This window comes from Curtobacterium sp. PhB170, assembly GCF_003752345.1.
Classification (GTDB): Bacteria; Actinomycetota; Actinomycetes; order Actinomycetales; family Microbacteriaceae; genus Curtobacterium.
Genome location: NZ_RJUM01000011.1, coordinates 1 through 230,686, shown reverse-complemented (window position 1 = coordinate 230,686; position 230,686 = coordinate 1). Strand labels below are relative to the sequence as shown.

The window sequence follows — 230,686 nt, the reverse complement described above, 5'->3', positions numbered from 1 at the left end:
TGCGATCGAACCGACCCGAGCGGTACGTCCGTTCGAGGTCATCAGCGAGTACACGCCGAGTGGCGACCAGCCAGCGGCCATCGCCGAGCTCGCTGGGCGCATCAACGCCGGTGAGACCGACGTCGTGCTGCTCGGTGCGACCGGTACGGGCAAGTCGGCGACGACCGCGTGGCTCATCGAGCAGGTGCAGCGGCCGACGCTCGTGCTCGCGCACAACAAGACCCTCGCCGCGCAGTTGGCGAACGAGTTCCGCAGTCTGATGCCGAACAACGCGGTCGAGTACTTCGTGTCCTACTACGACTACTACCAGCCCGAGGCGTACGTCCCGCAGACGGACACCTTCATCGAGAAGGACTCCTCGGTCAACGCCGAGGTCGAGCGGCTCCGGCACTCGACGACCAACTCGCTGCTCAGTCGGCGCGACGTCGTCGTGGTGTCGACGGTGTCCTGCATCTACGGCCTCGGGACACCCGAGCAGTACATGAACGCCTCGGTGGCACTGCACGTCGGGCAGACGATCTCGCGCGACCAGCTCGTGCGCAAGTTCGTCTCGATGCAGTACCAGCGCAACGACGTCGACTTCGCCCGCGGTACCTTCCGCGTGCGCGGCGACACCATCGAGATCATCCCGATGTACGAAGAGCACGCCATCCGGATCGAGATGTTCGGCGACGAGGTCGAAGCGCTCTCGTCTCTGCACCCGCTGACGGGCAACGTGATCGACGACCTGCCCGCCGTGTCGATCTTCCCGGCGTCGCACTACGTCGCCGACACCGACGTCATGCACCGCGCCATCGTCGACATCAAGGCGGAGCTCGCCGAGCGCCTGGCCGAGCTCGAGGGGCAGGGCAAGCTGCTCGAGGCCCAGCGGCTCCGCATGCGCACCACGTTCGACATCGAGATGATGGAGCAGATCGGCTTCTGCTCGGGCATCGAGAACTACTCGCGGCACATGGACGGCCGCGTCGCGGGCGAGGCACCGCACTGCCTCATCGACTACTTCCCCGACGACTTCCTCATCGTCATCGACGAGTCGCACGTCACGGTGCCGCAGATCGGCGCGATGTACGAGGGCGACGCCTCGCGCAAGCGCACCCTGGTCGACCACGGGTTCCGGCTGCCGAGCGCCCTCGACAACCGTCCGCTGCGGTTCGAGGAGTTCCTCGACCGCGTCGGGCAGAAGGTCTTCCTGTCGGCGACGCCCGGTCGGTACGAGCTCGGCATCACGGACAGCGTCGTCGAGCAGATCATCCGCCCGACCGGCCTGGTCGACCCCGAGATCGTGGTGAAGCCGAGCGACGGCCAGATCGACGACCTGCTCGAGGAGATCAAGCAGCGCGTCGACAAGGACGAGCGCGTGCTCGTCACGACGCTGACGAAGCGCATGGCGGAAGAGTTGACCGACTTCCTCGGCAACGCCGGTGTGCGGGTGCGGTACCTGCATTCCGACGTCGACACGCTCAAGCGCGTCGAGCTCCTGACCGAACTGCGACAGGGCGTCTACGACGTGCTCGTCGGCATCAACCTGCTGCGAGAAGGCCTCGACCTGCCCGAGGTGTCCCTGGTGGCCATCCTCGACGCCGACAAGGAAGGCTTCCTGCGGTCGTCCACGTCGCTCATCCAGACGATCGGTCGAGCAGCCCGCAACGTGTCGGGCCAGGTGCTCATGTACGCCGACAAGATGACCGACTCGATGAAGACCGCGATCGAGGAGACCGATCGTCGTCGCGAGAAGCAGGTCGCGTACAACCTGGAGCGCGGCATCGACCCACAGCCGCTCCGCAAGAAGATCGCCGACATCACCGAGGTGCTGCAGCGCGAGAACGACGACACCAAGGCGCTGTTGCAGGGCCGTCCCGGCGTCGATGGCCGCCGCTCGCCCACGCCGAACCTGAAGCGGGGCGGCATCGCGGGCGAGGGCGCGACCCAGCTCGAGGCGACGATCGGCGACCTGAACGACCAGATGCTGCAGGCCGCGGCCGAGCTGAAGTTCGAGCTCGCCGCGCGACTCCGTGACGAGGTGCAGGACCTGAAGAAGGCGCTGCGGCAGATGGAGTCGGCCGGGCATGTCAGCTGACGGTCGCCGCACGGTCGTCGTCACCGGGGCGAGCGCGGGCCTCGGGTACCACGCGGCCGAGCAGCTCGCCGCGTCGGGGCACCGGGTCGTGCTCGCGACTCGCGACCGCGGTCGGGCCGCAGCGGCGGAACGGAGCATTCGCCGGCACGTGAACGGAGCCTCGTTGGCGCACGTGCACCTCGACCTCGCCGACCTCGACTCCGTCCGTGCCGCCGCCGACGAGCTCGCGGCCCTCGAACCGGACGGCGTCGACGCGATCGTGAACAACGCCGGTGTCGTCGGGGCCTCGACCCCGAGCACCACTGCACAGGGCACCGAGCTGCAGATCGGCACGAACCACCTGGGACACTTCGCCTGGACGGCGCTGACGATGCCGCTGCTCGAACAGCGTGGCGGTCGCGTCGTGCACCTCGGGTCGATCGCACACCGGTGGGCCAGGCTCGACACGGGTGACCCGTTCCGCGTCGGCCACTACTCCAGCTACCGGCAGTACGGCCGCAGCAAGCTCGCAGTGATGCTGTTCGGCTTCGAACTCGCCCAGCGGTTGGCGGATGCGGGCTCGTCCGTCGCCAGCGTGGTCGCGCACCCCGGGCTGTCGCTCGACGCGCTCTCGCCGGAGCGCCCGGACGTCGCGCCGTCCCGCCCGGAACCCGCGTGGACCCGTCCGGCGCAGCGGCTGTACGCCCAGGGCAAGGACGCCGGTGCCGAGCCCCTCGTGCACGCTGCGGTCGCCGCGGACGTGCGCTCGGGGGAGTACTGGGGCCCGGCCGGGTGGATGCAGCTGCGCGGACCCGCAGCCGTGGTCCGTGCCGAGCCGCGCGCCCACGACCGGACCGCCGCCGCTCGGCTCTGGACGGCCAGCGAGCGTCGTTCCGGGGTCGCGTTCGCTCTCGACGCACTCGTCTGACCACCGACTCGCGGGCGGATGTCGGACCCCTTTCGTAGAATCGACGGCGATGACAATCACCTCTGACCGCGGCACCGCGACCTCGGGCCGGAACGCCTTCGGCGAGCCGACCGACCCCCACCTCCCCGGCGTGACCGTCCCGACCGGCTCCTCGACGCTCAGCGTCCGCGGGGCCCGGGTGCACAACCTCCGGAACGTCGACCTCGAGATCCCCCGTGACTCCCTCGTGGTGTTCACCGGCCTGTCCGGATCCGGCAAGTCGTCGCTGGCCTTCGACACGATCTTCGCCGAGGGGCAACGACGCTACGTCGAGTCCCTGTCCGCCTACGCGCGGCAGTTCCTCGGCCAGGTCGACCGGCCCGACGTCGACTTCATCGAAGGGCTGTCGCCCGCGGTGTCGATCGACCAGAAGTCGACGAACCGCAACCCGCGGTCGACGGTGGGCACGATCACCGAGGTCTACGACTACATGCGTCTGCTCTGGGCGCGCATCGGGGTGCCGCACTGCCCGACGTGCGGCGAGGTCATCAGCAAGCAGACCGTGCAGCAGATCGCCGACCAGCTCATGGAGTTCGAGTCCGGTACGCGCTTCCAGGTGCTCGCGCCGGTGATCTCCAAGAAGAAGGGCGAGTTCGTCGACCTCTTCCAGGAACTCGCGGCGTCCGGCTACGCCCGCGCGATCGTCGACGGTGAGCGCATCCAGCTCAGCGACCCGCCGAAGCTCAAGAAGCAGGTCAAGCACGACATCTCGGTGATCGTCGACCGTCTGGTGTCGAACGAGGACATCCTCGGTCGGCTCACCGACTCGCTCGAGACGGCACTGCGCCTGACCGGTGGCACCGTCGGCATCGACCTGGTCGACCACGACGGTCCCGGTGCGGTGCGCACCTACTCTGAGAACCTGTCGTGCCCGAACAACCACCCGCTCGCGCTGACCGAGATCGAGCCCCGCACGTTCTCGTTCAACGCGCCGTTCGGTGCCTGCCCGGAGTGCTCCGGGCTCGGCACGCGCATGTCGGTGGACCCGGACCTGGTGCTCGGCGACCCCGATGCCTCGCTGCGCGACGGCGTCCTGCTGCCCTGGACCGGCGCGAGCGGGCTGTACTCGTACTTCGAGAAGCTCCTCGCCGGCCTCGGCAAGGACCTCGGGTTCACGCTCGACACCCCGTGGAGCCAGCTCGACGCCTCGGTGCAGGCCGCGATCCTGACGGGCAAGGACTTCCAGGTGTCGGTGTCCTGGCGCAACCGGTTCGGCCGCGAGATGCGCTACACCAGCGGGTTCGAGGGCGTCATGCCCTACATCGAGCGGAAGTTCGCCGAGGCCGAGTCGGACTCGCAGCGCCAGCGCTTCCAGGGCTACCTGCGCGAGGTCCCGTGCCCGGTGTGCGAGGGAACACGCCTCAAGCCCGAGGTCCTGGCGGTCACGGTCGACGGCCGCAGCATCGCCGACGTGACCGACATGTCCCTCGACAACGCGTACGCGTTCATGGACACCCTGACGCTCACCGACCGCGAAGCGCACATCGCCGCGGCGGTCCTGCGCGAGATCCGGGCGCGCCTCGAGTTCCTGCTCGAGGTCGGCCTGAACTACCTGACCCTGGCGCGCGGCGCCGGCGGGCTCTCCGGTGGCGAAGCACAGCGCATCCGTCTCGCGACGCAGATCGGCTCCGGCCTGACCGGGGTGCTGTACGTGCTCGACGAGCCGAGCATCGGGCTGCACCAGCGCGACAACCGCCGCCTCATCGACACCCTGGTCAAGCTCAAGGACCTCGGCAACACGCTGATCGTCGTCGAGCACGACGAGGACACCATCCGCACGGCCGACTGGGTCGTCGACATCGGCCCCGGGGCCGGCGTCAACGGCGGCAACGTCGTGCACTCGGGCTCGTACGAGGGCATCATCGCGAACCGCGAGTCGGTGACGGGCGACTACCTCGCCGGTCGTCGTGCGATCGAGGTCCCCGCCGAGCGTCGCAAGGTCAACCTGAAGCGCACCATCAGCGTGCAGGGCGCACGGGCGAACAACCTCAAGACGATCGACGCCGACTTCCCGCTCGGGGTGTTCACCGCCGTCACCGGCGTGAGCGGGTCGGGCAAGTCCACCCTGGTCAACGACATCCTGTACAAGGTGCTCGCGAACCAGCTCAACGGTGCGCGGCACATCGCCGGCAAGCACACCCGCGTCAAGGGCCTCGACCAGCTCGACAAGGTCGTGCACGTCGACCAGGCACCGATCGGCCGCACGCCGCGGTCGAACCCGGCGACCTACACGGGCGTGTTCGATCGGATCCGTCAGCTGTTCGCCGAGACACCCGAGGCGAAGACCCGCGGCTACCAGCCCGGTCGGTTCAGTTTCAACGTCAAGGGCGGCCGGTGCGAGAACTGCTCCGGCGACGGCACGATCAAGATCGAGATGAACTTCCTGCCCGACGTCTACGTCGCGTGCGAGGTCTGCGGCGGTGCGCGCTACAACCGCGAGACGCTCCAGGTCCACTACAAGGGCAAGAGCATCTCCGAGGTCCTGGACATGCCGATCAGCGAGGCGGCCGAGTTCTTCGAGCCGATCTCCGCGATCCACCGGTACATGGCGACGCTCGTCGACGTGGGCCTCGGGTACGTCCGTCTCGGCCAGAGCGCGACCACGCTCTCCGGCGGCGAGGCGCAGCGCGTGAAGCTCGCCACCGAGCTGCAGCGCCGTTCGAACGGCCGGACCGTCTACGTGCTCGACGAGCCGACGACGGGTCTGCACTTCGAGGATGTCCGCAAGCTGCTCCTGGTGCTGCAGAGCCTGGTCGACAAGGGCAACACCGTCATCACGATCGAGCACAACCTCGACGTGATCAAGTCGGCCGACTGGGTCATCGACATGGGCCCGGAGGGTGGCGCCGGCGGCGGTACGGTGCTCGCCACCGGCACCCCGGAGCACGTGGCCGACGTGCCAGAGAGCTTCACGGGCGTCTTCCTGCGCGAGATCTTCGACGCACAGGACGCCCGGGTCGGCAAGCAGCAGGCGGTGGAGGCCCGCACGGCGAGCCGACCGGGCAAGTCGACCAAGCAGAAGGCGGGTGCACGGTAGGTGGCGGACACCGTTCCGTGGCGTCCGAAGGCGGGGGAGATCCCGACCGACCCGGGCGTCTACCGCTGGCGTGACGAGGCCGGCCGGGTGCTCTACGTCGGCAAGGCGAAGAACCTCCGCGCCCGGCTGAGCAACTACTTCGCACCGCTGCCGACGCTGCACGAACGCACCCGGCGCATGGTGCTGACGGCCCGCAGCGTCGAGTGGACGACGGTCGGCTCCGAGATCGAGGCACTGCAGCTCGAGTACACCTGGATCAAGGAGTTCGACCCGCCGTTCAACGTCAAGTTCCGTGACGACAAGTCGTACCCGTACATGGCGATCACCATGGCGGACGAAGCCCCACGGGTGATGGTCACGCGGAACCGGAAGATCAAGGGTGCGAAGTACTTCGGGCCGTACCCGAAGATCTGGGCGGTGCACGACACCATCGACCTGATGATCAAGGTGTTCCCGATCCGCACCTGCTCGGACTCGTCGTACAAGCGCGCGATGCAGACGGGCAAGCCCTGCTTCCCCGGGCAGATCGGCAAGTGCGGCGGTCCCTGCTCGCAGCGCGTCACCATCGAGGAGCACCGTGCGCTCGTCGAGGAGTTCGTGCGGTTCATGAACAGCTACGACCGCCGGGTGATCACCGAGCTGCGCCAGCGCATGGGCGCCTCGGCCGACGCCATGCAGTACGAACAGGCGGCGAAGTTCCGCGACCAGGTCGAGGCGCTCGAGGCCGTGCTCGAGAAGTCCGCCGTGGTGCTCCGCGACTCGGTGGACCTCGACCTGTTCGGCATCGCCGAGGACGAACTCGCCGCCGCCGTCCAGCTGTTCTCGGTCCGTGGCGGGCGCATCCGCGGTGTCCGCGGGTGGGTCGTCGACAAGGAGCTCGACATCTCGACCGGTGACCTGGTCGAGCAGATCGTGCAGGGCGTCTACGCCGACAACGAGCTCACGCCGGCCGCCGTCGCCGAGGAACCCCCGCGCGAGGTCGTGGTGCCGACCCTGCCCGAGGACGCCGACGCGTTGCAGCAATGGCTCAGCGAACGACGGGGCGGCCGCGGCACGAAGCTCAGCACGGCGCAACGCGGTGACCGGGCAGGCCTGGCCCGCACGGCCGCGCAGAACGCCGCCCAGGCGCTGATGCTCTACAAGACGAAGCGGTCCGCCGACTACACGACGCGCTCCGCGGCCCTCGCCGACATCCAGGACGCCCTCGGCATGACCGAGGCCCCGCTCCGCATGGAGTGCTACGACATCTCGCACCTGCAGGGCACGAACGTCGTGGCGTCGATGGTGGTGTTCGAGGACGGCCTGCCCCGCAAGGACCAGTACCGCCGCTACACGATCGCCGAGACCACCGACGACACCGACAGCATGTACCAGGTGCTCAGCCGGCGCCTGGCGCGCCTCGACGAGGACGCCGACCTGCCGGACGTCCCCGACGTGACGAGCGCCGAGGTGGTCGAGGGCTCCAAGCCCTCGAAGCGGTTCGCCTACCGCCCGCAACTGCTCATCGTCGACGGCGGACAACCCCAGGTGCAGGCCGCCAAGCGTGCGCTGGACGAAGCCGGGGTGCACGACATCGCGCTGGTCGGCATCGCGAAGCGTCTCGAGGAGCTCTGGCTGCCCGACGACGACTTCCCGGTGATCATGCCGCGCAACTCCGAGGCGCTCTTCCTCATCCAGCGCATCCGCGACGAGGCGCACCGGTTCGCGATCACGCACCAGCGCACCCGCCGCAAGCGCGACGTGCGGTCCCGGCTGTCGGAGATCCCCGGGCTCGGGCCGTCGCGGGTGAACGCGCTGCTCAAGCACTTCGGGTCCGTGGCACGGCTGCGCGAGGCCACGGCCGACGAGATCAGCGAGGTGAACGGCGTCGGTCCGGCGACGGCCGCTGCGGTCGTCACGAAGCTGCAGCAGACCCCGACGAGCGCGCCGGCCACCAGTGCGGCGAGCCCGACGAGCGCGCCGGACGACGGGACGGACCCGACGGACGCCGCGGACCCCGCGGGCCCTGCGGACACTGCGCCGCTCCCAGGAGGCCCGGTGCGGGTCCCCGACGTGACCCACGACGGTCCGCAGCTGCCCACGTGACGCATCCAGTGCCTCCCGACACCTGTCGGGCGATACCCTGGTCCCGCAGCCGAGACCTCCCCGGGCGACGCGCCCGGGCCGCCACGACGGAGCCCACTCCCAGATGACCGACAGCGCCACAGCGACCGCGCACGCGTCGCAGCACGACATCCTCATCGTCACCGGCATGTCCGGGGCCGGGCGTTCGACGGTCGGCAAGGCCCTCGAAGACCTCGGCTGGTACGTCGTCGACAACCTGCCGACGCAGATGCTGGCACCGCTCACCGAACTGGCCGACCGCGCCGGCGAGAAGATCCCGAAGATCGCCACGGTCGTCGACGTCCGCGGCGGACGGTTCTTCACGGACCCGGAGCACGCGGTCGAACAGGTGCGGTCGACCACGTCCGCACGGGTCCGGGTGCTGTTCCTCGAAGCCACCGACGCCGTCCTGGTGCGACGCTTCGAGCAGGTCCGACGACCCCACCCGCTCCAGGGCGAGGACACCCTGCTCGACGGCATCGCGCGCGAGCGGACCCGGTTGGCCGGGCTGCGCGAGGCATCCGACATGGTGATCGACACCTCGGACCTCAACATCCACCAGCTCGCGAACACCGTCACCGAGCAGTTCGCCGACGATCACTTCGTGGGTGTTCAGGTGACGCTCATGAGCTTCGGGTTCAAGTACGGACTGCCCGCCGACGCCGACATGGTGGCCGACGTCCGGTTCCTGCCGAACCCCTACTGGGTCCCGGAACTCCGGGCCCACACGGGCCTCGACCAGCCCGTCTCGGACTACGTCCTGGCCCAGGCCGGAGCCCGTCCGTTCGTCGATCGGTACGTCTCCGTGCTCGAGCCGGTGCTCGAGGGGTACCAGCGCGAGAACAAAAGACACGCTACGATCGCCATCGGCTGTACCGGCGGGAAGCACCGCTCGGTCGCCATCGTCGCCGAGTTGGCGAACCTCCTCCGCGGGATGCCTGGCGTCGCCGTGCGTGTGAAGAACCGAGATCTCGGCCGGGAGTGACCGTCCCTCCGGCCGCTCCCCACGTACGTGCCGCCGGAATCGCGGGACCACCAGATGAACGTTAGGAATGATGCTGTGCCGTTGACTGCCGAGGTCAAGGACGAACTGGCCAGGGTCGCCGTGAACCGCAACACGGTCCGCGCCGCCGAACTCGCCACGATCCTCCGGTTCGCGGGTGGCCTGCACGTCATCTCGGGCCGCATCGCGGTCGAGGTGGAGCTCGACACCCGGATCATCGTGCACCGGGTCCGCAAGGACCTCGCCGAGCTGTACGGCGTCCGCAGCGAGGCATCGGTGGGCTCGTCCGCGTCGTCCCGTCGTGGCACCCGCTACCTGGTCCGCGTGCTCGAGGCGGGGGAGACCCTCGCACGCCAGACCGGTCTGATGGACGCCCGGCGCCGTCCCGTCCGCGGGCTGCCGAACCGGCTCACCACGGGCAACCGCGAGGACCTCGCCGCGATCTGGCGCGGTGCGTTCCTCGCCTCCGGCACCCTGACCGACCCGGGCCGGGCTGCAGCGCTCGAGGTCACGTGCCCCGGCAACGAGGCCGCCATGGCGCTCGTCGGTGCCGCGTCGCGTCTCGGCGTCGCCGCGAAGGGCCGCGAGGTCCGTGGCGTCCACCGCGTCGTCATCCGCGACGGCGAGGCCATCGGTCAGATGCTCACGGTGATGGGCGCCGCCCGCACCACCGCCGACTGGGAGGAGATGCGGCAGCGCCGCGAGGTCCGTGCGACCGCGAACCGCCTCGTCAACTTCGACGACGCCAACCTCCGCCGCTCGGCGCAGGCCGCCGTCGCCGCCTGCGCCCGCGTCGAGCGCGCGCTCGAGATCCTCGGCGACGAGGTCCCCGACCACCTGCAGTACGCCGGCGCGCTGCGCCTGCAGCACCGCGACGCGTCGCTCGACGAGCTCGGCCAGCACGCCGACCCGCCCATGACGAAGGACGCCATCGCGGGTCGCATCCGCCGACTCCTCGCCATGGCCGACAAGCGCGCGTCCGACCTCGGCATCCCCGGGACGGAAGCGAGCGTCCCCGAGGAGCTCGAGGGGGTCTGAGACGGGTCGTCCGACCTGCATGACGGGAGGCGCGGTGCCAGCTGGCACCGCGCCTCCCGTCCGTTCTGTGGTCGACTTCGCGGGCCGCACCGACGCCCGTCAGGACACCGTGCGAGACCGTCCGGACGGACCGTCATCCGGCACGGTCTGGCAGGGTCCGACTGCTAGGGTCGTTACGGCGACGTTACGGGGCGTATCGTCCACCACACGCGGGCCCGACAGGGCCAGCGCCCTCCGAAAGCAGCGCCCCTCGGGCGCTCCACACCCACCAGGAGATCCATTGACCGTCAAGATCGGTATCAACGGCTTCGGCCGTATCGGCCGCAACTTCTTCCGGGCCGCCCTCGCGAAGGGCTCCGACCTCGAGATCGTGGCGGTGAACGACCTCACCGACAACGCCGCGCTGGCGAACCTGCTGAAGTTCGACTCCATCACGGGTCGTCTCGGCGTCTCCGTCGAGCTCGACGGCGACAACATCGTCGTCGACGGCAAGGCCATCAAGGTCCTCGCGGAGCGCGACCCCGCCAACCTCCCCTGGGGCGAGCTGGGCGTCGACATCGTCATCGAGTCGACCGGCTTCTTCACCAAGGCCGCCGATGCGCAGAAGCACATCGACGCGGGTGCCAAGAAGGTCATCATCTCCGCCCCGGCCACCGGTGACGACGTCACCATCGTCCTCGGCGTGAACGAGGACCAGTACGACCCGGCGAACCACAACATCATCTCGAACGCGTCCTGCACCACGAACAGCCTCGCGCCGCTGGCCAAGGTGTTCAACGACAAGTTCGGCATCGAGCGTGGCCTCATGACCACGATCCACGCCTACACCGCCGACCAGAACCTGCAGGACGGGCCGCACAAGGACCCCCGTCGTGCCCGTGCGGCCGCGCTGAACATCGTCCCGACCTCGACCGGTGCCGCCAAGGCCATCGGCCAGGTCATGCCGGAGCTCGCCGGCAAGCTCGACGGCTTCGCGCTCCGCGTCCCGGTCCCGACCGGCTCGATCACGGACCTCACCCTCGAGACAAAGTCCGAGGTCACCGTCGACGAGATCAACGCCGCGTACAAGGAAGCTGCAGAGGGCCCGCTCAAGGGCATCCTGCTCTACAGCGAGGACCCGCTGGTGTCGACCGACATCACGACGGACCCGCACTCCTCGATCTACGACTCCGGCCTGACCAAGGTCATCGGCGGTCTCGTGAAGATCACCTCGTGGTACGACAACGAGTGGGGCTACTCGAACCGTCTCGTCGACCTGACCGAGTACGTCGGCGAGCGTCTGTAACACATGGCCCTCCGCACCCTCGAGGACCTCGGCGACCTCGCCGGCAAGCGCGTCGTCGTCCGTTGTGACCTGAACGTCCCGCTCAAGGACGGCACGATCACGGACGACGGCCGCGTGCGGGCGTCCCTGACGACCCTCAACACCCTCATCACCGCCGGCGCGCGAGTCATCGTGATCTCCCACCTGGGCCGACCCGACGGGGAACCCAAGCCGGAGTTCTCGCTCGCGCCGGTCGGCCAGCGGCTCTCCGAGCTGCTCGGCAAAGAGGTCACGTTCGTCGGCGAGACCGTCGGCGACGAGGCGACCGCGGCCGCCGAGGCCCTCGAGGACGGTGACGTCCTGCTGCTCGAGAACCTCCGGTTCAACCCGGAGGAGACCTCGAAGGACGCTGCCGCGCGCTCCGCGTTCGCGGGCCGCATCGCGGCACTCGGTGACGCCTTCGTCTCCGACGGCTTCGGTGTCGTGCACCGCAAGCAGGCCTCGGTCTACGAACTCGCGTCCGCGCTGCCCAGCGCAGCCGGTTCGCTCATCGAGACCGAACTGCGGGTGCTCGAGCGCCTGACCGCCTCGCCGGAACGACCGTACACGGTCGTGCTCGGTGGCTCGAAGGTCAGCGACAAGCTCGGCGTCATCGACCACATCCTGCCCAAGGTCGACACGCTGTGCATCGGCGGCGGCATGCTCTTCACCTTCCTCGCGGCCCAGGGCCACGGGGTGGCGAAGTCGCTGCTCGAAGCCGACCAGCTCGACGTCGTCCGCGAGTACCTCTCGCGGGCGGAGGAGCTCGGCGTGACGATCGACCTGCCGACCGACGTCGTGGTGGCCTCCGGGTTCTCCGCCGACGCGGCACACGAGACGGTGGCGGCCGACGCGATCGAGTCGTCGTCGTTCGGCACCGACGGCATCGGCCTCGACATCGGCCCGGAGACGGCGGCACGGTTCGCGTCGGCGGTGTCCGGCTCGAAGACGGTGTTCTGGAACGGTCCGATGGGCGTGTTCGAGTTCCCGGCCTTCGCCGCTGGCACGAAGACCGTCGCCAAGGCCCTGACCGAGGTCGACGGCCTCGGTGTGGTCGGCGGTGGCGACTCCGCCGCTGCGGTCCGCTCGCTCGGCTTCTCGGACGACCAGTTCGGGCACATCTCGACCGGTGGCGGTGCGAGCCTCGAGTTCCTCGAGGGCAAGTCGCTTCCCGGTCTCGAAGCACTGGGGTGGTCCGCATGACCCGCACGCCGCTGATCGCCGGCAACTGGAAGATGAATCTCGATCATCTCCAGGCCATCGCCACGGTCCAGAAGCTCGCGTGGACGCTGAAGGACGCCCGCCACGACTTCGACGACGTCGAGGTTGCGGTGTTCCCGCCCTTCACCGACCTGCGGAGCGTGCAGACGCTCATCTCGGCCGACAAGCTGCCGATCCACTTCGGTGCGCAGGACCTGTCGCAGTACGACTCCGGTGCCTACACCGGCGACGTCTCCGGCGCGTTCCTGTCGGCGCTCGACGCGCAGTACGTCATCGTCGGACACTCCGAGCGGCGCACGCTGCACGGTGAGACCGACGAGGTCGTCGCGGCCAAGACCGCCGCGGCCGTCAAGCACGGCCTGGTGCCGGTCGTCTGCGTCGGCGAGACCGGTGAGCAGCGCGAACAGCGCGGCGCCGGCGTCGTGCCGGTCGAGCAGCTCCGTGTCGTGCTCGACGCCGTGCAGCCGTCCGACATCGTCGTCGCCTACGAGCCCGTCTGGGCGATCGGTTCCGGCCAGGCAGCCACGGCCGAGCAGGCGCAGGACGAGTGCGCCGCGATCCGTCGCGGCATCGCTGCTGCCTGGGGCGACCAGGCCGCTGCCGACACGCGCGTCCTGTACGGCGGTTCGGTCAAGTCCGGCAACATCGCCGGGTTCCTCCGCGAGCCCGACATCGACGGCGCCCTCGTCGGCGGCGCATCCCTCGACGTGCAGGAGTTCGCGGCGATCGCCCGGTTCCGCCAGCACGTCGGGCTGTAGCCACACCTGCTGGCGTCGGGCTGTAGTCCGCACCACTCCCGTCCATGTACCGGCCGTGCCTCGCGCGGCCGGTACACTGGTACGGCTGACTGACACGAAAGGTACGTCGTGGCGATACTCTCCGTCGTGCTGCAGGTCCTGCTCGCAATCACGAGCCTCCTGCTCACGCTCCTCATCCTCCTGCACAAGGGCCGCGGTGGCGGCCTCTCCGACATGTTCGGTGGCGGCGTGACGAGCAACCTCGGGGCGTCCGGCGTCGCCGAGCGCAACCTCAACCGCATCACGGTGATCCTCGGTCTGGTCTGGATCGTCTCCATCATCGTGCTCGGTCTCATCAACAAGTTCACGGCGGGGGTCTGATCCATGGCTAGCGGAGGCAGTGCAATCCGAGGGTCCCGCGTCGGCGCCGGACCGATGGGCGAACAGGACCGTGGGGTCCAGGCCGAGCGTGTGGCGATCTCGTACTGGGACGCCCTCGGCAACGAGGTCGTGCGGTACTTCGCCGCGAACCTCCCGGACGAAGAGATCCCCGAGACGGTCGATTCGCCGTCGAGCGGGCTCCCCGCCGGGCGCGACAAGGAGAACCCTCCCGTGGTCTCCAAGACGGAGCCCTACAAGACGCACCTCGCGTACGTGAAGGAGCGTCGCACCGAGGAAGAGGCAGCGCAGCTCCTCGAGGACGCGCTCCAGCAGCTCCGCGAGCGTCGCGGGACCGCGGCCAAGAAGGCGTAGCGCCCACACACATTGACGAAGGCCCCCGCACCGCGATGGTGTGGGGGCCTTCGTGCGTCGCGGGGGTTCTTGGGCTCCACAGGGCGCGTGCGTCCCGCCGAGGTTCCACGACATGCCGCGTGCGTCCCGCCGAGGTTCCACGGCCAGTCGGTGTGAGCGCCGAGGTTCCGAAATCTCGGAACCTGCGGGAGTCGGCGGTGAGGGCGGCCACCGCGGCACGACAGCTCGACGGGCCGGCGGTGCAGCAGCGTGTGGGCGTCGCCGAGGTTCCACGACATGCCGCGTGCGTCCCGCCGAGGTTCCACGGCCGGCCGGTGCGAGCGCCGAGATGCCGAGATTTCGGAACCTCGGGGGCAGGGGAGCGACGGCACGACGGACGGGAGGCCCGGTGCCAACTGGCACCGGGCCTCCCGTCAGGCAGGACGCGCGTCTAGTACGTCGACGCGATGAGGTTCTCGGGGACGTCGCGCGCGGCGTCCTGGTCCACGAAGAAGACGGTGCGCTTGCGCCCCTGGACGCCGCCCACGGGGACGTCCTCGACGGAGGCGCCCGCCAGGGCGAGCCCGAGGACCGATGCCTTCTCGGCACCGGACAGGATGACCCACACGCGCTGCGAAGCGTTGATCACCGGGTAGGTGACCGTCAGACGCTGCGGCGGCGGCTTGGGGGAGTCGTCGACCGACACGACGGTGCGGTCGGTGACCGTGAGCTGCGGGAACTCGGGGAAGAGCGACGCGGTGTGCCCGTCGGGGCCGACACCGAGCAGCGTGATGTCGAAGCGCGGAGCGACGGCACCCTCGTACGCGGCGTCCTGCAGCTCGCGCTCGTACTGCAGCGCGGCCGCTTCGATGTCGATGCCGGCGTCGGACGCGGGCATCGGGTGGATGTTCGACTCCGGGATGTCCACGTGGTCGAAGAAGTCGGTCTGCGTCCCCGTGGTGTTGCGGTCGGCGTCACCCGCCGGCACCCAGCGCTCGTCGACCCACCAGACGTGGACCTTCGACCAGTCGACGCTCTCGCGCGCCGGCGACTGGCCGATCGCGGCGAGGACGAGGGACGACACCGAGCCACCGCTGATCGCGATGTCGGCACGCTCCTGCTCGTCGAGCACGTCGATGATCTTGGTGATGAAGCGTGCGGCGACCGAAGCGCCGAGGGCCTGCTTGTCCGGGTGCACGAGCACCCGCCGTTCGTTGGTCACGTGACTCCCGTGTTCGTGGCGGCCGACCGGTCGTACGACCGCCTTCGGTCCGGTCGGGCCGCCTGCACCAGACAGGCGGCCCGACCGTTGTGGGGTGCTCAGCGGGCGATGGTCTCGCGCAGCTGGGGAACCCCGTGCTTGACGACGTCTCCGAAGAGGACGTCCGGGTCGAGTCTACGGAGTTCCTCGGCCAGGCAGTCACGCAGGTTGCGGCGTGGCAGCGACAGGTCGTGCGTGGGCTGACCGGGCATCGAGAGCGTCGCGACGTCCACCAGGGAACGCTCGAGGTCGATGGTGCCCGACTCGCGCACGAGCTTGACGCCGTGGATGCCGCTCGAGCCGGTCGCGCGCGGCGACGTGGTGACCGTCACCGGCACCTCGAGCTGGAGCTGCAGCCACGCGGCGAGCAGGATCGTCGACGGGCTGTCCGACGCGCCCGTCACCTCGACGCCGGTGATCGGCTCGTACGGCGGCTGGTCGAGCGCCGCGGCGAGCTGGTTCCGCCACAGGGTCAGTCGGGTCCACGCGAAGTCGGTGTCGCCCGGCACGTACGAGGCACCGAGCGCCTCGATCGCGCCGTTCGGGTCCTTCTGCGCGGCGGCGTCGGTGATCCGGCGCTGGGCGATGCGGCCCAGTGCCGAGGCCGACGGCTGCGACGGCGCGGTCTGCGGCCACCAGGCCACGACCGGGGCGTCCGGCAGGAGCAGGCCCGTGACCAGGCTCTCCTCGTCGGTCGCGGTCTCACCGTAGGCGCGGAGGACGATGACCTCGCTGGCGCCCGCGTCGCTGCCCACGCGGATCTGCGCGTCGAGACGGCCGGGCGACTTCGTGTCGCCGTCGTTCTTCGACACGATGATCACGCGCATCGGGTGCTCGCGGGACGCCTCGTTCGCGGCCTCGATCGCTTCTTCCTCGTGGCCGAGGGCCGTCGAGATGATGAGCGTCAGGACACGACCGAGGGCGACGGCGCCGCCCTCTTCGCGGATGTGGACGAGCTTCTTCTGGATCTTCGAGACCGTGGTGTTCGGCAGGTCGATCTTCATGGACGCCTCCAGGTCCGGCCGTCGCGGGCGAGCAGGGCATCGGCGGACGCCGGACCCCACGTGCCGGGACGGTACTGCTCGGGCTGGCCCTGCGTGGCCCAGAACTCCTCGATCGGGTCGAGGATCTTCCAGGACAGTTCCACCTCTTGGTGCCGCGGGAACAGCGGCGGGTCGCCGAGGAGCACGTCGAGGATGAGTCGCTCGTACGCCTCGGGAGACGCCTCGGTGAAGGCGTGGCCGTAGCCGAAGTCCATCGTCACGTCGCGCACCTGGGTGCCGACGCCGGGAACCTTCGAGCCGAACCGGAGCGTGACGCCCTCGTCCGGCTGGACGCGGATCACGAGCGCGTTCTGACCGAGGGGGGACTGCGAGTTGCCGTAGACGTCCTCGGGGACACGCTTGAAGACGATCGCGATCTCGGTCACACGGCGCCCGAGGCGCTTGCCGGCGCGCAGGTAGAACGGGACGCCCTGCCAGCGACGGGTCGCGATGTCGAGCTTGATCGCCGCGTACGTCTCGGTGCCGGACTCGGGGTTCATCCCGGCCTCGTCGAGGAACCCGAGCACCTTCTCGCCGCCCTGCCAGCCGCCGGCGTACTGTCCACGCGCCGTGGCGGTCGACAGGTCCTCGGGCAGCCGCACGGCGGACAGCACCTTCTCCTTCTCGGCGCGCAGGTCGGCGGCCTTGAACGAGACGGGCTCCTCCATCGCGGTGAGCGCGAGGAGCTGCAGCAGGTGGTTCTGGATGACGTCGCGCGCCGCGCCGATGCCGTCGTAGTACGCGGCACGTCCGGCGACGCCGATGTCCTCGGCCATCGTGATCTGGACGTGGTCGACGTAGTTCGAGTTCCAGATGGGTTCGTACATCTGGTTCGCGAACCGGAGCGTCAGCAGGTTCTGGACGGTCTCCTTGCCGAGGTAGTGGTCGATGCGGAACACGTCGTCGGGCGCGAAGACGCTCTCGACGATCGCGTTGAGCTCGCGCGCGGTGCGGAGGTCGGAGCCGAACGGCTTCTCGACGACCACGCGGCTCCACGAGCCCTCGCGCTTCGCGGTGAGGCCGGACAGCTTCAGCTGCTCGGTCACCACCGGGAACATCTTCGGCGGGATGGACAGGTAGAACGCGTGGTTGCCCAGCGTCCCGCGCTCGGCGTCCAGGTCGTCGACGGTCTGCTTGAGCTGCAGGAACGCCTCGGGGTCGTCGAACGAGCCCTGGACGAAGCGGATGCCCTGTTCGAGCTGACGCCAGACGTCCTCGTCGAACGGGGTGCGGGAGTGTTCCTTGACGGCGTCGTGCACGAGCTGGGAGAAGTCTTGGTCCTCCCAGTCGCGACGAGCGAACCCGACGAGCGCGAACCCCGGGGGCAGGAGCCCCCGGTTGGCCAGGTCGTAGACCGCGGGCATCAGCTTCTTGCGTGACAGGTCGCCCGTCACGCCGAAGATGATGAGCGTGCTCGGTCCCGCGATCCGGTTCAGTCGACGATCCGTCGGCAGCCGGAGCGGGTTGTGCTCCGGGGTGATTGCCACCGGTGACATGAGTCGGTGAACTCCTTACGAGTCAGTGGGAGACGGCGGACGCGATCGCCGCGGTGGCGGCGTGGACGTCCGACGTGGTGAGGGTGAGGACCGGCCGGCCGTGCTCGGCGAGGACACTCGCGTCGCCGGCTGCCTGGGCCCGGAGGAGCTGCCCGAACGTGAACGGCCGACCCGGGATCGCCAGGTCGTCTGTTTCGTCGGCCACGATCTGCAGGAACACTCCCGTGGCGGGGCCGCCCTTGTGGTACTGGCCGGTCGAGTGCAGGAACCGCGGACCGTACCCGAAGGTCACGGGTCGCTCCGTGCGCGCCGCGATCGCGTCACGCAGCGACTCGAGGTCGCTGTTCGTGGTGCGGTCGACGTACGCCTGCACCGACACGTAGCCGGTCGGGTCGAGTGCGGACAGGAGGCCCGACACGGCTTCCGAGAGCGTCGCACCGACCGCGAGTCCGGGCGTCGCGCGGACGGCGATGCCGTCCTCGGAGAACGCCGGCTCGGCCGGAGCGGGGCGGTCGTCGAGCAGCGCGCGGGTCGCGACCTTGGCGGCCTCGACGTCGGGCTGGTCGAACGGGTTGATGCCGAGCAGGCGACCGGCGACCGCGACGGCGTACTCCCAGACGAGGATCTGGCCACCGAGCGTGCCGGTGATCTCGACCTCGCCGTCGGCCACGTGACGCTCGTCCTCGCGCGAACCGACCAAGCGGATGACCTGGACGTCGGGCAGGCCGGCGGTGACCTCGGGGGAGTCAGTGTGCAGCACGACGGGCAGCAGGCCACGGCCGTCCTTGCCGGTCGACTCCGCGATCAGCTGTTCGACCCAGTCGCCGAAACCGACGATGTGCGTGCCGTCGGGCACGATGGCGATCTTGTCGCGCAGCGGCTCGGTGCCGGCGAGGACCGCACCGAGCACGAGCCCGGGGTTCTCGTTCAGGTCGACCGAGAGCAGCGCGGAGATCGCGTCGGCCTCGTCGAGGAGCTCGGCGATGTCCGCTCCCGCGAGCCCGGACGGCACGAGGCCGAAGGCGGTGAGCGCGGAGTAGCGTCCGCCGACCGTGGGGTCGGCGGTGAAGACGCGGTACCCGGCGTCGATCGCAGCGGCCTCGAGCGCGGAGCCCGGGTCGGTCACGACGACGATGCGGCGGGCGGGGTCGATGCCGGCGTCGCGGAAGGCCTGCTCGTACACACGACGCTGCGAATCGGTCTCGAGGGTCGAGCCGGACTTCGACGAGACGACGAGCACCGTGCGCTCGAGGTCGGTCGTCACGGCCGCGCGGACCTGTGCGGGGTCGGTCGAGTCGAGGACCGTGAGGGGCACGCCGGCGGTGCGCGTGATGACCTCGGGTGCGAGGGACGAGCCGCCCATGCCGGCGAGGACGACGTGGTCGACCCCTTCGGCACGGAGCGACTCGCGCAGCGCGGTCACCTCGGCGACGAGCGGGCGGGAGACCGAGACGGCCTCCACCCAGCCGAGGCGCTTCGACGCCTCGGCCTCGGCGGCGGTTCCCCACAGATCGGCGTCCTGGGCGGTGATGCCCGAGGCCACCAGGTCAGCGACGAGCCGCGGGACCACCTGTTCGATGGCCCGCGCGGCGTCGCCGCTGGCTGCGATGGAAACCGTCACTACTTGGCGCCCTCGAGCGCTGCCTTGACGGTGTCGACGAGCTCGCCCCAGGAGACGATGAACTTGTCCACGCCCTCCTTCTCGAGCAGTGCGACGACCTCGTCGTAGTCGACGCCCTGTGCGGCGAGCTGGTCGAGGACCTGCTGCGCCTGGTCGAACGTGCCGGCGATGGCGTCGCCGTGGATCTCACCGTGGTCGAACGTGGCGTCGAGCGTCTTGCCCGGCATCGTGTTGACGGTGTTCGGGGCGGCGAGCTCGGTCACGTAGAGCGTGTCGGGGAGCGACGGGTCCTTGACACCGGTCGAGGCCCAGAGCGGACGCTGCGTGTTGGCACCGGACTCGAGCAGGCCGAGGGCACGCTCGGAGGCGAACGCCTCGGTCCAGACCTGGTACGCGAGCTGCGCGTTGGCGATGCCGGCCTTCGACTTGAGGGCCTTGGCCTCGTCGGTGCCGACGGCGTCCAGGCGCTTGTCGATCTCGGAGTCGACGCGCGACACGAAGAAGGACGCGACCGAGTGGATCTTGGAGAGGTCGTGGCCGGCGGCCTTGGCCTTCTCGAGCCCACCGAGGTAGGCGTCGATGACGGCGCGGTAGCGCTCGAGCGAGAAGATCAGGGTGACGTTGACGGAGATGCCGGCGCCGATGACCTCGGTGATCGCCTCGAGACCCTCGAGCGTCGCCGGGATCTTGATGAGGACGTTCTCCTTGCCGACCTTCTCGAACAGGAACTTGGCCTGCTCGATGGTCTTGGCGGTGTCGTGCGCGAGGCCCGGCTCGACCTCGATCGAGACGCGGCCGTCGAAGCCCTTGGTCTCGTCGTAGATCGGCTTGAAGACGTCGGAGGCGTTCGCGACGTCCTGCGTGGTGATCTCGAAGATCGCGTCGGTGACGTCGGTGCCCGCAGCGGCGAGCTCCTTGACCTGCGAGTCGTAGCGCTCACCCTTGGCGAGGGCCGACGCGAAGATCGTCGGGTTGGTCGTCACACCGACGACGTTCTTCTGCTCGATGAGCTCGGTGAGCTTGCCGGTCTCGAGGAGCTCGCGGGAGAGGTCGTCGAGCCAGATGCTCACGCCGACCGCGGAGAGGGCGGCGGTGGGGGTGTTCTCAGCCATGTGTTTCTCTTCTTCTTTCATCGACGGGTCCGTGAGGACCGTGAGTCGGGGTTTCGGGGACGGGAGGCCCGTGGCGGAACCGAGCCGGGCCTCCCGGAAGAAGGGCCGGATCCGGAAACCGGACCCGGCCCTTGCAGGTCAGGAAGCTGCGATCGATTCCTTCGCGGCGGCCACGACGTGCTCCGTCGTGAAGCCGAACTCCTTGAAGAGCGTCTGGTAGTCGGCCGAGGCACCGAAGTGCTCGATCGAGACGCTGCGGCCCTTGTCGCCGACGATGTCGCGCCAGCTCATGGCGATGCCGGCCTCGACCGACACGCGAGCGGTGACGTCCTTCGGGAGCACCTGGTCCTGGTAGTTCTCGGACTGGGCGCGGAACCACTCGATCGACGGGGCGCTCACGACGCGGGCGTTGATGCCCTCGGCCTTGAGCTGCTCGCGTGCCTCGACCGCGATCTGGACCTCGGAACCGGTCGCGATGAGGATGACGTCCGGGGTGCCGTTGGGCGCCTCGGCCAGGATGTACGCACCCTTGGCGACGTTCTTCGCCGAGGCGAAGACCTCACCGGAGGCGTCACCCTCGCCACGCTCGAACACGGGGAGGTTCTGACGGCTCAGCGCGATGCCGGCCGGGCGGTCGGTGTGCTTGAGCATCTCGAGCCACGCGTACGCGACCTCGTTGGCGTCGGCCGGGCGGACGACGTCGAGACCGGGGATCGCACGGAGCGAGGAGACCTGCTCGATCGGCTGGTGCGTCGGGCCGTCCTCGCCGAGGGCGATGGAGTCGTGGGTCCAGACGTAGATCGCCGGCGCCTGCATGAGCGCGGCGAGACGGACCGCCGGACGCATGTAGTCGCTGAAGATGAGGAACGTGCCACCGAAGGGGCGGGTGTTCCCGTGCAGGACGATGCCGTTGAGGATCGAGCCCATGGCGTGCTCGCGGATGCCGAAGTGCAGCACGCGGCCGTACGGGTCGGTGCTCCACGTCGACGTCGAGGCCTCGGCCGGACCGAAGGACTTGGCGCCCTCGATCGTGGTGAGGTTCGACTCGGCGAGGTCGGCGGAACCGCCCCAGAACTCGGGCATCAGTGGCGCGATGGCGTTGATGACCTTGCCGGAGGCGGCACGGGTCGAGACGGCCTTGTCGGTCGGGAAGACCGGCAGTGCTGCCTCGAGGTCCGCGGGGAGCTCCTTGGCGTTGACGCGGTCGAACAGCGCCTTCTTGTCGGCGTTGGCAGCAGCCCACGCGTCGAAGGTCTTCTGCCACTCGGCGTGCTGCGCCTGGCCCTTGGCGACGGCGCCGCGGGTGTACTCGAGGACCTCGGGGGCGACCTCGAAGGTCTTCGACGTGTCGAAGCCGAGGACCTCCTTGAGGCCCTTGATCTCGTCGGCGCCGAGCGCCGAACCGTGGATCTTGCCGGAGTTCTGCTTGGTCGGCGACGGCCAGCCGATGATCGTCTTGAGGACGATGAGCGACGGCTTGTCGGTGACCTGCTGGGCGGCCTCGATCGCGGCGTGGAGCTCCACGGCGTCCTCGGAGTACTCGCCGGTCTTCTTCCAGTCGACGATCTGGACGTGCCAACCGAGCGCCTCGTAGCGCTCGGGGACGCTCTCCGAGAACGCGATGTCGGTGTTGTCCTCGATCGAGATCTGGTTCGAGTCGTAGAACGCGATCAGGTTGCCGAGCTGCTGACGGCCGGCGAGCGAGCCCGCCTCGTTCGTCACGCCCTCCTGCATGTCACCGTCACCGGCGATCACGTAGGTGAAGTGGTCGAACGGCGACTGGCCGGCCGGGGTCTCCGGGTCGAACAGGCCGCGCTCGAAGCGCTGGGCGTAGGCGAAGCCGACCGAGGACGCGAGGCCCTGGCCGAGCGGGCCGGTGGTGATCTCGACACCGTCGGTGTGGCCGTACTCCGGGTGACCCGGGGTCTTCGAGCCCCACTTGCGCAGGTGCTGCAGGTCGTCGAGCTCGAGGCCGTAGCCGTGCAGGTAGAACTGCACGTACTGCAGGATCGAGGCGTGACCGGCGGAGAGGATGAAGCGGTCGCGGCCGATCCAGGTGGAGTCGCTCGGGTCGCGACGCATCACCTTCTGGAAGAGCAGGTGTGCGAGCGGCGCGAGGCTCATCGCGGTGCCGGGGTGACCGTTGCCGGCGGCCTCGACCGAGTCGGCGGCGAGAACGCGGGCCGTGTCGACGGCCTTCCGGTCGATGGCGTCCCAGGTGAATTCAGCCACTTGGATGTTGACCCTTCTTGATGCGACATGTGCGAGGGCTCGTGCCATCGCACGGACATGTGGCCATCCCGGGGCCGAGTCGTGTCGCCGTCTAGCGGCGGCCGACCGGCTCATCGCGGCCGACGTCATCGGGGCGCGCACTGCGGGAGGGCAGGTCCAGCATAGTGACCAGCCACTCAGAAGGGGTTCAGGTGACGCCCGATGTTCACGAGTCGGGTCACCCGGGCCCCCGTCCGCCGGGCGTGTCGTGCTCCGCGGCTCGTCGTTCTGCACGGGATGTCTGCACGGGATGGGGGAGCGGGGCATCATCGCGGCGCTTCCATCACGTAAACTGTCGACGACCCGTGGACATTCCGGGTCAGCGCATGCCCGGACGCCGCCGCAGTCGTCCACCGAGTGTGCGAGCTGATGCGAACAGACTGAGGTTCCCTTGCCGACTGCCACCGTGACCAGGCCCGACACCGATCGACCCCGATCGACGCTGTCCCGCAAGGTCCGTGCGTACGTCTCGTTGACCAAGCCGCGGGTCATGGAGCTGCTGCTCGTGACCACCGCGCCGACCATGTTCCTGGCCGAGCGTGGCGTGCCGGACCTCTGGCTCGTGTTCTGGACGATGCTCGGCGGGGCGATGTCCGCCGGCTCGGCGTCGGCCTTCAACTGCTACATCGACCGTGACATCGACCGCCTGATGAAGCGGACGAGCACCCGCCCGCTGGTGACCGGTGAGCTCTCGGACCGCGAAGCCCTCGTGTTCTCGTGGATCCTCGGCGTCCTGTCCACCGCGGTGCTCGGGTTCCTGGTGAACTGGCTCGCCGCGGCCCTGAGCGTCATCGCGATCCTCATCTACGTGTTCGTCTACACGCTGTGGCTCAAGCGCCGCACCCCGCAGAACATCGTGTGGGGCGGCTCGGCCGGCTGCATGCCCGTGCTCATCGGCTGGGCGGGCGTCACCGGCTCCCTCACCTGGGCCCCGGTCATCCTCTTCATGGTCATCTTCCTCTGGACGCCGCCGCACTACTGGCCGCTGTCGATGAAGTACCGCGACGACTACGACGCCGCCGACGTCCCGATGCTCGCCGTGGTCCGCGGTCGCACCGTCGTCGGCCTGCAGGTCGTGCTGTACGCCTGGGCGACGCTCGTCTGCTCGCTCCTGCTCATCCCCGTTGCGCACATGGGGCCGCTGTACACCGTGGTCGCACTGGCCGGTGGCATCTGGTTCGTCGTCGAGTCGCACCGGCTGTACTCGCGGGCGATCCAGCACGTCGAGCACGTGCAGCCGATGCGCGTGTTCCACAGCTCGATCACGTACCTGACGCTGCTCTTCATCGCCGTGGGCATCGACCCGCTGCTGCCGCAGGTCTTCACCTTCTAGGCGCTGTGCGCCGCCACTGGGCGACGTCGTACGACGATCTCGATGTCGTACGACGTCGCCTTCGTCGTCGGTGCGCGTGCGCAACGGTTGCGGGCGCGGGGTTGCGACGTCCTCGACGTCGTACGACGTCGAGGACGTCGTTGCGGGTCAGTGCGGGACCTTGCGCGGCCGTGGACGTGGGCGCGGGGCGGACGGGAGGCGCGTGGCGGCGCCGCCACGGGCCTCCCGGCCGACGGGTGCCTGCTCGGGCGCGGGGCGCACGCGTCCAGCGACGATCCACCGGTCGATCGTCGCGTGGACTGTCGGGCCGTGCGTACGCACCCGATGCGTGTGCAACGAACGACACCCCACGAGTCGATCGACTCGTGGGGTGTCGCAGAACGGGTGTCGGAGACGGGCGCAGCGGGCGCGACGCGCCCGGGCGTCAGGCGGCGTCGAGTGGTTCGCGCACGGCCTCGCGGCCGGCGCTGGCGCGCGTGGCGAGCACGACCGCCGTGGTGGCCCCGACGAGCAGCCCGGCGAGCACCATGTGCGTGCCCACCAGCCCGACGGGCAGGCCGGTGCGGGCCTGGGTCAGGCCGACGGCGATCTGCAGGAACTCGACGACGAGCAGCAACAGCGCCCACTTGCTCGAGATCCGGAGCCGGACGGCGCCGACGACGAGCACGAGGGTCAGCGCGAACAGGGCGTACGCGGGCCAGGCGTGCACGTGCTCCATGACCGCGGGATCGAAGCCCGTGCGGTGCAGCATCCCGCCGTCGACGGCCTCGTCGGCACCGGCGTGCGGGCCGCTGCCGGTCGTCAGGATGCCGACGAGCACGGTGACCACGACGGCGGCGACGGTGCCGCGGACGACGCCGGTGTACCAGCCGGGCACGAGGCGGTGGCTGGTGCGGGGGCCGTGCATCGTCCGGTAGACCAGGGCCGCGGTGACCGAGGTCAGGGCGGCGGACACGACGAAGTGCAGCCCGACGACGAACGGGTTGAGGTTCGTGAGCACGCTGAGCCCACCGATGACGGCCTGGACCGGGATCGCGACGCCCTGAGCGAACGCGAGCCAGAACAGTTCGGGGCGCGTGCGGAGCATCCGGACGACGGCCAGGAACATCGCGATCGCCACGATGACGAGCACGAAGGTGAGCAGTCGGTTGCCGAACTCGATGATCCCGTGGATGCCCATCTCGGGCGTGGAGACGAGCGAATCGGCCGTGCACTTGGGCCAGGTGGGGCATCCGAGGCCCGACGCCGTCAGGCGGACGAGGCCGCCGGTGCCGATCAACACGACCTCGACCACGAACGAGGCCCACGCCAGCGCGATGACCCGGCGGTCGACGACCCGGGGGAGTGACCACCACCGTGCGGTCCGGAGATCCTGGTCGACGGGGGGTCCGACGCGAGTCACGAGGGTGGTGCCTTCCTGTTGTTCCGTGCAGTGAACCTGTAGGATTCGAGGGTTCAGCAGCAGTCAAGTCTAGGCAGGCGCCGGCTCCGAATGGGCCGAGATCGCCGATCGATCCAGGGACTGCGTGGAACCATTGTCGTTGCGAGGGAGCAGCACCGTGTCCGCCTGTCGGCGGTCTGCGGTGGAATGGCGTCCAGACGCCACGGGTTGACACCTGAAGACGCTGCCCCGCGAGAAGGAAACGAGGAGACCATGTCCGACGTGCTCATCGACCGTCCCGAGCTCGAAGGGCTCGGGCAATACGAGTTCGGCTGGTCCGACTCCGACTCGGCCGGGGCCTCGGCCCGCCGTGGGGTCTCGGACGAGGTCGTCACCGACATCTCGAACCTCAAGCACGAGCCCGAGTGGATGCTCAAGAACCGGCTCAAGGGCCTGCAGCTCTTCGGCCGCAAGCCGATGCCGACGTGGGGTGCCGACCTGACGGGCATCGACTTCGACAACATCAAGTACTTCGTGCGCTCGACCGAGAAGCAGGCGCAGTCGTGGGAGGACCTCCCCGAGGACATCCGCGCGACGTACGAGAAGCTCGGCATCCCCGAGGCCGAGCGCCAGCGCCTCGTCGCCGGTGTCGCCGCGCAGTACGAGTCCGAGGTCGTGTACCACCAGATCCGCGAGGACCTGGAGCAGCAGGGTGTCATCTTCATGGACACCGACACCGCGCTCCGCGAGCACCCCGAGCTCTTCCAGGAGTACTTCGGCACCGTGATCCCGGCCGGCGACAACAAGTTCGCCGCGCTGAACACGGCCGTGTGGTCGGGCGGCTCGTTCGTCTACGTCCCCAAGGGCGTCCACGTCGAGATCCCGCTCCAGGCCTACTTCCGGATCAACACCGAGAACATGGGCCAGTTCGAGCGGACGCTGATCATCGCGGACGAGGACTCCTACGTCCACTACATCGAGGGCTGCACCGCCCCGATCTACAAGTCGGACTCGCTGCACTCGGCCGTCGTCGAGATCATCGTGAAGAAGAACGCCCGCGTTCGCTACACGACGATCCAGAACTGGTCGAACAACGTCTACAACCTCGTGACCAAGCGTGCGATCGCGCACGAGGGCGCCACGATGGAGTGGATCGACGGCAACATCGGCTCCAAGGTGACGATGAAGTACCCGTCGATCTACCTCGCCGGTGAGCACGCCAAGGGCGAGACCCTGTCCGTCGCGTTCGCCGGCCCCGGCCAGCACCAGGACGCCGGCGCGAAGATGATCCACATGGCGCCGTACACGACGTCGTCGATCGTCTCGAAGTCGATCGCCCGTGGGGGTGGTCGTGCCGGCTACCGCGGCGAGGTCCGGGTGGACCCGTCGGCCCACCACGCGGCGAACACCGTGCGGTGTGACGCGCTGCTCGTCGACACGATCAGCCGGAGCGACACGTACCCGGCGATCGACATCCGCGTCGACGACGTCCAGCTCGGGCACGAGGCCACGGTCTCGCGCGTGAGCGAGGAGCAGCTCTTCTACCTGATGTCCCGCGGCATGGCCGAGGACGAAGCGATGGCGATGATCGTCCGTGGCTTCATCGAGCCGATCGCCCGCGAGCTCCCGATGGAGTACGCGCTCGAACTCAACAAGCTCATCGAGATGAGCATGGAAGGATCCGTCGGCTAGATGTCCAGCACCACCCCTCCCCACATCGACCAGCCGATCGAGCCCGCGGCACCCGCCCAGGGTGCCGAACAGCACGGCGCCGGAGCCCACTCCGACGGCGGCTGGGACGCCCCGGACAAGAAGATCCCGGTCCAGACCCGCTCCGAGCGGTTCCAGTCCGGCGACCTCGAGGCGTTCCCGACCGTCACCGGCCGCGAGGTGAACTGGAAGTTCGCGCCTCTGGCGAAGCTCCAGCCGCTCCTCGACGGTGGTCTCGACGGATCCGCCTACCGGTTCCTCGCCCGCCAGTCCGACGGTGCCGACGTCGAGTGGGGTCGCAGCGACGACCCCCGCGTCGGGACCGCCGGTCTGCCCGAGGACCGTGCAGCGGCCGCTGCGTGGACGGCGCGCGACGCCGTCCTCGCCGTCACCATCACGGCGACCGAGGCGCACGAGTTCATCACCATCACGCGTTCCGACTTCGGCACGCAGCCCCGCGCCGCGCACACGGTCATCACGGCCGAGCCGCACGCCCAGGGCATCGTCGTGCTCGACAACCGCGGCAGCGCACTGCTCAGCGAGAACATCGAGATCGTCGTGCAGGACGGCGCACGCCTGACCGTCGTCAGCCTCCAGGACTGGGACGACGACGCGGTGCACGTCTCGACGCACTTCGCCGAGGTCGGCCGCGACGCCTTCCTGAAGCACGTCGTGGTCTCGCTCGGCGGCGACGTCATCCGGGTCAACCCCTCGACGCACCTCGGTGCGCAGGGCGCCGACACCGAGATGTACGGCGTGTACTTCGCCGACGCCGGTCAGTACATCGAGCAGCAGGTCTACGTGAACCACGACGCGCCGAACACGCGCGGTCGGGTCAACTACAAGGGCGCGCTGCAGGGCAAGGGCGCGCACACCGTGTGGATCGGTGACGTGCTCATCGGTCGCGCCGGTGACGGCACCGACTCGTACGAGCAGAACCGCAACCTCGTGCTGACCGACGGCACCCGTGCCGACAGCATCCCGAACCTCGAGATCGAGACGGGCAACATCGAGGGCGCCGGCCACGCGAGTGCGACCGGTCGCTTCGACGACGAGCAGCTGTTCTACCTGCAGGCCCGCGGCATCCCCGAGGAAGAAGCGCGTCGTCTCGTCGTGCTCGGCTTCCTGGTCGAGGTCATCCAGAAGATCGGTGCGCCCGAGCTCGAGGAACGACTCATCGCCGCGGTCGAGCAGGAGCTCGCCGAGGGCCGCTCGGTGATCGTCGCGCCGGCGGAGGCCGACGCCTGATGCCCACGAAGGTCTGCGCGGAGTCCGAGATCGCGGTGGACAGCCCCATGCGCGCCGTCGTCGACGGCACCGCGGTGGCCATCGTGAAGGACTCCTCCGGCACCGTGCACGCCATCGGTGACACCTGCACCCACGGGGACATCTCGCTGGCCGAGGGGTTCATCGAGGGCGACACGCTCGAGTGCTGGGCCCACGGCTCCCGCTTCTCGCTCGCCACGGGGAAGCCGCAGAACTTCCCGGCGTACGAGCCCGTCCCGGTGTTCCGGGTCGAGGTGCGCGAGGGCGACGTCTACGTCGACGTGCACGATCCCGTCCCCGTCGACTGACTCCGCCTCCCGGCCCCCACACTTTCCGCGGCCCGTCCGCGACACGACAGAAAACCGAAGGAACCCACGCAATGTCCACTCTGGAAATCCGCGACCTCCAGGTCTCGATCGACACCGATCAGGGCACCAAGGAGATCCTCAAGGGTGTCGACCTCACGATCAACGAGGGCGAGATCCACGCGATCATGGGGCCGAACGGCTCCGGCAAGTCCACGCTGGCGTACACGATCGCCGGGCACCCCCGGTACAACGTCGTCGGTGGCTCGATCACCCTCGATGGCGAGGACGTCCTCGCGATGAGCGTCGACGAGCGCGCCCGTGCCGGCATGTTCCTGGCGATGCAGTACCCGGTCGAGATCCCCGGCGTGACGGTGTCGAACTTCCTCCGCACCGCCAAGACGGCGATCGACGGCGAAGCCCCCGCCCTGCGCGGCTGGATCAAGGAGCTCCGCCAGTCGATGGCGGACCTCAAGATGGACTCGTCGTTCGCCGAGCGCAACGTCAACGAGGGCTTCTCCGGTGGCGAGAAGAAGCGCCACGAGATCATGCAGCTCGAGCTCCTCAAGCCCCGCTTCGCCGTGCTCGACGAGACCGACTCCGGCCTCGACGTCGACGCGCTGAAGATCGTGTCCGAGGGCGTGAACCGCGCCAAGGCCGCGACCGGCCTGGGCGTGCTGCTCATCACGCACTACACGCGCATCCTGCGCTACATCAAGCCGGACTTCGTGCACGTGTTCGTCGCGGGCAAGGTCGCCGAGCAGGGTGGCCCGGAGCTCGCCGACCGCCTCGAGAACGAGGGCTACGACCGCTACGTGCAGGCCGCGGCGGCGTCCGCCGCAGAGGCGCAGGCCTGATGATCGCGGCACTCGCACCGGAGAAGTTCGACGAGGTCGTCGAGGGCCTGAAGGAGGTCCAGGACCCGGAGCTCGGCGTCAACATCGTCGACCTCGGCCTGATCTACGACCTGGCCTGGGACGACGAGGCCTCGGCGCTCGTGATCAGCATGACGCTGACGAGTGCCGGCTGCCCGCTGACCGACGTCATCGAGGGTGACACCGCGAACGCCCTCGACGGCATCGTGGACGCCTTCCGCATCAACTGGGTCTGGATGCCGCCGTGGGGTCCGGAACGGATCACCGACGACGGGCGCGAGATGATGCGCGCGCTCGGGTTCGCGATCTAGTCGCGACCACATCGCTGACGGGAGGCCCGGTGCCAGCTGGCACCGGGCCTCCCGTCTGTCCGTGGTCGCGCCGCGCGCGGTGCGCGACACGCCACTCACGTTCGCCGAGGTTCCACGGACGGACGCACAAGCGGCCGGGGTTCCGAGATATCGGAACCCCGGCCGCCGGAGCCGGGCGTGTCGACCGTGTCGACGACGAGCGCGCCGCGCGTCAGCGGCGGCCGAGCGCCTTCCACGCGAGCGGCACGATGCCCGCGGCGATGAGCGCCTTCGCGATCCCACCGACGATGAACGGGTACAGGCCAGCAGCGAGCACCGACTGCAGGTCGTTGGGTGCACCGAGCTGCCCGAGCACGACCGCCAGGTACGGCAGGCCGGTCACGAACGGGATGGCACTGGCGAGCAGCATCGCGACGGCTGCGCGCCCGAAGTGCCGGTCCCAGTTGCGGCGGGCCAGCCAACCGACGACGCCCGCGGCGGGGATGAACCCGATGACGTAGCCGAAGCTCGGCACGGCCAAGGCCTGCAGGCCGCCGGTCATGTCGGCGAAGAACGGTGCGCCCGCCAGGCCGGCGACGGCGTAGACGAGCAGCGAGAGCATGCCGCGGCGGGCACCCAGGGTCGCACCGACGAGCACGACGGCGAGCGTCTGCCCGGTGATCGGGACCGGCCACATCGGGACCTCGAGCTGTGCCATCGCAGCGGTGAACAGGGCTCCGCCGGCGACGAGGGCGGCGTTCGTGGCCAGCCCGTGCGTCCGCAGACGGTCGGCGAGGACTGCGCGGGGAGCGAACCCGGTGGCGTTCGTCATGGATTCTCCTAGAATGGACTGCTGGTCCCGTTCGGAACCATCGGTCCCGTCAGCGTAGCGGTGCACCTCACGCACACGTCGTTGTGCAAACCCACCAACTGATTGGACGTCCACTGTGCTTGCCGTGCACGAACTCGAGATCCGCGTCGGAGCTCGTCTCCTCATGGAAGACGTGTCCTTCCGTGTCGAGAAGGGCGAGAAGATCGGACTCGTCGGCCGCAACGGCGCGGGGAAGACGACGATGACCAAGGCCCTCGCGGGCGAGACGCAGCCAAATGGCGGCACGATCGACCGCGGTGGTGAGATCGGCTACCTGCCGCAGGACCCCCGTTCCGGTGACCCGGAGGAGACCGCGCGGAAGCGCATCCTCGATGCCCGCGGGCTCGGTGAGCTCGTGGAGGGCATCCGCCTCGCCACGCTCGACATGGCGAGCGAGGACACCGCCGTCGCCGAGAAGGCGATGCGCCGGTACAGCCGACTCGACGACCAGTTCAACGCGCTCGGCGGCTACGCGGCCGAGGCCGAGGCGGCGTCGATCGCGTCGAACCTCAAGCTGCCGGACCGTATCCTCGACCAGCAGCTCAAGACCCTGTCCGGTGGTCAGCGTCGTCGCATCGAGCTCGCGCGGATCCTGTTCTCGGACGCCGAGACGATGATCCTCGACGAGCCGACGAACCACCTCGACGCCGACTCGGTCGTGTGGCTGCGCGAGCACCTGAAGACCTACCCCGGCGGCGTCATCATCATCTCCCACGACGTCGAGCTCGTGGAAGAGGTCGTCAACCGCGTGTTCTACCTCGACGCCAACCGCCAGACCATCGACATCTACAACATGGGCTGGAAGCTCTACCAGCGCCAGCGCGTCGCCGACGAGGAGCGTCGCCGCAAGGAGCGCGCCGGCGCCGAGAAGAAGGCCGCGACGTTGAAGGACCAGGCCGCTCGGTTCGGTGCGAAGGCCTCGAAGGCCGCCGCGGCGCACCAGATGGTCGCGCGTGCCGACAAGCTGCTCGCGGGCCTCGAGGACGAGCGCGTCGCCGACCGGGTCGCCAAGATCCGCTTCCCCACGCCGGCTCCGTGCGGCCGCACCCCGCTGATGGCCGAGGGGCTGTCGAAGTCCTACGGGTCGCTCGAGATCTTCGCGGGCGTCGACCTGGCGATCGACCGCGGTTCGCGCGTCGTCATCCTCGGGTTCAACGGTGCCGGCAAGACGACGCTGCTCCGGATCCTCGCGGGTGCCGACTTGCCCGACACCGGTGAGATCCAACCCGGCCACGGTCTGCGCATCGGGTACTACGCGCAGGAGCACGAGAACATCGACATCAACCGCACCGTGATCGAGAACATGGTGTCGGCGTCGACCGACCTCAACGAGACCGAGGCCCGTCGCGTGCTCGGTTCGTTCCTGTTCACCGGGGACGACGGCTACAAGAAGGCCGGGGTCCTGTCGGGTGGCGAGAAGACCCGACTGTCGCTCGCGATGATCGTGGTCTCGGGCGCGAACGTGCTGCTGCTCGACGAGCCGACGAACAACCTGGATCCGGCGTCGCGCGAGGAGATCCTCAATGCCCTCGCCGGGTTCGAGGGCGCGGTCGTCCTGGTGTCGCACGACGCCGGTGCCGTCGAGGCGCTCAACCCCGAGCGCGTGCTGCTGCTGCCGGACGGCACCGAGGACCACTGGAACAAGGACTACGCGGAGCTCATCGAGCTCGCCTGACGCCGGTCGGTCGGCAGGGCAGCCGGGCGGCCAGGCGGAGCCTGTCCGCACGGTGCCGGGTTCGCCGTTCGGTGCGGCGTTGCGCGCTGGGTGCGCGCTTGCAGTGGGGCACGGTGCGCGGAAGCGCGCACGGGGTTGCGAGGTGCGCACGGTGCGGCCTGGAGGCGCGGTGCCGGTCGTGCGCCGTGCCTCCCGTCCGCACGGTGCCGGGTTCGCCGTCCGGTGCGGCGTTGCGCGCTTGCAGCGGAGCACGGTGCGCGGAAGCGCGCACGGGGTTGCGAGGTGCGCACGGTGCGGCCTGGAGGCGCGGTGCCGGTCGTGCGCCGTGCCTCCCGTTCGCACGGTGCCGGGTTCGCCGTCCGGTGCGGCGTTGCGCGCTGGGTGCGCGCTTGCAGCGGAGCACGGTGCGCGGAAGCGCGCACGGGGCTGCGAGGTGCGCACGGTGCGCTGACGCGCGCACACAAGCGCGCGCGTCAGCGGCGGGACGCGATCAGGTCGTCCTCGATCTCGGCGTCGGTCTTCGGCTTGGCGTCCTTGCGGCGCTGCCGCTCCTGGGCGCGCTCGCGTTCCTCCGGGTCGTCCTGGTTGAGGTTCCGGTACTCCTGCACCATCACGTACGCCAGGAACCCGAAGCCGCCGGCCGCGAACAGGAACCACTGGATGAAGTAGCTCAGGTGCAGGCCGGTGTCGGCGGTGGGACGCTCCCAACCGAGCGGGCGCGCCTCGGTCGGGGCGGGGGACTCAGAGGCGAGCTCGCCGTACGCACCGGTCCAGATGGGGGTGTCGACCTTCTTCGCGACGTCCGCCAGTGTCACCGACTGCACCTGGTCGGTGTGCGCGGGGTCGGTGCGGCCGGGGATCCGGGGTTCGCTCTGCTGCAGCCGGACGATCGCCGTGACCTCGCCCGACGGGGGAGCGGGCACGTGGTCGGGGGCGTCCTGCGCGTTGCCGGTGGGGACCCAGCCGCGGTCGACGATGAACGCGCGGCCGTCGTCGGCGACCAGGGGGGTGAGGACTTCGAAGCCGGGCTGGCCGTTGTGCACGCGGTTGCGGACGAGCAGCTGCGCGTCGATGTCGTAGCGCCCCGTGACGGAGACGCGGAGCCACTCCTGCTCGTCCTGCCAGCTCGACGCCGTCGGCAGCGCCTGGTCGAGGGGAACCGGGGTGTGGTCGTAGTTCTGGGCGACCTGCTCGTTCTGGCGCACCGCTTCGTTGCGGCGGTCCCACTGCCACATGCCGAACAGGGCGCAGACGATCGCGAAGGCCACGGCGATCGCGAAGTACCCCAGCCAGCGGCGACTCCGGACGAAGTGCCAGCCGACGAAGGGCTCGTCCGGATCCTGGGTGCGGCGTTCATCGTCCGGCACGGAGCGACGGGCGTGGTCGGCGGCGCGCTGCAGCTTGGCTGCGTGCTTCCGGCCGTACCGGGAGTGCGGGTCGAAGTCGTCGGTCATCGACCGGTGCCGGCGGAGCGCACCCCGACGTCGTTCTTCGGCGACGCGGCTGGGTCGCGTTCGTCGTCGAGCCGGTCGACGTCCTCGTGCATGCCGGTGACGCGCACCGGGAAGGTGCGGGACCGCAGGTAGTCGGCGAGGAAGTCGCGGTGCTCCTCGCACGCGGCCCAGATCTTCACGCGGTCGGCGGAGTGGATCCGGGGGTTGCGCCAGTTCACCCGCCACGCTGCCGTGTTGGAGCAGCCGGCCCGGGAGCAGACGGGGGTCGAGCCCGGTTCGGTGTGCAGGTCGAAGGTCGCGCCCATCAGCGGGGTCCCCACATCTTCGAGCGGTCGCCGTTGCGCTGCCACTCGTCCTGTGCGTGCTGGGCCTGCTGCCGGAGGCGGTCCTGCTCGTCGCGGTAGGCCTGGGCCCGGTCCTCTTCCTGCTGCTCGCGGAGGCCCGGGTCGACTGCGTCGTAGAGCTGCATCGCACCGGCGGGCGAGATCATGTCGCTCTCGGTCCGGCTGCCGGCGTTCGCGACGATGACGGCGACCCAGGGGATCACGGCGGCGAGGACGATCGGCACGACGGCGATCCAGGAGTGCCAGATGGAGTAGACGAGCACGGCCACAACGAAGAGGACGACGCGGATGGCCATCTGCCACACGTAGCGGGACAGGCGGTGCGCCCGGTCCAGCTCCGGCGAATCCGGGAGCGTGGTGATGCTGGTGTGCGTGCTCTTCATACAGATGGTCTCCGTCTACCCGTGGTCCAGCCTAAGCCTCCGGGGCCGATCGTGGGTGCGCCGCGCGCGAACGGGCTGCGGTGCTGGCTCCGCTACGCTCGTCCGGGCGTGTCCGCCGACCCGTCGGCACGACACGACCGCACACCACCACCGAACGGAGCGACCATGAGCACCCCCCGTACCGTCCTGATCACCGGCGGCAACCGCGGCATCGGCCACGCCCTCGCCGAGCGTTTCGTCGCCGCCGGGCACCGCGTCGCGGTCACGTCGCGCAGCGGACAGGGCGGACCCGAAGGGGCCCTCACCGTGCAGGCCGACATCACCGACACGGCCTCGGTGGACGCCGCCTTCACGCAGGTCGAAGCCGAGCTCGGACCGATCGAAGTGCTCGTGGCCAACGCCGGCATCACGAACGACCAGCTGCTGCTCCGTATGTCCGAGGACGACTTCACGAGCGTCGTCGACACCAACCTGACCGGCACGTTCCGGGTCGTGAAGCGCGCCACCAAGGGCATGATGAAGGCCAAGTTCGGGCGCATCGTGCTCATGTCGAGCGTCGTCGGCGCCTACGGCCAGATCGGCCAGGTCAACTACGCGTCGTCGAAGGCCGCCCTCGTCGGCATGGCCCGGTCGATCACCCGAGAGCTCGGCTCGCGCGGCATCACCGCCAACGTCGTCGCGCCTGGGTTCATCCAGACCGACATGACGGCCGCGCTGTCCGATGAGCTGCAGGCCGAGTTCAAGAAGGCGATCCCGGCGGCCCGGTACGGCACGGTCGACGACGTCGCCGATGCCACGCTGTTCCTGGCGAGCGACGGGGCCGGCTACGTCTCCGGCGCGATCATCCCGGTCGACGGCGGCCTCGGCATGGGCCACTAGCCAGCCAGCCCGGCGGGCCCGCTCGGCCTGAGCGACACTGCTCGGGCCGCGCGGGCCGAGCAGTGTCGCCCTGCGCGAGACTCGGCTGCGAGGATCGGCGGAGCGTCAGCCGCGCAGGCCGAGCGTCGCGAGCACGGCGGACAGGTCGCGGTCCACCACGGCGACGTCCGCCTGCTCCCGCACGCGCGGCTTCGCGTCGAACGCCACCGACAGGGCGGCGACGCGCATCATCTCGAGGTCGTTCGCCCCGTCGCCGATCGCGACGGTGCGGACCGCGTCCACGCCGTCGGCCTCGGCCCAGTCGCGCAGGGCGACGGCCTTCGCGTGCGCGTCCACGACGTCGCCGAGCACACGGCCGGTCAAGACGCCGTCGGACACCTCGAGTCGGTTCGCCCGGCAGTGGTCGAGACCGAGCTGCTCGGCGAACGGGTCGAGGACCTCGTGGAACCCGCCGGACACGACACCGACGGTCCCACCGGCGGCGTGCACGCCGCGGACGAGTTGGTCGGCACCCCGCGTCACGCGGACCGCCTGCTGTGCGCGTCGGAAGACGTCGACCGGGAGGCCCGCAAGGGTCGCGACCCGCTCCCGGAGGCTCTCGGCGAAGTCGATCTCCCCGCGCATGGCGCGCTCCGTGATCGCCGCGACCTGTGGCCGGGTCCCGGCGGTGTCGGCGAGGAGTTCGATCACCTCGTCCTCGAGGAGGGTGGAATCGGCATCGAGGACGACGAGGAAGCGGGGCACGGACCAACGGTACCGACAGACGGAGGCACGGCCCGCGTCCGTGACGCGAGCCGTGCCTCCTGTCCGTCCGTTCGTCGGTGTCGACGTGACCGGCCGACGCTACGCGTCGACGCGGACGCCCTTGCCGACCACGGTGATGCCGGACTCGGTCACGGTGAAGCCGCGGGCCTCGTCGGCCTCACGGTCGATGCCGACCTGCGCACCCGGCGCGATGACGACGTCCTTGTCCAGGATCGCCCGGTTCACGACCGAACCGGCGCCGATCGTCGCCCGCTCGAAGACGATGGAGTCGAGGACCTTCGCGCCGGAGTCGATCCCGCACCACGGGCCGATCATGCTGCGTTCGACCTGCGCGCCCGACACCAGGCAGCCGAGCGACACGAGCGAGTCGACCGTCGAGCCGGTGTTGCCGTTGGCGTCCCGCACGAACTTCGCCGGCGGCAGGTTCGTCTGCTGGTTGAAGATCGGCCAGTCCTGGTTGTACAGGTTGAACACCGGCACCGGGGCGATGAGGTCCATGTGCGCGTCGAAGAACGAGTCGATCGTCCCCACGTCGCGCCAGTAGTACTTGTCGCGGTCGGTGGACCCGGGGACCTCGTTGCGCTGCAGGTCGTAGACACCGGCGTCGCCGCGGTCCACGAAGTCGGGGACGATGTCGCCGCCCATGTCGTGCGCGGACGACTCGACCTGGCCGTCGCGGAGCACCGCGTCGACGAGGGCGTCCGCGTTGAACACGTAGTTGCCCATCGAGGCCAGGACCTCGCCGGGGGAGTCGGCGAGCCCGACCGGGTTCTTCGGCTTCTCGAGGAAGGCATCGATCTTCGTCGGGTCGTCGGCGTCCACCTGGATGACGCCGAACTGGTCGGCGAGCTCGATGGGCTGACGGATCGCCGCGACGGTGGCGCTGCGACCCGAGGCGATGTGCGCCTCGACCATCTGGTGGAAGTCCATCCGGTACACGTGGTCGGCGCCGACCACGACGACGATGTCGGGACGCTCGTCGCGGAGCAGGTTGAGCGACTGCAGGATCGCGTCGGCCGAACCGGCGAACCAGCGCTTGCCGAGTCGCTGCTGCGCGGGGACCGACGCCACGTAGGACCCGAGCAGGCCCTCCATGCGCCAGGTCTCGGCGACGTGCCGGTCGAGACTGTGCGACTTGTACTGGGTGAGGACGACGATCTTCTGCAGACCGGAGTTCACCAGGTTCGACAGCGCGAAGTCGATGAGACGGAAGTTCCCGCCGAACGGGACTGCGGGCTTCGCCCGGTCGGCCGTGAGCGGCATGAGCCGTTTCCCCTCGCCGCCAGCGAGCACGATGCCGAAGACCTTCTTTGGTGCCATGCCGCTCACAGTAGGCGTCAGCACTGGGAACCGGTTACCTTGAACCCGTGCGAGTCGATCTACTGACCAGGGAGTATCCGCCGGAGGTCTACGGCGGAGCGGGTGTCCACGTGTCCGAACTCACCGCTGCGTTGCGGTCGGGGACCGACACCGACGTCCGTGTCCGGGCGTTCGGGGCGTTCCGCGACGAAGCCGACGTCTGGGGGTACCGCACCCCGGCCGGCCTCGAGCAGGCGAACGGCGCGCTGCAGGCGCTCGGTACCGACGTGGCCATCGCCGCCGACGTCGAGGGCGCCGACCTCGTGCACTCGCACACCTGGTACGCGAACTCGGCGGGCCGGATCGCGCAGTTGACCTACGGGATCCCCCACGTCGTCACGGCGCACAGCCTCGAGCCGCTCCGCCCGTGGAAGGCCGAGCAGCTCGGCGGCGGCTACCGCCTGTCGAGCTGGATGGAGCGCGAGGCGTTCGAGAACGCCGACGGCGTCATCGCGGTGTCGAAGGCCATGCGCGCCGACATCCTGCGCTCGTACCCGTCGATCGACCCGGCGAAGGTGCACGTCGTCTACAACGGCATCGACATCGACGCCTGGAAGCCGCAGGTCGACGAGGACGCCGTCCGCGCCCTCGGCATCGACCCATCGCGCCCCAGCGTCGTCTTCGTCGGTCGCATCACCCGGCAGAAGGGCCTGCCCTACCTGCTCCGTGCCGTGGCGTCGCTCCCCGAGGACGTCCAGATCGTGCTGTGCGCCGGTGCCCCGGACACCCCGGAGATCCTCGCCGAGGTCACCGGGCTGGTCGAGGGCCTGCGCGAGCAGCGCGAGGGCGTCGTCTGGATCGACCGGATGCTCGCGCACGAGGAGATCGTGAACGTGCTGTCCTCGGGCACCGTGTTCGTGTGCCCGTCGATCTACGAACCGCTCGGCATCGTGAACCTCGAGGCCATGGCGTGCGGCATCCCCGTCGTCGGCACCGGCACCGGGGGCATCCCCGAGGTCGTCGCGGACGGCTTCACCGGTCGCATCGTGCCGATCGACCAGGCGCAGGACGGCACGGGCACCCCGACCGACCCCGACAAGTACGTGGCGGACCTGGCCGCGACCCTCAACGAGGTACTCGCCGACGAGGGGCTCGCGAAGCTCATGGGCCGCGCCGGACGCCTGCGCGTCGAGTCCGAGTTCACCTGGGACGCGATCGCCACGAGGACACGGCAGGTCTACGACGAGGTGCTCGGCCGGAACCCGTAGGCTGGTCGCATGCCCTCGGTCGTGCGCTTGTCAGACGTCTCCGTGGTCCGCAACGGGGCCACCATCCTCGACTCGATCTCGTGGGGGGTGCAGGACGACGAACGCTGGGTCGTGCTCGGCGCGAACGGCGCCGGCAAGACCACGCTGCTGCAGGTCGCCGGTGCCCAGACGTTCCCGACCTCGGGTGACGTCGAGGTGCTCGGCACCGAGCTGGGCGGCGCCGACCTGTTCGAGCTCCGCCCGCGCATCGGCTTCGCGTCGACCGCCCTGGCCCGTCGCATCCCGGTGACCGAGAAGGTCATCGACGTCGTGCTGACGGCCGCGTACTCGGTCACGGGTCGCTGGAACGAGGAGTACGAGGAGCTCGACGTCCGCCGTGCCCAGCGCGTGCTCGAGGAGTGGGGCCTGGGGTCGTTCACCGACCGCACCTTCGGCGAGCTGAGCGACGGCGAGCAGAAGCGCGTCCAGATCGCCCGTGCCGTCATGACCGACCCGGAGATCCTGTTCCTGGACGAACCGGCCGCCTCGCTCGACCTCGGTGCCCGTGAGAGCCTCGTCCGCACCCTCGGCGGCTACGCCCAGAGCGCCGACTCGCCGGCCATCGTGATCGTCACCCACCACGTCGAGGAGATCCCCGCCGGGTTCACCCACGCGCTGGTGCTCGCCGACGGCCACGTGCAGGCCGCCGGGCCCATCGACGAGGTCCTGACCGACCAGACCCTGACCGAGGCGTTCGGCATCGCGCTGTCCGTCACGAAGGACGCCGGTCGGTACACGGCGCGCGCGTCCTAGCGCTGCGATCGTGCCGTCCGTCTGGTAACGTTGACGGCTGGCGCAAGCCGATGACTTCCCGCGCATCTCGCGCAATCCCACCACCGCTACCGCTATCGAGGAAACTCCATGAAGACCGACACCCACCCCGAGTACCGCGCCATCGTCTTCCGTGACCTGGCCTCCGGTGAGACCTTCCTGACGCGTTCGACCGCGAACAGCGACAAGACGATCGAGCTCGACGGTGCCACCTACCCGGTGATCGACGTCGAGATCTCGTCCGCTTCGCACCCGTTCTACACGGGCAAGCAGCGCATCCTCGACTCGGCCGGTCGCGTCGAGAAGTTCAACCAGCGCTTCAAGGGCTTCTCCAAGTAAGCAGCCTCACAGCACGTCGGAACGGGCGGTCCTCCTTCGGGAGGACCGCCCGTTCTGCGTTGTACGGCCGGTGCGCGGGTCAGGCGCCGTTGCGGTGCGGCCAGCGACCGTCGGCGGTGAAGGACGGGTCGCGCTTCTTGCGCATGTACTCCTGGAACGAGGTCGCCTGCTCGGCGCACCACCCGACCTGCTTGCGGTGGAGCTCTTCTGCCGAGATGCCGAGCTCGTCCTGGTACTTGCCGGCGATGGCCTGGGCGACCCGACCGGCCGCGATGGCGTCGGCGCCGGCGTCGTGTGCGTCGTCGAGGGTGACGCCGTACAGCTCGGACGCTGCCTCGAGCGTGCGCTTGCCCTTGCGGAAGGTGTCGAGGGCCTTGTCGATCACGAGCGGGTCGACGACGTTGCCGATGACGGGGGAGGCGAACCCGTGCCGCTTCGCCTCGCGGTCGAGGACCGTCAGGTCGTACGGGGCGTTGTAGATCACCAGCGGGATGCCGCGGGCGAACACCGCCTCGATCGCGGCGATGATCTCGGCGACGACCTCGGCCGCGGGACGCCCCTCGGCCTGGGCGCGCTCGGTGGTGTAGCCGTGCACGGCCGCGGCGCCCTCGGGGATCGCGATGCCCGGGTCGGCGATCCACGCACCCTCTGCGATGGATGCACCCGTCATGTCGATGAGGCCGACGTGCGCCGTGACGATCCGCGCCGTCTCGACGTCGACACCGGTGGTCTCGAGGTCGAAGACGCCGAGGGCGTGCCACCAGGGGCGTCCGGAGAGGTCCTGCGCCGGGGCGGGCGTGTCGAGCTGTGCTGTCGGATCCAGCTGTGCTGTGGGGAACGTCACGCGGTCAGGCTAACGGGACGCACCGACACGATCGGTGCTACCCGACCGGCGCGCCGACGTGCAGCCAGTAGAACGACTGCGTCCCGAGGGTCAACGTCACGGTCCCGTCCTCGTCGAACGCGGGGAACGAACCGCCGCCGAACAGGTCGTAGAGCGGCCGACCGGCGAACTCGGGAGCCGACACCGTGACCGACGTCGGGTTCGTGGCGAACGAGAACACGCACAGGACGTCCTCCGCCGACGGCCCGAACTGCTGGCCGGAGCCCTCCCACGAGCGCACGAACGCCAGCACCGACTCGTTCGAGGTCTCCTGCACGTGCAGGGTCCCGAGCCCGAACACCGGGTGGGCCTTCCGCACGTGGATGACGTTGCGCACCCAGTGCAGCAGTGAGCGGGACTGGGCGAGCTGCGCCTCGACGTTGACCTGCGCGTAGTTGTACACGAGCGACTGCACCACGGGCAGGTAGAGCTTGCCCGGGTCTGCCGTGGAGAACCCGGCGTTGCGGTCGGGGGTCCACTGCATCGGCGTACGGGACGAGTCGCGGTCGGGCAGCCAGATGTTGTCGCCCATCCCGATCTCGTCGCCGTAGTACAGGAACGGCGAGCCCGGCAGCGAGAACAGCAGCGCGTGGATGAGTTCGAGTTCGGCACGCGAGTTGTCGAGCAGGGGAGCGAGCCGGCGCCGGATGCCGATGTTCGAGCGCATCCGGGGGTCGTAGCCGTACCAGCCGTACATGGCCTGCCGGTACTCCTCGCTCACCATCTCGAGCGTGAGCTCGTCGTGGTTGCGGAGGAACACGCCCCAGGCTGCCGCGGACGGCACGTCGAGCGTCTCCGACAGGATCGCCGACAGCTCCTTGGCGTGCTGGGCACGGAGCGAGTAGAAGATGCGGGGCATCACCGGGAAGTCGAACGCCATGTGGCACTCGGGCTCCTCGTCGGTGCCGAAGAAGGCGGCGGTCTCGCGCGGCCACTGGTTCGCCTCGGCGAGCAGGACACGGCCGGGGTACTCGTCGTCCACCATCGCGCGCATCTTCTTGATGAACTCGTGGGTCTCCGGTTCGCCCTCGCCGTTGCCTTCTTCGGACTCGAACAGGTACGGGATCGCGTCGAGCCGCAGACCGTCGACACCGAGGTCGAGCCAGTGCCGCACGACGTCGTACACGGCCTCGACCACCGCGGGGTTCTCGAAGTTCAGGTCGGGCTGGTGCGAGAAGAACCGGTGGAAGAAGAACTGCCGGCGGACCGGGTCGAACGTCCAGTTCGACTCCTCGGTGTCGACGAAGATGACCCGGATGTTCGGGTACTCCTCGTCGGTGTCCCGCCAGACGTAGAAGTCGCCGAAGGGGCCGTCGGGGTCCTCGCGGGACTGCTGGAACCACTCGTGCTGGTCGCTGGTGTGGTTGATCACCATGTCGATGACGATGCGCATGTTGCGCTCGTGCGACTTCGTGACGAGCTCGCGGAAGTCGTCGAGCGTGCCGAACTCCGGCAGGATCGCCTTGTAGTCGGCGATGTCGTACCCGCCGTCGCGCATCGGCGACTGGAAGAACGGCGGCAACCACAGGGCGTCGACGCCGAGCCACTGCAGGTAGTCGAGCTTGCCGATCACGCCCTGCAGGTCGCCGATCCCGTCGCCGTTCGAATCGACGAACGAGCGGATCATGCACTCGTAGAAGACCGAGCGCTTGTACCACTGCGGGTCGAGCGTCAGGCCGGGCAGCTGGATCGGGGCTGTGAAGGTCACCGTGCTCCTCGTCGTCATCGACGGGCCGGTCGACGGCCCGCCCCGGACACGATAGGCGCGCGATGCTGCGGGTGTCCGGGGTTTCGTGCGGTTGTCTTCGTAGACTGGCGCCGATGCAACCGCCCGTGCTCTCCCCGTACCAGTCACTCATGGCCGCCACACCGGTGGTCCACCGGTCCGTGCAGGTCGACGGCCGCACCACGCACTACTGGGAGTACGGGCCGTCCGACGCGACGCAGACCGTCCTCGCGGTGCACGGGTTCCGCGGCGACCACCACGGCCTCGAGACGATCGCCGCGCACTTGCAGGACGTCCGCGTGATCGTGCCCGACCTGCCCGGCTTCGGCGTGTCCGACCCGTTGCCGGTGTCGGACATCGAGTCGTACGTCGGCTGGCTGCGCGCGTTCCACGAGGCGCTCGGGCTCGGCCGCGACGCCGTCGTCCTCGGCCACTCGTTCGGGTCGATCGTGGTGTCCGCCACCGTCGCCGCCGGGCTCGACACCCGGCTGCTCGTCCTCGTGAACCCGATCGCCGCCCCGGCGCTGCAGGGGCCCCGCGCGGTGGGCACCGGGATCGCGATCGGCTACTACAAGGCCGGCGCGGTGCTGCCGAAGCCGATCGGGCTCGGGATCCTGCGGAACGCCGCCATCGTGCGGGTGATGAGCATCGCGATGCTCAAGTCGCACGACCGCGGGATGCGCCGCTGGGTGCACGACCAGCACGACCGGTACTTCTCGGCCTTCGCGAACCGCACGAGCGTGCTCGAGGCGTTCCGGACCTCGGTCACCCACGACGTGTCCGAGTACGCGGACCGCATCGACGTGCCGGTGCTGATGATCGCCGCGGAGCACGACGACATCACGGCCGTCCCCGAGCAGCGCGCCCTGGCCGCCCGCCTGCGCGATGCCGAACTCGTGGTCATCCCCGGGGTCGGGCACCTGGTGCACTACGAGACACCGGCACCGGCCGCTGCGGCGGTGCTGCGCCGGATGGCGGACACGGCCGCGCGCCCTGGACGGGGCCGCGGCACCAAGGCAGGCCGACCGTCGGGGGCGGGACGGGCCTCCCGGTCGACCGCGACGACGACGACCGCGACGAAGACGTCGGCGACGAAGGCGAGCGCGCCGAATTCGGACGACTCGACGGTGAGTGACGCGAAGGAGACCGACGCGTGACGCGCCTGCGGATCGGCATCGACTGCAGGTACGTGCGGATCGGTCGGCACGACGGCATCAGCCGCTTCACCGCCGGAGTGGCCTGGAACCTGCCCGACCGGCACGACGTCGTGCTGCTCGTCCACGACGAGCGCCAGCTCGAGTCCCTGCCGCGCGACCTGCCGTGGGAGCTGCTGCCGGCGCCCACCGACGCGGGGGAGCCGCTCGTCGCACGACGGGTGAACCGGCTCGGCCTCGACGCGGTGTTCTCGCCGATGCAGACGATGGGCTCACGGGGGCGCGACTACGCGCTCGTGCTCACCCTGCACGACCTGATCTACTACCGGAACCGGACGCCTCCGCGCGAGTTCTCGTGGCCGCTCCGGCTCGGGTGGCGCGCGTTCCACCTGTCGTGGGTGCCGCAGCGCGTCCTGCTGAACGGTGCCGACGGGGTGGTCACGGTGTCCGAGACCACCGCGGGGCTCATCGCCGAGCACCGGCTGACGAAGCGTCCGGTGACGGTGGCGTACAACGCTGCCGATCCGGCGACCCCGCGTGCGGCGGGTGCGCCGCGCGAGCGCTCGCTCGTCTACATGGGCTCGTTCATGCCGTACAAGAACGTCGAGACGCTGGCGGCCGCGTTGCCGCTGCTCGGAGCGGACTGGACCCTGCACTGCATGTCGCGGGTGTCCGACGCCGACCGCGCACGGATCGAGGGGCTCGCGCCGGCCGGCTCGATCGTGTTCCACGACGGTGCGACCGACGAGGAGTACCTGTCGGTGCTCCGATCCGCCACGGCCCTGGCGACGGCGTCGTACGACGAGGGCTTCGGCATCCCGCTGGTCGAGGCGATGGGCGTCGGGACCCCGGTCGTCGTGAGCGACATCCCGATCTTCCGCGAGATCGGGGGCGATGCGGCCGAGTACTTCGACCCGGCGTCGCCGTCGGCGGTGGCGGCTGCGGTGCGGCGGGTCGAGGAGCGGTGGGACGAGGCCTCGGCGCAGTCGGTCGAGCGAGCCGCGCGGTTCCGGTGGCAGGACTCGGCGGAGCAGGTCGTGCGGGCGGTCGAGCGGGCCGTGGCCGACCGGCGCGGGCGGTAGCGGGGCGCAGGTGGGCGGGGGCGGGGCGCGTCGGTCGATGCGATGCGATGCGACATCGTCGACGTCGTACGACATCAGATTCGTCGTTCTGCGTCGGACACGCGACCGGCCCACCGCTACTTCGCGGCGATCACCTCGACGCTCGCCCCGGGGAACACCTTGTGCGTCTCCTCCGTCACCCGCGCCACGATCGGCGGGACGGCGGCCCCACGCCCCGGGGTACGGACGACGATGGCCTGGTCGGCGGCGAGGTCCGACGGGATGCCACCGCGTACCCACGAGCAGCGGACGGCCGTGACCCCACCGATGTGGTCGAGCGTGTCCGCCAGCACCAGGCGCTTCGCGGTCACCGTCCGCGAGTCGGAGACGCCCACCTCGAGGGTGCCGAGGTCGGCGATCGCGGCGACCCGGACACCGTTGCCGCCAGCGGAGTCGGTCGCGCGGCTCAGGGTCTCGACGAGGTCGGTGCGCTCAGCCGCATCGAGCGACGGGTCGGCGGTGATCGTCGCGGTGGCGTCGTAGCTCGCGAAGCCGGTCTTCTCGGGCTCGTGGTGGCGGACCTCGGTGACGCCGGGCACGTCGGCGAGCCGGTCGTCGAGGCGGTCGAGTGCCAGGTCCGGCCGGGGGAACGCACCGCCGATGCCGGTCTGCACGCTGCCGATGATGGTGCCGAGCACGAGGGCGATCACGCCCGCGACGACGACGGTACCGCCGCCGATGACGAGCCAGGTGCGGGCCCGCTGTCCCATCGTGCGGGTCTGCACGCTGGCGGTCTCGGGGCCGAAGGCACGGTCGAGGTCGTCCTCCTGCCGGTCGGCGGCGTGCGAGCCACCCGGGTCGGTTCCGTCGGTCACCATGTCGCCCCCCTGGTTCGGGTGCGTCGGAGCCTAGTCGCAGGACCGCCGCCCCGTCCGCGGCCGGCGCGCGTCAGCCCCGGCGTTCCAGCGGGTTCTGGTAGTCGAACGCGTACCGCCCGGGCCCGTCCGAGACGTCGTCGATCGGGTCGTCGAACCGGACGAGCTCCGCGTGGAAGCGTTCGGGGTCCCAGCGGAACGAGTGGATCGAGCCGTTGCGGATCGGGGTGGCGTGCCGGTCGGCGGTGCCGGGCGCCGCCTCGTTGACCACACTCCGGATCACCGCGCCGTGGGTGGCGACGACCACGACCCCGCCGTCGAAGCGCACCGCGATCTCACCGAGCGTCTCAGTGATGCGGGCGAGCAGCGCGGACCGGGACTCGCGGCCCGGGATGTCGTCGTGCGGGTACTTCGCCGTGACCTCGGTGTCGGTGAGCCCCTCGGCTTCGCCGTAGGAGCGTTCGGCCAGCCCGGCGTACGTGACGGGCGCCGCGAGCCCGAGCCGGTCGGCGATGATCGCCCCGGTCTCGGCGGCGCGGGACAGCGGCGAGGCGACGACGGCGTCGAACTGCCGGCGGGCGAGGAGTTCGGCGGCCTCGGCGGCCTGTCGCCGTCCGGTGTCGTTGAGCGGGATGTCGGTGGAACCCTGGATGCGGCGCTGCGCGTTCCAGTCGGTCTCACCGTGCCGGACCAGGTACAGGAGCGTCGTCACCCGTCGATCATCCCAGACGCCGCGGGACCAGACGCCGCGGGACCAGAGGCCTCGGGACCGGCCGCCTCGGGACCGGCCGCCGCGGGACCGGCCGCCGCGGGACCGGACCCCAGCCGCTCGGCCAGGTGCACCAGCGTCTCGGTCGTCCCGCCGTCGAGCTTCACGGCGGCACGGCGGTCGCTGCGGGTTGCACCGCGGTTCACGATGACCACCGGGTTCTTGCGGCGGGCAGCGTGGTCGACGAGCCGCACGCCGGAGTTCACCGTCAGGGACGACCCCACCACGAGCAGCGCCTCGGCGTCGGCGACGATCGACACCGCCTCGTGGAACTTCTCGGTGGGCACGAACTCGCCGAAGAAGACGACGTCGGGCTTGAGCATGCCGCCGCACACCGAGCAGTCCGGCACCACGAAGCGCTCGACGTCGGTGATCTCGACGTCGCCGTCGGGCTGCAGCTGCACCGAACCGGGCTCGTCGATCCACGGGTTGGCGCGGTCGATGGTCGTGGCGAGGTCGGCGCGGGAGAACACCTGCCCGCACGTCAGGCACAGGGCGCGGTCCATCGACCCGTGGATCTCGACCACGCGGCGGGACCCGGCGCGCAGGTGCAGGCCGTCGACGTTCTGCGTGATGACGCCCGTGACGACACCGGCGTCCTCGAGGGCGGCGAGCGCCCGGTGCCCCTCGTTCGGTCGGGCGGCCGCGAAGCTCCGCCAGCCGAGGTGCGAGCCGGCCCAGTACCGCTGCCGTTTGGCGGCGTCGGCGCGGAACTCCTGGAAGGTCATCGGCTTGCGCACGACCCGTCCGGCGCCGCGGTAGTCGGGGATGCCGGAGTCGGTGCTCAGGCCGGCGCCGGAGAGCACGGCGACGCGCTTGCCGGCGAGCACCTCGAGCACGCGGTCGAGATCCGCGGCAGTCGGCAGACCGGTCGGCTGACCGGCCGTCGCCCCGGTGGGCGGTCCGGTCGTCGACCCAGCATCATCCAGCACCCTGTTCACGGTACCCTCAACAGCCGACCGTCCCGGTCGCTTCCCAGCCGGTGGGCCAGCCGCGACACCGGCCGGCACGCCAGCCGCGACACCGGCCGGCACGCCAGCCGCGACACCGGCCGGCACGCCAGCCGCGACACCGGCCGGCACGCAAGCCACGACACCGACCGGCGCCCACCTGCACCACACCGAAACGAGCCCCGTGCACCCCGTCCGCATCGACTCCCTCGACGACCCCCGCCTCGACGACTTCGCCCGTCTGACCGACGTGGCGCTCCGCCGGGTGAGCGAACCAGAGGGTGGCCTGTACATCGCCGAGTCGAACACGGTCATCGAACGCGCGGTCCGTGCCGGGCACACCCCGCGGAGCATCCTGGTGCAGGAGAAGTGGCTCGACAGCGTGCTGCCCCTGGTCGCGGACCACGACGGACCGGTGTTCGTCGGCCCGGACGCCCTGCTCGAGGAGCTCACCGGCTTCCGCATGCACCGTGGCGCGATCGCCGCGGTGCAGCGCCCCGAGCTGCCGACCGTCGCCGACGTGGTGCGGGACGCGAAGCTCGTCGTCGTGCTCGAGGACATCGTCGACCACACGAACGTCGGTGCCGTCTTCCGCAGCGTCGCCGGCCTGGGCGCGGACGCGGTCCTCGTCAGCCCGCGCTGCGCCGACCCGCTGTACCGCCGGAGCGTCCGGGTGAGCATGGGCACGGTCCTGCAGATCCCGTGGACCCGCATCGGCGAGTGGCCGGCTGCGGGCGAGGAACTGCGCGCGCAGGGTTTCCACCTCGCCGCGATGGCGCTCACCGACGAGTCGGTCGACCTCGCCGAGTTCGCCCGGGACGTGCCCGGCAAGGTCGCGCTCGTCATGGGCACCGAGGGGCAGGGGCTGACGCCCGCCGCGATCGCGTCTGCCGACACCACGGTGCGGATCCCGATGGCGCACGGTGTCGACTCGCTCAACATCGCCGCGGCGAGCGCCGTCGGACTGTGGGCGGTCACCCAGGCCCAGCGGCTCACCTCCTAGCCACGCCACGGGCGGACCGGGAGGCCCGGCTCGCCTCAGCCCTGCAGCATCCGTCCGGCGCGGATCACCAGGGCACGGTCGGTGCCCGGTTCGCCGACCAGGCACACGCCGACGGGGGCTCCGTCCACGGTGAGCGCCGGGGCGCTGACCGCCGGGACGCCGCCGACGCTCGCGAGGCTCGTCATCGCCGTCGTCGCGGTCCGGGTGCGTTCGAGTGCCGCGCCGTCGGCGGCGATGAGCGGTGCCGGTCCGGGGACCGTCGGGAACAGCAGGGTCCGGCCGGCGAGTGCCGTGCGGATCGTCGCGCGGACGTGGTCGAGTCGTGCGACGGCGTCGGCGGTGGCTGCGGGGTCGTTCGCCCGGGCGGCGGCGAACCGGTCGCCGACGACGGTGCTCAGGGCGCCGTGGTGGGCGTCGATCCAGGCACCGTGGGCGGCGACGGCCTCGGCGGCCTGCACGAGGCGCAGCAGTTCGCGCAGGTCGTCGAGGGGCGGGATCCCGAGGTCGGCGAGCCGCACGGTGCCGATCGGGTGGCCCTGTCCGGCGACGAACGCGGTGAAGGCCCGGGCGACGGCCGGCTCGACGAGGTCCAGGAGCTCGGCGGGCACGAGGAGCTCCGGCTCCGCAGGAGCGTCCGGATCCGACGGCACCGTGGCGTCGAGCGCCGCGAGCAGGACGTCGGCGCTCCGGGTGAGCCACCCCACCGTGTCGAACGACGGCGCGAGGGGGAGCAGCCCGTCGCGGGAGACCGCGCCGTGGGTCGTCCGGAGGCCCCAGAGTCCCTGGTACGAGGCGGGGACCCGCACCGATCCCGCGGTGTCCGTGCCGATCCCGATCTCGGCCGTGCCGAGACTGACGGCCGATGCGGATCCGCTGGACGAGCCTCCTGGCAGTCGGGTCGGAACCGCCCCGTTCGGTGGGGTGCCGTGGTGTTCGTTGCGTCCCGTCAGGTTGTAGGCGAACTCGTCGGTGCGCGCGATGCCGCGGATCGCGGCGCCGGCGTCGAGGAGCGCCGCGACGGCCGCTGCCGGCGTCGTCTGGACGGGGGACTCACGGAGGTAGGTCGGGTTGCCGGCGCCGACGGGCTGCCCGGGGACGGCGTAGAGGTCCTTCACCGCGACGGTCAGCCCGTCGAGCGGTCCGGACGCGGTGGGGGCGACGAGCGGGTCGCCGACGGCGCGCCAGACGGTGGTGTCGAAGGCCTTCGGGCGGCCGGTGACGTGGGCTGCCTCGATGCGCCAGCGCGGCGCGGTGGTGCCGTCGTGGTCACTGTCGTGGTCGCTGTCGCTGTCGCTGTCGCTGTCGCTGTCGCTGTCGCGTCGCCACAGCTGCGTCTGGAGGCCCTGCCCGCCCGCCGCGAACTCGGACAGCGACACGACGAGGGCGAGGCCCTCGGCCAGGGGGCGGACCTCGACGCGCGTCAGCGACCGGGCCTGGACCCCACCCCGTGCGCCGCGGAACGCGCTGATCGCGTCGTGCCCGACGAGCAGGCCGCGGTCGTCACCGCGCATCGTGCCGGGGGCGTCGACGAACGCGGCGTCGAGCGCGTCGAGGTCGTTCGCGGCGAGGGCGGCCTCGTACGCGTCGAGCGCGTCGAGCAAGCCCTCCGGTGCTGCAGTGCTCGTCTCGTGCGTGCTCATCGTGCGGGCTCCTCGAAGTCGGCCTTGCGGATGCGCGCGTGCGCGCCGGTGACCAGGTCGACCACCTGCGAGATGTTGAAGTCCGTCGCCGCCGACAGGTAGGCGTACGCCAGGTGCGGATCCATGCCCCAGCGGGCGCCGAGGATCGCGACGGCGTGCCGGACGCAGGCGCGGACGGCCTCGTCGAGGTCCGGGTCCATGCCCGTCGGCACGAGGAACTCGTGGGTCTCGACGAGCGGCCAGACCAGGTCGCCGAACTGCTGCGCGGCCTCGGCGGCGGGTGTCACGTCGAACCGGACGGTCGCGCGGAGCGACGCCTCCATCGCGGTGAGCGCGACCTCGCCGTCCCCCTGCGCAAAGTGCGGGTCACCGACGTACGCGAGCGCGCCGGGGACCAGGACCGGCAGGTGCAGCTGCGCGCCGACCTGCAGCAGGTTGACGTCGACGTTGCCGCCGTGGCGGCCCGGCGGCACCGAGTGCAACCGTTCGCCGGGGGTGGCGACGCCCATGATCCCGAGGAAGGGGGCGAGCGGGAAGTGCGCGAAGCGGTCGCGGGCGCCGGTCAGGGGGATGCGGCCCCGCTGCCCCGCGGCCGTCTCGACCACGTCGGCGAAGACGCTGACCGTCGTGCCGTCGACCGGGTACTCACCGTGCAGGGCACCGCGGCCGTGCCGGTTCGACACGACGCCGTAGTGCACCCGCGGCAGCGTCTCGAGCACCGTCATGGTCAGGACGTCGCCCGGCTCGGCGCCCGCGATCGCGATCGGGCCGGAGACAACGTGCGGGCCGTCGGTGGCAGGGTCCCGGTGGCCGCTCCTGGCGATCGCGACGGCGTCGTCCAGCACGTGCTCCGCGGCCACGCCGTGCGACGCGAAGTACGCGCGGGGGTCGCTGCCCTGGTCGGGCAGGATCCCCTCGTGGCTGACGGTGTCGATCGTGACGTCCTCGCCGGACGCGATCGTGATGACCGGGCGGTCGTGGGCGTTCGGCAGCCGACCCCACAGGACCGTGTCCGGGTCGACGGGGAGGTAGTGGCCGGACCGGATCGGGCCGGCGCCGGGCTGCAGGGTCGGGATCGCGGGGGTGCTCACGGAGCCACTTTTGCACACGCGACACCGCGGCCCGCTCGCAGCCACGCGGGACTCGTCACCGGTACGCTCGGTTCCCGTGTCACGAGTCGTCCGTCGCCCCCGCTCCGCCGTCCGGAGGCCCGTGACGATCTCCGTCGTCGCGGTCCTCGTGCTCGTCGCCGGGTACCTCGTGGCCGCGGCCGTCGTGCCGTTCGGTCCGGCGAGCGCCTCGACCACCACGTACTCGGCCCCGACGTCGAGCGTGCCGGCGCTGAGCTTCCCGGGCTACGGCGCCACCGCGGTCGAGGCCACCGAATTCCCGGAGAGCCTGCGCACGAGCGGTGACACGAAGCCGCGGTCGATCGCGAGCATCACCAAGATCGTGACAGCCCTGGTGGTGCTCGACCACAAGCCGCTGCGCGTCGGGGAGTCCGGACCGTCGGTCGCGTTCAACGCCGAGATGCAGGGGCTGTACGCGAAGTACCTCGCGGTGAACGGCGAGGTCGCGCCGATGCCGTCCGGCCTGAAGCTCTCCGAGTACCAGACCATGCAGGTCATGCTGATGAAGTCGGCGAACAACTACGCCGGCTCGTTGGCGCTGTGGGCCTTCGGGTCGATGGATGCCTACCAGAAGGCTGCCGCGATCTGGCTCGACGAGCACCACCTCGACGACACGACCATCCACGAGCCGACGGGACTCGACTCCCGCAACCGGTCGACGGCGACGGACCTCGTCGACCTCGGGCAGCTGGCCCTGGCGAACCCCGTCGTCAAGGAGATCGTCGGCACCGAGCACGTCACGGTGCCGGGAGCGGGCGAGATCACGAACTCGAACAAGCTGCTCGGCATGGACGGCATCGAGGGCATCAAGACCGGCACCCTCGACGAGGCCGGCGCCTGCCTGCTGTTCGCGGCGACCTACGAGCGCGGCGGCCGCGACGTCACCGTCATCGGCGTGATGCTCGGCGGCGTCGACCACGACTCGCTCGACGTCGACGTCCAGCGATTGCTGCGCTCGGTGGCCGACAACTTCCAGGTCGTCACCCTGACCCACGCCGGCCAGACCTTCGGCACGTTCTCCACCCCCTGGCAGGACGAGGCCGACGCCGTCACCGCGAAGGCGGCCGAGGTCCTGGTCTGGGGCAAGACGAAGGTCCGGGCGAAGGCGCACCTCGACGAGGTCACCCTCGGGACGAAGGGCGAGCGGGTCGGGAAGGTCCGCTTCACGGTGACGGACCACGACCCGGTGACGGTGCCGCTCGTGCTGGAGCGGACGATCGACGACCCCGGCGTCTGGTGGCGCTGGACGAACCCGTTCCAGGGCTGACGGTGCGGGAGCACTGACGCGCACCACGCGGAGTCCGTACTGTCGGACGGGTGACGACGACGAAGACGTTCCCCCGGACCACCCCCTCCGCCCTCGACATCGACGCCCGCGGTGTGCTCGCGTTCGTCGACGCCCTCGAGTCGACCCCCGGCGTCGAGCCGCACAGCCTGATGCTGCTCCGCCACGGCCAAGTCGCCGCCGAGGGGTGGTGGCAGCCGTACGCGGCCGACCGGGTGCACCTGCTCTACTCGCTCAGCAAGAGCTTCACCGCAGCGGCCGTCGGCATCGCCGTGCGCGAGGGCCTGATCGACCTCGACGCGACCGCGCTGTCGTACTTCCCCGAACTCGACGACGAGATCACGGACGAACGCAGCCGCCGCATCCGGGTCCGGCACCTGCTCGCGATGGCGAGCGGGCACCGCGAGGACGCCATCGACCGGGCCCGTGAGCTCGACCGCATGGACGTCGTGCGCGGCTTCCTGCTGCTGCCGCCCGACGAGGAGCCCGGCTCGCTCTTCACCTACAACCAGCCGTGCACGTACACGCTCGCCGCGATCGTGCGGCGGGTCAGCGGCGGTTCGCTGGTCGACTACCTGCGTCCCCGGCTGCTCGACCCGCTCGGCATCGACGACCTGGCGTGGCGCCGCGACGAGTCCGGCGGCGAGCTCGGCTTCAGCGGCTGCTACACCACGACGTCGGCGGTGGCCGCGCTCGGGCAGCTGTACCTGCAGCGCGGCGTCTGGGAGGGCGAGCGGATCCTCGACGAGGACTGGGTCGCGGCCGCCACGCGCAAGCAGATCGACAACCTCGACGAGGAGAACCCGGACTGGTCGCAGGGCTACGGCTTCCAGTTCTGGATGGCCCGTCACGGCTTCCGCGGCGACGGCGCCTACGGTCAGTTCTGCGTCGTCCTGCCGGAGCAGGACGTCGTCCTCGCGATCACCGGACAGAGCCTCGACATGCAGGCGGTCCTCGACGCTGCCTGGCAGCACCTGCTGCCCGCCGTCGACCGTCCCGCCGACACGGGTGCGGACACCGCTCTGGAGGCACGGCTCGCCTCCCTGGGGCTGCCTCCGGTGAGCGGCGGCCCGCTCCCCGAGCACGTGGCCGGTCGTGCACTCCGGGTGCTGCCCGGTGCGGCGCTCGACGCCGTGGGCTTCGACCGCGGGGCCCACGGAATCCGGCTGTCCGTGTCGGCCGACGGAGCGTCGGCGTCGGTGCCGGTCGGCGAGGGGGAGTGGGCCGTCGAGGGCGCCCTCGCAGCGAGCGCCGCGACCCAGTCGGACGGCACCGTGCTCGTCGCGCTCCGTTTCGTGGAGACACCGCACCTGCTGCACCTGCGCGTCGACCTCGACGCGGGCACGGTCGGGACGAAGTGGGAGACCGAGCCGCTGCACGACGGCCCACTGACGTTGCACCGGCCCGCCGACTGACCTGTGCCGACATAGGGTGCGTACGTCGCGGTTCGCGCCCCCGTGCGGTCATCGCGCCCTGGGGAGTCGGGGCGCGATGACCGCGGTGGGGCGCGGCCGGGGAGGCGTGCGGACTCGGTTCGGCGTCGACCGGCTACGGGGTGTCGGACTTGTGCTCGACGACGTCCTGCAGCTCGGGGCGCTTGGCGGAGACACCGTCGCCCGACGAGGTGTGCTTGATGCGCCGGACGACCCACGGCACCAGGTGCTCCTTCGCCCAGCCGAGGTCCTCGGCGCGGGCTTCACGCCACGGCCGCGCCTCGAGCGGTTCGGGGTTGAACGGCTCGAGGCCGTGCGGCACGCCGAGGGCGTCGAGCACCGCGGCGGCGATCGTGGCGTGCCCCGTGGGCGAGTGGTGCAGTCGGTCCGGTGCCCACATGCGCGGGTCGCGGAGCACTCGGAGCGCCCACATGTCCGCTACCAGCGCGCCGTGCTTCAGGGCGATGGCGTGCAGGTTCTCGTTGTAGATCGCCGTCTTGCCGCGCACCATGCCGAGCACCGGCGTCATGCCGACGTCGGGCCCGGTGAACAGCACCACGGTGGCGCCGTCGCTCCGCAGGCGCGACACCATGGCGTCCACCCGCTCGGCGAGTTCGTCCGGATCGGAGCCCGGCCGGATGATGTCGTTGCCCCCGGCGGACACCGTGACCAGGTCCGGACGGAGCGCGAGCGCCGGTTCCACCTGCTCGTCGATGATCTGCTGCAGCAGTCGCCCGCGGATCGCCAGGTTGGCGTACGCGAAGTCGTCGGACCCGTGGGCGAGCACCTCGGCCACTCGGTCCGCCCAGCCCCGGTTTCCCCCGGGCACGGTGGGGTCGGGGTCGCCGATCCCCTCGGTGAACGAGTCACCGATCGCGACGTACCTGGACCACGGATGACGATCTGACACGCTCCGGACCATAGTCTCGTGCCATGACGAAGGCCAACACGGGCGCAGCCGCCGGCGCGGACGCCGGCACGGACTCAGCCGCCTGGACCGTGCCGGACGACCTGCTCGCTCGCATCGCCGAACGCGCCCCCGGGTACGACACCGCGAACGCGTTCTGCGCCGAGGACCTCGAGGAACTCCGCGCTGCGGGCTACCTGCGCATCGGGGTGCCGGTGGAGCGGGGTGGCTCCGGTCTCGGACTCCGCGCCACGGCCACCGTGCAGCGGACCCTCGCCCAGGCCGCACCGGCGACGGCACTCGGCCTCGGGATGCACCAGGTGTGGGTGCAGGCGGCGCGCGCCGTGACTGCGCGGGGTGAGTCGTTCCTCCAGGCCGTCACCGACCACGCGTCGGACGACCACCTGCTGGCCTTCGGGGTGAGCGAACCCGGCAACGACGCCGTCCTGTTCGACTCGTCGACGACGGCGGAGCCGGACGGCGACGGCGGGTACCGCTTCACCGGTACCAAGGTCTCCACCTCGCTCGCACCGGCGTGGGACGTCCTGAGCGTGTTCGGCAAGGACGAGTCGGGTCCGGAACCGCGGCTGGTGCACGGCTTCGTGCTCCGGTCCGACGGCGACGTCGAGCACCTGGACGACTGGGACACCCTCGGCATGCGGGCCACGCAGAGCCGCACGACGAAGCTGCACGGAGTGCACGTCCCCGCCGACCGCATCGTGCGGTCGCTGCCGGTCGGGCCGAACCAGGACCCGCTCGTGTTCGGGGTCTTCGCGGCCTTCGAGCTGCTCATCGCCTCGGTGTACGTCGGGATCGCCGAACGCGCGATCACGCTGGCGGTGTCTGCTGTCGGACGTCGCGTCGCGGCCGACGGCTCGCTCCGGTCGCAGGACCCGGACGTCCGGCGTGCGATCGCGGAGCTGCGCGGCGCAGTCGACGCGATCACCCTGCAGGTCGACGCGCTCGCCCGCTCGGTGGACGAACAGGACGACCTCGGCACCCGCTGGTTCCCGCTGCTCGTCGGCACGAAGGCGCGGGCGGTGGACACCGCGCAGCACGTGGTGGACGAGGCCATGCGGGTGGTCGGGGGCTCGGCGTTCCGGTCCTCGAGCGAAATCGCCCGCCTGGCGCGCGACGTCCGGGCCGGCCAGTACCACCCGTCGTCGCGGGACTCGGCGGCGCGCACGCTCGCGGCGTCGGTGCTCGGCCCGCCCGCCTGACGCGGTCGCGCGCGGCCTGGAGCGGTCGCGCGCCCGGCCCGGTGCGGTGCGACGGTCGCACGGTGCGGTGCGACGGTCGCACGGTGCAGAGCGCGTGAGTCCGTGCGAGGTTGCCCGCCTCGTGCAGCCCTGTAGTGCCGCACGGAGCGATCAACCCGGCACGGATCGGCGACGGTGGCACGGTGCTCCGGGGCCAGGGCGACGGTCGCACGGTGCGGGACTTGTGAGCCCGTGCGAGGTTGCTCGCCTCGTGCGGCCCTGTAGCGCCGCACCGAGCGATCAACCTCGCACCGAGCGCCGAAGGCCGCACCGTGCGGCCGCCGCCCGCACGACCGGATAGTTAGCATCCGGTACGATTGGCCTCCCGAGCGCAGAGGAGGCGGCCGACTCGTGCCGAGGACCGACACCACGAACCGGACCGCTCCCCGTCGACGGACCCGCTCCCGGCGACTGGCCGACGCGGTCCTCGCGCTCGACCCCGGGCTCGTGAAGACCGACGGCGCCCTCCGCAACCTGGTCGCGGTGCCCGCCGGCATGGCCGTGGGGTACGCCGTCGCGACCGCGTTCGGCCTGCCCGCGATCCTGGGCGTGATGATCGGCGCGATGCCCGCGTTCATCACCTGCCTCGTCATCGTCGATCCGAGCACCGGCCGGACGGCTGCCCGCACCGGAGCCGTCCTCGTGCCGTTCGTCGTCGCCCTGGCCGGCAGCATCGCCCTGCAGCCGTTCCGGCTCCTCGAGCTCGTGCTCATCGTCGTGCTGCTGTTCCTGCAGTTCGCCGCAGCCGCGTGGGGCGCGTGGGCCGCCGACGCCGCGATCGTCGGGTTCGCCGGGTACCTGTGCGGGCTGCTCCTCCCGCTGCCCGAGACGAGCGTCGTGCCGCTCGGCCTCGTCGTGGCCGCCTCGCTCGCCGCGACGATCCTGGTCCGCCTGGTGCTCCGACCGGACGCGCACCGTGCCCTGTTGCGCACCCGCCGTGGCTTCGTCGCCCGTGGCTCGGCCGTGCTCGAGGCCGCTGCCGCCGTCCTCGCCGCGGCGGACGACCCGGCCGCACGACGCCGCACGCTGCGCCGCCTCCGCCGCAGCCGCGACCGGTACCACGAGATCGCGTTGACGGTCGACGGGATGCTCGCCGCGAGCGGGGTGGACGCCGACACCACGGCGGAGGAACTCCACCGGCTCGTGTTCGACACGCACTTCGCGGTCGACGAGCTCGGGCGCGGTGCCGGTGCCCTCGTCGAGCACGGCGCGCCGTCGGACGTCCGGCACGCCGCGCTCCGTGCTGTCACGATCGTCCTGCGCCACGGCGGCGGGCACGGCGAGGACGCGGCACGGACGTTGCTCGCCCGGTACGGCATCACGGCGTCCGCCGGCGACCCCGGCTCGCGCACGACGGCCGTCGTCCGTCGGATGGCCGCCGAGTTCACCGACCTGCAGGACGCCGGGCTGCGGTGGCGCGAGCTCCGCGACGAACTGCCGCGCCGCGGCGACGGCGTCGCGTTGGCGGCACCCTTCGTCACGCCCGTCGTCCTGGCCGGCGGGCGTCCTGCCGGAGCGGTGCCGGTGCTGGCCGACACCGTCGCCGACGGCCCCTGGCGCCGCTGGCGACTCTCCGTCTCACTGCGCACCGCGGTGCACGCAGCGATCGCCGTCGCGATCGTCGAGCCTCTCGCGCTCCTGCTCGACGGCCCCCGGTTCTACTGGGGCGTGATCGGCGTGATGATCGTCCTCGCCGGCACCAACACCACGCACGAGCGGGTCCGCAAGGGCCTGCACCGCGCCGTCGGCACGGTCGTCGGCGGCGCCGTCGGCATCGTCCTCGTGCACGTCGTCGGCACGGCGCACCCCTGGTTCACGCTCGTGCTCGTCTGCGTCCTGCTCGCGGTCGGCACGTACGGCTTCGGCGGCGTCTACTCGGTCTGGGTCGCGTGCCTGGTCGTCGTCCTCTGCCAGGTGTACGCGTTCTCCGGCAGCTTCACGGATTCGCTCATCCCGATCCGACTCGCCGAGAACCTGCTCGGCGCCGCGGTCGCCGTGCTCGTGAGCGCCGTCGTCTTCCCGATCGCCACCCGGGCCGTCATCCGACGGGCCGTGCGCCGGCAGCTGACCGCGGTCCGGGCGTTCGTGCTCGCGCTGGTCGGGGTCGATGCGGACGCCGAGGCGGACGCGACCGACGGTGCGGGCGGGAACCGGGCCTCCCGGTCCGCCGACACGGCCACCGACGCCGCCGCACCCGACCTGCGCGCACGATCGCGCGCCGTCGACGCGGCCACCTACCAGCTGGACGCCGTCCTGCGCCCGATGGTGCGGTTCCCGACGGGCGGACCCGCCCGCGCGGATGCCAGGACCCGGACGTCCCTGCAGGCGGCGGCGACGTTCGCGCGCGAGGCGGCCGGGAGGCTCGGCTCGCCCCCGCAGGACCCGCCCGCCGCCCTGGTCGGTGCCGCCCACCGCCTCGCCGCGTCGATCGCGGACCTGGCCGACGGCATCGTGGCCGGGCCCCGGTCCGCCGCGCCGGCGCCGGTCTGGGCGCGGGTCGGCGACCAGCTCGACACGGCGGTGGCCGCGGCGGCGGGTCGTCCGGACCAGCAGACCGTCGAGGTCGCGGCGCACGCGCTGGGCCGCATCGACGAGGCGCTCGCGCTGCTGGCCGACCGGCACCGGGCGACCGTGCTCGGCGAGACCGCCACGCGTTCGGCGGCCACCGGCGCACGCTGAGCCCGGCGATGTCGGTGGTCCCTGGCATCATCTCGGTGTGAGCAAGCAGGACGGAAGCAACCGGCTCGTCTCCGACGCACCGGTGGACGACGTCTCGGCGACCGTGCTGCACGTCGACATGGACGCCTTCTTCGCCTCCGTCGAACTGCTCGACCGACCCGACCTGGTGGGTCTGCCGGTCATCGTCGGCCACGACTCCGACCGCTCCGTGGTCACCGCTGCCACCTACGAAGCCCGTCGGTACGGCGTGAACTCCGCCATGCCGATGGCCATCGCGAAGCGCCGCTGCCCGAACGCGATCATCGTCGAGCCGCACTTCGAGAAGTACCGCGACCAGTCCGCCGCGGTGATGGCGATCTTCGACCGGTTCACGCCGCGGGTCGAACGGCTCGGCATCGACGAAGCGTTCCTCGACGTCGCCGGCGCGCTCCGGCTCTACGGCACGCCGTGGGAGATCGGCCGGGCCATCCGGCGCGCGGTCCACGCCGAGACGGGCCTGCACTGCTCGGTCGGCGCCGCGTCGACCAAGTTCGTGGCGAAGCTCGCGTCGAGCCGGTCCAAGCCGGACGGGCTGCTCGTCGTGCCCGCGGCCGACACCATCGCGTTCCTGCACCCGCAGCCGGTCTCGGCGCTGTGGGGTGTGGGCGGCAAGACGCAGGAGACCCTCGAGCGCCGCGGCATCCGCACCGTCGGCGACCTGGCGAACACGCCGCTCGGGTCGCTCGTGTCCGCGCTCGGGCCGGCCGGTGGCCAGCGCCTGCACGACCTGTCCTGGGGGCGCGACCCACGCGTGGTCGACACCGGCGTGGGCGAGAAGTCCATCGGGCACGAGGTCACGTTCGGCCACGACCTGACCGAGCGGGACGACGTCGCGCGCGAGCTCCTGCGCCTCGCCGACAAGGTCGCCGTCCGCCTGCGCCACGCCGACGTGCAGGCCCGCACCGTGGCGCTCAAGGTCCGCTACACCGACTTCACCACGTTGACCCGGTCGCGCACCCTCGCCGAGCCCACGGACGTCGCCAAGCGGCTGCACCGCGAAGCCGTCGAGCTGTACGACGTGCTGCACCGACCGGGCAACCGGATCCGGCTCATCGGGGTCCGGGGCGAGAACCTCGTGCCGGCCGCCGCGAGCAACGCGCTGTGGGACGACGACGCGCCGTGGCGCGAGACCGAGACCACGGTCGACGCGGTCGCCGCGCGCTTCGGCGCAGGCGTGCTGCGACCGGCATCCCTGGTCCGCCGGACTCCCGACGGCCACGTCCCGCACGCCAGGCAGGACTGACGGTGGCGGTAGAATCAGGTCCAGTGAGCGCAGCGGAGTACGAACAGCAGCAGCCCGCCACGCTGTGGGCCGAGTCAGGGGACGACCACACGTCGTCGACGTCTTCGTCGTCGATGTCCGCGCAGTCATCGGCGGACGCCGACGCCGTGGCACGGGACGAAGCCGACGCGGCCGCCCTGGCCGAAGCAGCCGGCAACTCGGCCGTCCAGCACCTGTCGCCCGCGTTCCCGGACCGAGCCGCGTGGGGCACCGCCTCCAAGCTCCGCGCCTGGCAGGTCGAAGCCCTCACGAAGTACTTCGAGTCCGAGCCGCGTGACTTCCTCACGGCCGCCACGCCCGGCGCCGGCAAGACGACGTTCGCGCTCCGCCTGGCCACCGAGCTGCTGGCGCGCGGCACCGTCGACCGCATCGTGGTCGTCGCCCCCACCGAGCACCTGAAGCGGCAGTGGGCGGACTCCGCCGACCGCGTGGGCATCCGCATCGACCCGATGTTCAAGAACGGCGACGGCATGTTCGGCCGGCACTACCAAGGCGTCGCGATCACGTACGCCCAGGTCGGCATGAACCCCGAGGTGCACAAGAAGATCACCGAGGGCGGGCGCACCCTCGTCGTCCTCGACGAGGTCCACCACGGCGGCGACGCGCTCACCTGGGGCGACGGCATCCGGGAAGCCTTCTCCGGTGCCACCCGACGGCTCTCGCTGTCCGGCACGCCGTTCCGGTCCGACACCGCGCCGATCCCGTTCGTCCAGTACGCCCCCGACGAGCAGGGCATCCGCACCTCGATCTCCGACTACAACTACGGCTACGGCCGCGCGCTCAAGGACGGCGTCGTCCGACCGGTGCTGTTCATGGCCTACGCCGGCCAGATGCGCTGGAAGACGCGGATGGGCGACGAGATGTCGGCCTCCCTCGGCGAACAGGTCACGAAGGACATCACCGCACAGGCCTGGCGCACGGCGCTGTCGCCCGAGGGTGAGTGGATGCCGGCCGTGCTGTCCGCCGCCGACAAGCGCCTGACCGAGGTGCGCCGTGGCGTGCCCGACGCCGGCGGTCTGGTCATCGCGACGGACACCACCACGGCCCGCGCCTACGCCCGGATCCTGCAGCAGATCACCGGGGAACGGCCGACGGTCGTCCTGTCCGACGAAGCCGCCGGGTCCAGCCGGATCAGCGCGTTCGCCGACGACACCTCGCGGTGGATGGTCGCCGTGCGCATGGTGTCCGAAGGCGTCGACGTCCCGCGGCTCTGCGTCGGCGTGTACGCCACGAGCGCGAGCACCCCGCTGTTCTTCGCCCAGGTGATCGGCCGCTTCGTGCGTGCTCGGCGTCGTGGCGAGACCGCCTCGGTGTTCCTGCCGAGCGTGCCCGGACTGATGGCACTCGCGGCGACGCTCGAGCTCGAACGCGACCACGCCCTCGACCGTCCGAAGGGCGCCGACGACGGCATGTACAACCCCGAAGACGCGATGGTGGCCGAGGCCAACAAGGAAGACCGCGCGTCCGAGAGCCTGCTCGAGGTCCAGCCGTTCGAGGCGCTCGACTCGCAGGCGTCGTTCGACCGCGTCCTCTACGACGGCGGTGAGTTCGGCACCGGCGGCGAGGTCGGGTCGCTCGAGGAACTCGACTTCATCGGCATCCCGGGACTCCTCGAACCCGACCAGGTGCGCGACCTGCTCCGGGCGCGCCAGGCGACCCAGGCGAAGCGCTCCAAGGGCCGGGCGGTCAAGGACGGCCAACCGAAGGCCGCCGAGCCCGAGAACCGCCCGATGTACATGACCATCAAGGAGCAGCGGACCGAGCTCGCGCGCCTCGTGTCGATCTGGTCCCGGCACTCCAACGAGCCGCACGGCTCCATCCACGCCGAACTCCGGCGCATCAGCGGTGGGCCGGCCGTGGCACAGGCGAGCATCGAGCAGATCCAGAAGCGCATCGACGTCCTGCGCTCCCGCATCGGCGGGCGCCGGTGACGGGTCCGGTCCGGGCGGTCCGCCCGTGATCGAGTCCGTCGACGACCGCACCTGGTACGTCAAGCGCGACGCGGAGTCCTCCCCAGAGGCGATCATCGACCGGTTCGGTGGTGGCTACCGCTTGCGACGGTTCTCGTTGACCGAGTCCCGGCGCACCCCGCACGGGGTCTACATGGGCCTCGACCTCGCCGAGACGGCCTGGTGGCGACTCCGAGAGCGCTGATTCGCTCAGGAAGTGCGGCGTTCATGACGTTGACGGCCCGTATCCGGTAGACCGGAGGAATGGCAGACTCGATCCCTCACGTCCTCGTCCTCGGCGGCGGCTCCGCTGGCTACAGCACCGTCAAGCAGCTGCAGAAGCACGCCGCGACCGTGCCCATGCGCATCACGCTCGTGGACCAGAACACCTACTACACGTACCTGCCGTTCCTGCCCGAGGTCGCCGGCGGCCACATCGCCCCGAAGGACGTGACCGTCGAGCTGCGCCGTGCGCTCCGCAAGACCCGCGTCATCCAGGGCAAGGTCACCGGCATCTCGTCGAAGGACAAGACCGTCTCGATCGCGACCGCCGGTGGCGACGACCGCACGCTCGGCTACGACCAGCTCGTCGTCGCGCTCGGCTCGGTCACCCGCACCTTCCCGACCCCCGGGCTCGAGGAGTACGGCGTCGGCTTCAAGAGCGTCGAAGAGGCCGCCTACGTGCGCGCCAAGCTCCTCGACAACATCGCCAAGGCCGCTGCCACCCGTGACGAGGACGAGCGTCGTCGTCTGCTGACCAGCGTCTTCGTCGGCGGTGGCTACACCGGCGTCGAGGCGATCGGCGAACTGTTCGACGTTTCGCAGGCCGCCATCAAGACCTACCCGTCGCTCGCGGGGGAGCAGCCCCGCTGGATCCTCATCGACGCGCTCGACCGTGTCGCGCCCGAGGTCGGCCCGGAGCTGTCCAAGTGGACGCTCGAGTCGCTCCGCGCCCGCGGCATCGACGTGCGCCTGAAGACCACCATGCCGAGCGCCGAGGGCGGCATCGTCAAGCTCTCCGACGGCGACGAGATCCCCACGGGGCTGCTCGTCTGGACCGCCGGCGTGAAGCCGAACCCGCTGCTCGACGCCTCCGACCTGCCCCGCGGACCGAAGGGGCACCTCGCCGCCAACGCGAAGCTCCAGGTCGAGGCCGAGGACACGCACGAGGTCGTCCCCGGTGTCTGGGGTCTCGGTGACGTCGCACAGGTGCCCGACCTGACCGCCGACAAGCAGCCGGCGTTCTACCCGCCGAACGCGCAGAACGCGGTCCGCCAGGCCGTCGTCGCGGCGGACAACGTGGTCGCGACGATCACCGGCAAGCCCCTCGAGGAGTACCGCCACCCCTCGATCGGCACGGTCGCCTCGTACGGCGTCGCCAAGGGTGCCGCGAACATCAAGGGCATCAAGATGACGAACCTGCTGGCCTGGCTCGCCCACCGCGCCTACCACGTGTACGCGATGCCGACGCTGAACCGCAAGGCGCGCATCGTCATCGGCTGGGTCACCGGTGCCGTCTCGGGCCGCGACGCGACCTCGCTCATCAAGGAGACGGACCCGCGCCGCAACTTCGTCGAGGCGTCGAAGAGCTAGACGCAACCACCTGACGGACGGGAGGCGCGGTGCCAGCTGGCACCGCGCCTCCCGTCCGTCTGTGCGTGCGCCGCAACCCACGCCCCGACCCGGCCCGACCCGACCCGCAACGACGCCATCGATGTCGTACGACGTCGATGATGTCGTCGGCACGCGCCGGCAACCGTTGCGCCGGCGCCGTTGCGACACCATCGATGTCGTACGACGTCGATCTTGTCGCCCGGCCGAGACCGCAGCGAGCTGGCGGTGGCCGTGAGCGCAGCGAGCTGTCCGCGCCCCCACCCCTGGCCGTGAGCGCAGCGAACTGGCCGAGGCGGTGACGCCCTGAGCGCAGCGATGGCGGCACTCGCCGGGAGATGCAACAGAAAATGCCCCCGGACCGAAAGGTCAGGGGGCACTGCATGTTTCTGTGTCCGAAGGGGGACTTGAACCCCCACGCCCTAATACGGGCACTAGCACCTCAAGCTAGCGCGTCTACCAATTCCGCCATCCGGACTGGATGTGTGGCGATTTCCCCGGGTTTCCCCGGCGTCCCTGCCGAGAGAAAACACTAGCACGGGTCTGAACGCCCGATGAACACGGCCGCGCATCCCGGGCGCGTCCAGCCGGCGGCGTCGCGAGGCGTCCCGCGGCGTCACCGGGCCGGGGCGCGTCGGTGCGGACCGATACCGTGGTGGCATGACGAACCCGGAGCCGACCGCGACCGAGCTCGAGGCCACCGCGGCGATCGCGCGCGACCTCATCCGCATCGACACCACGAACTGGGGCGAGGGGAAGTCGCGCGGCGAGACCGAGGCGGCGCACTACGTCGAGGACAAGTTGCGCGGGCTGGGCCTCGAGCCGCAGTTGTTCGAGTCCGAGCCGGATCGCGTCAGTGTCGTCGCGCGGGTGCCCGGCCGCGATCGTGACAAGCCGGCCCTCGTGGTGCACGGGCACCTCGACGTCGTGCCGGCCGATCCGGCGAACTGGTCGGTCGACCCCTTCGGCGGTGTCGTCAAGGACGGCTCGCTGTGGGGGCGGGGCGCCGTCGACATGAAGAACATGGACGCGATGATGCTCACGTCGCTGTCGGACGTCATCGCGGCGCAGGGGGCTCCCGAGCGGGATCTCGTGATCGCGTACTTCGCCGACGAGGAAGCCGGGGGAGTGCTCGGCTCGCACCACGTCGTCGAGCACCACCCCGAGGTCTTCGCCGGGGCCAGCGCCGCCATCAGCGAGGTGGGCGGGTACTCGATCACCCTCGGCGACCGTCGCGCCTACCTGCTGCAGACGGGCGAGAAGGCGCTGATGTGGATCAAGCTCATCGCCCGCGGCACTGCTGCGCACGGTTCGCACGTCATCCGCGACAACGCCGTGACGAAGCTCGCCGCGGCGGTCGCCCGGATCGGCAGCGAGGAGTGGCCGGTGCGTCTGTCGGCCACGACGGACGCGATGGTCGCCGAGGTCGCTCGGTTCCTGGGCGTCGACCCGACCGTGACGGGCCCGGACGAGGTCGCGCTCGCGACCGGGTCGGCCTCGCGGTTCATCCACGCCGCACTGCACACCACGACGAACCCGACGGTCCTGACCGCGGGCTACAAGCACAACGTGATCCCGGACACGGCCGAGGCGCTCGTCGACATCCGCTGCCTGCCCGGTCACGAAGAGTCGGTGCTGGCGCGTGTGCGGGAGCTCGCCGGTGACGAGGTCGAGGTCGTGATGTCCTTCCGCGACATCGGTCTCGAGCAGGACTTCGGCGGACCGCTCGTCGACGCCGTCCGCGACGTCCTCGGCCGCCACGACCCGGGCGCCCCGGTGCTGCCGTACCTGCTGTCCGGCGGCACGGACAACAAGGCGCTGTCGACGCTCGGGATCGCCGGGTACGGCTTCGTGCCGCTGCAGCTGCCCGCCGGCGTGGACTTCCCGGCGATGTTCCACGGTGTCGACGAGCGGGTGCCGCTCGACTCACTGGCCTTCGGTCGGCGTGTTCTCGGGGACCTCCTGGCCACGTACTGATATTGTTCATGGTCGCCTGCGTGGCGGTGTCCTGACCGACCTCCCCCGAAAGGCCCGTGCGTGCACATCCTCGAGGCGATCTTCCTCGGCTTCGTCCAGGGGCTCACCGAGTTCCTGCCGGTGTCCTCCAGCGCGCACCTGCGCATCGTCGGGCTGTTCCTGCCCGACGCGAAGGACCCGGGCGCTGCCTTCACCGCGGTGACGCAGCTCGGCACCGAGACCGCGGTGCTCATCTACTTCTGGAAGGACATCACCCGGATCATCGGGCGGTGGTTCCGTTCCGTGTTCCGGCGCGACGTCCCGAAGGGCGACCCCGACGTGCGTCTCGGGTGGCTCGTGATCCTCGGCACCATCCCGATCGGCATCGCCGGGCTCCTGCTGAAGGACTCCATCGAGACCACGTTCCGCTCGCTCTGGATCGTCGCGATCGTGCTCATCGTCTTCGGCATCGTGCTCGGTGTGCTCGATGTCGTCGGCCGCAAGGAGCGTCGGATCGAGCACATGACCTTCGGTGGCGGCATCCTGATCGGGCTCGCGCAGGTGCTCGCACTCGTCCCCGGGGTCTCCCGCTCGGGCGCGACCGTGTCGATGGGGCTCGCGCTCGGGTACACACGACCGGCCGCGGCACGGTTCGCGTTCCTGCTGGCCGTCCCCGCGGTGTTCCTGTCCGGTCTGTACGAGGCCGCGACGAGCCTGGGTGACCACGGAGCGCCGTTCGGACTCGCCGACACGCTCATCGCGACGGTGGTGGCCTTCGTCGTCGGGTTCGTGGTGATCGCGGCGTTCATGAACTACATCAGCAAGCGCAGCTTCATGCCGTTCGTCGTGTACCGCATCGCACTCGGTATCGTTCTCATCGTGTTGTTGTCGCTCGGAGTGATCCAGCCGTGAGGGCCTGGCAGGCCCCATCCGTCCCCGACGTCCCCGGCGCAGCGCCGCGGCCCGTCGTGCACGACACCGCCACCGGGAAGCCGGTCGACCCGACGCAGGGCGACGAGCGCGCTGCCCTGTACGTCTGCGGGATCACCCCGTACGACGCCACCCACCTCGGGCACGCGGCGACCTACCTGGCGTTCGACACGCTCGGCCGCGCGTGGCGCGACGCCGGCCTCGACGTCGAGTACGCGCAGAACGTCACCGACGTCGACGACCCGCTGCTCGAGCGCGCCACCCGCGACGGCATCGACTGGCGCGAGCTCGCCGCGTCGCAGATCGACCTGTTCCGTCGCGACATGGAGTCGCTCCGGATCCTGCCGCCCGACGACTTCGTGGCCGTCACCGACGAGGTCGACCGCGTCGCCGAGGCCGTCGCGTTCCTGCAGGAGACCGGCTCCGCCTACGAGGTCCCCACCCCGGACGCCGAGGGCGACGACCTGTACTTCGACGTGAACCACCCCACCGACGCGTGGTCGCTCGGCGACGAGAGCGGCCTGGACCGCGAGACCATGCTCACGCTCGCTGCCGAGCGCGGCGGCGACCCGGAGCGCCCCGGCAAGCGCGACCCGCTCGACCCGCTGCTCTGGCGTGCGGCCCGTGACGGTGAGCCGAGCTGGGACTCCGAGATCGGCCCCGGCCGGCCCGGCTGGCACATCGAGTGCAGCGTCATCGCCGGCGACCGTCTCGGCCTGCCGATCAGCGTGCAGGGCGGCGGCAGCGACCTCGTCTTCCCGCACCACGAGATGAGCGCGGGACACGCAGCGGCCCTGGCGCACCAGCCCCTGGCGCACGCGTTCGTGCACACCGGGATGATCGCCTACCAGGGCACGAAGATCTCGAAGTCGCTCGGCAACCTCGTCACGGTGCGCGGGCTGCTCGACGACGGCGCGGACCCCCGCGCGATCCGGCTCGCGCTGCTGTCGCACAAGTACTCCGACGACTGGGAGTGGTTCGACGCCGAGCTCACGAGTGCCACGACGCGCCTCGCGACCTGGGACGCCTGGGCTTCAGGTGCGACTGCGGGGCACGCCGACGACGCGGCCGACGTGGCGTCCCGGATCCGAGCGCGGGTCTCCGACGACCTCGACACGCCGGGCGCGGTCGCCGCGGTCGACACTGCGATCGCCGGGGGCACGGCGTGCACGCCGGAGCTCGCCGACCTGATCGACGCACTGCTCGGCATCAGTCTGGCCTGAGCTCGGGCCGGCCGGCTGGGATTGCCGGGGCTCGGGCTGGGGTCTGGCGCTGGGGCTGGCGCTGACACGCCCGGCCGGGTTCGCCGAGGTTCCACAACACGCCGCGTGCGCGCTGCCGAGGTTCCACAGGCGGCACCTTGCGGCCCCGAGGTTCCGAGATCTCGGAACCTCGGTGGGACCGGCCGGGCGCGCTGGGCGTGTTGGGGGCGCTGGGCGCGACCCGGCGACGGACGGGAGGCCCGTGGCGGGCTGGCACCGTGCCTCCCGTCCGGCGACCGGTCGCGAATACACCGCATGACCGGCCGTGAGCAGACAACGGCGACACGCCGCGCGCGTACCGTGGAGGTTCCACGGATCGCTGGGAGAGGGCGCGAGATGCCGAGATTTCGGAACCTCGGCGAACAGGACCGCGCGCGCCGAAGCGCGCGCCGAAGCCCGCGCCACGCCCGCGCTACTGCTGGGGCGGCTGCGGGGGCCGCCAGGGCCCCTCGCCACCAGCGGTGCCGCCGTCCTTGCCGTCCTTGTGCTCGCGGCGCCGCAGGTACTGCTCGAACTCCTGCGCGATCGCGTCGCCCGAGGCCTCGGGGGAGTCGACGGTGTCGCGAGCCTGCTCGAGCTGCCCGATGTACGACGCCATGTCCTCGTCGTCGGCAGCGAGGGCGTCGATGCCGTCCTCCCACTCGGTGGCGTCGTCGAGCAGGGTGCCACGGGGCACGGTGACGTCGGTGAGCTCCTCGATCTTGTCGAGCAGCGAGAGCGTGGCCTTGGGCGACGGCGAGTTGTGCACGTAGTGCGGGACCGAAGCCCAGAGCGACAGCGTGGTCAGCCCGGCCTTGTCCATCGCGTCGGCCAGGACGCCGAGGATGCCCGTCGGACCCTCGTACGAGGACTTGTCGACGTCGAACGCGGTGCGGACGCCGGCGTTCTCGCTCGACACGAAGACCGAGATCGGGCGGGTGTGCGGCACGTCGGCCAGCATCGCGCCCACGAAGACGACGGCGTCGATCGAGTACACGTCGGCGAGGTCGATGATCTCGGCGCAGAAGCCGCGCCAGGTGCGCGAGGGCTCCGGACCGACCAGGACGAACACGTCGCGGTCGGTCGGGGAGCCGGTGGCGCCGATGACCGGACGGCCCTCGGTCCCGGGCCCGTGCAGCACGATGCGGGGCCACTGCACCCCGCGGGCGCCGGTCTCGTCGGACCCCATGGTCGGACGGTTGAACTGGTAGTCGACGTACCGCTCCCCGTCGAGCTCGCGAAGCTCGTCGAGCCCGAGGGACTCGACGATGCGGCGGGCGAGTCCGCTCGCGGCTTCGCCGGCGTCGTTCCAGCCCTCGAAGGCGACGACGAGCAACCGGCCGTCGCTGAAGGGGGAGTGCTGTGGCACGGAGCGGACCTCCTGGTGGTGGAGCGGAGCGGGGCGGGCGCGACGAGGCACCCGGCCGGACACGATGCAGGCATCCACTGTAGGCCCCGGCGACGCCCGCGGGCATGCCCGTCCGCGCCCAGCGGAACGGCAAGGCGGCCGCGCCGACGGTGGCGGGCGGCCCGCGCCCGCCGTGTGCACGGCCCGCGCCCGCCGTGTGCACGGCCCGCGCCCGCCGCGCCGCACGGCCCCGGTAGACTCGTCGCCCGTGACCGCGCATCCTCCTGCCCTCGTCCCGCCCGCAGCCGTGCTGTGGGACATGGACGGCACGATCATCGACACCGAGCCGATCTGGCAGCGCTCCCAGGTCGACCTGACGGACCGCTACGGCGCCGAGTGGACCCACGAGGACGGCCTGTCCCTGGTCGGCTCCGGCCTCGAGCGCTCCGGCGAGCTCCTGCGCGCCAAGGGCGTCGACATGGAGGTCGAGGAGATCATCCAGTGGATGACCGACTACGTGATGGAGCACCTGCGCGCGGGTGAGCTGCCGTGGCGCCCGGGTGCCCGCGAGCTCGTCGAGGAGCTCCACGCCCGCGGCATCCCCACCGCGCTGGTGACGATGTCCCGCCGCAAGATGGCACTCGTCGCCGCCGAGGCACTGGGCGAGCGCGGGTTCCGCGTCGTCGTGGCCGGTGACGACGTCGACCGTCCGAAGCCGTACCCGGACGCCTACCTCTCCGCCGCCGCCCAGCTCGGTGTCGAGCCGACCGCGTGCGTCGCGATCGAGGACTCCGCCACCGGCGTCGCCTCGGCCGTCGCCTCCGGCGCCGTCACGGTCGCCGTGGAGCACATCGTCCCGCTGTCCGAGATCGCCGGCGGTGACGTGCACCTGACCACCCTGTCGGGTGTCGACGTCGACCGCCTGGTCGAGTTGACGGGGCCGGCGCTGGCCGCGCGCGCTGCCGTGACGGGAGGCCCGGCTCCTGACCCGGCGCACGCTGCGGACACCGAGGGAGTCACCCGATGAGCCACACCGACGACCCGACAGCGGCCCTGCCGCACACCGCCGGTGGCGCACCCCACACGCCGCCGCGTGGCCCGTTCCGGGCCGGCGACCGCGTGCAGCTCACCGGCCCGAAGGGCAAGCTCACGACGCTGTCCCTCGAGACCGCCGGCGAGTACCACACGCACCGCGGGGTCCTCCGGCACGACGACGTCATCGGCCAGCCCGACGGCTCGGTGATCCGGGCCAGCACGGGCGACGAGTACCTGGCGCTGCGTCCGCTGCTCAACGACTACGTGATGTCGATGCCGCGTGGTGCCGCCATCGTCTACCCGAAGGACGCCGCCCAGATCGTGGCGTTCGCGGACGTCTTCCCGGGCGCCCGGGTGGTCGAGGCCGGCGTCGGCTCCGGTGCCCTCTCCCTGTTCCTGCTGCGGGCGATCGGTCCGACGGGGCAGCTGCAGTCGTTCGAGCGTCGCGAGGAGTTCGCCGCGATCGCACAGGGCAACGTCGGGACGTTCCTCGGCGCCGTCCCGGACAACTGGTCGGTGACCGTCGGCGACCTGGTCGAGGAGCTGCCCGGCGCCGTCGACGAGCAGAGTGTCGACCGCGTGGTCCTCGACATGCTCGCGCCGTGGGAGTGCGTCGACGCCGCAGCCGACGCCCTCGTGCCCGGCGGACTCATCGTCTGCTACGTCGCGACCGTCACCCAGCTGTCCCGCACGGCCGAGGCCCTGCGCGACACCGGCCGCTTCACCGACCCGATGCCGAGCGAGACCCTGGTGCGCACCTGGCACGTCGAGGGGCTCGCCGTCCGACCGGACCACCGCATGGTCGGGCACACCGGGTTCCTCATCACGGCCCGTCGTCTCGCCGACGGCACCGTCCTGCCGAACCTGAAGCGCCGCGCGGGCAAGGTCGAGTTCTCCGACGAGGACATCGAGGCGTGGACCCCCGGCGCCGTGGGCGAGCGCGCGACGAGCGACAAGAAGCTCCGCAAGGTCGCACGGCAGTCGGCGGCGCAGGCCCGCAAGGTCGCCGCTGCCGAGGCCGGGTCAGCAGCCGCCGCCGCCGAGGGGTCCCAACCCGTCAGCGCGTCCGAGCCGACCGACGGCGAACGGTAGGCTGACGGTCGTGCCCGTCCTGCATCGAACGGAAAGAGGGTCCGTGCGCACCATCCCCGCACTCCTGGTCACCATCGGTCTCGTGGCGTCGCTCACGGCGTGCGCCTCGAACGGCGCCGGCACCACCCCCTCGAGCTGCGCCGCACCCGGTGCGGCGTCCGAAGCGGTGACCGCCACCGGCGCGTTCGGCAAGGAGCCGAAGGTGTCGATCCCGAGCGGACTCACCACGAAGGGCACGCAGGTCTCCGTCCTGAGGCAGGGCAACGGCCGCACCATCGACGACGGCACCCCCGTCCTGATCGAGTACACGCTCGTCGACGGCGCCACCGGCGAGGTCGCGCAGACCAGCGGGTACTCGGGGCAGACGGCTCCGATCACCGCCGGCGCGAGCAACTACGGCGCCCTCGGCGAATCGCTCGAGTGCGCGCAGGTCGGCGACCGCCTGGCCGTCGCACTGCCGAAGAGCGCCCTCAGCAGCTCGGACACCAGCGCGACCACCGACAGCGGCTCGTCGACGAAGACCGAGGACGCCGTCATCGCCGTCATCGACGTCAAGCGGGCCTTCGACGCCCGCGCGACCGGCACCCCGCAGCTCGCCGGCGACAAGATGCCCGCCGTCGTGCTCGCACCGTCCGGTGCCCCCGGCATCACGATCCCGTCGTGGAGCGCGCCGAAGTCGAACGAGACGCACCTGCTCCGCAAGGGGTCCGGTCGCGTGCTCACCGCCAAGGACACCGCGGTCATCAAGTACACCGCCGTGACGTGGGGCGCTGACCCGTCCGTTGCAGGCTCCAGCTGGACCGACGGCTCGGGTGCGCAGACCGTGCCGCTCACCAAGGGCCAGGTCGACGAGGGCGTGCGGGGCGCCATCGTCGGGCACCACGTCGGCGACCAGGTCCTGGCCGTCGTGAACCAGCAGGGCACCGCCTACGCCTACGTCATCGACGTGCTCGGAGCGATGTCGAGCTGACGCTCCCACACCGTCCACCGACCGCGGCGCGGGTGCACTCCGGTGCACCCGCGCTGCCGTAGGATCGCCTCGTGCCAGCGACCCGTGTGCCCCGTGTGCCCGCAGAGGAGCGGCTGTTCAGCCTCGTGCTCGCGCTGCTCTCGACGGAGTCCGGGCTGACCAAGGCGGAGATCCTGACCAACGTGCAGGGCTACCGCCAGCGGTTCACACCGGGTGGGGACAACGCCTCGCTCGAGCGGCAGTTCGAGCGCGACAAGGACGACGTCCGCGAGCTCGGCATCCCGCTCGAGACCATCGAGACACCGGGTGCCGCCGGCAACAACCAGACGCTGCGGTACCGGATCCCGAAGGGCGAGTACGACCTGCCCGTCGACGTCCGCTTCACCCCGGACGAGTCGGCCCTGCTGTCGCTGGCCGCCATGGCCTGGCGCGAAGGCGCGCTGTCGGCTGACTCGCGTCGCGGGCTGCTGAAGGTCCGGTCCGCGGGTTCCGAGGACGACGACGGCGCACTCCAGCTCGGCGTCGACGCGTACGCCCCGCGGCTCCGAGCACGCGACGCGGCGTTCGAGCCGCTCCGCTCCGCCCTCGACCGCGGTGCCGCCGTCCGGTTCGACTACATCACGCCGGGCCAGCACGAGGCCCGTCGTCGCGAACTCGCCCCGCTCGCCCTGGTGCAGCACGGCGGTCGCTGGATGCTCGCCGCCCGCGAGTTCGCCACGGACTCGGACAAGAACTACCTGCTCTCGCGCATCGTCGGACCCGTCACGCAGTACGACGTCGGGCAGCACACCGCCCCGGTGGGCGCGGGGGAGCGCACGCTCGCCGAGCTCGAGCGGATCTGGTCTGCCCGCACGGCGCGCATCGCGGTGACCCCCGGCTCCGACGCCGAGCGGCGGCTCGCCCGCCGTCGTGACACCGAGACCGACGCCGACGGCGCACTCGTGCTGCACCACGTCGACCCCCAGATCCTGGCCGAGGAACTCGCCGCCTTCGGACCCGAGGTCCGGGTGCTCGAGCCGGAGGACCTGCGGCTGCGCGTCGTCGAGCGGCTCCGTGCGCTCGTGCGCGACCACAGCGACGGAGAGGAGTCCGCCCGTGGCTGACGCCCAGCCCCTGCAGGCGCAGGACAAGCTCGCCTTCCTGCTCGCCCTGGTGCCGTACCTGATCGACCGCGAGCGTGTCTCGGTGGCCGAGGCCGCGCGCCACTTCGGTGTCCCCGAGGCCCGCATCCGCCGCGCCGTCGAGCTCATCGCGGTGTCGGGGGTCCCCGGCGAGACGATGCAGTACCAGCACGGCGACCTGTTCGACATCGCCTGGGACGACTTCGACCAGAACGAGATGATCGTCCTGACGAACCTCGTCGCCATCGACGACTCGCCCCGACTGTCCGCGCGAGAAGCTTCTGCGCTCATCGCCGGGCTGCAGTACCTCTCGGCGCTGCCCGAGGCCGCTGACCGCGATGCCATCCGCGCACTCATGGCGAAGCTGTCGCGCGGTGCCGGCGGTGCCGCCTCGACGGTCGCGGTCGGCCAGGACCTGCACGACGTCGCCCTGGCAACGATCCGTCGTGCGATGGCCGACGGCCGCGGTCTGTCCTTCGAGTACGCCGGTCCGCGCACCCAGGGCGGCACCCGCCGGGTCGACCCGCTCCGCGTCGAGTCGATCGACACCGACTGGTACCTCCGCGCCTGGGACCTCGACCGGCAGGCGCTCCGGACCTTCCGCCTCGACCGGATGTCCGGTGCACGCGTCGACGACCGTGCGGTGGAGAAGTCGGCGGACCAGGTGGTGATCCCGGACACGCTGTTCCAGCAGTCGGCAGAGGACGTCATCGTCACCGTCGAGCTCGACTCGTCGTCGCTGCCGCTCGTGGCCGACTTCCTCGCCGACACCGCGGACGCCCCTGACGCCGAGGCGCGCGTGCGCATCCGGCTCGCGGCGTCGAACGGCTTCGACGGTGTGGTCCGGCTCGTCGCGGGGCTGCCCGGCCGTGCCGTGGTGCTCGACCCGCCCGCCGCGCGGGACGCGGTGCGGGACTTCGCCGCCGCTGCCCTCGCCGCCAGCTGACGTCGCAGCCCCGCCGCCGACCGCTCCTGCATGTGCGTTCGCACGGAGCGCGCCGAACTGTCGGTCCCCACCCCGTAGGATCGACCCATGGCTTCGACGACCGCGCGCGGGCGAGCGAGGCGGCAAGGGCGCCGTGACAACGACGCCGAAGGCCGCATGTCGCTCGGGCAGCACCTCATCGAGCTGCGCAACCGCCTGTTCCGCGCAGTGATCGCCGTGGTCATCGCCGCGGTCGGTGGATGGTTCCTGACCCCGTTCGTGCTGGACTCGCTCCGGGCACCGGTGGCCGAGCTCGCCAAGGTCGGCGGGCACACGGCCGAGCTGAACTTCCCGATGATCACAGGCGCGTTCGACCTCAAGCTGCAGATCGCGATCACGATCGGCATCGTCATCGCCAGCCCGGTCTGGCTGTACCAGATCTGGGCGTTCATCGTGCCCGCCCTGGTGCGGCGTGAGAAGCAGTACGTGTGGGGCTTCCTCGGCACCGCGATCCCGCTGTTCTTCGCCGGGTGCTACTTCGGGTGGTACATCCTGCCGCACGTGGTCGGCATCCTCGGCAGCTTCGTGTCGAGCCAGGACACCTCGATCGTCGACGCGAAGGCGTACTACGACTTCGTCATCAAGCTCATCGTCGCAGTCGGCATCGCGTTCGTGCTGCCGGTCTTCATCGTGCTGCTGAACTTCGTCGGCGTGCTGTCGGCGGCGGCGATCATCAAGTCCTGGCGCATCGCGATCCTGTGCATCCTGGTCTTCTGCGCGATCGTCACGCCGAGCGCCGACGTCATCTCGATGTTCCTGCTGGCCGTCCCGATGGTGGTGCTCTACATCGCCGCGTGCGTCGTGGCCTGGTTCCACGACCGCAGGGTGGCGAAGAAGCAGGCCAAGCTCGACGAAGAGTACGGCCTGTGACGGGCGCGGACCTCAGCGCGGCCGAGCGCTTCGCCGCCGCCAAGGTCCGGAACCGCTCCCGCAACCTGGAGCTGTTCCGCGCCGACCTGCGCTTCGACCTCGACCCGTTCCAGTTCGCCGCGTGCGACGCGCTCGACCAGGGCCGCAGCGTGCTCGTGGCTGCGCCGACCGGTGCCGGCAAGACGATCGTGGCCGAGTTCGCGATCTGGCTGGCCATGCGGCAGCCGACGGCGAAGGTGTTCTACACGACACCGATGAAGGCGCTGAGCAACCAGAAGTACGCCGAGCTGGTCGAGGTCTACGGCGAGTCCGAGGTGGGCCTGCTCACCGGTGACACGAACGTGAACCCGCGGGCGCGGGTCGTCGTGATGACGACCGAGGTCCTGCGGAACATGATCTACGCCGACTCCGACCTGCTCGACGACCTGGCCTGGGTCGTCCTCGACGAGGTCCACTACCTGGCCGACCGGTTCCGCGGTGCGGTGTGGGAAGAAGTGATCCTGCACCTGCCGACCGAGGTCCGGCTGGTCTCGCTCAGCGCGACGGTGTCCAACGCCGAGGAGTTCGGCGACTGGCTGCAGGCCGTCCGCGGGGACACCGACGTCATCGTGTCGGAAGACCGCCCGGTCCCGCTCGAGCAGCACGTCCTGGTCGGTTCGAAGATGGTCGACCTGTTCGACTCGAGCGGTGCGGCGGCGACGAACCGCGTCAACCCGGAACTGCTCCGCATGGTCGGTGGAGCCTCGCGCAGCGAACGGCACGGCGGCGGCCACCGTGGCGGACGAGGGCGTGGGGGATACCACGACCGCCGTGGGCCGCGTACCGAGAAACTGCACCGCGAACGCATCGCGCACATGCTCGACGAGCGGATGCTGCTGCCCGCGATCTTCTTCGTGTTCAGCCGAGCCGGGTGTGACCAGGGCGTCCGCAACGTCCTGCGCTCCGGCCTGTCGCTCACCACGGTCCCGGAGCGCAACGAGATCCGCGAGACCGCGGAGTACCACTGCCGCACCCTGCCGGACGAGGACCTCGCCGTCCTCGGCTACTGGGAGTTCCTCGAGGGCCTGGAGCGCGGTGTCGCCGCGCACCACGCCGGCATGCTCCCCGCGTTCAAGGAAGTGGTCGAGAACCTCTTTCAACGCAAGCTGCTCAAGGTGGTGTTCGCCACCGAGACCCTCGCGCTCGGTGTCAACATGCCCGCGCGCACGGTGGTGCTCGAGAAGCTCGAGAAGTTCAACGGCGAGGCCCGTGTCCCGATCACCCCGGGGGAGTACACCCAGCTCACCGGGCGTGCCGGACGCCGTGGCATCGACGTCGAGGGGCACTCGGTCATCCAGTGGACCGACGGCCTCGACCCCCAGGCCGTCGCCTCGCTCGCCAGCCGGCGCACCTACCCGCTGAACTCGTCGTTCAAGCCGACGTACAACATGGCCGTCAACCTGATCGACCAGTTCGGGCGGCAGCGCACGCGCGAGGTCCTCGAGACCTCGTTCGCGCAGTTCCAGGCCGACCGGTCCGTGGTCGACCTGGCCCGCAAGGTCCGCTCGCAGCAGGAGTCCCTCGAGGGCTACCGCGAGGCCATGCAGTGCCACCTCGGCGACTTCACCGAGTACTCGACGCTCCGCCGCGAGCTCTCCGACCTCGAGCGCACGAACGTGCCCGGTGGGCGCGAGGCCTCGCACGGCGCGCGGCAGGAACGGCAGGCCGCGATCACGGCGGTCCGTCGCCAGATGCAGCGGCACCCCTGCCATGCCTGCCCCGATCGCGAGGCGCACGCCCGCTGGGCGGAGCGCTGGTGGAAGCTGAAGCGCGTCAACGACAAGCTGCTCCAGCAGATCCGGTCCCGCACCGGTGCCGTCGCGACCACGTTCGACCGGGTCACCGACGTGCTCCTGCAGCTCGGCTACCTCGTCGACGCCGGCAACGGCGAGGCCACCGTGGCCGCTGGTGGCCGCCGGCTGCAGCGCATCTACGGCGATCGCGACCTGCTCGTCGCCGAGTGCCTCGAGGCGGGTGTCTGGAAGGACCTCACGCCGGCACAGCTCGCCGCGATGGCCGCCACGATCATCTACCAGCCCCGACGCGACGACGCCCCCGGCACCGAGCACGCACTGCCGCGCGGCGCGTTCCGTCCGGCCCTCGACGAGACCCTGACGATCTGGTCGCGCCTCGACGACATCGAGCGCGATGCCCGTCTGGCCGGTTCGGTGCCGCCCACCCCGGCGATGGCGGTGGGCATGTTCCGCTGGGCCTCCGGCTCGGCCCTCGACGACGTCCTGCGCACCCTCGACCTGCCCGCCGGCGACTTCGTCCGCTGGTCGAAGCAGGTCATCGACCTGCTCGACCAGATCCGGAACGCCGGTGACGACGACCTCGCCCAGACCGCCCGACGTGCGACCGACGCGGTGCGCCGCGGCATCGTCGCCTACGCCGCGGTCTGACAGGAGGCACGGTGCGGGTTCCGGAGACCGGTGTGCGCGGGGTGCCCGCGCGCGTGGGCCGCGGTGCGGTCGCGGACGGCACGTTCGCGGCGCTCCCGCTGGGCAGCGCGCTGCCCCTGGCCGTCATCGGCGGGGTGCTCTTCGCGCTCGCGTTCCCGTCTCCCGGTTGGTGGTTCCTGGCCTTCCCGGCCCTGGCCTGCATGCTCCTCGCCGCGATGGGCCAGCGTGCCCGCAGGGCCGCGTGGCTCGGCTACGTGGCCGGTGCCGCGTTCTGGATCCCGGCCATCTCGTGGGCCGGCCGCTACCTGGGGCCCGTCCCGTGGTTCGCGCTGGCGTTGTTGGAGGCCGCGTTCTTCGCCCTCGGCAGCGTCGCGATCGCCCTTGCGTACCGCTGGGTCGCGCGCGTGGTGCCCTCGACCGCCGGGCGCGTGTGGGGCCTCCCGGCCGTGGTCGCCGCACTGTGGACCGGACGCGAGTGGTTCTCGGGGAGCTGGCCGTACGGCGGTTTCGCCTGGGGGCGCGTCGGTCTGTCGCAGTCGCAGGGGCCGTTCACCCACCTCGCGGCGTACGTCGGCGTCCTCGGGGTGACGTTCGTGGTCGTCTACTGCGTCGCGGTCGTCGTGTCACTCGCCCTCGTGTCCCCGCGGGCGCCGGGCGCGACCCTGCGGCTGCCGGTCCGGGTCGCGACCGCCGGGTTGCTCGTCGCCGCCGTGCTGGCGGTGCCGGCCTGGCCGACCGCGACGTCCGGCACCATCCGGATCGAGTCGGTGCAGGGCAACGGGCCGGCCGGGTACTTCGACCGGGCTGCGCCGGGCGAGGTCCTGGCGGCGCAGGTCGCGGCGACCGACGTCGAGGCGAAGGACGTCGACCTCGTCGTCTGGCCCGAGGCCTCCGCCGAGTTCGACCCGCGCCAGCAGCCCGTGATCGCGTCGTCGCTCGACGCCGTCGTAGACTCGGTCGGTGCGCCGCTGGTCGCCGGAGCCATCACGCAGACCCCGTCCGGGGTGCTGCACAACACGTCGTTCGTGTGGACCGCCGACGGGTGGCAGTCGTCCTACGACAAGAAGCGCCCGGTGCCCTTCGGCGAGTACGTACCGGACCGGTGGTTCTTCTCGAAGCTCGCGCCGTCCCTGATCGGCCTGCTGCAGCGCGACTACACGCCGGGGACGAAGCCGAACGTCCTGCCGGTGGCGGGGATCAAGGCGGGCATCGCGATCTGCTTCGACATCGTCGACGACGGACTGACCCGCGACATGGTGCGCGGGGGAGCGCAGGTGATCCTCGCGCAGACGAACAACGCGGACTTCTCCGGCACCGACGAGAACCTGCAGCAGCTCGAGATCGCGCGGATGCGGGCGATCGAGACCGGTCGGTCGCTCGTCAACATCTCGACCGTCGGCGCTTCGCAGGTCATCGACCCGTCCGGACGCACCATCGACCGGGTCCCCGAGTACACCGCGACCTCGATGGTGACCGACGTGCCGCTCGGCACCTCGACGACCCCGGCGTCGCTCGCTTCGGGGTCGATCGCGTTGTTCCTGTCGCTCGGCGGGCTCCTCGTGCTGCTCGCCTGTGCACCGTGGGGACGCCGCAAGCGCTCCTGATCCGCCGCCGCGTCCCTGTCCGTCCGAGGCTGTGATCCTGTGCATCGGGGCCACGCACTGGGAACGGACTGTGAATGCGCCCAGTCGGGAACGACGGGGCGTGGGACAGTGTTGTGGAGGGCAGACGAGCGAGAGGAGCACACACATGGCTGATCGGAGTCTCCGCGGCATGCGGCTCGGGAGTCAGAGCCTCCAGAGCGAAGAGGGCGTCGAGCTCTCGGACCGCAAGCGCGCGGTCTACCAGACCGATTCGGGGGAGACCTTCGACATCGTCTTCTCCGCTGACGCAGACGTGCCCCAGACCTGGTCGGAGCCTCGCTCCGGCCGCGAAGGACGGCTGCTCGGTGACGACGGCATCCCCGTCGAGGTCGCAGCAGAGGACGTCAAGGCGCCCCGTACCCACTGGGACATGCTGCTCGAACGTCGCTCGCGCGAGGAACTCGAGGAGCTCCTCGAGGAGCGCCTGCAGGTCCTGCGCGCACGACGCGGTGCCTGACACCACCACCTGACGAACGACGATGCCCGCCCCGGTTCCCCGGGGCGGGCATCGTCGTTCGTGGTGGTGCGGGTCAGCGTCGGCCGGAGCCGTCGCTGGTGCGGTGCCCCGACGCTTCGTCGTTCGGGTGCTGCGCGGCGTCGGCTTGCGGGGCCGGTGCGTCGTCGACCTTCTCGGCGGTCGCGTCGTCGGCGGCTGCGAGGTGCGCGTCGACGCTTCGGTTCGACTCGGCCAGTCGCGCGTCGAGGTCGGACTCGGGGACGATGTCCGCGGCGGTGGCATCCGCACGCGGCATGGTCGTGCCGGCGGACCCGGCAGCGGCGGTGTTCGCCAGGCTCTCGTTCGCGAGCTTGGAGATGCGGGAGAGGAAGTCCCCGCCCGAACCGGCGCCGGCGACCGGGCCGCTCCCGCTCCGTCCGCCGGAGAAGCCCTTCGCGATGCCGGACAGCGCCTCGGTGAACTCGCTCGGGATCATCCAGAGCTTGTTCGCGGTGCCCTCGGCGATCTTCGGGAGCATCTGCAGGTACTGGTACGAGAGCAGCTTGTCGTCGGGGTCACCGGTGTGGATGGCCTCGAAGACCGTGGCGATGGCCGAGGCTTCACCCTCGGCGCGGAGCACCTGGGCCTTGGCGTCACCCTCGGCCGCGAGGATGGCGGCCTGCCGCTGCCCCTCGGCCTCGAGGATCTGGGACTGCTTGGTGCCCTCGGCCTGCAGGATCGCGGCACGACGGCTCCGCTCGGCACGCAGCTGCTGCTCCATGGCGTCCTGGATGGACACGGGCGGCTCGATCGCCTTGAGCTCGACACGGCCGACGCGGATACCCCACTTGCCGGTCGCTTCGTCGAGCACGACGCGGAGCTGACCGTTGATGTTGTCGCGGCTGGTCAGGGCCTCTTCGAGGTTGAGGCCACCGACGACGTTGCGGAGCGTGGTGGTGGTGAGCTGCTCGACGGCGCCGAGGTAGTTCGCGATCTCGTACGTCGCCGCGCGGGCGTCGGTGACCTGGAAGTACACGACGGTGTCGATGGAGACCACGAGGTTGTCCTCGGTGATCACCGGCTGCGGCGGGAACGACACGACCTGCTCGCGCATGTCGAGCAGGGGCCGCAGGCGGTCGATGAACGGCACGAGCAGGTTCAGGCCCGGCGAGAGGGTCTTGTGGTACTTGCCGAGGCGTTCCACGATGCCCGCGGTGGCCTGCGGGACGATGCGGATCGCCTTGGCCAGGACGACGATCACGAAGATGACGACGACGAGGATCAGGACGAGCAGTGCGATCGTCCCGGGTGTGATGGTCACGAGGTGGCCCTTTCTGCGAGGCGCACGACCGCGGTCGACCCCTCGATCGACTCGACGACCACGGGGGTGCCGAGTGGCGGTGTGCGGTCGATGGCGCCCACGGCGAACCGTGCGCTCCAGGTCTCGCCGTTGGCCAGGCGGACCTGACCAGGAGCAGATGATGTGAACGCGACGGCGACGGTGCCGGGGAGCCCGATGAGCCCCTCGATGTTCGTGCGGTGCGGGTCGGCGCCTCGGCCGAGCATGAGCAGCAGGCGCGGTCGCACGAGCGACAGCAGCACGAGCGCGAGCACGGCGGAGACGATGGCGGACAGCCACCACGGGGCGCCGAGCAGGGCGGCGATCAACCCCCCGGCGGCTCCGGCCGCGAGCATGATGAAGATGAAGTCGAGGGTGAAGATCTCGACCACTCCCAGCAGCAACACCAGTCCGATCCAGACGATGGTCTGGATCCAATCGATTCCGTTCACGCGATCTCCCTCCCTCGGTCGCGCGCCGTGGCTCGCAGCGTCGCGACGGCCGGTACAACTCCGTTCAACATATCAGGAGGGTCGGTCGGCCGTGCAGGCGATTGGTAGGCTCGGTGCGGCCGACCGGCCGGAACACGACCTGGAGAACACGACTGTGAGCAACCCCCTCGCCCCCGGATCCCTCACCGACACGCGCGCCGTCGTCACCGGCTCGTCGCGCGGCATCGGCGCCGACACCGTCGGGTACCTGGCCGAGGCCGGCGCCAAGGTCGTCGTGAACTACCGCAACAAGGCCAAGCGCGCCGAGCAGATCGCCGAGAAGGTCGTCGCGGCCGGTGGCTCCGCCCTGGCGATCGGCGCCGACCTGACCGACCACGAGTCGGTGCAGGCGCTCGTCGACACCGTCGTACAGGAGTGGGGCGGCATCGACCTGCTCGTGCTGAACGCCTCGGGTGGCATGGAGTCCGGGCTCGGCGAGGACTACGCGCTCCGCCTCAACCGCGACGCGCAGGTCGACATGCTCCAGACGGCCGTGCCGCACATGCCCGCCGGGTCGCGCGTCGTGTTCGTCACGAGCCACCAGGCCCACTTCGTCGAGACCGCCGAGACGATGGACGAGTACGTCCCCGTCGCCAAGAGCAAGCGTGCCGGCGAACTCGCCCTGCGCGAGCTCATCCCGCAGCTCGAGGCCGCCGGCATCGAGTTCGTCGTCGTCTCCGGCGACATGATCGAGGGCACGATCACCGCGACCCTGCTGAACCGCCTGAACCCCGGCGCGATCGAGGGCCGCCGGCAAGAGGTCGGCAAGCTCTACAGCGTGTCGGAGTTCGCCGCCGAGATCGCCCTCGCTGCGATCGAGCCGATCCCCGCCGACCACACCAAGCTCGTCGGCGACGTCAGCGGCTTCGTCGGCTAGCGTCGGGCGGGTGACTGCCAAGCCCGGCCTGCGCCGAACCTCCCGCATCATCCTGCTCGACCCCGAGGGTCGCGTGTTCCTGATGGACACGAACTCGCCGTCGTCGGACGGTGCCCACCGGTGGATCACGCCGGGTGGCGGGGTCGACCCCGGCGAGGACCACCGCGACGCGGCGATCCGCGAGCTGCGCGAGGAGACCGGCATCGTCATCGACGACCCGGGTGAGCCCGTGTGGTCATGGGACTTCACCGTCGAGTGGGACCTCGCCGACCACGACCGCGGCCACAGCGAGTTCTACGTCGTGCGCACCCCGGGCTTCGAGTTGTCGGACGCCGAGTGGACCGATGACGAGCGGGTCGACATCCTCGCGTCGCGCTGGTGGACCGCCGACGAACTCGACGCCACCGACGAGCCGTACGAACCGGCGGAGCTGCCGGAGCTGCTGCGTCGGTTCGCCGCCGCCTGACCCGGCCGTCGTCTGACCCGGCCGTCGTCTGCACGGTGCTGGGTCCGCCGGTCGGTGCGGGGTTGGTGGCGTGGTGCGCGCTTGTGGCGCTGCACGGTGCGCGGAACCGCGCACGGGGTGAGAAGGTGCGCACGGTGCTGTCGGGAGGCGCGGTGCGGGCCTGATCCGTGACTCCTGTCCGGTGGCGGGTCGCGTCCAACGCACGGTGCTGGGTCCGTCGGTCGGTGCGGGGTTGGTGGCGTGGTGCGCGCTTGTGGCGCTGCACGGTGCGTGGAAGCGCGCACGGGGTGAGAAGGTGCGCACGGTGCTGGCGGGAGGCGCGGTGCGGGCCTGACCCGTGCCTCCTGTCCGGTGGTGGGTTGCGTCCAACGCACGGTGCTGGGTTGTCTTGTCGGTGTCGGTACCCGCCGGTACGCTGATCGACATGCATACCAGTTCCGGTGACGACGCCGCCCCGAGCCTGAGCGTGCACGCCGCCGACGGCCACGACCGGATCCGCGTGCGCGGTGCCCGCGCCAACAACCTGCGGGGGATCGACGTCGATCTGCCGAAGCGTCGACTCACGGTGTTCACCGGTGTGTCCGGGTCCGGCAAGAGCTCCCTCGTGTTCGGCACGGTCGCCGCCGAGTCGCAGCGGATGATCAACGAGACGTACAGCGCCTTCGTGCAGGGCTTCATGCCGTCGCTCGCACGACCCGACGTCGACCTGCTCGACGGCCTGACCACCGCGATCGTCGTCGATCAGGAGCGCATCGGTGCCGACCCGCGGTCGACCGTCGGCACCGCCACCGATGCGAACGCGATGCTGCGCGTGCTCTTCAGCCGTCTGGGCGACCCACACGTCGGTGGTCCGAACGCGTTCTCGTTCAACCTGGCGACGGTCACCGCCGGGGGAGCGATCACCGTGCAGAAGGGCAAGGACGCCAAGGCCGAGAAGGTCTCGTTCACTCGGCTCGGCGGAATGTGCGCCGACTGCGAGGGGCGCGGGCTGGTCAACGACATCGACCTGACGCAGCTGTTCGACGACTCGAAGGCGCTCGGCGACGGGGCGATCACGATCCCCGGCTACGGCACCGACGGGTGGAACGTCCGGATGTACGCGGAGTCCGGGTACTTCGACAAGGACACCCCGATCCGCGACTTCACCGAGCAAGAGCGCGCCGACTTCCTCTACCGCGAGCCCACGAAGCAGAAGATCGCCGGCATCAACATGACGTACGAGGGGCTCGTCCCCCGGGTGCGCCGTTCGATGCTGCAGAAGGACCGCGAGGCGATGCAGCCGCACATCCGCGCCTTCGTCGACCGTGCGGTGACCTTCACGACGTGCCCGGCGTGCGGCGGCACCCGGCTGAACGACATCGCCCGCTCGTCGAAGATCAGCGGGAAGAGCATCGCCGACGTCTGTTCGATGCAGATCACCGACGTCGTGCCGTGGCTGCGGGCCATCGACGACCCCGGCGTCGCGCCGCTGCTCGACGGCCTCCGCGACCTGCTCGAGTCGTTCGTCGAGATCGGTCTCGGCTACCTCTCGCTCGACCGCCCGACCGGCACGCTGTCCGGGGGAGAGGGACAGCGGGTCAAGATGGTGAAGCACCTCGGGTCGTCCCTCAGCGACGTCACGTACGTCTTCGACGAGCCGAGCACCGGGTTGCACCCGCACGACATCGAGCGGATGAACGGCCTGCTGCTGCGGCTGCGCGACAAGGGGAACACCGTGCTGGTGGTCGAGCACAAGCCCGAGGTGATCGCGATCGCCGACCACGTCGTCGACCTCGGCCCGGGCGCCGGCTCCGGCGGCGGGACGCTCTGCTACCAGGGTCCGGTGCAGGGGCTGCGGGGGAGCGGGACCATCACCGGTCAGCACCTGGACGACCGCGTCTCGGTGAAGACCGCCGTCCGCCGGTCCGACGGGGCGATCGCGATCCGCGGTGCGGCGGCACACAACCTGCACGACGTCGACGTTGACGTCCCCACCGGTGTGCTCACCGTCGTGACGGGGGTCGCCGGTTCTGGCAAGAGCACGCTGATCCACGGGTCACTCGCGCATCGCGAGGGTGTCGTGGCCATCGACCAGAGCGGGATCCGCGGCTCTCGACGCAGCAACCCGGCGACGTACACCGGGCTGCTCGAACCCATCCGCAAGGCGTTCGCGAAGGCCAACGGCGTGAAGCCCGCGCTGTTCAGCGCGAACTCCGAGGGCGCGTGCCCCGCGTGCAACGGCGCCGGTGTCGTCTACACCGACCTCGGGATGATGGCGGGCATCGCCACCCCGTGCGTGGAGTGCGACGGCAAGCGGTTCGACCAGTCGGTGCTCGGCTACCAGCTCGGTGGCAAGGACATCAGCCAGGTCCTGGGCATGTCCGTTGCCGAGGCCGTGGCGTTCTTCGCCGACGGCCCGGCCGCGCTGCCTGCTGCGCACACGATCCTGGCACGCCTGGCCGACGTCGGACTCGGGTACCTGACGATCGGGCAGCCGCTCACGACGCTGTCCGGCGGAGAGCGGCAGCGGCTCAAGCTCGCGACGCACCTCGGTGAGCGTGGCGGCATCGTCGTGCTCGACGAACCGACCACCGGACTGCACCTGGCGGACGTCGCCCAGTTGCTCGGGCTGCTCGACCGCTTGGCGGACTCGGGCAAGACCGTCGTGGTGATCGAGCACCACCAGGCCGTGATGGCGCACGCCGACTGGATCATCGACCTCGGGCCCGGCGCGGGGCACGACGGCGGACGGATCGTGTTCGAGGGCACGCCCGCCGACCTCGTCGCCGCCCGCTCGACCTTGACCGGCCAGCACCTGGCGGTCTACGTCGGCGCCTGAAGCAGGGGACGGTTCGTGCGCGGAACCTGAACGTTGCCGGTGCGATTCGGATAGCGTTTGATCGACGCTCACGATCGGCTACCCGGCCTGGATCGGCGTCCTGATCGAAGGAGCTCTCATGTCCAACCCCGGCAACGCGCCCGCTCAGTCCAACACCTTCGGTGTCGTTTCCTTGGTGCTCGGCATCGTCGGCGTCGTCGGCGGCATCTTCGTCGCGCTGATCGGCATCATCGCCGGCATCATCGGCCTCGTGCTCGGCATCCTGGCGCGCAAGCGTGGGGGCAGCCGCGGCACCGTCCTCGCCGGCATCATCCTGTCGGCCGTCGCGATCGTCATCGGCATCGTGGGCTACATCCTGACGGCGGTCATCCTCACCCAGTCGTGATGGAGTGCCCGGTACTCGGGCGTCTCCGGTGCGCCCGCAGGCGTGCATCGTGAGCAGAAGAGGTCGAGTCCGTCATCGGGACTCGACCTCTTCTGCTCATTCGGCGCCTTCGCGTCCGGTCCGGTCACCGGCGGTTCGCCCCTCGGCGAGGAACCCGGTGAAGGCAGCGCGCACACGGTCGAGGTCCGGCTCGAGCCCGGTGATGTGTCGGAGGCTCGCGACCGCCTGACCGACGGCCATCCAGCCACCGTCGACCACCCGGCCTCCGGCCGCACGTGCCGACCGGACGAGCGGCGTCTCGAGCGGGAAGTAGACGGCGTCGGAGACCCAGGCGCCTCGGGGGAGCAGCGCGGGGTCGAATGCCTGTCGCGGATCGTCGTTCATTCCGAGCGGTGTCGCGTTGACTGCCCCGTCCGCCGTCGCGAGCACCTCGGCGGCATCGGTCATCACCAGGACGCGGGCGTCGACGGGGGAGTCGGTCGGTGGCTCGAGCGTCGCGACGAGCGCCTCCGCGCGGCCGACGTCCGCATCGACGACGTCGACCCGACGGACACCGAGTCCGACGAGCGCGTGGGCGATCGCCGAGCCGGCACCACCGGCACCGAACTGCACGACGTGCTGCCCGGCGACCGAGCCGAGGCCGCGTTCCACGGCGATCCGGAAGCCGGTCTCGTCGGTGTTGTACCCGATGCGGCGGCCGTCGCGGAACAGCACGAGGTTGACCGCACCGATCCGGGCAGCGCCGGGATCGAGCGCATCGAGCAACGGGACGACGGCCTGCTTGCAGGGGTGCGTGACGTTGACCGCGCGGTACCCCTCGGCCTCGGCGGTGGCGAGCAGTTCCGGAAGGTCCGCCGCAGTGCTGCCGAGTACGTCGAGGTCGAGCAGGCGGTACTCGTAGTCGAGTCCGAGCACCCGGCCCTCTGCTTCGTGCATCAGGGGAGTCAGCGACCGGTGCAGTCCGGCGCCGATCAGCCCGACGAGCGTGTGCGGCATCGTTCCTCCCGTGGCGTCGACCGGCCATCCGACAGTAGCGCGCTGTGGATGGAGCCCGATGCGTCCTCAGCACGGTCGGCGTACCGTCCGGCGCATGAGCTACAGCCAGCCAGACCCAGCCGAAGAGACCACCCAGAGCGAAACGCCGGAGCAGCCGGACACCGACCAGGAGAACCTGGAAGAACAGGGCGGCGAGCCAGCGGCGCTCGAGATCGACGCCGACGACGTCCCGACGAAGCCTGCCGACTGACACGGTCGCCCGACGATGTGCTTCGTGAGCAGGAAAGGTCGAGTCCGCGGGTGGGACTCGACCTTTTCTGCTCACCAAGCGCCTGGTGCCGCTCGTAGTCACGCGCCGATAATGCATATTATGTCAACTCAGGTCCGGACAGGGGCTCCCCGTGCGTGAACTCGTCCTGAAGATGTCGATGTCGTTGGACGGCTTCGTGGCTGCTCCCCGAGCCGAATCGGACTGGATGTTCCGCGGCGGGAGTCCGGACTCGATGGCCTGGGTGCTCGACGTCGTCGCTGGTGCCGGCGTGCACGCATTCGGCCGCAAGACCTTCGAGACCATCTCAGGTTTCTGGCCGACCGCGCCTGGGCCGATCGCCGAACCGATGAACCGGATCCCCAAGGTCGTCTTCACCACGCAGCGCGACTTCGATCCGCGCTCGCTGCCGGTCCCCGACCCCGAGTCCCCCGCGGCGGCGACCTGGACGGGTGCGCGGGTCGCAGCCGGACCGCTCGAAGCCGAGGTGACAGCGCTCAAGCAGGAGTCGGGCGGGTACGTCCTCGCTCAGGGCGGGACGGAGTTCGGCCGCAGCCTCGTCCGGGCCGGTCTGGTCGACGAGTACCGGCTGGCGGTCCTGCCCGTCGCGCTCGGGTCGGGCGATGGCGTGTTCGCCGACCTGACGGACGAACTCGATCTCGAACTGATCAGTTCTCAGGCCTTCGCCGGCGGCGCGCTCGGACTGGCGTACCGACCGAAGCGCTGAACAGTTCAGGAGACAGTGCTGTCCAGTTCAGGAGACAGCGCTGAGCAGGTCAGAAGACGGCGACGGTCATCCCGGCCGATGTGGCGGGACGATCCATGGCGACCATCGCCCCGGGCAGGTCGTCGAAACCGATCGTCCGACCGATCGAGTCGTCCGGACGCAGTCGCCCGGTGACGACGTCGGCGAGCATCGCCGCGTACTCCCCCACGGAGATCCCGTGGCTGCCGAGCAGTTCGAGCTCATCAGCGATGACGCGGCCCATCGGGATCACCGGCTCGGCCTCGTCGTCGAGCAGCAGGCCGACCTGCACGTGACGTCCCCGAGGGCGCAGGGAGGCGACCGCTGCGACGGAGGTCGATCGGCTGCCGAACGCGTCGATCGAGACGTGCGCGCCACCGTCGGTCCGAGCGCGGACCGCGGCGACTGCCGCTCCGTCCATCGGCACCGTGACGGCGCCGAGTGCCGCAGCACGTTCGAGTGCCGCCGACGAGACGTCCACGGCGATCACCTGTGCGCCCGCCGCGACCGCGACGATGATCGTCGACAGGCCGACGCCGCCGCAGCCGAACACGACCACCCACTCCCCTGCTGCGACCCTCCCTCGGGCGTGCAGCGCGTGGTACGCCGTCCCGAACCGGCACCCGAGCGCCGCGGCTTCGGCGAAGCCCACGGCGTCCGGCAGCGCGACCACGTTGACGTCGGCGTGCGGGACGACGACCGACTCGGCGTAGGAACCGGGCAGCGTGAACCCGGGCTGCTGCTGGCGCGTGCACACCTGGGTGGCGCCGTCAACGCACTCCGGGCACGTCCCGCAGGCGAACACGAAGGGCGCGGTCACCCGATCACCGACCGAGACCCGGGTCACCGAGTCCCCGACGAACGTGACGACACCGGCGAATTCGTGCCCGGGGACGTGCGGCAGCGAGACGGAGTCGTCGTGCCCCTTCCAGGCGTGCCAGTCACTGCGGCACACCCCGGTGGCCGCGACCCGGACGACGACACCGTGGTCCGGTGCCACCGGATCGGGCAGGTCGACGATCGACGGGGCGGATCCGAACTGGTCGTACTGGACTGCGCGCATCCCGCCATCGTCCCAGACGGTCGTGCCGCGTTGTCCACAGGCGACGGATTGGCCGTTGCCCGCCGATGGCGACCGCCGGTTCACTGGTCCCATGGACGAACCGACCGCACTGCACTTCTCCGCCGACCCCGCCGACCTCGACGTCGACCGCGTGCACCGCTGGCTCAGCGAGCAGTCGTACTGGGCACGGGGTCGCAGTCGTGCCACCCAGGACGCGATCATCGCCGGGTCCCGCAACTTCGGCGTCTACGACACGGCGACGGGTGCGCAGCTCGGGTACGCCCGGGTGATCACCGACGGGGTGACGTTCGGCTGGCTGGCCGACGTCTTCGTCGATCCGGACGCTCGTGGCCGTGGTGTCGGCGTCGCCCTCGTGCAGGGCGTGACCGACGCGATCGAGCCACTCGGGTTGAAGCGGTTCGCCCTGTTCACCGCGGATGCGCACGGACTGTACGAGCGGTTCGGGTTCCGTCCGCTCCCCGACCCGGAAGGCTGGATGATGCGCCCCGGGCCGGGGTTCGGTGCCGACGTGCACGACTGAACCGGACGCCGTGACCTCAGTACTCGATGCGGCCGTCCCGGTTGTGGAACTCTCCCGTGGGCCCGTCCGGCCCGACGGTGGCGAGCGCGACGGTCGCGTCCGTGCCCTCGGTGATCGTCTGGTGCCCGCCGAACCCGTTGAACTCGGTGGCGGTGTACCCGGGGTCACTGACGTTGACGCGGAACCCCGGCAGGTTCTTCGCGTACTGCACGGTCAACGCGATCACCGCGGCCTTCGACGCGGCGTAGGGCACCGCCGGCACCGCGTACTCGTCGTGGCCCGGGGTCGTCAACCACCGGGCGAACCCGACGCCCGAGGCGACGTTCACGATGACGGGGTGGTCGGACGCCCGCAGGAGCGGGAGCGCTGCCTGCGTGACCCGGACGATGCCGGTGACGTTGGTGTCGAGCACGGCGGACATGGCCGCGGCGTCGAGGTCGTCGACGCCGAACGACGTCCCGAGGATGCCGGCGTTGTTCACGAGCACGTCGAGGACGGGGATGGTCGCGATCGCGGCGTCGATGCTGTTCTGGTCGGTCACGTCGAGCTGGACCACCTCGGCGCCGAGGGCGCGTGCTTCGTCGCCCGTGGACGGATCGCGCATGCCGGCGTACACGGTGTGGCCCGCGTCGACGAGGCGGCGGACGGTCTCGAGCCCCAGGCTGCGGTTGGCTCCGGTGATGAGTGTCGTTGTCATGCCCCCACTCTCCGCCCGAGCGGCTGACTCCCCCAGGCACCGTGCGACGGTGGGACCACCAGTACCAGGACGGACGGGAGGCGCGGGGCGAAGATGGTGGACATGAGCGAGTTCGCGAGTGTGTTGCGTTCCTGGCGCGACCGCGTCCGTCCCGAAGAGGTCGGCCTACCGGCCGGGCCCGGCCGACGCACGCCGGGTCTCCGACGCGAGGAACTCGCCGCGCTCGCCGGGGTGAGCGTCGACTACGTCGTCCGCCTCGAGCAGGGCCGCGCGCTGAACCCCTCACCGCAGCTCCTCGGCGCCCTCGCCACGGCGCTCCGGCTCACCGCGGCCGAGCGCGACCACCTGTGCCGGGTCGCGGGCGTCGCTCCCCCGTCGCTCCAGGTCGTCCCGCGGCACATCACCCCCGGGGTGCAGCGGCTCGTCGACCGGCTCGGCGACGTCCCGATCGCGGTGTTCACGGCGACGCACGACATCGTGCTGTGGAACGACCTGTGGGCTGCGTTGAACGGTGACCCGTCCCGGACGGTGGGGATCGAGCGCAACCTGGTGTGGCGCCACTTCATGCACGCGCACGACGGCGTCGAGTGGGACGACGAACACCAGGAGGAGTTCTCGAGCGACCTCGCAGCGGACCTCCGGCAGGCATCCGGCCGCTACCCCGCCGACCGCGACCTGGCCGAGCTCGTCGCGCGGCTGCGGCGGGAGTCGCCCGAGTTCGAACGTCGCTGGGACACCGGTCGTATCGCCGAACACCGGGCGAGCCGCAAGCAGGTGCACACGCCCGTCGGGCCGATCGAGATCGACTGCGACGTGCTGACGGTGCCGGGCGGCGACCTGCGGATCGTCGTCTACACCGCGGTCCCCGGTACCGAGGACGCCGCGAAGCTCGACCTGCTGCGCGTCACCGGTCTGCAGCAGTTCACCGCAGCCCCGTGACCGCGATGGGCGAGCACGGCCGCTGACGTCCGGACGGCGGCTGGTCCCCTGGCTAGTGGTCCGAACGAACGACTGCCGGAGCGGTCCACGCTCGGCTCAGGACGGCGTCGTCCGGTTCGTACATCCGGAGGATCGGGCGGAAGTCCCCGGCGGGGCTCGGGAGCCAGTTGGCGTCCGGGTCCGCTGGCCGCTCGTGGCTGATCGTGATCGTGAGTGCGCCGTCCGGGTCGCGGACGATGCCGGGTGTCCGGTCGCCGACCGAGTAGCGGTCGATGGGGTTCGCGACGAGGTAGAAGTCGGGCATGGAGTACATGGTCAGCGACCAGAACCCGCCGACGGGAGGGGTCGGATCGAGACGGAGCGTGTAGGTCCGGGCCCCCGTGAGCTGCTCACCCTGGTCGTCGACGTACGTCATGATGTACGCCGCCTCGTACGCGTGGTTGCCCCACAGACCACCGAGTGCCGCTGCGGCGCGTTCGACGATGCGGAGTTCCGGATCGGTGATCGTGAATCGGTCGTCGTCGAGCGCACCCACCTCGAAGAAGTCGAGGTTGTAGTCGAAGGCGTGCAGGGTGAGCTTCCAGCCGTTCACCTGCGGGCTCGCACCCGAGGTGAGCGCGTGCTCGAGCGCCGCTCGTCCGGCGTCGAGACCGGCGGCGAGCGTCTCGTGCGCGGTGGTGGACAGGTCGAGGTACGTGCTGGTCGGCGCGGTGGTGCCGGCGGGAGCCAGCGACCGCTGCAGTTCGCGGTCGCGTGCCGCGGGCGGGAACTGCTGGGACCAGACGCGGAACTGCTCGAGGAAGACCAGGTCCTCGGGAACGGCTGGGTCCGGTTCGGCGAGGCCGATCGGACGGGCAGCGTCGTCCAGCGGCGTCAGCGTCGTCGCGTCCTGGAGCGCGTGCACGGCGGGCAGATCGTCGTCGCTGCTCACCGCCCAGCGGCCGACGATGGACGCCACCGTCGTCGGGAAGTGGATGACGGTCGTGCCCGACGGTGCGGAGTCGTCCCACGTCGGTGGCACGAGGAGGAACTCCGCGGCCTGGGTGCCGGTCGCACGGTGGCCGACGTAGGCGAAGTTGTCCGTCCACGCGGACACGAACTGCAGCATGTAGTACCGCCCGGCCGTGTCGGGCACGCGCAACCGGACCGGTCCGACACTGAGGTCGATCTGGGCCATCGAGTACAACGTGTCGTTGTTGATGGTGACGAACGTGTCGTCCGGCCCGGCGAGGGTACGGGCGTGTCCGAAGGAGTTCCACGGTGCCGCAGGAACCGCGCCGACACCGGTCTCGACGTACCGCGCGACCTGCGCGAGGTTGAACACCAGCGGGAAGCCGTACAGGTACGCCTTCGTCAGGAGTGCTCGGTCGGCATCACTGCTCACTGCTGTGTCGGTCATGCAGCGATCTCACCGCGGACCGCCGCCAGTGGCTTCACCCCGAACGGGTGAGCAGGCCGCGATGCGACTTCCGGCATCCCCCGATCAGAGCTCGTGCCTCACTGCGACGAGCTCGGGCTCAGCGCTTCCTCGTCCGCCGCGACGTCCTTCTGCACCGCGAACTGGGTCCGGTGCAACTCCTCGTACCGTCCGCCCACGGCCAGCAGTTCCTCGTGGGTCCCCCGCTCGACGATCGAACCGTCCTCGACCACGAGGATCAGGTCCGCGCTGCGGATGGTCGACAGTCGGTGGGCGATCACCATCGCCGTCCGCCCCTCGAGCGCCTCGCTGAGCGCAGCCTGCACGGCGGCCTCGGACGTCGAGTCCAGCGCGGCGGTGGCCTCGTCGAGGATGACGACGCGCGGCTGGGCGAGCAGGAGCCTGGCGATGGTCATCCGCTGGCGCTCGCCGCCGGACAGCCGGTAGCCGCGCTCCCCGACCATGGTGTCCAGCTGGTCCGGCAGGGAGCGGATGAGCGGTTCGAGCCGTGCGCGCCGGACGGCGTCCCACACCTCGTCCTCGGTCGCCTCGGGCCGTGCGAGGCGCAGGTTGGAGCGGATGGTCTCGTGGAACAGGTGGCCGTCCTGCGTCACCATCCCCATGGTGTGCCGCATGGAGGCGAACGTGACGTCGCGGACGTCCGACCCGGCGAGTCGTACGGCGCCGCTGTCGACGTCGTACAGGCGGGAGAGCAGCTGCGCGATCGTGGACTTGCCGGCCCCGGAGGTGCCGACGAGGGCGACGGTCTGTCCCGGCTCGATCCGGAACGAGACGCCGTGCAACACCTCGTCACCGCCGCGGGTGTCCAGCGTGGAGACCTCCTCGAGCGAGGCGAGGGAGACCTTGTCCGCAGCGGGGTAGGCGAAGCGGACGTCGTCGAACTCGACCGCCACCGGGCCGTCGGGGACGGTGCCGGCGTCGGGCTTCTCCTGGATGAGCGGTTCGAGGTCGAGGACCTCGAAGACGCGCTCGAAGCTGACCACCGCGCTCATGATCTCCACCCGGGCGTTCGCGAGGCTGGTCAGCGGCGCGTACAGGCGGGTGAGCAGGAGGGCCAGCGTCACCACGTCGCCCGTGTTCAGCTGGCCACCGAGTGCGAGGGCGCCGCCGACCCCGTAGACGAGCGCAAGGGCGAGGGCGGAGACCAGGGTGAGGGCGGTCACGAAGACGAACTGCAGCAGGGCACTCCGCACCCCGATGTCGCGGACCCGGGCGGCGCGGACGCGGAACTCCTCGGCTTCCTCGTCGGGCCGGCCGAACAGCTTCACGAGGGTGGCGCCGGGCGCGGAGAAGCGCTCGGTCATCTGCGTGCTCATGGCGGCGTTGTGGTCGGCGGCCTCGCGACGCAGTGCGGCGAGGCGGCTGCCCATGCGCCGCGCGGGGACGAGGAAGATCGGGAGCATGACGATCGCCAGGACCGTCACGAGCCAGGACGTGCTGAGCATGACGGTCAGGGTGAGGATCAGTGCCACGAGGTTCGTGACCACGCCGGACAGCGTGCCGCTGAAGGCCTGCTGCGCGCCGATCACGTCGTTGTTGAGGCGGCTGACGAGGGCACCCGTGCGTGTGCGGGTGAAGAAGGCGATCGGCATCTTCTGCACGTGGTTGAAGACGGCGGTCCGGAGGTCCAGGATCACGCCTTCGCCGATGCGTGCCGAGAACCAGCGCGTGGCGAGCGACACGCCTGCGTCGCCCACGGCGACCAGGGCGATGACGACCGCGAGCCAGGTGATCGTGCTGAGCGCGCCCCGGGCGACGATGACGTCGACCACCCGGCCGGCGAGCACCGGTGTCGCGACCGCGAGGACGGCGCCCACGACGGAGAGGACGATGAAGACCACCAGCTTGGCCCGGTAGGGCACTGCGAACGTCATGATCCGCCGCACCGACTCGCGCGAGATGCCGTGCTTGCCGTCCTTGGCGGTCGAGATCTTGTACAGCGAGCTCCAGGCCACGCCTTCCATGCTCATGGCAGTCAGGATACGTCGGTCCCCGTGCCCCTCAGACCGCGGTGAACACCAACGAGGCGTTCTGTCCGCCGAACCCGAACGAGTTGTTCAGCGCCGCACGCATGATCGCGGTCCGAGCCGTCCCCGCCACCACGTCCAGGTCGATCGCCGGGTCCTGGTGCTGCAGGTTCAGCGTCGGCGGCACGACCCCGGTCTCGAGTGCCCGGACCGTCAGGATCGCCTCGACTGCTCCCGCCGCACCGAACATGTGCCCGATGGCGCTCTTCGGCGCGGTGACGAGCGCACCGGTCCCGACAGCACGACCGATCGCCGCTGCCTCACCGACGTCCCCGACCGGGGTCCCGGTCGCGTGCGCGTTGACGTGGTCGATGTCCGCACCGGTGAGCCCGGCCATCCGGATCGCCGCCGTCATCGCGCGCTCCTGCTCGCTGCCGTCCCCGAGCGGGGCGGTGATGTGGAACGCGTCCGACGTGATCCCCCACCCGGCGAGCGTCCCGTGCGACCGCTGTGCGCGTGCGGCGGCGTGCGAGGCCCGTTCCAGGACGACGAACCCGGCGCCCTCGCCGAGCACGAACCCGCGGCGGTCGGCGTCGAACGGTCGCGACAACGTGGTGGGGTCGTCACCGTCGGGCTTCGCGAGGGCCTGGGACTGTGCGAACGAGGCCATGGTGACCGGCGTGACCGCCGCTTCGGTGCCGCCCGCGATGACGACGTCGGCCTCCCCCGTGACGATGAGCCGCGCGGCCGTCGCGATCGCCTCGGCACCGGACGCGCACGCCGAGACGGTCGTGTACGCACCGGCGCGGGCGCCGTACTCGATGCTGATCTGCGCCGCGGCTCCGTTGGCCATGAGCATCGGGACGGTCCGGGGCGACACCCGACGCGCGCCCGAGGTCCCGAGCACGTCGTGCGCGTCGAGCAGCGTCTCCACTCCCCCGATGCCGGTCCCGACGACGACGGCCAGGCGGTCGCCGTCCACCGCGGGCGCGCCGGCGTCGGCCCAGGCTTCGCCGGCGGCGACGAGCGCGAGCTGCTGGCTGCGGTCGAGTCGGTTCGCCCGGACGCGACCGAGTGCGGAATCGGCGTCGAGTGCCGCGTCGGCGCCGACCGTGATCGGCACCCGTTCCCAGAGCTGCCGGTCGCGGTGCAGCTCGTGCACGCCGGAGCGTCCGGCGACCAGGGCGTCCCACAGTGGCGCGACGCCGTGGCCGAACGGTGAGACCGCGCCGTAGCCGGTGATGGAGATGTCCACGAGTGCTCCTTCTTGTACGTTGAACAAGTGGAGTTGTACCACGTACAATTCAGAGATGGCAACCACCGACGGCACCGGGACGACCCGCGGCGCGGCGACCCGGGCGAGGATCCTCGCCGCGACCGCCGGACTCCTCAGCGCAGGGGCAGCCGGCGACGCGGCCGGAGCGAGCACCGCACGCCACGCCGTCACCGTCAGCGAGATCGCCCGTGCGGCCGGGGTCTACCCGAACCAGATCACGCACCACTACGGCTCGAAGGACCGCCTCGTCCTCGACGCCGCCTTCGCGCTCTTCCTCCGCGACACCACGCGCCTGCAGGCAGCCGGTCGGCGCGCCGGGTCCGCCGACGCGCTCCGTCAGGTGCTCGCACGCACCGCGCTCGCCATGCCGTCGACACTGCTCGTCGTGCGCGCGCTGGCCGCCGCCGGTGACGACGACGCCCAGCGGGAGCGCGTGCGACTCCTGCTCGCGGTCCTGTTCCGGCAGTCGGAGCGCTACCTCGAGCGCGTCGTCGCCGAGCACGGCTGGACGAGTCCGAGCGGTGTCGGACGTGATGCCCGGACGTTCTGGAGCGCGGTGTTCGGCGCCACGCTCCTCGCGGATGCGGGCGTCACCGGCGGCCCGTCGGACCTCGACCTGGCCGGCACGGTGTCCATCCGCTGACGCCGAGACTCGGCCCGGGCGGGCCGAGTCTCGGCCCGGGCGGGCCGAGTCTCGGCCCAGGCGACCGTTCTCGTGCTCAGCACGGCGAGGACTGTCGTCTCACGCGAGACTCGGCTGCGAAGCTGCGCGGCCGCGACGCCTACTCGCCGAAGCCGCTCCGCACCAGCTCCACCAGCGCGTCGACCGCGACCTGCGCATCGGCGCCGCTCGCCTCGATCGACACGGTGGCGCCCTTCGGCAGCGCCAACGCCATGATCGCCAGCAGGCTCTTCGCGTCCACGCCGTTCACGCGCACCGCTGCGTCGTACTTGGCTGCCGTCTTCACGAACTCCGCCGCGGGGCGGGCGTGCAGGCCGGTCTCGTTCACCAGTTCGACGCTCGCGGACGCGGCCACGTCGTCGACGCTGGCCGCCCCGTCACCCGGCCCCGGGCCTCCCGGCTGGTCACCGGACGGACGGGAGGCGCTGCTCGCGTCGTCCGCGGACCCTTCGGCGGACGCCGCAGCAGCGAGCACTGCCTCGGCGTCACCACCCGTCTGGGCCGCGACGGCCGCGGCGACCGCACCCTCGACGAGGGGCGCCTGCGAGACGTGCACGCGTGCGCGGACGTCGTCGTCGAGGAAGTCGAGCGCCGTGTCGGTGGTCAGGTAGGCCGAACCGAGGTCGCACAGGACCACGACGGCGTCGGCGTCGGCGAGCTCCTCGATGCCGGCGGTGATCGCCTCGAACGACGTGCCGATGCCGCCGTCGTCGGTCCCGCCGGCCGCGACGAGCGGTACGTCGGCCGCCATCTGGCGGGCGAGCTCCACGGTGCCGGAGGCGATCGCGGCGCTGTGCGAGACGATCAGGATGCCGACGGTCACGCGGCGGAGCCCGTCGTCGCGTCCACCGCGGCGCGCAGGATGTACGCCGTCGACTGCGCACCGGGGTCGCGGTGCCCGACGGCGCGTTCGCCGAGGTAGCTCGCACGACCCTTGTGGGCGACGAGCGGTTCGGTGGCTTCGGCGCCCGAGGCGGCGGCGTCGGCCGCGGCGGCGAGCACCGCTGCCGGGTCGTCACCGGCTGCGGCGGCTGCGGTGGCGGCGTCGACCGCGGGGGTCCAGGCGTCCACCATCGTCTTGTCGCCGACGGCGGCCTTGCCGCGCGAGACCACGCCGTCGCGGGCTGCGGCGAGCACGGCGACGAGTGTGTCGGCGTCGAGCTCGGACGCGTCGCCGGCGGCCTGGGCTGCCTTCAGGTACGCGGTGCCGAACAGCGGGCCAGCGGCGCCGCCGACGGTCGAGATGAGCTTCGTCGCGACCGTCTTCAGCACGGCACCGGGCGTGTCGAAGGACCCGCCGTCGACGGCCTCGAGCACGGCGCGGAAACCGCGGTCGAGGTTCTCGCCGTGGTCTCCGTCACCGATCTCGCGATCGAGCGTGACGAGCTCGGCCCGGTGTTCGTCGATCGTCGCAGCCGTGCGACGGACCCAGTCGATGGCCCATGCGGTGTCGAGCGCCAATGCGGTTCCCTTCGTGTGTCCGGCCCGGTGGGCTCGGTGTCGTGGTCGGTGGTCGAGCGGTCGATGTCGGCCGCTCAGCGGCCCCAGCGCAGTGCCGGGGTCTCCACCGGTGCGTCCCAGAGTGCCGTGAGTTCGTCGTCGAGCACCGTGACGGTGAGCGAGAACCCCTGCATCTCGAGGGACGTGACGTAGTCGCCGACCAAACTACGCGTGACGTCGTACCCGCGGTCCGTCAGCACCTCGGCGGCGCGCCGGTAGGCGATGTACAGCTCGGACAGCGGGGTGCCGCCCATGCCGTTGACGAGCAGGAGCAGCTTCGAGCTGGCCGGAGCGTCGAGGTCGGTCAGGATGGGTTCGAGCACACGGTCGACGAGCTGGTCGGCCGGTGCCATCGGGATGCGCTCGCGCCCGGGCTCGCCGTGGATGCCGATGCCGAGTTCGACCTCGTCGTCAGCGAGCGTGAAGGACGGCTCCCCCGCGTGCGGCACGGTGCCGGACGCCAGGGCCAGGCCCATCGACCGCGTGACGTCGTTGACGTGGCGGGCGACCGCGGCGACGGCGTCGAGGTCGTCGCCGCGCTCGGCTGCGGCACCGGCGCACTTCTCGACGACGACGGTGCCGGCCACGCCGCGGCGACCGGCGGTGTAGAGCGAGTCCTGCACGGCGACGTCGTCGTCGATCACGACGGCCTCGACGCGGATGTCGTCCATCTCGGCGAGCTCGGCGGCGGTCTCGAAGTTCAGGACGTCGCCGGTGTAGTTCTTCACGATGTGCAGGACGCCCGCGCCGCCGTCGACGGCCTTGGTGGCGGCGACGATCGGGTCGGGGGTCGGACTCGTGAACACGGGGCCCGGGACGGCGGCGTCGAGCATGCCGTACCCGACGAAGCCCGCGTGCAGCGGCTCGTGTCCGCTGCCACCGCCGCTGACGATGCCGACCTTGCCGGCGACGGGGGCGTCGGCGCGGTGCAGGTGGATCGGGTCCTCGACCAGGACGACGTGTCCGGCGTGTGCCCGGGCGAATCCCCGGACGGTCTCGTCGACCACGGCCTGCGAGTCGTTGATGAGCTTCTTCATGCGCGTGCCTCCACGGGTACGGGGCCGAGCCGAGGCGAACTGCACACCGCCGTCGTCGACCGGAGTGGGCCCAATCTACATCCGACGCCCGGGCGCTCGTTCGTCCGGTCTGCACGTTCGTGCAGCGCGGCGGGGACGCGTCACCGGCTCGCGATCCTCTGCGGCGCACGGCACTTGCACATTCGTGCATGTTCGCGGAATTCCCTCAGGAATTCATCGCCGCGTCGTTCGCCTCGTCACTAGGCTCGGCCTCAATCACTCAACGGGGAGTGCGGCGCAGCACCACCGGACCCCCACCTCACGCACTGGAGGTCACCGATGGACGACATCGGCGTCAAGTTCCTGTCCGAGCTCGTCGGTACAGCGATGCTCATCATCCTGGGTGGCGGTGTCGTCGCCGCCGTCTCCCTCACGAAGTCGAAGGGCTTCGGGGCCGGCTTCCTCATGGTCACGATCGGTTGGGGCTTCGCGGTCTTCGCCGGCGTCCTCGTGTCCTACAAGTCGGGCGGCCAGCTCAACCCGGCCGTCAGCCTCGCCCAGGCCATCCTCGGCAACATCAGTGTCGGCACGATGCTCATCTACTGGCTCGCGCAGATGATCGGCGCGGTCATCGGTGCCGTCATCGTCTGGCTCGCCTACAAGCAGCACTTCGACGAGGAGCCCGACGCCGCTGCGAAGCTCGGCGTCTTCTCCACCGGCCCCGCGATCCGGTCGTACGGCTGGAACGTCGTGACCGAGATCATCGGCACCTTCGTGCTCGTCTTCGTCATCCTCGCGATGACGAACGGCAAGGCACCTGCCGAACTCGGCGCCGTCCCCGTCGCCTTCCTCGTGATCGCGATCGGTGTCAGCCTCGGTGGCCCGACCGGCTACGCCATCAACCCGGCCCGTGACCTCGGCCCGCGCATCGCGCACGCCTTCCTGCCCATCAAGGGCAAGGGGTCGAGCGACTGGTCGTACGCCTGGGTGCCGGTCGTCGGACCGCTCGTCGGCGGTGCACTCGCCGCCGTGCTGTCGCTCGCGCTGCTGCCCGTCGTTAGCTGAACCCACCCAACCCCGGGGTGAGCGGCCCGCGATCGCGTGCCGCTCACCGCACCGAACACCCGTAAGGAGCACCAATGGCCGACTACATCGTCGCCATCGACCAGGGCACGACCTCCACCCGAGCGATCGTCTTCGATCACTCCGGCTCGATCATCTCGACCGGGCAGAAGGAACACGAGCAGATCTTCCCGCGCGCCGGGTGGGTCGAGCACGACCCCGCCGAGATCTGGGACAACACCCGCGAGGTGATCGGTCAGGCACTGTCGCGTGCCGACATCACGCGTCACGACGTCGCCGCCGTGGGCATCACCAACCAGCGCGAGACCGCCGTCGTCTGGGACAAGACCACCGGCAAGCCGATCTACAACGCGATCGTCTGGCAGGACACCCGCACGCAGTCGATCGTCGACAAGCTCGCTGACGGTGACACCGACCGCTACAAGGCCATCGTCGGCCTCCCGCTCGCCACGTACTTCGCCGGCACCAAGATCATGTGGATCCTCGAGAACGTCGAGGGTGCGCGTGAGAAGGCCGAGGCCGGGGACCTGCTCTTCGGCACCACCGACACCTGGGTCCTCTGGAACCTGACCGGTGGGGTCGACGGCGGCGTCCACAAGACCGACGTCACGAACGCGTCCCGCACGCTGTTCATGGACCTCGAGACGCTCCAGTGGCGCGACGACATCCTCGCCGACTTCGGTGTGCCGAAGTCGATGCTCCCCGAGATCGTCAGCTCCTCCGAGGTCTACGGCCACGTCGAGTCGTCCAACCTGCTCCGCGAGGTCCCGATCGCGGGCATCCTCGGCGACCAGCAGGCCGCGACCTTCGGTCAGGCGGCGTTCGACCAGGGCGAGTCGAAGAACACCTACGGCACCGGCAACTTCCTCATCTTCAACACCGGTACCGAGATCGTCCGCTCCGAGAACGGCCTGCTCACCACCGTCGGCTACAAGCTCGGCGACCAGGAGACGCACTACGCACTCGAGGGCTCGATCGCCGTCACGGGCTCGCTCATCCAGTGGCTCCGCGACAACCTCGGTCTCATCGGCAGTGCCCCGGAGGTCGAGGCGCTGGCCAAGACCGTCGAGGACAACGGCGGCGTGTACTTCGTGCCGGCGTTCTCCGGGCTCTTCGCGCCGTACTGGCGTCCGGACGCTCGCGGCGCCATCGTCGGTCTGACCCGTTACGTCAACAAGGGGCACATCGCGCGTGCGGCCCTCGAGGCGACGGCGCTGCAGACCCGCGAGGTCCTCGACGCGGTGAACGCCGACTCGGGCGTGGACCTGACCGAGCTCAAGGTCGACGGCGGCATGACCGCCAACAACGAGCTCATGCAGTTCCAGGCCGACATCCTCAACGTGCCGGTGGTGCGTCCGGTCGTCGCCGAGACCACGGCGCTCGGCGCGGCCTACGCGGCCGGTCTCGCGGTGGGCTTCTGGGCCAACCTCGACGAGCTCCGTGCCAACTGGCAGGAGGACAAGCGTTGGGAGCCGCAGCTCGACGCCGCGGAGCGCGAGCGCACGCTCCGTCTCTGGAAGAAGGCCGTCACGAAGACCTTCGACTGGGTCGACGAGGACGTCCAGTAGCGACGCACGCGCACGCTGACCGCGTGCACTGAACGCACCGACGGGAGGCCCGGTGCCGGTTCCAGGAACCGGCACCGGGCCTCCCGTCGGTTGCGTCTCCTGCGCGTCGGTCGCGGGGTCCGTTTGGCGGGCGGGGGTGGTGCGGTGGTGGGGTTGTGGCCGGCACTGCACGGTGCGGGTTTGTTCGCCGGGCGCAGCGGTGACCGCCGGGTGCGCGCTTGGAGCGCAGCACCGAGCCGTCAGGCTCGCACCGGGTGACGCACCGCGCATGGTGCGGCTCGCGCGGAAGCGGCGCTGGACTGCGGACCGCGCACGGTGCGGCCTGGAGGCGCGGGGCGGACCCGCAGCGGGCCTCCCGTCCGGCACGGGGTTGCCGGCAGTGCGCGGTGCGGGTTTGTTCGCCGGGTGCAGTGGTGACCGCCGGGTGCGCGCTTGGGGCGCAGCACCGAGCCGTCAGGCTCGCACCGGGTGACGCACCGCGCACGGTGCGCGGGGCGGCGCGGACTACGCGGCGGGAGCTTCGCCGACCCAATCAGCCAGCTTGCGGGTGCCGGCGCCGGAGTCGATCGCCTCGGCCGCGACCGCGAGCTGCTCGCGGAAGCGCTGCAGGATCGGGCGGTCGGACTCGGCCGGGTCCTGCGCCAGACGGAAGGAGACCAGTCCCGCTGCGGCGTTGAGCAACACGATGTCGCGCACCGGGCCGGTCTCCCCCGACAGCACGCGGTGCACGACGCCGGCGTTGTGCTCGGGATCGCCACCGAGGAGGTCTTCCGTGCGTGCACGTGCGATGCCGAGGTCGCGCGGGTCGAGGTCGTGCTCGATGATGCGCCCGCCGGTGACCTCCCAGATGTGGCTGTGGCCGGTGGTGGTGAGCTCGTCGAGGCCGTCGTCCCCGCGGAACACCAGGGCGGTCGCGCCGCGGGTCTGGAACACGCCCGTGATGATCGGCACGAGTTCGAGCTGCGCGACGCCGACCGCGTTCGCTTCGCACCGTGCGGGGTTGACGAGCGGCCCGAGGAAGTTGAACACCGTGGGCACACCGATCTCGCGGCGGACCGGCCCGGCGTGGGCGAAGCCCGGGTGGAACGCGTTGGCGAACGCGAAGGTCAGTCCGACACGCCGGAAGGTGTCCGCGACACGCGCGGCGTCCATCGTGAGATCGAGCCCGAGTGCGGCGAGCACGTCGCTCGAACCGGACTTCGACGAGCTCGCCTTGTTGCCGTGCTTCACGACGGGCACCCCGGCGGCGGCGATGACGATCGCCGCCATGGTCGAGACGTTCACGGTGCCGACGACGTCCCCACCCGTCCCGACGATGTCCAACGCCATCGGGTCGACGTCCAGCGGAACGGCGGCGTCGAGGATCGCGTCGCGGAACCCGACGACCTCGTCGACGGTCTCGCCCTTCGCACGGAGCGTCACGGCGAACGCGGCGATCTGTGCCTGGGTGGCGCGCCCGTGCACGATCTCCTCCATGGCCCATGTGGATTGCCTGATCGTCAGGTCCTCGCGCGCCATGAGCGCGCTGATCACTGCAGGCCAAGAGAGTGCGTCAGGCATGGCTCGATCGTAGTGAATTCGAGAGACCCGCCAGTCTCCTGCGAAAACACTGTCTGGGGTTTCGGCCATAATGGAGGACGTGACTAGCACCCCTCTCTCCAGATCCGCCAGCGGTCCGGCCCTGAACAGGCCGAACGCCGTTGCCGTTGGGACGATCGTGTGGCTGGGCAGCGAGGTCATGTTCTTCGCCGGCCTGTTCGCGATCTACTTCACGCTGCGCAGCACGTCCCCCGAGCTGTGGGCGGCCGAAACCTCCAAGCTCGAGGTGCCCTTCGCCTCGGTGAACACGATCATCCTGGTGCTGTCCAGCTTCGCGTGCCAGTTCGCCGTGTTCGCTGCAGAGCGCTTCCAGGTGCACCGCACGAGCTGGAACCCGCGCCACTGGGGCATGACGGAGTGGTTCTTCGTCACCTACGCGATGGGCGCGATCTTCGTCTGCGGCCAGATCTTCGAGTACGCCAACCTCTGGCACGAGGGCGTCACGCTCTCCTCCAGCGCCTACGGCTCGGCCTTCTACATGACGACCGGGTTCCACGGCCTCCACGTCACGGGTGGCCTCATCGCCTTCCTGCTGACGCTCGGCCGCGGCTTCGCCGCGAAGAACTTCGGTCACAAGGAAGCGACCACCGCCATCGTCGTGTCGTACTACTGGCACTTCGTCGACGTCGTGTGGATCTTCCTCTTCGCCGTCATCTACCTTCTCAAGTAGGAACTGGACACCCCCGAGCACATGTTCAACAGAACCAAGACCAAGAAGGGCCGCCGTTCACCGATGGCGACCGTCTCGCTCATCGTCGTCGGCCTCATGACCACCGGCGGTGCGTACGCGCTCTTCAGCTCCACGGCCAATGCCGACGACAGCACGAGCACCGTCGCGGCGACCAGCCAGTCGAAGGTGAACGAGGGCCAGAAGCTCTTCGCCTCGAACTGCGCGACCTGCCACGGCCTCTCCGCCCAGGGCACGAGCGAGGGTCCGTCCCTCATCGGTGTCGGCGCCGCCTCGGTCGACTTCCAGGTCGGCACCGGCCGCATGCCGATGGCCGCCCAGGGTCCGCAGGCCGAAGAGAAGCCCGCGCAGTTCACGGACGAGCAGGTCGACGCCCTCGCCGAGTACGTCGCCTCGCTGGGCCCCGGCCCGGCCGTCCCGTCCACCGAGCTCACCAACGGTGAGGACGGCGACGCGGCCGAGGGTGCCGAGCTCTTCCGCATCAACTGCGCCATGTGCCACAACGTGGCCGGTGCCGGTGGTGCGCTGACCGACGGCAAGTACGCCCCGAACCTGTCGACGGTCTCCGGCAAGCACATCTACGAGGCGATGCAGACCGGCCCGCAGAACATGCCGGTCTTCAACGACCTGAACCTCACGCCGGAGCAGAAGGCCGACATCATCACGTACCTCAAGTACGTGCAGGACAACAAGTCGCCCGGCGGGTTCGCACTCGGCTCCCTGGGCCCGGTGGCCGAGGGTCTGTTCATCTGGATCTTCGGACTCGGCGCGGTCGTCGCGATGACCGTCTGGCTGACCGCGAAGTCCAACTGATCGTCCGTGTCGAACGACACTGAAGGGAACACCATGGCAGAGCACGACGACGAGACGCTGAACTCGTCCTCGGCTGTCGAGAAGCACGGCACGACCACCTCCCCCGGGATCGCGGTGCTGCCCACCGACCCGTTCGAGAACCCGGGTGAGCCGCCGCACCGCGCGCGCCGCACCGACGTCGACCCGAAGAAGCAGCGCCTGGCCGAGCGTCAGGTCGCGACTTTCTTCTACCTCTCGATCGTCGGCAGCGTCCTCTCGATCGCGGCCTACGTCGCGTTCCCGATCGACTCGAACGACTTCGGGACGGTCCGCACCGCGAACCTCTTCCTCGGCCTCTCGATCGCCCTCGCGCTCATCGCGCTGGGCCTCGGCGCGGTCTACTGGTCGAAGTCGCTCGTCGTCGACCGCGAGATCACCGAGCTCCGCCACGGCACCCGCGGCACGGACGCGACGCGTGCCAAGGCCGTCGAGGCCTTCCAGCTGGCCGACAAGGAGTCCGGCTTCAGCCGTCGCAAGCTGATCCGCAACTCGATGATCGGTGCGCTGGCCGCATTCCCGCTGCCGGGCATCGTCCTGGTCCGCGACCTCGCTCCGGCCGAGGACCCGAACGAGCTCCTGCGCCACACCTTCTGGAAGCAGGGCCTTCGCCTGACGAAGGACCCGACGGGTCTGCCGATCAAGGCCTCGGACGTGACCATCGGCTCGGTGTTCCACGTCATCCCCGACGGCATGCTCGACTCCGAGCACATGCTGGAGGAGAAGGCCAAGGCCTCCGTCCTCCTCATGCGTCTCGACCCGAAGGACCTCAACCCGTCCAAGGGCCACGAGAACTGGGGCTACGACGGCATCGTCGCGTACTCCAAGATCTGCACCCACGTCGGATGCCCGGTCGCGCTCTACGAGCAGCAGACGCACCACCTGCTGTGCCCGTGCCACCAGTCCACCTTCGATGTCTCGAACAACTGCGAGGTCATCTTCGGTCCGGCCGCACGCCCCCTCCCCCAACTTCCGATCGCGATCGACGACGACGGCTACCTGGTTGCCCAGAGCGACTTCCACGAGCCGGTCGGACCGTCCTTCTGGGAGCGTGAACGCTGATGACCAGCACCCCCACCACCACGGCACCGAGCAGCACGGCCAACAAGCCGGCTCCGGAGCGCGGATCTCGCATCATCGGCGGGGTCTCGAACTACATCGACGAGCGCACCAGCATCTCGGGGCTCGTCAAGGAAGTCGGCCGGAAGATCTTCCCGGACCACTGGAGCTTCATGCTCGGCGAGGTGGCGCTGTACAGCTTCGTCGTCGTCCTGCTCTCCGGTACGTTCCTGACGTTCTTCTTCCAGGCCTCCATGGCCGAGGTCGTCTACAACGGCACGTACGTCCCGCTCAAGGGCGTCGAGATGTCGACGGCGCTCCAGTCCACGCTGGACATCTCGTTCGACATCCGCGGTGGGCTCTTCGTCCGCCAGGTCCACCACTGGGCAGCCCTGCTGTTCGTGGCATCGATCATGCTGCACATGGCCCGCGTGTTCTTCACCGGTGCCTTCCGCAAGCCGCGTGAGCTCAACTGGGTGTTCGGCTTCCTGCTCTGGGTCCTCGCCATGGGTGAGGGCTTCACCGGCTACTCGCTCCCCGACGACCTGCTCTCCGGAAACGGTCTGCGGATCATCGTCGGCATGATCGAGGGCGTCCCGGTGATCGGCGTCTGGATCGCCTACCTGCTCTTCGGTGGCGAGTTCCCGGGCACCGACATCGTCGGCCGCCTGTACACGCTGCACATCCTGCTGCTGCCGGCGATCCTCGTCGCGGTGCTCGGTGTCCACCTCGTGCTCGTCGTGATCAACAAGCACACCCAGTTCGCCGGCCCGGGCAAGACCAACGACAACGTCGTCGGTGTCCCGATCCTCCCGGCGTTCGCCGCCAAGGCCGGCGGGTTCTTCTTCATCGTCGCGGGCATCATCGCCCTCATCGCGTCGATGTTCACGATCAACCCGATCTGGAACTACGGCCCGTACGACCCCTCGCCGGTCTCCGCCGGCACCCAGCCCGACTGGTACATCGGCTTCGCCGACGGCGCACTGCGTCTGGTGCCGCCGCACTGGGAGGTCGTGTGGTTCGGCTACACGGTGTCGTTCAACATCCTGGCGCCCATCGCGGTCCTGGTGCTGCTCATCCTCGCGATCCTGCTGTACCCGTTCCTCGAGTCGTGGATCACCGGCGACAAGCGCGAGCACCACATCCTGGACCGCCCGCGCAACGCCCCGACCCGCACGGCGATCGGTGCCGCCGGCATCACGCTCTACGCCAGCCTCTGGGCTGCGGCGTCGTCGGACATCATCGCGACCCACTTCCTGGTGTCGATCGAGCACGTGATCCACGTGATCCAGGCCACGACGGTCCTCGGCCCGTTCGTCGCCTTCTGGATCACGAAGCGCGTGTGCCTCGCACTCCAGAAGAAGGACCGCGAGATCGTCCTGCACGGCTACGAGTCCGGTCGCATCGTCCGACTCCCCCACGGTGAGTACATCGAGGTGCACGAGCAGCTCGACGAGTACGAGCGCTGGAAGCTGTTGCAGTTCAACGAGTACAAGCCGCTCATGATCCGCCCGAACGCCAAGGGGCAGATCACCGTGGTCCAGAAGGCCCGTGCGAGCGTCTCCCGCTTCTTCTTCGAGGACCGCATCGAGCCGGTCTCGAAGGCCGAGCTCGAGGCAGCGCACGCCGCCCACCACGGCCCGGACCTCGAGGGCAGCCACCAGGCCCCGCAGGTCGAGGAAAAGCACTAAGCACGACGACAGGAACCCCCGCCACCACGTGGCGGGGGTTTCTTCGTGCGATGGGCGAAACGCCGCCCCCAGTTCACGGCTGGTTCACCGACACGTGCTGGACTCATCCAGGACGGTGTGGCAACGTGTTGCACCACGCATCCGCCAACGGAATGAGACCCCGATGGACAGCCGGACGGCCGAACACCCCAGGCCGAACCACTTCCTCCTCCACCTCAGCGACACCCACCTCGTCTCCGGCGACGGCGATCTGTACGGCGGGGTCGACTCCGCCGCCCGGCTCACCGAGATCGTCGCGGACATCGAAGCATCAGGCACACGGCCCGAAGCGATCGTCGTCACCGGCGACGTGGCCGACAAGGGCGAACCGGGTGCCTACGCCCGCGTCCGCGAGATCGTCGAGCCGGCTGCCCGCCGGATCGGTGCCCAGGTCATCTGGGCGATGGGCAACCACGACGAGCGCGGCGCGTTCCGTCAGGAGCTCTTCGGGTTGCACCCCACCGACCGTCCGGTCGACTTCGTCTACGACGTCAACGGTCTTCGGGTGATCACCCTCGACACGAGCGTCCCGGGCCACCACCACGGCGAGGTCTCCCCCGAGCAGCTCGACTGGCTGGCCGAGGTCCTGTCCGAGGCTGCGCCGCACGGTACCATCCTGGCGATGCACCACCCGCCCGTGCCGAGCGTGCAGGACCTGACCGTCCTCGTCGAGCTCCGCGACCAGCAGGCCCTTGCCGAGGTCGTGGAGGGCAGTGACGTCCTGTCCATCATCGCCGGACACCTGCACTACTCGACGAGCGCGGTCTTCGCGGGCATCCCGGTGTCGGTCGCCAGTGCCACCTGCTACACGCAGGACCTCACCGAGTTCCAGGGCGGCACGCGTGGGCGGGACGGCGCGCAATCGTTCAACCTGGTGCACGTGTACGGCCACAACGTCGTGCACTCGGTCGTCCCGATCGGGCACTACTCCACGGTCGGCGAACCGGTGTCGGCCGTCGAGACCGAGGCCCGCCTCGCAGCGCACGGGGTCACGATCCCGCCCGCGGTCGAGCCGGCTCCGGTGACCTCGAGCATCCCCGTCTTCACGCTCGACTCGGTGCCGGTCTCGCCCGTCCACCGGTAGGTCGCCGCACTTCGTGAGCAGGAATGGTCGGGTCCGCAGTGCGGACCCGACCATTTGTGCTCACCATGTGCGGTGGGCGCTGGCGCGTCCTAAGCGCCGGGGCGCTCCCACGGCGCGGGGAAGGGGAAGTAGCGCTCGAGGAAGTCGGTCACGCGCTGCGTCCGCTCCTCGTCGCTGACCTCCGGGAAACTGCCGTCGTTCAGGCAGAAGAAGTCCGCGTTCCGCTTCTTGAGCAGCTCGTCGAGCGACCGCAGCCCGGACTGCATCGTGGTGTCGATGTAGCGGACGTCGGCGTTCTCCTGCGTGATCGCCCGACCCGTGAGCAACGAGTAGTAGTGGTAAAGCGAGTTGGTCACCGAGATGTTCTCGGCAGCACGGAAGCGCGACGCCGCCGTGGCACGGAACTCGTCGGCGAACTCGTGCTCCATCTCCGTCATGATCGACGACCGGAGCGGGGTGGGGGCGTGCTCGAGGTGCCTGGTGGTGACCGCACCGAACCGCTGCTGCAACAGGCGCCGGTTGACCCGTGCGGAGTTCTCGAACCCGCTGCGCGCGGCGTTGTTCACGCCGAGCCCGATGCGGGTGGTGGCGAGGATGAACTTCGACACCGACCCCGGGCTGAAGAACACCGAGGGGTCGACGGTGCGGCCGAAGAACATGTCGTCGTTCGAGTAGATGAAGTGCTCGCTGATGCCCGGGATGTGGTGCAGCTGCGACTCGACGGCCTGCGAGTTGTGCGTCGGCAGCACGGACGGGTCGGCGAAGAACTCCTCGCTGCGCACGATGCGGACCTTGGGGTGGTCTGCGAGCCAGTGCGGGGCGGGTGAGTCGGTGGCGATGTAGATCTGGCGGATCCACGGTGCGAACGTGTGCACCGAGCGGAGTGCGTACTTGAGCTCGTCGATCTGGCGGAACCGTGCGGGGGCGTCGTCGCCCTCGCCCAGGACGGCCGTCGCCTGCGCTGCCTGGCGGGCGCGCTGGTACTCGATGGCGTTGCCGTCGACCCACGAGAAGACGATGTCGATCGGGAACCGGATGTCGGAGACGTGGTCGTCGAACATGTGCTCGACGGTGCGCCAGGTGCGGCCGTAGCGCTCGATGTCGACGAGCACGAACTCGTCGACCGGCAGGCTGCGGCGCATCAGTGCGTTCTCGACGGGCGCGAGCACCTCGGTGTCGGTGAGTCGCCAGAACTCGAGCTGCACGCTCGTCTCGGCGCCGTAGCGCAGACGACCGAGGGGCTCCAGGCGCGGGCGGAACACGCGCAGTACCGGCTCGTCGACCGGCCCGAGGCCGTCGTCCTGCACGAGCACGGCCGGCTCCCCGGGCGGCTTCGCGTAGAACGGCTCGTTGACGGCGGCGGCCATGACGGCGCTCTCCGCACGCTGGCGGTCGCGCTCGTCGATCGCGATGACCGGACGCTCGTCGTTGCCGCGGATGAGCAGGTGGTCGACGTCGGCCTCGGTCAGCGCGTCGTCCAGGAACAACAGGTCCTCGATCATCGACTGCTGCGGCGTCAGGTGGCCGTTGAGCAGCGTCAGGCGCCCCTTGCGGACGACGACGTCGGGCCGGTCGAGACCGCCGGAGGACGGTCGAGGGGTCAGCAGAGGACTCTCGGTCACCGGCTCGGTCTCGTCGTTCATCCATGCCCTTCGGGTCGTGCTGCCGGGTCCTGTACCCGACCCTGCGATCCTACCGTCCGCCCGCCCGGCCGGTTCCGCAGGCGGTCAGCGGAGCCGGTCAGGAGGCCCGGGGTGCGTCCGCCTCGCGCGGCACCTTGACGGCGATGCCCACCACGATGAACAGGGCGGCAGCCAGGATCTGCAGCGCGGCCCACACCTGGCCGGGGATCGGCACCGTGACCAGGGGGTTCCAGCAGACGGCGACGGCGGCCATCAGCACGGCGGCCCACCACGTCTTCCCGCGCACCGCGAAGACGAGCACGATGAGGGACAGCACCGTGACACCCCAGCGGGCGAAGACGAACCCGGACGAGTCGATGATCGCCACGCAGGCGAGCAGGACGATCGCGGCGATGAGCGACGGCGCGAGTGCCGGCCGGGTGAACCCCGGGGTGGCCCGGGTGTTCGTCGTCCCCGCGGCCGGTCGGACCGGTGCGGCGGGCACACCGTTCTGCGACGACCCCACCGGGGGTCGTCCCTTGCGGGCAGCCATCAGGCGGGGGCCTCGTCGAGGTCGATGGCCGTGAAGGACCGGGACATCGGCGGGAGACCCCGCACACGCTCGAGCGCGGGGACCAGCTCGTCGAGGTAGGCCCGGTAGCCCTCGTCGGTGAGGTGCAGGCCGTCGTCGGTGAAGCGGTCGTCGAGGTGGTCGCCGTCGGCCAGCGCGGGCCAGGCGTCGAGGTACTGCGCGTGGCAGGTGGCGACGAACTGGCGCAGGTGCCGGTTCGCCTCCTCGATCTTGGCCGTGTACTCGGCCTGACGGGGCAGGACGGAGACGAGCAGCAGGCGGACACCGGGCAGCTCGCGCCGCAGGGTGACGAGGATCGTCTCGACGTTGCGGACGACGTGTTCGGCGCTCGCCCGGTGGTTGCCGAAGTCGTTCGTGCCGATCAACAGCACGATCACCTCGGGCTGTTCGGCGACGACCGCGTCGAGCCGCGCGAGCACACCGTCCGTCGTGTCACCGCTGATGCCCTGGTTCAGGGTCTGCTCGTCGGGGAGCCAGCTGTCCCACGACCCCTGGGCCGTGATGCTGTCCCCCAGGAACAGGACGGGACTGCGTTCCTCGGTCATGCTGCCTCCTCGTTCGCCGGTTCCGGACTCCCATTGTGCTGGGTCCGGTTGCGCTGCGTCGACTCGGTGTTGTCCGACTCGCGCTCGGCGGCCGCGGTGATGCGCTCGACCATGCCGGGGAAGATGATCCCGTGGAAGGGCAGGATCCCGTACCAGTACAGCCGTCCGGGCAGGCCCTGCGGGAAGTAGATCGCCCGCTGGTGGTAGTCGCTGCCGCCCTCGGGGTTCGGGGTCACGGTCATCTCGAGCCAGGCGCGCCCGGGTGACTTGAACTCGGCGCGGAGCCGCAGGTAGTGCCCGCGCTCGAGGCGTTCGACGCGCCACCAGTCGAGGGCGTCGCCCTGCTCGAGTCGGTCCTGGTCACGACGACCACGGCTGAGGCCGACGCCACCGGCGACCTTGTCCATCCAGCCGCGCGCGACCCAGGCCAGCGGGAACGAGTACCAGCCGTTCTCGCCGCCGATCGACTCGACGACCCGCCAGACGTCCTCCGCCGAGGCGCTCGAGTGGCGCTTCCGGTCGTCGACGTAGACGGTGTGGCCGGCCCAGTCCGGGTCGGTCGGCATCGGGTCGGCCGAGGCGCTCGACAGGGTGGCGCTCCGCCAACTCGTCTGCACCTCGCCGGAGCGCATCTTGTTCAGGGCCAGTCGGACGGCGCGGCGGTACGACGTGAGCCCGCCCTCGGGCTGCGGGACGACGTCGTCGATGTCGTGCTCGCGCTGGACGCACTCGAACTGCAGCGACTCGATGATCGGCGTCGCGAGCTTGCGCGGGATCGGGGTGACGGCGTTGAACCAGTGTGCGGCGAGGCGCGGGGTGAGCACCGGCAGGACCGTGATCGGCCGCTGCCGCAGCTTCGCCTCGACCGCGTAGCCGTTGAGCATCTGCCCGTAGCGCAGGACGTCCGGCCCGCCGATGTCGAAGGTGCGGTTGACGTCGGCGGGGACGTCGAGCGCCGCGACCAGGTAGTACAGGACGTCGCGCACGGCGATCGGCTGGATCCGGTTGCGTACCCAGCGCGGTGCCGGCATCCACGGCAGGACGTCGGTCACGTGCCGGATCATCTCGAACGAGGTGCTGCCGGAACCGATGACGACGCCGGCCTGGTAGGCGATCGTCGGAACGCCGGAGTGGAGCAGGATATCCCCCACCTCTTTCCGGCTGCGCAGGTGCTTCGACAGGTCGCCGTCGGGGTGCAGGCCGCCCAGGTAGACGAACCGGCTGACACCGGCGCGCTTCGCCTCGTGCGCCATCGTCTCGGCCGCCTGCCGTTCCGCGGACTCGAAGTCGCCGTCGGCACCCATCGCGTGGGCGAGGTAGTAGACGGCCTCGATGCCGTCGACCGCGGCGCGGACCGCGTCGGCGTCCTGCAGGTCTCCTTCGGCGACGTCGACGTCGCTGCTCCACGGGACGTCCTGGAGCTTCCGGGGGTTGCGCACGAACACGCGTACGGAGTGTCCGGCTTCGAGGAGACGGGGGACGAGACGACCGCCGATGTACCCGGTGGCGCCGGTGACGAGGACCTGCATGCCCGGAACGCTACGCGGCACGCCTGACGGGTAGGCTTGTCGGGTGGACAACGCAGCCTTCCCCGTCACCGCCGATGCCGTCCGCGGCCTCATCGACCACGCGATCCTGAAGCCCGAGCTCACCCGCTCGGACGTCGACGCCCAGCTCGACGAAGCCGCCGCGTACCGGGTCTTCAGCGTGTGCGTCCGGCCCAGCGACGTCGCCTACTCCGTCGAGCGTCTTCAGGGCACCGGCGTCGGCGTCGGGACGGTCATCGGCTTCCCGCACGGCACCACGTCCACCGCGGCGAAGGTCGCCGAGTCGCTGCAGGCCCTGGCCGACGGTGCTTTCGAACTCGACATGGTGCAGAACATCGGCGCCGCGAAGTCCGGCGACTGGGAGCGCGTCGAGCAGGACGTCCGCGCCGTCGTCGACGCCGCCGGGTCCACCGTCGTCAAGGTCATCCTCGAGACCGCGTTCCTGACCGACGACGAGATCGTCGCAGCCTCGCGTGCCGCGCAGTCCGCCGGTGCCGCGTTCGTGAAGACTTCCACCGGGTTCGCTGGCGGCGGGGCGACGACCGAGCACATCGCGCTGATGCGCCGCACGGTCGGTGCTGACACGGGCGTCAAGGCCTCGGGCGGTGTCCGCGGGCTCGACACCCTGCTCGAGATGGTGGACGCCGGGGCGAATCGCATCGGCACGAGTGCGTCCGCGCGCATCCTCGACGAGGTCGCGCACCGTGTCGAGACCGGTGCCGCGTCGTCGCAGGGCGACGACACCAGCTCGTACTGACCCACCGCGACACGACCTGATCCACCGCACGACGACCTGACCCGACCGACCCACCACCTGCCAGGCCGGGGCACACCGGACGCGACGCCGCGTCCGGGAGCCGCCCCGGGCCTCCAGACCGCCGCATCGGAGCGCGCATGTCCAGCACCGCACCCCAGTCCCCCGCCCTCGCACTGGCCGTCGACCTCGGCGGCACCAAGGTCGAGGCCGCTCTCGTCACCGACCAAGGCGTCGTCCTGCCGGGCACGCGCTTCCGCAGCCCCACCGGGCCGCAGCGCACGTCCGACGAGCTGCAGGCCGCCGTCGACGAGGTCGTGACGAGCGCTCTCGCCACGGTCCCGACCGATGCGACCCTGGTCGGCGTCGGGGTCGGCTCGGCCGGCCCCGTCGACGAGGAGCACGGCCTCGTCTCGCCGCTCAACATGCCGGTGTGGCGCGGCCACCCGCTGCGCGACCGCATCGCCGCGCTCGTGCCCGAGGGCGTGCCGGTCACGCTGCGCATGGACGGCCTGGCGATCACGCTGGCCGAGCACTGGGTCGGTTCGGCCCAGGGGTACGACCACGTCATGGGCATGATCGTGTCGACGGGCGTCGGCGGTGGCCTCATCCTGCACGGCCGGACCGTCAGCGGCCCGACGGGCAACGCGGGGCACATCGGGCACGTGGAGTGCGGCGGCTACGACGACCCGTGCGCCTGCGGCGGCACCGGCTGCCTCGAGGCGATCGCCAGCGGCCCGAAGACCGTCGCCTGGGCGCAGCGCCAGGGCTTCGACGGATCTACCGGCGAAGAACTGTCGGCGGCGTACGCGGCCGGCGACGAGATCGCGGTCGCCGCGGTCAAGCGCAGCGGCCGGGCGCTCGGGCAGGCGATCGCGGCGGCGACGAGCCTCGTCGACCTCGAGGTCGTGGCGATCGGCGGCGGGTTCTCCCACGTCACGCCGGACCTGTTCGAGTACGCACGCGAAGCGGTGGCGGAGCGCGTCGAGTTCGGGTTCGTGACGAAGGTGCGCATCGTGCCGACGGCGCTGTCGCAGGACGGCCCGCTCATCGGCGCGGCGGCCCTCGTGCACCGCGCCGACGTCCTGCGCTGATCGGACCGCGCGGACGCCCTGCGCTGACGCCCTGCGTTGAGCGGCGCTGCCGCCGCCGACGTGCCCGGCCTCTCCACAGGGGGTGTCGGCCGGGTGTCGGTGTCCGGCAGGATGACGGGGTGCCCGGTTCCCGTCTCCTGACCACGGACGACTGGCCCGAAGCGGAGCTGCGCGCAGCGGTACTCGCGGGCGAGTTGGTGCCCGTCGGGCCGTGCTGGGCCTCCCCCGCGACGCCGCAGGACCCGGCGCTGCGCGCGAGCGCGGCATCGTGGGTCTTCGGCGACGCGCGGCTCGTGGCCTCCGGCCGGACCGCGGCGTGGATCTGGGGCGCGGCGTCGCGGCCGCCGGACCCGATCGAGGCGAGCGTCCCGCCGCAGCTGCGCATCGCGGTCGGGCGGGGCCTGCACCTGCGCGAGGTCGCGCTCCAGCCCGTCGACGTGGTCCGGTTGGGGTCCGTGCAGACCGTCGTCACGACGCCGGCGCGCACCGCTGTCGACCTGCTCCGCACGCCGGGCGAGTGGGACACCGAGCGGGCAGCGGCCGTCGACGGCCTGCTGACGATCGGGGCGGTGTCCGTGGACGAGCTGCACGCGCGCCTGAGCGGACTCGGGACCATCCCGATGGCGCGGCAGGCCGAACGACGGCTGCGCGGGCTGCTCAGCGCACGCTGACGCGGGCTCGTGCCGTTCTCAGCGCGCGGCGACGCGGGCTCGGGCCGTGCTCAGCCGGCGCTGACGCGGTAGACGTCGTAGACGGCGTCGATGCGTCGGACCGCGTTCAGCACCCGGTCGAGGTGGATGGTGTCACCCATCTCGAACACGAACCGACTGAGCGCCAACCGGTCGGACGAGGTCGAGACCGTCGCCGACAGGATGTTGACGTGGTGGTCGGTGAGCACCCGGGTGACGTCACTGAGCAGCCCCGACCGATCGAGCGCCTCGATCTGGATCTGCACGAGGAACACCGACTTCGACGACGGGGCCCACTCGACCTCGATCATCCGGTCGGGCTCGTTCATCAGGGACTTGACGTTCGTGCACGACGACTGGTGCACCGAGACGCCCTGCCCGCGGGTGATGAACCCGACGATCTGGTCGCCCGGCACCGGCGTGCAGCACTTCGCGAGCTTCACCAGGATGTCCGGCGCACCGCGCACCAGCACGCCGCTGTCGCTCGTGCGCAGCTGACGGCTCGTGACCTGGCGCGGGAACGTGAGCTCCGGCTCGTCGGTCTCCGTGTCGCTCTGGACGCTGCCCAGGACCTTCTCGATGACCGACTGTGTCGAGACGTGCCCCTCGCCGACCGCGGCGTACAGGGCCGAGACGTCGTCGTACCGCATCGACGAAGCGACCTCGGCGATGGTGTCCTGGCTCATGATCCGCTGGAGCGGCAGGTTCTGCTTGCGCACGGCGCGGGCGATGGCGTCGCGGCCCTGCTCGATCGCCTCTTCGCGGCGCTCCTTGGTGAACCACTGCTTGATCTTGTTGCGCGCCCGAGGGCTCTTGACGAACTTCAGCCAGTCCTGCGACGGACCCGAGTCGGGGTTCTTCGACGTGAAGATCTCGACGACGTCACCGCTCGACAGCGAGCTCTCGAGCGGGACGAGGCGACCGTTGACCTTGGCGCCCATCGTGCGGTGCCCGACCTCGGTGTGCACGGCATACGCGAAGTCCACCGGGGTGGCGCCGGCGGGCAGGCCGATGACCTTCCCCTGCGGCGTGAAGACGTAGGTCTCCTTCGCGCCGATCTCGTAGCGGAGCGAGTCGAGGAACTCCCCCGGGTCGCTCGTCTCGGCCTGCCAGTCGGTGATGTGGGCGAGCCACGCCATGTCCTGGTCGTCGGTGGTGGACGAGGTCCCGACGTCGCGGCCCGCAGCGCGCTGCTTGTACTTCCAGTGCGCGGCGACACCGAACTCGGCGCGCTGGTGCATCTCGTGCGTGCGGATCTGGATCTCGACGGGGCGCCCCTGCGGGCCGAGCACGCTGGTGTGCAGCGACTGGTACAGGTTGAACTTCGGCGTCGCGATGTAGTCCTTGAACCGGCCGGGCAGCGGCGTCCACCGCGCGTGCACCGAACCGAGCATGGCGTAGCAGTCGCGCACCGTCGGCACGAGCACCCGGATGCCGACGAGGTCGTAGATCTCGTCGAACTCGCGACCCCGCACGATCATCTTCTGGTAGATCGAGTAGTACTGCTTCGGCCGCCCCATGACCTCGCCGCGGACCTTCGCGGCTTTCAGGTCCTTCTTGAGCGTGCCGATGACGTTCTGGACGAACTGCTCGCGCTTCGGCTGGCGTTCCTTGACCAGGCTGTCGATCTCGACGTAGAGCTTCGGGTGCAGGACCGCGAACGACAGGTCCTCGAGCTCGAGCTTGATCATCTGGATGCCGAGCCGGTGCGCGAGGGGCGCGTAGATCTCGAGCGTCTCCTTCGCCTTGCGGGTGGCGGAGGTGGACTCGACGAAGCCCCAGGTGCGGGCGTTGTGCAGCCGGTCGGCGAGCTTGATGACCAGCACGCGGATGTCCTTCGACATCGCGATGACCATCTTGCGGACCGTCTCGGCCTGGGCGCTGTCGCCGTACTTGACCTTGTCGAGCTTCGTGACGCCGTCGACGAGCATGGCGATCTCGTCGCCGAAGTCGACCTGCAGCTGGTCGAGCTGGTAGTCGGTGTCCTCGACCGTGTCGTGGAGCAGCGCGGCGGCGATCGTGATCGGCCCGATGCCCAGGTCGGCCAGGATCTGGGCGACCGCGACAGGATGCGTGATGTACGGCTCGCCGGACTTGCGCTTCTGACCGTCGTGCGCGCGCTCGGCGACCGAGTACGCGCGCTCGATGAGCGTGACGTCGGCCTTGGGGTGGTGCGAGCGCACCGTTCGGATCAGGGTGTCCACGGCGCCGGCCGGCTGGGCGCGGGAGAACAGGCGCGGCAGCAGCGACCGGAGGGAACCGAGGTTGCCCGTCGTGTTCGGTCCGAGGGGGCTGGTCGGCCGCTGGGCGGAGCCGGGGCGGCTCGGCGCGGACGGCTCTTCGCGGGTGTCCGTCATGATGCGCCTCCCAGGACTCGGTCCGAGAGCTCGATCCGAGCTCGATCCGCCAACACTACGCGTGTCCGGTCAGTGCTCGTGAACCGGTTCGCCCTGGGCGTCGCGGACCACCGGTGCGCCGGACTGCTCCCAGGCGACCATGCCGCCGGTCAGGTTGACCGCCGAGACACCGGACTGTTCGAGTGCCGCGACCACCCGGGCCGAACGAGCACCCGAGTGGCAGACGATGATCGCGGGTTCGCCGCCGCCGTCGATCTCCTGCCAGCGGTTGACCAGCTCGGACATCGGGACGAGCGTGGCGTCGGGAGCGTGGACCTCGTCCCACTCCCCCTGCTCGCGGACGTCGAACAGCCGCGACCCCGACTCGAGCCGGCGACGCGCCTCGGCGACGTCGACCTCGCTGATCTCGATCGGCATCAGGCGGTCGCCTTCGCGTCGGCGTCGGCGTCGGCGTCGACCTCGCGCTGGCGCTTCTCGGCCGCCTGGATCTTCTTGGCGTCGGCCTGCTTGATCTTCGGCTCGTTCTCGCGCAGCTGGGCGTACATCGGCGAGGCGATGAAGATCGTCGAGTAGGTACCGACGATGATGCCGATGAACAGTGCGAGCGAGATGTCGCGGAGCGTGCCCGCACCGAGCACGTAGGACCCGATGAACAGGATCGCCGCGACGGGCAGCAGCGCCACGACCGAGGTGTTGATCGAGCGGACGAGCGTCTGGTTCACCGCGAGGTTCACCGACTGCTTGAACGTGCGGATCGACTCCTGCGCGGTGTTCTCACGCACCTTGTCGAAGACCACCACGGTGTCGTAGAGCGAGTACCCGAGGATCGTCAGGAACCCGATCACCGCCGCGGGCGTGACCTCGAGCCCGACGATGCCGTAGACACCGGCCGTGATCAACAGGTCGTGCAGCAGCGCGGCCATCGCGGAGAGCGACATCTTCCAGGTGCGGAAGTACAGCGTCATGAACACAGCGGCCAGGGCGAGGAAGATCACCAGACCGCGGATCGCCTGGGCGAGCACGTCGGCGCCCCACGTGGCACCGATGAACGTCGCCGCGACCTGGCTCTCCGGCACGTCGTACGCCTCGGCCAGGGCGTCCTGCACCTCGGTCGTCTGACGGTCGGTGAGCTGGCCCGTCTGGACGCGGATGCCGTGCGTGCCGAGCTGGGAGACGCGCGGGATCTCGTCCGAGACGACCCGCTCGACGGTTTCCGTTGCGATGCTCTGGTCGGTGTTCTTGACGTCCGACAGGGTGAACTCGGAACCACCGGTGAACTCGATGCCGAGCTGGTACCCGCCGCGCAGCCACGGGGTGGCGAGCGAGATCACGATCATGATGAGCGCGATGAGGTACCAGGTCTTGCGTCGCCCGATGATGTCGTACGACCGCTTCCCCGTGTAGAGGTCGCTACCGAACTGGCTGAAGCTGGCCATCAGTCGTCCTTCCCGTCCGGCGTCGAGCCGTTGTCGCCGGAGGCCTGCTGGGCCTTCCGCTCCGCGATCGTCTGTCGGCGCTGCGCCTCACCGGCACTGCGCTGGCGCTTGCCGTCCACCACGGGGGCGCGGAACTGCGCACGCCCCTTGTAGACCGCACCGAGCGCCGCTGGGTCGAGCCCACTGAACTTGTGCCCCTCGCCGAAGAACCGGGTGCGGGAGATGAGCTGCATCATCGGGTGGGTGAAGAGCGCGACCACCACGATGTCGATCAGCGTCGTGAGGAGCAGCGTGAACGCGAAGCCCTTCACGTCGGCGACCGCGAGCACGTACAGGGTGACGGCGGCGAGGAAGTTCACCGCGTCGGACGCCAGGATCGTGCGGAGTGCACGTTTCCAGCCGGACTCGACCGCACTCTCGAGTGCACGACCGTCGCGGAGTTCGTCACGGATGCGTTCGAAGTAGACGATGAACGAGTCCGCCGTGATGCCGATCGCGACGATCAGACCCGCCACACCCGCCAAGGACAGGCGGTAGTCGACGCGCCACGACATGATCGCGATGACCAGGTAGGTCAGGACGGCTGCCACTCCGAGCGAGAGCACCGTGACGAACGCGAGCGCCCGGTACTGGATGACGGAGTAGATGATCACCAGGCCGAGGCCGATCAGGCCCGCGACGAGACCACCGATGAGCTGAGCCGTTCCGAGCGTCGCCGAGATGTTCTCGTTCGACTGCACCTGGAAGTTGATCGGCAGCGCACCGTACTTGAGCTGGTCGGCGAGCGTCTTCGACGACTCGGCCGTGAACGAGCCGGTGATCTGCGCCTTGCCGTTGGTGATGGCGGAGTTCGTGGACGGGGCCGTGATGACCGAGCCGTCCAGCACGATCGCGAACTGGTTCTGCGGTGCCTGCAGCGAGACGAGGCGGTTCGTGACGGTGCGGAAGTCCTTCGTGCCCTGGCCGTCGAAGGTCAGGTTGACGGCCCACTGGCCCGTCGACGTGCCCTGCGAGTCGGTGGCCAGACCCGAGGTGGCGTTGCTGATGTTCGCACCGGAGACCTCGACCGGGCCGAGGATGTACTTCGACGCACCGTCGGCGTCACACGTGACGAGGGGCTCGTCGTCCGGCGCCGAGGTGACGTCGTCCGGCGCCGCGCAGTTGTAGTTGGTGTACAGGTCCTGCAGCGCCGGGGTGATCCAGTTGACGTCGCTGGCGTTCGTCGGCTTCGCGCTCGGCGTCGCCGCGAGCGATGCGGGCGGCGAGTACGGCGTCGGCGAGGCGGTGGACTTCCCGTCGTCACCGACGGCGGAGTTCGTCGCGGCCTCGGTGAAGAGCACGGGGCGGAACGTCAGCTTCGCCGCTGCCTCGATGCGGTCGATCGTGGCCTTGTCGGGCCGACCGGGGATCGACACGACGATGTTGTTCGCACCCTGCGTGTTGATCTCGGTCTCGGAGACGCCGGTGGCGTTGATGCGCTGGCGGATGATCTCCACCGCCTGCTGCAGCTGCTGCGAGGTGACCGAGTCGCCCTCGGTGTTCTGCGCCGCGAGGGTCAGCTGCGTGCCGCCCTGCAGGTCGAGTGCGAGCTCCGGTACCCAGCTCGCGCCCTGGTACCACTTGTCCGTGTCGTCCTTCGAGCTGCCGGCGAGGATCGTCGCGGCGGTGTTCAGGCCGGCGAGGATCGCCATCAGGATCACCAACCAGGTGAGCGAGCGCAGCGCCTTCTTGACGGGTGTCGATCGTGCCACCGGTCGTCTCGTCTTTCTGTTCAGGACCGTCGGCGCTCAGGCACGACGGCAGAGGGAAGCCGCCGGGTCAGACGACCCGGCGGCCGAGGGCGTCAGTCGTCGGACTTGCGCTTCGAGTCGGTCTCGTCGAGGCGGTCGTTGTCGACCCGCTCGCCGTAGACCGGCTCCCCGTTGAGTTCGGCGACGGGCTTTGCCTCGTCCTCCGGCGTCGCGGTGGTCTCGATGTCGGAGGCGCTGTCGTCGACGACGCGCGACAGGGTCTGGCGGTGCACGGTGACGACGGTGCCGGGGGCGATCTCGACGTCGGCGGTGACCTTCTCGTCGTCGACGGAGAGGAGCGTGCCGTACAGGCCGAAGGACAGCATCACGCGAGCACCCGGCACCATCTTGGTGGCGAGCTCGCCCTGCTGCTTCTTGCGCTTGCGGCTGTTGTAGAACATGAAGGCCGCGAACGCCACGACGATGACGATGAGGATGACTTCTTGACCCATGATGCAGTTGCCTTCTCTGGTTGCTCGGTTTCGGGCCGTAGCAGTCTAGGGCACGCCACTGTGCGTGGCATGTCACCCGACCGATCGGCCGCTAGTCGGTGGTGTCGGTGTCGTCGAACAAGCCCGGGAGTGGCCCGACGCCCTGCCCGGGGGTGAGGCCGAGGTGCCGCCACGCGACCGGGGTCGCGATGCGGCCACGCGGGGTGCGCGTGACCAGACCGACCCGGACGAGGAAGGGTTCGACGACCGACTCGATGGTCTCGGACTCTTCTCCGACCGAGACCGCGAGGGTGTTCAGCCCCACCGGTCCGCCGTCGAAGCGCGTCAGCATGATCTCGACCACGGCGCGGTCGAGGCGGTCGAGCCCGAGCTCGTCGACGTCGTACAGGTCGAGTGCACCCTGGACGGCCGTCATGCCGTCGGTGGTGCGGTGCACGAGGGCGTAGTCGCGGACCCGGCGGAGCAGGCGGTTCGCGATGCGCGGGGTGCCCCGGGAACGCCCGGCGATCTCCCGCAGGGCCGATCGGTCGATGTCGAGCTCGAGCAGGTGCGCGGCGCGGATCAGGACCTGTTCGAGTTCGTCCTTCTCGTAGAACTCGAGGTGCGCCGTGAAGCCGAAGCGGTCACGGAGCGGGTTCGGCAGCAGGCCGGCGCGGGTGGTGGCACCGACCAGGGTGAACGGCGCGAGGTCGAGCGGGATGCTCGTCGCGCCGGCACCCTTGCCCACCATGACGTCGATCCGGAAGTCCTCCATCGCCAGGTAGAGCATCTCTTCCGCCGAGCGCGCCATCCGGTGGATCTCGTCGATGAACAGGACCTCGCCCGGCACGAGCGAGGACAGGACGGCAGCCAGGTCGCCCGCGTGCTGGATCGCCGGACCGCTCGACATCCGCAACGGACGGCCGGTCTCGTGCGCGACGATCATCGCGAGCGTGGTCTTGCCGAGGCCGGGAGGACCGGCCATCAGGATGTGGTCCGGGGTGCGGTCCTGCATGCCCGCCGCCTTGAGCAGCAGGTCGAGCTGCCCGCGCACCTTGCGCTGGCCGACGAACTCGTCGAGCGACCGCGGCCGGAGTGCACCTTCGAAGGCGAGTTCTTCCTGCGACTCGGCTCCGGCTGACGTGATGCCGCTCATCGACCGGCACCGGCGGGCCGGAGTGCACCGAGCGCAGCGCGGAGCAGCGCCTGCGTGCCCATGGCCGCGGCCCCTGGCTCGTTCGCGACGGTCTCGTCGACGGCGGTCTGTGCTGCGTCCTCGCGCCAGCCGAGGCCGATCAGTGCGGAGACGACGTCGGTCGCGGCCGGGTGGGCAGCAGTGCCACGGCCGGCGGTGACGACGGCGGCCTGCTCGAACGCGGCGAGCTTGCCGGTGAGCGCGAGGATGATGAGCTTCGCGGTCTTCGGGCCGATGCCGGAGACCTTGCGGAAGGCGCCGTCGTCGTCCTTCGCGACGGCGTTCGCGACCTGCGACGGGTCCATGTGGGCCAGGACGCCCATCGCGGACTTGGGCCCGACACCCGTGACGCTGCGCAGCAGGTCGAACACCTGGAGGGCGTCGGTCGACTCGAAGCCGAAGAGCAGGTGCTCGTCTTCGCGCACGATCATCGCGGTGCGGACGAACACCTCGGACCCGTGACGCATCGTCAGCGCGTGGGCCGGGGTCACGGTGACGGCGTACCCGACTCCCCCGGCCTCGATCACCACGCCGGAACCGGCGATGTCGATGCAGGTGCCCCGGAGACTCGCGATCATGCCCCGAGCCTACGGCCGCCCACCGACGCGGCCGACGAGCCACGCGGTCGGGCCGCGGCAGCGGCCGCGCGAGCGAGCGGGGAGTCGACGGTGCCGCCCTGTGCATCGCGCCACGCGCGTTGTGCCGGGGTGAGGTTCGTGGCACGTTCGCCGGCGACGTCCGGTGATCCGAGCCTCCAGGCATGGCACACGGCCAGCGCGAGCGCATCGGCGGCGTCGGCCGGCTTCGGGGCTTCGGCGAGGCCGAGCACGCGCGCGATCATCGTCTGGACCTGGCGCTTGTCGGCGTTGCCGTAGCCGGTGACGGCCGCCTTGACCTCGGACGGCGTGTGCAGGCCGACGGGCAGCCCGCGGGCCGCCGCGGCATGCAGCGCGAGCCCGGCCGCCTGGGCGGTGCCCATCACGGTGCGGACGTTCGCCTGCGCGAACACGCGCTCGACGGCGACCGCGTCCGGGTGGTGCTCGTCGATCTCGGCGGCGATGCCGTCGGCGATGCGGAGCAGCCGCTGCTCGAGCGGCATGTCCGCCGGGGTGCGCACGACCGTCACGTGGACGAGCCGTGCGCGCCGGTTCGGTGCGACCTCGACGACGCCGACGCCGCACCGGGTGAGCCCGGGGTCCACCCCGAGCACACGGAGCACGGCTACTCGCCCTCGTCCTCGTCGAGCTCGGCCTGGACGTCCGCCGGCACGTCGAAGTTGGCGTAGACGTTCTGCACGTCGTCGCTGTCCTCGAGCGCGTCGATCAGGCGGAAGACCTTGCGGGCGGTCTCGGCGTCGACCGGCACCTTGAGGCCGGGGACGAACTCGGCGTCGGCCGAGTCGTAGTCGATGCCGGCGTCCTGCAGCGCGGTGCGGGCCGCGACGAGGTCGCTCGCCTCGGTGATGATCTCGAAGCCGCCGCCCTGGTCGATGACGTCCTCGACACCGGCGTCGAGCACGGCGGTCATGACGGTGTCCTCGTCGAGGCCGTCGGTCTTCGTGACCGAGATGACGCCCTTGCGCGAGAAGTTGTAGGCGACGCTGCCCGGGTCGGCCATGGTGCCACCGTTGCGGGACATCGCCGTCCGGACCTCGGCCGCTGCGCGGTTCTTGTTGTCGGTGAGGCACTCGATCAGCATCGCGACGCCGTTCGGGGCGTAGCCCTCGTACATGATCGTCGTGTACTCGATCGACTCACCGGTCAGGCCGGCACCGCGCTTGACGGCGCGGTCGATGTTGTCGTTCGGGACCGAGGTCTTCTTGGCCTTCTGGATCGCGTCGACCAGCGTCGGGTTGCCCGACAGGTCGGCGCCGCCCATCTTCGCGGCGACCTCGATGTTCTTGATGAGCTTGGCGAACGACTTGGCACGGCGGCCGTCGATGACGGCCTTCTTGTGCTTGGTCGTCGCCCACTTGGAATGCCCGGACACGGTTCTCCTTGCGTCTTGCGGAAAGTCGGGGTCAGTTTACCCAGCCGGGAGGCCCGGCGCCGCCCCGCCCCGCCGGAGCGGGCACGCAGGCGGCCGGGCCCAGGGCCCGCGGGCGGTCGTGCCCAGAGCCCGGGGGTCGCGTCAGGCGCTGCGCACCATGGCGAGGAAGCGGCGGTGGAAGCGGTCCTCGCCGGCGACCTCGGGGTGGAACGCACTGGCGAGCACGTTGCCCTGCTGCACCGCGACGACCTGCCCGTCCGCCAGTGCGCCGAGGACCTGGACGCCGGGGCCGTGCTGCTCGACCACCGGAGCACGGATGAAGACCGCGTGCACGGGGGCGTCGCCGAGCTCGGGCATCGGGACGTCGACCTCGAACGAGTCGTTCTGGCTGCCGAACGCGTTCCGACGAACCGTGGTGTCGAGCACGTCGAGGGTCTGCTGGCCGCTGATGCCGTCGGTGATCCGCGACGACAGCATGATCATGCCGGCACACGTGCCGTACGTCGGCAGGCCGTCGCGGATGGCAGCAGCGAGGGGCTCGGCGACGCCGAACGACCGGGACAGCTTGTCCATCACGCTCGACTCACCGCCGGGGATCACGACGCCGTCGAGCACCGCGATCTCCTCGGGGCGACGGAGCGGCACCACGTCGGCGCCGAGCTCCGTCAACGAGGCGATGTGCTCGCGGAAGTCACCCTGCAGCGCCAGGACCCCGATGCGGGGCCGGGCACTGCTCGTCGTGCTACCAGCCACGCTCGGCGAGGCGGTGCGGTGCGGGGACGTCGGCGACGTTGATGCCCACCATCGCCTCGCCCAGACCGCGCGAGACCTCGGCGATGACCTTGGGGTCGTCGTGGAAGGTGACGGCCTTGACGATGGCCGCGGCACGCTTCGCCGGGTCGCCGGACTTGAAGATGCCGGAGCCGACGAACACGCCGTCCGCGCCGAGCTGCATCATCATCGCGGCGTCGGCCGGGGTGGCGACGCCACCGGCGGTGAACAGTACGACGGGGAGCTTGCCGGTGCGGGCGACCTCGCGCACGATCTCGAACGGCGCCTGCAGTTCCTTGGCGGCGACGTAGAGCTCGTCTTCCTTGAGGTGGCGCAGCGCCGCGATCTCCTTGTTGATCGTGCGGATGTGCTTCGTGGCCTCGGACACGTCACCCGTGCCGGCCTCGCCCTTGGAACGGATCATCGCAGCGCCCTCGGTGATGCGACGGAGCGCCTCGCCCAGTTCGGTGGCACCGCAGACGAACGGCGTGGTGAAGTTCCACTTGTCGATGTGGTTGACGTAGTCGGCGGGCGAGAGCACCTCGGACTCGTCGATGTAGTCGACGCCGAGCTCCTGCAGGATCTGCGCCTCGACGAAGTGGCCGATGCGGGCCTTCGCCATGACGGGGATCGACACGGCGGCGATGATCTCCTCGATCATCGACGGGTCGGACATGCGAGCGACGCCGCCCTGTGCGCGGATGTCGGCGGGGACGCGCTCGAGGGCCATGACCGCGGTCGCGCCGGCTTCTTCCGCGATGCGGGCCTGCTCGGCGTCGACGACGTCCATGATGACGCCGCCCTTGAGCATCTCGGCGAGGCCGCGCTTGACGCGGTCGGAGCCGGTGATCGAGGTGCCAGGGGTGCCGGAGGTGCTGGTGCTGTCGCTCATGATGCCGATCAGTCTAGTCCGCTGCCGGCCAGCCCTCGGCGACCAGTCGGCGGGTGTCCCCGAGCATCTGGGACATCGACTTCGTCCGCGCGATGATCGGGAAGAAGTTCGCGTCGGACTGCCACCGCGGCACGATGTGCTGGTGCAGGTGCGCGGCGATGCCGGCCCCCGCGACCTCGCCCTGGTTCATGCCGATGTTGAAGCCGTCGCAGTGCGACACGGTGCGCAGGACCCGCATCGCGGTCTGGGTCAGCTCGCCCATCTCGCGGAGCTCGTCCGGCGTGGCCTCGTCGTACAGCGGCACGTGGCGGTACGGGCAGACCAGCAGGTGTCCGTTGTTGTACGGGAACAAGTTGAGCAGCACGTAGGCGTGCTCGCCCCGGGCGACGATGAGGGCGTCCTCGTCGGACTTCCGCGGTGCCTCGCAGAACGGGCAGTCGTCCGCGTGCCCGCGACCCGTGCCCTCGCGTCCGGCGTCGATGTACGCCATCCGGTGCGGGTTCCACAGGCGCTGGAAGGCATCCGGGACGGCCGCACCGGTGGCGGCGTCCCGGATGACCAGCGGGTCCTGCTCGTCCGTCATCAGACCTGCGCGCGCTCGCGGATCGCAGTCAGGATACGGTCGACCGCTTCGTCCACGGGCACGGCGTTGTCCTGGCGCCCGTCACGGAAGCGGAACGACACCGCACCGGCGTCGCGGTCGTCGCCACCGGCGATGAGCTGGAACGGCACCTTCGCCTTGGTGTGCGTGCGGATCTTCTTCTGCATGCGGTCGTCCGAGTGGTCGACCTCGGCGCGGACGCCGTGCGACCGGAGCTTCGCGATGACCTCGTCGAGGTAGTCGCCGTACTCGGCCGCGACGGGGATGCCGACCGCCTGCACCGGCGACAGCCAGGCCGGAAACGCGCCGGCGTAGTGCTCGGTCAGCACGCCGAAGAACCGCTCGATCGAGCCGAACAGCGCGCGGTGGATCATCACCGGGCGCTGGCGGGAGCCGTCGGCCGCGGTGTAGTCGATGCCGAAGCGCTCGGGCAGGTTGAAGTCGAGCTGCACGGTCGACATCTGCCACGTGCGGCCGATGGCGTCGCGGGCCTGCACCGAGATCTTCGGGCCGTAGAAGGCGGCTCCGGCGGGGTCGGGCACGAGCTCGAGACCGGACTCCTCGGCGACCTCGCGCAGGGTGTTCGTCGCGACGTCCCAGACCTCGTCGTCGCCGACGTACTTCTCCGGGTCCTTCGTGGAGAGCTCGAGGTAGAAGTCGTCGAGGCCGTAGTCGCGCAGCAGCGAGAGCACGAACTCGAGGGTCGTGGTCAGCTCCTCCTTCATCTTCTCCTGCGTGGTGAAGATGTGCGCGTCGTCCTGGGTCATGCCACGGACCCGGGTGAGGCCGTGGATGACACCGGACTTCTCGTTGCGGTAGACCGTGCCGAACTCGAACATCCGGAGCGGCAGGTCGCGGTACGAACGCGGCTGCGACCGGTACGCCAGGATGTGCATCGGGCAGTTCATCGGCTTGAGGTAGTAGTCGGCACCCTGACGCGTGACGTTGCCGTCCTCGTCCTTCGCCTCGTCCATGTGCATGGCCGGGAACATGCCGTCCTTGTACCAGCCGAGGTGTCCGGAGGTCTCGAACAGGTCGCCCTTGGTGATGTGCGGCGTGTAGACGAACGAGTAACCGTTCTCCTCGTGCCGACGGCGCGAGTAGTCCTCCATCTCGCGGCGGATGATGCCGCCCTTCGGGTGGAAGATCGCCAGGCCGGAACCGATCTCGTCGGGGAACGAGAACAGGTCGAGCTCGGCACCGAGCTTGCGGTGGTCGCGCTTGGCGGCCTCTTCGAGACGCACCAGGTACGCCTTGAGCTGGTCCTTGTCGGGCCAGGCGGTGCCGTAGATGCGCTGCAGCTGCGGGTTCTTCTCGGAGCCGCGCCAGTAGGCAGCGGCGACGCGCATGAGCTTCGCGGCGTTGCCGATCCAGCGGGTGTGCGGCACGTGCGGGCCGCGGCAGAGGTCCTGCCAGACGACCTCGCCCGACTTCGGGTCGACGTTCTCGTAGACCGTGAGCTCGCCGGCACCGACCTCGACGCTCTCGCCGGAGTCGCCGTCGGTCGCCGCGCCCTTGAGCCCGATGAGCTCCTGCTTGTACGGCTCCCCCGCCATCAGCTCGCGCGCCTGCTCGTCCGTGACGACCACGCGGCGGAAGCGCTGGGCCTGCTTGACAATGCGGTCCATGCCCTTCTCGATCGCCTTGAGGTCCTCGGGGGTGAAGGGCTCGGCGACGTCGAAGTCGTAGTAGAAGCCGTCGGTGACGGGCGGCCCGATCCCGAGCTTGGCCTCGGGGTTGATCTGCTGGACGGCCTGCGCGAGCACGTGCGCGGCCGAGTGACGGAGGATGTCGAGCCCGTCCTGCTCCTGCAGGGTGACGGCCTCGGCGGTCTCGCCGGCGGCGACGTCGGCAGCGAGGTCCTTCAGGACACCGTCGACGCGGATCGCGACGACGCCGCGCTCACCGTCGAAGAGCTCGGTGCCCGTCGTGGTCGTCGTCGCGGTGCGGGGCTCGGGTGCCTGGGGCACGGCTGCGGGCTCGGCGCTCTCCGGCGCTGCGGCGACTGACTCGGTCACGATGATGGGACTCCTCGATCGAAATGGTGCGTCAAGACTAGTGCGCGCGTGGGGCTCAGGCGGGCACGGCGCCGAGCGTGGTGACGGGCAGGCGCGGCTCGAGTCGCTCGCGTCCGTTCAGCCCGTCGAGCTCGAGCAGCGCGGCGAACCCGACCGCCTGGTAGCCCGCGCGTTCGAGCAGCGTGATGGTCGCGGCGCCGGTCCCACCGGTGGCGAGGACGTCGTCGACGACGAGGACCCGGGTGCCCGCGGGGAGCTGGCCAGGACGCAGCTCGAGCTCGGCCTCGCCGTACTCGAGTGCGTACTGCTCGCTGAGGACCTCGCCCGGCAGCTTGCCGGCCTTGCGCACCGTGAGCACGCCCACCTGGTGCTGGGCGGCGATCCCGCCGGCGAGGGCGAAGCCACGTGCCTCGATGCCGGCGACGGCGTCGAACCCGGCACCGACCGCGAACGGCGCGGCGAGTGCCTCGCACACGCGGCCGAACGCCACGGCGTCCGAGAACACCGGCGTCACGTCACGGAACAGCACCCCCGGCTTCGGGAAGTCCGGGACGACGGCGGTCAGGCGTTCGACGAGTGCAGCTGCGGTTTCGGTCACCCGCCAACGGTACGGGAGGCCCGGGGTGCGTCCGACACGTCGGCGCACGGTGCGGGCTCGGTCGCGCCGTGCTGGGTCGTCGGTGCGGCGCACGGTGCGGGTTGTGTCGGCCGGTGCGCCGAAGGTGGCTCGGTGCGGGGCTGTCCCCTCGCACCGAGCCACCAAGCGGGCACGGGACGGCGACGGTCGCACGGTGCGACGGTCGGGTGTCCGATCCGGCTCAGCGCCAGGCGCGCATGAGTGCGGCCTGCAGGAGCAGGTCGTTCTCGCGCTGCTGCCGCTCGCGGTCGAGCTGCAGCCGTGTTGCGTGGTCGATCACCGGACGGACCCGGCGGGTGCGCCGGCTCCAGATGATGAGCGACATGCCGATGCGCAGCGCGATGCGGTCGGTGAGGGAGACCCGGTGGCGCGCTGCGCGGGTATCGGGAGGGCGGGTGGCGGTCTTCGATGACACGGTGGTCCCTTTCAGGGCATGACGGAGTTGCCCGGCACACGGGCAGGAGTGGACTGCCCGGCACACGGGCAGGACAGAATGAATGCGTGAGAATGCATTCCGCGGTCACCGGAGGAATGTCCGACGACGCGGTACTGAATGACTTCCGGTACCGAGAGCGTCGCACCGACCGCCGACATTCTCCGGCGACGATCGACGCAGTCCGATCGCGTGCGCGGAGCACACGGATCGGGACCGATCGGCGATCGACGGAGCCGGTTCGACGCGAGCCAGAACGGCTCAGCGCGAGGTGTCAGGCGACGGACTCGTCACGAGACGAGGATCGGAGGACACAGATGTCAGCAGAAGGCGGAACGCTCCGGGTCAGCGGACGCGGAACGGGGTGCCGACGCGTCCACGGATTCCACGGAACGGAGTGGTTGCGGTGATCATCATGGTCGGCCCCCTTTCGGTCTCGAGCTGTCGGAGTCGTCCCCCGGCTGAAGTCCAGCGGTTCGCGACGAGTGAACACTATCGGCACCACAATTCGCAGCGCAACCCCTTTCTCCGATTTCTCCGGAATTGCATTCCCGAACACCCCGCTGTCGTACCCGGACGCGACGAAGGCCCGGTACCGAATCGGTACCGGGCCTTCGTGGGCGAACGGCTGCTACAGCGTCGCGGGTTCCACCACCGCTGCCGTCAGCACGTCGTCCACGACGTCGATCCGCACGGTGTCCCCGGCGGTCACGCCACCGTCGACCACGAGCGTCGCGATGCGGTCGTCGACCTCGCGCTGGATGAGCCGGCGGAGCGGACGGGCGCCGTACTCGGGCTCGTACCCGTGCTCGGCGAGCCAGTCGACCGCTGCGTCGGACACGGAGAGCACCATGTCCTGCGCGACGAGCCGCAGCGCCGTGTCCTGCAGGAGCAGCGACACGATCGACGTGATCTGCGACCGGTCGAGCTTGCGGAAGAGCACGATCTCGTCGATGCGGTTGATGAACTCCGGCCGCATGGCCTCGCGCAGCTTGCCCATCACCCGGGCGCGGAGGTCGTCCTCGCCGAACCCGTCGGTCGTGCCGACCGGCGCGAAGCCGAGGGCGCCCGACCGCGAGGCCAGGAACTCCGAGCCGATGTTCGACGTCATGATCACGACGGTGTTCCGGAAGTCCACCGTGCGACCCTGACCGTCGGTCAGTCGACCGTCGTCCAGCACCTGCAGCAGCAGGTTGAACACGTCGGGGTGCGCCTTCTCGACCTCGTCGAGCAGGATCACCGAGTACGGGTTCCGGCGCACGCGTTCGGTGAGCTGCCCGGCCTCGTCGTAGCCGACGTACCCGGGAGGCGCCCCGACCAGCCGCGAGACGGTGTGCCGCTCGCCGAACTCGCTCATGTCGAAGCGGAGCATGGCGGACTCGTCACCGAACAGCGACGACGCCAGTGCCTTCGCCAGTTCGGTCTTGCCGACGCCGGTCGGGCCGAGGAACAGGAAGCTCCCGACGGGTCGACGCTGGTCGCCCATGCCGGTCCGGCTGCGTCGGACGGCCTTCGCGATCGCCGCGACGGCGTCGTCCTGGCCGACGACGCGTTCGTGCAGTTCCTGCTCGAGCACGGCGAGCCGCGAGCGGTCGCCCTGGGTCAGGCGCGTCGCCGGGATGCCGGTGGCACGCGACACCACACCGGCGATGTCGCGTTCCGTGATCGAGGTGCCCACGGATTCGGGACGGGAGGCGCGGGGAGCGTCCGCCGACGTGGCGGCGGCGATCCGGGCCTCCAGTCCGACCGTCTCGTCGCGCAGGCGCGACGCCTCTTCGTACAGCTCCTCGGCGACCGCGCGGTCCTTCTCGGCCAGCAGCTCGGCGACCTGGTCGCGCAGGGCCTCGACGTCGACGGCACCCGAGCGGGCGAGCCGGCGCCGTGCGCCGGCCTGGTCGATGAGGTCGATGGCCTTGTCCGGCAGGTGCCGGTCGGTGACGTACCGGTGCGAGAGTTCGACGGCGGCGCGCAGCGACTCCGGCGTGTAGACGACGCCGTGGTGCTCCTCGTACCGGGGTGCGAGGCCGGTCAGGATCGCGACGGCGTCCTCGACGCTCGGCTCCCCGACCGTGACCGGCTGGAAGCGACGCTCGAGGGCGGCGTCCTTCTCGATCCGGCGGTAGTCGTTCAGGGTCGTCGCGCCGACCAGGTGCAGGTCGCCGCGGGCGAGCCGGGGCTTGAGGATGTTGCCGGCGTCCATCGAGCCGCCCTCACCGCCGCCACCGGCGCCGACGACGGTGTGGAGCTCGTCGACGAAGACGATGAGCTCGTCGGCGTGCGCCGCGATCTCGTCCATGGCCTTCGTCAGGCGCTCCTCGAAGTCGCCCCGGTACCGGGTGCCGGCGAGCATGCCGGGCAGGTCGAGGGCGACGACCCGCTTGCCCTGCAGCAGTGAGGGGACGTCGCCGTCGACGATGCGCTGGGCGAGTCCCTCGACGATGGCGGTCTTGCCGACGCCGGGCTCGCCGATCAGGACGGGGTTGTTCTTGGTGCGACGGAGCAGGATCTCGACCGCCTGCTCGATCTCGTCGGCGCGACCGATGACGGGGTCGATGTGGCCGTCTCGGGCCCGCGCGGTGAGGTCGGTGCCGAACTGGTCGAGGGTCGGGGTGTCGCTGTCGCTGTCGGTGTCGGCCGTTCCGGTCGTTGCACCGGTTCCTGGCATGGGGCGCCCCTCTCGTGCTGCTGCCGCGGCCTGCTGGGCGTAGTCCTGCATGGCCTGTGGGGTGACACCGGCGCTGGCGAGCAGCTGCCCGGTGACGGTCTCCTGGTCGGTCACGAGCGCGAAGAAGACGTGCTCGGGGTCGGTGTAGGTGCTGCCGAAGCCCCGCGCGGCCTGGGTGGCCTCGACGAGGATGCGCTGCGCCGTGCCGGTCAGGGCCGGGCGGCCGGTCTGCTCGGGCTGCGGCTCGCGGGCCATGGGCAGGCGCTGCTCGATCTCGGCGGCGAGGCGCTCGGGGTCGACCCCGGCGGAACGGACGACGGCGTCGAACGGCTCGGTGCGGACGAGCACGTGCAGCAGGTGCAGCGCGTCGAGCTCGTGCTGCCCCTGCGACACCGCGTACTCGGCGGTGTGCTGGAGCAGCTCGTGGGTGCGGCGGCTGAGGAGCCGCGTGATGTCCACCGGTCGGCCGAACGCACGGGGGCGCTGCGGGTCACCGGTGTTCTGCGCCGCGAGGAGGCGGGCGAGGAACTCGTCGAACGAGTCACTGCCGCCGGTCGGGCCGAACGTCTCTGGCAAAGGGACCTCCTGGGGAACTTGAGTGCCTTCGACTCAATGCAACGCAGGAGTGCCGGGTTCATTCCCGGTGGTGGGAAAACTTGCGGCGACTCGACTCAGGTCCGCGCGATCGCCGCCGAGATCGCGTCGGTGACCCGCGCGAGGTCGGCCGGAGCCACCTCGATGTCGAACCCACGGCGCCCGCCGGAGACGAAGATGCTGTCGTACGCCAGGGCCGACTCGTCGAGCACGGTCCGGATCCGGGACTTCTGGCCGACCGGGCTGATGCCACCGACGACGTACCCGGTGCGCTTCTCGGCGAGGGCCGGATCGGCCAGCGTCGCCTTCTTCCCGCCGACCGCCGCCGCGATGGCCTTGAGGTCGAGCCGGTTCGCCACCGGCACGATCGCCACCGCCAGCGCGCCGTCGACTGAGACGACCAGGGTCTTGAAGACCTGCTCCTCGCGGAGGCCGAGTGCGGCGGCGGCCTCCTCGCCGAAGTTCGTGGCGCTCTCGTGGTGGTCGTACACGTGCGGCGTGTACGACACCCCGGCTCGGTCGAGCGCGACGGTCGCTGGGGTGCTCGGCGAACCTGCGGTCATGCGGCGATCCTCTCCCGCGCTGCCGTCCTGTCCGTGGCGGCACGCGGGCGTTACGCTGAACCGACCATGACCGTCGCCCTGCTGATCCTCCGCGCCGCCGCCGCGCTGGTGCTCGGTGCGCCCACGGCGGGCGACCCCGCAGCCGGCGTCCTGCCGCTGCTGGCAGTGGCCGCGCTCGGCCTGACGGCCGTCGCCGTGGCGGTCGTCGTCGCGCAGGTCCTGGCCACGGTGCTGGCGACGGTGCTCGGGCTGCGGTCGACGGGCGTCGAACACGCTGCGGTACCGGACCTGGTCACCCGCATCGCGTGGAGCCACCCCGATGCCGACGGGCACGTCCGATCGCGTGCCCCGGGAGTCGCCGCCCCGGCCTGACCACCGACCGGTGGCCGGGCCCTCGCGACCCCTCCTGCGAACCACCACCGATCGGAACCGTCATGGACCTGTCCACCCTGCCCCTCGTCGGCCCGCTGCTGCACGGCGGCGCGGACCTCGTCGCCGCCCTGACCGCGGCGCTCTCCCCCACCACGGGCTCGTTCGCCGCGGCGATCGCCGTCGTGCTCCTGACCCTGGCCGTCCGGGCCGTGCTCGTGCCGCTGTCCGTCCTGCAGGTCCGAGCGGAGCGCGACCGACGTCGGCTCGCGCCGCAGCTCGCCGCCCTGCGGAAGCGCCACGGGAAGAACGCTGAACAGCTGCAGCGTGCCGTCCAGCAGCTCTACACGAACGAGAAGGTCTCACCCCTGGCCGGCTGCCTGCCCGTCCTCGCGCAGGCCCCGGTGCTGTCAATCGTCTACGCCCTGTTCACGCACGCGTCGATCGGCGGCACGGCCAACGCCCTGCTCGAGGCCACCCTGGTCGGGGTCCCGCTCGGGCACTCGCTCGTCGTCACGCTCACGTCGCCGCTCTGGGTGCACGCCTGGGTCGTCGTCCTCCTGCTGGCCGTGCTCGCCGTCGTCGTGGAGCTCAGCCGTCGCGCCAACCTGCGCTGGAACCCGGTGCCGACGCCGGAGCCGGGCGCACAGGTGCCCGGTGCGGCAGCGACCGCCGCGATCGGACGGTTCGCGCCGTTCATCACCGTCGTGTTCGCCGCGATCGCGCCACTCGCCGCCGCGCTGTACGTCGTGACCAGCGCCGCGTGGACGGCCGGCGAGCGTGCCGTGCTGCGCCGGGTGATCCGGTAGCGACGTGCACGTGGGGGCAGCCCCGGCGTCAGCCGCCCTGGCCCTCCTGCTGCGGCCCCTGGTCGACCGGGTCGTACTCGGTGCCGCGCCCCTGCTCCTCGTCGGCGGTCGGCACGTGGCGTTCCGTGCCGGTCCCGCCAGGGCTCGTCGCCACGTAGTCGGCCTCGCCGGACTGGGTGTCGCGGCTCAGCGGCTCGAGGGTCTCCGGGTCGGCGTCGTGCCGCGGTTCGGGTTCGGTGTTCATGCGTCACGCCTACTCCCCTCGTTCTGGGTGCGCGCCGCCGCCCCGGCAGTGCCACGATGAAGGGAGTCCACGCGACCGGCAGATCGGGAGTGCGCATGGCCCACGACGACGTGGCAGCGGAACGGGCACGGCTCGAGGCCGTCGCCTGGGGAGCGGCATCGAGCCCCGCCGACGCGGCGCGCGCCCGGATCGCGCTGCAGGACCTGGCGAGCGGGCGGCGGTCGGGTGGTCGGCGAGCGAGCGCGGGTGCCGCTTCCGCCACGGGACCGGACGAGCGGCCGGGAGGCACGGCCCCAGCCACCGGCCAGGTCGCGTCCCCCGAGCGGTCGGCTCCACCGCCCCACCCGTCGCCGGAACTGACGGCTCCACCGTCCGCGCCCTCGCCGGAACGGTCGGTGCCGCAGCATGCGGCGGCTGCCGCCGAACCGCAGCCGTCCCGGCAACCGGATCCCTCCCTGCGAACATCGGCCGGACCGTGGGCGGCGACCGAGGCCCGAGGACCCGACCGCCCCGACGACGCGGGTGACGACGACGGGGGTGAGCCGGGCCTCCCGGTCGGACCGACGCGACGGTCCCGGTGGCGCACGCTGCTCTGGACGGAGCGGCCACGCGTCTGGATCGCGCTCGGCGCGGCAGCGGCGGTCGGTGTGGCGTTCGCCGCCGGCACCGTCGTCGGGCCCGTGCGCGGCGACGTCGCAGCGGCACCGAGCGTCACGCCGACGGCGGGCACGGTCACGCTCGAGCAGTTACTCGACGTGCCACAGACGTACGCCGACCAACTGCCGGGGCCGGTGGAGGCACCCGTGAGCCTGCACTCCACGCGGCTCGTGTTCACGAACCGGGCGCTGGACGGCGGCTCGTTCGACACGCCGTGGGCCGTCTGGGCCGGGGTCGGCACGGACCGGTCGACGATCTGCCTGGTGGCGACGGCGAACCGGATCGAGTCGTCGACGGCGTGCTTCCCGCGCGAGGCGGCGCTGCACGGCTCGGTGTCGATGTCGGCGCAGTCGATGAGCGGGACGTTGACGATCGCGCTCCGGGGCGGCGGCGTGCAGGGTCGGGTGACGAACGAGAACTGAGGGCGCGGGCTGTTGGACGCGCTGTTTGTTGGAGCGCTCCGAGAATCTCCTCTGACCCCCTCGCGGGCTGCGGTCCATCGTGCAACACTGGATGAGCGCACTCGCCGTGGAGTCGTACCCACATCACCCACATCCACAGCGAGCGCGCCCCGCAGACCTCCCGGTCATCGTCGTTCCCCCGAACGGCACCGTCGCGCGCTCGCCCGTGCCCCGGAGGAGGTCAGCAGCGTGTCCACCAACACCACCACCTCGGCCGTGTCGACGAACACGCGGCCGATCACCGTCACCACCCAGTCCATCGTCGGCATCGCCGTCCTCGGGCTGGCCACGTTCTTCGCCATCACCACCGAGCTCATGCCCGTCGGGCTGCTCGGCACGATGAGTGCCGACCTCGGTGTGTCCGAGGCCACCATGGGCATCGTCGTCACCGTGTACGCGGGCGCCGTGGCACTCCTGGCGCTCCCGCTCACCGCCTTCACCGCGAAGCTCCCCCGCAAGGCCGTGCTCGTGTCGACGCTCGTCGGCTACACGGTCTCGAACCTCATGATCGCGTTCGCACCGTCGTTCGCCGTCGTGTGCGCCGGACGGGTCGTCGGCGGCATCGCGCACGCGCTGTTCTTCTCGGTCGCCTCGGCGTACGCCACCCGGATCGTGCCGCCGCGCCTGGCCGGTCGCGCCATCGCGTTCGTGTACTCGGGCAGCTCGCTCGGCTTCGTGCTCGGCGTGCCCGTCGCCACCTTGGTCGCGCAGCACATCGGCTGGCGCCCAGCCGTGTTCTCGATCGGTGTCGCCGCCGCCGTGCTCGCCGCCGTGGCGCTGCTGTTCCTGCCCGCCGTCAGTGGTGCCTCGTCGCCGCACATCGGGTCCCCGAAGGCCTGGGCGCGCACCGGGCTGCTGTCCGTCGTGATCGCCGACCTGCTCCTGTTCGCCGGGCACTACGTCGTCTACACCTACGTCGGGCCGTACGCGATCGACGCCGGACTCGACGCCTCGATGGTGAGCGGTGCGCTGCTCGTCCTGGGCGGCACCGGGGTGATCGGCCTCTGGCTCGCGGGCATGTTCGTCGACCGGGCACCCCGCCAGACCCTCATCGCCGCCGTCGCCGTGATGGCCGTCGCGTTCGCCGCGATGCCGTTCGTGCACGGCTCCCTGGTCGGCACGATGGTCGTCGCCGGCGTGTGGATGGCCGCGAACGGCACGACGGGCACGCTCTTCATGGCCGCCGCGATCCGCTCCGGAGGCGTCTCCCCCGACATCGCCGGTGCGCTCATCAACGGTGCGTCGAACATCGGCATCGCGGGCGGTGCTGCCATCGGTGGGCAGGCGCTCGGGATCGTCGGGTTGCAGTACCTGCCGTTCGCTGGTGGTGCCGTGCTGCTCGGGTCGCTCGGGGTCGTCGTGCTGGCGCGTCGGGGCTTCCCGGTGCACACGGTCGGGCAGGAGCACCTGTCGACGTCGTCGATCGAGGCGATCACGTCCTCGCTCGCGGTGGTCACCACGTCGGTGCCCGTCGTCGGTCGGGCGATCCAGACCCTGACGGGCTCGGTCGCGACGGTCACGGGCTCGCACCGCACGCACCGCACGCAGTAGCGCGGAGTGTGGGCGGGGGCGTCGGACCCGTGCGGCGCCGAGGTTCCGAAATCTCGGCATCTCGGCGGTTCTGGCGCTGATCCGCGGAACCTCGGCGGTGGATTGGCGGCATGTCGTGGAACCTCGGCGGCGAGGCCCGGGCGTGGCGTCGTCGCGGTGGAGTGTGGCGGCGTGTGGCGAGGGGTCACGACGACATGCCGTGTGCGTGTCGCTGAGGTTCCACGAACGGCCGCCGGCGCCGCCGAGATGGGCAGATTTCGGAACCTCGGGGGTTGGGCGGCGGCGTGTCGTGGGGCGGCGGCGTGGCCGTGCGACCCCGGGGCCCGGGGCGTGCACCGAGGGGAAGGGCGGGCCGGCATCGCGCCGGGCCCGCCCTTCGTCGTGACCGATCAGTCCTGCAGGTGGCTCCGGCGACGGTTGCGCACCGCGCGGAACGTCAGCAGCGCCGCACCGAGCAGCACGAGCACCCCGGCCGCGATGAGCCCGGGCTTGAGGTCAGCACCGGTGTAGGCCAGCGGCCCGCCGTCACCGACGTCACCCGAACCAGCGGCCGGCGCGTTGCCCGAGCCTCCGGCAGCCGGCACGGTCGGAACCGCGGTCGGCGAGTTGCTCGGCGTCGGCGCACTGGGCGACGGCGACGGGACCGGGGTCACCGCGGCCTCGACCACGAAGGCGAGCGGGGTCGCAGCGCCGTCCTCGGGCGTGACGACGGTCGCCGGAGTGGCGCCGTCGACGTCGACCGTGATCGTGTACTCAGTCGTCGGCTGCAGGTCGACCAGGTCGAACGTGCCGTCGTCGTCGGTGGTGACGGTCACCGGCGGGCCGGCCTCCGGGTCGGTCGGCGTCGCGACGACGTCCACGCCGGCGACCGGGTCGCCGTTCGTGTCGACCACGGTGCCGGGCTGGTCGGTCGTGACGACCTCGGGCGCGGCGGGGGTCTCGAACGGCAGGTCCGACGTGACGCTGGTGCCGGCGGTGGCGGTGACGTCCGTGTTGGCGGTATTGCCGGTCGCACCCGCTGCGGGGACCACCGTGCGGACCGTGTAGGTACCGGCAGACGTGGCGAAGGTGTAGCGACCGTCGGCGTCGGTGGTGGTCGAACCGACGACGGCTCCGGACTCGTCGAGGAGCTCGACGACCACGCCGGCGGGCACGGGCGTCCCGTCGAGGGAGACGATGCCGGTGATCGTCGCGATCACGGCGGGCGGGGCGATGATCGGCTCCGGCTCGACCGGTGCTGCACCGGCGTCACCGGTGGTGATCGTCACGGGCGGTTCACCGGCCACCGAGACCTCCACGGCGGTGTCCGCGGGAAGGTCCGACGCGGTGTACACGCCGTCGCTGTTCGTCGTGGTCTCGATCGGGTCGCCCCCGGGGACGTCGATGACGACGGGCACGTTCGCCACGGGGTGGTCCTCCGCGTCGGTCACCGTCCCGATGACGGACGTCGTGTCGTCCGGCGACGTGAACGCGAAGTCGGCGGTCTTGTCGACGCCACCTGGTGTGCCGGAGACGGCGAGCGAGACACCCGTCGCCACGGCGTCACCGTCAGCACCCGCCGGCGGGGTGATCTCGACGCGGTAGTTCGCGATCACCGGCAACTGCGGGAACACGTAGTTGCCGTCGTCGTCGGTGGTCGTCGTGTACACGGTGCCGCGGGGTGCGGTCACGGTGACGGTGGCTCCCGGGATCGGGGTGCCGTCGAGGGTCGCGGTGCCGCTGATCGCCGCGGTGCGGTTGGCGAACCAGGTCTGGTACACCGGGAACCCGCTGCGCTGCTGGTACGTGATGGTCAGGCTCGTCAGCGACGCGGTCGGCGTGAACCAGGCCGAGGCGCCCGCGGTGTCCGACGCGGCGGCGTTGCCGGTCAGCGTGCGCGTGGCGGCGTCCCAGGTCGGCTGGTCCTGACCGGTCGTGCCGTCCGGATCCGGCGAGCAGGACCATCCGGCAGGGCTGGATGCCGAGCACGAGTTGTAGGAGCCCTGGTACCCGAGCTGTTCGGCGGTCGCCGCACCGCCGCCGGCCACCGTGGCCGAGATCGTCGCCTGGTCGGCGTCGATGTCCCCGAGGACGAACGACCAGCTCTGCGCGCCGGGCGTCGCGCCGTCGAACGTGTAGGTGGTGGTCGAGGCCGAGTCCCCGTTGGGACGATCAGCCTGCGGCCGCTGGTTCATGTACGTCTGCGCACGACTCGTGCCGTAGACCCCACCGACCGGCGTCCCCGCCGACTGCCACGTCGACGCCCCGCTGATCACGGTCGACTGCCGCGAGTTCGAGGTGAACGTCGTGGCGGGGAACCCGGGCAACGTCATCGTGCCCGTGTACGCCTTCGATGCCCCGCTCAGGGTGAACGTGCCCCAGTTGCCCGCGGGCTCCGCCGAGGCGCTCGTCGCACCGCCGATCGCGAGTCCTGCTCCGAGTGCGAGGGCGGTGAGCCCCGCCGTGACCGCGCGCCAGCGCCGCATGTGTACTCCCCTGGTGATGACGCCGGCGTGCCCCGACGTCCGTGCAGGCTATCCAGACGGCGCGGACCCGGTCCACACCGACACCACATCGTGACTCAGGCGGGTCCGTCGAGCAGCACGAGCAGCGCGTCCACCGCGGCGACCTGGCCCGCGACGAGCATCTCCCGCGCCTCGGCGACCGGCACCCACCGGGCGTCGTCGACCTCCGGCACGTCGACGAACCGTCCCGAGCCACGTGGCAGCTCGAGCCGGACGGTGTTGCTCCGCACGACGGCGACCTCGAACCCCGGGGCCGGCGCGGCGAACACCCGCACGCGCTTGCCCGAGGCCTGCCGGAACTCGCCCAGGTCCGTGACGTCGTCGGCGGCCACGGGCGCAGGGACCCCGATCTCCTCACCGAACTCACGCAGGGCCGTCGCGAGCGGGTCCTCGTCGGGTTCGACGAGTCCCTTCGGGATCGACCAGGCACGTGGCCGGTTCCGCCAGAACGGCCCGCCCATGTGCGCGACGAAGACCTCCGGCCCGGCCGGACCGGTCCGGTGCAGCAACAGTCCGGCGCTCACCACCACGCCCGCGAGACTACGCGGCGTCGGACGGGAGGCCCGGCCCACGTCCGCCGCCCGCGGTCACCGCCGCGCACGGCCGGTTCCACCGCCCCCGTCCGGAGTACCGTGTGGCGCACGGAGCGCCAGGTGACGCCCCCGAAGCCTGCGACGGAGGAGGCCGATCGGGATGGACGAGCGATGGACGACGGTGACGTTGGCCGCCGATGCGGCGATGCCCCACGACGAGGCCCTGCGGTGGATCGTGGCCCGCGCCGGTGCCGGTGTCGAGCGGCTGCGGATCATCGGCGCCGACCACGCGCTGGAGGGTCGGACGCCGGTCGCCGATCAGCTCGCCGAGGCTGCGCGGACGGCCCTGCCCGGTGTGGCGGTCGAGGTGCACCGGCACGCGGGCCCGTTCGCCGCAGCCCTGGTCGAGGAGTCGGACGGCGGTGACCTGCTCGTGATCGGGAGCTTCCGCCACCGGCGCGGATCGACGGCCGGCGGTGACCCGGCGCGGGTCGCCGAGCGTGCTGCCGTCCCGACCGTGGTCGTGCCGGAGGGTCCGCACCCGATCGACGGTGACGTGGTGCTCGCGGTGGAGGACCCGATCGACGAACGTGCGGTGTCGATCGCCGTCGACGAGGCCGTCCGGCGGAACCGACGGCTGACGCTCCTGCGTGCGTGGGAGATGCCCGTGCTCACCCGGACCGGGCTGACCGACTTCGCCGAGGACCCACTCCGGTGGCGCACCAGCAACGCCGAGCTGCTGCAGCGGGTGACGTCCGTGCTGGCCGCGCGGTACCCGTCACTCCGCATCCGTCCGCTGCTGGTCGAGGGCCACCCGGGGCACGCGATCGCGTCGCACACCCGCCGCGCGTCGCTGGTGGTGCTCGGCCGTGGCCACGTGCGCGCACTCTCGGGCTCGCTGCTCCACGACGTCGTCCGCGAGACGGCAGCCCCGGTCTGCGTGGTCCCGCCGGCGGCGCACGCGGACAGCCGAGCGGCCACGGCGACCGAGACCGCCGGTGGGATCAGCCGGCGAGGGCGCGGATCGCGGCGGCCATCCGCGCGGTCAGGTACGTGACGCCGCGCTCGTTCGGGTGCAGGGCCCCAGCCTTCAGGTCGATCTTCCGCAGGTCACCGGAACCGGTGAGCGTCACCCCGGCCACGTAGCGCTTCGACGCGGCGCACGGCGAGTGGTCCTGCGTGCTCGCGAAGACGTCGACGAACCGGACCCCGGCGGCAGCGGCAGCGGATCGGGAGACCTCGTTGAGTTCGTCCTGGACACCGTGCAGGTACTCGACGTCGGTGTCCGTGAAGGGGTAGGTGTCCGACGGGAACGAGCCCGCCAGGGTGCCGAGGTCGAGTGCGGACCGGAAGCAGCCCTTCGCGGGGGTGTCCTCGGCGTCCGGGAAGATCGCCGGGTAGCCGAGGAACACGACGACGGCGTTCGGGGCGGCCCGCTGCACGGCGCCCAGGGTGTCGGCGATGCCGAGGGCCACGCGCGACTGGATCTTCACGGCGAGCTGGTCGACACCGTCGTGCACCAGGGTGCTCTCGCACGACGGGGCGTCGCGACCCGAGAACACCGGGCCGTCCGCGGAGATCGCCAAGCACGAGGCCGCCGTGCCGAACAGGTCCGCATCGTTGCCGCCGATCGTCAGGGTCACCAGTCGGGTGCGGTCGGACAAGGACTCGATCTGGGGCGGGACGCCCTTGAACTGGTGGCCCGTGGTGACGTCGTCGCTCGTGGCGCCGGAGCAGGTGACGTCGGTCAGGTCGAGCCCGAACTGCGCCGCGAGCCGGTGCGGGTAGTCGCGCGCCGACTGCACGCAGGCGTTCGAGGGCAGCCCGGTGCGGTCCCCCAGGCCGTACCCGGCCGAGTAGGAGTCGCCGAGCGCCACGTACTCACTGCCCGGTGGGATCGCGTCGAGCGTCTCGGCGGGGTCGGCGGTCAGGGGGTACGGCTCCGGCACCGGCCACATCGGCGCCGCGGAGGCCGGCGGCGCGCCGACGGACCCGCCGAGGCCCGCCGCCACGAGACAGACGGCGCCGACCACCGCCAGGGCGGCGCGCAGTGGTCGGCGGGTGATGCGGAGCAGTTCCGGCCTCAGCGGCGTCCGAGGCGACGCTCGCCGCCGCTGCCCGTGCGGTACTCGAGGCCGTAGTGCTGGAACAGCTCGGGCTCGGTCGCGGCGTCGAGCTCACCGTCGGTCGCGATCGAGGGTGCGTCCTTCACGAGCTTCTTCGGGAAGGTCACGCGCAGGTGCTTCGGCGCGACGGTCGCCCCGACGAGGGGGACGAACACGAGCTTCTGGAAGCCGACCATCCCGGTCGTGAGCGCACCGAACGCCGGCTCGGACGTGGCGGTGTCGTAGTAGATGCTCTCGAGCGTCCCGACCTTGTCCTCGGCCTCGTCGACGACCGGCAGGCCGATCCAGTCACGGATGTTGGCGGCTTCGAACACGAAGGACTCCTTCCGAGTGCCCGGTGGGTCCGGGTGGCTCTCGGTCGACGCTACCGGTCGGTCGCCTGTGCGGTCACCCCGAGCACGTCGAGCCGGTCCACCGCGGCGAGCACGTCGGCCGCGCCGACCGCCAGGATCGCCGGGTCGGGGTCCTCGGCGAAGACGTCGCCACGCCGGACCGAGGCATCGGTGAGGACGATGTGCGGACCCGACGCGGGCGGTCCCCAGGCCTCCGGCGGCGCCGGGCCGAAGAGCACCACCGACGGCACCCCGTAGGCGGTCGCGAGGTGCGCCGCACCCGTGTCGACGGTGACGACGAGCCGTGCCGCGGCGATGACGCCCGCGAACTCCTGCAGCTCCAGGGAGCCGGCCAGGACCGCCCCCGGCGCCAGGCCGGCCACGTCCGCGACGGCACGTGCACGGACGACGTCGTCCGCGCCTCCCGTCAGGACCACGTCGGCACCGCGCTCCCGCAGTCCGCGCACCACGTCGGCGAAGCGGTCCGTGGGCCAGTGTCGCGCCCCGTGGAAGGCACCGACGTGGACGACCGCGGCGTCGGCGACCACGGGCGGTGCCGCCGGGCGGTCGACGGCCACGTCGTCGGCGTCGGCGGGGACGCCGTGCCAGGTGAGCAGGTCCGCCCAGCGGTCGCGTTCGTGCACGTCCGTCGGCCACTCGGGACCGTCGTAGCCGTGGGTCGGGTCGGCGTGCCCGATGACCCGACGGGGCTGCAGGGCAGCGATGAGGTCGGACGACTCGGGGCCGGCGCCGTGCAGGTTCACCGCGACGTCGACCGTGCCGGCGGGGACGTTGATCGGGTGGTCGAGGCCGTGCTGCGCCAGGTGGACGTCCACGGCGGGGACGAGCTCGACGACGGGTGCCAGCCACGCGGTGGTCGCGAGGGTGATGCGGTGGTCGGGGAAGGCCCGTCGCAGGGCGCGGAGCGCGGGGACGGCGACCAGGAGGTCGCCGAGCTTGATGGCGCGGAGGACGACGAGTTCCGGGCGTCCGTCGGCGGCGGGCAGGGTCTCGAGTGCGGTCACGGGCGCGACGGTAGGCGGTGCCCGCTGGTGGCGTGGGCAGCGGGCGCGTTCCCCGGCTGTCCTGAACCGGCACGCGGCCGCCGACCGGTACTCCGGTGCCATGCCCCTCGCACCGGACCGCGCGATCCGCGGCCTGCTCTTCGACCGCGACGACACCCTCGTCGTGGACGTCCCGTACAACGCCGACCCGCGCCTGGTGGTGCCCGTCCCCGGTGCCCGTCGCGCCGTGGAGCGGGCTCGTGCAGCCGGGTTGTTGCTCGGCGTGGTCACGAACCAGTCCGTGGTCGCGAAGGGCCTGGCGACGCGCGAGCAGGTCGACGCGACGAACGCCCGCGTGGACGCGCTCGTCGGACCGTTCGACGTCTGGTGCGTCTGCCCGCACGACGCCGGCGACGACTGCGCCTGCCGGAAGCCGCGGCCGGGCATGGTCCTCGACGCCGCCGAGCGACTCGGGGTCCCGCCGGAGGCGCTCGTGCTGGTCGGCGACATCGGCGCCGACGTGCAGGCGGCGCGGGCCGCAGGGGCGCAGGGCGTGCTCGTGCCGACCCCGCGCACGCGGCCCGAGGAGGTCGACGACGCCGAGACCGTCGCGGCGACCCTCGCCGAGGCCGTCGACCTGGTGATCGCCGCGGCCGGACCGTCGACCGTCGAGACGGACCGGGCGTGAGCCGTCCCCGCGTCCTGGTGGCGCGCCTCGACTCGTTCGGCGACGTCCTGGTCGCCGGCCCCGCCGTCCGCGCCGTCGCCGCCGGGGCCTCGCACGTCACGATGCTGTGCGGGCCGCAGGGCGCCCCGGCAGCCGAGCTGCTGCCCGGCGTGGAGCGCGTCCGGGTGTGGGCAGCGCCCTGGGTCACCGAGACCGCGCGGCCGATCGACGACGCCGTGCTCGCCGAGTTCCGTGCGCTCGTCGCCGAGGAGCGACCCGACGAAGCGGTCGTCCTCACCTCGTTCCACCAGTCGCCGCTGCCCCTGGCGCTGCTCCTCCGCCTCGCCGGTGTCCCCCGCGTCTCCGGGGCCTCGGTCGACCACCCGGGGTCGCTCCTCGACGTCCGCCTGCGACCCGGCGAGGACCTGCCCGAGGACGTCCCCGAACCCGAGCGTGCGCTGCGGATCGCCGACGCGGCCGGGTTCCGGCTGCCGCCGGGGGACGACGGGAGGCTCGTGGTGCGTCACGACGCCGTCGCACCCCCGTCCGTGGCCGGGCTGGGACGGTACGTGGTCGTGCACCCCGGCGCCAGCGTCCCCGCCCGGTCGTGGCCGGCGTCGCACCACCGGGAGCTCGTCGCCGCCTACGCCGGGCGTGGCGTGCCCGTCGTCGTCACCGGCTCCCCCGGGGAACGCGACCTCACCGCCGCCGTCGCCGGCGCCACCGGCATCGACCTCGGCGGTCGGACCACGCCCGCCGAGCTCGCCGCGGTCCTTGCCGGTGCCGAGGTCGTCGTCGTCGGCAACACCGGGCCGGCGCACCTCGCCGCGGCGGTCGGCGCACCGATCGTCAGCCTCTTCTCGCCCGTCGTCCCCGCCGTCCGGTGGGCACCGTACGCACCGCTGGTCGAACTGCTCGGGGACCAGGCCGCGCCGTGCCGGCTCAGCCGGGCCCGGGAGTGCCCCGTCGCGGGGCACCCGTGCCTGTCCACGGTGCGCATCGAGGACGTGCTCGCAGCCCACGAACGGCTGCTCGACCGCGCTTCGCGGATGGAACCGAGAAGTCTGCGGAGCGCGCCAGAAGGCGCTGCGTAGCGTCCGCCACTGCTCCCCCTTCTCCTCGTGTCCGACCGACCGAAAGGCCCCGTATGCGCATCCTCGTCTGGCACGTGCACGGCGGTTGGATGGACGCGTTCGTCCGCGGCCCGCACGAGTACCTGATCCCCACCACGCCGGCGCGCGACGCCTGGGGCCTCGGTCGTGGCGGGCGCGCCTGGCCGGCGTCCGCGATCGAGATCGACCCCGCCGACGTCGCCAGCGCCGAGGTCGACGTGGTCGTCCTGCAACGCACCGAGGAACTCGACGCCGCGAAGCGCCTGCTGGCCGGTCGCGACGTGCCGATCGTCTTCGTCGAGCACAACGCGCCACGCGTCGACGTGCCGGACAGCCTGCACCCGTTCCGCGACCGCGACGACCTGACCATCGCGCACGTCACGCACTGGAACGCGCTCATGTGGGACTGCGGCACCACGCGTACCACGGTCGTCGAACACGGCGTCGTCGACCCCGGTCCGCGCTACACCGGCTCGCTCGACCGCCTCGGCGTCGTCATCAACGAGCCCGTCCGTCGGGACCGCGTCGTCGGCACCGACCTGCTCCCCCGCTTCGCGGCCGTGGCACCCGTCGACGTGTGGGGCATGGGCACCGAACGGCTGCTGGAGCTCGGCTTCGGCGACGCCTTGGTCGCCCGCGGTGACGTGCCCTCGGACCCGATGCACACGGCCCTCGCCGAACGCCGAGCGTACGTCCACCCGAACCGGTGGACCTCGCTCGGCCTGTCCCTCCTCGAGGCGATGCACCTGGCGATGCCGGTCCTGGTGCTCGCGACGACGGACGCGGCGCGCACGGTGCCGGGCGAGGCCGGCGCGATCGCGACCGACGTCGAGGAGCTGGTGCGGGCCTCCCGGATCCTCATCGAGGACCCCGACGAGGCGCGCCGACGGGGTGCCGTGGCGCGGGAGGCCGTGCTCGCACGGCACGCGCTCGGCCGCTTCACCGCCGACTGGGACGACCTGCTCGACGACGCCGTGACCCGCGGCGCCCGACGCGAGCGGGCCGCTGGCGCCGCGTTCGAGGGGAGTTTCCGATGAAGATCGCGATGGTGTCGGAGCACGCGAGCCCGCTCGCCGTGCTCGGCGGTGTCGACGCCGGTGGACAGAACGTCCACGTGGCCGAACTGTCCGGGGCGCTCGCGGACCGCGGGCACCAGGTGACCGTCTACACCCGGCGTGACGACGCATCCGCGCCGGTCCGGGTGCCGCTGCGACCGGGGGTCGACGTCGTGCACGTCGACGCCGGTCCGGCGCGGCACGTGCCGAAGGACGAGCTGTTCCCCTTCATGGGGACGTTCGCGTCGGTGCTCGCCGCGGAGTGGTTCGTGGACCGGCCCGATGTCGTGCACGCCCACTTCTGGATGTCCGGGCACGCGGCACTCGACGCCGTCGCGCAGGTGCAGGCCCGGACCGGCGGCACCCGCATCGCCGTCGCGCAGACCTTCCACGCGCTCGGCGTCGTGAAGCGTCGGCACCAGGGCTCGGCCGACACGAGTCCCGCCGAGCGCGAGTGGCTCGAACCGGCCGTCGGACGGAGCGCCGACCAGGTCGTCGCCACGTGCTCCGACGAGGCCTTCGAGCTCAAGGCCCTCGGCGTCCCCCTGCAGCGCATCTCCGTCGTGCCGTGCGGCGTCGACGTGGCGCTGTTCCGCCCCGACGGGCCCGTCGAGGAGCGCGGCCGTCCGCAGCGGGTGCTCACCGTGTCGCGGCTGGTCCGGCGCAAGGGCGTCGGCACGACCATCGCCGCCCTCGCCGCCCTGGTCGCCGAGGGGCGCGACGTGGAACTCGTGGTCGTCGGCGGTGCCGGTGTCGCCGGGGCCGACCTGGTGGACGACCCCGAGTACCAGCGGCTCGACGCGCTCGCCCGGTCGCTCGGGGTCCGTGACCACGTGACCTTCCGCGGACAGCTGGGACAGCACGAGATGCCCGCCGTGTACCGGAGCGCCGACGTCGTGGTCTGCGCACCCTGGTACGAGCCGTTCGGCATCGTCCCGCTCGAGGCGATGGCCTGCGGTCGACCCGTCGTCGCGTCGAGTGTCGGTGGGCTCATCGACACCGTCGTCGAGGACGGCACGGGCCTGCACGTCCCGCCGCGCGACGAGGCCGAGGTCGCCGAGGCCGTCGGTGCCCTGCTCGACGACCCGGACCGCCGCGGATCCCTCGGCCGGGCCGGCCGTGCACGCGCGGAGTCGCGGTACACGTGGCAGAAGGTCGCCGCGGACAGCGAGCGCCTCTACGAGCGGCTGCTGGCCGGTGCCGTCGCCGTGGCCGCACCGACCACCACGGCGAGCGCACCGCAGCGCACCGCCACGGCGGGCGCGCCGACGCGCACCACCACCCACGCCGGACGGGTCCCGCGTGCCGCACAGCCGACCGAGAGGACCGCCCGATGACCATCGACCAGCAGCCCGGCATCGACGAGCACACCACCGCGAGTGCACGCATCGTGCTCGACCACGTCGCCGCCTCGGTCCCCGTGATCGCCTCGCTCGTCGACCACCACGACCACATCGCCGCCTGGGCCGACGACATCGCGGCCCGGCTCGTGGCCGGTCGCCGCCTGCTCGCCGCGGGCAACGGCGGGTCGGCCGCCGAGGCGCAGCACCTGACCTCGGAGCTCACCGGACGCTTCGACGGCGACCGCCCCGCCTACTCCGCGATCTCGTTGCACGCGGAGACCTCAGCCGTCACGGCGATCGGCAACGACTACGGCTTCGACCAGGTCTTCGCCCGACAGGTGTCGGCGCACGCCCGGGCGGGTGACGTCGTCGTGCTGTTGTCGACCAGCGGCAGGAGCCCGAACCTGCTCCGCGCCGCCGAGGCCGCCCGCGCCGTCGGTGCCCGGACGATCGCGATGACCGGGCCGCGGCCGAACCCCCTGGCCGAGGCGGTGGACGACGCGATCTGCATCGCGGGGCCGTCCGCCAACGTGCAGGAGGCGCAGCTCGTGCTCGTGCACGCCCTGTGCCGAGCGATGGAGCCCGCACTGCGCCGCGGGGTACGGCGATGACGCCGCAGCGACCGGCCGCGCAGCGACCGGCCGGGCCCCACCGCGCGGCGGGTCGTCGCCTGCGGATCGTCGTCGTCGGCGACACGTTGCTCGACGTCGACGTGGCCGGCACCAGCGATCGGCTCAGCCCGGACGCACCCGTGCCCGTCGTCGACGTCACGACCGACGACCGCCGCGCCGGGGGTGCCGGACTCGTCGCCACGATGCTGGTGCGTGACGGACACGACGTCACCCTGGTCACCGTCCTGGGCGACGACGCCCGCGCGCAGGAACTCCGCGACCTGCTCCCCGACGTCACCGTGGTCGCCGGGCCCTCCGGTGCGCCGACGCCGGTGAAGACCCGCGTGCGCGTCGTCGACCACGCGCTCGTCCGCATCGACGAGGGCTGTGCGACCCCGCCCGTGCCCGAGGCCACGGACGCCATGACCGCCGCCCTCGACGGCGCCGACGCGATCGTCGTCGCCGACTACGGTCGCGGGGTCGCCGCCGCTCCGGCGCTGCGGGAGGCCCTCGCGCGCGTCGCCGAGCACACCCCCGTGGTCTGGGATCCGCACCCGAAGGGCGCCGCACCCGTGCCCGGAATCACCGTGGCCACCCCGAACGCCGCCGAGGCCCGCAGGTTCACCGACGTCGACGGGCACGGCGTGCCCGTCGCGACCGTGCCCTTCGCGACCGTGGCCGCCGCGGCCCTCGTCGAGCAGTGGGGCGTCGGCGCCGTCGCGGTGACGCTCGGCGACCGCGGAGCACTCCTCGCCGACGACCGTTCGGACAGCCGCTTCGTGCCAGCGCCCTCCGTCACCGCCGGTGACCCGTGCGGCGCTGGCGACCGGTTGGCGGCCGGTGTCGCCGTGGCGCTGGCCGGTGGAGCGGACGTCCCCGCCGCCGTCGCCGCCGGCGTGGTCGCGGCCTCCGAGTACCTGGCTGCCGGTGGCGTCACCGCGCTCTTCGCCGACGACGGCCCCGCGCCGCTCCGGGTGCCCGGAGCCGACCACGACGCGCTGCGCACCGTGCACGAGGTCCGGAGCGCCGGCGGCACCGTCGTCGCGACCGGCGGCTGCTTCGACCTGCTGCACGCCGGGCACGCCCGCACCCTGTCGGCGGCGCGGGCACTCGGCGACTGCCTGGTCGTGTGCCTCAACTCGGACACCTCGGTCCGGGCGCTCAAGGGTCCGGACCGGCCGATCATGACCCAGGACGACCGCGTCGAACTGCTGCTCGCCCTGGACTGCGTCGACGCCGTCGTGGTGTTCGACGAGCACACCCCCGACGAGGCACTCCGCCGGTTCCGCCCGGACGTCTGGGCGAAGGGCGGCGACTACACCGCGAGCGAGCTGCCCGAGGCCGCGACCCTCGCCGAGTGGGGCGGACGCGTCGTCACCGTCCCGTTCCACCCCGGCCGTTCGACGACCCGGCTCGCCGCGGCCCTCGAACACGTCGGCTGAGCCCGACGGATCCACGCCCCTACGGAAGGAAGTCCATGCCCGTCCCCACCACCCCCATCGGCCGCGTCCTCGTCACCGGCGGCGCCTCCGGACTCGGCGCAGCGGTCGTCGCCGCGGTCGTCGAGGCCGGCGGCACCCCGATCGTCCTCGACCTGCGCGTCGACGCGGTGTCCGAGGGCATCGACGCCGTGGCCGTCGACGTGTCGGACACCGACGCGGTCGAGCAGGCGGTCCGCCAGGCGGCCGAGCGTCACGACGGACTCGACGCGGTCGTGACCGCCGCGGGGATCGACACCCCGGCACCGATCGACGCGATCTCCTCCGGCAACTGGGAGAAGATCGTCGCGGTCAACCTCATCGGCACCGCCTCGGTCGTCCGCGCCGCACTGCCCGCCCTCGAGGCAGCGCACGGACGTGTGATCACGATCTCGTCCTCGCTCGCCCTGCGCGGCGTCGGCGACGGCACCGCCTACTCGGCGTCGAAGTTCGGCGTCCGCGGCTTCTCGCAGGCCCTGGCCGCCGAGACCGCCGGCCGCATCGGTGTCACCAACGTGATCCCGGCCGGCATGCGCACGAACTTCTTCGCCGACCGCACCGAGCAGTACAAGCCGGGTCCGGACGCGCAGCTCATCGAGCCGGAGTACGTCGCGAACGCGATCCTCTTCGCCCTGTCGCAGCCGGCCGGCTGCGAGATCCGGGAGCTGTCGATCATGCCCGCGACGGAGCCGAGCTGGCCGTAGGCGCTCGCTGCGCGCCGCGCCGCTGCCTGGCGCGTTGGTCGTCGCCACGGTGCGGCCGGGAGGCGCGTGCCGGTCGTGCGCCGGGCCTCCCGTCCGGCGGTCTTGTCACGTTGCCTGCACGGTGCGGCTTGCGTCGTCTGGTGCGGGGTTGACGGCGTGGTGCGCGCTTGCAGCGCCGCACGCAGCGGTCAACGGCGCACGGGGTGGGGACGTGCGCACGGTGCGGACGGGAGGCGCGGTGCCGGGTTGGCACCGTGCCTCCCGTCCGGCGGTCTTGTCACGTTGCCTGCACGGTGCGGCTTGCGTCGTCTGGTGCGGATTTGACGGCGTGGTGCGCGCTTGTGGCGCCGCACGCAGCGGTCAACCCCGCACCGGGTGGGGACGTGCGCACGGTGCGGCTTGCGTCGTCTGGTGCGGGGTTGACGGCGTGGTGCGCGCTTGCAGCGCCGCACGCAGCGGTCAGCCGCGCACGGCGAGGGGACGTGCGCACGGTGCGGCCGGGAGGCGCGGTGCCGGTCGTGCGCCGGGCCTCCCGTCCGGCGGTCTTGTCACGTTGCCTGCACGGTGCGGCTTGCGCCAACTGGTGCGGGTTTGCCGGCGTGGTGCGCGCCTGTGGCGCCGCACGCAGCGGTCAGCGGCGCACGGGGTGGGGACGTGCGCACGGTGCGGCTTGCGTCGTCTGGTGCGGGGTTGACGGCGTCGTGCGCGCCTGTGGCGCCGCACGCAGCGGTCAATCGCGCACGGGGTGGCGACGTGCGCACTGTGCGGTCAGACGGTGCGGAGCAGGTCGGCGACGTCGTCGAGGACCTGCTGCGGGTCGACCTCGTCGACGTAGGACGGGTCGTGCGCGCAGCGCTCGGCCGTCCACCCCACCTGCGTGACGTCGATCCCGCACACCGGGCAGCGCGTGACGTAGGACAGGTGCACGCGGTGGCGCCCGCGGTCGAACGGTCCGGCGTTGACGACGTTGCCGAACCAGAACACGCCGACGGTGGGCGTCCCGACGGCGACCGCCAGGTGCCGCGGGCCGGAGTCGTCGCCGACCATGACGTCGGCGGCGGCGAGCACGGCGGGGAGCTCGCGGAGCGGCACGGCACCGGTCAGGTCGTGCACGCGTCCGGCGAGGTCGGCGGGCAGCGCGTCGACGATGGCGGTCGACGCCGGCACGTCGGACGCGTCGCCGACGAGCACCACGTCGTCCCCGGCGGCGAGCCGGACACGGGCGACCTCGGCGAAGCGCGAGGGGCTCCATCGGCGGCGCGGGTCCGTCGCTCCGGGGTGGATCGCCAGGAGCCGGGTGCTGTCCCCGGCGACGCCGAGCCGCGCGCGGACCGCTGCCCGCTCGTCGTCGGACACGCGCACCCGCGGGTCGAGCGTGACGGGGGCGGCCCCCGCGAGCGACACGACCTCGAGGGCACGCAGGACCTCGTGCTGGTAGTACACGTAGCGCACCCAGCGCTCGAGGACCTCGGCGTCCTCGGTCGCGGTGCCGACGGTGTGCCGGGCGCCGAGCCGGAGGAGGAACGGGTTCGAGTTGCGGCCCCCACCGTGCAGCTGCACCGCGAGGTCGAACCGGCCGGACAGCCGCGCGAAGAAGTCCTCGGCGTCAGGAGCGTCGTCGCCGGCGTCGCGGACACCCGGTGCGACCGGGAGCTCCGCGAAGGCGTGCACGGCGTCGCTCCGGCCGCCCAGGACCGCTGCCGCGGCGGGTGTGCCGAGGAGCGTGATGCGCGCGTCCGGGTAGGCGGCGGCGAGGGCCTCGAGGGCCGGCACGGCGAACATCAAGTCGCCGAGGCCCCCGCCGCGGAGCACCGCGATCTCGGTCACGCCGTCGAACCGTTCTCCGCCCACACCGATCTGCTGCACGCCTCTCGTCTACCGGTCGGGTGCCGGTGGGACGTCCAGCACCGGGCGACGGACGGCCACCGATGGACACGAAGCGCGGAGTCGAGTCGGCACACAGCGGTGTCCGAGCACCGTCTGACCCCCGCCCGACCTCCGGAAGGACACCATGACGATCGCACCCGCTGCTGCCGACGCCGCCACAGACCTGGTGGTGACCGACCCCGTCGACGGAACGGTCGCGTCGACCGTGCCCCGTGCCTCCGAATCCGAGGTCCGCGATGCGGTCGCCCGCGCCCGGGCAGCTGCCGGCCCCTGGGCGCGCACCGCACCCGCCGAGCGCGGCGCGCTGCTGCACGCGGCGGCCGAGCACGTGCGCGCACACGCCCAGGAGCTCGCCGACCTGAACACCCGCGAGACGGGCAAGGTGCCGGGGGACGCACTCGGTGGGGTCGAGGCGGGCGTCGGGACGCTCGTGCAGTACGCCGAGCTCGGACCGGTGCACCGCGGCGAGGCCCTCCGCGGGCAGTTCGGGGCCGCCGACTGGGCCGTCCCGCACCCCCGCGGCGTCGTGCTCGCCCTGACGCCGTGGAACGACCCGGTCGCCGTGGCCTGCGGCATCCTCGGTGCCGCGATCGTCACCGGCAACACCGTGGTGCACAAGGGCAGCGAGCGGTCCCCCGCCACCATCGCGCGCCTGAACGCCCTGCTCGCCGAGGTCCTGCCCGACGGCGTGCTCGTCGGCGTGGACGGGGACGGCTCGACCGGCGAGCTGTTGCTCGCCCAGGAGGGCATCGACGTGTACGCGCACGTCGGGTCCACCGCGACCGGTGACCGGCTGTCCGAGGTCGCCGTCGTGACGCGTGCCCACGTGGTCCGTGAGAACGGCGGGAACGACGCGGTCGTCGTCGACGCCGACGTCGACCCGGAGTGGGCCGCCGCCCAGGTGGCGCTCGGTGCGTTCGCGAACACCGGGCAGATCTGCACCAGCGTCGAGCGCGTCTACGTGCACCGTGACGTCGCCGAGCCCTTCGTCGCCGCCCTCGTGGCCGAGGCGGAGCGCCGCACCGCCGCACCCGCGACGACCTACGGTCCGCTGGTCGACGACCGGCTGCGCAGCACCGTGCAGTGCCACGTCGACGACGCCCTGCAGCGCGGTGCCTCGGCGCGGACCGGTGGGGTCACCCCGGACGGCGTCGGATCCTTCTACCCGGCGACCGTGCTCACCGGGTGCACCGACGACATGCTCGTGATGACCGAGGAGACGTTCGGGCCGATCGCGCCGGTACGCGTCGTGGCCGACTTCGACGAGGGGCTCCGGCTCGCCGCGGCCGACCGGTACGGCCTCGCCGCCACCGTCCTGACGAACGACACCGGTCACGCCCTGCGCGCCGCCGCGGAACTGCCGGTCGGCACCGTCAAGGTCAACGCGGTGTTCGGTGGTGCACCGGGCGGCAGTGCCCAGCCGCGAGGTGCCTCCGGAGCGGCTTTCGGGTACGGCCCGCACCTGCTCGACGAGATGACCACCACCACGGTCGTGCACCTCGAGCCCGCCCCCGCACGCACCCCCGGCGGCACACGATGAGCGTCGACGTCCGCCTCGTCCGCGACCTGGTCGCCACGATCGACGACCGCGAACCGCTCGTCGTCGTGATCGGCGACTGCATCCTCGACCAGTGGACCGTGGGCGAGGCCGAGCGGGTCTCGCGCGAGGCACCGGCACCCGTCGTCCGGGTCACCGAGACGATCGCGGTGCCCGGTGGCGCCGCGAACACCGCGGTGAACGCCCGCGCGCTCGGCGCCCGGGTCCGGCTCGTCGGACTCATCGGCGACGACGAGGCCGGTGGCGTCCTGCGCGAACGGCTCGAGACCGCGGGCGTCGACACCGCGTTCCTGGTCGAGATCGCCGGAGCGCGCACCACCACCAAGTCCCGCGTGGTCGGTGGCGACCGGGTCGTGGTCCGGGTCGACGACCTGGCCGGAACCCCGACCGCCGACCACAACGAACGGCTGGCACGCGCCGTCGCCCGAGCGGTCCGGTGCGCCGACGCCGCGGTCGTCTGCGACTACGGACTCGGCGTCCGTGCCGAGGACGTCGTCCCGGTACTCGACCGCGACCGCCCCGGGTCCATCGTCGTCGACGCGCACGACCTGCCCCGCTGGGCCTCGTTGCGACCCGACCTCGTCACACCCAACGCCGGCGAGGCCGCAGCACTGCTCGGACGCGACCTCGGGACCGGCGCCGACCGGGTGGCCGCCGTCCTGGGCGCACGGGCCGACGTCCTCGCCCGGACCGGTGCCCGCGCGGCCGTCGTCACGCTCGACCGCGACGGCACCGTGCTGCTCGAGCGCAGCACGGACGAGGGTTTCCGCACCCGTGCGGTGCCGGCCTCGGAGCAGCAGGCGTCCGGAGCCGGGGACACGTTCTGCGCCGCCGCGACGGTGGCGCTCGCGGTCGACGCGTCCGTCCGTGATGCCGTGTCCGTGGCACAGGCCGCCGCCGACGTCGTCGTCCGCGAAGCCGGTACGTCGGTCTGCAGCGCCGCCGCGTTGCTCGACTCGGTGACGGCGCCGGCCGCGACCGTCGTCGACCACGACGAACTCGCGGCCGCCGTCGAACGGGCCCGTCAGGTCGGTCGTCGCGTGGTGTTCACGAACGGCTGCTTCGACGTCGTGCACCGTGGGCACACGACGTACCTGCGCCAGGCCCGGGACCTCGGGGACCTGCTCGTCGTCGCGTTGAACGACGACGACTCGGTGCGGCGACTGAAGGGCCCGGAACGCCCGATCAACCCGGCCGAGGACCGCGCCGGGGTGATCGCCGCCCTGGCCTGCGTCGACCTGGTGACGGTCTTCGCGACCGACACCCCGATCCCGCTCATCGAACGGCTGCGCCCCGAGGTCTACGTCAAGGGCGGCGACTACTCGCCCGAGATGCTCCGCGAGACGGCGGTCGTGCGCGGGTACGGCGGTGAGGTGGTCATGGTCGACTACGTCCCCGAGCACTCCACGACGGCCGTGGTCCGGCGCATCCGCGAAGCCGCGGCCGCATCGGCCGGGTCGGCCGGGTCGACGAAGCCACCCGCGGCGTCGGCCGTGTCCGCGGTGCCACCCGCGGCGTCGGCCGTGTCCGCGGTGCCACCCGCGGCGTCGGCCGGGTCCGCGGTGCCAGCCGCCGCGTCGGCCGGGTCGGACCCCGAGGGGACCACCGACGGAAAGGTCATACCGCAGTAGGGGGTCGTCGAGACCCCGGCGGGATGGCAGCGCTCCCGGCGCTCCGTAGCGTCGAACCCGTCGACGAGGTCCGTCGGCGGAGGGAGCGTCGCCGTGTTCGACCAGATCACCCCGTTCGTCGTCGAGTTGGCCGCGAGTCCGCTCGTCTACGTCGTGCTCGTCGCCCTGTGCTTCGTCGACGGCTTCTTCCCGCCGGTCCCGAGCGAGTCCGCGCTCGTCGCCGTCGCCGCCATCGCCGCGACGTCCGGCCAGCCCGTCCTGGCCGGGGTCTTGGTGGCCGCCGCGGTGGGTGCGATCGCGGGTGACTCGGTGGCGTACTGGATCGGTCGCCGGATCGGACTCGCCCGCCTGGCGCAGTCCCGACGGCCGCGGATCGCCGCGGCGTTCGCGTTCGCCGAACGGCAGATGCAGCGCCGGTCCGCGAGCCTGATCCTGGTCGGCCGGTACATCCCCGTCGGCCGGGTCGCGGTGAACATGACCGCCGGCGCGACCCGGCTGCCGTACCGTCGCTTCCTCGCCATCAGTGCGATCGCCGGGACGGCGTGGTCCGCCACCTCGGTCGGGATCGCCCTGGCCGCGTCGCAGGTGCTGCACGAGCCGCTCGTCGCCGCCCTGGTGTCGATGGTGGTCGCGGGCGGCCTCGGCATCGCGGTCGACCGGGTGATCGGTAGCATCAGCCGCAGGCGCGATGCCCGTGCCGCCCGAGCGGCCGCCGCGATCGTCCCCACGACCGACGTCCCCAAGACCGACGAGCCCGCGACCGACCTGCCCACCGCGAGCACCGCACCCGTCGCACACGCCCCGTCCGCCACACCCCGCATCGTCCCCACCGGAGAGATCGTCCGACCGTGACCACCGCCCTGCTCCGCCCGCGACCGACCTGGCTGCCGCTGGCGACCCGGATCGCTCTCGTGGTCGCGGTGGTGTCCCTGTTCAGCGTCGCCGCCCCGGTGACCTCCGTGTACTACGCCGTCCCCGTCCCGCTCTCCCTGCTCGTGTCGGCGGTGCTCGCGGTCAGCATCGGCATCGCCCCCTTCGTCCCCCGCACCGCCGCCGCCGCCCACCTGGTCGGTCTCGTCGCGCTCGGCCTGCTCACCGCCCCGGTCGAGACGAGCCCGTGGCCGATCCCGGTCACCGGCATCATCGGCCTGAGCGTCCTGCTCGTCGTGCTCGGGGTCCGCTCGACCTGGCGGCTGACCGCGATCGTGTGGGCCGTCGCCGCCGTGCTCCCCCTGCTGCTCGTCGCCGTGACGCCGATCCGCTGGGACCAGCCCGCCGTGTGGGCGACGAGCTTCGTCGTGTCCGCCGGCGACACGCTCCTGGTCGCCGCGGCCGCCGTGGTCATCGGGCAGCGCCGCAGCATCCGCCAGGAGCTCGTCGCCGCCCGCCGCGACGCCGAGCTCGAGCAGGCCCGGCGCCGAACGGTCGAGGAGCGCTCCCGGATCGCCCGCGAGCTGCACGACGTCGTCGCGCACAGCATGTCCGTCGTGCACATGCAGGCGGAGTCGGCCCCGTACCGGGTGGCCGACCTGCCGCAGGAGGCCCGCGCCGAGTTCGCCGCGATCGCCGAGACCTCGCGTACCGCGCTGCGCGAGATGCGCCAGCTGCTCGGCACCCTGCGCGGGGACACCGCCGCCGAGCGCGCACCGCAGCCGGACCTCGCCGACCTGCCCGCGCTCGTGCAGGCCACGCGCGCCGCCGGCATCCCCGTGGAGCTCGACGTCGACGTCGCCGACGACGTCGACCGGCTCGCACAGCTCACCGTCTACCGGGTCGTGCAGGAGGCGCTCGGCAACGTCGCCCGGCACGCGCCCGGCGCGTCCACCGTCGTGACGGTCAGGAGGCACGGCTCGCGTCTCCGGGTGGAGGTCGCCAACACCGCTCCACCCGCTGGCACCGTGCCGGCCGCACCACCCGACGACGGTGGCTTCGGCCTGGCCGGGATGCGCGAGCGGGTGACAGCGCTCGACGGCACGATCGAGCACGGCCCCGTGGCGGACGGGGGCTTCGCGGTCGTGGTGACCCTGCCCGTCCGCGTGCCGGCAGCCGACGGGGGAAGCCGATGACGCGGGTGATGGTGGTGGACGACCAGCAGATGTTCCGCATGGGGCTGCGGGCGATCCTCCAGGCCCAGGATGACGTCGAGGTCGTGGGCGAGGCTGCGAACGGTGCCGAGGCGGTGGTCGCGGCGATCCGGCTGCAGCCGGACGTGATCCTGATGGACGTCCGGATGCCGGAACTCGACGGGATCGAGGCGACCCGACGGATCACGGCGGCGCCGACGGACCGACCCGTCCGCGTGGTCATGCTGACGACGTTCGACATCGACGACTACGTGTTCGACGCCCTGCGGGCCGGGGCGAGCGGCTTCCTGCTCAAGGACGCGAGCGCCGACGAGCTCGTCGCGGCGGTGCGCACGGTGGCCGCGGGCGAGGCACTGCTCGCGCCGCGCGTGACCCGGCACCTGGTCGAGGCGTTCGTCGCCGGACCGGTCACCGCCGCTCCGCGCACCGAGGTGCTCGACGTCCTGACCGACCGGGAGCGCGACGTGTTCCTGCTCATGGCGCGCGGGCGGTCGAACGGCGAGATCGCGGGCGACCTGTTCATCGCGGAGCAGACCGTCAAGACCCACGTGGGGCGGGTGCTGGCGAAGCTGCAGTTGCGCGACCGGGTGCACGCCGTGGTGCTGGCGTACGAGGCCGGCCTGGTCCGCCCGTCCGCCTGACGCGCGACACGGCGCGCCGCTCACGTCCCCCGAGGTTCCGAAATCTGCACATCTCGCGCGCCGGAACGTCGGTCCGTGGAACCCCGGCGTCGCGCCGGCGGTGTGTCGCGCGATCTCGTGCCGCGCGGCACGCTCCGATCAGCGCACGCGCACCCGCACCGTCGCCTCGGTGCCGGACTGCACGCCGGTGAACGTCACCGTCGTGGTGCCCCGTTCGGCTCGCCACCGGGTGGCAGCCGTGCCGTCCACGACGTCCACCGTGCCGAGGTCAGCACCTCCGACGCGCACCCGGACCTGGCGGTCTCCGGCGAACCGGCTGCCCGTCAGGGTGACCCGCTCACCGCGGTGCGGCGAACGATCGGACAGGTCGACCCGGGCACCACGGCTCAGCGCGGCGAGGTCGTCGTTCAACCGCAGCCCCTCCGAGACGGTGAAGAACGTGTCGGTCTGGTCGGTCAGGCCGACCACGTTCGCCGCCCCGGGACCGTAGGCCGCGATCCGGACCTGGGTTCCGGTGTGCTGCTGGGACGAGCCGGCACCTGCCGTGCCGTAGGAGACCTTCATCGTGGCACCGTCGGCGGTGCGCAGGGCGGTGGACAGCGAGGTCGGGGGCGTGCCGTCGACGATCTGGCTCGAGTGGGCGTGGTCCGCCGTCGCGATGACGAGGGTGTTGCCGTCCCGCTTCGCGAACGCGAGCGCGGACTGCACCGCTTCGTCGAAGTCGATCGTCTCACCGATCTGGCCGCAGGCGTCGGCCGCGTGGTCCTGCTTGTCGATGCTCGCGCCCTCGACCTGCAGGAAGAAGCCCTTGCCGTGCTTGCTGCGGTCGCGGTCCAGCAGGGCGATCGACTTGTCCGTCAGCGACTGCAGCGACAGGTCGGTCGACAACCGCGCCGGGTTCTCCTGGCAGGTCACCGGTGCCTGGTCGGCCCCGCCGACGGTGGCCGTCGTGGGCGCGTACCGGGTCGGGAAGTTGCCGGGCGTGAACAGCCCGAGCAGCGGCTTCGCCTGGTCGGCTCGGCGCACCCCGGTGAGACCGGCTGCGTCGGAGACGACCTGGTACCCACGGTCGGCTGCCTGGTCGAACAGCGTCTCGCCCTGCCACTGACCCGCCTTGGCGGTCTGCGAGAAGCTCGCCGAGCCGCCGCCGAGGGTGACGTCGGGGCGTGCACCGAGCAGCTGCTCGCTGATCGAGCCGAGACCTCCGTTCTGCAGGGCGTCGGTGCCGCACGAGGCGGTGTCCGGTCCGTAGCAGGAGCGAGCGCCGACGTGCGCGACCTGGACGGCCGGGGTGGCGTCCTGGATCTCGGCGGTCGAGACGTTGCCGGTCCGGAGGCCGTTCGCCTTCGCGAGTTCCAGGAGCGTCTGCTGCGGCGCGCCGTCCAGGTCGACGGAGATGGCGCCGTCGTAGGTCTTGGTGCCGGTCGCCCAGGCGCTGCCCGAGGCCGCGGAGTCGGTGACGTAGTCCGGCTTGCCCTTGTCCGCACCGTCCTTGGTGAGCGAGTAGGTCGTGTACGAGCCCGTCAGCGGAAGCGCGTCGAGGCCCGGCAGCCGGCCCGCGGCACCGTACTGGTAGTTGCGCGCGATGGTGATCTCGGAGTCGCCCATCCCGTCGCCGATGAGCAGGATGACGTTCTTCGCGCCGGCTCGCTCGATGGCCTGCTGGACGGACCGGGTCTGGTCGCCGGCTGCGCGCTGTGCGCCGCCGTGCTGATCGAGCGCGAGCTGCCCGACGGCCTCGGCGGTGCCGGGCAGTGCGATCGCGCCGGCGATCAGGACGGCGCCGAGTGTCAACGCCGCGCGGCCGCGGCGTTTCGGAGTGTGGTGTTCCATGTCGGTTCCCCTCGTCGTGTGCCCCGAACGGGTGCCATCCGAGGATGGCCTGTGCGGAGGTACAGGCGGGTGAACCGGCGGCGTCGGCCAGGTGAACGTGGCGCCCCCCCCCCCCCCGCCGCGCCCACCGACGCGCCGCTCACGTCCCCCGAGGTTCCGAGATCTGCACATCTCGCGCGCCGGAACGTCGGTTCGTGGAACCTCGGCGTCGCGCCGGCGGCGTGTCGCCCAGCCGCGCCCAGCCGCGCACGGGGTCGACGCGGGTCGCGGTGGGCAGACGCGACGACAGACGGACGGGAGGCCCGGTGCCAGCTGGCACCGGGCCTCCCGTCAGGGGGTGGTCGCGACTCAGGCGGCGAGGTGCGCCTGCAGGAACCAACGGTCCTTCGTCAGACCGCGCTCGATCTCGATGACGACGTCCTGGCTGTTGAGGTCGACCTCGTCGAGGCCCTCGACGGCGCGACGGACCTGCAGCAGGGCCGCGTCGATCTGGGCGATGACCTCGGTGATGGTGACGTCGGAGTTCTGGAAGCCCTGCGACAGCGGCGGCAGCGTCGTGTTGGCGGCGACGGTCGCGATGCGCGAGTCGACCGGCAGGCCGAGGGCGACGATGCGCTCCGCGGCGGTGTCGGCGTAGGCCTGGGCATGCTCGACGATGTCGTCGAGGAGCTCGTGCACACCGACGAAGTTGCGGCCACGGACGTGCCAGTGCGCCTGCTTGCCGTTGACGACGAGTGCCTCGAGGTCGATCACGACGGGGGCGAGGAACTGTGCCACTCCGGCGGCGAGCTCCGGCGTCGTCGAGAACGGGGACGTGGTGGTCGTGGTGCTGGTGGTGGTCGTGGTCATGTCTGAACCTCCTGCGTCGTGGTTACACCGGATCGCTGGGCCTGTCCTGACCAGTTCGGTGCTGCCGATGGACACAACCATGCCCGCTTCTCTTGTATGCCGCAAGGAAGCGGAGGCTGCCCTTACCGTCAGCCGACGAGCGTGTCGAAGCCGGCGTCGCTCAGCTCGATCTGGACGGCGGAACGCGCGCGCTCGACCCAGGGGCTGTCGGTGCACCCGATCCAGACGCTCGTGCGCGGCTCGCAGTCGGCGACGCACCACTCGGCCGCCCAGCCGGTCAGGGCGTGCGCGAGGGCCTCGCCGTGGTCGGCGAAGACGAGCGGCGACACCGCCGAGGCACGGGCGCTGCGGACCAGCCACGTCACGGTCACGCGGGGCGGTGCGGGCAGGATGCGGATCTGCTCGTCGAGGGCGACCTCGACGAAGACCTGTCCGTACGCGTTCTCCGGCAGGTCTTCGAGCTGACGGCGGATCTCCGGCAGGTCCTCGACGCCGCCGGCGATGAGGATGCGTTCGCTGGGCTGTCGCCGGGTCCGTGCCATGCTGCAACGGTAAGGCAAGCCTTACCTCATCACAAGGGCTGCTGGCCGGTTCCGGCGATCTCCACAGCCGGCACACCGAGTTCGTGCGCCAGGAACGTCCACATCCACGACAGCGCGACGGTGTGCGTGAGCCCCGGGACGCCCTGGGCGATCTGCGTCGCGACACCGTCGCTGTAGGCAGCGAGCTTCAGGGCGACGGTGTCCGGGTCGATCGGTCCGGCGCCGCCCGGGAACGTGCCGGCGTCGGCCCCGCGGTGGATCACGCGGACCAGACAGGCCTCCCAGACGCGGATCCGTTCGGCGTACTCGGCGGCCACCTCGGGCCGACGGGCGACCGCGGTCCAGTAGTCGGACCAGATCCTCCAGTGCTGCCGGACCTGTTCGGTGTCGTCGAACAGGGGCGCCACGAGCATCCGCAGCGCCTCGACGGGGTCGGACTCGGCGTCGACGGCGATGACGATCGCCCCGTAGAAGCGCTCCGTCTCGAGCACGACGACCTCGTTGAGGATCTCCGCCACGCTGCCGAAGTGGTAGGTCACGGTGCCGACGGAGACCCCGGCCTCGGCGGCGATGTCGCGCAGCCCCGTCGCGCCGACACCGTTCCGGACGATCACGGCACGGGCGGCCGCGACGATCATCGCGCGCCGGACCTCGGGACGCTGCCGGACGCGCGGCGCCGCACCCGCTGCGGCGCCCTGTGCAGCCCCCGCCGCCGCTCCCGGTGCAGCCCCCGCTGCCCCGGTCACGCCGAGGTCCTCGGGACGTCGTCGACGAAGGTCTGCTCGGTGACCAGCACCTCGGGGACGTCCGCGCCGCCGTCGCGGGCCCAGGCCCGCACGGTGTTCACGACGTGGAAGGCCTCGGCGTCGGCGGTGACCTCCGAGGACGTCTCGAGTCGTGCCGACCACTCCGGCTTCTCCAGGCCGATCGCCCAGCGCGACGACGCCACGGCCGAGTTCGGGTCGTCCGACCGGATGCGGTACGTCTCGCGGGCGTCCTCGCTGAAGACGAGCCCGTCGGGGTAGACCCGTCCGCCGCCGTACCCGGGGTCGACGTCGAGGGTCCACTCCCCCGTCTCGACGTCGTGCGTGACGGTGCGCTGGGGCAGCTGCTCGGTCGGTGCCACGCGCTCGATCGCGAGCGGCGTCGACCGCTCGGGTTCGTCGAAGCGCACGTCGTCGTCGGTCTCGCGCGTCCAGACCGGCAGGCACACCTCGGACGCTGTCGGGTCGATCGTGACGGTGGCCTCGGTGCCGTGCGGCCAGACCCAGGGCCAGTACGACGACGACACCGCGATCCGCAGGCGGTGCCCGGCGGCGAACCGGTGACCGGTCGCGACGAGCTGCACCGGCAGGGACGCCGGTTCGCCGGGGACCAGCGGGTCCGCCCGGTCCATGCCGTCCCGCTTCGCCGCGTTGAGCACCCCGCGCGTCACGAGGGTCGACGAGCCGTCCGGCGCGACGTCGCACAACCGCACCGTCAGGGTGGCGCGGGGCTGGTCGCTCGTGACCGACAGGGTGACGAGTGCGTTGCCGAGCAGGTCGAACGCCCTGCCGACGGGCAGGTCGAAGCAGACGGAGCGGCCGTCCTCGGCACGCTGGTCGGGTGGCAGGTCGGTCGCGTTGCCGAACGGGAAGAACCGTCCGGCGTCGGCACCGGTGTGCTGCGGCGACCGGACGACCACCGGCCCGTCCTCGCCACCGCGCAGCGTCGCGAGGGGCAGCGCGCGCCGGTGCGTCGCCGCCGAGGGCCACGCCTCGGCGCCGACCCACCGGCCCCGTCGCGACGCGTAGTACGTCGCCGGGGCCTCACCCTCGTTGATCCAGGCGCGGAGTGCGGGGTCCTCCTCCACGCCGGTGTCGATCCCGCGCAACCAGCGGTCCCACCAGCGCAGTGTCTCCTGCAGGAACCCGATCGACGGTCCGGGTGCGAGACCGCGGTCCGGGTACTGGTGCGACCACGGTCCGACGATGCCCTTGACCGGGGACTGCACGTTCGACACCAGTCGGAGCACGGCGTCGCGGTACGGGTCCGCCCAGCCGCCGACGGCGAGGACCGCTGCGCCGATGGTGCCGTAGTCCTCGGCGGCGCTGCCGTGCCGCCAGTAGTCGTCACGCTCCTGGTGCGCGAGCCACACCGGCGTCATCGGGCGGTTCGACTCCAGCCGCTCGCGCCACCGGTCGACCCAGTCCGTGCCGACGACCTCGGGCCGCGGTGGTCGCGAGTTGAACGCGAACATCGTCGCGCCCCACGCCGCCATGTCGATGCCGAGCACCGCTCCGCCGACGTAGTGCACGTCGTTGTCGTACCGGTCGTCGGTCGAGCACACCGTGACGATGGCCTTGAGGGCAGCGGGCGCGCGCGCTGCCAGCTGCAGGGCGTTGAACCCGCCCCACGAGATGCCGAACATGCCGACGGCGCCCGTCGACCACTCCTGCTCGGCGAGCCAGGCGATCACGGCCTCTCCGTCGCGGAGCTCCTGCTCGCTGTACTCGTCGTCGAAGAACCCGTCCGACGAGCCGCTGCCCCGGATGTCGACCCGGACCGAGGCGTACCCGTGCTGGGCGTACCAGGGGTGCCGCTCGGAGTCGCGCGGCGCGGTCCAGTCGTCGAGCCGGTACGGCAGGTACTCGAGCAGCACCGGTACCGGCCCGTCGGGCGACGCCGGTGACCAGATCCGGGTGTGCAGCCGGACGCCGTCGGGCATCGGGATCCACTCGTCGCGGACGGTCACGCCGTCCGGCAGCGAGTCCGGCAGCCCGATGGCGGTGAAGGTCGAAGCGTCGGCGTGCACCGAGCGATCGTCGCTCATGCGTCCTCCCAGTTGCGGGTGCGGTGGCCGTCGCCGTGGTCCGTCCAGCCCTCGGTGTGCCGCCAGCGCGGCACCCCGTCGCCGACGTCGGGCAGCTCGGTGCTGCCCGGTTCGAGCGTCGCGGCCAGCAGGGTCGACGTGTACGGGTGGTTCGGGCCGGTGAAGACCCGCTCGGTCGGTCCGATCTCGACGATCCGGCCGCCGGTCATCACGGCGACCCGGTCGGCCACGCCCCGGACGACGGCCAGGTCGTGGCTGATGAACAGGCAACTGAGCCCGCGCGAGCGCTGCAGGTCCGCGAGGAGCGCGAGGATCCCCGCCTGCACCTGCACGTCGAGCGCGGTGGTGATCTCGTCGGCGATGACCAGGCGCGGCTCGGCGGCGAGGGCCCGGGCGATGCCGACGCGCTGCCGCTGCCCGCCGGAGAGCTGTGCCGGCAGCCGCTCGGCGAACTCCGGGCCGAGGCCGACCTGGGTGAGCAGCTCGCCGACGCGCTGCCGCGAGGACGCCCCCGTGAACAGCTTGAGCGGTCGCCCGATCGCCGCGCCCACGGTGCGCCGCGGGTTGAGCGACGTGTCGGCGTTCTGGAACACGAGCTGCACCGCACGACGAAGGTCCGGGGACCGTCCGGCGATCGGCTCGCGCAGGTCGCCGCGCACGGTCCCGTCGTCGAACGCGAACGTGCCCGACTCGGCCGGCACCAGGCCGGCCAGGGCGGTCGCGAGCGTCGACTTGCCGCTTCCGGACTCCCCCACGACCGCGAGCGTCTCACGCGGCGCGATCGTGAAGGACACGCCGTCGACGGCGGCCGGCAGGCCGCGTCCGTAGCGGATCACCAGGTCCTCGGCGGTCACCACGGGACGGACGAGCGGTTCGGGAGGAACGGTTCGGCCGGCCGTGGAGGCGACCGTCGACGAGACGGTCGCCGTCTCGGGCACGTGCCCCGACCCTCCCCCCATCGGCACGGCCGTCTCGCCGCTGGCGCGTCGATCCGGAACCGGCGACGTGGGCCCAGGCCGTCGCCCGTCCGGCACCGCGGCCAGCAGGGCGCGCGTGTACTCGTGCTGCGGGGCGGCGAAGAGCGCCGCCGTGGCGGCGTGCTCGACGATCTCGCCGTCGCGCATGACGGCGATCTCGTCCGCCATGGCCGAGACGACCCCGAGGTCGTGGCTGACGAGCAGGACGGCCATGCCGAGCTGCCGGCCGAGGTCCGCGATCAGGTCGAGGACGGCGGCCTGGGTGACGACGTCGAGCGCCGTCGTGGGCTCGTCGAGCACCAGGACGCGCGGGCGGGCGGCGACGGCCATCGCGATGGCGATGCGCTGCTGCTGCCCGCCGGAGAGCTGGTGCGGGTACCGGCGGACGATCGCGTCGGGGTCTGGCAGCCGGACCAACCGGACCAGCTCGGCGACACGCTCGGGGCCGTCGGGTTCGCGGTGGGCGCGCAGGGCCTCGCGGATCTGCTCGCCGACGCGCATCGACGGGGTGAGCGCCTGGCCCGCGTTCTGCGCGACGACGGAGGCGACGCCGCCGCGGAGCTCGCGGCGGCCGGCCGGCGAGAGCGCGAACACGTCGTCGCCGCCGACGCGGACCGAGCCGCCGACGATCGTCGAGCCCGCGCGGAGGTGCGCGAGCAGGGTCCGGGCGACGGTGGACTTGCCGCTGCCGGACTCCCCGACGAGGCCGAGGGTGCGCCCGGCGGGGATCGCGAAGGAGACGCCGCGCACCACGGGGACCAGGCGCTTGCCGGCCGCGTAGGAGATCGCGAGGTCGTCGACGCGGACGATGGGGTCCGTCGCGGTCGCCGGTGCGGCCGGTGCGGTGTCGGTGTGCGTCATGCGCTCACTCCCTTCGTGGCGCGATCGACGCCGAGCGACTTGCTCAGGCCGTCGGCGGCGAGGTTGAGCCCGATCACCAGGGTCGCCAGGGCGACGATCGGTGCGAGGGTGCCGAGCGGCACCACGGTCAGCGCGGTGCGGTTCTCCTGCACCATCAGCCCCCAGTCCGGCGTCGGTGGGTTGGCGCCGAAGCCGAGGAAGGACAGCGACGCGACGAGCAGCACGATCCACGAGGCCCGCATGGCGTACTCGACGAGCACCACGTCGAGGACGTTCGGCAGGATCTCGCGGAACACGATCGACAGCGCGCGTTCACCCCGGGCCCGGGCGGCCGTCACGTAGTCCTGCGTGATGACGGTGCGGGCGGCACCGCGGACGACGCGGGTCACGGCGGGCGCGTAGACGACGGTGACGGCGAGGACGATGACCCAGAGCCCGGCGTCGAAGACGGTGACGACGACGAGCAGGGCGAGGATCGACGGCACGCTGAGCAGGGCGTCGACGACGCGCATGACGGCCTCGTCGAACCAGTTGTCCGCGTACGCCGTGATGCAGCCGAGCACCGTGCCGACCGCGACCGCGATCGTCGTGGCCAGGAACGTCACGAGCAGGGCGTACCGGCCGCCGTTGAGCGTCCGCGACAGCACGTCACGGCCGTACTGGTCGGTGCCGAGCCAGTGCGTCCAGGTCGGACCGGCGAGGACGTCGCCGGCGTTCGTGGCCACCGGGTCGTACCCGGCGATGACCGGTGCGAGCAGGGCGAGCACGACGTGCAGGGCGATGAGGCCGAGGCCGATGCTCAGCGCTGTCGAGCCGCGCAGGGGCGCGAGGGCCCCGGCGAGGACGACGCGCCCGGGTCGGCGGGTGGCGGTGGCGGTCATGCGGCGGCCTTCCTGGTGCTGCGCGTCGTGCGGGTGCGCGTGCGCGGTCGCCGCTGGCGGGTCCGCAGCTTCGGGTCGAGGGCGAGCGCCACGAGGTCGGCGGCGAGGTTGCAGACGACGTAGATGACGGCGCTCAGGAGCGCGATCGCCTCGATCGTCGGCAGGTCGCGGTTGAAGACCGACTCGAGCATGAGCTTGCCCATGCCCGGGTAGTTGAAGACGTTCTCGACGACGACGACACCGCCGAGCAGCCAGGCGACGTTGAGCGCGACGACGTTGAGCGTCGGCAGCAGCGCGCTCGGCACCGCGTGCTTCCAGACCACGCGACGCATCGTCAGGCCCTTGAGCTCCGCCGTGGTGACGAACTCGGACGCCATCACGTCGATGGTCGAGGAGCGGGCGGTGCGCACGATGTAGGCGGCCATCGCCAGGGTGAGCACGATGATCGGCAGCCAGATCGTCGGCAGGAGTTCGCCGACCGTCGCGTCGCTCCCCCGCAGCACGACGGCGGGGAAGACCGGCAGGCCGATCGCGAAGAGCAGCACGAGCACGGTCGCGACCATGAACTCGGGCACGCTCATCACGACGAGGCTGACGATCGAGATCACCTTGTCGGACGGGCGACCCCGACGGACCCCGGCGAGGACGCCGAGCGTCAGTGAGACCGTGACGCCGACGAGCATGGCGGGCACGGCGATGAGCATGCTGTTCCGGAAGGCGGTGAACAGCGTCGGCGCGACGGCCTCGCCGCTGACGAGCGAGGTGCCGAAGTCGCCGTGCACCGCGCCACCGAGCCACTGCAGGTAGCGGAGCCACACGTTCTGGTCGAGGCCGAGGGTCTCGCGGAGCTGCTTCACGGCGTCCGGGGTGGCGTTCTGGCCGAGGAGCTGCTGCGCGACGTCGCCGGGCAGTGCCTGCACGGCCAGGAACACGAAGAGCGAGGCGAGCACGACCGTGAGCACGGCGATGCCTACTCGGCGAAGGACGGGGACGAGGACGTCCGACGGGGTGTTCCTGGTCGTCATCGGCGCAGTCCGATCCGGAGGTAGTCGAACTCGAAGCCGTACTCCGAGTAGTTCACGACGTCGCGGGACAGCCCCACGAGCCGGTCGCCGAACATCGGGGTCATGTCGGCCCCGTCCTCGACCACGAGCCGCTGGGCGTCCTGGTAGAGCGTCAGCCGCTTGGCGTCGTCCATCTCGGCGCGGGCGTCGTCGAGCAGCCCGTCGAAGGTCTCGTTCGACCACGCGCTCTCGTTGTACGACGAGCCCGTGCGGAAGATCTGGTTGAGCAGCTGGTCGATCGGCCGGCCGGTGAACCAGTAGCTCACCATGAGCGGCTTCTGCATCCAGATCTGCGTGTAGTACGAGTCCGAGCTCGCGTTGCGGACGGTCAGGCGGATGCCCGCGTCGGCGACGGCGTCGCGGTAGGCGACGGCCATCGGCGTGAAGACCGACTCGTAGCTCGACGTGTAGATCGAGGTCCGGAACCCCTCGTGACCAGCCTGCTTGAGCAGTGCCTTCGCCTTGTCCGGGTCGTACTCGCGGTGGTCGTCGACGAACGCGGCGAGCTGCGGCGGGACGGGGTTGTCCCACCCGGGCGAGCCGGTGCCCTGCACGGCGGTGTCGACGATCTGCTGCGGGTCGTAGGCGAGCTTCATCGCCTGGCGGACCCGCGGGTCGCTGAACTCGTCGCTCGTGGCGAGCATCGGGATCGTGTACCACTGGGCGTTCTTCGACCGGGCGACGGTGGCGCGGTCGGACGCGGACACCACCCGAGCGGTCGCGAAGTCCAGGTTCGTCTGCGAGATCAGGTCGATCTGGCCGGCGAGCAGCGCGTTCACCCGGGCGGTGGTGTCCTGGATCGAGTAGAAGTCGATGCCGTCCAGCGCGGGCCGCCCGGCGAAGTGGTCCTCGAACGCCTCGACGCTGCCGGCACCGGCGGGGGTGAACGCGGTGAGCCGGAACGGACCCGTCCCGATCCCGGTGCGGCCAATGTCGGCGATCGCGGCCGCCGGCACGATGTAGCACTGGTACGCGGTGAGCAGCGACGGGAACTCGGCGTTCGGCTTGGTCAGCGAGAACCGCAGCGTGTACGGGTCGGTCGCACGCATCGAGTCGGCGTCCATCACCTCGCCGAGGACCCCGGCCTGCGGGCTGCCGGTCTTCTCGTCGAGGATGTGCCGGATGCTCGCGATGGCGTCGTCCGCGGTGAAGCGGCTGCCGTCGTGGAAGGTGACGCCACGGCGGAGCGAGAACGTCCACTCGGTGCCGTCGGCGTTCGCGGACCACTCCTCGGCGAGGTCGGGCACGGTGGTGCCCTGTTCGTCGAGCTTGACGAGTCGGTTGTAGAGCGCGCCGAGGTACTCGTACGCCGACAGGGAGCTGGCGGAGTCGAGGGTCTCGGCGGCCGAGGCGGCCGGGCGCGCGATGCGCAGGCGACCGCCGCGTCGGGCGACGCCGGTGGCCGCCGCCTCGGGGATGGTGGGCGTGCCGGCGTTCGCGCCGGAGCTGCACCCCGTCAGGGTGAGCAGGCCGAGGCCGGCCAGACCGGCGGCGCCGGTGAGGAGCGCTCGGCGGCTCGGGCCGCGGGCGTTCCGGGGTTCGGGGACGATGGGCTGCATTCGGGGTGGCCCCTCCTGTAATCGTTCCGGTGAACGATAGAGGGAACCCGGCGATCCCCCAACTCCTGCTCCTCGTCCTCCGGAGTGTTTACGAACTCGTTACACGGGCGCCGCCGGCACGGAGCATGATCGGACCATCCCGTCCGAGGAGGATCATGGCGACGTTCACCAGGGGGTTCGGTGGCCGTCGGGCCGACCGCGACGACACCCGCATCCCGCCCGGCCAGACCCTGGTGCGCGACTGGCCGGTCCTGTCAGCCGGTGCCACGCCCGACGTCGATCCGGCGTCGTGGACCTTCTCGATCCGCACCGAGAACGGTCTGCACACCTGGACGTGGGACGAGGTGCACGCGCTCGGCGTCGAGGACGTCACCGTCGACATCCACTGCGTCACCCACTGGACCAAGCTCGACATGCCCTGGCGGGGCGTCCCCCTCGACCGCCTGTTCGAAGACGTCGAGACGTCGCTCGACTACTGCATGGTGCACAGCACCGGCGGGTACACGACGAACGTGCCGCTCGACGAGCTGTTGGACGGCAAGGCGTGGATCGCGTTCGAGGCCGACGGTGAACCGCTCGAGCCCGAACACGGCGGTCCGGCACGCCTGCTGGTGCCGCACCTGTACTTCTGGAAGAGCGCGAAGTGGGTGAGCGGGATCGTGATGCAGGCGGACGACGAGCCGGGCTTCTGGGAGAACGCGGGCTACAACCTGCACGGCGACCCGTGGAAGGAAGAGCGGTACTGGTGACGGTTCCCGACACCGACCTGTCCACCGACGTGTCCACGGATCCGTCCACGGATCCGTCCACCGACCTGGAGGCCCGGATCGCGCCCGCCACCCGGCCCGCGCCCCGCAGACGGCCGGCCTGGCACCCCGCGACGGTCGCCTCGGTGGAGCGCGAGACCCCGAACGCACGTCGGGTCGTCCTGGACGTCCCGACGTGGCCGGGGAACGACCCGGGCCAGCACCTGGACCTGCGACTCACGGCCGAGGACGGCTACCAGGCATCCCGCTCGTACTCGATCGCCTCGGCGGGTGACCGGACCGACGTCGTGCTCGCCGTCGGCCGCGTCGAGGGTGGCGAGGTGTCCCCGTTCCTGGTCGACGCGGTCGAGGTCGGCGACGCGCTCGAGGTGCACGGGCCGCTCGGCGGCTGGTTCGTGTGGCGTCCCGGCGCGTCCGACCGTCCGGTGCAGCTGATCGCCGGCGGCTCGGGGATCGTGCCGCTCGTCGCCATGGTCACCGCGCACGCCGAGGCCGGGGACCCCGCACCGTTCCGGCTGCTCGTCGCCGTCCGGACCCCCGAGGACGTCTTCTTCCGAGCCGAACTCGACCGGGCCGTCGCTTCCGACGCTCCGCTCGACGTGACCACCGTGTACAGCCGGACCGCTCCACCCGGGTCCGCTGCGCCCGCGGGACGGCTGACCCGCGATGCGCTCGCCGCCGCGGTCTTCCCACCCGACGCCGGGGCGCTCGTCTACGTGTGCGGCTCGACGCCCTTCGTCGAGCAGGTGCTCCGCTGGCTCGCCGACCTCGGACACGACACCACCGACGTCCGTGCCGAACGGTTCGGGGGCAGCTGATGACGGTCGTCGACGGCAACGCCCTCGCGGGGGTCCTGTCCGAGGTGCTCGGTCCGGAGCCGACCGTGGCTGTGCTGTGTTGTGCGGGGTGCGGGTCCCGCGGATCGGTCGCACGCACCGCCGTGTACTGCTCGGCGATGGGCTCCGTCGCCCGGTGCCGGACGTGCGACACCGTGCTCGTCACCGTCGTCGAGGCCGGATCCGCGCGCTGGATCAGCCTCCCCGGCACCCGCGCCACGCTGGTCCGATTACCCGAGGACCTCGTCTGACGCAATCGCCGACCGCATGTCGTGCGGACTCCTTGCGGTTTTCCGCACCCCCGAACTGGGGTCCAATCCGACCACGACGATGCTCCGGATGACTCTTCGGGACATCGCTGGGCCACCCACCCGGCGTCTCCACTCGGGGCAGTGCGGCCTCTGCGTCCGGTGGGCGCGGGTACCCGAAGCCTGCGCCCCCGGATGTGCCCGCTCACGGCGCCCGGGTACGACAGAACCCCCGGTGCTGCTCTATGAGCAACCCCGGGGGTCCTGTTCCGTCCGAGCGGATGACGAGATTCGAACTCGCGACCCTCACCTTGGCAAGGTGATGCGCTACCACTGCGCCACATCCGCAATCGCACGCCGTGTGGGCCGTGCGGAGTCGACTGTACCCGATCCCGGGCCCACGGACGTGTTCTGCGGCAGATCCGGGCGTGTCCGGTGTCGCGAGGCGCGGTCCGGCGCGGTCCGGCGCGGTCATCAGGCACGGTCATCAGGCACCGAGGAGTTCGATCGGAGCATGAGCTACGTGCACGACAACCCGGGCGGGACCGAGGCCCACGGCGTCGACCTGATCGACGGTGACACCCCCGCCATCCGCATCCTGGTGCACGGCGACCTGCCGACCACGATCGAGCACGAGGGGCGGACCTGGCTCGCCACCGGCGACGCGCACGACGACGGTGACGACCAGGCACCCCCGATCGCGATCTACCGCCCGGTCTGAGCCGAGCGGATCGCTCGTGCCGCCTGCAGGACGGCCTCCACGCTCGCGGCGAGCACCGAGCGGTGACGTCCGGCCGCCCAGTGCACCCCGGCGCCCTCGCGGTACTCGAGCAGGGTCAGTGCTGCACTGGCGCTGCCCGTCGTGCGCGACGTCTGGTGCAGCGAGACGATGTCGACTGCCGTACCGCACCCGGCGAGCAGTTCGACGACCGCCTCGACCGGACCGACGTCCACAAAGGCGCCGCGGCGCTCGACTCCGTCGATCCGCAGGGTGAGTTCGGTGCGCGCGCCGTCGCCGTGCGTCGCCTCGATCGCCACCAGCTCGACGTCCGCCGGGGCTCCGGCCGCCCGCTCGTAGCTCCGCTCGAACAGGTCGAGGAGTTCGGGTCCGTCGACCTCGGCCCCCGAACCGTCGACGTGCTGCTGGACACGACGAGCGAAGTCGATCTGCAGCCGGCGCGGGAGCTCGATGCCGGACGCCGTCTCGAGCAGGTGTGCGACACCGCCCTTGCCGGACTGCGAGTTCACCCGGATGACCGCGTCGTAGTCCCTGCCGAGGTCGGCCGGGTCGATCGGCAGGTACGGGACGCGCCACGCGGTCTCCGACTCAGGGCGCCCCGCTGCGGCCGCGCGTGCTCGGTGCTCGGCGAAGCCCTTGCGGATGGCGTCCTGGTGGGTGCCGCTGAACGCGGTGTGCACCAGGTCGCCGACGTAGGGGTGCCGCGGGTGCAGCTCGATGCGGGTGGCGTGTTCGACCGTCCGCCGGACCTCGTCGATGTCGGAGAAGTCGATCATCGGGTCGATGCCCTGCGCGTGCAGGTTGAGGGCGAGCGTGGCGATGTCGACGTTGCCGGTCCGCTCGCCGTTGCCGAAGATGCAGCCCTCGACGCGTTGTGCCCCCGCGAGCACCGCGAGTTCGGCGCACGCGATGCCGGTCCCCCGGTCGTTGTGGGGGTGCACCGACAGGATCACGCCGTCGCGCCGGGCCAGGTTGCGGTGCATCCACTCGATCTGGTCGGCGTAGACGTTCGGCGTCGCGATCTCGACGGTCGCCGGCAGGTTGATGACCACCGGGCGCTCCGGCGTGGCGTCCCAGAGCTCGGTCATCGCGTCGCAGACCTCGAGGACGAACTCCGGCTCGGTCAGGTTGAAGACCTCCGGGGAGAACTCGAACCGGACGTTCGGCAGGTGCCCCGCGAGCTCCAGGACGTCGCGGCCCCCGGCGAGGATCATCTCGCGCAGCTCGTCCCGGTCCTTCCCGAGCACGACGTCGCGCCACGTCGGGGCGGTCGCGGTGTACATGTGGATCACGACGTCGTTGGTGATCCCGCGGATCGACTCGACCGTCCGTTCGATCAGGTCACGCCGGGCGGGGGTGAACACGACGATCGTGACGTCGTCCGGCGCCAGGTCCGTGTCGGCGAGCAGCCGGACGAACGCGTGGTCCGTCTCCGACGCCGACGGGTAGCCGACCTCGATCTCCTTGTAGCCCATCCGCACCATGAGCTCGAAGAACCGCCGTTTGCGTTCAGGGTCCATCGGCTCCGCGAGCGCCTGGTTGCCGTCGCGCAGGTCGACGGGGACCCACAGCGGCGCCGCGGTGAGCGACCGCGTCGGCCAGGTGCGGTCGGTGAGCGGGACGGCGACGCGGTCGGAGACGTCCTGGTACCGGTACGACGGCATCGGGGACGGACGCTGTCGGTTCCACGATGGGGTCGCGACGTCGGGGGTGGTGGTGGTCATGAGGCTCCTCTGCAGCTGTCGCGACGACCGTAGCACCACTCCTCAGACAAGTAGAGGTGTTGCGTACGATGCGGCAGGATGGGCACATGACACCGGTCCGCCGCGAACCCCTCGCCGAACAGGCCGCCGACGCCCTGCTCGCCCGCATCCGCGACGGTGAGTGGGTGCTCGGCGACAAGCTCCCCGGCGAGACGACGCTGGCACCGCAGCTCGGCGTCGGTCGCTCGACAGTGCGCGAGGCGATCCGGCACCTCGCCGGTCGGGGCGTGCTGGCTTCGCGGCAGGGCGCCGGGGTCTTCGTCACCGCGCTCGACGTGCAGGACGGCCTCGACGACGTGGTCCGCCGCGCCGACATCGCCGCCGTGGTCGAGGCCCGTATCGCCATCGAGGTCGAGGCATCGTCCCTCGCCGCGGATCGCCGGACCCCGGCTGAGCTCCGCACGATGCGGCGCGCGGTCGAGCACCGGCAGGAACGACGCGCCTCGATCGAGCAGCACGTCGACGCGGACACGGCGCTGCACCGCGCGATCGTCGTCGCCGCCCACAACCCGCTGCTCACCGAGCTCTTCGACGGGTTCACCCCTCGCAGCCGCCAGGCGATGATCGAACTGCTGCGCATCGACGGGGTGTACGGCAGCGAGGCCGACCGCGACGTGCACGACGACATCGTCGACGCGATCGACGACCGGGACGCGGCCGCGGCCGCAGCCCTGACCCGGGCGCACCTCCGCAGCCTGACGGCTCGGCTCGGCTGAGCGCAGGCCGGCTCCCGCCCGGTCTGGACCACGCTCGGCGGCGGGCCGGGTGCCCGTCCGGGTCAGTGGCCCCGGACGTCGCCCGTCAGGATCGCGTGCTCGGCGCCGGCCGACAGCTCGTCGTGCAGCGCGTCCGCGAAGAACTCTCCCGCACCGAGGCTGACCAGGTGTGTGAGCGCACCGCCCACGTCGACCAGCCCGGGGTTCCACTCGTCGTGGAGGGACGCGCGGACGTGCCCGGACTCGTGCACGACGACGACCCCGATGTGGTCGTGGGCATCGCCGACCTCGAGCACGGCGTCGTACACGACGGGTTCGGTGTCCTCGCCGAGGGGCTCCAGGTGCACCTCGCCGATCCCGGGCCACTCGGTGCGGAACACGGGCAGGTCCGGTGCGTGCAGGTGCGGGGCGCGTTCGTCGGTCACGGACTCGATCTCCCCCGACGTCAGGTACTCGTCGACGACCTCGTGGATCCGGTCGTGCAGTCCGGGCTCGTACTGCCACCAGCGCTGGTGCACCGCCCGGAGCCAGTCCTGCGTCGCGGCGTCGGCCGAGGCCGAGGTCCCGACCAGCTGCGGTGCCGTGCCCGGCGATCCGACGACCTCGAGCTGCTCGTCGTGCGTCTCGACGGTGATGGACCCGGTGGCCTCGTCGGGGTGCACGCCGTGGACGTCCTCGGGGGCCGCGGCCCAGATGCTCGCCGGCAGCTTCGGCGGCAGGGCGAACGCCACAGCGATCGCCGGACGTGCCAACGCCTCGTCGAGCGCGTCGCCGAGGTGCACCTCGTCCGAGCGGGACCCCATGACGATGCCGCCGGTCGGGGGCACGGCGGCCAACCGTTCGAGGTCCTCGTGGTCCGCGTTCATCGATGCGAACACGGGGGTGTCCGCCCACTGGACGAACTCGCCGGCCGCACGGTCCTGGTCCTCGAACGGCACGTTCCAGACCGAGGGGTCCGCGAGCACCCACGACGCCGAACGACCGGCGGGGCCACGGCGCACGGCGTCGACCACGGCGGGGACGAGTCCGGGCAGCCCGCGGTACGCCGGACGCACGGTGAGGCGGTCGAGCGCGAGCAGGTCCGGCTTGCCGAGCATCTCGGCGGCGTGCGTCTGCAGCGACAGGAAGGTCTCGCCGGTGGCGTCCGGCACGACGATCGCCGCGGCGAAGTCACCGTCGACGTCGGACACCTGGTACCCGAGCACGAGTGCCTCGACCGACTCGGGCGATCGGCTCGTGTACGCGGCGACCTCGGCGACCGACACCGCTTCGGCCTCGTCGTCGGTGATGGGCACCCGGACGTCGATCACCCACCGGTCGACGTCCTGGCCGGGGTAGGCGTCGCCGTCCTCGTCCGAGATCGTGATGTGCACGAGCCGCAGGGAACCGTCCCACGCGTCGTGGACGTGCTGGGCGATGGCGGCTTCAGGGTCGTCGGTCACGGACGCCACCGTATCGGTGGCGGACCGGGCACGTGGTCAACCGTGCTGCGCGACCATCGCGTCGACACTCCGCATCGCGGTCGCCAGGATGGTGAGGACCGGGTTCACCCCGCCGTTCGTGACGTGCACCGAGCCGTCGGTCACCCGCAGGTTGTCGTGTCCCCACACCCGTCCGAACGGGTCGACGACCGACGTCGCGGGGTCCGTCCCCATCCGGAGCGTGCCGGCCTGGTGCTGGCCACCGCTCGTGCCCCGGACCGGACCGTGCAGCTCCGCCACGCGCGTGGCGCCGGCCGCGCGCAACCAGTCGCCGCTCCGGGCGCTGGTGTGGTCGCGAGCACGGACGTCCTCCGGGTGGACCCCACCGCTGAACGACGCCACCGGGATGCCGTACCGGTCCGTCACCGCGGGGTCGACCCGGACGCGTGCGTCGGCCGTGGTGACCTCCTGGATCGGCCCCATGATCCGCATGCTGCGCCGCGCCAGGTCCCGCATCGCGTGCTTGCCGTCGAGCCCGGAACGCGGCGCGAGCCCCGTGCCGACGAGGTACTGGTACGTGCTCGACGGCGTCGCGATGAACTCGTTCGCCAGGATCCCGCCACCGATCTGCCCGGGCACGCCGTGCCGGTAGTCGGTGGTGGCGATCGACGGCCCCGGTCCGAGACCGTCGTCCACCACGTCGTCGAAGACCCCCATTGCGCCGCCGTAGACGTGGCCCTGCAGGTGCCGGCCGACCTGGTCCGCGCCGTTGCCGATGCCGTCGGGCTCCTGGTCGCTCCGGCTGTTCAGCAGGAGCCGAGCCGACTCCACCGCCCCGGCCGCCACGACGACCTCGGCGGCGTCGACCTCGGCCCGCCAGTCGCGGCCGTCCGCGGTGCCGACGAGCGTGACGCCGACCACGCGGCCGGCACCGTCCGTACGCAGCCGGGCGACCCGTGACTCGAGCACGATCGACGCGTTCCCGGTGGCGAACGCGCGGGTCAGCATGGTGTTCTGGCTGCCGTTCTTGGCGTCGACCGGGCACGCGAAGCCGACGCACATGCCGCACTGCTCACACGCGCGGCGACCCAGGTACGGCGCCGAGTTGATCAGGAGCGGGACGTGCACCGTCGAGATGCCCAGGGCGTCCGCGGCGCCGGCGAGCCGGTCCCGCGCTGCCCCCGACGGCAGGGGTGGCATCGGTCGCGCGCGCGACCGTTCCCCGGACCACGGACCGTCGACGTCACCGCCGCTGACCCCGATCTCCCACTCGGCGCGCTCGTACCAGGGCTCGAGCTCGTCGTACCCGAACGGCCAGTCGGCCAGCGCGCTGCCGTCCGGCACGCCGTACGTCGACGCCATCGCGAAGTCGCGCGGCCCGAACCGCCAGGCCTGTGCACCGTAGACCCGCGTGCCGCCCCCGGCCGTGACGGCGTTGTTGTGCCACCCCGGCGACGAGGGACGGAGCACCAGGAGCTCGCGACCGTCCGCCACCGTCCGCGGGTTGCCGACGTCGGACGGCCCCGACCGCGGTGCAACGCCCCAGCTCGACCGCGGGTTCCGGATGTGGTCACGGCTGAGTTCCGCGGTGCCGGGCCACCCACCGGCCTCGACCACGAGCACGCGCCGCCCGGACTCGGCGAGCCCGCACGCCGCGACACCCCCGCCGGCGCCCGACCCGACGACGACCGCGTCGTACCGGTCGGCCAGCTGCGACGGGTGCACGACCGAGGGCGCTGCGGTCGGCACCGGTACCGGCACGCTCCAGCCGTCCGGCGGACCGGACTGCCACCCCACCATGTCCCAGGACCGCTCCCCCGCGTTCCCGCCGTTCCCCGCGTCGGCGTAGTAGCCCGCGGCCACGAGCTCGGCGAACCAGGTCCAGTCCGGATCCTGTTCGTCCCCCGCAACGTCCGCGGACGCGTCGACGACGGCACGGAGACGGTCCAGCCAGTCGGGCCGGTCGACCAGCACCCCGGCCAGGAACTCGAGCGCGCCGGCCTCGGACGCCGACGGGTACTCGTCCGCCGGCACCACCCGGTCGACCAGGGAACGGAGCCGTTCGTCGTGCGTGCGGAGGAACTCCTGCGCCGCGGTGGCCGCGTGGTCCGTCATCGGTCCTGCCTCTCGAGCAGCGCCGGTGCCGCCCCACGAGCACCGTAACGGACACGGCAGGGTCCGAGGCCGGGCTCAGCCGCCGATGCCCTCCAGGTCGAGCAGGTCGTCGTCGCTCAGCACGACGGCGGCCCCCTCGATGTTCTCCTGCAGGTGTGCCCGCGACGACGTGCCCGGGATGAGCAGGATGTTCGGGGACCGGCGGAGCAGCCACGCCAGGGCGACGGACATCGGCGTCGACCCGAGCCGTGTCGCCACGGTCGAGAGCACCTCGGACTGCAGCGGTGCGAAGCCGCCGAGCGGGAAGAACGGCACGTAGGCGACTCCCTCGGCCGCGAGCCGGTCGATGAGCGGGTCGTCCTGCCGAATGGCCAGGTTGTACATGTTCTGGACCGACACGATCGGTGCGATCCCCTGCGCTTCCGCCACCTGGTCCGTCGTCGCGTTGCTCACCCCGAGGTGCCGGATGACCCCCTGTCGCTGCAGGTCGACCAGTGTCTCGAACGCCGGGGCGATCGGCTCCGCGACCGGACCGTTCGCATCGCCCAGTCGCAGGTTGACCAGGTCCAGCACGTCGACGCCGAGCGTCTCGAGGTTGTCGTCGACCTGTGCGCGCAGCTCGTCGGGCTTCCTGGCGGTGGGCCACCCGCCGCGGGCGTCCCGCCGCGCACCGACCTTGGTCGCGATGACGAGGCCGTCGGCGTACGGGTGCAGCGCCTCGTTCAGCAGTTCGTTGACCACACGGGGGCCGTACGTCTCGGCGGTGTCGATGTGCGTGATGCCACCGGCGACGGCGTCCCGGAGCACGGCGACGGCTTCGTCGTGGTCCTTCGGTGGCCCGACGACCCGGGGGCCGGCGAGCTGCATCGCGCCGTAGCCGAAGCGTGCGACCGGCCGGTCGCCGAGGGTCCAGGTGCCGCCGGGCAGGTGAGGGGTGGTGGTGCTCATCAGATCTCCTTCGAGGGCGTGCCGACGCCGAGGGCGCAGCGCAGCGCACTCCTGACAGCCTGCTCGCGTGGGCAGCCGCTCGGACGACACCGACGCGCGTTCCGGCCCACTTGCAGCGGACGCCCCACTGGACGTACGCTCCTGCCAGAGGGCAAAACGCCTCGTCGCTCCGGCGGCCAGGCACCCACACGCGGTCTCGGACGAGTCGCCACTTCTTCATCGAAGGAGTGCACGTGTCCACCCGTTCCCCCGCCCGGCTCCGCGACGCCGGGATCGCCCTCGCCGGCCTGTCCGCCGTCTTCCTGTTCGAGATGCTCGACAACTCGGTGCTGAACGTCGCGCTGCCCAGCATCGGCCGTGAACTCCACGCGTCGACGACCGGCCTGCAATGGGTCACCGGCGCCTACTCGGTCGTGTTCGGCGCCCTCATGCTCCTGTTCGGTGCGGTCGCCGACCGGTTCGGCCGACGCCGGGTGATGCTCGTCGGCCTGGTGCTGCTCGCGCTCTCCGCGCTGGCGACCACGCTCGTCACCACGACCGGCGAACTCATCGCGGTCCGCGCGCTCATGGGGCTCGCGGCGGCCATGACGACGCCCGGGTCGATGGCCCTGGCCTTCCGGCTCTTCGACACCGACACCCTGCGGGTCCGGGCGCTGACGGTCATCTCCACCGCGGGCCTGGTCGGGCTCGCGGTCGGTCCGACGGCGGGTGGCTTCGCCCTCGCGGTGGCGCCGTGGCAGGCCCTGCTCCTGGTGAACGTGCCGATCGCGGCGCTCGCGTTCATCGGCATCCGAGCCGGCGTGCCGGCTGACCGACCGGAAGACCTGCACCCCGACCGGATCGACGTGACCGGCGCGCTGTTCGGGACCACGGCCCTGGTCGCTGCACTCGGGACGCCCACCCTCTTCGCGCAGGCGGGCAGCGCCTCCTGGCCGGGGTGGACCGGGGTCGTCGTGACGGTCGCGGCGGTGGCGGCCTTCGTGCGGCGGGAGCGCACCGCGGCACAGCCGCTGCTCGACCTGCGCCTGCTCGCCCGTCCGCTCGTCGCGAGCGGTCTGGCGTACAAAGCGGCCTCCGGCCTGGCCGTCTCCGGCCTGTCGTACCTGGTGACGCTGCAGCTGCAGTTCGCCTGGGGCTGGTCACCGGCACTCGCCGCGATCGGGACGCTGCCGCAGGTGGTGGTGCTCCTGGCGTCCGGACGCTTCGTCGGCCCGTTCGTGCAGCGGGTGGGCCTCGGCCGCGCGGCCTGGCTGAGCGCCGGCGCCGTCGTCGCAGGACTCGCGCTCTTCACGGTCGGCGGCCGTGCCGGGTACGGATGGGTCGCCGCGGCACTCGTGCTCGTCGCCGCAGGGATGCGGGTCGTCGGGGTCGTCGCCGGCAACAACGTGCTCCAGGGCCTGCCGTCGAACCGGACGTCGGTCGGTGCGGCGCTCGTCGACACCTCGAGCGAGCTCGCGACCGCGGTGGGCATCGCGGCGACCGGGACGGTGCTGGCGGTGCTCGTGCCGGGCAGCATCGCGACGACGTCCTGGACGGCTGAACGCTTGGCCGCGTTCGAGGCCGGGATCACCGTCGCGGGCATCGTCCTGACGGTCGTCGCCGCCGTGCTCGTCGCCGTCGGCATGGCCCGCGCGACGACCCGCGCGGGCACGCCGGTGGCCGAACCGGCTCAGACGGCGCTGTAGCCGCCGTCCGCCACGAGCACGGATCCGGTGATGAACGACGCCGCGTCGCTCGCCAGGAAGACGACGCTCGGCGCGATCTCCTCGGGCAGGGCGAAGCGCTGCTGCGGTGCGTCCTCGATCCAGTACCGCCGGAACTCCGGGGAGTCCACCGGGGCCATCTCGGTCTTCACGTACCCGGGGGCGACGGCGTTCACGCGGATCCCGTACTGCGCCCACTCGACCGCGAGCGACTTCGTCAGGTGGTGCACGGCCGCCTTCGACGCGTTGTACGCCGGCTGCCACTGCGGCCGGTTCACGATGAGGCCCGACATGCTGCCGATGTTCACGATCGAGCCCGAACCGGCATCGCGCATGTGCGTGCCGACCGCGGTCGACGTCTTCCACAGTGCGCGGACGTTGAGGTCGAACACGTCGTCCCACTCGCTGTCGGGGACGTCGAAGGCGTCCCGGTGGTGGCAGGTGCCGGCGTTGTTGACGAGCACATCGAGGCGGCCGAGGGCCGTCATAGCCTCCTCGGTCATGCGTGCCACCTGCTCGCCGTCGGTGATGTCCGCCGTGATGGTGACGAAGTCGTGGCCGGCATCCGCGGCCTCGGCGGCGACCAGGGCGTTGCGCTCCGCGGAGCGCCCGACGATCGCCACGCGGGCGCCGGCCTCGGCGAGGCCGAACGCGAACGCCCGGCCGAGTCCCTGGTTGCCGCCGGTGACGAGGGCAGTCCTGCTGGTGAGGTCGAAGGGTGAGGTCATGGAGCGGGCGCCTTCCTGAACGGGGTCGGCGCGGTGCACCGCGTCGACGAGGTACCGCCCTGCGTACACGACCCGGCCGGGAGGCGCGGCGTGCGTCCGACGCGCACCGCGCCTCCCGCTGCGGTCACGACCACCGCGTCTGGTCGCTCAGTGCGTGTCGGTCGCGTTCCGCCGGTCGAGCTCGACGAGCATCGCGGCGGTGTTCCGCAGCACCTTCGGTGTCTGCACGAGGGTGACGACCAGGAACACGAGGAACATCGCCGCCGCGAACCAGAAGACCGGCCGCCCGGTGACGGCGAGGGACACCTCGAGGACCATCGCCAGCACGAACACGACGGGTCCGAACCACCGCTGTCGGCGGTACTGCTGCTGGTAGTGCTCGAGCGCCTGGCGCCACTGCGCCGGGTCGGCATCAGCGGGCAGTTCGCCGCGCCTCACCGCTCGACCGAGTGCACGATCACGCGCTGCCGGGCCGACGCTCCGGCGCTGCCGACCGATCCAGAGCCCGAAGATCACGCCGAACGCGGCGCCGGTCACGGCACTCGCTGTGCCCCGGATCCAGACGGGAACGTCGGCGGGCATGGTGACGAACGTCGACAGGTACCAGAACCCGCCGAACGCGACCGCGAGGACGATCATCACGGCCCACAGCGGCCACCTCCGCATCGAATCCATCTCGCCATCGTGCCAGCCGAGCGCGGCGGTCGCCCGGAACGACGAAAGCCCCCGGCGGGACCTGGTGGTCCTGCCGGGGGCTTTCTCGTGGTGGGCGATACTGGGATCGAACCAGTGACCTCTTCCGTGTCAGGGAAGCGCGCTACCGCTGCGCCAATCGCCCAGATTCCCTGTCTGAACCGGGGTTCGCACAGGATCTGGAGGGTGTTGCTGGAGGTGGGGACGGGATTCGAACCCGCGTGGACGGCTTTGCAGGCCGCTGCCTAGCCTCTCGGCCACCCCACCATCGAGGTTCACGTCTCCGTGAGTACCCGAACGGTGGGATACCCTCTGGTGAGTCGTGAGACTTCGAGAAGCCCCACACTCGAGCGGATGACGAGATTCGAACTCGCGACCCTCACCTTGGCAAGGTGATGCGCTACCACTGCGCCACATCCGCACTTGTCTTTCCGCTGTCGCGGCGACGACGTAAACTCTATACGAACCCAGGGGCATCCACCAAAATCCTTCCCGTTCACCGGGCGTGTCCCCCGAGTTCATGCGGATCCGGCCGGTATGGCACCCTTCGCACGGTGCGCCTTTCGCCATCTGGTGCGCGGATGCGTGCTTCGTGGCCGCTTACGGCGCCGCACCGTGCGATCAAGCTCGCACCGGGGCGCCGACACGGCACCGTGCGACCGCGTGCCGACACGGCACCGTGCGACCGCTGCGCAGCGCGCCGCCGCACACGCGCCACACCCGGGGCGCGCGCCGTGTTCGATGCACCGCCGGACTTCCGCTACTATCGACTCGCACGAACAGTGCAGGGGGCGATTGGCGCAGTTGGTAGCGCGCTTCGTTCACACCGAAGAGGTCATCAGTTCGAGTCTGGTATCGCCCACCCTTGAGACAGAGCCCGACGCAGCAGCGTCGGGCTCTTGTCATCTCACCGGGCCGCATCATGCGGGCCACACCATCAGCACGATCGGACGAAGGGGCGCATGACCGACGTCGACCTCGAGTTCGCCCGGGTCCGAGTGGTCCTCGACCGTCCGACCCTGCGCCTCATGTCCCGCCCGACGAGCGCGACGGTCCTCGCCGTGTTCCGCACGGTGTTCGACCGCGACGTCCAGTACGTCCCCGCCGACCGCATGCACCTGCAGGTCGAGGAGCACGTCGCCCGCCTGCAGGCATCGGGTGCACGCGTGCCCGCGAGCGAACAGCACGAGCAGAGCGAGCAGGACCCCCGACCGAACGGCCGCGCCCTCTGCCGCGAGTGGGTGGCGGCACAGTGGCTGGTCCGCTCCAACTCCCCCGACGGCGACGAGCAGTACTCCCTGACGAGTCACGCGCTCGAGGCCCTGAGCCTCGTCGATGCCCTGTCCGCCGACCGTGCCCTGATCAGCGAGAGCCGGCTCGCGATGATCGTCGACGCCGTGCACCGCTGGGCCGCCCGCGCCGAGCCGGACCCGGACGTGCAGATCCGCCGCATCGACGCCCAGATCGCCGAACTGCGGGCCGAGCGTGAGCGCCTCGAGCACGGCGACGACGTCGTCACCGTCGAGGACGACCGGATGCGCGACGGGTACACGAACATCTCCGACCTGATCCGGCAGCTGCCGAGCGACTTCAAGCGCGTCGAAGAGGCCGTCGCGACGATGCACCGCTCGATCGTCGAGGACTTCCGGCAAGAGGTCCGCCCGATCGGTGAGATCCTCGACGACTACCTCGCGCGCACCGACAACCTGATGCAGGCGACGCCCGAGGGCCGCGCGTTCGAGGGTGCCTTCGAGCTCCTGCGCGACGACGCCCTGCTGCTCCGCCTGCGCGACGACATCGCGACGATCCTGTCCCACTCGTTCGCCGACGGGCTCGGAGCCGGTGAGCGTCGCGCGTTCCGCAACACGGTCACGATCCTGCGCCAAGGCATCGAGGACGTCCTCGCGCAGCGGCGCCAGCTCACCGCCACGCTCCGCGACCAGATCGTCGCCCACGACGTCGTGCGCGACCGCGAACTCGACGCCGTGATCCGCTCGATCAACCGCGGCCTGGCGACGCTGATGGACCAGGGCGGTGCGCGCGACCGCATCCCGCTCCCGCTGTTGCCGGCGTCTGCCGAGGTCGGCACCCTGCGCGAGCGCTTCTACGACCCGGACGCCGAGTCGGTGCCGCCGCCCATCGAGGAACCCGACGACGACGTCTTCGAGGACCTCGACGTCGAGATGCTCCGCAAGCACGGCGGCCCGCTCCTGACCGAGCTGCGTGCCGCGCTCCGGTTCGCCGAGGCCGACTCGAGCGTCGACGCCTTCCACGGGCTGCCGCCCGAACAGCGTCGACCGGTCGAGCTCTTCGGCCTCGCTCACCTGCTGACGGGGCGCGACGACTTCGAGTCCGCCACCCACGTCGCGGAGCACCGCACGGTGCGTCCGGACGGCAGTGCGGTCACCTTCCACATGCCCACCGCTGCGCTCGCTGCCGAGCACGCGCCGGCCGGCGATCCCCACGACGACAACGCACAGGAGGCACGGTGAGCGACACGACGCCGGCACCGGTCGACGAGACCGTCCCGTACGACGACCCCGCAACGGTCGTGCAGGACGACGAACGCGACGAGTCCAGCTTCGCCCTCTTCGAGGGCGACGAGGGTCGGCTCGACGAGCACCAGCGACGTGCGCTGGTGGCGCTGCTCCGGCACTCGTACGTCAGCTCCCGCACGCACCCCGACGAGTGGCGTGCGGTGCTCGACGCCGAGTACCAGTTGCGGTCGCGTCTGAACGACCTGTTCCTCGAACTCCACGTCGACCGTGACCGCGAGGTCGCGTGGAAGCGCCAGGCCCGTTCGGAGAGCCAGCGCCGCACGTTCCCCACGTTGCTGCGCGACCTGCCGTACACCCGCGAGGAGACGATCGTCCTCGTCTACCTTCGGATGCGCCTGCGCGCCGATGCCCGACCGGGTCCGGACCAGGTGGTCGTCGACCGCTCGGAGATCCTCGGGCACGTCGCCGGGTTCCGACCGGCGACCGCGACCGACCGCACGCGCGACGAGGGCCGGGTGGCGAAGGCCGTCGAGCGCCTCGTGACGGCGCGCATCCTGATCCGCACCTCGGACCCGGACCGTTTCCGGGTGGCGAGCGTCGTCGAGGTGCTGCTCCCCCTGGAGCGCCTGCTGGAACTGGACACGTGGCTGCGGACCACCACCGCGCACGAAGACGCGACCGACCAGGGCGGCGAGCCGACCGACGGAGCCGCCACGGGCCTCCCGGCAGACGGCGAAGCCGAGACCGACACCGACGACGACGGCGAGACGGAAGCATGACCGACACCTTCCAGATCCCCGCGCTGTTCGACACGGTCGCGCAGTGGCGCGCCGAGTCGATGCAGGTCGTCAACTGGGGCGGCTTCCACGGCCACCGGCAGGTCGAGCTGTCGGGCACCGCGACGCTCATCTCCGGCGCATCCGGCACCGGCAAGTCCACCCTGATGGACGCGTACCTGGCCGTGATGATGCCGTCCGACGTGCCGTTCAACGGCGCCTCGAACGACGCGACGACCGGGCGCGCACGCAGCGCGGACCAGCGCAACCTGCTCACGTACCTGCGGGGCAAGGTCGACACCCGCCGTGACCCCGAGTCCGGTGCCCTGCGCGACGTGAACCTCCGCGGCGACGACCAGACCACCTGGGGTGCGGCCGCGGTCACGTTCCGGAACGACGACGAGCGGCGCTTCACGGTGCTGCGGGCGTACATCGTGCCGAAGCGTGCGCGGGGCGTCGGCGACATCCAGATGACCATGGCGACGGTCGACGACACGTTCGACCTGCGCCGGCTCGAGGAGTTCGTGCCGACCCGCTTCCACCACCTCGAGCTGACCGGGCGCGTACCGGGGCTGGTGATCCGCGACACCTACCAGGAGCTCGCGTACACGCTGCAGACCCGGCTCGGCATCGGCGACTCCGGCGGCGGGAACCGGGCGATGCGTCTGCTCGCGCGCATCCAGGCCGGGCAGCACCTGCCGACGGTCGACGCGCTGTACAAGTCGCTCGTGCTCGAGACCCCGGGCACCTACGAGGCGGCCGACCGCGCCCTCGCGCACTTCTCCGCGCTCGACGAGGCGTACGAGGCGATGGACACCGAGGAGCGCAAGGTCCGCATCCTCTCCCCGATCACCGACCTGCACGACGAGATCGAACGCTCGAAGGCCGCGGCCGAGGCCCTGGACGGCATCGCCACCGGCGCCGAGGTCTCCCCGTTCGCGCACTGGACGGCCTCGCGGAAGCGAGACCTGCTCGACGCCGAGGTGGACCGCAACGGCCGGGAGCGCACGGCGTCCCGCGCCGAGGTCGCCGCCGCCGAGGCCCGGCACGCCGCCGTGGAGATCGAGCTGCGTGACGCCGAGGCGCGGCTGCGCGACCAGGGCGGCAACGCGCTCGCCCAGCTCGAGGACCGCATCGAACGGCTCACCCGCGAACGCGACGCCGTCGTCCGGACCCGGGCGACCTTCGACGAGCGGACCGCCGTGCTCGGAACGTCCGTCGCGACCGAGGCCGACTTCACTGCCGCGCAGCGCAGCTCGCACGAGTTCCTCGGGTCGTACGCTGCTTCGCGCTCGTCGTTGGACGACCGCCGCGACGCCCTGACGCGCGAGGAGTACCCGCTGCTCGACCGGGAGCGCTCGCTGCGCCAGGAGCGGCAGTCGCTCGAGCACCGACAGGGCGCGATGCCCCTGCCGATGCACGAGGCCCGGCTCGCGATGGCCCGCGCCGCCGGCATCGACCCCGCCGACCTGCCGTTCGTCGCCGAACTGCTCGACGTGCAGCCCGGCGAGGAGCGCTGGCGCACGGCCATCGAGTCCGTGCTGGCCCCCGTCGCCCGCACCCTGCTGGTCGACCAGGACCGCCTCGGCGCCTTCAGTGAGGCGATCGACGCACTCCGCCTGCCCGTCCGCGTGCAGTTCGAGGGCGTGCCGACCGGACCGCACCTGGACCTCGACGGCGATCCCGCGATGGTCTCCGGCAAGCTCGCGATCAAGCACTCGCCCTTCAGCACCTGGGTGCGGGAGCGGATCGAGTCGGACCGCACCGACGCCCGTTGCGTCACCGACGCCTCGGAGCTCGGTGGTGGTGGTCGGCGCGTCACCGAGTCCGGCCAGCTCCGCGACGGCCGGCGTGGTGCGCACGGTGACCGCCGCCAGGCCAACGTCATCGGCTTCACGAACGAGGCCCGCGTCGCCGCCGTCGAGCAGGAGCTCGCGTCGATCGCGCAGGACCTCGCCACGCTCGAGGCCCGTCGCACCGACGTGGCACAGGACCTCACCGCACTCGACGTCCTGCGCGCCGCGCACCAGCACGTCGTCGACGTGACGTGGGACGCCATCGACGTCGAGGGCGTCGAGACGTCGCTCGCCCGCCTCGACGAGGAACGCCAGGCGCTCCTCGCCGCCGACGACGGCCTCCGGACCCTGCGCGCCTCGGTCGCCCGCCTGCGGAAGTCGCTCGACGAGACCGCCGACCGCCGCTCCGCTGCACGGCTCTCCGTGCAGCGCCTCGAGGAGCGGCACGCCGTGCTCGTCGACGGCCAGGACGCCGCCGCCGAGATCCTGTCGCGTTTCGACGACACCCCCGAGTCGTTGCCCGACGACGAGCAGTCGCGACTCCTCGCCGAGACGTTCGCCGAGGTCGGTGCACCGGACGGTGTGGACGGTTTCGACGACGCCACCCGACGGCTCCGACGACGCCTCGAGGAGCGGCTGTCGCAGGCACTCGACGGTGCCGCAGCGGCCTCGACGTCGTTGACGCTCACGTTCCAGCGGTACCAGGACGCCTGGCCGGACCCGAACCTCGGCACCGGCGTCGCGTCGTACCCGGACTACCACGCCATCCTCGACCAGATCGTCGCGACCGGCCTGCACGCCCGACGCACCGAGTGGCGTCGGCGGCTGTCGCAGTGGAGCGGCGAGGACCTGGTGCCGCTCGCCGGGGCCTTCGACCGGGCCGTCGTCGAGATCGAGGAACGCCTCGAACCGGTCAACGAGATCCTGCGGGACCTGCCGTTCGGCGCGAACCGCGACCGCCTGAAGATCCAGATCCGGCGGGTCACCCGCGAGGACGTCACCGCGTTCCGCCGGGAGCTCCGCGCCCTGTCCGCCTCGGTCGACGCCGAGCTGACCGACGACGTGCTCGAGACCCGGTTCCGCCGGCTCCGGCGCTTCATGGCCGTCATCCGCCCCGACCCCGACGCCGCCCGTGGCCGCACCACGCAGCGCGACGCCGTGCTCGACGTCCGGCGGCACATGGAGATCACAGCGGTCCGCTACGACACGTCGGGCGACGACCTCGGTGTGTACTCGTCGCTCGGTGACAAGTCCGGTGGTGAGACGCAGGAACTCGTGGCGTTCATCGTCGGTGCGGCGCTCCGCTACCAGCTCGGCGACGAGACACGGCCCCGGCCCCGGTTCGCCCCGGTGTTCCTCGACGAGGCGTTCATCAAGGCGGACTCGGAGTTCGCCGGTCGTGCGGTCACCGCGTGGCTGCGGCTCGGGTTCCAGCTGGTGGTGAGTGCGCCGCTCGACAAGGTCACGGCGCTCGAGCCCTCGATGGAGCGGCTGCTCTCGATGCGCAAGCACCCCGAGACGGGCCACTCGTCCATCACCGAGATCGCCCGGGTCCCCGCCGACGCCTGACGGGGCGGGGGTGTCGTCCCCGAGGTTCCGAGATCTCGGAACCTCGGGCGCCCCCGCGTGCATCCGTGGAACCTCGGCGGCCCGCACGCGGCATGTCGTGGAACCTCGCGTCGCCCCGCCGTCCCCGCCGCCCCCATCATGTCCCCGACGCGTCCGAGCTCGTCAGGTTCCGAGATCTCGGAACCTCGGGCGCTCGGGCGGGCATCCGTGGAACCTCGGCGGCCCGCACGCGGCATGTCGTGGAACCTCAGCGCGTGGGACGGAGCGGGTTGATCGGCGAGCACGCTACGGTGAGGCCGTGTTCGGACGCCGCTCCCCCAAGCCCCGCCCCGACGACGCCCCCGGTCTCGGCATCGGCGCGCTCGTGCAGGTCATCGACTCCACGGAGGGCGGCGAGCGGTGGGCCGACGAGCCGATCGGCGTGATCGTGGCTCCCGGCGGCAACCAGATCGTCGGCTACCCCGGCGTCGGCGAACCGCTGTCGTGGACCGTCGCGTTCGAGGAGCCCGTGTACACGAAGGACGGCCGCGGCCCCTTCGAGCGCGCGACCGTCCTGAGTCGTCAGTTGGTGCCGATCACGACCGGCAGCGGCGAGTAGCCCAGCGGGCTCAGTACTCTTCGGAGCCGCTCTTCATCATGGCGGCGACCGCCATGCAGCAGCCCACACCACCGAGGACGCCGATGCCGATGATGATGCCGGCGATGAGTTCGAGCATGGGTGGTGACTCCTTGATTGCTTCGGCGTGTGGCTCCGCTCAGGTTACCGGATGCCGCGCATGAGCCGCAGCACCGGCTTGGCCAGGACGAGCAGGACCACGCCGACCGCGACGGCGACGAGACCGAGCACGGCGAAGTACGGTGCCTCGTTCGCCGGGTCGTAGTACTGCGACAGCACCCCGGTGACGGCGGTGCCGAGCGACACGGACAGGAAGAACAGCGCGACCATCTGCGTCTGGAACTTCGGCGGCGCGAGCTTCGTGGCGACGGACTGCCCGACGGGTGACAGCAGCAGTTCGGCGAGCGTGAAGACGAGCAGGATGCCGACCAGGGCGAGCAGCGGCGTGCCGTTCTGGCCCGAGCCGACGAAGGGCAGGAACAGCAGGAACGCGACGCCCATGATGCCGGTGCCCAGGCCGAACTTCGTCGGGGTCGACGGCTGTCGGTCGCCGAGCTTGGTCCAGAGCGCCGCGAAGACCCCCGACAGCACGATGATGAAGACCGGGTTGATCGACTGCACCCACGACACCGGCATCTCCCACCCGAAGAGCGAGCGGTTCAGTCGCTCGTCGGAGTAGACCGTGACGACGGTGAACTGCTGCTGGTAGAGCGACCAGAACACGGCGCTGCCGATGAAGAGCGGGATGAACGCGAACACCCGCGACCGCTCCTGTGCCGTGATGCCGCTCGTCAGGATGACGACGAAGTACCCGATCGTGGCGAGGATCACGATCGCGACGACCACGGTGGGCAGGTTGCCGACGTTCAGCAGGCCGGTCAGGACGGCGACCGCGATCACGATCAGGGCGACGACGACCCCGACCCCGATCAGCGGCAGGCGTCGGCGGTCGACGGGGTTCGTGACGTGGCGGACCGTGTCGGGCAGGTTCTTCCGACGGATCGCGTACTGCACCAGGCCGGCTGCCATGCCGACGGCGGCGAGACCGAAGCCGTAGTGGAAGCCGAGCGAGCTCTGCAGCAAGCCGGTCAGGAGCGGCCCGAAGAACGCACCGAGGTTGACGCCGAGGTAGTACAGCGAGAACCCGGCGTCACGGCGGGGGTCGTCGCGGCTGTAGAGCCCACCGACGATCGTCGTGGCGGTCGCCTTGAGTCCGCCGGACCCGAGCGCGATGAGCACGAGCCCGACGCCCACGCCGGCCACCCCGGGGATGAGCGCCAGGGCGATGTGGCCGAGCATGACGACGATCGCGCTGCCGAACAGTGTGCGGTCGGCACCGAGAAGCCGGTCGGCGATCCACGCGCCGATGATCGTGAACAGGTACACGGCGCCGCCGTACGCGCCCATGATCCCGGTCGCGATGCCCTTGTCGATCCCCAGGCCGCCCTGCGTGACCGTGTAGTACATGTAGATCAGGACGATGCCCTGCATGCCGTAGAACGAGAACCGCTCCCAGAGCTCCACCGCGAAGGGCGTCGACAGCTCGAACGGCTGTCCGAAGAAGGTGCGTTTGGGCTGGGGATCGTGTCCCGTGGTGGAGCCTGACATGTCGGCCAGTCTGCCCCGCGGGCCGGTGGCACGCCCAATCCTTGATGGGTGCTCATCAAATCGATCGACGCGTGCAGTTGGAGGGTTCCCACCATGGTGGTCGGTCCGTGCCGGGCAGCGTTGTGCGGCCCGCACCGCGTTCCGCCGGCTCCCGGCGGCGGTGTCTAGCGTGGGGAGCGCAACACCGGACACCGCAGTTCAGGAGGACTCCGACCATGGTCGACACCGCATCCGCGCAGCACACCGGCACGCCCACGGCGAAGCACGACGCCGGCGAGAAGGCGAGCAAGAACGCCGGCGAGAACCCGGGCGAGAACGCGAGCAAGCACACGAGCGACAACCCGAGCAAGCAGACCGACATCCGCATCGACGTCGACATGGTCGAGACCCTCCTGCTCGGCCGCTGGGCCGAGGACCGCCGGATCTCCCGCCGCCTCGTGCTCGACCCCGCGCTGCACAAGACCGAGGGTCTCGGCACCATCGAGCACCGGGCCCGCGCGTTCGAGCAGCTGCAGATCCTGGTCGACGCCGGAGCCATCCAGCGCCCCTACCCGCCAGAGCTCGGCGGCCAGGACAACCACGGCGGCAACCTGGCGGCGTTCGAGGAGATCACCACCGCCGACCCGTCGCTGCAGATCAAGGCCGGCGTGCAGTGGGGCCTGTTCGGCTCCGCGGTGCACCACCTCGGCACCGCGCGGAACCACGAGGAGTTCCTGCCCGGCATCATCGGGTTCGACGTCCCCGGCTGCTTCGCCATGACCGAGACCGGCCACGGTTCGGACGTGCAGAACATCGCCACGTCGGCCACGTACGACCCCGCAACGCAGGAGTTCGTCGTGCACACGCCGTTCCGCGGGGCGTGGAAGGACTACATCGGCAACGCGGCCCTGCACGGCAAGGCGGCCGTCGTCTTCGCGAAGCTCATCACCCAGGGCGTCGACCACGGCGTGCACGCGTTCTACGTGGCGCTCCGTGACGACGACGGCGCGTTCCTGCCGGGCGTCGGCGGCGAGGACGACGGTGTCAAGGGCGGCCTGAACGGCATCGACAACGGCCGGCTGCACTTCGACCACGTCCGCGTCCCCCGCACCAACCTGCTGAACCGCTACGGCGACGTCGCCGAGGACGGCACCTACAGCTCGCCGATCGACTCGCCCGGACGCCGCTTCTTCACGATGCTCGGCACCCTGGTGCAGGGCCGCGTGTCGCTCGACGGCGCCGCGGTCGTCGCCCAGAAGATCGGGCTGCAGATCGCGCTGACGTACGCGATGCAGCGCCGGCAGTTCCCGACGGCGGGCGGTGTCGAGGGCGTCCTGCTCGACTACGGCCGGCACCAGCGCCGACTCATCCCCCGTCTGGCGACGGTGTTCGCGCAGTCGTTCGCGCACGAGCAGCTGCTCCGCACCTTCGATGACGTGTTCAGCGGGCGAGCCGACACCCCAGAGCGCCGCGAGGACCTGGAGACCCAGGCCGCCGCGTTCAAGTCGCTGTCGACGTGGTCCGCCCTCGACACCCTGCAGGAGTGCCGTGAGGCCTGCGGCGGCGCGGGCTTCCTCGCCGAGAACCGCCTGACGAGCCTGCGCGCCGACCTCGACGTCTACGTGACGTTCGAGGGCGACAACACCGTCCTGCTGCAGCTCGTCGGCAAGCGGCTGCTCACCGACTTCCGGAAGCGGGCGCCGCGCGATGCCGCATCGACCGCGAAGTTCGTCGCCTCGCAGGTGGGCGCGAAGCTCGCGGACGCCTCGGGCCTCCGCCGCCTGGGCCAGACCGTCGCCGACCGCGGGTCGCTCGCCGCGAGCGTCACGGACCTGCACGACCCCACCACGCAGCGCGCGCTGCTCGCCGGCCGCGTGGACACGATGGTCACCGAGATCGGGCTCCGGCTGAACACCGCCGGCAAGGACCGCGCCCGCCAGGCCGTGCTCCTGAACCGGTCGCAGCACGAGCTGATCGAGGCCGCGCGCGCCCACGCGGAACTCATGCAGTGGGACGCCTTCACGGAAGGGCTCGACGCGGTCCCCGAGGGCGACACCCGCCGGGTCCTCGTGTGGCTGCGCGACCTGTTCGCGCTCGGCCTGCTCGAGCAGCACCTCGACTGGTACCTGGTGCACGGCCGCTTGAGTGCGCAGCGTGCCCGTGCGGTGTCGGCGTCGATCGACCGGCTCGTGGCCCGGCTCCGGCCGGTGGTCCCGCAGCTGATCGAGACCTTCGGCTACGAGCCCGGCCACGTGCGGGCGCCGATCGCGCTCGGCGAGGAGCAGGCGCGCCAGGACGAGGCCCGTGCGTGGTTCGCCGCCGAGGCGGCAGCAGGACGACTCCCCGAACAGGAGAAGAAGCCCCGCGCGTAGCCGCCCGGTGCGGACGGTCCGGCCTGGAGGCACGGGTCGGGTCGTCCCCGCCGGCGCCACTCACAAGGAACGGCGTTCCGTCCGGTCCGCGCCCCGCCAGCGTCTTCGCGCCCCGAAGAGTCGGGGCGCGATGCCCGCCACGGGGCGCGATGCCGCCACGGGGCGCGATGGCCACCACCGGGCGCGATGGCCACCACGGGGCGCGCTCGCCGACGACGGTGCGACAACGACCGCGCCCGGACGCGCAGCCCGCGACCGCGTGCGCCCGGCCCGGACTACGCCCGGTCGGCCCCGCCGCGGTCGCCGAGCGCGGCACGCAGCCGTGCCTCGGCGTCGTCACCGGAGGCACCGGTCGCGCCGGCAGCCGCAGCGGCCTCGGCGTTCGCCTCGGCGACCGCCCGCACGACCTCTTCACGCTGGATCTTCACCCCGCGTGGTGCGTCGATGCCGATCCGGACGCCGTCGCCCCGGGCGTCGAGGACCGTGATGACGATGTCGTCACCGACGAGGATCCGCTCGCCGACCTTCCGCGTGAGTACCAGCACCCGCTCAGCCTAGCGACAGGACGGGGACCCCCAGCAGGTCGACGGACTCCGGCGTGGCGGTCTCCGCCGCGCCGATCGCGACGACACCGGCCACCGGCAGCCGTGCGGCCACCGCGGACACCATGGCCGCGGTGTCCTCGGGCTTCCGTCCGACGTCGACGACGATCCAGACCTGGTCGGCTTCGATCCCCTCGCCGGTCGCCCGGTCGTCCCACGCGGCGACGGCGAGCACCGCGTGGCCGTCGCGCACGCCGTCGGCACGCGCGAGGATCGCCGACCGCCGGTCGGCGGCGTCCGTCGGCCGCAGCGCGTGCCGGACGGCGAACAGCCCGGCAGCGGCGTCGACGTCGTTCGCCCGGCCGACCAACAGGACCAGGTCACCATCAGCTGACCGCACTGCCGGCACAGCGGATCGCACGGCAGGCGCCGTGGACCGGGCCGCGCGCCGGCCGGGCGCGATGTCGGGGACGGTGGTCGGGCCTCCTGGCAGGGTGTCGGTGACGGCCTGGAGGCGCGGGTCGACGTCCGCAGGGCCGTCCGATTCCGGCAGGGCGCGCGTGGGGCGCGGGGCGCTCCCCGTGATCCCGTCCGCCACGAAGCCGTCGAGCACCGACGCGAACGCGTCGGCACGCGTGGCCTGGGTGCCGTCACCGCGTGCGATGCGGGCCTCGGCCGCATCGGCGTCGGCGAGCAGCGCAGCGATGCCGATCCGCTGGACGGGTGAGTCGGCGATCACGACGCGTGCGGTCGGGGTCTCCCCCGGTTCCGGCACCTCGACGGTGGCCTCGACGTGCGCCTTGCGGAACAGCCCGCCGATGCCCGGCGTGGTGACCCGCTCGGCGGCGACGATCCTCGCGCCCGCGCCGAACTCGGTCCGGACGGCGTCGCGGACCTCGTCGAGCGTCGCGCCGTTACGCTGCAATCGGGTCGGCGGCACGGACCACTCCCACGGTCTCGATGGTGGAGCCCGCGGCGGTGGCCTCCTGGTACGACAGCACCGGGAGCCCGTTCGACTGGGCGGCGACCATGCGGTGCACGGCCGGGCGGAGCTGCGGGGCGCAGACGAGGACGGCGGACAGGCCCTGGTCCTCGATGCTGCGCACGGCATCGCGGACGGAGCCCAGGACCTGCTCGATGCGGTGGGCGTCGAGGACGATCTGGCTGCCCTGTTCGGACGGTCGCAGGCCCTCGAGCATCGACTGCTCGAGCAGCGGGTCGATCATGATGACGCGCAGGGTGCCCTGGTCGGTGTGGCGGGCGGCGAGGGCGGGGCCGAGTGCGGCGCGGGCCGCCTCGACCAGCCCCTCGGGGTCGGTGGAGGCCTTGGCGCGCAGGGTCAGCGCCTCGCAGATCCGCCCGAGGTCGTTGATCGGCACGCGTTCGGCGAGCAGGCCCTGCAGCACGCGCTGGAGTTCGGCCATCGAGAGCATGCCCGGCACGAGTTCCTCGACCGCGGCGGGGTTGACCTGCTTGACGCCCTCGGTCAGGACCTTGACGTCCTCGCGGGTGAGCAGGCGGGCGGCGTTGTCGCCGATGACGGCCTGCAGGTGCGTGACGAGCACGGACACCCGGTCGATCACGGTGGCGCCGGTCATCTCGGCGGCGTGCCGGAGTTCGGCGGGCACCCACTTGCCGGTCAGGCCGAACACCGGCTCGACCGTCGAGGTGCCCGGCAGCCCGTCCAGGTGGTCGCCGAGCGCCAGGACGCTGCGGGCCGGGGCGGTGCCGCGGCCGGCCTCGACGCCGGCGATCCGGATGGCGTAGGTCGACGGCGGCAGGTCGATGCTGTCGCGCGTGCGGACCGGCGGCACGACGATGCCCATGTCGACGGCGATCTTCCGCCGCAGCGCACGGACGCGGCCGAGCAGGTCGTCGGAGGCGCCGGACACCATGTCGACCAGGTCGGGCGCCAGCAGGATCTCGAGGGCGTGCACGCGCATCTGCTCGATGAGGTCCTCGGGGGTGTCTCCGGAGGGCGCGGCGGCTTCGAGGGCCTGCTGCTCGGCGGCGGCCGACTCGGCGTTCGCGGCGTTCCGGCCGATGCGCCACGCGGTGAACAGCAGGGTCGCACCGACGAGCAGGAAGGGCAGGATCGGCATGCCGGGGATGAACCCCATCGCGATGGCGGCGACGCCGGCGATCATCAGGGCGTTGCGCGACTGCGACAGCTGCGTGGCGGCCGAGGCGCCCATCTCGGACTCCGCGCCGGAGCGGGTGACGATCATGCCGGTGGAGACGGCCATGAGCAGGGCCGGGATCTGCGTGACGAGCCCGTCGCCGATCGTCAGGATGCCGTACTTCGACAGGGCGTCGGTGGCGGACAGCCCGTTCTGCAGCATGCCGATCGCGATGCCGCCGATCAGGTTGATGATGATGATCAGGATGCCGGCGATCGCGTCGCCCTTGACGAACTTCGAGGCGCCGTCCATCGCGCCGTAGAAGTCCGCCTCGGCGGAGACCGCGGCACGGCGGTCCTTCGCCTGCTGGTCGGTGATGAGCCCCGCGTTCAGGTCGGCGTCGATCGCCATCTGCTTGCCGGGCATGGCGTCGAGGGTGAACCGTGCCCCGACCTCGGCGACGCGCTCGGCACCCTTCGTCACGACGACGAACTGGATGACGATGAGGATCAGGAAGATCACCGCGCCGATGATGATCGACCCGGACACGGCGACGTGGCCGAACGCCTGGATGACGTCGCCGGCGAAGCCCTCGCCGAGCACGAGCCGGGTCGACGCCACGTTCAGGCCGAGGCGGAACAGCGTCGCGACGAGCAGCAGCGACGGGAACACCGAGAAGTCGAGCGGCTTCTTCACGAACAGCGTCGTGAGCAGGATCACCAACGCCAGCAGGATGTTGATGATGATCAGGAAGTCGAGCAGGAACGACGGCACCGGCAGGATCAGCAGCAGGATGATGCCGACGATGAACACCGGGACGACGAGCTTCGGCAGGTCCTTGCGGTTCATGCGGGGAGTCCTTCGGTCGGGGTCTCGGCGATGCGCGGTGCGCGGAGCTTGCGGGGGCGGAGGTCACCGGTCACCGTGGCCGGGTCGATGACGCTCGCGACTTCGTCGGGCGTGGTCGGCCGCGGCGGTGCGTGGGTGCCGGCCGCTGCGCCGCGGGCCTTCAGGGCCATCACGAACGACAGCACCCGGGCGACCGGCGTGTACAGGTCGACGGGGATCTCGTGCCCGAGCTCGCACGCGGCGTGCAGCGCTCTGGTGAGCGGGACGTCGCGCACGATCGGCACACGGTCCTCCTCCGCCCGGGCACGGATGACGTCGGCGACGGGCCCGGCGCCCTTCGCGACCACCCGGGGCGCGGCCTTGCCCGGCTCGTACTTGAGCGCGACGGCGTAGTGGGTCGGGTTCGTCATGACGACGTCCGCGGTGCCGACCGCCTGGATCATCCGGTTGCGGCTCATCGCGAGCTGGCGGGAGCGGCGCTGGCCCTTGACGAGCGGGTCGCCGTCGCTCTTCTTCTGCTCGTCCTTGACCTCGCGCTTGGTCATCATGGTGCGCTTGCGGTTGCGGCGGATGACCACGAGCACGTCGATCGCGGCGAGGACGAGCCCGGCGGCGATCGCGGCGCGGAGCAGGGTGCCCGCGCCGTCCGCTGCTGCCTCGAGCACAGCGGACAACGGCAGCGAGCCGCTGGTCATGAGCACGGGCATCAGGCCCTGCACGGCGAACCAGAGCACGAGGCCGACGACCGTGGTCTTCAGCAGCGCCTTCGCCCCGTTCCAGAGCGCCTGGACGCCGAACACGCGCTTCAGGCCCGCGATGGGGTCGAAGTGCGACGCCTCGGGCGCGAGCTTCCGGATGTGCACCCCGCCCTGCGCGACGGCGGCCGCGGTGACGGCGACGAGCACCACCGCGAGCATCGGGCCGAGGGTCGCACCGACGCTCGCCATCGCATCGCCGAACACGTGGTTCATGGTGCCGATCGTCGGGTTCGCGATGACGGACTGCACGGCGACGAGCTGCGCCGTGCCCGCTGCTGCCGCGTTGCCGATCATCGACGGCACCATGAGGGCGACGACGGCGATGCCGATCCACGCGCCGAGGTCCTGGGACCGGCCGAGCTGGCCCTTCCGGTGGACCTCCTGCATGCGCTTCTGGGTGGCCTTCTCGGACTTCTCACCACTGTCGGACACGGCGCCTCACCCCCGTCCCGTGATCGCCTGGACGGCGTCGCCGGTCAGCGACGACACCACCGAGGGCAGGGCCATGAAGAGCGCTCCGGCGAACAGGACGGTCAGCCCGATCTTGATCGGGAACCCCATCTGGAACGCGTTGAGGGCCGGTGCGACACGGGTGAGCAGGCCGAGGCCGACGTCCGCCAGGAACAGCACGACCACCAGCGGCCCGGCGATCTGCAGCGTCGCCAGGAACATCTGCGACATCGCCGCCACGAGCAGGTGGGCCAGACCGTCGACCGCGAAGCTGCCGGTGAGGGGCACGGCGTCGAAGGACCGCACGAGCCCACCGACGATGAGCTGGTACCCGCCCGAGGTGAACAGGAGCGCGAGCGCCGCCATCTGGAACAGCCGGGTGAACTGGGCGCCGTTGACCTGCGACTGCGGGTCGAACGCCTGCGCGAGCGTGAATCCGCCGAACAGGTCGATGAGCGCACCGGCGGACTGCACCGCGGCGAACACCAGGAACACCAGGAAGCCGAGCGACAACCCGACGACGAGCTGGGTGAGCAGCGCGAGCAGGAAGGGCCCGGTGTCGAGCGACTCGTAGCCGACGGCGACGCGCGGGGCGACGCCGATCGCCAGGCCGAGCCCGAGGATCACCTTCACGGTGCCGGGGAACGCCCGGTACGAGAACGGCGGCGCGATGACGAAGAACGCGACGAGCCGGACGCCGGCGAGCATGGTCGCCTCCAGACGGTCGGCGTTGATCGCGAGCTCCATCAGCCGCTGCCGAGGAGCTTCGGGATCATGTCGAAGGCGACGTGCGTGAACGCCACCATCTCCGAGATCATCCAGTTGCCGCAGACGACCAGGGCGATCGCGACGGCGACGGCCTTCGGCACGAACGAGAGCGTGACCTCCTGGATCTGGGTCACGGACTGGAACAGCGAGATCGCGAACCCGACGACGAGCGACGTGACGAGCACCGGAGCGGCGAGCTTGCCCGCAACCAGGAGCGCCTGGAGGACCAGGTCGATGACGGCCTGCTGGTTCATGCCCGCCCCCTAGACAACGTGGTAGCTCTCGATGAGCGACGTGATGATGAGGCCCCAGCCGTCGACCAGGACGAAGAGCAGGATCTTGAAGGGCAGCGAGATCATGACCGGCGGGAGCATCATCATGCCCATCGACATGAGTGCCGCCGAGACGACGAGGTCGATCACCAGGAACGGGATGAAGATGACGAACCCGATGATGAACGCGCTGCGGAGCTCCGAGATGATGAACGCCGGGATGACGGTCGTCATCGGCACGTCGGCCATCGACTTCGGGTTGTCGAGCCCTGCGGCGCGGGTGATCAGGGCGACGTCCTCGTCACGGGTCTGGTGCAGCATGAAGGTCCGGAGCGGCTTCGTGCCGATCTCGACGGCCTGGTTGAAGTCGAGGTGGCCGGCCAGGTAGGGCTGCAGGGCGTCGTCGTTGATGTGCCCGAGCACCGGCGCCATCACGAACAGCGACAGGAACAGCGCCAGGCCCGCGATCACCTGGTTCGGCGGGATCGACTGCAGCCCGAGCGCGTTCCGGGTCATCGCGAGGACGACGAAGATCTTCGTGAACGACGTCATCATGAGCATGAGCGCCGGGGCGACGCTGAGCAGCGTGATGCCGATGAGCGTCACGACGGCCGACGACGGGGTGCCGTCCGGACCGTTCACGCTGACGCTGAAGTCGCCGTTCGCGGGAGCGGTCGGCGTCGCGGGGGCGGTCGGTTCGACGACGCCGGCGGCGTGGGCACCGGTCGCGGTGAGCATGAGGAAGCCGGCGACGACCGCCAGCCCGAGCAGGACGAGGGCGGCGGTGCGTCCGGTGCGGACCGCGGTCACCCGGCGCGCCGGTTCCGCAGGGCGGCGGCCGCCTGCCGCCAGGTGTCGACCGACAGGATCGAGCCCTGCAGCTGCTGCGCGGTCGGCACCGTGGTGCGCTGCGGACGACGGTTGCGCGGGCGCATCGGGAGGGGCTGCGCCGTGGCTTCCGTTCGGTCGGACGGGAGGGACGTGGGGGCGTCCGCCTGCAGCGCCAGTTCCTGACCGAACACGTCGGCCGACGGGGCGGGACGCACGGGCAGCTGCACGGGTCCGGTCACGATGGTGAGCTCCGGAGCGGGCGCCTGCCCGCTCGTCAACAGGCTGACGCCCTGCTCGGAGACCCCGAGCACCAGACGCTCCCCCTCGACGTCGACCACCACGACGCTCGCCTTGCCGCCGAGGCCCTGGCGACCGACGACCTCGACGGTCGCCGCACGGCGCCCGGAGGTCTTGCCCGCGAAGCGCTTCTTGCTGGCACGGTGCAGCACCCACATGAGGGCGAGGACGACGCCGAGCGACAGCGCGACGCGGAGCGTGATGAGGAGGGTGTCCACGCGGGGCTCAGAGGGATTCGGCGACGTCGAGGATGCGGGTGATCCGGACGGCGTAGTCCTGGTCGACGACGACGACCTCGCCGTGCGCGATGAGGCGACCGTTCAGCAGGACGTCGGCGGGCGCACCGGCGCTGCGGTCGAGTTCGACGACCGCGCCGGGCTCCATGCCGAGCACGTCGCGGACCGACATGCGGGTGCGGCCGATCTCCACGGTCAGGGTCATCTCGACGTTGTTGATGCGGCCGAGGTTGCCGGCGGGCAGGTTGGCAACGACGGGCGCGGAGACCGTGCCGTTCTCGCGGACCCGGATGCCGAACCACCCGGCGGGCAGGCCACCGGCGGTGAGTTCGAACACGACGGTGTCGGGGTCGGCCAGCAGTGACGCGGCCGACTCGCGGTGCGCCTCGCCGAGCACCCCGACGCCGAGGACCGAGGCCGCGGCCTCGAGCGACGGACGCAGCACGTCCGTGACGGCCACGATGCCGTGGTCGGTGCCTCCGGCGGCCGTGATCGCCTCGAGGTCGGTGAGCACGAGCGCCAGGTCGGCCGACAGGCCGCCGACGAACGAGGCGACCACGGCGTCCGTCGCCGCGTCGAGCACGACCGGTGTCGCGCCTCCAGGCAGGAGCACCGCGGTCAAGGGGGCGGCCGTCGGGAGCTGCGCCGCGAGCGACTCGGCCGCTGCGGTGTGGAGGGTGGTCGTTTCGGTCATCAGTGCTGCTCCGTGCTCGTGGTGGTGACGACGATGCCGGCGAGGCGCGAGCCGTTCGCGCCGACCGCGGCGGTGCCGACGGGTTCGCCGTCGACCGCGATGGTGAGGGGGCGGTGCTGCGGGTGCGGCAGCGGCAGGACGTCGCCGACGGCGAGCCGGAGCACCTGCGTGGGCAGGACCGTCGCCGGTGCGAAGCGCAGGCTGACGCCGACGGGGACGCCCGCGAGTTGCGCGTCGAGCAGGGCCTGGGCGTCGGCGGGCGACACGTGGGCGGCGGCTTCGCCGAGCTGCGGCAGGACCGCCTCGGCCGGCAGCGCGAGCGTGCCGGGGGCGACGCGGTCGCCGACGCGGATCGAGAACGCCGCGACGATCATCAGGTCGCCCTTCTGGGCGGCCTGGGCGAACTGCGAGTTGAACTGGAAGCCACCCGCCGTGACGTCGTGCGCGAGCAACCCGCCGAACGAGTAGCGGAGGTCGTCGAGGGCGTCCTCGACAATCTTGCGCACGAGGGCCTGCTCGATGGGCGTGAAGGTGCGCTCCGGGGTCGGCAGCGGCTTCGAGGCGCCGAGGGCGTGCGAGACCCAGGTCAGCGCGGCGTCGAGCGGGACCTGCAGGACGCCCTTCGGGACGACGTCCGCGATCGGCAGCAGCACCATGCCGGTGAGCGCGGGCAGCGAGGCGGCGTACTCGTCGTACGTCACCATCTGCACCTGCTCGCAGGTGACCTGGCTGACGGCGCGGACCTTCGCGGTGAGCTGCGTGCCCCACTGCCGCGCGAACGTCTCGAACGCGAGCTCGAGGACCCGGGCGTGCTCGCGGGCGAGCGTCGACGGGCGCGCGAAGTCGTACACCTCGGGCGCTGGCAGGGTCTCGGTCACGGGTGCGTCTATCGGTCGCCTGTGCGGCACCCGTCAGTGCTGTACCCCGTACTGGGGATGCAGGGGGTTGTGGCCCCGTCGGTCGTCCGTCAGCCCTGGCGTGCTCCGTCCTGCGCCTTCGCCAGTGCCGGCATCAGCGCGCTGACGTCCTGGTCGGCGTTCGACAGCACCACGATGTCGACCCGTCGGTTCAGGGCGAGGTCCTGGTCCGTCCCGCCCTTCGCGAGCGGTCGGCTCGACCCGAAGCCGACGCTCTGCACGTGGTCGCCCGGCATGCCGCCGCGCTCGACCAGGTCGCGCAGCACCCCCGTCGCCCGTGCCGCGCTGAGCTCCCAGTTGGTGGCGTACGGCGCCGTCGAGTTCCGCTGGTCGGCGTGCCCTTCGACGCTGACGTCGTGGTGGCTCGTCTTCAGGACCGGTGCGATCGCGTCCATGATCGACTTCGCCTGGTCGGACAGGTCCGCGCTGTTCGTGCCGAAGTAGGTCTCACTGCCGACGAGGCGGACGATCAGGCCGCGGGCGTCGACGGTGAACTGCACGTTCGCGGTCTGGCCGGCCTTCGCGAGGTTCTGCTTGATCGCCTGCTCGATCGCGGTGAGGTCGTCGAGCTCCTGCTGGGCGTCGGCGAGGTCCTGCTTCGTCGCGGTCACCGGCACGACGGTCGACGCGGGGTCGACGTTGGTGTCCTTCGTGCCGGACGACGCCGTCGAGTGGTCGGCCTGCGACTTGTCGGTCGAGTACCCGGATCCGTCCTCCACCTGGTCCTTCGTCACCACCGTGCCGCTGGCGGTGTCGACCTTCTGCGACTTCACCTCGCCGAAGCCCGTCGCCAGGGAGTTCTTCAGGGCGATGTACTTCTCCTGGTCGACCGTCGACATGGCGAACAGCACCAGGAACATGCACATCAGCACCGTGATCATGTCCATGTACGAGGCCATCCAGCGCTCGTCGGGGTGCTCGGCGTCGTCGTGGCCCTTCTTCGCACGACCGCGGCCACGGCCACGGGGGTTCGCGCTCATCGTCAGGCCGCCAGCTGCTGGTCGTCGGCGTCCGCGTCCTGCTTGTTCTTGCCGGCCTTGCTCTTCGAGGTGTCGGTGCGCGCTGCCGGCGGCACCATCGCCTTGAGGCGTTCACCGAGCAGGCGCGGCTGGCTGCCGGCCTGGACCGCGAGCAGCCCTTCCATCAGGAGCGTCTGGCGGTCCGACTCGAGCTGTGCGAGCTTCCGGAGCTTGCCGCCGATCGGCAGCCACATGAAGTTCGCGGTGAGCAGGCCCCACAGGGTCGCGACGAAGGCACTCGCGATGAGCGGACCGAGCTCGTCGGGCTTGCCGAGGTTCGCGAGCACGTGGGTGAGGGACACCACGGTGCCGATGATGCCGACCGTCGGGGCGAAGCCGCCGAGCCCCATGAAGAACGCACTCGCACTGCGCGTGGGGGCCGCGTTCGACTCGATCTCGTCCTCGAGCAGGATCCGCAGCTCGTCGCCGTCGGTGCCGTCCGCGATGTTCTGCAGCGCCTTCTTCATGAACGGGTCGTCGTGCTTGTCGGCCTCCTGCTCGAGGGCGAGCAGACCGTTCGACCGAGCCGTCTCCGCCAGGCCCACGACGTCGTCGATGACCGACTGCGGCGGGGTGACCTTGCCGGTGAACGCCTTCGGTACGGCCTTGAAGCTCGCGATGGCGTCCTTCAGCGTGGTGCTCGCGATGCCGCAGCCGATGGTGGCACCGAACACGAGCAGCATCGGCGCGGGCAGGAACAGCCCGGCGAGCTCGACGTGCTCCATCTCGACCATGCCGAACAGGGCGCCGAAGGCGAGCAGGATCCCGATGATCGTCGCGATGTCCACGTCAGCGACCCCCGTCCTGCGTGCGGAGCGGAGCGACCGCGGCGAGCGTCGGCTGGGGGCCGGTGGCGTTCCGCGTGTTCGGCAGGTCGGTGCCGTAGGCCATGCCGACGATGCGGGCGCGGTACCCGGCGATCAGGTCGATGACGTCGGCCATGGACTCGCGGACGATGTACTTCGCCCCGTCGACCATGATGAGCGTCGTGTCCGGCGTCTCGTGGATGCGCTCCACGAGGTCGGGGTTGACAGCGAATGCGCTGCCGTTGAGTCGTGTGACGACGATCATGGCCCGTCCTGGTTCTCGATCGTCCCGCCGCCGTCCGTGGGGCGGGATGCTGCCCGTCCGTGGGCCTGCAAGGAGGTCTATCGGCGGACCACACCTGTCCGTTAGTTCATCTCAGATACGAGTTGTTGTGCCCCGATCGCTGGGAATCCAGTGCATCGTCACCCCGGTTTTATCTCATGAGCGTGTTACGTTGGCGCCATGTCCGACACCACCACCGTCGTCTCGCCGGCCACCCCGGCATCCGCCGCCCCGCTCCGCGAGGTCGGTGCCCTCATCCGGGGCGCCCGCAAGGGCCGCAGCATGACCCAGGCGCAACTCGCCGAACGCGTCGGCACCAGCCAGAGCGCGATCAACCGCATCGAACAGGGCGGGCAGAACCTGTCCCTCGAGATGCTTACCCGCATCAGCGACGCCCTCGACCAGCAGATCGTCTCGATCGGCGGCGCCCCGCAGCGTGCCCACCTGCGCGTGCAGGGCGGCCGGAAGCTCAGCGGCTCCATCGCCGTCAACTCGAGCAAGAACGCCGCCGTCGCGCTGCTCTGCGCCTCGCTCCTCAACCGCGGCGTCACCCGCCTGCACAAGGTCGCCCGGATCGTCGAGGTCGACCGGATCATCGACGTCCTCCGCAGCCTCGGCGCGAGCGTCACGTGGTCCGAGGACGGCGAGACCCTCGAGATCGTCGCCCCGTCCGACCTGCACCTCGACGCGATCGACGCCGACGCCGCCCGCCGCACCCGCAGCGTCCTGATGTTCCTCGGCCCGCTCAGCGGCCGGTACGAGTCCTTCCGGCTCCCCTACGCCGGCGGCTGCGACCTCGGCACCCGCACGGTCGAACCGCACCTCATCGCGCTGCGCCCCTTCGGCGTCGACGTCGAGGCGACCTCCGGCTGGTACGAGGTCGGCGTCGCGAACCAGGACGTCCCCACGAAGTCCGTCGTCCTCACCGAGCGCGGCGACACCGTCACCGAGAACGCGATCCTCGCCGCGGCCGCCCGCGACGGCGAGACCGTCATCCGCAACGCCAGCCCCAACTACATGGTGCAGGACCTCTGCTTCTTCCTCGAGCTGCTCGGGGTGCAGGTCGAGGGCATCGGCACCACGACGCTCCGCATCACCGGCAAGAGCCGCATCGACGAGGTCGTGGACTACTGGCCGAGCGAGGACCCGGTCGAGGCCATGAGCCTGCTGACCGCCGGCATCGTCACCGACTCCACGCTCACCGTCACCCGGGCACCGATCGAGTTCCTCGAGATCGAGCTCGCGACCCTGGCCGAGATGGGCCTGCGGTTCGACGTCACCGACGAGTACCCGGCTGCGAACGGCCGCACCCGCCTGGTCGACATCACCGTGCACCCGTCCGAGCTGCACGCCCCGATCGACAAGATCCACGCGATGCCGTTCCCCGGGCTGAACATCGACAACCTGCCGTTCTTCGTGGTCATCGCCGCGATGGCCGAAGGGACCACGCTCGTGCACGACTGGGTGTACGAAGGCCGGGCGATCCACCTGCTCGACCTGACCCGCCTCGGTGCGAGCGTCACCCTGCGCGACCCGCACCGCCTCGACGTCACCGGTCCGACGCACTTCTCCGGTGCCGAGATCAGCTGCCCGCCGGCCCTCCGGCCCGCGGTGGTCATCCTGTTGGCGATGCTCGCGGCGAAGGGCGAGAGCGTCCTGCGGAACGTGGGCATCATCGCCCGCGGCTACGAGCAGCTGCAGGAACGGCTGAACTCCCTCGGCGCGTCCATCGAGACGTTCCACGACTGAGGCGACCGCCTGCCCGCGTGACCCGACGGCCCGTCCCCGCAAGTGGGGACGGGCCGTCACCCGTTCTGCGCGGATCGACCCGTGCCTCCAGGCTGATGCGCAGGAGCGCTCCACCGCCCACCCAGGCGACCGGTGCTGGATGGGGTGATGGCCACGAGATCGCTCTTGACCGTCCCCCTGTTCATCACGGTCGCCGCCGCCGCGGCGGCCTGGTTCGTCCTCGGCCCCGCGGCCGCCCTGGCGTTCGTCGCGCTCGCGCTCCTCGAGATCGCGATGGCCGCCGACTCGTCGGTGCCGATGGCCGGCATCGCCGGACGACTGCACTCCCCCGCCCGACGGCTGTTCCTGTCGCTCGGGATCGTCGCGGGCGTCCTCGCGATGCGGCTGCTCCTGCCGCCGGCAGCGGTCGCGGTCGGCGACGCGACCGACCCCGCGAGCTCCGTGCAGGAAGCCGTCTTCGCCCCCGGCTCGTTCTCGGCGCACCTCGCCGAGGTGCGCCCCGCCCTCGCCGCCTTCGGCGCCGCCTTCATCTGGCTCGTGTTCGCCGAGTACCTGTTCAACACCGACCGTGCGTCGCGCAGGTCCTGGCTGGGCCGCCTGGAGGCCCGGCTCGCCGCCGTCGCGCGTCCTCGCGTCTGGTCGCTGGTCACCGCTGCGACGGGGGTCGCCGTGACGGCCGTCCTCGTCGGCGTCGACCGCGCGTGGTCGCCGGGTGCCCTGCTGCCGGTCGTGCTCGGCGGTGCGGCGGGCATCGCCGCGTACCTCGGGTCGAAGCGCGTCGCCGCCTGGGCGCTCGACGGGGTCGGCTCGGACACCGCGTCGATCGGGGTCGGGCGGGGTGCCTGGCGGATCCACGCGTACGCGTCGACCGTCGTGTTCGAACGGGGGCTCGTCGTGTTCATGCTGTTCGAGATCCTGGACGGCGTGTACAGCCTGTCCGGGTCCGGAACCCTCGGCGCCGACGGCCTCGGAGCGCTCGAACAGGCGGCGGTCGCGGTGGCGGCAATCGGCGTCGGTGCCGTGTTCCTGGCGCGGTTGACCTCGCGGTTGGACGAGGCCGCGGGGCTGAAGCGGCTGCGGTACCTGAAGGCCGGGGCGGCGTACGTGCTCGGGGTGCTCGCGGTGTTGCTGTGGGCGAGCCTGCTCGTGCCGATCCCGGGGGTCGTCGTCGCCTGGTTCGGCAGCGTGGTGATCGGTTCGGCGCTCGCGAGCTCGTTGCCGTGGCGGGCGTGGTGGCGGCGGGTGGCGCGGGGGTCCGCGAGGTCGCGCCGCAGCAGCGGTCTCGCTCCGTGAGTCAGCGGTGGTCGCGGCGAGCGGCGGCTGCGGGAGCGTCATCGCGGACACCGGCGGCGAAGAGTGCCTCCTGCGCGTCGGCGAGGTCCTTGCCCTCGATCGAGAACGCGTCGAAGACCGCGTGCCGGAACCCGAGCCACCCGACCACGACACCGACCGCGACGAGCGCCGTGAGGATGCCGTACATGACCTCGGGGTGGTCGAGGAGCAGCGGGGTCACGAACGCCAGCAGCGCCGCGGCGATCCGGGCCACCGCGATGATCGTTCCCTGGACCGAACCGCGGAGCAACGTCGGGAACGACTCCTGCGACCAGACCTTCATGATCGCCTCGAAGGCGAACGCGTTGCCCACCGCGCCGAACGCGAGCATCGCGACGAGGGTCGGCAGCGAGAAGCCGAACACGAGCGGCAGGCCGTAGCTCACCACGAGGCACACGGCGCCGACGATGTAGAACGGCATCCGCAGCCGACCGTCGACGATGCGCATGAACCAGAGCGCGAGCAGCATCCCGATCGGCACGCTGACCAGGTTCATCGTCGAGAAGAACGGCACCGACAGCCCGACGACGTTGACGGCCACGTAGGCGCCGAACTGCCCGCCGGTGTTCGCGCCGAGGTTCGTCAACGTGTAGAAGACCAGCAGGGACAGGAACGGCAGCAGGAAGATGCGCTGCGTCAGCACGTCGCGGATGCCGTGGCGCGCAGCACGGACGGTGTGTGCGCCCGCTGCCTTCTCGGCATGGGCGTCGGACCACGTGGTGGACTCCGGGATCGTGAAGCGCAGGACCATGACGACGAGTGCGACGACCCCGACGTGCGCGAACATGATCTGACCACCGGCACGGCCGAGGTCCCCGACGCCCGCCGAGATGGCGTAGGTCGCCAGGATCCCGGCGAACCAGAGCACCTGGGAGAAGCCGACGAGCCCGCCCCGGTTCTCGTCGGTCGCCGCCTCGGAGATCGTCGCGAGCGAGACCGGCAGGTCCGCCCCGGTGCCGAGGCCGACGAGGATCGTGCCGATGAGCAGGCCGGCGAACGCCGGGCTCGCCACCAGGACCCCCGCACCGACGACGGTCATCGCCATGGTCACGATGAACACCGCCCGACGACCGAACAGGTCACCGAGCCGGCCGCCGGAGAGCGCGCCGATCGCGATGCAGAACGTGAGCGCGCCGGAGAGCACCCCGATCTGCGTGCCGGTGATGCCGATCGACTGCTGGTACAGGACGAGCGCGGTGCCGGAACTCACGATCGCGGCCGCGTCGATGTACGAGGCCATCCCCGAGACGACGGCGACCCACCAGGGGTGCGGTCGCCGGGTGGGTTGCTGGGGTCGGTTCACTGCGTTCTCCCTTGAACGTCGGCCGAACACCGGATGAAACGGTTCAACCGGTCGGCGGCACTGTAACCCGTCGAGTGCCGCAACCGCAAGGATCGTTCACTGCGCCTGCTGTCCACAGCCCCGCTGTTCGTTTCCTGAGGACATTGACTTCCGCCGCTCCCAGAACCTACGGTCATCGCAGCGGCACCGTCGCCGCGCGTTCCCGAGGAGAACACCATGTCGATCGAGCACCTCGCCCGTGGCGTCGCCCATCCGGCCATCGAGTACCGTCCGGAGCTGCGGTGGTGGCTCGCCGAGGGCCTGCACACCGACGTGACCCTCCGACGCGAGGTCGACACCGCCCACGCACTCGGGTTCGGCGGCATGGAGTTCCTGGCGATGGACGAAGGGGCGATCGACCACGGCCGGTACGGCTGGGGGTCCGAGGAGTGGGTGCACGACTCGCAGATCGTCGTCGAGGAGACCACCGCCAGGGGCATGTCGGTGAGCTTCACGTCCGGGACGAACTGGTCGAACGCGAACCTGCCGACGATCGACGCAGACCACCCCGCCGCTGCGCAGGAACTCGACGTCGTGCACGAGGACCTGCCCGGCGGGACCAGCCGCTCGGGTGCGCTCCGTCGGATCGACCTCGACGCGCCGATCGCACAGACGACGCTCCCCGGCGAACGCGGGACGGTGCGCGTCCAGACGCTCGTCGCGGTGGTCGCGACGCGCGTCGTCCCGGACCCCGCCGGTTCCGGCGCCGCGACCGTGCTGGACCCCGACTCGGTGGTGGACCTGACCAGCGCGGTCACCGACGAGGCGCTCGACTGGACCGCACCGGAGGGCGGCACCTGGCGGTTGTCCACGTTCTGGAGCCACGGCACCGGCCAGACGGCGTCACCGTCGGCGACGGTCAACTGGACGGTGAACTACCTGGAGCGAGCGGGCGTGGACGCCGTGATCGACTACTGGGAACACGTCGTCCTGACCCCTGGCCTCCGCGCCGAGATCGCTCGCAATCCCCGTGCCCAGATGTACATGGACTCCCTCGAGCTGTCGACCTACGGCGCCGGTGGCCTCTTCTGGGGAGCGCACGTCGCCGAGGAGTTCCGGACGCGCCGCGGCTACCCGATCACGCCGTGGCTGCCGTTCCTGACCCGCAGCGCTCCGTTCATGGCGTCGAGCACCACGTACCACGCCGAACCGGTGCCGGACCGGGCGGTCGACGTCGAGAAGGTCCGCTTCGACTACGTCCGGACGCTCACCGACCTGTACATCGAGAACATGCTGCGCCCGTTCGCGGCGTTCCTGCACGCCAACGGCATGACGCTGCGGTCCGAGATCAGCTACGGGCTGCCGTTCGAGTTGACGCGCCCCGGGCCGGAGGTCGACGGGATCGAGACGGAGTCGCTCGAGTTCGCCGCCCAGATCGACGCGTACCGGCTGCTCGCAGGGCCGGCGCACCTGTTCGGCAAGCAGTACTCGTCGGAGACCGGTGCGACGACCCGCAACCACATGCTCGACCACCGGTTCACCGACCAGATCGTCGCGACGCAGCTCGCCGCCGGCATCACGAAGACCGTCCTGCACGGCTGGGCGAGCACCACGGGCGCCGAGGGCGTCACGAGCTGGCCGGGACACGAGGGCATGTGGAGCATGTTCTCGGAGCGCTTCGACGCCCGGCAGCCCGCTGCCGAGTTCTACCCGCTCTGGAACGACGCGATCGGCCGGTACCAGTACGTCCTGCGCCAGGGACGCCCGCGGATCGACGTCGGCATCCTGCACACCGACCACTTCACCGACAACGCGTCCGGCATGGTGTTCCGCGACGCCGACGGTGGCCGCGTCCCCGACGAGGTCGCCTACGGCCAGTACTGGATGCGCGACCGGCAGAACCACTGGTGGCGCGATCTCGGCATGCAGGACGCCGGGTGGACGTACGAGTTCCTCGACGGGTCGCTGCTGCTCCGCGACGACGTGCGGGTGGACGGCGGCCTGGTGCAACCGGACGGCCCCGGGTACCAGGCACTGCTCGTCTTCCAGAGCGCGCTCGATGCCGACGTCGCTGCACGGTTGCTCGCCTGGGCCGAGGACGGCGTGCGGATCCTCGTCGTGCACGGCACGCGCGAGCTCAAGTCGCTGATCGCCGGGACGGACACGCACCACCCCCGAGCGGCCGCCCGCACCCCGGGCCTCGACGGGCGCGACGCCGAGCTCGCGGACACCGTCGAGCGGCTGCTGGCCCTGCCGTCGGTGACCGCGATCGACGACGCCGCCGCCGACACCGTCGCCGCCCTTCGCGGCCTCGGGGTGACGGGCCGCGCCGAGTTCGTGACGGAGGACCGGAGCGTCCTGTCGCACCTGCGCGAGGACGGTGACCTGCTGCACGTGTACCTGTACCACTTCCTGTACGAGACCACCTCGGCCACCACCGTGGAGGTCGCGCTGCCCGGCACCGGCGCGGTGTACCGCGTGGACGCCTGGTCCGGCGCGGTGTTCCCCCACCCAGCCGCACGGACCGAGGGCGACCGGACGATCGTCACCGTGGACCTCGCGCCCGGTGAGACCGCGCTGTTCACGCTCGACCGCAGCGGGCCTGCGCGCGAGACCGCACTCGACGCCCGGCTCGGCGGACGGGCGACGACCGACGTCGTCGTCGAGATGACCGACTGGCGGATCGCGGTCGAGAGCTGGGACGCGGGCGGTGAGGAACTCATCACCGAGGACCGCGGCCACGGCTACGTCACGCGCGAGGTCCGGCCGCTGACCGACGTCCGACGACTCGACGCCGGTACCGGTCCGCTCCGTCCGTGGAAGGACCTGCCCGCCGTGGGACCGGAGGTCTCCGGGGTCGGCGAGTACGCCACGTCGTTCACCGTCGACACGGTGGACGACGACGGCGCCCGGTTCCTGCTCGACCTCGGGTCGACGGCCGGCGGGCTCGGTTCGGTCGTGCTCAACGGCGGACCGGCACGCGGGTTCGACACCTCGCACCCGGTGGTCGACGTCACCGACGACCTGCGCACGGGAGAGAACACGGTGGTCGTGCGGGTCGCCAGCTCACTCAACAACCGGTTGCTCGCCCGCGGGTACTACGAGGACGTCCCCGACGTCATCGCGCAGCTGCTCGGCGACCCCGACGCGGTGCAGACGACACACGTCCGCGACCACGGCCTGCTCGGTCCCGTTCGTCTGGTGATCGGATGACCCGTCGCGGCGGACGACCGAGCGGTGTGGACCTGCGCCCCGTCATCACCCCCGACCCGTTCGACATCCGGGTCGCACTCGCGGGCATCGTGCACTGGGCGGACAGCCCGCAGGTCCGGCAGCGCATGATGACCGCGATCGACTTCCCGGTGGCCGATCTGTCGATGTTCCTGGTGGTCAACCAGCTGACCTACCGCGGCGCGACGAAGCCGAGCGTGCTCGCGGGGGCGTTGGGCACCGGTCGTGCCAACCTCACGAAGATCGCGAACCGGCTCGAGGACATCGGGCTCGTGGTCCGGGTTCCGGCTCCCGATGACGACCGCAGCGTGTTGATCGCGCTCACCGCCGAGGGCCGCGGGTACGGCGAGCGGATCAGCGACCAGCTCAGCCAGGACCTCGATGCGGTCCTCGCCCACTGGGGTCCGAAGGACGTCGACGCCCTCCGGCGGGTGCTCGCGCGCCTGCGACACGACGCGGCGAACGGGTCCTGAGCCGAGCGTCGCTCCGGCACCCGTGTGCACGATCACCGTCGGCCGCGTTGACTGGAGTGTCGGTCGAACGAGGAGTGCACGTGCTGGGTCCTGAACTGGTGGTCGTCCTCGGCCTTGCCATCGCACTGACGGCGGGGATCGCGGACCGGATCCGGGTGGCCCCTCCGGTCCTGCTGCTCGTCTTCGGCGCTGCGCTGGCCTTCGTGCCGGAGTTCGCGGACGTCGAGCTGCCGGCCGACGCCGTCCTGCTGTTGTTCCTGCCGGCGCTCCTGTACTGGGAGAGCCTGACGACGTCGCTGCGCGAGATCCGGAAGAACCTGCGCGGCATCGTCCTGATGGGCACCCTGCTCGTGGTCGCCACAGCGGGCGCCGTCGCCGTCCTGCTCCACCTGCTCGGCATGCCGTGGGGTCCGGCCTGGGTGCTCGGCGCCGCCGTGGCCCCGACCGACGCGACCGCTGTCGGGGTGCTCACGAAGATGCTGCCGCGCCGCAACGTCACCGTGCTGCGGGCGGAGAGCCTGGTCAACGACGGCACGACCCTCGTCGTGTACGGCATCGCGGTGGCCGTCACGGTGGGCACGCAGGAACTCACGTTCTGGGGCGTGTCGGGGATGCTCGTCCTGTCGTACCTCGGTGGGGTCGCCGCGGGGCTCGCCGCGGCGTGGGTCGGCACGCTCGTGCTGCGCCGGGTCGACACCGTGGTGCTCGAGAACCTCGTCACGCTCCTCGTGCCGTTCGGTGCGTTCCTGGCTGCCGAGGCGATCGGCGCCTCCGGTGTGCTCGCCGTGGTGGCGGCCGGCATCGTCGTCAGCCAGGTCGGGCCGAAGCTCGACCGCGCCGAGACCCGGCAGCAGGTCCGCGCCTTCTGGTCGTTCCTGACGTTCCTGCTCAACGGTGCACTGTTCGTCCTGGTCGGCATCGAGGCGATGGTCGCGGCCCGGGCGCTGACGCCGTCCGAGCTGCTCCGCGCCGTCGGCGTCGTCCTGGCCGTCGCGGTCGTGCTCGTCGTGGTCCGGTTCGCGTTCCTCAACGCCGCGGGCGGCACCGTCTGGCTCGTCACCCGTCGGACGGGAGGCGCGCCCCGCGAGGGCCACCGTGACCGGCTCGTGAGCGGTTTCGCCGGGTTCCGCGGCGCGGTCTCGCTGGCGATGGCCGTCGCCGTCCCCCGCGTGCTCGAGTCCGGAGCGGACTTCCCGGACCGCGACCTCATCGTCTTCGTCACGGCCGGCGTGGTCGTCGTCACCATCGTCGGTCAGGCACTCGTGCTGCCGGCGGTCCTGCGGCGGGCCGCGCTGCCCGAGGACGAGTCGGTCGGTGAGGAACGTCGCTACGCCGAGCGGACCGCGATCGAGGAGGCCCTCGACGCCCTGCCGCGGCTGGCACGGTCGACCGGAGCCGACCAGGCCACCGTCGACCGGGTGCGCAAGGACTACGAGGCGCACCTGGACGTCATCCAGGCACGCGAGGAGGACGACGACGATCACCCGGCGGTGCAGCGGCACGACACCGCCGTCGCGCTCGAGCTCGCCCTGGTGCAGCACAAGGCCGCGACCCTGCTGCGGCTCCGTGACTCGGACGAGATCGACGACCTGGTGCTCCGCCAGGTCCGCGCCGGCTACGACGCGGAAGAGGCGCGACTCGACGGCATCACCCCCGCGTAGCGGAACACCGGACGGGGCGGTCAGACCGGTCGCGCGGTCAGACCGGTCGGGGGCGGTCAGCCCGCGATGCGGAAGCCGATGTGGCTCATCCCGGTGTCCGACTCCTGGCCGCGCCGAGCCGCCGGGCGGTACCGGCGGCAGTAGCTGTCGGCGCACAGGAACGATCCGCCCTTCACGACCCGGCGCTCGACGGTCACGGCCTCGGACGCCGGCGCACAGCAGTCGTGCTCAGCGGCGGGGTCCACGTACCGGTCGCTGGTCCACTCCCAGACGTTGCCCGCCGTGTCGTGCAGACCGTAGCCGTTGGGTGGGAACGACCCGACCGGCGACGTCCGTCCGTACCCGCGTTCCGCGCGCCAGGGGAAGTCGCCGTGCCAGTAGTTCGCGCGACGTTCCCCGGGGCGCTCCGGCTCGTCCCCCCAGGTGAACTCCGCGTCCTCGAGGCCACCGCGCGCCGCGAACTCCCACTCGGCTTCGGTGGGCAGCCGCCCGCCCGCCCACACCGCGTAAGCGGACGCGTCCTCGTACGCCACGTGCACGACCGGGTGGTCGGCGCGGTCGGCGATGGTCGAGCCGGGACCGGAGGGACGACGCCAGTTCGCGCCGGGCGTCCACGCCCACCACTGGCTCAGGTGTCGGAGGTCCACCGGCCCGCTCGCCCCGGTGAACACCATCGAGCCGGCGTGCAGGTTCTCGGCCGGGGCACCGGGGAACTGCGCCGGGTCGAGGGGCCGCTCCGCCACCGTGCGGTACCCGGTGGCGCGGACGAACGCCGCGAACTCCCGGTTCGTCACGGCCTGCGAGGCGATCTCGAACGCGGCGACGGTGACGCTGCGTGCCGGGGACTCCTCCGGGTAGTGCTGGTCGGAGCCCATCGTGAACGCGCCGCCGGCGATCCGCACCATCGAGGAGCGGATCGCCGTGGCGGTGGTCGGGCCGGTGGTGGTCGGCACCGTCAGTCGCCGCCGGCCAGGAACGACTGCAGCTTGTCGACCGCCTGGTCGATGCTGAACGTCGCCGCGCGCTGTCGTGGCGGGAACTCCTCGAAGGTGTCCAGGAACTGGGTGACCAGCGTCGTGGCGGCGAGCAGCAGGTAGTCGTTCTCGAACAACCAGTCGAAGTACGTGTTCGACGTCTGGTCCGCTCGTTCGAACGGGTCGGTCCGCAGGTTGTAGAGCTTCGGGACCCGCAGCACGACGAACGGATCGAACCAGACCTGCAGGGTGCCGGTGACGCGCTGCTCCATGAACACCGCCTTCCAGTTGTCGAACCGGAGCGCGAGGACGTCGCCGTCGTCCGAGAAGTACACCAGGCCCGGTCGCGGACCCTGATCGACCTCCCCGGTCAGGTACGGCAGGAAGTCGTAGCCGTCGATGTGCACCTTGTAGGTCCGGTCGCCGATCGTCTTCCCGACCTTGAGCTCCTCGACCGTGGTCGTGTCCCCCACCGCCGCCAGGAACGTCGGGAGCCAGTCGTGGTGCTGGATGATCGCGTTCGAGATCGACCCCGCCTCGATGTGGCCGGGCCAGCGGATCATCTGCGGGACCCGGAACGCGCCCTCCCAGTTCGTGTTCTTCTCACTGCGGAACGGGGTCATCCCGCCGTCCGGCCACGTGTTCATGTGCGGGCCGTTGTCCGTGGAGTAGATCACGATCGTGTCGTCCGCGATCCCGAGCTCGTCGAGCTGGTCGAGGAGCGAGCCGACCACCAGGTCGTGGTCGATCATCGTGTCGTGGTACGGCGACTGCCACCGGCCGGCCTGCCCCCGGCTCTCCGGCTTCGGGTGCGTCCGGAAGTGCATGTGGGTGGTGTTCATCCAGACGAAGAACGGGGTCTCGGACTCCGCCTGACGCCCGATGAAGTCCATCGCGGCGTCCGCGAACTCCTCGTCGATGGTCTCCATGCGCTTCTTGGTCAGCGGGCCGGTGTCCTCGACGCGCTGCTTGCCACGTCGTCCGTATCGACCGTCCTCGGTGTCGTCGTCCTCGTCGGTCGACCACGAGTGGATCACGCCGCGCGGCCGGGCCCGCTCGTTGAAGGCCGGGAACTCCTCGATGGACGGCCAGTTCGCCGACTCGGGCTCCTCCTCCGCGTTCAGGTGGTACAGGTTGCCGTAGAACTCGTCGAACCCGTGCGCCGTCGGCAGGAACTCGTTCTTGTCGCCGAGGTGGTTCTTGCCGAACTGCCCGGTGGCGTACCCGTGCGGCTTCAGCACCTCGGCGATCGTCGGGTCCTCGGCGCGGAGCCCCAGGTCCGCGCCGGGCATGCCCACCTTGCTGAGCCCCGTGCGGAACACGCTCTGTCCTGTGATGAAGGACGACCGGCCGGCGGTGCAGCTCTGCTCCCCGTAGGAGTCGGTGAAGCGCATGCCCTCATCCGCGATCCGGTCGATGTTCGGTGTGCGGTAGCCCATCAGGCCATCGCTGTAGGCGCTCAGGTTCGTGATCCCGATGTCATCGCCCCAGATGACCAGGATGTTCGGCTTGTCCTTCGGCATCGCTGTCCTCCTCGTTCGTGTGGTCGTGCTCGTGCATGGATCGTGCTCGGGTGCGCTCCGGTGCGGGCCACCCCGACCGGGTGAGATCGTGGACGTCGTCTGCTCAGCCCGTCAGCAGCGCGACGGCCACCGCGACGGCGGTCGCCAGCGCACACGCGATCGGCAGGAGCCCGAGTCCCTGGGCCGCCGTGGCGGTCGACCGCACCACCAGGTGCCGACCGTCGAACCGGCGCAGCAGGAACCCCAGGACCACGACGACCACGAGGCCGACCCCCGCGATCGGGAGCGTCCACCACCAGTCGAGGGGCGCCACGAGGCCGAAGACGACGAAGAAGGCCACGGTGGACACGAGCGACGCCGCCGTCACGAGGACGAGTGTCCGAGCCGATGGACCGACTGCGCTCGTCACGGGTGCCCACCAAGGTCGTGCGCGATCGCCCGGAGGTCCTCGTCGGAGAGCGTCGTCCGGAGCACCGTGCCGCCGAGGTCCGTCATCGCGCCGACGAGCCGGTCCCCGTCGACCGACGCCACCGAGACGATGACGGCCGCCCCGCCCCGCGCCAGCTCGGCGGCGAGACGCTCCCGGAAGTCCGCGTCCACGCCGGCACGGTCCAGGCTCGCGAAGAGCGCCCCCACCGCACCGCCGACGACGAGCCCCGCGAACGGCATGAGGAACAGGAACCCGAGCACGGTGCCGAACACCGCGCTCGAGGCCGCCCGTGCACCACGCTGCGAATCACGCCCGGTGGAGTCGACGTGGGTGCGACCATGCTCGTCGACGTGCACGACGGCGATGCCGTCGAGGGCGATCTCCGCGCGGCGGTCGAGGCGCAGTGCGGCGTCGTGCGCCGCCCGGGCGCCGTCGTCGTCGTCGAAGGCGATGACGACGAGCTCGGTCGCCCGGTCGCTCACGCCGCAGCCGGTGCCGGCGCCGCGCGGGTGCTGCCGACCGCGTTCGCCTTGATCGCGTCGAACTCCGCCGCCGTGATCGTGCCGGCGTCGAGGAGTGCGCGTGCCTTCGCGATCTCGTCGGACGGGGACGTGCCCGCCACGGTGCGGATGTAGCCGTCGGCGGCGTCCTTCTGCCGCTGGGCGGACTCCGCGCTGCGGTCCGCCATCCCACGACCGCGTGCGATCAGGTAGACGAACGTCGTCAGGAACGGCACGAAGACCAGGAAGAAGACCCAGATCGCCTTGTACCACCCGCTGAGCGAACGATCCCGCACGAGGTCCGCGAGGACCGAGAAGAGCGCCATGAGCGAGGCGATGAGCGCCGAGATGAGCAGCCCGTACCAGATCACTGCCCAGAACGTGTACCAGAAGTCCATGATCGTGTTCCCTTCAGGAGTGCGTGGGCCTGCTGTCTAGCGCCGACGGCGCGCGGCCGGCACCACCCGCTTCGGGCGATCCGGCGCGATGGGCTTCCCGGTTCACCCGATCAGGATGGTGCGCACCGGCCCGCGCGGCCGGACGATCCGGGGCATGGACACACTCCCCTCCTGGCGCCCGGGGCACGCCCGCGACGCCGTCGAACGGTTCCTGGCCCGCACGACCGGCGGGGACACCCCGCTGCCGGTCGACGACCGCGTCGCCGTCTTCGACAACGACGGCACGCTCTGGAACGAGAAGCCGATGCCGACCCAGCTGCACTGGCTCGTCCAGCAGTGGGCCGCTGCAGCGTCCGCCGACCCGGAGCTCGCTCGCACGCAGCCCTACGCGGCCGCGCAGTCCGGTGACCTGTCGTGGATCGGGGGCGCCGTCGACCGGCACGCGAGCGGGGACGACTCCGATCTCCGGCTGCTGCTGGCGGCGGTGGGGCGCGTGACCGCTGGCATGAGCGTCGATGACTACCGACGGCTCGTGTCGGACTTCTACGCGCACGCCGAACACCCCGTGCTCGGCGTTCCCTACGCGGCGACGGTCTACCAGCCGATGGTCGAGCTCGTGCGGCTCCTGCACGAGCACGGGTTCACCTGCTACGTGGTGTCCGCGGGGGAACGCGACTTCATGCGTCCCATGACGGAGCAGAACTACGGCATCGCCCCGGAACACGTCATCGGCTCCGCCATGGGCCTGGAGTACGTCGACGGCGAGGTCCGCTACGTCGACGCACTCGCGTTCTTCGACGACGGCCCGGAGAAGCCCGTCCGGGTCTGGAGCCGGATCGGACGGCGGCCGGCGGTCGCGGTCGGGAACTCCGACGGCGACCGGGAGATGCTCGAGTACACCGTGCCCGGCCACGCAGGACTCCGTCTGCTCGTCCACCACGACGACGACACCGGCCGCGGCGACCAGCCGTACGACAAGGGCGCCGAGGTCGTGCTCCGTGAGGCCGACGAGCGCGACATCACCGTGGTCAGCGTCCGCGACGACTGGGCCACGGTGTTCCCGACGTGAAGCGCATCGGCCGGAACCACGTGCTGCGCTCGGCGATCGCCGCGACGACCGCGGTGCTCCTCGCGACCGGGGCGATCGTGACGACAGCGGTCCCCGCATCGGCTGCGGACCCTGCGGCGATCGAGGTGAACAAGCTGGTCGACGGCGGCAAGAGCGCCACCCTCGGCCCCGGCGACGAGTTCACCTTCACGATCCGACTCGGGTGCGATGACGCCGACTGTGTGGACGCCCGGATCGTCGACACCCTGCCGGCGGAGCTCGAGGGCTTCCCGATCGTCGACCTCAGCGCCACTCCGCCCAACCCCGCCGCGCCGGCAGACCCGGACTGGGTCGTCACCCACACCGGCTGCGGCGGCACACCGGCGACGGTCGTCACCAGCGACCCGCCGTGCGTGGGCACCCTCGAGTTCGTCCAACCGCTCGCCGACGGCTCCCAGGGCCTCGCCGCGGGCCAGGCGTACACGCTCACGGCGACCCTTCGGGTCCCCGCCGACCTCCCGCCGACGTGGCCCTACAACGGCCAGCCGATCACGAACACCGGTACCGGCACCGCGGACAACGCCGCGACCGCGTCCAGCGCCGCGACGGTCACCGTGGACATCCCGACGACCGTCGACGTCGCGACGACGAAGTCCTGGACGCCCATGAACGAGCAGTACTCCCCCGGCGCACCGTCGACCATCGAGCTCTCCGCCTCGAACGCGTCGAACGTCCCCGCCACGTCCCTCGTCGTCCAGGACCCGTCGAACGCGGCGGAGGGTGCGGCGACGCTGGACGCCACGAACCCGTTCCGGTACGTCGACGTCACCGGACCCGGCACGATCGCCCTGCCCGCAGGAGCGACCGCCGTGCAGGTCGACGCGTACGTGCTCGACCCCGGGACCGGCACCTACCGCTGGGTCACCGGGACTCCTTCGCCGCCGGGATCCGCGACGTTCCCGGCCGGCGTCGACGACGCCGACGTCGCCGGGGTCCGGTACACCTTCACCGGCCCGGACGGGGCCGTCCTCACGCCCGGCGATCCGGCTGCCTCGATCCAACTCGACGTCGGACAGCGCAGCACCGAGCGGGACTCCGACGTCGAGCTCGGCGAGGGATGGTCCGCCACGAACACCGCCGCCGCCACCGTCTCGGTCCCCGGGCAGGACCCCGCGACGAGCACGGCCTCCGCCGAACACACCGTCTCACCGACGAACCTCGAAGCAGCGGTCACCAAGTCGATCGACCCGGCGCGGGTCCCCGCGGGCACGAACGCGGTCGGCAGCGTGACCGCCACGAACACGTCGGACGGACCGGTCGAGGAACTCCGCGTCAGCGACCTCGACTACTTCACCGCCGACGTCGGCTTCGCCGGGTTCAGCAGTCCGCTCGCGTACCCCGCGACCGCCACCGGCGCCGACGTCGTCTGGCACTTCAGCGACGGGACGACCCGCACCGATCCGTTCGCCGACGGCGACACCCCGGCGGCCGCGGCCCCGGACGGCACCTTCGTGACCGGGTTCGAGATCGTGTACGACGGCCCGATCGATGCCGACGCGACGACGACGACGCGCTTCGGCATCGACACCGCGCTCGATGCTGCCGACGACGCACCACTCCGGACCACCAACCGTGCGACGGCCTCCGTACGCAACGGGGGTGCGACCGCCGACGACGGCGCGTCCGCGCCGCTCGACGTGTTCCGCCCGGACATCGAGATCGCGCTCTCCAAGACCCTCAGCCCGCAGGAGCCGATCGCACCGGGCGGGACGGTCGTGGCCCAGCTCCCGGCCACGACCAGCACGGACTCCGCGTTCGTGACCCCGACGACGATCACCATCGAGGACGTCGCGCCGACGCCCCACGACGACGGATCGTTCTGGAACGCGTTCGACCCGGTCGCGATCGCGCCCACGCAGGTGCCCGCGGGCACCACGCTGACCATCGACTACACGTCCGACGACGGCGCCACCTGGCAGCCGCTCCCGATCGACGGCCTCCCCGCCACCGGCCCGACGAACTTCTCCGGCACCGTCCCCGCCGACCTCCGAAGCGCGATCACCGGACTCCGGTTCGTGTTCACGAACCCGGACGGCTTCCCGCAGGGCACCACCGTGCAACCCAACGTCGTCTCGCAGGCCCGTGCGGACCAGCGGTACGGCGGTGGATCGACGAGCACCCCCGACGCCGGTCCGTCGACCTACACCAACACGGCGACCGCACAGGGCGAGGGTGCCGTCGACGGCGGCACCACCATCGAGAGCGACGTCGTCGAGGCCGACGCCGACGCCGACATCGAGTCGACGACCGGGACGGGGAGCACGATCGCCGGGAAGCGGTGGACCGACACCGACTTCGCCACCGACCGGACCACCGTGGACAGCCAGTCCGGCGAGCAGGTCGGGTCCGTCCTCGAGTGGGGCTCGCGGACGACCGGGACGTCCCAGATCGTCGTCACCGATCCAGCAGGCAACGCGGGGAACCCGGCCGCCACCGTCTTCCAGGCGTTCGACCTCGAGTCGATCGACCCGATCGCGGTGAGCACCGACCCGCTCTGGCGGTGGGACACCGTCACCTCCGTCGAGCTCTTCAGCGACGGGACGTGGTCCACCGTCCCGGCGCCGACCTCCGGCTGGGTCGACCAGACCGGCTTCGTCGGGTACGCGCTGACGAGCGAGCAGACCGCTGCGACGACGGGCGTCCGGATCACCGTGGCGCCCGACGACGACGCCCGCGCGGCGAGCACCGACCCGACCCGACCCGTTCCGGGGTCGGGGATCGCCACGAGCACGACGCCGCGACCGTTCCACCTCACCTGGGAGCTCCGGAACTCCCTCCGAGCACCGGGCACCGCCGACGTCGAGTGGGTGAACGGCACCACCGACTACAACCTCAGCACCGCCGGGTCCGTCCGCAACGCGGTCGACGTCACGGCCACGACCGACGACGGAGACCAGAGCTCCACTGCGGTCGACGACCTCGTCATCCTCGACCGGCCGCCCCTCGTCGGGCTCGCGAAGACCTCCGAGCACGACAGCCTCGCCGTCCCGGCACGCGGTGACGTCGACCCCGACGAGTACCCCACGAACGACTTCACCGTCACCGCCACGAACGGCTCCGCCTCGCGCGCGTCGTACGTCCGCGTGACCGACCCGATGCCGTGCACACCGGCGACCCTCTCCGACTGCACGAGCGACCCCGACGCGTGGTCGGCGGACCCCTTCGACGGAGCCGACTCCACGACCGGCAACCCGTTCGAACGGTTCACCCTCACCGGACTCGACTTCAGCGTCGACGACGACGAGGTCGACGCGGACGCATCGACGGTGACGTTGCTGCACCGGAGTGACACCGGGACGACCTCCAGCAGCACGACCTCGATCACCGGCGCCCGGGCCCAGACCGCGGCACAGCTCGCGGACGTCGTCGGCGTCAGCGTCGTCTACCAGGGCACGGACCCCACCCGCACCGGCGGGACCATCTCCACCGGCCGACCGCTGACCATGACGATGCACACGCAGTTGCGGGCGACGCTCCGGAGCCTGCCGTCCGTCCCCGTGACCGCGACGACCACCGTCACGAACCGGGCGTTCGCGCAGTCGTACGACCCCGTCCTGGCGCCGTCCGGTCAGACCAGCACCCCGACGGACACGGCCTCCGCGGCCGTCGCGCTGGTCCGCGGCGTCCTCGACGTCACCGCGGAGAAGACCTTCACACCGGACACCCTGCTCGAGGCCGACCGCAGCGACACGATCGACGTGCGCCTCGACGGTGCGCAGGGCGACGACGCGACGGTCTCGCCGGACACGGTGACCATCGAGGACACCGACCAGGACTTCTGGAACGACGTCCGGCTCGCAGCGTTCTCCGCGGACGACGTGACGTTCCCGGCCGGGGCCGACCGGGTGCGCGTCGACGTCCAGCTCGACGGCCAGCCTGCGTGGGAGCTCGGGGCGGCATCCGACTCGGCGACGTTGCCGACGTCTGACACGGCCGCGATCACGGGCATCCGCTTCGTCTTCGACCGAGCGGACGGCGACGTCCTCTCCCACGCCGACCCGCCGGCAGCCTGGACCGCCGCCGCGGTGCTCCACGTCGTCGTGCTCCCGGTCGGCCGGGACGGTGCACCCGTCCGCTTCCCCGGCACCCTCGACGACTCGGCGACCGTCACCGCCCACCGCAGCGACGACACGCTCTTCCCCGACGCCACCGCCGCCGCGGACGACACCCTCACGCTCGACCCGGGCACCCGCCAGCTCGACGTCGCCAAGGCGCCCGCGAACGACCAGCACACCGTGCCGGTCGGGACCCCGGTCCCGTGGACCGTCACGATGCGCAACACCGGGACCGGCATCGTCACGCTGACGTCCGTGCGCGACGAGCTCCCCGAGGGCCTCACGTGGGACGGGACGGACCCGACGTTCCGCACCTCGCCCGACGGGACACTGTCCGCCGACGTCACGACGGTCCAGGACGGCCGGACGATCACGTTCACCTGGCCCACCGACGACGACCGGATGGCCCCGGACGAGACGTTCACAATCACGATCCCCCTGACGCTGGAACCCGGTCTGCACGAGGACGAGCGCGCCACGAACTCGGCCGTCGCCGTCACCGGCTCGGCGCTCGACCGCTGCACGAACGACTCCGGCAACGGGCAGGGCACCATCTCGGGACTCCCTGCCGAGGAGTGCGGCACGACCAACTACGTGCAGCCCACGCCCGGGCCGGCGCTGCAGACGAGCAAGGCGGTGCGTGGCGACGTCGTCGACCCGCTCGTCTCGGGTGCGTCCGACCCGTCGGACCCAGGCACGTCCTGCACCCCGGACGACGACGGCTTCACCCTCCCGCCCTGCGTCGCCGCCACGCGTGTCGGCGGGACCGACGAGTGGCGCGTCCGGACGACGAACACCGGCACCGTCGACCAGGACCGGGTCACCTTCGTCGACCCGCTCCCGCAGCCCGGCGACCGGCTCCTCGCGACCGGGGCTCCGCGTGGGAGCAGCTACCGGCCGGTGTTCGACGACTCGTTCGGCGTGGAGGTCGACGCACCGCTCGGTGCGACGACGACCTGGCAGGTCACGACCGACCGCACCGTGTGCTCGACCACCGACTCGACGACCTGGACGGACGACTCGCTCTGCTCGACGAACACGTGGACGGCGAGCGATGCGTTCACCGGCGACTGGGACGACGTGACGGGCCTGCGCGTCTCGGTCGACCTCGTGTCCGTCGGCGGGCTCGACCCGGGCGAGGCCGTCACGGCCCGGTACCGCACCGTCGACGGGCCGGTGACCGCCGCGCACCCGGACGGTGTCCCCACGACGGTCCCGCTCCGCGACGAGACGGCCTTCAACCAGGTCGGGACCACCGCCACACTGAGCGACGGCGGACTCCCGATCGCCCAGGCGCCGGTGAAGGTCGGCGTCGCACCGTCCGTCGGGTCGATGCTCATCCGGAAGCAGGTGACGGGCACCGGCGCCGGCCGAGCCCCTGATCGGTTCGACGCCGACGTCCGGTGCGAGGTGGCCGGTGTCGCGCTCGACCTCGGTGGTGCCGCCGTGGTGGCCCTCACGTCCGAGAACGCCCTCGAGGCGCGCATCGACGGCATCCCGGTCGGTGCCACCTGCGACGTCGCGGAACGCGGTGCAGTGGGCGCGTACGGCGAGGACGCCCGGACCGTCACCCCGGGCACGGTCCGCGTGCTGGTCGCGTCGACGGCCGACCAGAGCGTGCCGACCCTGCAGGTCGTGACGATCACCAACGACTACGACTTCGCCCCCATCCCGCCGACGCCGACGCCGACGCCGACCCCGACACCCACACCGGCACCGGGTCCTCCGTCGGTGACACCGGGTGGGGACGGCAGCGGGTCGGGTCCGATCGGCCCCGCTCCGGACTCCCTGGCGTCCACGGGCTACGACGGTCGTCAGGCGGTCGTGGCGCTCGCCATCGCCGCGCTCCTGCTCACCGGTGGCATCGCGATCCGCCGTTCCACCCGCCGTCGGCGTCGAGACGGGACCAGGTGGTCCGGGTGACGGCGCGCCCGGGTGCAGGGCCGACGAGACGAGCCCGTCGCGGCGACGATCCGTCGAGCAGGTGGGCCCCGGACGTGCTCGGTCCCGACTTCGAGGCCCGCTCCCTGCCCCTCGAGGACGACGACGAAGGACCGGTGACCGCGACCCTCGTGCGGCGGACCCGGACCCACCGGCTCCCGCGACGGTGGCGGACCGCGATCCCGTGGCGGTCGGACCACCTCCCCCTGGGCGGCGCCGACGTGCTCTACGTCCACGGGTGGTCCGACTACTTCTTCCAACGCGAGATGGCCGAGCACCTCGAGGCGCTCGGTGCGCGCTTCTTCGCCCTGGACCTCCGGAAGTACGGCCGGAGTCTGCTGCCGCACCAGACCCCCGGGTACGTCGACGACCTCGCCGTCTACGACGAGGACATCGCTGCGGCACTCGACACCATCGGGCACGGTGACCCCGAGCACGGACGTCGACGACTCATCCTGTTCGGCCACTCGACCGGCGGGCTGACGTTGGCACTCTGGAACAGCCGCCACCGGGGTGTGGCCGCCGGGCTGGTGCTCAACAGTCCGTGGCTGGAGTTCCAGGCGACCGGCTTCGCCCGCGAGCTGATCGCTCCGCTGATGAAGCTCGGCGCGCGGCGCAATCCCCTCGCACCGCTCCCGACCGTCGACCCCGGCTTCTACACCCGCACCGTGTCGAGCGGGTCCGACGGTAGCTGGACCTACAACCAGGCCTGGCGTCCGGAGCGCGGTTTCCCGCTCCACCCGGGGTGGCTCGCAGCGGTGTTCGCCGGTCAGGACCAGGTCGCCCACGGGCTCGGTGCCGAGACCCCGACGCTCGTGCTGCTCAGCACGCACAGCCTGCTGTCCCCGAAGTGGTCGGAGGAGATGACCCACGTCGACGTCGCACTGAACGTCGACGCCGTCGCGCACCGGGCACTCTCGCTGGGCGACGACGTCAGCGTCGCCCGGATCCACGGCGCCCTGCACGACGTGATGCTCTCGGAACCCCGGGTCCGCGAGACCGCCTACACCGCCATCCGACGGTGGGCACGCACGCTCCCCCTGCCGGGCGCCTGACCGACCAGGACGATGACGATGACGATGACCGAGAAGCCCGAGCGCCCCCACTGGACGCGCCGACGCGAGGTGGCGACCGTGGTCCTCCTCTCGATCACCGCGGTGGTGACCGCCTGGTGCGGCTTCCAGGCGTCGAAGTGGGGCGGCGAGATGTCCATCTCGTTCAGCCAGGCGTCGAGCGCCCGGATCCAGGCCGCCGACGCCGCGTCCGGCGCGCGCGACGCACGGCAGTGGGACGTCACCATCTGGGTGCAGTGGGTGCTCGCCGATTCACGGGACGACGCCACGCTCCGCAGCTACGTGCAGGAGCGGTTCTCCCCGGAGCTCCGCACCGCGTTCGAGGAGTGGGACGGTACCGGTCGGACCGCGGACGGGCCGTTCGCGACGGACGCGTACGTGCCCGCCGGATCGGACCGCGCGGCGACGCTCTCGGCGAAGGCGGACCGGCAGTTCGACCGCGCCCTCGCCGACAACCAGCAGTCCGACGACTACTCACTCCTGACGGTGCTGTTCGCCCTCGTCCTGTTCTTCGCGGCCGTGTCGGACCGAGGCAGCCGCGAGTGGGCTCGCATCGCGTTGTTCGTCGCCGCGGTCATCGGCCTCGTCGGCGGGGCGTGCTTGCTCGCCACGTTCCCCGTCCTGGTCTGAGACGGGCGCGAGCGCGGCAGGAGCGCCGACCACGGACCGGACGGGAGGCCCGGTGCCAGCTGGCACCGGGCCTCCCGTCTCGTGGTCTACGCGTCTTCGGGCGCCGCCGCGTCGGACGCGAGCGCCTTCCGACGCTGCGCGACCTGGACCGCGATCGCCACCGGGATCGCGGCGAGGGCGACCGCCCGCAGCCACGGGCGGTCGAACACGTGCCGGGTGGCGTGGTCGAGCGACACCGGACCGGGGCCGCCGAGCGCGAACATCGCCGCCGAGAAGCCGAGGAACGCCGGGAACTCGAAGCCGCCGTCCGCGTTGAAGAAGCCGTTCGGGGTGTGCACGCTCGACGCGACACCCATCGTCGTCGCGGCGCCCGCACCGGCGATCGGGGTGGCGAGCCCGAGTGCCAGGGCGGCACCGGAGCCGGCCTCGCCGATGCCGGCCAGCACGGCGTTCCGCTTGGCGGGGCGGAACCCCATCGCGTGCATGCCCTGCGCGGTGCCCTCGATGCCCCCGCCGCCGAACGCGCCGAAGAGCTTCTGGGAGCCGTGCGAGACGAGCACGGCTCCGAGGGCGATGCGGAGCAGGGTCTTGGCGGTGACCGAAGCGGTGCTGGTGGTGTGCGAGCTCATGCGTTCTCCCGATCGTCCGTGGTGGTGATCCGGGCGACGGTACGCCGGTGCGGACCCGCGTGGCCACCGCCTCGGGCGGGCGTCGTCAGCTGGTGATCCGGCGCCGTCCGGTGACGCGGACGACCAGGCCCGCGACGACGGCCCCGACGATCGGGGCGACGATGAAGACCCAGAGCTGCGTCAGGGGTGTGGCACCGCCGTAGACGGCTGCCGCGATCGACCGGGCGGGGTTCACGGACGTGTTGCTGATCGGGATGCTCACCAGGTGGATCAGCGTCAGGGTGAGACCGATGCCGATCGGCGCGACCGCCTGGTACTCCCGCTTCGCCGTGATCGAGAGGATGACGGCGATGAAGACACCGGTCAGCACGGCCTCGGCCAGGAACACCGATCCGAGTCCGTACCCGCCGGGGCTCGCGGACCCGTAGCCGTTCGAGGCGAAGCCGCCGTCACGAGCCGCCGTAAGCGCCCCGGACTTGCCGGACAGCACGGCGGCGATGATGCTCGTCGCGACGAGACCACCGACCACCTGGGAGACGATGTAGCCCGCGACGTGGCGTGCGTCGGTGCGACCGGCAGCCAGCAGTCCGAGCGTGACGGCGGGGTTGAAGTGCCCGCCGGAGATGTGCCCGACCGCCGAGATCCCCGCGACGAGCGTGAGCCCGAACGCCAAGGCCACGCCGAGGTAGCCGACGCCCTGCTGGTTGTCCGTGGCGCTCGGGATGTTTGCCGCGAACAGCGCGGTCCCGACCCCGCCGAGGACGAGCAGGAAGGTACCGAAGAACTCAGACGCGTACCGGGCCAGCGGCGACCAGACGTCGGCGTCTTCTCGCTGCTGTTCGGATGTGGACTCGCTGACCGGCTCGGTGCGTCCGCGGTCGTGGTGTGGGCGGCGCTGGGCCATGGCGGGTCCTTTCATCGGTCGGGCGTTCGCCCGGTGGTGGGTGTTGCGTGGGTCTTCGGTGGGCCGGGAGGCCCGGGGTCGCGTCCGGCTGGCGGGTGTCAGTGGACGCGGGTCGACTTCGCGAGCGCCGAACGGGTCCCACCGGTCAGGTGGACCAGGACGGGCACCTCGCGGCCGAGCGTGCGGTCGAGGACCGCGACGGCGCGGTCGACGGCGTCGAGCACCGAGACGGCGTCCCCGCCGCGGCGGACCGCGACGCGGATGCGAGCGGCACGCTGCTTCCGCACCAGGTAGGTGTCGACGCGGGAGCCGACGACGTCGCGGACCCCGGCGAGCTCGTGCTCGACGACGTCGCGGACGAGTGCGACGTTCACCGTGACGGCGTCCTCGCCCGAGCGCTCGCGGACGGCGACGGACGTGCCGCCCCCGCCGCGGGTGAACACCCAGACCAGTGCGAGCACGATCACGACGGCGCAGGCGGCGGCGACGATCCAGAGCGAGGACGCGGGGACGTCCAGGCTGCTCGGCAGGTCGATGGTGGGCTTGATCGCGTCCTGCACGGCGGGCACCACGCCCGCACCGATCGTGAGACCGACGACGACGGCGACGAGGCCGAGGACGAAGAGGATGATCCGGTTCATGGTCCGGTTGCTCTTGGTCATGCGAGGGTCCCCTTCTCGTCGACGCGGACGCGGATGTTCCGGCCGAATCGTTCGTCGAGACCACTGAGGCGGTCGCGGACGGCTGCCTGCACGGCCTGCTCGTCGACCGGGATGCCGGTGACGGGCACGATCCGGACGTCGGTGCGCCGACCGCGGGCGGTGGCCGAGGCGTTGCCCTCGGGGACCCCTGCTGCCGTGCCGGCGGCGTTGGCCGCCGTGGAGGCGACGATGCGAGTGTCGATGACGACGGCACCACGGTCGTGCTGGACGACCGAGCGGTGCTGGCGACCCGGCTTCAGGGCCAGGACGATCAGCACGATGCCCAGGAC

General features: G+C 71.3%; 202 protein-coding genes and 6 tRNA genes. 102 read left to right on the top strand and 106 right to left on the bottom strand.

Features of this window, described 5'->3' with window-relative positions; translation table 11 throughout:
* Positions 1-4 precede the first annotated feature (4 nt).
* The 11 genes from uvrB (at position 5) to EDF40_RS11870 (ending at position 14,218) form a co-directional block, all read left to right on the top strand.
* Complete coding sequence (gene uvrB / locus EDF40_RS11920; protein WP_123339895.1) at positions 5-2,077, top strand: excinuclease ABC subunit UvrB; 2,073 nt, start codon at positions 5-7, stop codon at positions 2,075-2,077.
* Complete coding sequence (locus EDF40_RS11915) at positions 2,067-2,984, top strand: SDR family NAD(P)-dependent oxidoreductase (RefSeq protein ID WP_123339681.1); 918 nt, start codon at positions 2,067-2,069, stop codon at positions 2,982-2,984. Before uvrB ends, EDF40_RS11915 begins: the two co-directional genes overlap by 11 nt.
* A gap of 49 nt (positions 2,985-3,033) precedes the next feature.
* A complete protein-coding gene (uvrA, locus tag EDF40_RS11910; RefSeq protein WP_260212682.1) occupies positions 3,034-6,060 on the top strand; it encodes an excinuclease ABC subunit UvrA in 3,027 nt (1,008 codons plus the stop codon).
* Positions 6,061-8,145 carry an excinuclease ABC subunit UvrC gene (gene uvrC, locus EDF40_RS11905; RefSeq protein WP_123339680.1) on the top strand — a complete coding sequence of 695 codons (2,085 nt, stop codon included), beginning with the start codon at positions 6,061-6,063 and terminating at the stop codon, positions 8,143-8,145.
* A 103-nt stretch (positions 8,146-8,248) separates the two neighbouring features.
* Positions 8,249-9,148, top strand: coding sequence for an RNase adapter RapZ (gene rapZ, locus EDF40_RS11900; protein ID WP_111083956.1), 900 nt, complete (start codon positions 8,249-8,251; stop codon positions 9,146-9,148).
* 75 nt (positions 9,149-9,223) lie between these two features.
* A complete protein-coding gene (whiA, locus tag EDF40_RS11895) occupies positions 9,224-10,204 on the top strand; it encodes a DNA-binding protein WhiA (protein ID WP_111083957.1) in 981 nt (326 codons plus the stop codon).
* A 280-nt stretch (positions 10,205-10,484) separates the two neighbouring features.
* Positions 10,485-11,489 carry a type I glyceraldehyde-3-phosphate dehydrogenase gene (gap, locus tag EDF40_RS11890; protein WP_111083958.1) on the top strand — a complete coding sequence of 335 codons (1,005 nt, stop codon included), beginning with the start codon at positions 10,485-10,487 and terminating at the stop codon, positions 11,487-11,489.
* A 3-nt stretch (positions 11,490-11,492) separates the two neighbouring features.
* Complete coding sequence (locus tag EDF40_RS11885; RefSeq protein WP_123339679.1) at positions 11,493-12,710, top strand: phosphoglycerate kinase; 1,218 nt, start codon at positions 11,493-11,495, stop codon at positions 12,708-12,710.
* Positions 12,707-13,486 (top strand): triose-phosphate isomerase, encoded by a 780-nt coding sequence (tpiA, locus tag EDF40_RS11880; protein ID WP_111084168.1) that lies wholly within the window; start codon positions 12,707-12,709, stop codon positions 13,484-13,486. The genes EDF40_RS11885 and tpiA overlap by 4 nt, the downstream gene beginning before the upstream one ends.
* 108 nt (positions 13,487-13,594) lie before the next feature.
* Entirely contained in the window at positions 13,595-13,846 is a 252-nt protein-coding gene (gene secG, locus EDF40_RS11875) for a preprotein translocase subunit SecG (protein WP_017887256.1), read from the top strand.
* A 3-nt stretch (positions 13,847-13,849) separates the two neighbouring features.
* Entirely contained in the window at positions 13,850-14,218 is a 369-nt protein-coding gene (locus EDF40_RS11870) for an RNA polymerase-binding protein RbpA (protein ID WP_027465686.1), read from the top strand.
* A 430-nt stretch (positions 14,219-14,648) separates the two neighbouring features.
* On the opposite strand, the gene pgl is transcribed toward EDF40_RS11870, so the two are convergent.
* From pgl to tkt, 6 genes are all read right to left on the bottom strand, one after another.
* Positions 14,649-15,419 (bottom strand): 6-phosphogluconolactonase, encoded by a 771-nt coding sequence (gene pgl / locus EDF40_RS11865; protein ID WP_123339678.1) that lies wholly within the window; start codon positions 15,417-15,419, stop codon positions 14,649-14,651.
* A 98-nt stretch (positions 15,420-15,517) separates the two neighbouring features.
* On the bottom strand, positions 15,518-16,462 hold the full coding sequence (locus tag EDF40_RS11860) for a glucose-6-phosphate dehydrogenase assembly protein OpcA (protein WP_111083961.1): 945 nt from the start codon (positions 16,460-16,462) through the stop codon (positions 15,518-15,520).
* Positions 16,459-17,997: a glucose-6-phosphate dehydrogenase gene (gene zwf / locus EDF40_RS11855; protein ID WP_111083962.1), complete on the bottom strand. Its 1,539-nt coding sequence runs from the start codon at positions 17,995-17,997 to the stop codon at positions 16,459-16,461. Before zwf ends, EDF40_RS11860 begins: the two co-directional genes overlap by 4 nt.
* A gap of 22 nt (positions 17,998-18,019) precedes the next feature.
* Positions 18,020-19,618: a glucose-6-phosphate isomerase gene (locus tag EDF40_RS11850; RefSeq protein ID WP_123339677.1), complete on the bottom strand. Its 1,599-nt coding sequence runs from the start codon at positions 19,616-19,618 to the stop codon at positions 18,020-18,022.
* A complete protein-coding gene (gene tal / locus EDF40_RS11845) occupies positions 19,618-20,730 on the bottom strand; it encodes a transaldolase (RefSeq protein WP_027465681.1) in 1,113 nt (370 codons plus the stop codon). The genes EDF40_RS11850 and tal overlap by 1 nt, the downstream gene beginning before the upstream one ends.
* Positions 20,731-20,868: 138 nt before the next feature.
* Entirely contained in the window at positions 20,869-22,962 is a 2,094-nt protein-coding gene (tkt, locus tag EDF40_RS11840) for a transketolase (RefSeq protein ID WP_123339676.1), read from the bottom strand.
* A 445-nt stretch (positions 22,963-23,407) separates the two neighbouring features.
* On the opposite strand from tkt, the gene EDF40_RS11835 reads away from it, so the two are divergent.
* Positions 23,408-24,334, top strand: a complete 927-nt coding sequence (locus EDF40_RS11835) for a heme o synthase (RefSeq protein ID WP_111083966.1) — start codon at positions 23,408-23,410, stop codon at positions 24,332-24,334.
* 424 nt (positions 24,335-24,758) lie between these two features.
* Here EDF40_RS11835 and EDF40_RS11830 read toward each other — a convergent pair whose 3' ends face one another.
* Positions 24,759-25,736 carry a heme A synthase gene (locus tag EDF40_RS11830; RefSeq protein WP_111083967.1) on the bottom strand — a complete coding sequence of 326 codons (978 nt, stop codon included), beginning with the start codon at positions 25,734-25,736 and terminating at the stop codon, positions 24,759-24,761.
* 252 nt (positions 25,737-25,988) lie between these two features.
* Here EDF40_RS11830 and sufB point away from each other — a divergent pair, with 252 nt between their 5' ends.
* The 5 genes from sufB to EDF40_RS11805 all read left to right on the top strand — a co-directional run bounded on the left by sufB (position 25,989) and on the right by EDF40_RS11805 (position 30,182).
* Positions 25,989-27,407: a Fe-S cluster assembly protein SufB gene (sufB, locus tag EDF40_RS11825; protein WP_123339675.1), complete on the top strand. Its 1,419-nt coding sequence runs from the start codon at positions 25,989-25,991 to the stop codon at positions 27,405-27,407.
* Positions 27,408-28,673: a Fe-S cluster assembly protein SufD gene (gene sufD / locus EDF40_RS11820; protein WP_123339674.1), complete on the top strand. Its 1,266-nt coding sequence runs from the start codon at positions 27,408-27,410 to the stop codon at positions 28,671-28,673.
* Entirely contained in the window at positions 28,673-28,999 is a 327-nt protein-coding gene (locus EDF40_RS11815; protein WP_111083970.1) for a non-heme iron oxygenase ferredoxin subunit, read from the top strand. Before sufD ends, EDF40_RS11815 begins: the two co-directional genes overlap by 1 nt.
* 71 nt (positions 29,000-29,070) lie before the next feature.
* Positions 29,071-29,853, top strand: a complete 783-nt coding sequence (sufC, locus tag EDF40_RS11810; protein WP_111083971.1) for a Fe-S cluster assembly ATPase SufC — start codon at positions 29,071-29,073, stop codon at positions 29,851-29,853.
* The gene (locus EDF40_RS11805; protein WP_111083972.1) at positions 29,853-30,182 is read left to right on the top strand and encodes a metal-sulfur cluster assembly factor; all 330 of its coding nucleotides are present in this window, start codon (positions 29,853-29,855) and stop codon (positions 30,180-30,182) included. The genes sufC and EDF40_RS11805 overlap by 1 nt, the downstream gene beginning before the upstream one ends.
* A gap of 211 nt (positions 30,183-30,393) precedes the next feature.
* On the opposite strand, the gene EDF40_RS11800 is transcribed toward EDF40_RS11805, so the two are convergent.
* A complete protein-coding gene (locus EDF40_RS11800) occupies positions 30,394-30,993 on the bottom strand; it encodes a biotin transporter BioY (RefSeq protein WP_123294377.1) in 600 nt (199 codons plus the stop codon).
* Positions 30,994-31,108: 115 nt separating this feature from the next.
* On the opposite strand from EDF40_RS11800, the gene EDF40_RS11795 reads away from it, so the two are divergent.
* Positions 31,109-32,707, top strand: a complete 1,599-nt coding sequence (locus EDF40_RS11795; RefSeq protein ID WP_123294378.1) for an ABC-F family ATP-binding cassette domain-containing protein — start codon at positions 31,109-31,111, stop codon at positions 32,705-32,707.
* Positions 32,708-33,180: 473 nt separating this feature from the next.
* Here the strand turns inward: EDF40_RS11795 and EDF40_RS11790 are convergent, their stop codons facing one another.
* The 3 genes from EDF40_RS11790 to EDF40_RS11780 are packed head-to-tail and all read right to left on the bottom strand — an operon-like array spanning position 33,181 to position 34,888.
* Positions 33,181-34,161: an SURF1 family protein gene (locus EDF40_RS11790; RefSeq protein ID WP_123339673.1), complete on the bottom strand. Its 981-nt coding sequence runs from the start codon at positions 34,159-34,161 to the stop codon at positions 33,181-33,183.
* Positions 34,158-34,466: a hypothetical protein gene (locus EDF40_RS11785; protein ID WP_395862206.1), complete on the bottom strand. Its 309-nt coding sequence runs from the start codon at positions 34,464-34,466 to the stop codon at positions 34,158-34,160. Before EDF40_RS11785 ends, EDF40_RS11790 begins: the two co-directional genes overlap by 4 nt.
* Positions 34,466-34,888, bottom strand: coding sequence for a DUF3099 domain-containing protein (locus EDF40_RS11780; protein ID WP_123294380.1), 423 nt, complete (start codon positions 34,886-34,888; stop codon positions 34,466-34,468). The genes EDF40_RS11785 and EDF40_RS11780 overlap by 1 nt, the downstream gene beginning before the upstream one ends.
* 165 nt (positions 34,889-35,053) lie before the next feature.
* Between EDF40_RS11780 and fabG the strand changes: the two genes are divergently transcribed.
* Entirely contained in the window at positions 35,054-35,767 is a 714-nt protein-coding gene (gene fabG, locus EDF40_RS11775; protein WP_027465673.1) for a 3-oxoacyl-ACP reductase FabG, read from the top strand.
* Positions 35,768-35,872: 105 nt separating this feature from the next.
* Here the strand turns inward: fabG and serB are convergent, their stop codons facing one another.
* Both serB and glgC read right to left on the bottom strand, forming a co-directional pair.
* Positions 35,873-36,511, bottom strand: a complete 639-nt coding sequence (serB, locus tag EDF40_RS11770; RefSeq protein WP_123339672.1) for a phosphoserine phosphatase SerB — start codon at positions 36,509-36,511, stop codon at positions 35,873-35,875.
* Positions 36,512-36,610: 99 nt separating this feature from the next.
* Positions 36,611-37,852, bottom strand: coding sequence for a glucose-1-phosphate adenylyltransferase (glgC, locus tag EDF40_RS11765; protein WP_123294454.1), 1,242 nt, complete (start codon positions 37,850-37,852; stop codon positions 36,611-36,613).
* A gap of 47 nt (positions 37,853-37,899) precedes the next feature.
* On the opposite strand from glgC, the gene glgA reads away from it, so the two are divergent.
* The 3 genes from glgA to EDF40_RS11750 all read left to right on the top strand — a co-directional run bounded on the left by glgA (position 37,900) and on the right by EDF40_RS11750 (position 40,248).
* Positions 37,900-39,099 (top strand): glycogen synthase, encoded by a 1,200-nt coding sequence (gene glgA, locus EDF40_RS11760; protein ID WP_123339671.1) that lies wholly within the window; start codon positions 37,900-37,902, stop codon positions 39,097-39,099.
* A gap of 9 nt (positions 39,100-39,108) precedes the next feature.
* Positions 39,109-39,891: an ABC transporter ATP-binding protein gene (locus tag EDF40_RS11755; protein ID WP_111083979.1), complete on the top strand. Its 783-nt coding sequence runs from the start codon at positions 39,109-39,111 to the stop codon at positions 39,889-39,891.
* A gap of 108 nt (positions 39,892-39,999) precedes the next feature.
* Positions 40,000-40,248, top strand: coding sequence for a type B 50S ribosomal protein L31 (locus tag EDF40_RS11750; protein WP_017887280.1), 249 nt, complete (start codon positions 40,000-40,002; stop codon positions 40,246-40,248).
* A gap of 79 nt (positions 40,249-40,327) precedes the next feature.
* Here EDF40_RS11750 and EDF40_RS11745 read toward each other — a convergent pair whose 3' ends face one another.
* A complete protein-coding gene (locus EDF40_RS11745; protein ID WP_123339893.1) occupies positions 40,328-41,071 on the bottom strand; it encodes a 3'-5' exonuclease in 744 nt (247 codons plus the stop codon).
* A 58-nt stretch (positions 41,072-41,129) separates the two neighbouring features.
* Complete coding sequence (gene treS / locus EDF40_RS11740) at positions 41,130-42,839, bottom strand: maltose alpha-D-glucosyltransferase (protein ID WP_111084171.1); 1,710 nt, start codon at positions 42,837-42,839, stop codon at positions 41,130-41,132.
* Positions 42,840-42,952: 113 nt separating this feature from the next.
* On the opposite strand from treS, the gene EDF40_RS11735 reads away from it, so the two are divergent.
* Both EDF40_RS11735 and EDF40_RS11730 read left to right on the top strand, forming a co-directional pair.
* A complete protein-coding gene (locus EDF40_RS11735) occupies positions 42,953-44,014 on the top strand; it encodes an alpha/beta fold hydrolase (RefSeq protein WP_123339670.1) in 1,062 nt (353 codons plus the stop codon).
* Positions 44,015-44,019: 5 nt separating this feature from the next.
* Positions 44,020-45,093, top strand: coding sequence for a glycosyltransferase family 1 protein (locus EDF40_RS11730; protein ID WP_123339892.1), 1,074 nt, complete (start codon positions 44,020-44,022; stop codon positions 45,091-45,093).
* A 116-nt stretch (positions 45,094-45,209) separates the two neighbouring features.
* Here EDF40_RS11730 and EDF40_RS11725 read toward each other — a convergent pair whose 3' ends face one another.
* The 3 genes from EDF40_RS11725 to EDF40_RS11715 form a co-directional block, all read right to left on the bottom strand.
* Entirely contained in the window at positions 45,210-45,950 is a 741-nt protein-coding gene (locus EDF40_RS11725) for a hypothetical protein (RefSeq protein ID WP_123339669.1), read from the bottom strand.
* Positions 45,951-46,020: 70 nt separating this feature from the next.
* Positions 46,021-46,659: a histidine phosphatase family protein gene (locus EDF40_RS11720; RefSeq protein ID WP_123339668.1), complete on the bottom strand. Its 639-nt coding sequence runs from the start codon at positions 46,657-46,659 to the stop codon at positions 46,021-46,023.
* The gene (locus tag EDF40_RS11715) at positions 46,656-47,582 is read right to left on the bottom strand and encodes a Sir2 family NAD-dependent protein deacetylase (RefSeq protein WP_260212943.1); all 927 of its coding nucleotides are present in this window, start codon (positions 47,580-47,582) and stop codon (positions 46,656-46,658) included. Before EDF40_RS11715 ends, EDF40_RS11720 begins: the two co-directional genes overlap by 4 nt.
* 268 nt (positions 47,583-47,850) lie before the next feature.
* Here EDF40_RS11715 and EDF40_RS11710 point away from each other — a divergent pair, with 268 nt between their 5' ends.
* A complete protein-coding gene (locus EDF40_RS11710; RefSeq protein WP_123339666.1) occupies positions 47,851-48,669 on the top strand; it encodes an RNA methyltransferase in 819 nt (272 codons plus the stop codon).
* Between the two features lie 35 nt (positions 48,670-48,704).
* Here the strand turns inward: EDF40_RS11710 and EDF40_RS11705 are convergent, their stop codons facing one another.
* Together EDF40_RS11705 and EDF40_RS11700 are read right to left on the bottom strand one after the other, a co-directional pair.
* Complete coding sequence (locus tag EDF40_RS11705) at positions 48,705-50,309, bottom strand: AtzH-like domain-containing protein (RefSeq protein WP_123339665.1); 1,605 nt, start codon at positions 50,307-50,309, stop codon at positions 48,705-48,707.
* Complete coding sequence (locus tag EDF40_RS11700; RefSeq protein ID WP_123339664.1) at positions 50,306-51,400, bottom strand: acetamidase/formamidase family protein; 1,095 nt, start codon at positions 51,398-51,400, stop codon at positions 50,306-50,308. Before EDF40_RS11700 ends, EDF40_RS11705 begins: the two co-directional genes overlap by 4 nt.
* A gap of 76 nt (positions 51,401-51,476) precedes the next feature.
* Between EDF40_RS11700 and EDF40_RS11695 the strand changes: the two genes are divergently transcribed.
* Entirely contained in the window at positions 51,477-52,706 is a 1,230-nt protein-coding gene (locus EDF40_RS11695) for a D-alanyl-D-alanine carboxypeptidase family protein (RefSeq protein WP_148053824.1), read from the top strand.
* A 50-nt stretch (positions 52,707-52,756) separates the two neighbouring features.
* On the top strand, positions 52,757-54,139 hold the full coding sequence (locus EDF40_RS11690) for a serine hydrolase (RefSeq protein ID WP_123339662.1): 1,383 nt from the start codon (positions 52,757-52,759) through the stop codon (positions 54,137-54,139).
* 133 nt (positions 54,140-54,272) lie between these two features.
* Here EDF40_RS11690 and EDF40_RS11685 read toward each other — a convergent pair whose 3' ends face one another.
* The gene (locus EDF40_RS11685; RefSeq protein ID WP_123339891.1) at positions 54,273-55,067 is read right to left on the bottom strand and encodes an SGNH/GDSL hydrolase family protein; all 795 of its coding nucleotides are present in this window, start codon (positions 55,065-55,067) and stop codon (positions 54,273-54,275) included.
* A 23-nt stretch (positions 55,068-55,090) separates the two neighbouring features.
* Between EDF40_RS11685 and EDF40_RS11680 the strand changes: the two genes are divergently transcribed.
* From EDF40_RS11680 to EDF40_RS11655, 6 genes are all read left to right on the top strand, one after another.
* A complete protein-coding gene (locus tag EDF40_RS11680) occupies positions 55,091-56,284 on the top strand; it encodes an acyl-CoA dehydrogenase family protein (protein ID WP_123339661.1) in 1,194 nt (397 codons plus the stop codon).
* 390 nt (positions 56,285-56,674) lie between these two features.
* Positions 56,675-59,002: an FUSC family protein gene (locus EDF40_RS11675; RefSeq protein WP_123339660.1), complete on the top strand. Its 2,328-nt coding sequence runs from the start codon at positions 56,675-56,677 to the stop codon at positions 59,000-59,002.
* A 37-nt stretch (positions 59,003-59,039) separates the two neighbouring features.
* Positions 59,040-60,284: a DNA polymerase IV gene (dinB, locus tag EDF40_RS11670; protein ID WP_123339659.1), complete on the top strand. Its 1,245-nt coding sequence runs from the start codon at positions 59,040-59,042 to the stop codon at positions 60,282-60,284.
* A gap of 23 nt (positions 60,285-60,307) precedes the next feature.
* On the top strand, positions 60,308-62,254 hold the full coding sequence (locus tag EDF40_RS11665) for a DEAD/DEAH box helicase (protein ID WP_260212678.1): 1,947 nt from the start codon (positions 60,308-60,310) through the stop codon (positions 62,252-62,254).
* Between the two features lie 25 nt (positions 62,255-62,279).
* On the top strand, positions 62,280-62,477 hold the full coding sequence (locus tag EDF40_RS11660; RefSeq protein WP_111083992.1) for a hypothetical protein: 198 nt from the start codon (positions 62,280-62,282) through the stop codon (positions 62,475-62,477).
* Between the two features lie 59 nt (positions 62,478-62,536).
* Positions 62,537-63,865: an NAD(P)/FAD-dependent oxidoreductase gene (locus EDF40_RS11655; RefSeq protein ID WP_111083993.1), complete on the top strand. Its 1,329-nt coding sequence runs from the start codon at positions 62,537-62,539 to the stop codon at positions 63,863-63,865.
* Between the two features lie 410 nt (positions 63,866-64,275).
* On the opposite strand, the gene EDF40_RS11650 is transcribed toward EDF40_RS11655, so the two are convergent.
* A tRNA-Leu gene (locus tag EDF40_RS11650) sits at positions 64,276-64,361 on the bottom strand.
* 182 nt (positions 64,362-64,543) lie between these two features.
* Here EDF40_RS11650 and EDF40_RS11645 point away from each other — a divergent pair.
* Genes EDF40_RS11645 through mshC form a run of 3 tightly spaced genes read left to right on the top strand, consistent with a single transcriptional unit; the run spans position 64,544 to position 67,992 of the window.
* On the top strand, positions 64,544-65,860 hold the full coding sequence (locus EDF40_RS11645; RefSeq protein ID WP_123339658.1) for a M20/M25/M40 family metallo-hydrolase: 1,317 nt from the start codon (positions 64,544-64,546) through the stop codon (positions 65,858-65,860).
* 60 nt (positions 65,861-65,920) lie between these two features.
* Positions 65,921-66,751: an undecaprenyl-diphosphate phosphatase gene (locus tag EDF40_RS11640; RefSeq protein WP_111083996.1), complete on the top strand. Its 831-nt coding sequence runs from the start codon at positions 65,921-65,923 to the stop codon at positions 66,749-66,751.
* On the top strand, positions 66,748-67,992 hold the full coding sequence (gene mshC, locus EDF40_RS11635; RefSeq protein WP_123339657.1) for a cysteine--1-D-myo-inosityl 2-amino-2-deoxy-alpha-D-glucopyranoside ligase: 1,245 nt from the start codon (positions 66,748-66,750) through the stop codon (positions 67,990-67,992). Before EDF40_RS11640 ends, mshC begins: the two co-directional genes overlap by 4 nt.
* Before the next feature lie 451 nt (positions 67,993-68,443).
* Here the strand turns inward: mshC and EDF40_RS11630 are convergent, their stop codons facing one another.
* Positions 68,444-69,379, bottom strand: a complete 936-nt coding sequence (locus EDF40_RS11630) for a proteasome assembly chaperone family protein (RefSeq protein ID WP_123339656.1) — start codon at positions 69,377-69,379, stop codon at positions 68,444-68,446.
* A gap of 247 nt (positions 69,380-69,626) precedes the next feature.
* Between EDF40_RS11630 and EDF40_RS11625 the strand changes: the two genes are divergently transcribed.
* From EDF40_RS11625 to EDF40_RS11585, 9 genes are all read left to right on the top strand, one after another.
* A complete protein-coding gene (locus tag EDF40_RS11625) occupies positions 69,627-70,385 on the top strand; it encodes an HAD family phosphatase (protein WP_260212677.1) in 759 nt (252 codons plus the stop codon).
* Positions 70,382-71,485, top strand: a complete 1,104-nt coding sequence (locus EDF40_RS11620) for a tRNA (adenine-N1)-methyltransferase (protein ID WP_260212676.1) — start codon at positions 70,382-70,384, stop codon at positions 71,483-71,485. Before EDF40_RS11625 ends, EDF40_RS11620 begins: the two co-directional genes overlap by 4 nt.
* Positions 71,486-71,528: 43 nt before the next feature.
* Positions 71,529-72,455, top strand: a complete 927-nt coding sequence (locus EDF40_RS11615; RefSeq protein ID WP_123339654.1) for a hypothetical protein — start codon at positions 71,529-71,531, stop codon at positions 72,453-72,455.
* Between the two features lie 71 nt (positions 72,456-72,526).
* On the top strand, positions 72,527-73,558 hold the full coding sequence (locus EDF40_RS11610; RefSeq protein ID WP_123339653.1) for a YafY family protein: 1,032 nt from the start codon (positions 72,527-72,529) through the stop codon (positions 73,556-73,558).
* Positions 73,551-74,522, top strand: coding sequence for a YafY family protein (locus EDF40_RS11605; RefSeq protein WP_123339652.1), 972 nt, complete (start codon positions 73,551-73,553; stop codon positions 74,520-74,522). Before EDF40_RS11610 ends, EDF40_RS11605 begins: the two co-directional genes overlap by 8 nt.
* Positions 74,523-74,678: 156 nt before the next feature.
* A complete protein-coding gene (gene tatC / locus EDF40_RS11600; protein ID WP_111084003.1) occupies positions 74,679-75,431 on the top strand; it encodes a twin-arginine translocase subunit TatC in 753 nt (250 codons plus the stop codon).
* Positions 75,428-77,872, top strand: a complete 2,445-nt coding sequence (locus tag EDF40_RS11595; protein WP_123339651.1) for an RNA helicase — start codon at positions 75,428-75,430, stop codon at positions 77,870-77,872. Before tatC ends, EDF40_RS11595 begins: the two co-directional genes overlap by 4 nt.
* Positions 77,873-77,883: 11 nt before the next feature.
* Positions 77,884-79,476: an apolipoprotein N-acyltransferase gene (gene lnt / locus EDF40_RS11590; RefSeq protein ID WP_260212675.1), complete on the top strand. Its 1,593-nt coding sequence runs from the start codon at positions 77,884-77,886 to the stop codon at positions 79,474-79,476.
* Positions 79,477-79,621: 145 nt separating this feature from the next.
* Positions 79,622-79,972, top strand: a complete 351-nt coding sequence (locus EDF40_RS11585; protein ID WP_111084006.1) for an RNA polymerase-binding protein RbpA — start codon at positions 79,622-79,624, stop codon at positions 79,970-79,972.
* A gap of 73 nt (positions 79,973-80,045) precedes the next feature.
* Here EDF40_RS11585 and EDF40_RS11580 read toward each other — a convergent pair whose 3' ends face one another.
* Both EDF40_RS11580 and EDF40_RS11575 read right to left on the bottom strand, forming a co-directional pair.
* On the bottom strand, positions 80,046-81,272 hold the full coding sequence (locus EDF40_RS11580) for an SPFH domain-containing protein (RefSeq protein WP_123339650.1): 1,227 nt from the start codon (positions 81,270-81,272) through the stop codon (positions 80,046-80,048).
* Positions 81,269-81,742, bottom strand: coding sequence for an NfeD family protein (locus EDF40_RS11575; RefSeq protein WP_260212674.1), 474 nt, complete (start codon positions 81,740-81,742; stop codon positions 81,269-81,271). The genes EDF40_RS11580 and EDF40_RS11575 overlap by 4 nt, the downstream gene beginning before the upstream one ends.
* Before the next feature lie 154 nt (positions 81,743-81,896).
* Between EDF40_RS11575 and EDF40_RS11570 the strand changes: the two genes are divergently transcribed.
* The 4 genes from EDF40_RS11570 (at position 81,897) to EDF40_RS11555 (ending at position 86,327) form a co-directional block, all read left to right on the top strand.
* The gene (locus EDF40_RS11570; RefSeq protein WP_111084008.1) at positions 81,897-82,658 is read left to right on the top strand and encodes an SDR family oxidoreductase; all 762 of its coding nucleotides are present in this window, start codon (positions 81,897-81,899) and stop codon (positions 82,656-82,658) included.
* A 10-nt stretch (positions 82,659-82,668) separates the two neighbouring features.
* On the top strand, positions 82,669-83,124 hold the full coding sequence (locus EDF40_RS11565) for an NUDIX hydrolase (protein WP_123339649.1): 456 nt from the start codon (positions 82,669-82,671) through the stop codon (positions 83,122-83,124).
* A 424-nt stretch (positions 83,125-83,548) separates the two neighbouring features.
* Positions 83,549-85,942, top strand: a complete 2,394-nt coding sequence (locus tag EDF40_RS11560; protein ID WP_123339886.1) for an excinuclease ABC subunit UvrA — start codon at positions 83,549-83,551, stop codon at positions 85,940-85,942.
* Between the two features lie 118 nt (positions 85,943-86,060).
* Entirely contained in the window at positions 86,061-86,327 is a 267-nt protein-coding gene (locus EDF40_RS11555; RefSeq protein WP_123339648.1) for a hypothetical protein, read from the top strand.
* 96 nt (positions 86,328-86,423) lie between these two features.
* Here EDF40_RS11555 and EDF40_RS11550 read toward each other — a convergent pair whose 3' ends face one another.
* On the bottom strand, positions 86,424-87,323 hold the full coding sequence (locus EDF40_RS11550; RefSeq protein WP_123339647.1) for a shikimate dehydrogenase: 900 nt from the start codon (positions 87,321-87,323) through the stop codon (positions 86,424-86,426).
* Positions 87,324-87,417: 94 nt separating this feature from the next.
* Here EDF40_RS11550 and EDF40_RS19235 point away from each other — a divergent pair, with 94 nt between their 5' ends.
* Positions 87,418-87,573, top strand: coding sequence for a hypothetical protein (locus EDF40_RS19235; RefSeq protein ID WP_185003001.1), 156 nt, complete (start codon positions 87,418-87,420; stop codon positions 87,571-87,573).
* Between the two features lie 151 nt (positions 87,574-87,724).
* Entirely contained in the window at positions 87,725-88,318 is a 594-nt protein-coding gene (locus tag EDF40_RS11545) for a dihydrofolate reductase family protein (RefSeq protein ID WP_123339646.1), read from the top strand.
* Between the two features lie 49 nt (positions 88,319-88,367).
* Here EDF40_RS11545 and EDF40_RS11540 read toward each other — a convergent pair whose 3' ends face one another.
* On the bottom strand, positions 88,368-89,399 hold the full coding sequence (locus EDF40_RS11540; RefSeq protein WP_123339645.1) for an alcohol dehydrogenase catalytic domain-containing protein: 1,032 nt from the start codon (positions 89,397-89,399) through the stop codon (positions 88,368-88,370).
* Positions 89,400-89,490: 91 nt separating this feature from the next.
* On the opposite strand from EDF40_RS11540, the gene EDF40_RS11535 reads away from it, so the two are divergent.
* The gene (locus EDF40_RS11535) at positions 89,491-89,940 is read left to right on the top strand and encodes a GNAT family N-acetyltransferase (protein WP_123339644.1); all 450 of its coding nucleotides are present in this window, start codon (positions 89,491-89,493) and stop codon (positions 89,938-89,940) included.
* A 16-nt stretch (positions 89,941-89,956) separates the two neighbouring features.
* Here the strand turns inward: EDF40_RS11535 and EDF40_RS11530 are convergent, their stop codons facing one another.
* Complete coding sequence (locus tag EDF40_RS11530; RefSeq protein ID WP_123339643.1) at positions 89,957-90,637, bottom strand: SDR family NAD(P)-dependent oxidoreductase; 681 nt, start codon at positions 90,635-90,637, stop codon at positions 89,957-89,959.
* 102 nt (positions 90,638-90,739) lie between these two features.
* Between EDF40_RS11530 and EDF40_RS11525 the strand changes: the two genes are divergently transcribed.
* Positions 90,740-91,576, top strand: coding sequence for a helix-turn-helix domain-containing protein (locus EDF40_RS11525; RefSeq protein ID WP_123339885.1), 837 nt, complete (start codon positions 90,740-90,742; stop codon positions 91,574-91,576).
* 52 nt (positions 91,577-91,628) lie between these two features.
* On the opposite strand, the gene EDF40_RS11520 is transcribed toward EDF40_RS11525, so the two are convergent.
* From EDF40_RS11520 to EDF40_RS11510, 3 genes are all read right to left on the bottom strand, one after another.
* Positions 91,629-92,975 (bottom strand): DUF1254 domain-containing protein, encoded by a 1,347-nt coding sequence (locus EDF40_RS11520; protein WP_123339642.1) that lies wholly within the window; start codon positions 92,973-92,975, stop codon positions 91,629-91,631.
* Between the two features lie 98 nt (positions 92,976-93,073).
* A complete protein-coding gene (locus EDF40_RS11515; RefSeq protein WP_123339641.1) occupies positions 93,074-94,984 on the bottom strand; it encodes an ABC transporter ATP-binding protein in 1,911 nt (636 codons plus the stop codon).
* A gap of 31 nt (positions 94,985-95,015) precedes the next feature.
* On the bottom strand, positions 95,016-96,236 hold the full coding sequence (locus tag EDF40_RS11510) for a beta-ketoacyl synthase (protein WP_123339640.1): 1,221 nt from the start codon (positions 96,234-96,236) through the stop codon (positions 95,016-95,018).
* Between the two features lie 55 nt (positions 96,237-96,291).
* Here EDF40_RS11510 and EDF40_RS11505 point away from each other — a divergent pair, with 55 nt between their 5' ends.
* A complete protein-coding gene (locus EDF40_RS11505; RefSeq protein WP_123339639.1) occupies positions 96,292-96,900 on the top strand; it encodes a TetR/AcrR family transcriptional regulator C-terminal domain-containing protein in 609 nt (202 codons plus the stop codon).
* A 139-nt stretch (positions 96,901-97,039) separates the two neighbouring features.
* On the opposite strand, the gene dhaM is transcribed toward EDF40_RS11505, so the two are convergent.
* From dhaM to dhaK, 3 genes are all read right to left on the bottom strand, one after another.
* Complete coding sequence (gene dhaM / locus EDF40_RS11500; RefSeq protein ID WP_123339638.1) at positions 97,040-97,762, bottom strand: dihydroxyacetone kinase phosphoryl donor subunit DhaM; 723 nt, start codon at positions 97,760-97,762, stop codon at positions 97,040-97,042.
* Entirely contained in the window at positions 97,759-98,400 is a 642-nt protein-coding gene (gene dhaL / locus EDF40_RS11495) for a dihydroxyacetone kinase subunit DhaL (protein WP_123339637.1), read from the bottom strand. The genes dhaM and dhaL overlap by 4 nt, the downstream gene beginning before the upstream one ends.
* 74 nt (positions 98,401-98,474) lie before the next feature.
* Positions 98,475-99,476, bottom strand: coding sequence for a dihydroxyacetone kinase subunit DhaK (dhaK, locus tag EDF40_RS11490; protein WP_123339636.1), 1,002 nt, complete (start codon positions 99,474-99,476; stop codon positions 98,475-98,477).
* A gap of 318 nt (positions 99,477-99,794) precedes the next feature.
* Here dhaK and EDF40_RS11485 point away from each other — a divergent pair, with 318 nt between their 5' ends.
* Positions 99,795-100,520 (top strand): MIP/aquaporin family protein, encoded by a 726-nt coding sequence (locus EDF40_RS11485; RefSeq protein ID WP_123294418.1) that lies wholly within the window; start codon positions 99,795-99,797, stop codon positions 100,518-100,520.
* A gap of 74 nt (positions 100,521-100,594) precedes the next feature.
* Entirely contained in the window at positions 100,595-102,106 is a 1,512-nt protein-coding gene (glpK, locus tag EDF40_RS11480; RefSeq protein WP_111084025.1) for a glycerol kinase GlpK, read from the top strand.
* A 504-nt stretch (positions 102,107-102,610) separates the two neighbouring features.
* Here the strand turns inward: glpK and trpD are convergent.
* On the bottom strand, positions 102,611-103,666 hold the full coding sequence (gene trpD / locus EDF40_RS11475) for an anthranilate phosphoribosyltransferase (protein WP_123339635.1): 1,056 nt from the start codon (positions 103,664-103,666) through the stop codon (positions 102,611-102,613).
* Between the two features lie 70 nt (positions 103,667-103,736).
* On the opposite strand from trpD, the gene EDF40_RS11470 reads away from it, so the two are divergent.
* The 5 genes from EDF40_RS11470 to EDF40_RS11450 all read left to right on the top strand — a co-directional run bounded on the left by EDF40_RS11470 (position 103,737) and on the right by EDF40_RS11450 (position 109,115).
* Entirely contained in the window at positions 103,737-104,375 is a 639-nt protein-coding gene (locus tag EDF40_RS11470; RefSeq protein WP_111084027.1) for a heme-copper oxidase subunit III, read from the top strand.
* Between the two features lie 21 nt (positions 104,376-104,396).
* Positions 104,397-105,206, top strand: a complete 810-nt coding sequence (locus EDF40_RS11465) for a cytochrome c (protein WP_123339634.1) — start codon at positions 104,397-104,399, stop codon at positions 105,204-105,206.
* 33 nt (positions 105,207-105,239) lie between these two features.
* Positions 105,240-106,304: a ubiquinol-cytochrome c reductase iron-sulfur subunit gene (locus tag EDF40_RS11460; protein WP_111084029.1), complete on the top strand. Its 1,065-nt coding sequence runs from the start codon at positions 105,240-105,242 to the stop codon at positions 106,302-106,304.
* Positions 106,304-107,992, top strand: a complete 1,689-nt coding sequence (locus EDF40_RS11455) for a ubiquinol-cytochrome c reductase cytochrome b subunit (RefSeq protein ID WP_123339633.1) — start codon at positions 106,304-106,306, stop codon at positions 107,990-107,992. The genes EDF40_RS11460 and EDF40_RS11455 overlap by 1 nt, the downstream gene beginning before the upstream one ends.
* 163 nt (positions 107,993-108,155) lie before the next feature.
* Positions 108,156-109,115 carry a phosphodiesterase gene (locus EDF40_RS11450; RefSeq protein WP_123294422.1) on the top strand — a complete coding sequence of 320 codons (960 nt, stop codon included), beginning with the start codon at positions 108,156-108,158 and terminating at the stop codon, positions 109,113-109,115.
* 89 nt (positions 109,116-109,204) lie between these two features.
* On the opposite strand, the gene EDF40_RS11445 is transcribed toward EDF40_RS11450, so the two are convergent.
* From EDF40_RS11445 to EDF40_RS11430, 4 genes are all read right to left on the bottom strand, one after another.
* A complete protein-coding gene (locus tag EDF40_RS11445; protein ID WP_123294423.1) occupies positions 109,205-110,758 on the bottom strand; it encodes a stealth conserved region 3 domain-containing protein in 1,554 nt (517 codons plus the stop codon).
* Positions 110,759-110,855: 97 nt separating this feature from the next.
* Positions 110,856-111,290, bottom strand: a complete 435-nt coding sequence (locus tag EDF40_RS11440; RefSeq protein ID WP_185002998.1) for a DUF6804 family protein — start codon at positions 111,288-111,290, stop codon at positions 110,856-110,858.
* Entirely contained in the window at positions 111,290-111,874 is a 585-nt protein-coding gene (locus EDF40_RS11435) for a GDSL-type esterase/lipase family protein (protein WP_123339632.1), read from the bottom strand. Before EDF40_RS11435 ends, EDF40_RS11440 begins: the two co-directional genes overlap by 1 nt.
* Positions 111,871-113,403, bottom strand: coding sequence for an SDR family oxidoreductase (locus EDF40_RS11430; RefSeq protein ID WP_123339631.1), 1,533 nt, complete (start codon positions 113,401-113,403; stop codon positions 111,871-111,873). Before EDF40_RS11430 ends, EDF40_RS11435 begins: the two co-directional genes overlap by 4 nt.
* 43 nt (positions 113,404-113,446) lie before the next feature.
* Between EDF40_RS11430 and deoC the strand changes: the two genes are divergently transcribed.
* From deoC to EDF40_RS11415, 3 genes are all read left to right on the top strand, one after another.
* A complete protein-coding gene (gene deoC / locus EDF40_RS11425) occupies positions 113,447-114,178 on the top strand; it encodes a deoxyribose-phosphate aldolase (RefSeq protein ID WP_123339630.1) in 732 nt (243 codons plus the stop codon).
* Positions 114,179-114,315: 137 nt separating this feature from the next.
* Positions 114,316-115,269 carry an ROK family protein gene (locus tag EDF40_RS11420; protein ID WP_123339629.1) on the top strand — a complete coding sequence of 318 codons (954 nt, stop codon included), beginning with the start codon at positions 114,316-114,318 and terminating at the stop codon, positions 115,267-115,269.
* Between the two features lie 119 nt (positions 115,270-115,388).
* Entirely contained in the window at positions 115,389-115,940 is a 552-nt protein-coding gene (locus tag EDF40_RS11415) for a type IV toxin-antitoxin system AbiEi family antitoxin (RefSeq protein WP_185002996.1), read from the top strand.
* A 50-nt stretch (positions 115,941-115,990) separates the two neighbouring features.
* Here EDF40_RS11415 and EDF40_RS11410 read toward each other — a convergent pair whose 3' ends face one another.
* The 17 genes from EDF40_RS11410 to ybaK form a co-directional block, all read right to left on the bottom strand.
* Complete coding sequence (locus EDF40_RS11410; protein ID WP_228505676.1) at positions 115,991-118,315, bottom strand: bifunctional (p)ppGpp synthetase/guanosine-3',5'-bis(diphosphate) 3'-pyrophosphohydrolase; 2,325 nt, start codon at positions 118,313-118,315, stop codon at positions 115,991-115,993.
* A 69-nt stretch (positions 118,316-118,384) separates the two neighbouring features.
* Positions 118,385-118,732 carry a rhodanese-like domain-containing protein gene (locus EDF40_RS11405; RefSeq protein WP_123339628.1) on the bottom strand — a complete coding sequence of 116 codons (348 nt, stop codon included), beginning with the start codon at positions 118,730-118,732 and terminating at the stop codon, positions 118,385-118,387.
* Entirely contained in the window at positions 118,732-119,751 is a 1,020-nt protein-coding gene (gene secF / locus EDF40_RS11400) for a protein translocase subunit SecF (protein ID WP_123339627.1), read from the bottom strand. Before secF ends, EDF40_RS11405 begins: the two co-directional genes overlap by 1 nt.
* A complete protein-coding gene (secD, locus tag EDF40_RS11395) occupies positions 119,751-121,502 on the bottom strand; it encodes a protein translocase subunit SecD (protein WP_123292812.1) in 1,752 nt (583 codons plus the stop codon). The genes secF and secD overlap by 1 nt, the downstream gene beginning before the upstream one ends.
* A 92-nt stretch (positions 121,503-121,594) precedes the next feature.
* On the bottom strand, positions 121,595-121,993 hold the full coding sequence (yajC, locus tag EDF40_RS11390) for a preprotein translocase subunit YajC (protein WP_111084040.1): 399 nt from the start codon (positions 121,991-121,993) through the stop codon (positions 121,595-121,597).
* 91 nt (positions 121,994-122,084) lie between these two features.
* The gene (gene ruvB, locus EDF40_RS11385) at positions 122,085-123,128 is read right to left on the bottom strand and encodes a Holliday junction branch migration DNA helicase RuvB (RefSeq protein WP_123339626.1); all 1,044 of its coding nucleotides are present in this window, start codon (positions 123,126-123,128) and stop codon (positions 122,085-122,087) included.
* Positions 123,125-123,745 (bottom strand): Holliday junction branch migration protein RuvA, encoded by a 621-nt coding sequence (gene ruvA, locus EDF40_RS11380; RefSeq protein ID WP_111084042.1) that lies wholly within the window; start codon positions 123,743-123,745, stop codon positions 123,125-123,127. The genes ruvB and ruvA overlap by 4 nt, the downstream gene beginning before the upstream one ends.
* Complete coding sequence (gene ruvC, locus EDF40_RS11375) at positions 123,742-124,386, bottom strand: crossover junction endodeoxyribonuclease RuvC (protein WP_111084043.1); 645 nt, start codon at positions 124,384-124,386, stop codon at positions 123,742-123,744. The genes ruvA and ruvC overlap by 4 nt, the downstream gene beginning before the upstream one ends.
* A 2-nt stretch (positions 124,387-124,388) precedes the next feature.
* Positions 124,389-125,156 (bottom strand): YebC/PmpR family DNA-binding transcriptional regulator, encoded by a 768-nt coding sequence (locus EDF40_RS11370; RefSeq protein WP_111084044.1) that lies wholly within the window; start codon positions 125,154-125,156, stop codon positions 124,389-124,391.
* A gap of 141 nt (positions 125,157-125,297) precedes the next feature.
* Positions 125,298-125,909, bottom strand: coding sequence for a pyridoxal 5'-phosphate synthase glutaminase subunit PdxT (gene pdxT, locus EDF40_RS11365; RefSeq protein WP_123339625.1), 612 nt, complete (start codon positions 125,907-125,909; stop codon positions 125,298-125,300).
* Positions 125,899-126,819: a pyridoxal 5'-phosphate synthase lyase subunit PdxS gene (pdxS, locus tag EDF40_RS11360; RefSeq protein ID WP_123292809.1), complete on the bottom strand. Its 921-nt coding sequence runs from the start codon at positions 126,817-126,819 to the stop codon at positions 125,899-125,901. Before pdxS ends, pdxT begins: the two co-directional genes overlap by 11 nt.
* A gap of 13 nt (positions 126,820-126,832) precedes the next feature.
* On the bottom strand, positions 126,833-127,402 hold the full coding sequence (locus EDF40_RS11355) for an HIT domain-containing protein (RefSeq protein ID WP_123292808.1): 570 nt from the start codon (positions 127,400-127,402) through the stop codon (positions 126,833-126,835).
* Entirely contained in the window at positions 127,402-129,438 is a 2,037-nt protein-coding gene (thrS, locus tag EDF40_RS11350; RefSeq protein WP_395862166.1) for a threonine--tRNA ligase, read from the bottom strand. Before thrS ends, EDF40_RS11355 begins: the two co-directional genes overlap by 1 nt.
* Positions 129,439-129,493: 55 nt before the next feature.
* Positions 129,494-130,036: an adenine phosphoribosyltransferase gene (locus tag EDF40_RS11345; protein ID WP_123292807.1), complete on the bottom strand. Its 543-nt coding sequence runs from the start codon at positions 130,034-130,036 to the stop codon at positions 129,494-129,496.
* Between the two features lie 220 nt (positions 130,037-130,256).
* Positions 130,257-130,490: a hypothetical protein gene (locus EDF40_RS11340; RefSeq protein ID WP_123339624.1), complete on the bottom strand. Its 234-nt coding sequence runs from the start codon at positions 130,488-130,490 to the stop codon at positions 130,257-130,259.
* 649 nt (positions 130,491-131,139) lie between these two features.
* Positions 131,140-133,749: an ATP-dependent Clp protease ATP-binding subunit gene (locus tag EDF40_RS11335; RefSeq protein WP_123339623.1), complete on the bottom strand. Its 2,610-nt coding sequence runs from the start codon at positions 133,747-133,749 to the stop codon at positions 131,140-131,142.
* A gap of 95 nt (positions 133,750-133,844) precedes the next feature.
* Positions 133,845-134,330: a Cys-tRNA(Pro) deacylase gene (ybaK, locus tag EDF40_RS11330; protein ID WP_123339622.1), complete on the bottom strand. Its 486-nt coding sequence runs from the start codon at positions 134,328-134,330 to the stop codon at positions 133,845-133,847.
* Between the two features lie 66 nt (positions 134,331-134,396).
* Here ybaK and EDF40_RS11325 point away from each other — a divergent pair, with 66 nt between their 5' ends.
* Together EDF40_RS11325 and EDF40_RS11320 are read left to right on the top strand one after the other, a co-directional pair.
* Complete coding sequence (locus tag EDF40_RS11325) at positions 134,397-134,702, top strand: DUF6412 domain-containing protein (protein WP_123339621.1); 306 nt, start codon at positions 134,397-134,399, stop codon at positions 134,700-134,702.
* Positions 134,703-134,764: 62 nt separating this feature from the next.
* Positions 134,765-135,508, top strand: a complete 744-nt coding sequence (locus EDF40_RS11320; protein ID WP_123339620.1) for a membrane protein insertase YidC — start codon at positions 134,765-134,767, stop codon at positions 135,506-135,508.
* 28 nt (positions 135,509-135,536) lie between these two features.
* Here EDF40_RS11320 and EDF40_RS11315 read toward each other — a convergent pair whose 3' ends face one another.
* Positions 135,537-135,752: a hypothetical protein gene (locus tag EDF40_RS11315; RefSeq protein ID WP_123339619.1), complete on the bottom strand. Its 216-nt coding sequence runs from the start codon at positions 135,750-135,752 to the stop codon at positions 135,537-135,539.
* 95 nt (positions 135,753-135,847) lie between these two features.
* Here EDF40_RS11315 and EDF40_RS11310 point away from each other — a divergent pair, with 95 nt between their 5' ends.
* Complete coding sequence (locus tag EDF40_RS11310) at positions 135,848-136,831, top strand: hypothetical protein (RefSeq protein WP_148053823.1); 984 nt, start codon at positions 135,848-135,850, stop codon at positions 136,829-136,831.
* Positions 136,832-137,059: 228 nt separating this feature from the next.
* On the top strand, positions 137,060-138,421 hold the full coding sequence (locus EDF40_RS11305) for an MFS transporter (protein ID WP_123339617.1): 1,362 nt from the start codon (positions 137,060-137,062) through the stop codon (positions 138,419-138,421).
* Positions 138,422-138,810: 389 nt separating this feature from the next.
* On the opposite strand, the gene EDF40_RS11300 is transcribed toward EDF40_RS11305, so the two are convergent.
* Both EDF40_RS11300 and EDF40_RS11295 read right to left on the bottom strand, forming a co-directional pair.
* Complete coding sequence (locus tag EDF40_RS11300; RefSeq protein WP_123339616.1) at positions 138,811-140,886, bottom strand: collagen binding domain-containing protein; 2,076 nt, start codon at positions 140,884-140,886, stop codon at positions 138,811-138,813.
* A gap of 95 nt (positions 140,887-140,981) precedes the next feature.
* The gene (locus tag EDF40_RS11295; RefSeq protein WP_260212673.1) at positions 140,982-141,455 is read right to left on the bottom strand and encodes an NUDIX domain-containing protein; all 474 of its coding nucleotides are present in this window, start codon (positions 141,453-141,455) and stop codon (positions 140,982-140,984) included.
* A gap of 163 nt (positions 141,456-141,618) precedes the next feature.
* Here EDF40_RS11295 and EDF40_RS11290 point away from each other — a divergent pair, with 163 nt between their 5' ends.
* The gene (locus EDF40_RS11290; protein ID WP_123339615.1) at positions 141,619-142,515 is read left to right on the top strand and encodes a universal stress protein; all 897 of its coding nucleotides are present in this window, start codon (positions 141,619-141,621) and stop codon (positions 142,513-142,515) included.
* Here EDF40_RS11290 and EDF40_RS11285 read toward each other — a convergent pair.
* The 3 genes from EDF40_RS11285 to EDF40_RS11275 form a co-directional block, all read right to left on the bottom strand.
* Positions 142,463-143,407, bottom strand: a complete 945-nt coding sequence (locus EDF40_RS11285) for an SGNH/GDSL hydrolase family protein (protein ID WP_185002993.1) — start codon at positions 143,405-143,407, stop codon at positions 142,463-142,465. The genes EDF40_RS11290 and EDF40_RS11285 overlap by 53 nt on opposite strands.
* A gap of 134 nt (positions 143,408-143,541) precedes the next feature.
* Complete coding sequence (locus tag EDF40_RS11280; RefSeq protein WP_111084060.1) at positions 143,542-143,898, bottom strand: PRC-barrel domain-containing protein; 357 nt, start codon at positions 143,896-143,898, stop codon at positions 143,542-143,544.
* Between the two features lie 50 nt (positions 143,899-143,948).
* A complete protein-coding gene (locus tag EDF40_RS11275; RefSeq protein WP_123339613.1) occupies positions 143,949-144,941 on the bottom strand; it encodes a glycosyltransferase family 9 protein in 993 nt (330 codons plus the stop codon).
* Between the two features lie 100 nt (positions 144,942-145,041).
* Between EDF40_RS11275 and EDF40_RS11270 the strand changes: the two genes are divergently transcribed.
* From EDF40_RS11270 to EDF40_RS11240, 7 genes are read left to right on the top strand one after another with little or no spacing between them, the layout of a single operon-like run.
* Positions 145,042-145,608: an HAD family hydrolase gene (locus EDF40_RS11270; protein ID WP_123339612.1), complete on the top strand. Its 567-nt coding sequence runs from the start codon at positions 145,042-145,044 to the stop codon at positions 145,606-145,608.
* Entirely contained in the window at positions 145,605-146,681 is a 1,077-nt protein-coding gene (locus tag EDF40_RS11265; RefSeq protein WP_260212672.1) for a glycosyltransferase family 9 protein, read from the top strand. Before EDF40_RS11270 ends, EDF40_RS11265 begins: the two co-directional genes overlap by 4 nt.
* 53 nt (positions 146,682-146,734) lie before the next feature.
* The gene (locus tag EDF40_RS11260; RefSeq protein WP_123339611.1) at positions 146,735-147,736 is read left to right on the top strand and encodes a glycosyltransferase; all 1,002 of its coding nucleotides are present in this window, start codon (positions 146,735-146,737) and stop codon (positions 147,734-147,736) included.
* On the top strand, positions 147,733-149,091 hold the full coding sequence (locus EDF40_RS11255; RefSeq protein ID WP_123339610.1) for a glycosyltransferase: 1,359 nt from the start codon (positions 147,733-147,735) through the stop codon (positions 149,089-149,091). Before EDF40_RS11260 ends, EDF40_RS11255 begins: the two co-directional genes overlap by 4 nt.
* Entirely contained in the window at positions 149,088-149,708 is a 621-nt protein-coding gene (locus tag EDF40_RS11250) for an SIS domain-containing protein (RefSeq protein ID WP_123339609.1), read from the top strand. The genes EDF40_RS11255 and EDF40_RS11250 overlap by 4 nt, the downstream gene beginning before the upstream one ends.
* Before the next feature lie 59 nt (positions 149,709-149,767).
* Positions 149,768-151,150, top strand: coding sequence for a PfkB family carbohydrate kinase (locus EDF40_RS11245; protein ID WP_123339879.1), 1,383 nt, complete (start codon positions 149,768-149,770; stop codon positions 151,148-151,150).
* A 35-nt stretch (positions 151,151-151,185) separates the two neighbouring features.
* On the top strand, positions 151,186-151,890 hold the full coding sequence (locus EDF40_RS11240) for an SDR family oxidoreductase (protein ID WP_123339608.1): 705 nt from the start codon (positions 151,186-151,188) through the stop codon (positions 151,888-151,890).
* A 768-nt stretch (positions 151,891-152,658) separates the two neighbouring features.
* Here EDF40_RS11240 and EDF40_RS11235 read toward each other — a convergent pair.
* Positions 152,659-153,756: a glycosyltransferase family 9 protein gene (locus EDF40_RS11235; RefSeq protein ID WP_123339607.1), complete on the bottom strand. Its 1,098-nt coding sequence runs from the start codon at positions 153,754-153,756 to the stop codon at positions 152,659-152,661.
* A 145-nt stretch (positions 153,757-153,901) separates the two neighbouring features.
* On the opposite strand from EDF40_RS11235, the gene EDF40_RS11230 reads away from it, so the two are divergent.
* From EDF40_RS11230 to EDF40_RS11210, 5 genes are all read left to right on the top strand, one after another.
* On the top strand, positions 153,902-155,317 hold the full coding sequence (locus EDF40_RS11230) for an aldehyde dehydrogenase (RefSeq protein WP_123339606.1): 1,416 nt from the start codon (positions 153,902-153,904) through the stop codon (positions 155,315-155,317).
* Entirely contained in the window at positions 155,314-156,966 is a 1,653-nt protein-coding gene (gene rfaE2, locus EDF40_RS11225; protein ID WP_260212671.1) for a D-glycero-beta-D-manno-heptose 1-phosphate adenylyltransferase, read from the top strand. The genes EDF40_RS11230 and rfaE2 overlap by 4 nt, the downstream gene beginning before the upstream one ends.
* A gap of 93 nt (positions 156,967-157,059) precedes the next feature.
* Complete coding sequence (locus tag EDF40_RS11220; protein WP_123339605.1) at positions 157,060-157,818, top strand: DedA family protein; 759 nt, start codon at positions 157,060-157,062, stop codon at positions 157,816-157,818.
* Positions 157,815-159,032: a sensor histidine kinase gene (locus EDF40_RS11215; protein WP_123339604.1), complete on the top strand. Its 1,218-nt coding sequence runs from the start codon at positions 157,815-157,817 to the stop codon at positions 159,030-159,032. Before EDF40_RS11220 ends, EDF40_RS11215 begins: the two co-directional genes overlap by 4 nt.
* Complete coding sequence (locus EDF40_RS11210) at positions 159,029-159,691, top strand: response regulator transcription factor (protein WP_123292794.1); 663 nt, start codon at positions 159,029-159,031, stop codon at positions 159,689-159,691. The genes EDF40_RS11215 and EDF40_RS11210 overlap by 4 nt, the downstream gene beginning before the upstream one ends.
* A gap of 138 nt (positions 159,692-159,829) precedes the next feature.
* Here EDF40_RS11210 and phoA read toward each other — a convergent pair whose 3' ends face one another.
* From phoA to EDF40_RS11165, 9 genes are all read right to left on the bottom strand, one after another.
* Positions 159,830-161,524: an alkaline phosphatase gene (gene phoA / locus EDF40_RS11205; protein WP_123339603.1), complete on the bottom strand. Its 1,695-nt coding sequence runs from the start codon at positions 161,522-161,524 to the stop codon at positions 159,830-159,832.
* A gap of 348 nt (positions 161,525-161,872) precedes the next feature.
* Positions 161,873-162,373 carry a Dps family protein gene (locus EDF40_RS11200; protein ID WP_111084072.1) on the bottom strand — a complete coding sequence of 167 codons (501 nt, stop codon included), beginning with the start codon at positions 162,371-162,373 and terminating at the stop codon, positions 161,873-161,875.
* Positions 162,374-162,501: 128 nt separating this feature from the next.
* Positions 162,502-162,915 (bottom strand): SIP domain-containing protein, encoded by a 414-nt coding sequence (locus EDF40_RS11195; RefSeq protein WP_123339602.1) that lies wholly within the window; start codon positions 162,913-162,915, stop codon positions 162,502-162,504.
* A 29-nt stretch (positions 162,916-162,944) separates the two neighbouring features.
* Positions 162,945-163,661, bottom strand: a complete 717-nt coding sequence (locus EDF40_RS11190; protein WP_260212670.1) for a TetR/AcrR family transcriptional regulator — start codon at positions 163,659-163,661, stop codon at positions 162,945-162,947.
* Positions 163,658-165,727: a CocE/NonD family hydrolase gene (locus EDF40_RS11185; protein ID WP_123339600.1), complete on the bottom strand. Its 2,070-nt coding sequence runs from the start codon at positions 165,725-165,727 to the stop codon at positions 163,658-163,660. The genes EDF40_RS11190 and EDF40_RS11185 overlap by 4 nt, the downstream gene beginning before the upstream one ends.
* Complete coding sequence (locus EDF40_RS11180) at positions 165,724-167,565, bottom strand: ABC transporter ATP-binding protein (RefSeq protein WP_123339599.1); 1,842 nt, start codon at positions 167,563-167,565, stop codon at positions 165,724-165,726. Before EDF40_RS11180 ends, EDF40_RS11185 begins: the two co-directional genes overlap by 4 nt.
* The gene (locus EDF40_RS11175) at positions 167,562-168,446 is read right to left on the bottom strand and encodes an ABC transporter permease (RefSeq protein WP_111084076.1); all 885 of its coding nucleotides are present in this window, start codon (positions 168,444-168,446) and stop codon (positions 167,562-167,564) included. Before EDF40_RS11175 ends, EDF40_RS11180 begins: the two co-directional genes overlap by 4 nt.
* The gene (locus EDF40_RS11170) at positions 168,443-169,471 is read right to left on the bottom strand and encodes an ABC transporter permease (protein ID WP_123339598.1); all 1,029 of its coding nucleotides are present in this window, start codon (positions 169,469-169,471) and stop codon (positions 168,443-168,445) included. Before EDF40_RS11170 ends, EDF40_RS11175 begins: the two co-directional genes overlap by 4 nt.
* Entirely contained in the window at positions 169,468-171,069 is a 1,602-nt protein-coding gene (locus EDF40_RS11165) for an ABC transporter substrate-binding protein (RefSeq protein ID WP_123339597.1), read from the bottom strand. The genes EDF40_RS11170 and EDF40_RS11165 overlap by 4 nt, the downstream gene beginning before the upstream one ends.
* A 155-nt stretch (positions 171,070-171,224) precedes the next feature.
* Here EDF40_RS11165 and EDF40_RS11160 point away from each other — a divergent pair, with 155 nt between their 5' ends.
* The 3 genes from EDF40_RS11160 to EDF40_RS11150 are packed head-to-tail and all read left to right on the top strand — an operon-like array spanning position 171,225 to position 172,923.
* Positions 171,225-171,818, top strand: coding sequence for a molybdopterin-dependent oxidoreductase (locus tag EDF40_RS11160; RefSeq protein ID WP_123339596.1), 594 nt, complete (start codon positions 171,225-171,227; stop codon positions 171,816-171,818).
* Entirely contained in the window at positions 171,815-172,654 is an 840-nt protein-coding gene (locus tag EDF40_RS11155) for a ferredoxin reductase (protein ID WP_260212669.1), read from the top strand. Before EDF40_RS11160 ends, EDF40_RS11155 begins: the two co-directional genes overlap by 4 nt.
* Positions 172,654-172,923 carry a DUF6510 family protein gene (locus EDF40_RS11150; protein WP_123339595.1) on the top strand — a complete coding sequence of 90 codons (270 nt, stop codon included), beginning with the start codon at positions 172,654-172,656 and terminating at the stop codon, positions 172,921-172,923. Before EDF40_RS11155 ends, EDF40_RS11150 begins: the two co-directional genes overlap by 1 nt.
* A gap of 273 nt (positions 172,924-173,196) precedes the next feature.
* On the opposite strand, the gene EDF40_RS11145 is transcribed toward EDF40_RS11150, so the two are convergent.
* Positions 173,197-173,268 (bottom strand) — tRNA-Gly (locus tag EDF40_RS11145).
* Between the two features lie 166 nt (positions 173,269-173,434).
* Between EDF40_RS11145 and EDF40_RS11140 the strand changes: the two genes are divergently transcribed.
* On the top strand, positions 173,435-173,641 hold the full coding sequence (locus EDF40_RS11140; protein WP_111084081.1) for a hypothetical protein: 207 nt from the start codon (positions 173,435-173,437) through the stop codon (positions 173,639-173,641).
* Here the strand turns inward: EDF40_RS11140 and EDF40_RS11135 are convergent.
* Positions 173,626-175,383 (bottom strand): 2-isopropylmalate synthase, encoded by a 1,758-nt coding sequence (locus tag EDF40_RS11135; RefSeq protein WP_260212668.1) that lies wholly within the window; start codon positions 175,381-175,383, stop codon positions 173,626-173,628. The two genes, EDF40_RS11140 and EDF40_RS11135, sit on opposite strands and share 16 nt — an antisense overlap.
* Positions 175,384-175,469: 86 nt before the next feature.
* Between EDF40_RS11135 and EDF40_RS11130 the strand changes: the two genes are divergently transcribed.
* A complete protein-coding gene (locus EDF40_RS11130) occupies positions 175,470-176,138 on the top strand; it encodes a FadR/GntR family transcriptional regulator (protein WP_123339594.1) in 669 nt (222 codons plus the stop codon).
* 62 nt (positions 176,139-176,200) lie between these two features.
* On the opposite strand, the gene EDF40_RS11125 is transcribed toward EDF40_RS11130, so the two are convergent.
* From EDF40_RS11125 to EDF40_RS11115, 3 genes are all read right to left on the bottom strand, one after another.
* Positions 176,201-177,580: a hypothetical protein gene (locus EDF40_RS11125; RefSeq protein WP_132100385.1), complete on the bottom strand. Its 1,380-nt coding sequence runs from the start codon at positions 177,578-177,580 to the stop codon at positions 176,201-176,203.
* Between the two features lie 36 nt (positions 177,581-177,616).
* Complete coding sequence (locus EDF40_RS11120) at positions 177,617-179,674, bottom strand: GMC oxidoreductase (RefSeq protein ID WP_123339592.1); 2,058 nt, start codon at positions 179,672-179,674, stop codon at positions 177,617-177,619.
* A 75-nt stretch (positions 179,675-179,749) separates the two neighbouring features.
* Positions 179,750-180,622: an oxidoreductase gene (locus EDF40_RS11115; RefSeq protein ID WP_123339591.1), complete on the bottom strand. Its 873-nt coding sequence runs from the start codon at positions 180,620-180,622 to the stop codon at positions 179,750-179,752.
* 233 nt (positions 180,623-180,855) lie between these two features.
* Here EDF40_RS11115 and EDF40_RS11110 point away from each other — a divergent pair, with 233 nt between their 5' ends.
* A complete protein-coding gene (locus EDF40_RS11110) occupies positions 180,856-182,307 on the top strand; it encodes an MFS transporter (RefSeq protein ID WP_260212667.1) in 1,452 nt (483 codons plus the stop codon).
* Here EDF40_RS11110 and EDF40_RS11105 read toward each other — a convergent pair.
* The 5 genes from EDF40_RS11105 to EDF40_RS11085 form a co-directional block, all read right to left on the bottom strand.
* Positions 182,292-183,053: an SDR family NAD(P)-dependent oxidoreductase gene (locus EDF40_RS11105; protein ID WP_123339875.1), complete on the bottom strand. Its 762-nt coding sequence runs from the start codon at positions 183,051-183,053 to the stop codon at positions 182,292-182,294. The two genes, EDF40_RS11110 and EDF40_RS11105, sit on opposite strands and share 16 nt — an antisense overlap.
* Before the next feature lie 147 nt (positions 183,054-183,200).
* Positions 183,201-183,728: a hypothetical protein gene (locus tag EDF40_RS11100; protein WP_123339590.1), complete on the bottom strand. Its 528-nt coding sequence runs from the start codon at positions 183,726-183,728 to the stop codon at positions 183,201-183,203.
* Between the two features lie 88 nt (positions 183,729-183,816).
* Positions 183,817-183,891 (bottom strand) — tRNA-Val (locus EDF40_RS11095).
* A gap of 48 nt (positions 183,892-183,939) precedes the next feature.
* Positions 183,940-184,013, bottom strand: a tRNA-Cys gene (locus EDF40_RS11090).
* 82 nt (positions 184,014-184,095) lie between these two features.
* Positions 184,096-184,167: transfer RNA gene (locus EDF40_RS11085), tRNA-Gly, on the bottom strand.
* A gap of 368 nt (positions 184,168-184,535) precedes the next feature.
* Between EDF40_RS11085 and EDF40_RS11080 the strand changes: the two genes are divergently transcribed.
* From EDF40_RS11080 to EDF40_RS11060, 5 genes are all read left to right on the top strand, one after another.
* Positions 184,536-184,608 (top strand) — tRNA-Val (locus tag EDF40_RS11080).
* 100 nt (positions 184,609-184,708) lie between these two features.
* Positions 184,709-186,238, top strand: a complete 1,530-nt coding sequence (locus EDF40_RS11075; protein ID WP_123339589.1) for a DUF3375 family protein — start codon at positions 184,709-184,711, stop codon at positions 186,236-186,238.
* Positions 186,235-187,023, top strand: a complete 789-nt coding sequence (locus EDF40_RS11070; protein WP_123339588.1) for a DUF4194 domain-containing protein — start codon at positions 186,235-186,237, stop codon at positions 187,021-187,023. Before EDF40_RS11075 ends, EDF40_RS11070 begins: the two co-directional genes overlap by 4 nt.
* Positions 187,020-190,385, top strand: a complete 3,366-nt coding sequence (locus EDF40_RS11065; RefSeq protein ID WP_123339587.1) for an ATP-binding protein — start codon at positions 187,020-187,022, stop codon at positions 190,383-190,385. Before EDF40_RS11070 ends, EDF40_RS11065 begins: the two co-directional genes overlap by 4 nt.
* A 298-nt stretch (positions 190,386-190,683) precedes the next feature.
* Positions 190,684-190,983, top strand: coding sequence for a hypothetical protein (locus EDF40_RS11060; protein ID WP_123339586.1), 300 nt, complete (start codon positions 190,684-190,686; stop codon positions 190,981-190,983).
* A gap of 162 nt (positions 190,984-191,145) precedes the next feature.
* Here EDF40_RS11060 and EDF40_RS11055 read toward each other — a convergent pair whose 3' ends face one another.
* Positions 191,146-192,609, bottom strand: coding sequence for a peptide MFS transporter (locus tag EDF40_RS11055; protein WP_123339585.1), 1,464 nt, complete (start codon positions 192,607-192,609; stop codon positions 191,146-191,148).
* 215 nt (positions 192,610-192,824) lie between these two features.
* Here EDF40_RS11055 and EDF40_RS11050 point away from each other — a divergent pair, with 215 nt between their 5' ends.
* On the top strand, positions 192,825-194,960 hold the full coding sequence (locus EDF40_RS11050) for an acyl-CoA dehydrogenase (RefSeq protein ID WP_123339584.1): 2,136 nt from the start codon (positions 192,825-192,827) through the stop codon (positions 194,958-194,960).
* Between the two features lie 275 nt (positions 194,961-195,235).
* On the opposite strand, the gene csrA is transcribed toward EDF40_RS11050, so the two are convergent.
* From csrA to EDF40_RS10985, 13 genes are all read right to left on the bottom strand, one after another.
* A complete protein-coding gene (gene csrA / locus EDF40_RS11045) occupies positions 195,236-195,505 on the bottom strand; it encodes a carbon storage regulator CsrA (protein ID WP_111084126.1) in 270 nt (89 codons plus the stop codon).
* Between the two features lie 4 nt (positions 195,506-195,509).
* Positions 195,510-196,442 carry a hypothetical protein gene (locus EDF40_RS11040; protein ID WP_123339583.1) on the bottom strand — a complete coding sequence of 311 codons (933 nt, stop codon included), beginning with the start codon at positions 196,440-196,442 and terminating at the stop codon, positions 195,510-195,512.
* Positions 196,417-198,471: a flagellar biosynthesis protein FlhA gene (locus EDF40_RS11035; protein WP_123339582.1), complete on the bottom strand. Its 2,055-nt coding sequence runs from the start codon at positions 198,469-198,471 to the stop codon at positions 196,417-196,419. The genes EDF40_RS11040 and EDF40_RS11035 overlap by 26 nt, the downstream gene beginning before the upstream one ends.
* Positions 198,468-199,661: a flagellar biosynthesis protein FlhB gene (locus EDF40_RS11030; RefSeq protein WP_123339581.1), complete on the bottom strand. Its 1,194-nt coding sequence runs from the start codon at positions 199,659-199,661 to the stop codon at positions 198,468-198,470. The genes EDF40_RS11035 and EDF40_RS11030 overlap by 4 nt, the downstream gene beginning before the upstream one ends.
* A 6-nt stretch (positions 199,662-199,667) precedes the next feature.
* On the bottom strand, positions 199,668-200,426 hold the full coding sequence (locus tag EDF40_RS11025; RefSeq protein WP_123339580.1) for a flagellar biosynthetic protein FliR: 759 nt from the start codon (positions 200,424-200,426) through the stop codon (positions 199,668-199,670).
* The gene (gene fliQ, locus EDF40_RS11020) at positions 200,426-200,701 is read right to left on the bottom strand and encodes a flagellar biosynthesis protein FliQ (protein WP_111084131.1); all 276 of its coding nucleotides are present in this window, start codon (positions 200,699-200,701) and stop codon (positions 200,426-200,428) included. Before fliQ ends, EDF40_RS11025 begins: the two co-directional genes overlap by 1 nt.
* A 9-nt stretch (positions 200,702-200,710) precedes the next feature.
* Complete coding sequence (fliP, locus tag EDF40_RS11015) at positions 200,711-201,529, bottom strand: flagellar type III secretion system pore protein FliP (RefSeq protein ID WP_123339579.1); 819 nt, start codon at positions 201,527-201,529, stop codon at positions 200,711-200,713.
* Positions 201,526-202,065 (bottom strand): flagellar biosynthetic protein FliO, encoded by a 540-nt coding sequence (locus EDF40_RS11010; protein ID WP_123339578.1) that lies wholly within the window; start codon positions 202,063-202,065, stop codon positions 201,526-201,528. The genes fliP and EDF40_RS11010 overlap by 4 nt, the downstream gene beginning before the upstream one ends.
* A gap of 7 nt (positions 202,066-202,072) precedes the next feature.
* Positions 202,073-202,777 (bottom strand): flagellar motor switch protein FliN, encoded by a 705-nt coding sequence (fliN, locus tag EDF40_RS11005; protein ID WP_123339577.1) that lies wholly within the window; start codon positions 202,775-202,777, stop codon positions 202,073-202,075.
* Positions 202,777-203,655, bottom strand: coding sequence for a flagellar motor switch protein FliM (locus EDF40_RS11000; RefSeq protein ID WP_123292756.1), 879 nt, complete (start codon positions 203,653-203,655; stop codon positions 202,777-202,779). The genes fliN and EDF40_RS11000 overlap by 1 nt, the downstream gene beginning before the upstream one ends.
* 89 nt (positions 203,656-203,744) lie before the next feature.
* Positions 203,745-204,674, bottom strand: a complete 930-nt coding sequence (locus tag EDF40_RS10995) for a flagellar motor protein MotB (RefSeq protein WP_123339576.1) — start codon at positions 204,672-204,674, stop codon at positions 203,745-203,747.
* Positions 204,675-204,676: 2 nt separating this feature from the next.
* Positions 204,677-205,501, bottom strand: coding sequence for a motility protein A (locus EDF40_RS10990; protein ID WP_123339575.1), 825 nt, complete (start codon positions 205,499-205,501; stop codon positions 204,677-204,679).
* Position 205,502: 1 nt separating this feature from the next.
* Positions 205,503-205,784, bottom strand: coding sequence for a flagellar FlbD family protein (locus tag EDF40_RS10985; RefSeq protein WP_123339574.1), 282 nt, complete (start codon positions 205,782-205,784; stop codon positions 205,503-205,505).
* A 198-nt stretch (positions 205,785-205,982) separates the two neighbouring features.
* Between EDF40_RS10985 and EDF40_RS10980 the strand changes: the two genes are divergently transcribed.
* Positions 205,983-207,551 carry a UDP-N-acetylglucosamine 1-carboxyvinyltransferase gene (locus EDF40_RS10980; RefSeq protein ID WP_185002989.1) on the top strand — a complete coding sequence of 523 codons (1,569 nt, stop codon included), beginning with the start codon at positions 205,983-205,985 and terminating at the stop codon, positions 207,549-207,551.
* A gap of 147 nt (positions 207,552-207,698) precedes the next feature.
* On the top strand, positions 207,699-208,844 hold the full coding sequence (locus tag EDF40_RS10975) for a DUF475 domain-containing protein (protein WP_123339573.1): 1,146 nt from the start codon (positions 207,699-207,701) through the stop codon (positions 208,842-208,844).
* A gap of 1 nt (position 208,845) precedes the next feature.
* On the opposite strand, the gene EDF40_RS10970 is transcribed toward EDF40_RS10975, so the two are convergent.
* Entirely contained in the window at positions 208,846-210,186 is a 1,341-nt protein-coding gene (locus EDF40_RS10970) for an MFS transporter (protein ID WP_260212666.1), read from the bottom strand.
* A 216-nt stretch (positions 210,187-210,402) separates the two neighbouring features.
* On the opposite strand from EDF40_RS10970, the gene EDF40_RS10965 reads away from it, so the two are divergent.
* The 3 genes from EDF40_RS10965 (at position 210,403) to EDF40_RS10955 (ending at position 215,530) form a co-directional block, all read left to right on the top strand.
* Complete coding sequence (locus tag EDF40_RS10965) at positions 210,403-213,378, top strand: glycosyl hydrolase (protein ID WP_123339571.1); 2,976 nt, start codon at positions 210,403-210,405, stop codon at positions 213,376-213,378.
* The gene (locus tag EDF40_RS10960; RefSeq protein ID WP_123339570.1) at positions 213,375-213,869 is read left to right on the top strand and encodes a MarR family winged helix-turn-helix transcriptional regulator; all 495 of its coding nucleotides are present in this window, start codon (positions 213,375-213,377) and stop codon (positions 213,867-213,869) included. The genes EDF40_RS10965 and EDF40_RS10960 overlap by 4 nt, the downstream gene beginning before the upstream one ends.
* An 80-nt stretch (positions 213,870-213,949) precedes the next feature.
* Complete coding sequence (locus EDF40_RS10955) at positions 213,950-215,530, top strand: Na+/H+ antiporter (RefSeq protein WP_123292869.1); 1,581 nt, start codon at positions 213,950-213,952, stop codon at positions 215,528-215,530.
* 56 nt (positions 215,531-215,586) lie between these two features.
* Here EDF40_RS10955 and EDF40_RS10950 read toward each other — a convergent pair whose 3' ends face one another.
* From EDF40_RS10950 to EDF40_RS10930, 5 genes are all read right to left on the bottom strand, one after another.
* Positions 215,587-216,435 (bottom strand): formylglycine-generating enzyme family protein, encoded by an 849-nt coding sequence (locus EDF40_RS10950; RefSeq protein WP_123339873.1) that lies wholly within the window; start codon positions 216,433-216,435, stop codon positions 215,587-215,589.
* A 50-nt stretch (positions 216,436-216,485) separates the two neighbouring features.
* Entirely contained in the window at positions 216,486-218,027 is a 1,542-nt protein-coding gene (locus EDF40_RS10945) for an arylsulfatase (RefSeq protein WP_123339569.1), read from the bottom strand.
* 103 nt (positions 218,028-218,130) lie between these two features.
* A complete protein-coding gene (locus tag EDF40_RS10940; protein ID WP_123292747.1) occupies positions 218,131-218,436 on the bottom strand; it encodes a hypothetical protein in 306 nt (101 codons plus the stop codon).
* Positions 218,433-218,939 carry a DUF1269 domain-containing protein gene (locus EDF40_RS10935; RefSeq protein ID WP_123339568.1) on the bottom strand — a complete coding sequence of 169 codons (507 nt, stop codon included), beginning with the start codon at positions 218,937-218,939 and terminating at the stop codon, positions 218,433-218,435. The genes EDF40_RS10940 and EDF40_RS10935 overlap by 4 nt, the downstream gene beginning before the upstream one ends.
* Positions 218,936-219,355, bottom strand: coding sequence for an SHOCT domain-containing protein (locus EDF40_RS10930; protein WP_123339567.1), 420 nt, complete (start codon positions 219,353-219,355; stop codon positions 218,936-218,938). The genes EDF40_RS10935 and EDF40_RS10930 overlap by 4 nt, the downstream gene beginning before the upstream one ends.
* A 154-nt stretch (positions 219,356-219,509) precedes the next feature.
* Between EDF40_RS10930 and EDF40_RS10925 the strand changes: the two genes are divergently transcribed.
* The 4 genes from EDF40_RS10925 to EDF40_RS10910 all read left to right on the top strand — a co-directional run bounded on the left by EDF40_RS10925 (position 219,510) and on the right by EDF40_RS10910 (position 228,162).
* Entirely contained in the window at positions 219,510-220,424 is a 915-nt protein-coding gene (locus EDF40_RS10925; protein ID WP_123292867.1) for an HAD family phosphatase, read from the top strand.
* Positions 220,421-226,441, top strand: a complete 6,021-nt coding sequence (locus tag EDF40_RS19615; RefSeq protein WP_123339566.1) for a DUF5979 domain-containing protein — start codon at positions 220,421-220,423, stop codon at positions 226,439-226,441. Before EDF40_RS10925 ends, EDF40_RS19615 begins: the two co-directional genes overlap by 4 nt.
* 74 nt (positions 226,442-226,515) lie before the next feature.
* Positions 226,516-227,514 (top strand): alpha/beta hydrolase, encoded by a 999-nt coding sequence (locus EDF40_RS10915; RefSeq protein WP_260212665.1) that lies wholly within the window; start codon positions 226,516-226,518, stop codon positions 227,512-227,514.
* Between the two features lie 18 nt (positions 227,515-227,532).
* A complete protein-coding gene (locus EDF40_RS10910) occupies positions 227,533-228,162 on the top strand; it encodes a hypothetical protein (RefSeq protein ID WP_235035994.1) in 630 nt (209 codons plus the stop codon).
* Positions 228,163-228,248: 86 nt separating this feature from the next.
* Here EDF40_RS10910 and EDF40_RS10905 read toward each other — a convergent pair whose 3' ends face one another.
* The 4 genes from EDF40_RS10905 to EDF40_RS19230 form a co-directional block, all read right to left on the bottom strand.
* On the bottom strand, positions 228,249-228,791 hold the full coding sequence (locus EDF40_RS10905; protein WP_123339565.1) for a DoxX family protein: 543 nt from the start codon (positions 228,789-228,791) through the stop codon (positions 228,249-228,251).
* Between the two features lie 85 nt (positions 228,792-228,876).
* Complete coding sequence (gene aqpZ / locus EDF40_RS10900) at positions 228,877-229,695, bottom strand: aquaporin Z (protein WP_123339564.1); 819 nt, start codon at positions 229,693-229,695, stop codon at positions 228,877-228,879.
* A gap of 98 nt (positions 229,696-229,793) precedes the next feature.
* Positions 229,794-230,357, bottom strand: a complete 564-nt coding sequence (locus EDF40_RS10895; RefSeq protein WP_123339563.1) for a hypothetical protein — start codon at positions 230,355-230,357, stop codon at positions 229,794-229,796.
* On the bottom strand, positions 230,354-230,686 hold a 333-nt coding region (locus EDF40_RS19230; protein WP_221180701.1), incomplete at its 5' end, for a DUF6286 domain-containing protein. The genes EDF40_RS19230 and EDF40_RS10895, both read right to left, overlap by 4 nt.

Excerpts from the sequence above, each read along its gene's own strand:
- EDF40_RS11915 (WP_123339681.1), top strand. The coding sequence starts at position 2,067 with ATGTCAGCTGACGGTCGCCGCACGGTCGTCGTCACCGGGGCGAGCGCG.
- uvrA (WP_260212682.1), top strand. The coding sequence starts at position 3,034 with ATGACAATCACCTCTGACCGCGGCACCGCGACCTCGGGCCGGAACGCC.
- rapZ (WP_111083956.1), top strand. The coding sequence starts at position 8,249 with ATGACCGACAGCGCCACAGCGACCGCGCACGCGTCGCAGCACGACATC.
- EDF40_RS11885 (WP_123339679.1), top strand. The coding sequence starts at position 11,493 with ATGGCCCTCCGCACCCTCGAGGACCTCGGCGACCTCGCCGGCAAGCGC.
- tpiA (WP_111084168.1), top strand. The coding sequence starts at position 12,707 with ATGACCCGCACGCCGCTGATCGCCGGCAACTGGAAGATGAATCTCGAT.
- EDF40_RS11870 (WP_027465686.1), top strand. The coding sequence starts at position 13,850 with ATGGCTAGCGGAGGCAGTGCAATCCGAGGGTCCCGCGTCGGCGCCGGA.
- EDF40_RS11860 (WP_111083961.1), bottom strand. The coding sequence starts at position 16,462 with ATGAAGATCGACCTGCCGAACACCACGGTCTCGAAGATCCAGAAGAAG.
- zwf (WP_111083962.1), bottom strand. The coding sequence starts at position 17,997 with ATGTCACCGGTGGCAATCACCCCGGAGCACAACCCGCTCCGGCTGCCG.
- tal (WP_027465681.1), bottom strand. The coding sequence starts at position 20,730 with ATGGCTGAGAACACCCCCACCGCCGCCCTCTCCGCGGTCGGCGTGAGC.
- sufB (WP_123339675.1), top strand. The coding sequence starts at position 25,989 with ATGTCCGACGTGCTCATCGACCGTCCCGAGCTCGAAGGGCTCGGGCAA.
- sufD (WP_123339674.1), top strand. The coding sequence starts at position 27,408 with ATGTCCAGCACCACCCCTCCCCACATCGACCAGCCGATCGAGCCCGCG.
- EDF40_RS11815 (WP_111083970.1), top strand. The coding sequence starts at position 28,673 with ATGCCCACGAAGGTCTGCGCGGAGTCCGAGATCGCGGTGGACAGCCCC.
- sufC (WP_111083971.1), top strand. The coding sequence starts at position 29,071 with ATGTCCACTCTGGAAATCCGCGACCTCCAGGTCTCGATCGACACCGAT.
- EDF40_RS11805 (WP_111083972.1), top strand. The coding sequence starts at position 29,853 with ATGATCGCGGCACTCGCACCGGAGAAGTTCGACGAGGTCGTCGAGGGC.
- EDF40_RS11800 (WP_123294377.1), bottom strand. The coding sequence starts at position 30,993 with ATGACGAACGCCACCGGGTTCGCTCCCCGCGCAGTCCTCGCCGACCGT.
- EDF40_RS11790 (WP_123339673.1), bottom strand. The coding sequence starts at position 34,161 with ATGACCGACGACTTCGACCCGCACTCCCGGTACGGCCGGAAGCACGCA.
- EDF40_RS11785 (WP_395862206.1), bottom strand. The coding sequence starts at position 34,466 with ATGGGCGCGACCTTCGACCTGCACACCGAACCGGGCTCGACCCCCGTC.
- EDF40_RS11780 (WP_123294380.1), bottom strand. The coding sequence starts at position 34,888 with ATGAAGAGCACGCACACCAGCATCACCACGCTCCCGGATTCGCCGGAG.
- fabG (WP_027465673.1), top strand. The coding sequence starts at position 35,054 with ATGAGCACCCCCCGTACCGTCCTGATCACCGGCGGCAACCGCGGCATC.
- glgC (WP_123294454.1), bottom strand. The coding sequence starts at position 37,852 with ATGGCACCAAAGAAGGTCTTCGGCATCGTGCTCGCTGGCGGCGAGGGG.
- EDF40_RS11755 (WP_111083979.1), top strand. The coding sequence starts at position 39,109 with ATGCCCTCGGTCGTGCGCTTGTCAGACGTCTCCGTGGTCCGCAACGGG.
- EDF40_RS11750 (WP_017887280.1), top strand. The coding sequence starts at position 40,000 with ATGAAGACCGACACCCACCCCGAGTACCGCGCCATCGTCTTCCGTGAC.
- EDF40_RS11735 (WP_123339670.1), top strand. The coding sequence starts at position 42,953 with ATGCAACCGCCCGTGCTCTCCCCGTACCAGTCACTCATGGCCGCCACA.
- EDF40_RS11725 (WP_123339669.1), bottom strand. The coding sequence starts at position 45,950 with ATGGTGACCGACGGAACCGACCCGGGTGGCTCGCACGCCGCCGACCGG.
- EDF40_RS11705 (WP_123339665.1), bottom strand. The coding sequence starts at position 50,309 with ATGAGCACGCACGAGACGAGCACTGCAGCACCGGAGGGCTTGCTCGAC.
- EDF40_RS11680 (WP_123339661.1), top strand. The coding sequence starts at position 55,091 with ATGACGAAGGCCAACACGGGCGCAGCCGCCGGCGCGGACGCCGGCACG.
- EDF40_RS11655 (WP_111083993.1), top strand. The coding sequence starts at position 62,537 with ATGGCAGACTCGATCCCTCACGTCCTCGTCCTCGGCGGCGGCTCCGCT.
- EDF40_RS11645 (WP_123339658.1), top strand. The coding sequence starts at position 64,544 with ATGACGAACCCGGAGCCGACCGCGACCGAGCTCGAGGCCACCGCGGCG.
- EDF40_RS11620 (WP_260212676.1), top strand. The coding sequence starts at position 70,382 with ATGAGCCACACCGACGACCCGACAGCGGCCCTGCCGCACACCGCCGGT.
- tatC (WP_111084003.1), top strand. The coding sequence starts at position 74,679 with ATGTCGCTCGGGCAGCACCTCATCGAGCTGCGCAACCGCCTGTTCCGC.
- EDF40_RS11585 (WP_111084006.1), top strand. The coding sequence starts at position 79,622 with ATGGCTGATCGGAGTCTCCGCGGCATGCGGCTCGGGAGTCAGAGCCTC.
- EDF40_RS11560 (WP_123339886.1), top strand. The coding sequence starts at position 83,549 with ATGCATACCAGTTCCGGTGACGACGCCGCCCCGAGCCTGAGCGTGCAC.
- EDF40_RS11555 (WP_123339648.1), top strand. The coding sequence starts at position 86,061 with ATGTCCAACCCCGGCAACGCGCCCGCTCAGTCCAACACCTTCGGTGTC.
- EDF40_RS11550 (WP_123339647.1), bottom strand. The coding sequence starts at position 87,323 with ATGCCGCACACGCTCGTCGGGCTGATCGGCGCCGGACTGCACCGGTCG.
- EDF40_RS19235 (WP_185003001.1), top strand. The coding sequence starts at position 87,418 with ATGAGCTACAGCCAGCCAGACCCAGCCGAAGAGACCACCCAGAGCGAA.
- EDF40_RS11540 (WP_123339645.1), bottom strand. The coding sequence starts at position 89,399 with ATGCGCGCAGTCCAGTACGACCAGTTCGGATCCGCCCCGTCGATCGTC.
- EDF40_RS11535 (WP_123339644.1), top strand. The coding sequence starts at position 89,491 with ATGGACGAACCGACCGCACTGCACTTCTCCGCCGACCCCGCCGACCTC.
- EDF40_RS11530 (WP_123339643.1), bottom strand. The coding sequence starts at position 90,637 with ATGACAACGACACTCATCACCGGAGCCAACCGCAGCCTGGGGCTCGAG.
- EDF40_RS11525 (WP_123339885.1), top strand. The coding sequence starts at position 90,740 with ATGAGCGAGTTCGCGAGTGTGTTGCGTTCCTGGCGCGACCGCGTCCGT.
- EDF40_RS11520 (WP_123339642.1), bottom strand. The coding sequence starts at position 92,975 with ATGACCGACACAGCAGTGAGCAGTGATGCCGACCGAGCACTCCTGACG.
- EDF40_RS11515 (WP_123339641.1), bottom strand. The coding sequence starts at position 94,984 with ATGAGCATGGAAGGCGTGGCCTGGAGCTCGCTGTACAAGATCTCGACC.
- EDF40_RS11505 (WP_123339639.1), top strand. The coding sequence starts at position 96,292 with ATGGCAACCACCGACGGCACCGGGACGACCCGCGGCGCGGCGACCCGG.
- dhaK (WP_123339636.1), bottom strand. The coding sequence starts at position 99,476 with ATGAAGAAGCTCATCAACGACTCGCAGGCCGTGGTCGACGAGACCGTC.
- EDF40_RS11485 (WP_123294418.1), top strand. The coding sequence starts at position 99,795 with ATGGACGACATCGGCGTCAAGTTCCTGTCCGAGCTCGTCGGTACAGCG.
- glpK (WP_111084025.1), top strand. The coding sequence starts at position 100,595 with ATGGCCGACTACATCGTCGCCATCGACCAGGGCACGACCTCCACCCGA.
- trpD (WP_123339635.1), bottom strand. The coding sequence starts at position 103,666 with ATGCCTGACGCACTCTCTTGGCCTGCAGTGATCAGCGCGCTCATGGCG.
- EDF40_RS11470 (WP_111084027.1), top strand. The coding sequence starts at position 103,737 with ATGGAGGACGTGACTAGCACCCCTCTCTCCAGATCCGCCAGCGGTCCG.
- EDF40_RS11465 (WP_123339634.1), top strand. The coding sequence starts at position 104,397 with ATGTTCAACAGAACCAAGACCAAGAAGGGCCGCCGTTCACCGATGGCG.
- EDF40_RS11460 (WP_111084029.1), top strand. The coding sequence starts at position 105,240 with ATGGCAGAGCACGACGACGAGACGCTGAACTCGTCCTCGGCTGTCGAG.
- EDF40_RS11455 (WP_123339633.1), top strand. The coding sequence starts at position 106,304 with ATGACCAGCACCCCCACCACCACGGCACCGAGCAGCACGGCCAACAAG.
- EDF40_RS11450 (WP_123294422.1), top strand. The coding sequence starts at position 108,156 with ATGGACAGCCGGACGGCCGAACACCCCAGGCCGAACCACTTCCTCCTC.
- EDF40_RS11445 (WP_123294423.1), bottom strand. The coding sequence starts at position 110,758 with ATGAACGACGAGACCGAGCCGGTGACCGAGAGTCCTCTGCTGACCCCT.
- EDF40_RS11440 (WP_185002998.1), bottom strand. The coding sequence starts at position 111,290 with ATGGCTGCCCGCAAGGGACGACCCCCGGTGGGGTCGTCGCAGAACGGT.
- EDF40_RS11435 (WP_123339632.1), bottom strand. The coding sequence starts at position 111,874 with ATGACCGAGGAACGCAGTCCCGTCCTGTTCCTGGGGGACAGCATCACG.
- EDF40_RS11430 (WP_123339631.1), bottom strand. The coding sequence starts at position 113,403 with ATGCAGGTCCTCGTCACCGGCGCCACCGGGTACATCGGCGGTCGTCTC.
- EDF40_RS11420 (WP_123339629.1), top strand. The coding sequence starts at position 114,316 with ATGTCCAGCACCGCACCCCAGTCCCCCGCCCTCGCACTGGCCGTCGAC.
- EDF40_RS11410 (WP_228505676.1), bottom strand. The coding sequence starts at position 118,315 with ATGACGGACACCCGCGAAGAGCCGTCCGCGCCGAGCCGCCCCGGCTCC.
- EDF40_RS11405 (WP_123339628.1), bottom strand. The coding sequence starts at position 118,732 with ATGCCGATCGAGATCAGCGAGGTCGACGTCGCCGAGGCGCGTCGCCGG.
- secF (WP_123339627.1), bottom strand. The coding sequence starts at position 119,751 with ATGGCCAGCTTCAGCCAGTTCGGTAGCGACCTCTACACGGGGAAGCGG.
- yajC (WP_111084040.1), bottom strand. The coding sequence starts at position 121,993 with ATGGGTCAAGAAGTCATCCTCATCGTCATCGTCGTGGCGTTCGCGGCC.
- ruvB (WP_123339626.1), bottom strand. The coding sequence starts at position 123,128 with ATGAGCGGCATCACGTCAGCCGGAGCCGAGTCGCAGGAAGAACTCGCC.
- ruvA (WP_111084042.1), bottom strand. The coding sequence starts at position 123,745 with ATGATCGCGAGTCTCCGGGGCACCTGCATCGACATCGCCGGTTCCGGC.
- pdxS (WP_123292809.1), bottom strand. The coding sequence starts at position 126,819 with ATGAGCGACAGCACCAGCACCTCCGGCACCCCTGGCACCTCGATCACC.
- EDF40_RS11355 (WP_123292808.1), bottom strand. The coding sequence starts at position 127,402 with ATGACGGACGAGCAGGACCCGCTGGTCATCCGGGACGCCGCCACCGGT.
- ybaK (WP_123339622.1), bottom strand. The coding sequence starts at position 134,330 with ATGACCGCAGGTTCGCCGAGCACCCCAGCGACCGTCGCGCTCGACCGA.
- EDF40_RS11325 (WP_123339621.1), top strand. The coding sequence starts at position 134,397 with ATGACCGTCGCCCTGCTGATCCTCCGCGCCGCCGCCGCGCTGGTGCTC.
- EDF40_RS11320 (WP_123339620.1), top strand. The coding sequence starts at position 134,765 with ATGGACCTGTCCACCCTGCCCCTCGTCGGCCCGCTGCTGCACGGCGGC.
- EDF40_RS11315 (WP_123339619.1), bottom strand. The coding sequence starts at position 135,752 with ATGAACACCGAACCCGAACCGCGGCACGACGCCGACCCGGAGACCCTC.
- EDF40_RS11310 (WP_148053823.1), top strand. The coding sequence starts at position 135,848 with ATGGCCCACGACGACGTGGCAGCGGAACGGGCACGGCTCGAGGCCGTC.
- EDF40_RS11300 (WP_123339616.1), bottom strand. The coding sequence starts at position 140,886 with ATGCGGCGCTGGCGCGCGGTCACGGCGGGGCTCACCGCCCTCGCACTC.
- EDF40_RS11290 (WP_123339615.1), top strand. The coding sequence starts at position 141,619 with ATGGACGAGCGATGGACGACGGTGACGTTGGCCGCCGATGCGGCGATG.
- EDF40_RS11270 (WP_123339612.1), top strand. The coding sequence starts at position 145,042 with ATGCCCCTCGCACCGGACCGCGCGATCCGCGGCCTGCTCTTCGACCGC.
- EDF40_RS11260 (WP_123339611.1), top strand. The coding sequence starts at position 146,735 with ATGCGCATCCTCGTCTGGCACGTGCACGGCGGTTGGATGGACGCGTTC.
- EDF40_RS11255 (WP_123339610.1), top strand. The coding sequence starts at position 147,733 with ATGAAGATCGCGATGGTGTCGGAGCACGCGAGCCCGCTCGCCGTGCTC.
- EDF40_RS11250 (WP_123339609.1), top strand. The coding sequence starts at position 149,088 with ATGACCATCGACCAGCAGCCCGGCATCGACGAGCACACCACCGCGAGT.
- EDF40_RS11240 (WP_123339608.1), top strand. The coding sequence starts at position 151,186 with ATGCCCGTCCCCACCACCCCCATCGGCCGCGTCCTCGTCACCGGCGGC.
- EDF40_RS11230 (WP_123339606.1), top strand. The coding sequence starts at position 153,902 with ATGACGATCGCACCCGCTGCTGCCGACGCCGCCACAGACCTGGTGGTG.
- rfaE2 (WP_260212671.1), top strand. The coding sequence starts at position 155,314 with ATGAGCGTCGACGTCCGCCTCGTCCGCGACCTGGTCGCCACGATCGAC.
- EDF40_RS11210 (WP_123292794.1), top strand. The coding sequence starts at position 159,029 with ATGACGCGGGTGATGGTGGTGGACGACCAGCAGATGTTCCGCATGGGG.
- phoA (WP_123339603.1), bottom strand. The coding sequence starts at position 161,524 with ATGGAACACCACACTCCGAAACGCCGCGGCCGCGCGGCGTTGACACTC.
- EDF40_RS11200 (WP_111084072.1), bottom strand. The coding sequence starts at position 162,373 with ATGACCACGACCACCACCAGCACCACGACCACCACGTCCCCGTTCTCG.
- EDF40_RS11195 (WP_123339602.1), bottom strand. The coding sequence starts at position 162,915 with ATGGCACGGACCCGGCGACAGCCCAGCGAACGCATCCTCATCGCCGGC.
- EDF40_RS11185 (WP_123339600.1), bottom strand. The coding sequence starts at position 165,727 with ATGAGCGACGATCGCTCGGTGCACGCCGACGCTTCGACCTTCACCGCC.
- EDF40_RS11180 (WP_123339599.1), bottom strand. The coding sequence starts at position 167,565 with ATGACGCACACCGACACCGCACCGGCCGCACCGGCGACCGCGACGGAC.
- EDF40_RS11175 (WP_111084076.1), bottom strand. The coding sequence starts at position 168,446 with ATGACCGCCACCGCCACCCGCCGACCCGGGCGCGTCGTCCTCGCCGGG.
- EDF40_RS11170 (WP_123339598.1), bottom strand. The coding sequence starts at position 169,471 with ATGACGACCAGGAACACCCCGTCGGACGTCCTCGTCCCCGTCCTTCGC.
- EDF40_RS11165 (WP_123339597.1), bottom strand. The coding sequence starts at position 171,069 with ATGCAGCCCATCGTCCCCGAACCCCGGAACGCCCGCGGCCCGAGCCGC.
- EDF40_RS11160 (WP_123339596.1), top strand. The coding sequence starts at position 171,225 with ATGGCGACGTTCACCAGGGGGTTCGGTGGCCGTCGGGCCGACCGCGAC.
- EDF40_RS11150 (WP_123339595.1), top strand. The coding sequence starts at position 172,654 with ATGACGGTCGTCGACGGCAACGCCCTCGCGGGGGTCCTGTCCGAGGTG.
- EDF40_RS11140 (WP_111084081.1), top strand. The coding sequence starts at position 173,435 with ATGAGCTACGTGCACGACAACCCGGGCGGGACCGAGGCCCACGGCGTC.
- EDF40_RS11135 (WP_260212668.1), bottom strand. The coding sequence starts at position 175,383 with ATGACCACCACCACCCCCGACGTCGCGACCCCATCGTGGAACCGACAG.
- EDF40_RS11130 (WP_123339594.1), top strand. The coding sequence starts at position 175,470 with ATGACACCGGTCCGCCGCGAACCCCTCGCCGAACAGGCCGCCGACGCC.
- EDF40_RS11120 (WP_123339592.1), bottom strand. The coding sequence starts at position 179,674 with ATGACGGACCACGCGGCCACCGCGGCGCAGGAGTTCCTCCGCACGCAC.
- EDF40_RS11115 (WP_123339591.1), bottom strand. The coding sequence starts at position 180,622 with ATGAGCACCACCACCCCTCACCTGCCCGGCGGCACCTGGACCCTCGGC.
- EDF40_RS11105 (WP_123339875.1), bottom strand. The coding sequence starts at position 183,053 with ATGACCTCACCCTTCGACCTCACCAGCAGGACTGCCCTCGTCACCGGC.
- EDF40_RS11100 (WP_123339590.1), bottom strand. The coding sequence starts at position 183,728 with ATGGATTCGATGCGGAGGTGGCCGCTGTGGGCCGTGATGATCGTCCTC.
- EDF40_RS11075 (WP_123339589.1), top strand. The coding sequence starts at position 184,709 with ATGACCGACGTCGACCTCGAGTTCGCCCGGGTCCGAGTGGTCCTCGAC.
- EDF40_RS11065 (WP_123339587.1), top strand. The coding sequence starts at position 187,020 with ATGACCGACACCTTCCAGATCCCCGCGCTGTTCGACACGGTCGCGCAG.
- EDF40_RS11055 (WP_123339585.1), bottom strand. The coding sequence starts at position 192,609 with ATGTCAGGCTCCACCACGGGACACGATCCCCAGCCCAAACGCACCTTC.
- EDF40_RS11050 (WP_123339584.1), top strand. The coding sequence starts at position 192,825 with ATGGTCGACACCGCATCCGCGCAGCACACCGGCACGCCCACGGCGAAG.
- EDF40_RS11035 (WP_123339582.1), bottom strand. The coding sequence starts at position 198,471 with ATGAACCGCAAGGACCTGCCGAAGCTCGTCGTCCCGGTGTTCATCGTC.
- EDF40_RS11025 (WP_123339580.1), bottom strand. The coding sequence starts at position 200,426 with ATGGAGCTCGCGATCAACGCCGACCGTCTGGAGGCGACCATGCTCGCC.
- fliQ (WP_111084131.1), bottom strand. The coding sequence starts at position 200,701 with ATGAACCAGCAGGCCGTCATCGACCTGGTCCTCCAGGCGCTCCTGGTT.
- fliN (WP_123339577.1), bottom strand. The coding sequence starts at position 202,777 with ATGACCGAAACGACCACCCTCCACACCGCAGCGGCCGAGTCGCTCGCG.
- EDF40_RS10995 (WP_123339576.1), bottom strand. The coding sequence starts at position 204,674 with ATGAGCGCGAACCCCCGTGGCCGTGGCCGCGGTCGTGCGAAGAAGGGC.
- EDF40_RS10985 (WP_123339574.1), bottom strand. The coding sequence starts at position 205,784 with ATGATCGTCGTCACACGACTCAACGGCAGCGCATTCGCTGTCAACCCC.
- EDF40_RS10980 (WP_185002989.1), top strand. The coding sequence starts at position 205,983 with ATGTCCGACACCACCACCGTCGTCTCGCCGGCCACCCCGGCATCCGCC.
- EDF40_RS10975 (WP_123339573.1), top strand. The coding sequence starts at position 207,699 with ATGGCCACGAGATCGCTCTTGACCGTCCCCCTGTTCATCACGGTCGCC.
- EDF40_RS10965 (WP_123339571.1), top strand. The coding sequence starts at position 210,403 with ATGTCGATCGAGCACCTCGCCCGTGGCGTCGCCCATCCGGCCATCGAG.
- EDF40_RS10960 (WP_123339570.1), top strand. The coding sequence starts at position 213,375 with ATGACCCGTCGCGGCGGACGACCGAGCGGTGTGGACCTGCGCCCCGTC.
- EDF40_RS10950 (WP_123339873.1), bottom strand. The coding sequence starts at position 216,435 with ATGGTGCGGATCGCCGGCGGCGCGTTCACGATGGGCTCCGACCAGCAC.
- EDF40_RS10945 (WP_123339569.1), bottom strand. The coding sequence starts at position 218,027 with ATGCCGAAGGACAAGCCGAACATCCTGGTCATCTGGGGCGATGACATC.
- EDF40_RS10930 (WP_123339567.1), bottom strand. The coding sequence starts at position 219,355 with ATGGACTTCTGGTACACGTTCTGGGCAGTGATCTGGTACGGGCTGCTC.
- EDF40_RS10925 (WP_123292867.1), top strand. The coding sequence starts at position 219,510 with ATGGACACACTCCCCTCCTGGCGCCCGGGGCACGCCCGCGACGCCGTC.
- EDF40_RS10910 (WP_235035994.1), top strand. The coding sequence starts at position 227,533 with ATGACGATGACCGAGAAGCCCGAGCGCCCCCACTGGACGCGCCGACGC.
- EDF40_RS10905 (WP_123339565.1), bottom strand. The coding sequence starts at position 228,791 with ATGAGCTCGCACACCACCAGCACCGCTTCGGTCACCGCCAAGACCCTG.
- aqpZ (WP_123339564.1), bottom strand. The coding sequence starts at position 229,695 with ATGGCCCAGCGCCGCCCACACCACGACCGCGGACGCACCGAGCCGGTC.
- EDF40_RS10895 (WP_123339563.1), bottom strand. The coding sequence starts at position 230,357 with ATGACCAAGAGCAACCGGACCATGAACCGGATCATCCTCTTCGTCCTC.